This is a genomic window from Staphylococcus sp. HMSC070D05, from assembly GCF_001815595.1.
GTDB classification, from domain to species: Bacteria; Bacillota; Bacilli; order Staphylococcales; family Staphylococcaceae; genus Staphylococcus; species Staphylococcus hominis.
Genome location: NZ_KV821157.1, coordinates 1 through 162,473 on the forward strand (window position 1 = coordinate 1; position 162,473 = coordinate 162,473).

At 31.7% G+C, this 162,473-nt stretch carries 147 protein-coding genes and 3 pseudogenes; 12 read left to right on the forward strand and 138 right to left on the reverse strand.

Annotation, left to right across the window (positions count from 1 at the left end; genetic code table 11):
• Positions 1–43: 43 nt before the first annotated feature.
• Positions 44–589 carry a thermonuclease NucI gene (locus HMPREF3046_RS09460; RefSeq protein WP_070719040.1) on the reverse strand — a complete coding sequence of 182 codons (546 nt, stop codon included), beginning with the start codon at positions 587–589 and terminating at the stop codon, positions 44–46.
• Between the two features lie 168 nt (positions 590–757).
• Here HMPREF3046_RS09460 and HMPREF3046_RS09465 point away from each other — a divergent pair, with 168 nt between their 5' ends.
• Positions 758–949: a hypothetical protein gene (locus tag HMPREF3046_RS09465; RefSeq protein WP_002448766.1), complete on the forward strand. Its 192-nt coding sequence runs from the start codon at positions 758–760 to the stop codon at positions 947–949.
• 104 nt (positions 950–1,053) lie between these two features.
• Here the strand turns inward: HMPREF3046_RS09465 and HMPREF3046_RS09470 are convergent, their stop codons facing one another.
• The 6 genes from HMPREF3046_RS09470 to HMPREF3046_RS09495 all read right to left on the reverse strand — a co-directional run bounded on the left by HMPREF3046_RS09470 (position 1,054) and on the right by HMPREF3046_RS09495 (position 6,205).
• A complete protein-coding gene (locus tag HMPREF3046_RS09470; protein WP_070719041.1) occupies positions 1,054–1,656 on the reverse strand; it encodes a response regulator transcription factor in 603 nt (200 codons plus the stop codon).
• Complete coding sequence (locus tag HMPREF3046_RS09475) at positions 1,653–2,747, reverse strand: sensor histidine kinase (protein ID WP_070719045.1); 1,095 nt, start codon at positions 2,745–2,747, stop codon at positions 1,653–1,655. The genes HMPREF3046_RS09470 and HMPREF3046_RS09475 overlap by 4 nt, the downstream gene beginning before the upstream one ends.
• Positions 2,748–3,482, reverse strand: a complete 735-nt coding sequence (locus HMPREF3046_RS09480) for an ABC transporter permease (protein WP_070719048.1) — start codon at positions 3,480–3,482, stop codon at positions 2,748–2,750.
• Positions 3,475–4,353 (reverse strand): ABC transporter ATP-binding protein, encoded by an 879-nt coding sequence (locus tag HMPREF3046_RS09485; RefSeq protein ID WP_070719051.1) that lies wholly within the window; start codon positions 4,351–4,353, stop codon positions 3,475–3,477. The genes HMPREF3046_RS09480 and HMPREF3046_RS09485 overlap by 8 nt, the downstream gene beginning before the upstream one ends.
• A 143-nt stretch (positions 4,354–4,496) precedes the next feature.
• A complete protein-coding gene (gene cls / locus HMPREF3046_RS09490; RefSeq protein ID WP_070719052.1) occupies positions 4,497–5,978 on the reverse strand; it encodes a cardiolipin synthase in 1,482 nt (493 codons plus the stop codon).
• Between the two features lie 32 nt (positions 5,979–6,010).
• A complete protein-coding gene (locus HMPREF3046_RS09495; RefSeq protein ID WP_002448761.1) occupies positions 6,011–6,205 on the reverse strand; it encodes a hypothetical protein in 195 nt (64 codons plus the stop codon).
• Between the two features lie 224 nt (positions 6,206–6,429).
• Between HMPREF3046_RS09495 and HMPREF3046_RS09500 the strand changes: the two genes are divergently transcribed.
• Entirely contained in the window at positions 6,430–7,455 is a 1,026-nt protein-coding gene (locus tag HMPREF3046_RS09500; protein ID WP_070719054.1) for a threonine aldolase family protein, read from the forward strand.
• Positions 7,456–7,582: 127 nt separating this feature from the next.
• The gene (locus HMPREF3046_RS11430) at positions 7,583–7,759 is read left to right on the forward strand and encodes a hypothetical protein (protein ID WP_185956981.1); all 177 of its coding nucleotides are present in this window, start codon (positions 7,583–7,585) and stop codon (positions 7,757–7,759) included.
• Positions 7,760–8,443: 684 nt separating this feature from the next.
• Here the strand turns inward: HMPREF3046_RS11430 and glnA are convergent.
• The 5 genes from glnA to hflX form a co-directional block, all read right to left on the reverse strand.
• On the reverse strand, positions 8,444–9,784 hold the full coding sequence (gene glnA / locus HMPREF3046_RS09505) for a type I glutamate--ammonia ligase (protein ID WP_002448751.1): 1,341 nt from the start codon (positions 9,782–9,784) through the stop codon (positions 8,444–8,446).
• A gap of 20 nt (positions 9,785–9,804) precedes the next feature.
• Entirely contained in the window at positions 9,805–10,173 is a 369-nt protein-coding gene (locus HMPREF3046_RS09510; RefSeq protein WP_176662098.1) for a MerR family transcriptional regulator, read from the reverse strand.
• 224 nt (positions 10,174–10,397) lie between these two features.
• The gene (locus tag HMPREF3046_RS09515) at positions 10,398–11,372 is read right to left on the reverse strand and encodes a tRNA dihydrouridine synthase (RefSeq protein ID WP_070719056.1); all 975 of its coding nucleotides are present in this window, start codon (positions 11,370–11,372) and stop codon (positions 10,398–10,400) included.
• Between the two features lie 140 nt (positions 11,373–11,512).
• Positions 11,513–12,751: a methionine gamma-lyase family protein gene (locus tag HMPREF3046_RS09520; protein WP_070719060.1), complete on the reverse strand. Its 1,239-nt coding sequence runs from the start codon at positions 12,749–12,751 to the stop codon at positions 11,513–11,515.
• Positions 12,752–12,776: 25 nt separating this feature from the next.
• Positions 12,777–14,015, reverse strand: coding sequence for a GTPase HflX (gene hflX, locus HMPREF3046_RS09525; protein WP_070719062.1), 1,239 nt, complete (start codon positions 14,013–14,015; stop codon positions 12,777–12,779).
• Positions 14,016–14,124: 109 nt separating this feature from the next.
• On the opposite strand from hflX, the gene HMPREF3046_RS09530 reads away from it, so the two are divergent.
• Positions 14,125–14,601 carry a glutathione peroxidase gene (locus HMPREF3046_RS09530; RefSeq protein WP_070719065.1) on the forward strand — a complete coding sequence of 159 codons (477 nt, stop codon included), beginning with the start codon at positions 14,125–14,127 and terminating at the stop codon, positions 14,599–14,601.
• Between the two features lie 190 nt (positions 14,602–14,791).
• On the opposite strand, the gene hfq is transcribed toward HMPREF3046_RS09530, so the two are convergent.
• The 17 genes from hfq to HMPREF3046_RS09615 form a co-directional block, all read right to left on the reverse strand.
• The gene (gene hfq, locus HMPREF3046_RS09535; RefSeq protein WP_070719068.1) at positions 14,792–15,034 is read right to left on the reverse strand and encodes an RNA chaperone Hfq; all 243 of its coding nucleotides are present in this window, start codon (positions 15,032–15,034) and stop codon (positions 14,792–14,794) included.
• Entirely contained in the window at positions 14,988–15,986 is a 999-nt protein-coding gene (miaA, locus tag HMPREF3046_RS09540; RefSeq protein WP_070719073.1) for a tRNA (adenosine(37)-N6)-dimethylallyltransferase MiaA, read from the reverse strand. The genes hfq and miaA overlap by 47 nt, the downstream gene beginning before the upstream one ends.
• A gap of 3 nt (positions 15,987–15,989) precedes the next feature.
• Complete coding sequence (locus HMPREF3046_RS09545) at positions 15,990–16,925, reverse strand: alpha/beta hydrolase (RefSeq protein ID WP_070719074.1); 936 nt, start codon at positions 16,923–16,925, stop codon at positions 15,990–15,992.
• Between the two features lie 204 nt (positions 16,926–17,129).
• The gene (locus HMPREF3046_RS09550; protein ID WP_070719077.1) at positions 17,130–18,800 is read right to left on the reverse strand and encodes a glycerol-3-phosphate dehydrogenase/oxidase; all 1,671 of its coding nucleotides are present in this window, start codon (positions 18,798–18,800) and stop codon (positions 17,130–17,132) included.
• A gap of 147 nt (positions 18,801–18,947) precedes the next feature.
• Positions 18,948–20,447 carry a glycerol kinase GlpK gene (glpK, locus tag HMPREF3046_RS09555; protein ID WP_070719081.1) on the reverse strand — a complete coding sequence of 500 codons (1,500 nt, stop codon included), beginning with the start codon at positions 20,445–20,447 and terminating at the stop codon, positions 18,948–18,950.
• A 95-nt stretch (positions 20,448–20,542) separates the two neighbouring features.
• The gene (locus HMPREF3046_RS09560) at positions 20,543–21,361 is read right to left on the reverse strand and encodes an MIP/aquaporin family protein (RefSeq protein WP_070719083.1); all 819 of its coding nucleotides are present in this window, start codon (positions 21,359–21,361) and stop codon (positions 20,543–20,545) included.
• A 251-nt stretch (positions 21,362–21,612) separates the two neighbouring features.
• Positions 21,613–22,146, reverse strand: a complete 534-nt coding sequence (locus HMPREF3046_RS09565; protein ID WP_070719086.1) for a glycerol-3-phosphate responsive antiterminator — start codon at positions 22,144–22,146, stop codon at positions 21,613–21,615.
• Between the two features lie 15 nt (positions 22,147–22,161).
• Positions 22,162–24,186 carry a DNA mismatch repair endonuclease MutL gene (gene mutL / locus HMPREF3046_RS09570; RefSeq protein WP_070719089.1) on the reverse strand — a complete coding sequence of 675 codons (2,025 nt, stop codon included), beginning with the start codon at positions 24,184–24,186 and terminating at the stop codon, positions 22,162–22,164.
• 12 nt (positions 24,187–24,198) lie between these two features.
• A complete protein-coding gene (mutS, locus tag HMPREF3046_RS09575) occupies positions 24,199–26,820 on the reverse strand; it encodes a DNA mismatch repair protein MutS (protein ID WP_070719091.1) in 2,622 nt (873 codons plus the stop codon).
• Between the two features lie 203 nt (positions 26,821–27,023).
• The gene (gene thiW / locus HMPREF3046_RS09580) at positions 27,024–27,512 is read right to left on the reverse strand and encodes an energy coupling factor transporter S component ThiW (RefSeq protein ID WP_070719094.1); all 489 of its coding nucleotides are present in this window, start codon (positions 27,510–27,512) and stop codon (positions 27,024–27,026) included.
• Positions 27,513–27,532: 20 nt separating this feature from the next.
• Entirely contained in the window at positions 27,533–27,901 is a 369-nt protein-coding gene (locus tag HMPREF3046_RS09585) for a YlbF/YmcA family competence regulator (RefSeq protein ID WP_070719097.1), read from the reverse strand.
• Between the two features lies 1 nt (position 27,902).
• A complete protein-coding gene (gene miaB, locus HMPREF3046_RS09590) occupies positions 27,903–29,447 on the reverse strand; it encodes a tRNA (N6-isopentenyl adenosine(37)-C2)-methylthiotransferase MiaB (RefSeq protein WP_070719098.1) in 1,545 nt (514 codons plus the stop codon).
• 184 nt (positions 29,448–29,631) lie between these two features.
• On the reverse strand, positions 29,632–29,928 hold the full coding sequence (locus HMPREF3046_RS09595) for a thiamine-binding protein (protein WP_002448768.1): 297 nt from the start codon (positions 29,926–29,928) through the stop codon (positions 29,632–29,634).
• A gap of 63 nt (positions 29,929–29,991) precedes the next feature.
• Positions 29,992–30,612, reverse strand: a complete 621-nt coding sequence (locus tag HMPREF3046_RS09600; RefSeq protein WP_070719101.1) for a poly-gamma-glutamate hydrolase family protein — start codon at positions 30,610–30,612, stop codon at positions 29,992–29,994.
• A gap of 146 nt (positions 30,613–30,758) precedes the next feature.
• Positions 30,759–31,625 (reverse strand): 2-oxoacid:ferredoxin oxidoreductase subunit beta, encoded by an 867-nt coding sequence (locus HMPREF3046_RS09605; protein ID WP_070719104.1) that lies wholly within the window; start codon positions 31,623–31,625, stop codon positions 30,759–30,761.
• Positions 31,626–33,392 (reverse strand): 2-oxoacid:acceptor oxidoreductase subunit alpha, encoded by a 1,767-nt coding sequence (locus HMPREF3046_RS09610; protein WP_070719107.1) that lies wholly within the window; start codon positions 33,390–33,392, stop codon positions 31,626–31,628.
• Positions 33,393–33,501: 109 nt separating this feature from the next.
• Positions 33,502–34,296, reverse strand: coding sequence for a TIGR00282 family metallophosphoesterase (locus HMPREF3046_RS09615; RefSeq protein ID WP_070719109.1), 795 nt, complete (start codon positions 34,294–34,296; stop codon positions 33,502–33,504).
• A 153-nt stretch (positions 34,297–34,449) separates the two neighbouring features.
• On the opposite strand from HMPREF3046_RS09615, the gene HMPREF3046_RS09620 reads away from it, so the two are divergent.
• Complete coding sequence (locus HMPREF3046_RS09620; protein ID WP_070719112.1) at positions 34,450–34,665, forward strand: hypothetical protein; 216 nt, start codon at positions 34,450–34,452, stop codon at positions 34,663–34,665.
• Between the two features lie 74 nt (positions 34,666–34,739).
• On the opposite strand, the gene rny is transcribed toward HMPREF3046_RS09620, so the two are convergent.
• The 43 genes and pseudogenes from rny to ylqF all read right to left on the reverse strand — a co-directional run bounded on the left by rny (position 34,740) and on the right by ylqF (position 84,864).
• Entirely contained in the window at positions 34,740–36,299 is a 1,560-nt protein-coding gene (rny, locus tag HMPREF3046_RS09625; protein WP_002448856.1) for a ribonuclease Y, read from the reverse strand.
• Between the two features lie 274 nt (positions 36,300–36,573).
• Complete coding sequence (recA, locus tag HMPREF3046_RS09630) at positions 36,574–37,620, reverse strand: recombinase RecA (protein WP_070719115.1); 1,047 nt, start codon at positions 37,618–37,620, stop codon at positions 36,574–36,576.
• Between the two features lie 175 nt (positions 37,621–37,795).
• On the reverse strand, positions 37,796–38,935 hold the full coding sequence (locus HMPREF3046_RS09635; protein ID WP_070719118.1) for a CinA family nicotinamide mononucleotide deamidase-related protein: 1,140 nt from the start codon (positions 38,933–38,935) through the stop codon (positions 37,796–37,798).
• A 133-nt stretch (positions 38,936–39,068) separates the two neighbouring features.
• Positions 39,069–39,644 (reverse strand): CDP-diacylglycerol--glycerol-3-phosphate 3-phosphatidyltransferase, encoded by a 576-nt coding sequence (gene pgsA / locus HMPREF3046_RS09640; protein ID WP_070719121.1) that lies wholly within the window; start codon positions 39,642–39,644, stop codon positions 39,069–39,071.
• Positions 39,645–39,676: 32 nt separating this feature from the next.
• On the reverse strand, positions 39,677–40,069 hold the full coding sequence (locus HMPREF3046_RS09645) for a helix-turn-helix domain-containing protein (protein WP_070719124.1): 393 nt from the start codon (positions 40,067–40,069) through the stop codon (positions 39,677–39,679).
• A gap of 20 nt (positions 40,070–40,089) precedes the next feature.
• Positions 40,090–40,932, reverse strand: a complete 843-nt coding sequence (locus tag HMPREF3046_RS09650) for a DUF3388 domain-containing protein (RefSeq protein WP_070719127.1) — start codon at positions 40,930–40,932, stop codon at positions 40,090–40,092.
• A gap of 118 nt (positions 40,933–41,050) precedes the next feature.
• The gene (gene ymfI / locus HMPREF3046_RS09655; protein WP_070719130.1) at positions 41,051–41,755 is read right to left on the reverse strand and encodes an elongation factor P 5-aminopentanone reductase; all 705 of its coding nucleotides are present in this window, start codon (positions 41,753–41,755) and stop codon (positions 41,051–41,053) included.
• A 2-nt stretch (positions 41,756–41,757) separates the two neighbouring features.
• Positions 41,758–43,044 (reverse strand): EF-P 5-aminopentanol modification-associated protein YfmH, encoded by a 1,287-nt coding sequence (gene yfmH, locus HMPREF3046_RS09660; protein WP_070719133.1) that lies wholly within the window; start codon positions 43,042–43,044, stop codon positions 41,758–41,760.
• Entirely contained in the window at positions 43,044–44,243 is a 1,200-nt protein-coding gene (gene yfmF / locus HMPREF3046_RS09665) for an EF-P 5-aminopentanol modification-associated protein YfmF (protein ID WP_371093842.1), read from the reverse strand. The genes yfmH and yfmF overlap by 1 nt, the downstream gene beginning before the upstream one ends.
• A 93-nt stretch (positions 44,244–44,336) precedes the next feature.
• Positions 44,337–45,053 (reverse strand): GntR family transcriptional regulator, encoded by a 717-nt coding sequence (locus tag HMPREF3046_RS09670; RefSeq protein WP_070719137.1) that lies wholly within the window; start codon positions 45,051–45,053, stop codon positions 44,337–44,339.
• Between the two features lie 2 nt (positions 45,054–45,055).
• Positions 45,056–46,501, reverse strand: a pseudogene (locus tag HMPREF3046_RS11645) (DNA translocase FtsK); the annotation flags it as partial.
• Positions 46,502–46,605: 104 nt separating this feature from the next.
• Positions 46,606–47,479: pseudogene (locus HMPREF3046_RS11650) on the reverse strand (cell division protein FtsK); the annotation flags it as partial.
• 335 nt (positions 47,480–47,814) lie between these two features.
• A complete protein-coding gene (gene rnjB, locus HMPREF3046_RS09680; protein ID WP_070719141.1) occupies positions 47,815–49,488 on the reverse strand; it encodes a ribonuclease J2 in 1,674 nt (557 codons plus the stop codon).
• Between the two features lie 204 nt (positions 49,489–49,692).
• On the reverse strand, positions 49,693–51,789 hold the full coding sequence (pnp, locus tag HMPREF3046_RS09685) for a polyribonucleotide nucleotidyltransferase (RefSeq protein ID WP_070719143.1): 2,097 nt from the start codon (positions 51,787–51,789) through the stop codon (positions 49,693–49,695).
• A gap of 136 nt (positions 51,790–51,925) precedes the next feature.
• Positions 51,926–52,195 (reverse strand): 30S ribosomal protein S15, encoded by a 270-nt coding sequence (rpsO, locus tag HMPREF3046_RS09690; protein ID WP_017174614.1) that lies wholly within the window; start codon positions 52,193–52,195, stop codon positions 51,926–51,928.
• 109 nt (positions 52,196–52,304) lie between these two features.
• Positions 52,305–53,276: a riboflavin biosynthesis protein RibF gene (gene ribF / locus HMPREF3046_RS09695; protein WP_070719145.1), complete on the reverse strand. Its 972-nt coding sequence runs from the start codon at positions 53,274–53,276 to the stop codon at positions 52,305–52,307.
• 17 nt (positions 53,277–53,293) lie between these two features.
• Positions 53,294–54,211: a tRNA pseudouridine(55) synthase TruB gene (truB, locus tag HMPREF3046_RS09700; RefSeq protein ID WP_070719147.1), complete on the reverse strand. Its 918-nt coding sequence runs from the start codon at positions 54,209–54,211 to the stop codon at positions 53,294–53,296.
• Between the two features lie 211 nt (positions 54,212–54,422).
• On the reverse strand, positions 54,423–54,773 hold the full coding sequence (gene rbfA, locus HMPREF3046_RS09705) for a 30S ribosome-binding factor RbfA (RefSeq protein WP_002448740.1): 351 nt from the start codon (positions 54,771–54,773) through the stop codon (positions 54,423–54,425).
• Between the two features lie 94 nt (positions 54,774–54,867).
• Positions 54,868–56,973 (reverse strand): translation initiation factor IF-2, encoded by a 2,106-nt coding sequence (infB, locus tag HMPREF3046_RS09710; protein ID WP_070719149.1) that lies wholly within the window; start codon positions 56,971–56,973, stop codon positions 54,868–54,870.
• Between the two features lie 4 nt (positions 56,974–56,977).
• A complete protein-coding gene (locus HMPREF3046_RS09715) occupies positions 56,978–57,295 on the reverse strand; it encodes a L7Ae/L30e/S12e/Gadd45 family ribosomal protein (protein WP_070719151.1) in 318 nt (105 codons plus the stop codon).
• Positions 57,292–57,576: an RNase P modulator RnpM gene (rnpM, locus tag HMPREF3046_RS09720; protein ID WP_070719153.1), complete on the reverse strand. Its 285-nt coding sequence runs from the start codon at positions 57,574–57,576 to the stop codon at positions 57,292–57,294. Before rnpM ends, HMPREF3046_RS09715 begins: the two co-directional genes overlap by 4 nt.
• Positions 57,577–57,605: 29 nt before the next feature.
• Positions 57,606–58,832 carry a transcription termination factor NusA gene (gene nusA, locus HMPREF3046_RS09725; protein WP_049336455.1) on the reverse strand — a complete coding sequence of 409 codons (1,227 nt, stop codon included), beginning with the start codon at positions 58,830–58,832 and terminating at the stop codon, positions 57,606–57,608.
• A gap of 20 nt (positions 58,833–58,852) precedes the next feature.
• A complete protein-coding gene (gene rimP / locus HMPREF3046_RS09730) occupies positions 58,853–59,320 on the reverse strand; it encodes a ribosome maturation factor RimP (protein ID WP_049336458.1) in 468 nt (155 codons plus the stop codon).
• Between the two features lie 144 nt (positions 59,321–59,464).
• Positions 59,465–63,775, reverse strand: coding sequence for a PolC-type DNA polymerase III (locus tag HMPREF3046_RS09735; RefSeq protein WP_141755535.1), 4,311 nt, complete (start codon positions 63,773–63,775; stop codon positions 59,465–59,467).
• A 167-nt stretch (positions 63,776–63,942) separates the two neighbouring features.
• Positions 63,943–65,643: a proline--tRNA ligase gene (locus tag HMPREF3046_RS09740; RefSeq protein ID WP_070719159.1), complete on the reverse strand. Its 1,701-nt coding sequence runs from the start codon at positions 65,641–65,643 to the stop codon at positions 63,943–63,945.
• A gap of 16 nt (positions 65,644–65,659) precedes the next feature.
• Entirely contained in the window at positions 65,660–66,946 is a 1,287-nt protein-coding gene (gene rseP / locus HMPREF3046_RS09745) for an RIP metalloprotease RseP (RefSeq protein ID WP_070719161.1), read from the reverse strand.
• Between the two features lie 205 nt (positions 66,947–67,151).
• The gene (locus HMPREF3046_RS09750; protein ID WP_070719162.1) at positions 67,152–67,934 is read right to left on the reverse strand and encodes a phosphatidate cytidylyltransferase; all 783 of its coding nucleotides are present in this window, start codon (positions 67,932–67,934) and stop codon (positions 67,152–67,154) included.
• Positions 67,935–67,937: 3 nt separating this feature from the next.
• Positions 67,938–68,708, reverse strand: a complete 771-nt coding sequence (locus HMPREF3046_RS09755) for an isoprenyl transferase (protein WP_070719164.1) — start codon at positions 68,706–68,708, stop codon at positions 67,938–67,940.
• Between the two features lie 185 nt (positions 68,709–68,893).
• Positions 68,894–69,448: a ribosome recycling factor gene (frr, locus tag HMPREF3046_RS09760; protein WP_070719167.1), complete on the reverse strand. Its 555-nt coding sequence runs from the start codon at positions 69,446–69,448 to the stop codon at positions 68,894–68,896.
• A gap of 16 nt (positions 69,449–69,464) precedes the next feature.
• Positions 69,465–70,187, reverse strand: coding sequence for a UMP kinase (gene pyrH / locus HMPREF3046_RS09765; protein WP_017174602.1), 723 nt, complete (start codon positions 70,185–70,187; stop codon positions 69,465–69,467).
• Positions 70,188–70,325: 138 nt separating this feature from the next.
• Positions 70,326–71,204 carry a translation elongation factor Ts gene (gene tsf, locus HMPREF3046_RS09770; protein WP_070719168.1) on the reverse strand — a complete coding sequence of 293 codons (879 nt, stop codon included), beginning with the start codon at positions 71,202–71,204 and terminating at the stop codon, positions 70,326–70,328.
• 173 nt (positions 71,205–71,377) lie between these two features.
• Entirely contained in the window at positions 71,378–72,166 is a 789-nt protein-coding gene (gene rpsB, locus HMPREF3046_RS09775; RefSeq protein ID WP_070719170.1) for a 30S ribosomal protein S2, read from the reverse strand.
• A 328-nt stretch (positions 72,167–72,494) separates the two neighbouring features.
• On the reverse strand, positions 72,495–73,271 hold the full coding sequence (gene codY / locus HMPREF3046_RS09780; RefSeq protein WP_070719172.1) for a GTP-sensing pleiotropic transcriptional regulator CodY: 777 nt from the start codon (positions 73,269–73,271) through the stop codon (positions 72,495–72,497).
• A gap of 21 nt (positions 73,272–73,292) precedes the next feature.
• Positions 73,293–74,693: an ATP-dependent protease ATPase subunit HslU gene (gene hslU, locus HMPREF3046_RS09785; RefSeq protein WP_070719173.1), complete on the reverse strand. Its 1,401-nt coding sequence runs from the start codon at positions 74,691–74,693 to the stop codon at positions 73,293–73,295.
• A 66-nt stretch (positions 74,694–74,759) separates the two neighbouring features.
• Positions 74,760–75,305 (reverse strand): ATP-dependent protease subunit HslV, encoded by a 546-nt coding sequence (gene hslV / locus HMPREF3046_RS09790; protein WP_002448739.1) that lies wholly within the window; start codon positions 75,303–75,305, stop codon positions 74,760–74,762.
• The gene (gene xerC / locus HMPREF3046_RS09795; protein ID WP_070719175.1) at positions 75,306–76,199 is read right to left on the reverse strand and encodes a tyrosine recombinase XerC; all 894 of its coding nucleotides are present in this window, start codon (positions 76,197–76,199) and stop codon (positions 75,306–75,308) included.
• A 137-nt stretch (positions 76,200–76,336) separates the two neighbouring features.
• Positions 76,337–77,644: an FADH(2)-oxidizing methylenetetrahydrofolate--tRNA-(uracil(54)-C(5))-methyltransferase TrmFO gene (trmFO, locus tag HMPREF3046_RS09800; RefSeq protein WP_070719177.1), complete on the reverse strand. Its 1,308-nt coding sequence runs from the start codon at positions 77,642–77,644 to the stop codon at positions 76,337–76,339.
• A 23-nt stretch (positions 77,645–77,667) separates the two neighbouring features.
• Positions 77,668–79,737, reverse strand: a complete 2,070-nt coding sequence (gene topA / locus HMPREF3046_RS09805; protein WP_070719179.1) for a type I DNA topoisomerase — start codon at positions 79,735–79,737, stop codon at positions 77,668–77,670.
• Between the two features lie 138 nt (positions 79,738–79,875).
• A complete protein-coding gene (gene dprA, locus HMPREF3046_RS09810; RefSeq protein ID WP_070719181.1) occupies positions 79,876–80,748 on the reverse strand; it encodes a DNA-processing protein DprA in 873 nt (290 codons plus the stop codon).
• Positions 80,749–81,007: 259 nt separating this feature from the next.
• Positions 81,008–81,913, reverse strand: coding sequence for a succinate--CoA ligase subunit alpha (gene sucD, locus HMPREF3046_RS09815; protein ID WP_070719183.1), 906 nt, complete (start codon positions 81,911–81,913; stop codon positions 81,008–81,010).
• 21 nt (positions 81,914–81,934) lie between these two features.
• Complete coding sequence (gene sucC / locus HMPREF3046_RS09820) at positions 81,935–83,101, reverse strand: ADP-forming succinate--CoA ligase subunit beta (protein WP_002448800.1); 1,167 nt, start codon at positions 83,099–83,101, stop codon at positions 81,935–81,937.
• A 118-nt stretch (positions 83,102–83,219) separates the two neighbouring features.
• Positions 83,220–83,996 carry a ribonuclease HII gene (locus tag HMPREF3046_RS09825; protein WP_070719185.1) on the reverse strand — a complete coding sequence of 259 codons (777 nt, stop codon included), beginning with the start codon at positions 83,994–83,996 and terminating at the stop codon, positions 83,220–83,222.
• Positions 83,980–84,864, reverse strand: a complete 885-nt coding sequence (ylqF, locus tag HMPREF3046_RS09830; protein WP_070719186.1) for a ribosome biogenesis GTPase YlqF — start codon at positions 84,862–84,864, stop codon at positions 83,980–83,982. Before ylqF ends, HMPREF3046_RS09825 begins: the two co-directional genes overlap by 17 nt.
• 255 nt (positions 84,865–85,119) lie before the next feature.
• Here ylqF and HMPREF3046_RS09835 point away from each other — a divergent pair, with 255 nt between their 5' ends.
• The 4 genes and pseudogenes from HMPREF3046_RS09835 to HMPREF3046_RS11560 form a co-directional block, all read left to right on the forward strand.
• The gene (locus HMPREF3046_RS09835) at positions 85,120–87,726 is read left to right on the forward strand and encodes a YfhO family protein (RefSeq protein WP_070719188.1); all 2,607 of its coding nucleotides are present in this window, start codon (positions 85,120–85,122) and stop codon (positions 87,724–87,726) included.
• Entirely contained in the window at positions 87,716–90,340 is a 2,625-nt protein-coding gene (locus HMPREF3046_RS09840) for a YfhO family protein (RefSeq protein WP_070719190.1), read from the forward strand. Before HMPREF3046_RS09835 ends, HMPREF3046_RS09840 begins: the two co-directional genes overlap by 11 nt.
• 290 nt (positions 90,341–90,630) lie before the next feature.
• Complete coding sequence (locus HMPREF3046_RS11655; RefSeq protein ID WP_172848035.1) at positions 90,631–90,789, forward strand: hypothetical protein; 159 nt, start codon at positions 90,631–90,633, stop codon at positions 90,787–90,789.
• Positions 90,750–91,036, forward strand: a pseudogene (locus tag HMPREF3046_RS11560) (transposase); the annotation flags it as partial. The gene HMPREF3046_RS11655 and the pseudogene HMPREF3046_RS11560, both read left to right, overlap by 40 nt.
• Positions 91,037–91,072: 36 nt before the next feature.
• Here the strand turns inward: HMPREF3046_RS11560 and rplS are convergent.
• The 17 genes from rplS to HMPREF3046_RS09930 all read right to left on the reverse strand — a co-directional run bounded on the left by rplS (position 91,073) and on the right by HMPREF3046_RS09930 (position 109,191).
• Positions 91,073–91,423 carry a 50S ribosomal protein L19 gene (gene rplS / locus HMPREF3046_RS09850; RefSeq protein ID WP_002448843.1) on the reverse strand — a complete coding sequence of 117 codons (351 nt, stop codon included), beginning with the start codon at positions 91,421–91,423 and terminating at the stop codon, positions 91,073–91,075.
• A 104-nt stretch (positions 91,424–91,527) separates the two neighbouring features.
• Positions 91,528–92,265, reverse strand: a complete 738-nt coding sequence (gene trmD, locus HMPREF3046_RS09855; protein WP_070719193.1) for a tRNA (guanosine(37)-N1)-methyltransferase TrmD — start codon at positions 92,263–92,265, stop codon at positions 91,528–91,530.
• A complete protein-coding gene (rimM, locus tag HMPREF3046_RS09860) occupies positions 92,265–92,765 on the reverse strand; it encodes a ribosome maturation factor RimM (RefSeq protein WP_002448854.1) in 501 nt (166 codons plus the stop codon). The genes trmD and rimM overlap by 1 nt, the downstream gene beginning before the upstream one ends.
• 125 nt (positions 92,766–92,890) lie before the next feature.
• Entirely contained in the window at positions 92,891–93,166 is a 276-nt protein-coding gene (gene rpsP / locus HMPREF3046_RS09865) for a 30S ribosomal protein S16 (protein ID WP_002448807.1), read from the reverse strand.
• Positions 93,167–93,427: 261 nt separating this feature from the next.
• Positions 93,428–94,798: a signal recognition particle protein gene (gene ffh / locus HMPREF3046_RS09870; RefSeq protein ID WP_002448737.1), complete on the reverse strand. Its 1,371-nt coding sequence runs from the start codon at positions 94,796–94,798 to the stop codon at positions 93,428–93,430.
• Between the two features lie 20 nt (positions 94,799–94,818).
• Complete coding sequence (locus HMPREF3046_RS09875) at positions 94,819–95,151, reverse strand: putative DNA-binding protein (RefSeq protein WP_002448806.1); 333 nt, start codon at positions 95,149–95,151, stop codon at positions 94,819–94,821.
• The gene (ftsY, locus tag HMPREF3046_RS09880; RefSeq protein ID WP_070719195.1) at positions 95,138–96,367 is read right to left on the reverse strand and encodes a signal recognition particle-docking protein FtsY; all 1,230 of its coding nucleotides are present in this window, start codon (positions 96,365–96,367) and stop codon (positions 95,138–95,140) included. Before ftsY ends, HMPREF3046_RS09875 begins: the two co-directional genes overlap by 14 nt.
• Complete coding sequence (gene smc, locus HMPREF3046_RS09885; protein ID WP_070719197.1) at positions 96,364–99,933, reverse strand: chromosome segregation protein SMC; 3,570 nt, start codon at positions 99,931–99,933, stop codon at positions 96,364–96,366. The genes ftsY and smc overlap by 4 nt, the downstream gene beginning before the upstream one ends.
• 69 nt (positions 99,934–100,002) lie before the next feature.
• The gene (gene rnc / locus HMPREF3046_RS09890; protein WP_070719199.1) at positions 100,003–100,734 is read right to left on the reverse strand and encodes a ribonuclease III; all 732 of its coding nucleotides are present in this window, start codon (positions 100,732–100,734) and stop codon (positions 100,003–100,005) included.
• A gap of 81 nt (positions 100,735–100,815) precedes the next feature.
• Positions 100,816–101,049 carry an acyl carrier protein gene (locus HMPREF3046_RS09895; RefSeq protein ID WP_001830184.1) on the reverse strand — a complete coding sequence of 78 codons (234 nt, stop codon included), beginning with the start codon at positions 101,047–101,049 and terminating at the stop codon, positions 100,816–100,818.
• 128 nt (positions 101,050–101,177) lie between these two features.
• Entirely contained in the window at positions 101,178–101,912 is a 735-nt protein-coding gene (gene fabG, locus HMPREF3046_RS09900) for a 3-oxoacyl-[acyl-carrier-protein] reductase (protein ID WP_070719201.1), read from the reverse strand.
• Complete coding sequence (fabD, locus tag HMPREF3046_RS09905) at positions 101,905–102,831, reverse strand: ACP S-malonyltransferase (protein ID WP_070719203.1); 927 nt, start codon at positions 102,829–102,831, stop codon at positions 101,905–101,907. Before fabD ends, fabG begins: the two co-directional genes overlap by 8 nt.
• Positions 102,824–103,810 (reverse strand): phosphate acyltransferase PlsX, encoded by a 987-nt coding sequence (gene plsX / locus HMPREF3046_RS09910; RefSeq protein ID WP_070719204.1) that lies wholly within the window; start codon positions 103,808–103,810, stop codon positions 102,824–102,826. The genes fabD and plsX overlap by 8 nt, the downstream gene beginning before the upstream one ends.
• On the reverse strand, positions 103,803–104,372 hold the full coding sequence (gene fapR, locus HMPREF3046_RS09915; RefSeq protein WP_049336517.1) for a transcription factor FapR: 570 nt from the start codon (positions 104,370–104,372) through the stop codon (positions 103,803–103,805). Before fapR ends, plsX begins: the two co-directional genes overlap by 8 nt.
• A 138-nt stretch (positions 104,373–104,510) precedes the next feature.
• On the reverse strand, positions 104,511–106,562 hold the full coding sequence (recG, locus tag HMPREF3046_RS09920) for an ATP-dependent DNA helicase RecG (protein ID WP_070719206.1): 2,052 nt from the start codon (positions 106,560–106,562) through the stop codon (positions 104,511–104,513).
• Between the two features lie 581 nt (positions 106,563–107,143).
• Positions 107,144–108,802 (reverse strand): fatty acid kinase catalytic subunit FakA, encoded by a 1,659-nt coding sequence (gene fakA / locus HMPREF3046_RS09925; protein ID WP_070719207.1) that lies wholly within the window; start codon positions 108,800–108,802, stop codon positions 107,144–107,146.
• A gap of 14 nt (positions 108,803–108,816) precedes the next feature.
• Positions 108,817–109,191, reverse strand: a complete 375-nt coding sequence (locus HMPREF3046_RS09930; RefSeq protein WP_070719209.1) for an Asp23/Gls24 family envelope stress response protein — start codon at positions 109,189–109,191, stop codon at positions 108,817–108,819.
• Positions 109,192–109,460: 269 nt separating this feature from the next.
• On the opposite strand from HMPREF3046_RS09930, the gene rpmB reads away from it, so the two are divergent.
• Entirely contained in the window at positions 109,461–109,649 is a 189-nt protein-coding gene (gene rpmB / locus HMPREF3046_RS09935) for a 50S ribosomal protein L28 (RefSeq protein ID WP_002448748.1), read from the forward strand.
• Between the two features lie 51 nt (positions 109,650–109,700).
• Here rpmB and HMPREF3046_RS09940 read toward each other — a convergent pair whose 3' ends face one another.
• The 9 genes from HMPREF3046_RS09940 to HMPREF3046_RS09980 form a co-directional block, all read right to left on the reverse strand.
• Positions 109,701–110,342 carry a thiamine diphosphokinase gene (locus HMPREF3046_RS09940; RefSeq protein WP_070719210.1) on the reverse strand — a complete coding sequence of 214 codons (642 nt, stop codon included), beginning with the start codon at positions 110,340–110,342 and terminating at the stop codon, positions 109,701–109,703.
• Positions 110,343–110,346: 4 nt separating this feature from the next.
• Entirely contained in the window at positions 110,347–110,991 is a 645-nt protein-coding gene (rpe, locus tag HMPREF3046_RS09945) for a ribulose-phosphate 3-epimerase (protein WP_070719212.1), read from the reverse strand.
• Entirely contained in the window at positions 110,991–111,866 is an 876-nt protein-coding gene (gene rsgA / locus HMPREF3046_RS09950; protein ID WP_070719213.1) for a ribosome small subunit-dependent GTPase A, read from the reverse strand. Before rsgA ends, rpe begins: the two co-directional genes overlap by 1 nt.
• A 299-nt stretch (positions 111,867–112,165) precedes the next feature.
• Complete coding sequence (pknB, locus tag HMPREF3046_RS09955) at positions 112,166–114,190, reverse strand: Stk1 family PASTA domain-containing Ser/Thr kinase (protein WP_070719215.1); 2,025 nt, start codon at positions 114,188–114,190, stop codon at positions 112,166–112,168.
• Positions 114,187–114,930: a Stp1/IreP family PP2C-type Ser/Thr phosphatase gene (locus tag HMPREF3046_RS09960; protein WP_070719218.1), complete on the reverse strand. Its 744-nt coding sequence runs from the start codon at positions 114,928–114,930 to the stop codon at positions 114,187–114,189. Before HMPREF3046_RS09960 ends, pknB begins: the two co-directional genes overlap by 4 nt.
• 5 nt (positions 114,931–114,935) lie before the next feature.
• Positions 114,936–116,030, reverse strand: coding sequence for a dual-specificity RNA methyltransferase RlmN (gene rlmN / locus HMPREF3046_RS09965; RefSeq protein WP_017174571.1), 1,095 nt, complete (start codon positions 116,028–116,030; stop codon positions 114,936–114,938).
• A gap of 1 nt (position 116,031) precedes the next feature.
• Positions 116,032–117,339, reverse strand: a complete 1,308-nt coding sequence (rsmB, locus tag HMPREF3046_RS09970) for a 16S rRNA (cytosine(967)-C(5))-methyltransferase RsmB (protein ID WP_070719221.1) — start codon at positions 117,337–117,339, stop codon at positions 116,032–116,034.
• A complete protein-coding gene (gene fmt / locus HMPREF3046_RS09975) occupies positions 117,336–118,268 on the reverse strand; it encodes a methionyl-tRNA formyltransferase (protein WP_070719292.1) in 933 nt (310 codons plus the stop codon). Before fmt ends, rsmB begins: the two co-directional genes overlap by 4 nt.
• Entirely contained in the window at positions 118,261–118,749 is a 489-nt protein-coding gene (locus tag HMPREF3046_RS09980; protein WP_070719222.1) for a peptide deformylase, read from the reverse strand. Before HMPREF3046_RS09980 ends, fmt begins: the two co-directional genes overlap by 8 nt.
• 176 nt (positions 118,750–118,925) lie before the next feature.
• Here HMPREF3046_RS09980 and HMPREF3046_RS09985 point away from each other — a divergent pair, with 176 nt between their 5' ends.
• Positions 118,926–119,129 (forward strand): TM2 domain-containing protein, encoded by a 204-nt coding sequence (locus tag HMPREF3046_RS09985; protein WP_070719227.1) that lies wholly within the window; start codon positions 118,926–118,928, stop codon positions 119,127–119,129.
• Between the two features lie 59 nt (positions 119,130–119,188).
• On the opposite strand, the gene priA is transcribed toward HMPREF3046_RS09985, so the two are convergent.
• From priA to gmk, 4 genes are all read right to left on the reverse strand, one after another.
• Positions 119,189–121,597 (reverse strand): primosomal protein N', encoded by a 2,409-nt coding sequence (gene priA, locus HMPREF3046_RS09990; protein ID WP_070719229.1) that lies wholly within the window; start codon positions 121,595–121,597, stop codon positions 119,189–119,191.
• Complete coding sequence (coaBC, locus tag HMPREF3046_RS09995; RefSeq protein ID WP_070719232.1) at positions 121,597–122,805, reverse strand: bifunctional phosphopantothenoylcysteine decarboxylase/phosphopantothenate--cysteine ligase CoaBC; 1,209 nt, start codon at positions 122,803–122,805, stop codon at positions 121,597–121,599. The genes priA and coaBC overlap by 1 nt, the downstream gene beginning before the upstream one ends.
• 257 nt (positions 122,806–123,062) lie before the next feature.
• Positions 123,063–123,275: a DNA-directed RNA polymerase subunit omega gene (gene rpoZ / locus HMPREF3046_RS10000; protein WP_002448867.1), complete on the reverse strand. Its 213-nt coding sequence runs from the start codon at positions 123,273–123,275 to the stop codon at positions 123,063–123,065.
• Positions 123,275–123,898 carry a guanylate kinase gene (gene gmk, locus HMPREF3046_RS10005; RefSeq protein ID WP_070719233.1) on the reverse strand — a complete coding sequence of 208 codons (624 nt, stop codon included), beginning with the start codon at positions 123,896–123,898 and terminating at the stop codon, positions 123,275–123,277. Before gmk ends, rpoZ begins: the two co-directional genes overlap by 1 nt.
• 159 nt (positions 123,899–124,057) lie before the next feature.
• Between gmk and HMPREF3046_RS10010 the strand changes: the two genes are divergently transcribed.
• Positions 124,058–125,761 carry an Rqc2 family fibronectin-binding protein gene (locus tag HMPREF3046_RS10010; protein WP_070719235.1) on the forward strand — a complete coding sequence of 568 codons (1,704 nt, stop codon included), beginning with the start codon at positions 124,058–124,060 and terminating at the stop codon, positions 125,759–125,761.
• Positions 125,762–125,820: 59 nt separating this feature from the next.
• Here the strand turns inward: HMPREF3046_RS10010 and HMPREF3046_RS10015 are convergent, their stop codons facing one another.
• From HMPREF3046_RS10015 to HMPREF3046_RS11095, 36 genes are all read right to left on the reverse strand, one after another.
• Complete coding sequence (locus HMPREF3046_RS10015; RefSeq protein WP_070719237.1) at positions 125,821–126,225, reverse strand: VOC family protein; 405 nt, start codon at positions 126,223–126,225, stop codon at positions 125,821–125,823.
• Positions 126,226–126,545: 320 nt separating this feature from the next.
• Positions 126,546–126,770 carry a hypothetical protein gene (locus HMPREF3046_RS10020; RefSeq protein WP_256278230.1) on the reverse strand — a complete coding sequence of 75 codons (225 nt, stop codon included), beginning with the start codon at positions 126,768–126,770 and terminating at the stop codon, positions 126,546–126,548.
• A 14-nt stretch (positions 126,771–126,784) separates the two neighbouring features.
• Positions 126,785–127,393, reverse strand: coding sequence for an orotate phosphoribosyltransferase (gene pyrE / locus HMPREF3046_RS10025; protein WP_070719240.1), 609 nt, complete (start codon positions 127,391–127,393; stop codon positions 126,785–126,787).
• A gap of 1 nt (position 127,394) precedes the next feature.
• Positions 127,395–128,087: an orotidine-5'-phosphate decarboxylase gene (pyrF, locus tag HMPREF3046_RS10030; protein WP_070719242.1), complete on the reverse strand. Its 693-nt coding sequence runs from the start codon at positions 128,085–128,087 to the stop codon at positions 127,395–127,397.
• A 100-nt stretch (positions 128,088–128,187) separates the two neighbouring features.
• Positions 128,188–131,361, reverse strand: a complete 3,174-nt coding sequence (gene carB / locus HMPREF3046_RS10035) for a carbamoyl-phosphate synthase large subunit (RefSeq protein WP_070719244.1) — start codon at positions 131,359–131,361, stop codon at positions 128,188–128,190.
• Positions 131,354–132,460, reverse strand: coding sequence for a carbamoyl phosphate synthase small subunit (locus tag HMPREF3046_RS10040; RefSeq protein WP_070719245.1), 1,107 nt, complete (start codon positions 132,458–132,460; stop codon positions 131,354–131,356). Before HMPREF3046_RS10040 ends, carB begins: the two co-directional genes overlap by 8 nt.
• Position 132,461: 1 nt before the next feature.
• Positions 132,462–133,736 (reverse strand): dihydroorotase, encoded by a 1,275-nt coding sequence (locus HMPREF3046_RS10045; RefSeq protein WP_070719247.1) that lies wholly within the window; start codon positions 133,734–133,736, stop codon positions 132,462–132,464.
• A gap of 2 nt (positions 133,737–133,738) precedes the next feature.
• A complete protein-coding gene (locus HMPREF3046_RS10050; RefSeq protein WP_070672477.1) occupies positions 133,739–134,632 on the reverse strand; it encodes an aspartate carbamoyltransferase catalytic subunit in 894 nt (297 codons plus the stop codon).
• Positions 134,633–134,657: 25 nt separating this feature from the next.
• Positions 134,658–135,971 (reverse strand): uracil-xanthine permease family protein, encoded by a 1,314-nt coding sequence (locus tag HMPREF3046_RS10055; protein ID WP_070719248.1) that lies wholly within the window; start codon positions 135,969–135,971, stop codon positions 134,658–134,660.
• 224 nt (positions 135,972–136,195) lie between these two features.
• Positions 136,196–136,723 (reverse strand): bifunctional pyr operon transcriptional regulator/uracil phosphoribosyltransferase PyrR, encoded by a 528-nt coding sequence (gene pyrR, locus HMPREF3046_RS10060; protein WP_070719250.1) that lies wholly within the window; start codon positions 136,721–136,723, stop codon positions 136,196–136,198.
• A gap of 267 nt (positions 136,724–136,990) precedes the next feature.
• A complete protein-coding gene (locus HMPREF3046_RS10065; protein WP_070719252.1) occupies positions 136,991–137,908 on the reverse strand; it encodes an RluA family pseudouridine synthase in 918 nt (305 codons plus the stop codon).
• Positions 137,909–137,919: 11 nt separating this feature from the next.
• Positions 137,920–138,396: a signal peptidase II gene (gene lspA, locus HMPREF3046_RS10070; protein ID WP_070719254.1), complete on the reverse strand. Its 477-nt coding sequence runs from the start codon at positions 138,394–138,396 to the stop codon at positions 137,920–137,922.
• Positions 138,397–138,480: 84 nt separating this feature from the next.
• Positions 138,481–138,834 carry a CHAP domain-containing protein gene (locus HMPREF3046_RS10075; protein WP_070719256.1) on the reverse strand — a complete coding sequence of 118 codons (354 nt, stop codon included), beginning with the start codon at positions 138,832–138,834 and terminating at the stop codon, positions 138,481–138,483.
• Complete coding sequence (locus HMPREF3046_RS11565; RefSeq protein ID WP_256278231.1) at positions 138,831–138,956, reverse strand: hypothetical protein; 126 nt, start codon at positions 138,954–138,956, stop codon at positions 138,831–138,833. Before HMPREF3046_RS11565 ends, HMPREF3046_RS10075 begins: the two co-directional genes overlap by 4 nt.
• Before the next feature lie 119 nt (positions 138,957–139,075).
• Entirely contained in the window at positions 139,076–139,393 is a 318-nt protein-coding gene (locus HMPREF3046_RS11570; protein ID WP_242271472.1) for a hypothetical protein, read from the reverse strand.
• A gap of 551 nt (positions 139,394–139,944) precedes the next feature.
• On the reverse strand, positions 139,945–141,462 hold the full coding sequence (locus HMPREF3046_RS10085; protein ID WP_070719258.1) for an NAD-dependent epimerase/dehydratase family protein: 1,518 nt from the start codon (positions 141,460–141,462) through the stop codon (positions 139,945–139,947).
• 204 nt (positions 141,463–141,666) lie between these two features.
• On the reverse strand, positions 141,667–144,417 hold the full coding sequence (gene ileS / locus HMPREF3046_RS10090; RefSeq protein ID WP_070719260.1) for an isoleucine--tRNA ligase: 2,751 nt from the start codon (positions 144,415–144,417) through the stop codon (positions 141,667–141,669).
• 219 nt (positions 144,418–144,636) lie between these two features.
• Positions 144,637–145,317, reverse strand: coding sequence for a DivIVA domain-containing protein (locus HMPREF3046_RS10095; protein ID WP_070719262.1), 681 nt, complete (start codon positions 145,315–145,317; stop codon positions 144,637–144,639).
• Positions 145,318–145,380: 63 nt separating this feature from the next.
• A complete protein-coding gene (locus tag HMPREF3046_RS10100) occupies positions 145,381–146,151 on the reverse strand; it encodes a YlmH family RNA-binding protein (RefSeq protein WP_070719264.1) in 771 nt (256 codons plus the stop codon).
• Between the two features lie 78 nt (positions 146,152–146,229).
• The gene (locus tag HMPREF3046_RS10105) at positions 146,230–146,526 is read right to left on the reverse strand and encodes a YggT family protein (protein ID WP_002455457.1); all 297 of its coding nucleotides are present in this window, start codon (positions 146,524–146,526) and stop codon (positions 146,230–146,232) included.
• Positions 146,527–146,548: 22 nt separating this feature from the next.
• Positions 146,549–147,139, reverse strand: coding sequence for a cell division protein SepF (locus HMPREF3046_RS10110; RefSeq protein WP_070719267.1), 591 nt, complete (start codon positions 147,137–147,139; stop codon positions 146,549–146,551).
• A gap of 5 nt (positions 147,140–147,144) precedes the next feature.
• Positions 147,145–147,819 carry a YggS family pyridoxal phosphate-dependent enzyme gene (locus tag HMPREF3046_RS10115; RefSeq protein ID WP_070719270.1) on the reverse strand — a complete coding sequence of 225 codons (675 nt, stop codon included), beginning with the start codon at positions 147,817–147,819 and terminating at the stop codon, positions 147,145–147,147.
• Positions 147,820–147,881: 62 nt separating this feature from the next.
• Positions 147,882–148,676: a peptidoglycan editing factor PgeF gene (gene pgeF, locus HMPREF3046_RS10120; protein WP_083316387.1), complete on the reverse strand. Its 795-nt coding sequence runs from the start codon at positions 148,674–148,676 to the stop codon at positions 147,882–147,884.
• Between the two features lie 190 nt (positions 148,677–148,866).
• Positions 148,867–150,045 carry a cell division protein FtsZ gene (ftsZ, locus tag HMPREF3046_RS10125; RefSeq protein ID WP_070719274.1) on the reverse strand — a complete coding sequence of 393 codons (1,179 nt, stop codon included), beginning with the start codon at positions 150,043–150,045 and terminating at the stop codon, positions 148,867–148,869.
• 29 nt (positions 150,046–150,074) lie between these two features.
• Positions 150,075–151,508 (reverse strand): cell division protein FtsA, encoded by a 1,434-nt coding sequence (gene ftsA / locus HMPREF3046_RS10130; protein ID WP_070719275.1) that lies wholly within the window; start codon positions 151,506–151,508, stop codon positions 150,075–150,077.
• Between the two features lie 103 nt (positions 151,509–151,611).
• Positions 151,612–152,757, reverse strand: a complete 1,146-nt coding sequence (locus HMPREF3046_RS10135; protein WP_070719277.1) for a cell division protein FtsQ/DivIB — start codon at positions 152,755–152,757, stop codon at positions 151,612–151,614.
• An 18-nt stretch (positions 152,758–152,775) separates the two neighbouring features.
• Positions 152,776–154,122 carry a UDP-N-acetylmuramoyl-L-alanine--D-glutamate ligase gene (gene murD, locus HMPREF3046_RS10140; RefSeq protein ID WP_070719279.1) on the reverse strand — a complete coding sequence of 449 codons (1,347 nt, stop codon included), beginning with the start codon at positions 154,120–154,122 and terminating at the stop codon, positions 152,776–152,778.
• A gap of 1 nt (position 154,123) precedes the next feature.
• The gene (mraY, locus tag HMPREF3046_RS10145) at positions 154,124–155,089 is read right to left on the reverse strand and encodes a phospho-N-acetylmuramoyl-pentapeptide-transferase (protein WP_070719280.1); all 966 of its coding nucleotides are present in this window, start codon (positions 155,087–155,089) and stop codon (positions 154,124–154,126) included.
• Between the two features lie 174 nt (positions 155,090–155,263).
• Positions 155,264–157,510 carry a penicillin-binding protein gene (locus HMPREF3046_RS10150; RefSeq protein WP_070719282.1) on the reverse strand — a complete coding sequence of 749 codons (2,247 nt, stop codon included), beginning with the start codon at positions 157,508–157,510 and terminating at the stop codon, positions 155,264–155,266.
• Complete coding sequence (ftsL, locus tag HMPREF3046_RS10155) at positions 157,491–157,892, reverse strand: cell division protein FtsL (protein ID WP_070719284.1); 402 nt, start codon at positions 157,890–157,892, stop codon at positions 157,491–157,493. Before ftsL ends, HMPREF3046_RS10150 begins: the two co-directional genes overlap by 20 nt.
• A gap of 13 nt (positions 157,893–157,905) precedes the next feature.
• On the reverse strand, positions 157,906–158,841 hold the full coding sequence (gene rsmH / locus HMPREF3046_RS10160) for a 16S rRNA (cytosine(1402)-N(4))-methyltransferase RsmH (protein ID WP_070719286.1): 936 nt from the start codon (positions 158,839–158,841) through the stop codon (positions 157,906–157,908).
• A 14-nt stretch (positions 158,842–158,855) separates the two neighbouring features.
• A complete protein-coding gene (gene mraZ / locus HMPREF3046_RS10165; RefSeq protein WP_017174536.1) occupies positions 158,856–159,287 on the reverse strand; it encodes a division/cell wall cluster transcriptional repressor MraZ in 432 nt (143 codons plus the stop codon).
• 141 nt (positions 159,288–159,428) lie between these two features.
• Positions 159,429–161,042, reverse strand: a complete 1,614-nt coding sequence (bshC, locus tag HMPREF3046_RS10170) for a bacillithiol biosynthesis cysteine-adding enzyme BshC (RefSeq protein WP_070719288.1) — start codon at positions 161,040–161,042, stop codon at positions 159,429–159,431.
• Between the two features lie 373 nt (positions 161,043–161,415).
• Positions 161,416–162,105: a YjjG family noncanonical pyrimidine nucleotidase gene (locus HMPREF3046_RS10175; RefSeq protein ID WP_002448764.1), complete on the reverse strand. Its 690-nt coding sequence runs from the start codon at positions 162,103–162,105 to the stop codon at positions 161,416–161,418.
• 124 nt (positions 162,106–162,229) lie between these two features.
• Positions 162,230–162,364 (reverse strand): beta-class phenol-soluble modulin, encoded by a 135-nt coding sequence (locus HMPREF3046_RS10180; protein WP_070719290.1) that lies wholly within the window; start codon positions 162,362–162,364, stop codon positions 162,230–162,232.
• Positions 162,365–162,398: 34 nt separating this feature from the next.
• On the reverse strand, positions 162,399–162,473 hold a 75-nt coding region (locus tag HMPREF3046_RS11095; protein WP_141755536.1), incomplete at its 5' end, for a beta-class phenol-soluble modulin.

Consider the following 162,473-nt stretch of genomic DNA (forward strand, 5'->3'; position numbering starts at 1 on the left):
TCACTTATCCAGATACTTTATGTCCCGGACTCATACTTATTTTTTAACTCCAAAGATTCACTTTATCTTTTTTAGCTTGCTGTTCATCTTTTTCAAATGTACTTCTATATTTACCGTTAGGTGAGAAGTATTTTTCACGAGCTAATCCTTTTTTAACTAATTCTTCGTTATACATCGTTTTTTCATCTAACCATACATAGGCTAATGTACGACCATAACGGTCTTCTTTTTCCTTATCATATTCTAAATACACATCTTTATTATTCAAATGTCGTTTGCTGTAATTAGAGGCTTCTTTCCCATAAGGTTGAACTGGTGTGTTAGGTTTAACCGTTTCTGGTGTATCAACACCAATTAAACGTACCTTAATTTGCTCACCATTTGATTTCTTAGCCACAAATGTATCTCCATCTACAACACGATCAACGTGAACTTTCTCTTTTCCTTTAAATTCTGTCTGTGTTGAATTAGATGAAGGATGCTGACTATCGTCTTTAAATGGCCCTGTATGATTTAAAAATTGAAATGCTAATACGCCAATAACAATGACAGCAAGAACAATTATTGTTAAATTTTTCTTTGAATTCATAGGTGCCCCCTATATTATATTTTTAATACTCAAATATAATATATAATACGTATTTAATGATCAATCAATACTTTCGACCTAAAAAGTCTACCTATATTAAATTTATTTTCAAAAAATGATTAATTGATATTCAACATGATATAATTATACATGTTAGGAGTGAAAGACATGAGCGAACGTAATGAAAATTTAGTCACGATGATTGCTGTTGTAATTGCTATTATTGTTGGCGTTATTTTACAAATCGTTTATAAACTGCCTATTATTGTTTCGGTTGTTATAGCAGTATTGTTAGGCATTTTAGTTGGATTTATTGTTTATATTATTCAAAGTATTATACGTAAACGAAAAGATAAATAAGGGAGTATCATACAACGTCACTCTCAATAAAAGACTGAATTGAAAACATTAAATATCATTCAATTCAGTCTTTTTTTATATTATTTTAAATTTTTTACTTACTTTTATATCCATCCTTTTTCTTTCGCCTGCTTCCAAGCATTAAACCGATTATCTGCATTTAATTTATCAATTATATTAGACGTATAATTTCTTACTGTTCCATCTGAGAGATAAAGTTTTTCTGCAATTTCTTTACTACTTAGATTATTTCCAATTTCACGTAATACAACTTGTTCTTTATGTGTTAAGGGATTAGATTCTTTAAATAAAGTAGTCATTAATGAAGTACTATACTCTTTTTCACCTTTCATGACGTTTTGGATAGTTTGTATTAAATCTTCTACTGAACGTTCCTTCAATACGTATGCATCTACATCATTAGCCACAGCTTTTTCAAAATAACCTGGTCTTTTAAATGTTGTTACAATAATGACTTTAGTATCTAATTTAAATTCTTTTATTTTAACTAATACTTCTAATCCTGTCAGTCCAGGCATTTCAATATCTAATATAGCAATATCTGGATAATACTTTTCAATAAACTCAAATGCGTCAACCCCATTACCACAGTCCTCAATCACTTTCATTTGGTCATTGAATTCAATCAGTTGAACCATTGCTTTTCGCAACATATATTGATCTTCTGCTATTATAATGCTAATCATTTAATATCCTCTCTTGGTATTATAATACGTATATGCATACCACTTTTATCTTTAATTTCTAGCTTTCCATTAAGAAATTGAACTCTATTTTCTATACTTTCTAACTTAATGTCTTCTGTATCGTTTAAACCTTTTCCATTATCTTGAATAATTAAGTAGAGTTCATTTTTTTCTTGTCTAACCTCACAACAGATTTTACTAGCATTTGCATGTTTAATGACATTATTGATTGCTTCTCTCAAAATCATTGATAGTATAGATTGCTTTGTTGGATTTAAAACATTTACCTTTCTTATATTTTTTAATTCAAATTGAATGTTTGCATCTTTTAAAACAGTTTTTATAGATTGAATTTCCTCTTCAAAACTTTGAGATTTTAAATTTTCAATAATATTTCTTACCTTAATTAAGGTATCTTTAGACATCTGATTAATCGCTAATATTTCATTTTTAGCTTTTTCTTGATTTTTATCAATCAACTTATATGCCAATTCTGATTTTAAACTAAGGCTTACAAATACATGCCCTAGTGTATCATGTAAATCTTGCCCTATACGTTGACGTTCTTGTTCTGCAATTAATGTATTAATATACTTATTTTTCTCTTCTATTTCTTTTTTTAATGCTCTATCTTTTTTAGTTTTAAAATTTCCTAGTGTAATAATTAAAATAACTAAATAAAAGATAATTAATACAGAAACATATTCTATTTGATAAAAACTTGTAATTGTGAGACATAAAAGCATTGCAATTATAAATGTAATAAATTCTTTAGACTTAATTGTTACTTCAAACATGAAAGGTAATGCAAATGCGCTAAAGAAAAAGAATAAGCTATTCATTGGATTAATAGTATAAACAAAATATATAATTCCTACATAATGAACCACTAATAGGCTATATTTTACGTTATTGTTAAATCGATAATAATATATTACTAACATAAGATACGACACAATGAAAATAGCTAAAACAATTAAATATACAGTTTGAGAACCTCGTTTTTCATTAAAGATGCTTATAATTGGAAATAACAAATATAAAAGCGTAGAAAGTTCTCCTAATCTAATACTCCATTTTCTTTTTTCCATCTAGTTCACTTCTTTTCTTTGGTTAATCCACATTGCAATAATTAAAAACATTATACTATATACAATTAAAGTAAATAATGAAGTAATGTTTAATCCTTGATTTTTAACTAATTCCAGTGCCAAATTTTTCAAATGATATGTTGGAGTAATTTTCGAAATTTTTTGTAACCAAATTGGAAATGTTTGAACTGGAAACCACAATCCTCCTAATATCGCTAACAACATATTAATTATGTTTGCTATACTATTTACCTTTTGTGTCTCATTAAATTGAGCGATTACTAATCCTAAGGTTAAAAATAAACTTGCACCTATCCATAACGAAACACCTGAAAGTAACCAATGTTGTATACTCATATTTACATTTTTATAAAGATGAGCAACAACAAATATTAAAAGAATAGATAATAAAAATAACAACATTGTTTTTATTACTTTAGTGATAAAATAGATTTTACTGGATAAGGGAGTAACCATTAATCGTTTAAACCAACCTGTATTTCTTTCTTCTATAATGTCTAAAGGAAATTGCATTAAACAAAAACTCATCAAACTAAACACTGTCATACTATACATATATTCTTTATAGAACTGCTGTTTCGCCTCTTCTGGTAAGTCTAGTAAAGAAGTAAATAATAAATAAAAGCCTACCGGTAATATGATTGATAAGAATGTAGTTAGTTTCTTTCGAAAAATAATTTTAAATTCTGTTTTTAATAAAGCGATATTATTCATTTTTAGTCCCTCCCTCTTTTACATCAGCAAATAAAATTGTTTCTAACAATGTTTGCTTTTCAATAGTAATGTCATTTAAATTTATATTTAATTTTTCCAAATAATATATTACTTTCTTAACATCAGATGTTTTAATTTTTAAAATAGTATCTTCAATTTTTACCTCAAAATAATTTGTTAAATTCTGTAAATTATTGTCTACTGTATTTGGCACTTTAATTATTGAATAGTGTTGATTGGTTAATATATTTCTAGGTGAATCATTTAACTTAATAATGCCTTGATCAAGAAATATAACTTTATCTGCCATTCGTTCTACTTCTTCAATATAATGAGAAGTATAAAAAATCGATACTTTTTCTTTTTTTAATTTACGCACAATTGACCAAAAATGTTCTCTCATTTCAATGTCCATTGCTGCAGTAGGCTCATCTAAAATGAGTAGCTTTGGCTTTCCTATTAAACATAATCCAAAATCTAATATTCGTTGTTGTCCACCAGATAAGTGATTTGCATACAGATTCAACTGGCTATCATTCAATTTTGTAATTTTTTTAAATTCATCTATTGAAATTGTATCCTTGTATAGTTGACAAAATAATTTATATAATTCCTTTACTTTTATTAACCTAGGAAAAGACGTTTTTTGAAATAATACACCAATATGATTTAAATTTAATACATGATTTATATCTATAATTTCTCCCGTTTCTGCTTTCAAATGATTAATTAAAATATTAATTAAAGTTGATTTTCCGGCTCCATTTTTTCCTATTAATGCAGTACTAATACCCTTTTCTATATTTAGAGATATGTTTTTCAATACTATCTTTCCATTATATCTTTTAGATAAATGTCGAATTTGAATCATAACTCATCACTTCCTTTTGTTAATATAAATAATTTATCAACAAACAAGTTATAATTTCAGATAAAAATGTCATTATTTTTAAGTGACATTTGTCACATTAATAAAACCGACAAAGCACAATGCTTTGTCGGTTTTATTAATTCTCACAAGATTGGTGATAATAATTTGGCAATATCTTCTTTAAATTTAATTGATAATGGCCGTTTTTTATATTTCTCAATTGTAAGTTGTTTAGATTTTTTAATATCTTCTTTATACGCCTCTTTTAACTTCTTAGCTAATTGTTCATCATATACGAATGCATTAACTTCAAAGTTCAATACAAAGCTTCTGTAGTCCATATTAGATGAACCTACACTACTGACTTCATCATCAATCATTAACATTTTAGAATGTATAAATCCATTTTGATACGTATACACTTTTACTCCATATTCAAGTAATTCAGCAACATTTGAAAATGTAGACCAGTAGACAAATGGATGATCAGGTTTACATGGAATCATTATGTTAACATCAACGCCAGTATTGGCTGCCATTTTCAATGCATTAATGTAAGCTCGATCTGGTATAAAGTAAGGTGTTTGAATATAAATAGATTTTTTCGCACTCATAATCATTTTGGTATATCCAAACTCAATTTGATGTAGTTCATATGCAGGTCCACTTGAACCAATTTGAATGGCTGAATGACCATCGTGTACTTTCTTTTTAGGAAAATACTTTTTATCATATTCAAATTGTGGACGATGTGCTTGAGAGTTCCAATCAAGAATAAATCTAATTTGAAGTGCATTTACAACATCACCTTGTACTCTTAAATGCGTATCTCTCCAGTATCCTAGTTTACCTAAACCTAAATAATCGTCACCTACGTTAAATCCACCAATATACCCGATTTGACCATCAATAACAATAATCTTACGATGGTTACGATTATTCATTCTAAAGTTAATAATTGGTAGTTTAGATGCAAAAAATGCTTCTACTTCTCCACCTAATGATTCAAAACGTTTAAATTTGTGACGTTTTAATTTTTTTGAACCCACATCATCGTAGAGTAATTTAACTTCTAAACCTTCTTTTAACTTTGTTTCTAGGGCATCGATAATTCGTTTGCCTAGACCATCGATTTCAAATCCAAAGTACTCTAAATGTATGTAATCTTTCGCATTATAAATATCTTCAATTACTTTATCATATAATTCATGACCATCAATAAATAAATCAATTGTATTGTCTTCAGTAATAAAAGCATCTTGTTTCTTTAATAGCATTCTTGCCATGTCTTGATGATTTTGTAGCTGCTTATTTTCTGTATGATAGTTATGATGATCAATTTTATGAGCTTGTTCATCGATCAAATCTTTATAAACATCTAGCTCTTTACCATTATTTTTCTCCATTTTTCTTTTTGAAACTGTTCTACCGAAAAATAGATAAAGAATAAATCCAAGCACTGGTAATACAAATAATACAAATATCCAAGCCCATGTCGAAGATGCACTACGTCTGTTACGCTCTAGAAAAATCAAAGTAAAAGCCAACACTAAATTGACTAAAAATCCAATCACTAAAATGATATTCAATATTGTGCCAATTTTAGGGCCAAAAAGACTTATCATAATTCTAAACTCCTACTTCTAAAATTCAAGTTTTATTTATCGGCTAATATTAAAAAGGCACTTAATATTTCTTCATTATTAGGAAATTGACGTTCTTCAATTTTATCAATTGAAACATTTAATAATTCATAGCGACTACCTTCTTCACTTGCTAAATATTGATTAATTTCATTTTCCAATTCTTCAATTGTTTGTTCTTGAATTCTTTTAAATTTTACTTTGCTCATTTGTAACACTCCATTTCATATATTTGTTTAAATCATAGTCCTTTTACATGTATTTATCAACTAAATTGTAAGAGAAATAGGATGTATTTTAAAAGCGCTTACATTTTTATTTTTATTCTCTTAAATTCACTTTTGTAAAAAGGTGGTGTATACTAAACACATTCTATTCGAATTTTCAGAATAATCAGTTTAGAATAAGCATAAGGAAGTTAGGGAGGAATTCGATGATATCTTTTGAAAATGATTACCTAGAAGGCGCACATCCAAAAATTTTACAACGTTTTATTGATACAAATTATATTCAAGCTTCGGGTTATGGGGATGATCAATTTTCAAAACAAGCCGCTGATCAAATTCGAAAAACGATTCAATGTCCTGAAGCCACTGTTCGTTTTTTAGTTGGTGGTACACAAACAAATCAAGTTGTTATTAATACTGTATTAAAGCCATATGAAGGAGTTATTTCAGCAGATACAGGTCATGTGGCAGTACATGAAGGGGGCGCTATAGAATTTAGTGGTCATAAAGTATTAGCAGTGCCATCTTATGAAGGTAAGATTTCACCTAAAGAAGTAAATACCTATCTTGAAACTTTTTATAGCGATTTCAAGCGTGAACATATGGTATTTCCTGGTATGGTATATATTTCTCATCCTACTGAATATGGAACGCTTTATAGCAAAGAAGAACTCAAGAATTTATCAGAAGTCTGTAAAGAACATAACATTCCATTATTTATGGATGGTGCACGATTAGGTTATGGTTTAATGAGTGACGAAACAGATGTCACAATTGAAGATATTGCTAATTACTGTGACATTTTTTATATTGGTGGTACAAAGATTGGTGCACTATGTGGTGAAGCGATTGTATTCACAAACAATAATGAACCTACACATTTCACTACACGTATTAAACAACATGGTGCCCTACTTGCTAAGGGACGTTTAGTTGGTATTCAATTTTTGGAATTATTTACTGATAACTTGTATTTTGAAATTAGTCGACATGCTATTAATATGGCGAATAAAATGAAGCAAGGATTTATCGATAAAGGTTATAAAGTGTATTTTGATTCTCCTACTAATCAACAATTTTTCGTATTAAGTGATGATAAGATTAAAGATCTTCAGAGTAAAGTGAAATTTGCAATTTGGGAAAAATACGATGATACACATCGTGTTGTTAGATTTGCAACAAGTTGGGCAACAACTGAGGAAAATATAGACAAACTTTTAGAATTAATTTAATTATTAATTTATTTAATATAGACCTTAAGATGACGTACTTTGGGTCTATATTTTTATGTTTACATAATATTTTTATAATTCATTCATATTTTACTGATATATTAAATAAAAATAGTCGATACATATTATGAAAAAATATTTAGTGGTAAGCGAGCATGAAAAACCAAAAAAACATACTTCTCAAAACATTGATAAAAAGAAAAGCAAGATAATAATAAAAATCAAAAAACATATCCTCTTATTAATCGATATTCAAAATGCTCCACTTAATCAAGATAAGACTCAAATTGCAAATAAGAATTAATCACCAATACCATTCAATACTATTCAAGATAATAATAGTAAACAAAATCAATATCATAATGAATGGTATTAACCACAAAGTAATGGTGATACGATTGGATACATTACATCTGATGATACACATATACTATAAGTAGATGTTTATTTCCGTCACAACAAAATAGTAAACAGAAAACTGATGACAATAATCATAACGAAATCCACAGAACTAAAGAAAGCTAAAAAGTTCGTGACCACGTAATCAATGGATATAATATCAAGTCAATGGGTCAAAGCAACATAAAAATTAATGTATATACGTTGTATTTATTTTCGGAATATTTCTAATCAAAAGATGTTTTCCTCATTTTTTATACTTATTCGTGATTATTATCTAAATTCTTATTATTCTGTCTTTATTTCATAATATTACTTTGAATGTTCAAAATAAAAATTAACACTAGAAGTTGATTTATAAACCAATATTGAGAATTAAATAAGAAGCTAAACGACCTATGATTAAACTAGAAAATTTTGAAACGTATATAAAGAATGTTTTTTAACTTTAGTTGCCCAATAGTTGCCCAGTTTCTCAAAATCGCTCTAATTTTTATGATTTAGTTGCCCAGTTTTCAAACAAAAAAGAAGCTAAGGCAAGTGCCTTAACTTCTTATATCCCTAAGTCTTTCCCCTTTTTGCTTAGCGATTAGTATTGTTTCATGTATTGATCGCGTTCCCATTCAGATACTTGAGTTCTGTAATAGTCCCATTCGATAGATTTAGAATTAATAAATTGATTATAGATGTGATTGCCTAATGCTTTTTTAACTGTATCGTTTTCACGCATTGCTTTTAATGCAGTATAAAGTGTAGATGGTAAATCTTGAATACCTACTGCTTCACGTTCTTCACGATTCATTTCATAAATATTTTGGTTTACTGGTTCTGGTACTTTAGTTTTGTTTTTAATACCGTCTAAACCAGCTTGTAAGATCGCAGCTAAAGCCATATATGGGTTAGCTGCTGGGTCAACTGAACGTACTTCAATACGAGTTGATAAACCTCTTGAAGTAGGTACACGTACTAATGGAGAACGGTTTTTACCACTCCAAGCAATGTAACATGGCGCTTCGTAACCAGGTACTAAACGCTTATATGAATTGACTAATGGGTTACATACTGCTGTAAATCCACGTGCATTATTTAAGATACCTGCAGTAAAGTGATAAGCATCTTCAGTTAATTGGTCTTTGCCGTTTGGATCAAAGAATGCATTTTCTTTACCTTTGAATAAAGATACGTTAAAGTGCATACCACTTCCATTTACACCAAATAATGGTTTTGGCATAAATGTCGCATGTAAATTATGTTTACGTGCAATTGTTTTAACAACTAATTTAAATGTTTGAATGTTATCACATGCTGAAATTGCATCTGCATATTTGAAGTCAATTTCGTGTTGACCCGGTGCTACTTCATGGTGACTTGCTTCGATATCAAAGCCCATATCTTCTAATTCAAGGACGATGTCACGACGACAATTTTCACCTAAGTCAGTTGGTGCTAAGTCGAAGTAACCACCATTATCATTTAATTCTAATGTTGGTTCACCTTTTTCATCCAATTTGAATAAGAAGAATTCTGGTTCAGGTCCTAAGTTGAAATCTGTATAACCTAAGTCTTCCATTTCTTTTAATATACGTTTTAAGTTCGTACGTGGATCCCCAGCAAATGGTTCACCATCAGTTGTATAAACATCACAAATTAAACGTGCTACTTTGCCTTGACCTGCTGTCCAAGGGAAGATAACCCAAGTATCTAAATCTGGGTATAAATACATATCTGATTCTTCAATACGTACGAAACCTTCGATTGAAGATCCGTCAAACATCATTTCATTATCTAACACTTTTTCTAATTGGCTTACTGGAACTTCAACATTTTTGATTGTACCTAAGATATCAGTGAATTGTAATCTTAAATATCTTACGTTTTCCTCTTTTGCAAATTTGCGAATATCTTCTTTTGTAAAAGTACGTTTTGACATGGTAGACATCCTCCAAGTTATTAATTAATAAATCGTGATAAATCGCCACGGTTTATCGGTAAAGCTTCACTGCGCGGTTTCTGAGTTGCATCTACAATCATTCTTTTTCTCGTTTCTTGTTCATCAGTAGTTAAGTGCCCTTGATTATTTGTAATTATTTGTTTAATACCTTTTAAATTAAAACCTTTTTCAATTAACGCTTTAATTTCTAACAGGCTCTCTAAGTCATTCATAGAGAATAACCTTTTATTTCCTTCGGTACGTTCGGGCTTAATGAGTTCATGTGTTTCATAATAACGTATTTGTCTTGCTGTGAGTTCTGTCAATTTACAAACAACACTCATAGAGAACACGGCCATATTACGTCTTATTGTATCGTTAGACACTATAACCTCACCCCTACTTTTGAACTTGTCTATAATTTAGCATAGTTTAATATGAAATACAAAAATATGTTAGGTTTTCTTACATGGAAATTAAATATTTCTTACATATAAACATAAAAGCCTATAGATACAGTTATCTACAGGCTTTTTACTATTTAAAAATTATTTTTTAAGGCATCTATACGATAGCGTATTCTTATTGTTAAGTTTTAAAAACTTAAGCTTCATTAATGGTTATCTTCCATATTTGCTTCAAAATCATCAAGTAATGCTCGAGCTTCATCTACAGTTTCTGTACTCATTAATTGATGTCGTAATTCACTTGCACCTCTAATACCTCGCACATAAATTTTAAAGAAACGTCGTAAACTTTTAAATTGTTGTGTGTCTTCATTTGAATGCTTTTCAAATAACTCTAAATGTAATCTAAATAAATCCAAGAGTTCTTTACTTGTATGTTCGCGTGGCTCTTTTTCAAATGCAAAAGGATTATGGAAAATACCTCTTCCAATCATAACTCCATCAATACCATATTTCGTCGCAAGTTCCATTCCTTTTTGTCTATCTGGAATATCACCATTGATAGTTAATAATGTTTGAGGCGCCACTTCATCGCGCATTTCTTTAATGGCTTCAATTAATTCCCAATGTGCATCGACTTTGCTCATTTCTTTACGTGTGCGAAGATGGATAGATAAGTTTGCAATGTCTTGCTTAAACACATGTCTTAACCATTCTTTCCATTCCTCTATATTATAATAACCTAGACGTGTTTTAACACTAACAGGTAATCCACCTGCCTTGGCTGCTTGAATAATTTCAGCTGCTCTTTCTGGTCGTAAAATTAACCCAGACCCTTTACCCTTTTTGGCAACATTTGCGACAGGACAGCCCATATTTAAATCAATACCTTTAAAGCCCATATCTGCTAAACCAAAGCTCATTTCTTTAAATTGTTCTGGCTTATCACCCCATATATGAGCAACCATAGGCTGTTCATCCTCACTGAATGTTAAACGCCCTCGTACACTATGTATCCCTTCTGGATGACAAAAACTCTCCGTATTTGTAAATTCAGTAAAAAATACATCCGGTCTCGCTGCTTCACTTACTACATGTCGAAAAACAATGTCTGTCACGTCTTCCATCGGCGCTAAAATGAAAAATGGACGTGGTAATTCATTCCAAAAATTTTCTTTCATAATTGATTTAAACCTTCTTATTCATTAGTATCTCGCATAATTAACCATGATATATTATCATAAAATAAATCCATATACAAAAGGAAATTCATTCTCATTATTTTTATTACTATCTATTTTTGAATATTTTGTTATACTACTTAAATTAAATTCTGTTCTTTTAAATTCATTACTGCACGTGTTACTGCAATTTTAACATGTTCATAAGTTAGACCACCTTGCACATATGCCTCATAAGGCGGACGAATCGGACCATCTGCTGATAATTCAATAGAGGAGCCTTGCACAAATGTTCCTGCTGCCATGATGACATCATCTTCATAACCAGGCATATAACTAGGTTCAGGACTAAAGTGTGCATTAATTGGTGAAGCATGTTGAATACTTTGACAAAATGCAATCATCTGTTCTTTTGTATCAAATTGAACGGTTTGAATTAAGTCTGTACGCTTAGCATCGTACTTGGGTACTGTGTTCATATTCATTTTTTCAAGAAGTAAACTTGTAAATAGTGCGCCTTTTAAGCTTTGACTCACTACATGCGGTGCTAAAAAGAATCCTTGATACATTTCTTGCAATGAAGATAATGAAGCACCCGCTTCTTTACCAATACCAGGTGCAGTTAAACGATAACCACAACGTTCTATTAAATCTTTTCGTCCTGCAATGTAACCACCAATTTTTGCTAATCCACCACCAGGATTTTTTATTAATGATCCTGCAATTAAATCTGCGCCCACTTCTATTGGTTCTCGATGCTCTACAAACTCTCCATAGCAATTATCTACAAAAATAATTACATTTGGATATCGTTGTTTAATTTGAGAAATAGCATTTTCTATTTCATCTACTGTAATTGAAGGGCGTTGTCCATATCCTTTTGAACGTTGAATAGCTATAACTTTCGTTTGTTTCGAAATAGTATTTAAAACAGTTTCAATATCAATCATTCCATCTTTTAATGCAACTTCTTTATATGTCACGCCATGCTCTTTTAGACTTTCAATACCATTGCCATTAACACCAATCACTTCAAGTAAGGTGTCATAGGGACTACCTGTAATGTACATCAGTTCATCGTCATATTTGAGTGTACTTTGCAATGCTAATGTAATGGCATGAGTACCTGAAATAATTTGAGGTCTAACAATTGCATCTTCTGCTTTAAACGTATAAGCATATATCTCTTCTAAATGATCACGTCCAAAATCATCATAACCATATCCTGTAGAACCTACTAAATCATTCTCGCTCGCTTTAACATGATGAAAAGCATCAAGAACCTTTTCCTGGTTAATATAAGCAGTTTCTTCAATTTCTTTAAAAAAGGGTGTTAACGTTTTTTCTACTTCAGAAACGATGTGTTGAATATCCGACATGCAATTTATCCTCCTTTGTATATAATTATTTTCTATATCCTGTAACGATATAACTTTCATTATTCTCATCAAATTTCATTTCTTCGATAAGTGTATGTTGTTTTAAAAAATATAATCTATCTGCCTCTTCACTAGATACAGTTTCTACGTAATATGACAAAGTCGCTTTTATTTGATCAAACAGTAACTGTTTCACTTTTAATTTATCTTCACTATTACGACTTGATACAAATACAGATGGGTGATCTGATACCGGTACATCAGTTTCTTCAGAACATTGATCTTTTTTATTAAAAATAATCGCTTGTGGAAGGTCATCCATATGTAAGTCTTTTACCAATTGATTAACCGTATCATATTGAGCACGATATTCTGGATGGCTTGCATCAACGACATGTAGAAGTAGATCTGCGCTTTTTGCTTCTTCTAATGTCGACTTAAATGCTGCTACTAACGTTGTAGGCAATTTTTGAATGAAGCCTACAGTATCAGAAATAATTAAATTAAACCCATCATTAATTTGTATTTGTCGTGTTTTAGGGTCAAGTGTAGCAAATAGTAAATCTTTTTCAAAAGTCGTTTCATTTGCTAAAACATTAAACCAAGAAGATTTTCCAGCGTTGGTATAGCCAATAAGTGCAATTTGAAATACTTGATTTTGTTCGCGTTGATTACGATATCTTTCACGGTGTTCGACTACTGTTTTAAGTTGATGTTTAATCTCATTCATACGTGTTCTAATATGACGTCTATCCATTTCTAATTTTGTTTCACCAGGACCACGCGTACCAATTCCCCCGCCTAAACGAGATAAACTTTTTCCATGTCCTTGTAATCTAGGGAGTAAATAATCGAGTTGAGCTAATTCAACTTGTAATTTGCCCTCTCTACTACGCGCTCTTAAAGCAAAAATTTCAAGAATGAGCTGTGTTCTATCGATAATTTTAATGCCCAAATTATCATTTAATGTTTTTGATTGTGCCGTTGTTAACTCATCATTTGTCACAACAACATCGATGTCATGAAATTCTATAAAAGCTTTAATTTCATCAATCTTACCTTTGCCAACATAATATTTATAATCAAATTGATCTTTATTTTGAGTGACTTGTCCTTTAACATCTAATTGACAAGTCAATGCTAAAGCTTCTAATTCTTCCATTGTAGATTCAAAATTATATTGATGATCACTTTGAGCATGTACACCAACTAATACAGCAGTTTCTAGCTTTTTCTTTGTATCATAAGTGTGTTGCTGAGCCATGATATACATCTCCTTTTTTAGCATGTCTTACATATTCTATCATAGAGCAAGTTTAAAGACTAACGACTAAAACTATGTTAAATTAAAGCTAAGTTGAAAGGGTGATAGTATGGAAAATATTTATGATTTTGAAGTTCAAAAATCTAATGGTGAAAATTATAAATTAGATGTATATAAAGGCAATGTTATGCTTATTGTTAATACAGCGAGTGAATGTGGATTTACGCCACAATTTGAAGGATTACAAGAATTATATAATAAATATAAGGACCAAGGATTTATTGTTTTAGGTTTCCCATGCAATCAGTTTGGTGGTCAAGAACCTGGTTCTGGTGCTGAAGCAAATCAAAATTGTAAAATTAACTACGGTGTCACATTCCCTATTCATGAAAAAATTGACGTTAAAGGTGATAACCAACATCCATTGTTCCATTATTTAACAAGTCAAGCTAAAGGTATGTTAAGTGAAAAAATTAAATGGAATTTTACTAAGTTTTTAGTTGACCGTGAAGGTAATGTTGTTCAACGATTCTCACCTCAGAAAAAACCTGCTCAAATTGAAAAAGATATTGAAAAACTTCTATAAATTAAATAAAAGCTTCAATATAGATTACTATGTCATAGACAATCGTTCTATATTGAAGCTTTGCTTTATTACAAACATTTCCTTTACTTGTTCAAAAGTGCAAAAATTGATGAGAATTTTGCAAGCTACGTATAAATTTCGACCGTGGACTACGCTCTAAAAGCTAGTAACTTGGCACTTTAATTACAACTTATTCTTCACCTTCGCCTGTAGCTTCTGAATCAGTAGATTCTGTATCCACAGTAAAAGTGCTGATCGCATGTTTGTAAATCAAATGTTGTTTGCCTTGAGAAACTAAGCTAATCATGTATTTATCAAAGTCTTCGATAACGCCTTTCATTTGAAAGCCATTTAAGAAAAATACAGTAACTTCCGTTTGTTCTGCTTTAAAGTTCTCTAGTGCTTGATCTTGGATGTTTTGGTTTGCAATCATGTTTAGAACTCCTTTTATTTATTTGGGTTGTAATCTCATCTAACATCATTTGAAGTGACATTGTCTCTCTATCAAACCATTGAACATTCATTTTGTTTTTAAACCATGTGAGTTGTCTTTTCGCATATTGCCTTGAATGTTGTTTCAATAATTCTACAGCTGGTTCTAATTCCATTTCTCCTTTTATAACAGGGACAAGTTCTTTGTAACCAATTGCTTGCATACTCTGACTAGACTCAAAACCTTGTTCAACTAGTGCTTTCACTTCATTAAATAATCCGTGGCCCAACATAATATCAACACGTTTATTTATTCTTGTATATAATGTTTTGCGCGACATTTCAATCCCTACTAATAATGTATCATAATTTTCTGTAAATTGTTGAACTTTCTTTCGAGAACTTAAAAGTTTTTTTGTTTTTAAGTAATATTCAATCGCTCTAAGTACTCTTTTTCTATTATTTGGATGAATATCTTTAGCTGATGTTTCATCAAACGATGCTAAATAACGATGCAAGTCATCATTTTTTAATTGATTTAATGCATCTATTTTTTCTTTTACTCTCAATTCTTTTTCTACTGATATATTTTCATCATCAAATGGATAATCGTAAATTAAAGATTGAATATATAAACCTGTACCTCCTGCAATAATAGGTACTTTACCTCTTTTTGTAATATCTTCAATAAGCACTTCTGCTCTTTTTTTAAATTCGTATGCAGAGAATGATTCATTAGGATTTAAGATATCTATTAAATAATGGGGTATCCCTTCCATTTCTGTTTCCGTTACCTTTGCAGTACCTATATTCATTTGACGGTATACTTGCATCGAATCGCCACTAATGATTTCTCCATTCATTTTTTTAGCTAATTCGATACTCAATTCTGTTTTACCCGAAGCTGTCGGTCCTACAATGACTACTAGAAAAGGTTTTTTTGATGCTTGCAATGATTACGCCTCACTCTGATTATTTTTCAATACTTGTTTTTGAATCCAATCAAACATATGATTCCATATCATTTGTTGATCAACTTCAAATAATATTTCATGTCTTCTATTTGCATAAAGCTGTACCGTAATATGTTTAATCCCAGCTGTTTTAAATTTTCTGGCCAAGGATTTTATGCCTCTGCTATACTCTCCAAAAGGATCATTTTTTCCTGAAATCATCAATACTGGTAACTGTTTATTCATTTTTTTTAATTGACTATAATTTGCAGTACGTGTCATATATTTTACTGTTTCATAAATTAATTGGTTTGAAACTAAAAAGCCGGTATACTCATCGTTTACAAATTTATCAACTTCTGTAGATTGTGATGAAAGCCAGTCACTTTCAGTTCGTGGTTGATCAATCTTCTTGTTAAATGATTTGTAAACGAGTTGATTGACCCATTTTAAGCGATTACGTTTCCCAGTAAAAATAGAAATTAATTTCAAACTAATCCCTGCAGGAATTCCTTTCCATTTAGGATATTGTCCTGTTCCAGTTAATATCAATCCATTTGCAAAATTTGGATAAGTTTCAACGAATAAACGTGCAATAATAGATCCCATTGAATGGCCTAATACAATATAGGGTAATCCTTTCTCACTATCATATAAAGTTTGTGCAATTTCAAACGCATCTTGAACGACTTGATTCATGCTGTCGTAATGTCCACGTTCTTTCTCATCAATCTCTTTTCCATGTCCTCTATGATTATGTCTAATCACATCATAGCCTTGATGCGTTAAAGCATTAACAAGTGTTTCGTATCGATCCATATGTTCGGCCATACCATGAAATATATGTATAATACCATAAGTCGCTATGTTTGCTTTATCTACTTTAACTTCTAAAGTTGTTCCATCTTCTACAGTTATTTTATAAGCACTTTGCCCCACGTATATGCCTCCAATCTCTTTCTATAATGGTATGTTAACAACGTACTATTTCTACTAATATACCTATACTCTTTAATGTTATCAAATAGTTTGTCACTTTTTAATAGGTTATATATACTTTAAATTCAAAAATTTTATATAAATATAAAAAACTGAGATTGAGTGCTTTTACCCAATCTCAGTTAATATACTATTTAACTACATTTATTTTTCTGCAGGTTGATGATTACCATGTGTTGCTTCTTCAATAGCTTCATCAACTTCTTTAGAAAATTCATTTTTTTGTTCAGCAGTATAATTTAATAATTTATCTAATTCGTCAATAATTGCTTGTTTATATTGTTTAACTGTATTGATGTCAAAGTATAATTTACCAGTACGACGAATTAAGAAATCCGTTGGTTTATATACCATTTCGTTTTGTACACTATAAACTAACTGAACGTATAATTCTAATGGCATATTTAAATCTTTTTCATTAGTTAATTGTGCAATTGCGAATAATTTATCTACATTTGAACCGTATTTTGAAGCTAAATTATGAGCCACATCTGTGCTTAATCCAAGTGCTTTTCCTTCTTGGACTTTACGATTTACGTAGTTTTCAAAGTTTTTACTACCACCAACATCTCCACCAGAAATAGGTGTATGTTTAGTTTTGCTATCCACAAATTTTAGACCGTATTCTTGTTTTAAACGCTTAGCTAATAAATCAACAATTTCTAATGCCATATGACGATATCCAGTTAATTTACCACCAGCAATGGTCAATAATCCTGATTTACCTTCCCAAATTTCATCTTTACGTGAAATTTCTGAAGGATCTTTTCCATCTTCTAAAATTAATGGACGTACGCCAGCCCAAGTTGATTCAATATCAGCGTCTGTAACATGCACATCAGGGAACATATAATTAATTGCATCAATTAAATAGTCTCTATCTTCTTGGTTAGTTAAAGGTTTTGTTTTTTCATTATTATAGAATGTATCAGTAGTACCTACATATGCTTTACCTTCACGAGGAATAGCAAAAATCATACGACCATCTTTTTCAGTATCAAAGTAAACCGCTTGACGTAATGGGAATTTTGATTGATCGATAACTACGTGAACACCTTTTGTCAAACGTAATTGTTTATTGTTACGTGTATAATCTTTCTTTCTCACTTCGTCTACCCATGGACCAGCAGCATTGATTACTTTTTTAGCATTGATTTGATACTCTTCACCTGTAATCATATCTTTTACTTTAATGCCACTTACTTTATTTTTAGCATCGTATACAAAGTCAGTAGATTTAGTGTGATTAATGACTTCAGCGCCTTTTTCAGCAGCACGTTTCATCACTTCAATTGTTAAGCGGGCATCATCAGTACGATATTCTACGTAGTAACCGCCACCTTTTAAACCATCTTTTTTCACAAGGGGTTCTTTATTTAAAGTAGCTTGTTTAGATAACATTTTTTTACGTTCATGACGTTTAACACCTGCTAAACGATCGTACATTGTTAACCCAATATTAGTTGTGAATTTACCAAATGTACCCCCTTTATGCATCGGTAATAACATCCATTCAGGAGTTGTTACGTGGGGACCATTTTCATAAACTATTGCACGTTCTTTACCTGTTTCAGCAACAACTTTGATTTGTGCTTGTTTCAAGTAACGTAAACCACCATGTACTAATTTAGTTGAGCGAGAACTTGTACCTTGCGCAAAGTCTTGCATTTCTACTAAAGCTACTTTCATACCACGTTGTGTAGCATCTAATGCAATACCTGCACCAGTAATTCCTCCGCCAATAACTACAACGTCAAATTCTTTATTTCTTAAATTCTTTTTAATTAAGTTCCTATTAAAAGTAGATAATGCCATAATATACCCTCCAAAATTTATATTAAAAAAAGAGAGACCTATACACACAGAAGCATACTGCATGATAACAGGTCTCTCAAATCTCGACTAATGTATTAACTTAATTACATCATAACATATTCTTTGTAACTAAGCCATAATTAAAAGTTAATCTTCTAATTTAAAGACCTGAGTAGCTTCTACTGCTTTCTTCCAACCTTTATATAACTTAGTTCTTGTTTCTTCAGACATTTCTGGATTAAATTCTTTTTCTAATTTCCATCTATCAGCAATGTCTTTTTTATCTTCCCAAAAGTCTACAGCCAAACCTGCTAGATAAGCAGCTCCGAGTGCTGTTGTTTCTTGAACTTCCGGACGTTCAACTGATGTATCAACAATATCTGCTTGGAATTGCATGATAAAGTTATTTTTTACTGCGCCACCATCAACACGTAAATTATTTACTTCAAGTCCTGAATCTTTAGACATTGCTTCCATAACATCACGTGTTTGATAACATAAAGATTCTAATGTTGCTCGAATGAAATGTTCTTTTTCAGTACCACGAGTTAATCCGAAAATCGCCCCACGTGCTTCAGAATCCCAATATGGTGTACCAAGTCCTACGAATGCAGGAACAAAGTAGACATTATCAGTAGAATTAACACGTGTCGCATAGTTTTCAGTTTGCGGTGCAGAATTAATAATTCTTAAACCATCACGTAGCCATTGAATTGCTGATCCAGATACAAAAATTGATCCTTCAAGTGCATAGTTTACTTTACCATCAAGACCATAAGCAATTGTAGTTAACAATCCACTTTCAGACGTTACAGGTTCTTCACCAGTATTCATTAACATGAATCCGCCAGTACCATACGTATTTTTCACATCACCACGTTCAAAACAAGCTTGACCAAATAATGCTGCTTGTTGGTCACCAGCAATACCAGCAATTGGTACTTCTTGACCAAAGAAGTGATAATCTTTAGTATGTGCATAAACTTCACTAGATTCTTTAACTTCTGGAAGTATTGCTTTAGGAATGTCTAGTAATTCTAATAATTCATCATCCCATTTAAGTTCATGAATGTTATACATTAATGTACGGCTGGCATTTGAATAGTCTGTAATATGTGCTTCTCCACCAGACAGTTTCCACACTAACCAAGTATCGATAGTTCCGAATAATAAATCTCCATTTTCTGCTTTTTCTCTTGCACCTTTAACATTATCTAATATCCATCTGACTTTTGTTCCAGAGAAGTAAGGGTCTAATAATAAACCTGTTTTATTACGAAATGTCTTTTCATGACCTTGTTCTTTTAATTCATTACAAATATGTTGTGTTTGACGAGATTGCCAAACAATTGCATGATAAATTGGGCGGCCTGTTTTCTTATCCCAAATGACCGTAGTTTCACGTTGGTTAGTAATACCAATACCTTTAACTTGTTCAGGATCAATTTCATTTTCATTTATCACTTCAGCCATTACTGCTAATACTGATGTCCAAATTTCATTAGCGTCATGCTCTACCCAACCAGATTTAGGAAAGTATTGTTTAAATTCTCTTTGCGCAACGCCTTGGATTTGTCCTTCTTCATCAAATAAAATTGCTCTAGAGCTAGTTGTGCCCTGATCGATTGACATGATGTATTGTTCCATAATTTTTCTCCTTCTTCCATTCTGACTGTATGTGTTAAGTATCCTTTGAGTCACATAGTCAATATATTATATGATTTAAAATTAAATTTTTACTATTAATAAATCGATTCAATATCTTTATGTTTATTTGATTTATTAAGCGCTAAACCAATAAGTAATGTAACAATCACAACTACAATGCTAACACCACTCATAAAAGTAAATTCATTTTTATAAAAAACCTGATAAATCACAGCACCTATCATACCGCCAGCAATTGGTCCTAGTACTGGTACAATAGCATACCACCAATTAGATCCACCTTTACCAGCAATTGGTAAAATCGCATGTGCAATTCTTGGTCCTAAGTCACGAGCTGGATTAATAGCATAACCTGTAGGTCCACCTAAACTTAAACCTATTGCAATAATTAAACTACCCACAATTAATGGATTTAATCCATCTGCAATTTTGTTTACCCCAATAAATAAAATCCCTAAACTTAAAATAGCTGTTCCAATAATTTCACTTAAAAAGTTAGCAAAATAATTTTTAATAGCAGGTGCAGTGGAGAATACGCCTAATTTTGCACCTTGCTCTGTAGTTGCCTTCCAATGTGGCAAATACATTAACCAAACAAGTGTAGCTCCCACAATTCCTCCAACCATTTGACAAACAATATATCCAGGTACTTTTACCCAGCTAAAACCTCCCTCAACTGCTAAAGCAATTGTCACAGCTGGGTTTAAATGGGCTCCAGAAAATTGTCCTACTGCATAAACCCCCATAGTTACAGCTAAGCCCCATCCAGCGGCAATAACGATCCAATCAGATTCTTGTCCAGCGCTACGTTTTAAATTTACATTTGCACATACGCCTCCACCGAACAAAATAAGAATGGCCGTGCCTAAAAACTCTGCTAAATAAGCATTCATGTTTTAACCTCCTACAAGGCAAAAAGACTTCTACAAACTATAATATAATTAGGTTTGCAGAAATCTCTTCATCTCTCATTCAAATATTAACTTGTATAAATCATACAAAATAATTGTAAGCGTTGTCAATATCTTTTGTAAAAAAATTGTCACAAATTATTTTTTAGATTAAAACAGCGTTATAATTATTTTTTAATAATACATAAAAAACCTGAGACTTTAATTTTTGTCTCAGGTTAAAAATATAATTTCTACCATAGTTTTCTATTACTTGTGGTTACATAACTTGCACCACTATTAATCGCATTAGTCACTTCTTTTTCTTCTTCGATTAAGCCACCTGCTATAATTTTAGCAGTCGTTGCTTCCCTTACATTTTCAACAATTTTATGAGCAATACCTGGTAGTACTTCAACATAATCTGGATCCACTTTTTTTATGAGTTGTATACTACGATTGAGTGCTTGACTATCAATAATAAAAACTCTAAAAATAGTAAGTACATTTAATGATTTTGCTTTTTGAATGACTTTAGTTTTTGTTGAAACAATCCCTTTTGGTTTATAAGTTTGAATGATATATTCACATGCATACTCATCATGTGCCATTCCTTTAATTAAATCAATATGAATATATGCTTCAATGTCATATTTTTTAAGTAACTCTATAATACTTCTTAAATGACCTACATGCATATCTAAAAGGACACACACTTTATAATCCGTTTGAGTTAATTTCTCTAAATCTTTCATATTTCGAATTGCTGGTAGTACGTGTTCTTTCATTTCTATGCATCCCTTCTACATTACTCGTTTAAATAATTTCTCTAATTCATAATTTGAAAAGTTAATAATAATCGGTCTACCATGAGGACAAGTAAATGGATCTTCCGCTTCTCTTAATTGATCAATTAAATCTGACATTTCATTCTTTTTCAAGTAATGGTTTGCTTTAATTGACTTCTTACAACTCATCATAATAGCTGCGTCTTCACGCATTTTTTTAACGTCAATTTTTTTATGATTTAATACTAGTTCAATCATATCTTTAATAATTTCCTCTGCTTCCACTTTAGGAAACCATACTGGATAACTATTTACAATATAGTCATATCCACCAAAATGTTCTAAATGGACTCCTACTTTATCAAGTTCTTCTCGATATTGATCAATAATTAATTGCTCGTCTTTTGAGAAGTGAAATGTTAAAGGAATTAACAAATCTTGTACTTCATTTGATACTTCGCCTATCTTTTCTCTGAAATATTCGTATTTAATACGTTCTTGAGCAGCATGTTGATCTATCATAAACATTCCATTTTCATTTTGAGCAATAATATAGGTACCGTGTACTTGGCCAACTACTTCCATATATGGCACACGTCGAGACGGTGTTGAACTTACTTTACCTTTAATATCTTGTTCTTCTTGATTTGTAACATTCTCTTGAAAGTCATTATTTTCATCATAATTATAAATATTGGTTTCATCATGTCGACTGTTATCAATTGAAGATTCGGCACGATCTAAACTATTTAAAATATCTTTTTGAATGTCGAAGTAATCTTTATCCATACTACGTTTATTATTATAGACACTAGAATTTTCGTTATCTTCTCTAGCGTAAGAATCATCAGAGGTATGTTCTTCATCATATTGATGACTTAATGTTGAAAAGGTATTGTTAGTCGACATGTTGGTGTCATTTTTATTTTCTAATTGTTTTGCCTGATTTGAAATATTTTGTTGTTTTTGTTCAAAATCGATTTTTTGCTGTTCAAATGTGTGCAATACTTTATTTTTTTTAGGTGTTCGATCTAAATCATTTTTAGGAATTAATATTCTATCTTTAAATGCATATCTAATTTTTTCAATAATTAAATTATAAAGTTGTTCTTCTTTTGAAAGTCTAACTTCAAGTTTTGTTGGATGCACATTGACATCTACTAAAATTGGATCCATTTCTATATTGATATAGCAAATAGGATAACGACCTATGGTTAGAAGTGTATGATACCCTTCAGTAATAGCTTTATTTAAAGCAAAATTTTTGATATATCGACCATTAATAAAAATTGAAATATAATGTTTATTACTACGAGAATGTTCCGGTTTAGCAACAAATCCTTCTAAATGATAGTCACTCGTATCTCCAGAAATGTGAACCAAATCTTTTGCAACTTTAATACCATATATTTCAGCCATCACTTCATTTGTTCTTCCAGAGCCATTCGTTTTTAGCATCGTTTTTCCATCAGATATAAGGGAAAAGCGAATGTTTGGATGACTCATTGCCATTCGATTAACAATATCTGTAATTTTTCCTAATTCTGTATATAAACTTTTAATATATTTTAACCGAGCTGGCGTATTATAAAATAATGCTTCTACTTTAATATCTGTTCCTTTTTTGGCTTTTGCTGGTTTTTGAGATAATATTTCACCATTTTCAGCATAAATTTCATGACCATTTTCATTATCCGTACACGTTTTAAGTGTCACTTTAGCTACAGATGAAATACTGGCCAGTGCTTCACCTCGAAACCCTAATGTTCTGATATGAAACAAATCATCATCATCAATTATTTTACTGGTAGCATGCCGATGAAAAACAAGTTGCAAATCATCTCGCTCAATTCCAGTTCCATTGTCTACTACACGAATTGAGGAAATACCTGATTGTTCTACTTCTATATTAATTTCAGTCGCTTTAGCATCAATCGCATTTTCAAGTAGTTCTTTTACTACTGAACTAGGACGTTCAACCACTTCTCCTGCAGCAATTTTATTTGCTAAAGATGTTTGTAATTCTTTAATTTTACCCATGGATTAACACCTCTATCTTAACTGATTTTGTAATTCGCTTAACTTAAGTAATGCTTCAATAGGTGTCATATTTGAAATATTTAAATTTTTAATTTGTGTCTCTATTTCACTTTGTGTTTCATTCGAATTAAATAAGTCAAAACTTGTTTGTTCAAACACATCTGTTTGTTTAATAGTTGAGTGTTCTTCCTTATTAATTAAATGATTATTATTTTCAATATCTTTAGAGTTGTCATTATACTGTTTACGATTGGCATTCTCATTTGATGATCCATTTTGTTCAAACGCATTTAAAATAACTTGAGCTCTTTCAATTACTTTCTCAGGAAGATTTGCTAGTTTAGCAACTTGAATACCATAACTATCATCAACGGCACCTTCCTTAACTTTATGAAGGAAAATAAGTTCACCTTGATACTCGTCTGCTGCTACATGTACATTTTTCAAACTAGATAGTTGTTGATCTAATGTTGTTAATTCATGATAATGGGTTGAAAAAAGCGTCTTAGCGTGTGATGTTTCAGCTACATATTCAATCATAGCTTGCGCTAGAGATAAGCCATCATATGTTGACGTTCCTCTCCCGATTTCATCAAAGATGATTAAACTATCTGCTGTTGCGTATGTTAATGCTTTTTGTGCTTCTAGCATTTCAACCATAAAGGTACTTTTACCGGATACTAAATCATCTGCTGCACCAATTCTTGTGAAAATTTGATCGAAAATAGGTAATATTGCATTATCACATGGCACATAAGCGCCCATTTGTGCCATGATACTAATGATTGCCACTTGACGCATATAAGTTGATTTACCGGACATATTTGGGCCAGTAATCAAGTAAATAAAGTTATTTTGATCAAGATAACAATCATTTGGTACATAATCATTATAATCCATCACGCGTTCTACAACGGGATGTCTAGAATTTTCTAAGTTTAATGTCTTATCATCACTAAATTTTGGTCTAACATAGTTATATTTTTGTGCAATTTCTGCAAAGCTTTGTAGACAATCAAGCTCTGATATTACTTTTGCCTGTCTTTGTAATCTTTCAGTATATGATTTAACATGCTCTCTCAATCGAATAAATAGTTGATATTCTAATTCAATTGCTTTGTCTTCTGCACCTAAAATAATATCTTCTTTTTCTTTTAGTTCGTCTGTAATAAATCTTTCTGCATTAGATAAAGTTTGTTTACGATGATAGCCATGCTCGCTTGGTTCGAAATCTTGAAGATTAGCACGTGTGATTTCAATAAAATAACCAAAAACTTTATTGTAGCTAATTTTTAAAGATTTAATACCGGTTCTTTCACGTTCTTTCGCTTGAAGTTGTGCGAGCCAATCTTTTCCATTTTTAGATGCTTCTAAATACTCATCTAGTTGTTTACTAAATCCTTGTTTGAACAGCCCCCCATCTTTAACTGAAATAGGTGGTTCTTCTACTAAACTATCTTCCAAGACTTTCAGTAGATCTTCTAATGGTTCTAATGTGCTAAACTGCGTTGTTGTCACATTATCCATTTGTTCAAGAAGTGATTTAATATTTGGAATCTCAGAAATAGAATGTTTAAGTTGTATCAAATCTCGAGCATTTACATTTCCATAACTTACTCGTCCTACTAATCTTTCAATATCATATACTTGATTAAGGTAACCTCTTAGAGTATCTCTTTCTATAAAATGGTCAATAAATGATTCTACGATATCTAATCGTTGTTCAATATTGTCTTTATGAATAAGTGGGCGATCAATCCACTGTTTCAAGCATCTTGCGCCCATAGGTGTTTTTGTTTCATCCATTAACCATAACAATGTTCCTTTTTTACTTTTTAAACGTATGCTTTCAGTAAGCTCTAAATTGCGTTTTGCATAATAATCCATTTTCATAAAGTCAATCGCTGCATAGGTTATCACGTCTTCAATATGAGACAAATCTCTTTTTTGAGTATGATGAATATAATCTAACAACAATTGTGTTGTCAAAAACATTAAATTATTTTCTAATGTATTGACACTATATTCCATATCAGAAATTTCTTCTCTAATTGTAATCGTTTCTGTAGTAAGTGAAATTTGTTTTTTTAAACCTTCATTTATGTCTTCTCGTACTACAATTTCATTTGGGTTAATCGTAATGATTTCATTAATTAACGTACTTTCATCTTCAAAATTAGTAGCTTTTAATTCACCAGTAGAAACATCACAATAACTTAATGCGTATCCATTTTCATTCTGAATGAAGCTAAGAATATAATTGTTTTGATTTTCATCCATTCCCTCTTGTTCCATCATTGTTCCAGGTGTGACTATTTTAACTACTTCTCTTTTAACCATACCTTTAGTTTGTTTTGGATCTTCCATCTGTTCACAAATAGCAACTTTATATCCATTGTTAATAAGTGTTTCAATATAGCTATTTGCTGAGTGATACGGAACACCACACATTGGAATTGGATTTTCTTTTTTAGCATCTCTTTTAGTTAAGGTAATTTCTAATACTCTAGATGCTTCTTTAGCATCTTCAAAGAACATTTCATAAAAATCGCCTAATCTAAAAAACAATAAGCAATCTTGATATTGAGATTTTATTTTTAAATATTGTTGCATCATAGGTGTCACATTAGCCATATTTTTTCACAACCTTACTGATATATACTTTTTTCTTCTCACATTTTAACTTGTATATTTTAACATATGTCATACTGAAGCGCTCGTTATCTAAATTAGAATATTATTCTACAACTTAAAAATAAAAGATTATCATCTCTTTACTACGATTAATAAGCATTAAACTTATTAATCGTATGAAATGATAATCTTAAGTAAAATATTTATTTGAATTTATCTAATAATCCACGTTTCTTTAACACTATTAGTAAGATATAACTAATCGCTGCACCAAGAAAACTTGAAACTACAAATACAAGCATTAATGGTTTGATAAAGAAATGTTGCAAACCTAATATCCAAGATAGTGGAATGCACATTAAACTACCAATGATTCCAGTTCCAATCACTTCTCCAACTGCAGCCATAAATATGTGCTTTCTATACATATAGAAGATGCTAGCTAGAAACACACCAATCATACTACCAGGAAAGGCAAATGCACTGCCAGTTCCAAATATTATTCTTATCAAAGAAGAAATCAAAGCCTGTGCTAAACCGTACCATGGTCCTACAAAAACAGCACATAGTACATTTACAAAATGTTGTACTGGGGCTGCTTTTACTGGACCTAAAGGTATAATAATAAAACTACTAAATACGACATTAAAAGCAATAAGTAAAGCTGTAATGGTAAGTGTTTTAGTTTTCATCTTTGAATATTCCCTTCTGTTTATGAGTCGTGATGTGCTTTTTCATTATGCTGATTTAAACTTTGTTCCATAGTAGAAACCATCAATTGCAACAACTCATTTGCTTCAAATTGCGCTGACCGAAACTCTTCAACAATAGGTATTGCATTGATTTCTTTTTCAAGTTGAGAAATTTCTTTTTCAGATTTTTGATAAGCCTGATGCTTACCATAATTTTGAAAATTTACTGACTGTTTTTGTTGCAATTTTAATTGTTTCATTTTTTGTTCAATTGATGAATTTTTATGAATTTGTTGCTCTACATTTTGATATTGTTTAATCAATTCTAGTGCCTTTATTTTGTTCGATACACAATCTGCTTGCTTTAGAATATCTTCTTTCTCATACATATTAATTAGTCACCATAACTTGATTATGAAAATGTAAAAATTCTCCATTTAGCGAGTATTGTTTTGCTTCTTTAATTTTAACATCAACAAGTTGACCAATAGCTTCACGAGGTCCTTTAAAGTTAACTAATTTATTTTTTTCAGTATAACCTGCTAGAACGGTCTCATCTTTTTTACTTGTTCCTTCACATAAAACAGTAACAACTTGTCCTTCATAATTTTGCATTGCTTTTTCTGAATATTGACCGACTTTTTTATTTAAACGTTGCAAGCGATCTTTTTTCACTTCAGTTGGAACATTATCTTTCATTTTAGCAGCAGGCGTACCATCTCTTTGTGAATATAAATACGTATAAGCATGTTCAAATTGAACTTCGTCGTATAATGAAAGTGTTTCTTCAAATTGTTCTTCTGTTTCGTTAGGATATCCTACTATTATGTCAGTAGTAAGGGCGACATTAGGAATAGCTTCTTTAATTCTATCAACTAAATCTAAGTAACTTTCACGTGAATATTTACGTCCCATTATTTTTAATACAGCATTATTTCCAGATTGTACAGGTAAATGAATGTGAGGAACGATATTTCCACCTTTTGCAATTACTTCAATCATTCTATCTGTAAAATCCCAAGGATGACTTGTTGTAAAACGTACACGTGGAATGTCAATTTTAGAAATATCCTCTAATAAATCACCTAAGCCATAATCTAAATCTTTAATATCTTTTCCATATGAATTAACATTTTGTCCTAGAAGTGTAATTTCCTTATAACCTTCACGAGCGAGACCTCGAACTTCTTCAATAATATCTTGTGGTCTACGACTGCGTTCTTTTCCTCGTGTAAAAGGTACAATACAATATGTACAGAATTTATCACATCCATACATAATATTAACCCATGCTTTTGTACTTCCTTCACGCACTTTAGGTAGGTTTTCAATAACGTCGCCTTCTTTAGACCAAACCTCAACGACCATGGCTTTTGATAAATATGCTTCTTCTAAAATTTCAGGTAATTTATGTATGTTATGCGTTCCAAAAATCATATCCACATTTTGATATGATTTTAAAATCTTATTTACAACTGATTCTTCTTGTGACATACAACCGCATACACCAATCAATGTTTCAGGTCTATTTTTCTTTAAATGTTTTAAATTACCTATTTCACTAAATACTTTATTTTCAGCGTTTTCACGAATAGCACATGTATTAATTAATATAACATCCGCTTCATTAATATCATCAGTGGCTTGATAGTCTAAAGCTTGCAAAATTCCTGCCATTACTTCAGTATCATGTGCATTCATTTGACACCCATATGTTTTAATTAAAAATGTTCGTCCTTTCCCCATACCTTTATATTTATCTTCAATATGAAAATCTCGATTATATTGAACATCTTGTTTACCACGCTTTTTTGCTTCTTTAAGATTAGGTGGTTGATAAACATGTTCGAAATATTTACTATAATCTTTTTCTGCTTTTTTATTACGTTCGTCTAAAATATCTATCGTACCAGCTTTTCTTTGCTCTTCGTTCACTTTACAAAAATCCTTTCTATATGCCCTAATATTATTAGTACATTATATTAAAATTAGCATTAAAGTGCAAAAAGAGTTTAAAAATTAATATATTTTATTATTAAATATTGAATAAAAAAGTGGAATAGATGTCATCTTAAATCTTACTCCACTTTGATTAAACTTTATTTAACTTTAAACTATGTTATGCTTCATCATATTTACCGGTTAGAGTTTCAATAGATATACCTTCTGGCACATGATAAAACTTCACTTGGCTAATAATACTAGGACATTCTAATTCAACCATTCTTTCATTCAATTTTTGAATTAAAATTAAGCATTCACTCATATCACCTTGGACAGTCGTTTCAAGAGGTCCTACTCTGTAATGTAGTCCCGACTGATCGATAATTTTAATAGCTTCATCTACATAAGGAATAACATCATCATTATTAGGTGTTTTAGGAACTATTTGTACACTCATTAACGTATCTTGCATAAATTTCACCTCTATGATTTATTTATAATTTTATTTTATCATGATTATCTTTATAAATCTGAGTTATTCTATATTTTCTATTGCAGATTTTATAGCTTTTGCAAAGTCGTACATTAATTTGTCCCAATTTGACTGATTTTCTCTACTTTTTCGATTTGTTTTATTATTTTTGAAAAAAGACTTACGTAATGAGGTAGTTAACTCGATTTGTACACCCATACCTCTAGTCGTACTATTAACAATATTATTATCCTGTTGACCTGAAATATGGCTTGGTGCCTCCTTTGCTTTTATACCAATATTATTTAATTGTTCTTTGATGAGTGATTTTAGACGTTCGTCTTTTCCACCAATATAAGCAATGCTCTCGTTCCCTTCACAACCATGAATAGCAATAGCTTGATTACTTTTAGTTACAAGATTCATTGCATCTTTATTATCATAACGTGTAGAAGTTACGTGCAATTCTTTATTTCCTTTACTACGTAAACCTTCGAAAATAAAGTAATTATATCCTCCTTCATCAGCAATTATACTTGCTAATTCAGTTGTAGCGGGTTCAATGCCTCCACCATGAATTGCTAGTATTGAAACGCTGCTATTTCGGTTTTTAGTTATTATTTTCCAGTCTTCATTTTCAATCGTTTCTTTTTCCAATTCTTGCATTGATTTAAATTGATCCAACATTCCCACTCCTTTTATTTACTATATTATTTTCTTCCCTAATAAAAATAAATAAATGAAGTTTAACAAGATTTTTATAAATTTAAACTTAAATTAAAAGACATTCTTGAAGTCATATGATTCTTTCAAGAATGTCTTTAAAAAAATTATACAAATTGAGCAGTTAAGTCATTAAACTCTTGTTCAGAAAGATGAATATCTCTTTTAGTTAATGCACTTTCATCTAATTCTTCAATTTGTGATTCATATGAAGGTATTGTTGTGTCTTGATATACAATACCTTTAATTAGTGATTCGTGTTCTAATACAGTTTTCATCGCTAATTGTTTATCTGTTGGATCATAATTTTCAATATCTTCTATATTAGTTAAGTGTTCTTTAAACCAGTCATACGTATTCACTTTATTATATGTCACACATGGAGAAAACACATTTACAAATGAAAATCCATCATGATTAATTGCATCTTCAATTATTTTTGTCAATGCTTTAATATCACTTGAAAAACCTTGTGCTACAAATGTAGCACCTGATGATAGTGCTAATTCTAATGGCGCCACATTTTTTTCGATATTTCCTTTAGGTGTTGATTTAGTTACAAATCCAACAGCAGAAGATGGAGACGTTTGACCTTTAGTTAGTCCATAAATTTGATTATCCATAACAATATAAGTCATATTCATATTGCGACGTAATGCATGAATTGTATGACCCATGCCAATAGCATAACCATCACCGTCGCCACCTGAAGCAATGACTGTTAAGTCTTTATTAGCCATTTTCACTCCCTGTGCAAGAGGTAATGCACGACCGTGAATACCATGCACGCCATAAGAGTTAATATAACCTGATAAACGACCTGAACAACCTATTCCAGTAATTAATGCCACTTCTTCAGGTTCTAAACCTAAATTTGCTGCCGCTTTTTGAATTGCAGCTTGTACTGAAAAATCTCCACATCCTGGGCACCAGTTTGGCTTCACACTGTTTCTAAAATCTTTAAATGTAGCCAATTACATCATCTCCTTCATATCTTTAGCTACTGAAAGTCCTTTGTCTTCTATTTCATGTGGTAAAAAAGGTGTACCATCATATTTAGTTTGATTAACTAATTTGTCTTGAATGGCAGTATTCATTTTTAAGATATTTGATAATTGGCCTTGATAGTTATGCTCAGCTACTATAACGCTTGAAGCTTTATCAATAGCTTGTTGAATCATATCTTTTGGTAATGGGTGAAGTTGACGAATTTGCATCGTATTAACTTTAATCCCATTATTATTTAATCGTTTACTTCCTTCTTCAATTGCACCTTTACTTGAAATAAATCCGATATATAAAATATCTGCTTTCTCATGCTTCTCATCATAATCAACAGGTGTTTCAATAAGTAAGTTCGCAGTTTTACTCATACGTTTTTCCATTTGTTCACGTCTGTTGTCAGCAGCTTCACTTGGCTTACCTTCTTGATTATGTTCAACACCAGTAACATGGTGAATACCACCTTTAACACCAGGAAGTGGACGTTGTGAAATTCCAGATGTTGTAAGTGCATAACGTTTAAAGTATGATTTATCATCTTCATCACGTTCAATATCTGATTGAATAAGCTCACCACGTTTAATTTGAATTCTATTGTAATCGAGTTGTTTTACTGTTTGTTTACCTAATGACAATTGCAAATCGCTTAATACGATAACCGGACATTGATATTCTTCAGCTAAGTTAAAAGCTTCCATAGTTAAATAAAAAGCATCTTCAGCATCAGTTGGTGCTACTACTATCTTAGGAATGTCTCCATGTGTTCCATAGATCATTTGCATTAAATCTGATTGTTCTTGTTTTGTAGGTAATCCAGTTGAAGGGCCTCCACGTTGCGTATTAACAATAACTAGTGGTGTTTCAGTCATACCTGATAAACCAATGGCTTCCATCATTAAAGATAAACCTGGTCCCGCACTCGCAGTAAATGCTCTAACTCCTGCATAGTTCGCACCAATTGCCATATTCGCTGCAGCAATTTCATCTTCAGTTTGTACTACAGTTCCTCCTACTTTTGGAACATTTGCAATCATATACTCCATAATTTCTGAAGCGGGTGTAATTGGATAAGCTGCCATAAATCTTGAACCAGCTGAAATCGCGCCTAATCCAATTGCATCGTTACCAATCATGTATAAATGTGGTGTGCCCTCACTATCTTCTAGTAAATAATCACCATTTACTGTATCTGTATCTAATTTATCCTTCATCAACTCATAACCCTGATGAAGTGCTTCTATATTCATTTCAACAACTTTTTGGCCTTTTTTAGTAAACATATTTGTAATTAACGTTTCGAAAGTTGTTGTATCTAACTTCATTACTGCACAAGTTGCACCAATCGCTACCATATTTTTCATCAGTGCAGTACCTAATTCTTTAGCTGTTAATGTTAACGGTAATTCAATAAGTTGAGCGCGACAATGATCTGGTTTAGAAGGTTTAGCTTTAGCATCTGCAATAATAATACTATCTTCTCTCATTTCATGATGATTTAATTCAATTGTCTCTTGATCAAATGCAACTAAAATATCTAAATCGTCACTAATTGCATGAACTGGAGAAGTTGAGACTCTTATTTTATTATTTGTATGACCGCCTTTGATTCGGCTTGAGAAATGTCGATATCCATATAAATAATAGCCTTTTCGATTCATTGCAGTAGCAAATATTTCTCCAGTTGACTCAATACCTTCACCTTGTTGTCCGCCCACTTTCCATGATATTTGTGGTTTCATATCATTAGCCTCCTGTGGAATTAATTCATACTAAATCATAACAAAAATAACCACCGTCTTACTATGTCAACAGTGGCTTTTATTTAAATTCATACTAATGGACTATACACTATTTATCAAAAGGATGATCCTCATTGATTAAAATGCGTTCTATAAATTTGGTTCTTCCATTTTTATCTAAATCTATAATAACACCTGAAAGTACACTTCTACCATTATCAGGCACTACATGTCGTTGTGGCAAACTTGTAATAAAACGCTTAATAACTTCCTCGCGATTAATCCCTAGTATTCCATCATAATAACCAGTCATACCTACATCAGTAATATAGCCTGTACCATTGGGTAAAATACGCTCATCAGATGTTTGAATATGAGTATGTGTTCCTACAACAGCGCTGACTCTTCCATCTAAATACCAACCCATTGCATTTTTCTCTGAAGTAGTTTCTGCATGAAAATCTACAAAAATATAATTAGTTTCTTTTTTAGCTTCTTCAATCAATTGATCTGCTTTTTTAAATGGGTCATCAATATCTTGCATAAATGAACGTCCTTGCAAGTTAATGATGGCAACTTTAATATCATTAACCTGAATAAAACGCATGCCAACACCTGGCGCTTCACTCGGGAAATTAGCAGGTCTTATCATCCTTTTAGCATCATCAATAAAGTCATAAATCTCTCTTTGACCATAAGTATGATTCCCCATTGTCATAAAATCCACGCCATCTCTAAGCAATTGTTTATATATTTTTTCAGTTAAACCTTTTCCATGAGCAGCATTTTCTGCATTAACAATGCTTAATGTAGGCTTATAAGCTTGCTTTAATTTAGGCAAATATTCAGCAATGACATTTCTACCTACTTTTCCTACGATATCTCCAATAAATAAAATTCGCATTAATGTTCATCCTCTCACAATATAGTGTAATTGAAATAACTATATAATTAAAGGTAGAGTTTCATATTTTTTAAAATTACACAGTCTTAACTTTAGCATGCATACAGCATATGTTATTATAAGATTATAAAAATTTAGGAGTTGTATAATTAGATGTCAATTAATATCGATCCAGAAAAATTTGCAGAACTAGTTGTAAAAGCAAACCCATCAAGATCAGAAGATGCAGAAGATATAGCTAAAGAAAGCTTAGAATTATATATTAACGCATACCGTCTAGCAGAAAGATATTCTAATATTGCTACAAATTGTTATGATACAGCTGAAATTCTTTCTGAAATCAAAAAAACAAATTTACAACTTAAATAATGAAAAAACCTGAGACATTTTAAATATGTCTCAGGTTTTTTAGTAATCAGTGAGTCCTTATTTAATTTTAAAAATTACTTCGCATACTCTACTGCTCTAGTCTCTCTAACAACTGTCACTTTAATATGTCCTGGATATTGTAATTCTTCTTCAATTTGATTTTTTATATCTCTAGCTAATCGGTAAGATTTTAAATCATCTATTTCTTCAGGAGAAACAATAACTCTAATCTCTCTACCAGCTTGAATTGCGAACGCTTTTTCAACACCTTCATAACTTTCTGAAAGAGTTTCTAAGCGTTCTAATCTACGAATATAATTTTCAAGTGTTTCTTTACGTGCTCCTGGACGTGCGGCCGATAATGCATCTGCAGCAGCTACTAGAATTGAAATAATAGATGTTGGTTCAACATCTCCGTGATGTGAATGAATCGCATTAATTACAGTTTCAACTTCACCGTATTTTTTAGCTAATTCAACACCAATTTCAACATGGCTACCTTCAACTTCATGATCAATTGCTTTACCTACATCATGTAGTAATCCAGCTCTTTTTGCTAGACTAACATCCTCGCCTAATTCAGCAGCTAACATTCCAGAAAGATGAGCGACTTCCATAGAATGTTTTAAGACATTTTGGCCGTAACTTGTTCTATAGTTTAAACGACCTAAAATTTTCACTAAATCTGGATGCATATTATGAACATTGATTTCAAATGTTGCTTGTTCACCTGCATCTCTAATGATGTCATCTACTTCTTTTCTAGCTTTGTCTACCATTTCTTCGATACGACCTGGATGAATTCTTCCATCAGAGACTAAATTCACTAATGCAGTCCTAGCGATTTCACGTCTAATTGGATCAAATCCAGATAAAATCACTGCTTCAGGAGTATCATCAATAATCAAGTCGATACCTGTTAACGTTTCTAAAGTACGAATATTTCTACCTTCTCTACCAATAATTCGACCTTTCATCTCATCATTTGGTAAATTAACTACTGAAACAGTAGATTCCGTTGTATGATCAGCAGCTAATCTTTGTACAGTAGTAGCTAACAATTCTTTTGCTGTTTTGTTAACTTTTTCTTTAGCTTCTCTTTCCTTTTCCTTAACAAGTACTGCAATATCTTGTGACAGTTCTTCTTCCACTCTATGAAGTTGTTCATTAACTGCTTCCTCTTGAGTGAGACCGGAGATGCGTTCTAATTCTTGTTCATGCTTCATTATTAACGTCTGAACACTACTCTCTTTTGCATCTACTTGTTGTTGTCTTTCTTCAATTTTGGATTCTTTTTGATCTAAAATCTCATCTTTTTTATCCAATAATTCTGATTTACGATCTAAATTTTCCTCTTTTTGAAGATTTCGGGCTTCTTGTCTTTGAAGCTCACTACGTCTTTCACGTAGCTCTGTTTCAACTTGTTCTCTAATAATTTGATTTTCTTCTTTTGCCTCTAATAATTTCTCTTTTTTGATATTATCTGCTTCTTTTTGTCCTTGTTTGATAATATCATTAGCAGTTTGTCTAGCTTGAATTTGCTTTTGGTGTAATATATTTCGGGCTAAAAAATACCCTACAACAACCCCTAGAATAATCCCCAGCAAAATGAGTAGGAGGTCTAATAAATTCACATAAACACCTCCTTTTTCTAGGTATTTGCTTGTATATTAAAATCTCTATGATTTTTTATAAATTGTATAAATAATATACATATTAATTGTACGTTTATGTACTCAGTAGTGTCAAGATATGAAATTTCACTTCAATTTCACTACACCTACTTATAAAAGAAAGAGAGTGACATTGAATTCATTTCGAACTCATTATTCACTCTCACACAAAATAATTTTAATATTTATATATATATTAAAAGTATAGTCTAGTTAAAGCATTAAAAATTCAACATTATTCTTCATCGAATAGTGTTTGTGATGATTTATCTTCATTTTCTTCAACATCACCATCGAAAATGCCTAATTTTTCACGTAATTTGCGATCGATTTCATCTTTAATTTGAGGGTTTTCTTTAAGATATGTTTTAACATTTTCCTTACCTTGACCCATTCTCTCACCATTATACGAGTACCAAGCACCAGATTTATCGACAATATCATTTTCTACACCTAAGTCAATTAATTCGCCCTCTTTTGAAATACCTTGACCATACATGATATCTACTTCAGCAATTCTAAATGGTGGTGCTACTTTATTTTTAACAACTTTAATTTTAGTTCTGTTACCTACAATATCTTGACCTTGTTTTAATTGTTCTGCACGACGCACTTCTAAACGTACCGAGCTATAGAATTTTAATGCTCTACCACCTGGTGTAGTTTCTGGGTTACCAAACATTACGCCAACTTTTTCACGAATTTGGTTAATAAATATAGCTGTCGTATTTGATTTTGAAATTGCACCTGAAAGTTTACGTAAAGCCTGAGACATTAAACGTGCTTGAAGGCCAACATGTGTATCTCCCATTTCACCTTCAATTTCAGCTTTAGGAGTCAAAGCAGCAACTGAGTCTACAACAACAATGTCAACCGCTCCACTTCTTACGAAAGCTTCCGCTATTTCTAAACCTTGTTCACCATGGTCGGGTTGAGAAAGATATAAATTATCTATATCAACACCTAATGCTTCAGCATATACTGGATCAAGTGCATGTTCAGCATCGATAAACGCAGCAACGCCTTCATTTTTTTGCACTTCAGCAATAGCATGAAGTGCTACTGTTGTTTTACCGGAACTTTCCGGACCATATATTTCAATAATTCTTCCTTTAGGATAACCACCTACACCTAGTGCATTATCTAAAGTAACTGAACCACTTGATACACTAGATACACGACGACCTTTATTATCGCCTAATTTCATTACTGCACCCTTACCAAAGGATTTTTCCATATTCTTTATAACTGTATCTAAAGCTTTTTGACGATCATTATCCAAAGCGAAACCTCCTATATGAGATAGTTATCTATTTAATATTATATATATATTATACTCTTAACCATATTCAAACACAAGCGTTTTACGAATATTTGTTCGTATAAAATAAGGGAGATGAACGCAAAATCGAACAAATGTGCTCGAAATTTATACCTATTTTTAATTTAAGTTCATTTTAGTGCCAATTTAATAATCTTATTAATACATAATTTTGACTTCTGTTCGGCAGTATATTTCTTGATTGTGTTATCTTAAATGTAGTCATTTTAAACTCATCTTTTGTATTAATTGCTAGATAAACATTCTCTTTCTCATGTAATATTGCTATACCCATTTCGGTTTTATATAAATCTTTTACATATGATGAGGCGTCTCTTAATTGCATTTCAATACTTGAATGATGATTTAAAAATATATCACTATCTGGTAATATTCCTTTTAATATATTTTGTTTATCAAAACGTTTTAAACGAGTATAAATCGCTCCATCAGTTACCCCATCATATATACTTACTGTAGAATTCATCTGTTCCATTACAGATTGTTCTAATAATGTGTCATCTGAACCATAATAAAATTGACCAATTCTTCCTAGTATTTCTTCTTTTATAGGTTGAATCAATGTTTTACACTCGTTTTGTGTAGAAGCATTTGCTGTTAATCTAATATATACTTCATGTTTCCCTGCTAATGGAGCTATCGTAGGATTCGTTTGTTTTTCAATTAAATCCATAAGTTCTGTTTCAACTTTCGATTCTCCAATTCCTGCAAATCTAAGTTGCTCTGAAAAAATAGTATTATCATTATCTATAAGTAATGGAAGCAACTCATTTTTAGCCATAGGTTGCATTTCACTCGGGGGACCAGGTAACAGAATTACTTTTTTATTATTCATTTCAATAAACATACCTGGAGCCATACCATAATGATTTTTTAATACTTTCGCTCCCTCTACCACAAGTGCTTGTTGTTTATTATTAGGTGTCATTTCTTGCCCTTGTTCTTTGAAAAAATCTTCAATATAATTTAATGCTTCTTCATTAGTCACTAAGTTTTTATTTAATACTTTTGCTACTGTCTGTTTAGTTAAATCATCTTTAGTTGGGCCCAATCCACCAGTGAGTACTAGTGTGTCAAATCTTTTTAGTCCTTCTCTAATAATAAATTCTAAACGATCAGGATTATCACCGATAACTGTATGTTCAACTATATTCTTTCCAATTTGATTGAAAAGTTTTGATAAATATTGGCCATTTGTATTTGCTATTTGACCTAATAATAATTCTGAACCTACTGCTATGATAGATATATTCATATGTCCCTCTCCCTTATATAGTCTTAATTCATATTTTATACTTAATTTATTATATAATCTAAAAAATAACTCAAAAAAATGAGAGTCCTTTTATGCGACTCTCATTACATTTTACTTTATTTGATTATACTTTTTATTGCTTAAACACATCTCTACCTTTATAGAAATATTCAATTCCTGATAATATTGTAAAGAATACGCCAATGTATAGTAATACTTGTCCTAATTGGAATCCAATCCAGTTTAAGAATAAATCACCAAGTAAAATCCAAATAATTGCTACCATTGTAACAGCTGTTTTAATTTTACCTAATTGGCCTGCTGCACTCACAAATCCTTGTTCAATTTGAAGCAAACGTAAACCTGTAACCGCAAACTCACGAGCAATGATAATAATTGCTACAACTGAATTAGTTAACCCTAATTGAACCATAACAATAAGAGCACTAGAAACTAATAATTTATCCGCTAACGGATCTAAAAACTTACCCATATTTGTCACAAGTTGCCATTTTCTTGCTAAATAACCATCTAAAAAATCACTTAAAGAAGCTACAATAAAAATAATAGCAGCAATAAGTTGCTCTATTCTTATGTCGTATCCACCTAATACAGATACACTGCCAAAACCAAAGTTTACTAGAGCAAATAATATAAATACTGGAATCAAAATCACTCTAAAAACTGTAATCTGGTTAGGTATATTCATTTTAATACCTCATTTCTTAATTTATATGTAAATTATATTAATAATACTGCTAATACCCACATAATAAAAGTAATAATTATAACAATACTAAGCATAATTAATAATTGAATAGGTTCTTTATTTTTAGTACGATATTCGGGCACTTCGTTATGTCGATAATGATGTAAAAGTGTATCGAGTTGATTGTGTTGATTAGGAATTTCTTCATGATGCACTTTAATGAGTTGATTTACATCCATATTAACTACACCTGCATAACGTCTAATAAAACCTTCAGCGTAATCCACTTTGGCAAGTTGATCAAATTTATTCTCTTCAATATATTTTAACGTTTCTCGCTTTAATTGTGTACGTTGTTCTAATTCTGTTAATGTCATTCCTAATCTTTCTCTTCTATCTTTTAAGGTTTCACCAATTGTTTTCACTTTTGACGCCTCCACCCTCATTACTCAGAAAAACCGAAGCCACCGCCAAACACATCTTCTCCAAAATCTAATGTATTTTTGCTTTGAATTGCTTGTTGTTTAACTTGTTGTTTCATGTGATCATATTCAATTTTTTGATTCTCATGTTCACGTAGCTCGATAATATAATCAAAATCATCGATGCTATATTGATTTGTTTCTATAAATAAATCTGGATGCTCAACTACTTTTATTGATGGTAAAGTCATCACTTCTTCAACTAACTGTTGATGTTTAGGATTTGTTTCTCTAGCAGTTACCGCACCATCAATAATATAAACATGATTAGCATCATATTCACCTTTTATAAGAGAACTACGAACTGTCTGTTTAATTAATGTTGAACTTATAAATAGCCATCGTTTATGCGCACAGACACTACCTGCAACAATCGATTCTGTTTTTCCAACACGAGGCATACCTCTAATACCTATTAATTTATGACCATTTTCTTTAAATAATTCTGCTAAAAAGTCGACCAGTAAACCTAAATCTTCACGTTCAAAACGAAATGTTTTTTTGTCACCTGCATCTTGTTCAATATAACGACCATGACGCACTGCTAAACGATCACGTAACTCTGGAATTCTTAACTTTGTTATTTCTATTTCTTTCAATTCATGAATGATATTTTCAAAACGTGTGACTTTTTCAAGACTATCTGTCTTAATAAGTAATCCACGACGCCCTTGATCAACACCATTTATAGTAATAATACTAATCCCTAACATACCAAGTAAACTCGATACGTCGCCTAAAAGTCCAGCCCGATTAACAATTATCTCGTATTCTAAATACCATTCCTTTTTTTTAGCAACAGTCATCTAACCAACCCCTTGTTTAAATACAATTTGAAATATTCCCCTTATATAATTAAATTTATTATATCATTGATTATAAAAAACGAATCGTCAAATCTGCATTTAAAATTTAGGATACTTTTTAAATATACCAACCCCCATTAACCTTTTGGACTGTTCCTGTAATACTCTTAGCATTAGGATGGTATAAATAAGCGCACACATGTGCTACTTCTTGTGGAGCTATCATTCTTTGTTGTGGTAGTTCAGATAAAATAACTGCTTTTTCTTCATCACTGAATGCTTTAGCCATACGTCCTGAAACAAAACCAGGTGCTATAGCATTCACAGTGACATTCGTCAATGCTAGCTCTTGACTGAGGGCCTTTACAAATCCAATTTGAGCACTTTTCATTGCTGAATAAATAGTTTCCATACTTGCTCCCGTTTCGCCCCAAATTGATGAGATAACAATAATTCTACCATTTGTACTTTTTCTCAATATGTCTATGAAATATCGACAGCATCGAATCAACTGTTTGACATGAATATGATAACATTCATCTATCTCTTTATCTTTCATATCTTGTAACATTCCATATAATGATGTACCACTACTATAAATTAAACAGTCTAAATGTTTTATATGACTAAATATATCATTTAAATCAATGTCATGAGTCAAATCCATTTGAATGAATTCTACAGCTTCACCTTTATACTTTTTTTCTAAGGATGAGATATCAGATTGATAATATTGAAGTACTACTTCATATCCATCTTTTAATAAACGATCTACAATCGCACTGCCAATACTACCTGAACCACCAAATACTAATGCTTTCATATTTAATCTATCTCCAAACGACTATCAACAAGACGGTCAATATTTAGATATTGTTTGGCAGTTTCATTAATACTATCTAAAGTAATATTTTCTACAATATCTAACATATCAAATACACTTACGCCCTCAAAATACAACTTTGCATATTGATTTGCAATATATTCTGGGGAGTTCAAACTAGAGATAAATTCGCCAATAAACTGTTTCTTCAATAATTCAAACGCTTCTGAATCTTTTAAGTTTCCTCTATGTTTCTTTAATTCAGTAAGTAACCTAACCTTTAATTGATCTGGTTCATGAGTAGCACTTGTAATAATTGAGAAACTATAAGTAGGTTCAAGAACAAATTGATATCCAAATGAATCATCAATTAAATCATCATTAAGAAGAGATTGATAGAAATCTGTTTCTTCACCGAATACTAGTTCAAAAAATAAAGTCATTTCTAAATCTCTTTGAACATATTTCTCAGGTGCTTCATCCAAAGGTTCATTTTTAAACCCTAACATTAAACGTGGAGACTGTAATTTCATTTTTTCAGATACAAATGATTGAACTACTTCATTTGGTTCTTTTATTGCTCTTCTTTGTATAGAAGGTTGATTTGTTTTATGACGACGATTTTCATGTTCTTCAATAACATTACAAATACGTTTAGGATCCACATCTCCTACGACAAATAATACCATATTGGATGGATGATAAAACGTTTCATAACATAAGTATAAATCATCTTTAGTGATACTATAAATACTCTCAACACTACCTGCAATATCTACTTTAATTGGATGATGATGATACATTGCGCGCAATGTATTGAACATAACTTTATATCCTGGTTGTTCTTGATACATTTTAATTTCTTCAGCAATAATTCCTTTTTCTTTGTCTACTGTTTCTTTTGAAAAATAGGGTGTTTCCACCATATCAAGTAAACGTAGAATATTACGTTCAACTTGATCAGTTGCACTAAACAAATAACTCGTACGATCAAAACTTGTAAATGCATTAACTTGAGCATTATCATTAGCAAATGCAGTAAATACATCTTCATCATCGTCTTTTTCAAATAACTTATGCTCTAAAAAATGTGCTACTCCATCTGGTACAGTCACATATTGATCTTTATGATGAGGTTTAAATGTATTATCCAACGAACCGAATTGAGTTGTATAGGTCACATATGTTTTTTGAAATCCTTTTTTAGGAATTACAAATAAGCGTAATCCATTATTTAGTTCATGTTTATAGACGCGTTCATCAATTAATTCATAATATTGTTCTTGCACTATGATTGACCTCCTTTCGTTAATACATATATCGTATCTAAATAGGCTTGGTTTGCCATTTTAATGACATCTTCTTTAGTCACTTTATCAATTAATTCCACATAGTCTTTATCTGATTGAGGGTGATTTAGAAGTAGTTGATTTTGCATGACTTCAATAATACCTTTAGGTCTATCTGCAATTTCTTGTCGTTGTGAAATGATAATTTTTTTAGCTAATGCTAATTTTTCTTCAGAGAAATCCCCAACTTTAAACTTCTCGAATTCTTCAATAATTGTGTTTTTTGCAATATCGTATTTTTCAACAGATACGCCACTTAATACAAATAAATAGCCATTTTTTCCATCTAATTGTGAATGAATAGAATAAGCTAAACTTTGTTTTTCACGTACTTCATTAAATAGTACTGAAGAAGGATCACCGCCAAACATAGTATTTAATACGACAAGTGCATAGTAATCTTCATTTCCATAATGAGTTGGAAAACGATAACCTAAATTTAATTTAGCTTGGTCAACGGTATCTTTTTCAATGATTGTCTCAGTAGATTGGGCGGTACAGTCGATATTTAAATTATGGTTAAAGTCAAACGTAGTTGAGCTAAGACTAAATGAATTTTCTATGAGTGATGTAACTTCTTTTTTATTTACATTTCCCACTACATACACTGAACACATATCATTATTTATCATAGATTTATATGTATCATACAAACTTTCATTTGTAATACGCGCAATATTTTCTATTTGACCTATAGCTAAATAACGATAAGCTTCATTTTTGAACATATATTTTAATAAATTAATAAATGAATATTGCGCTTTATTATCAACCATCGCTTCTATTTTTTTATGTAATAATGATTTTTCTTGAGTAACAAATGTAGAATTGAATGAATGGTCCTCAACAAGTGGATTCATTATGACTTCTTTTAATAAATTCAAACCTTTTTCAAATAATGGTGTAGTATCTTTAAGATAACGTTCATTTACAATTTCTAAAGAAATAGTAATGACATGTTTATCTTTAAATTTAGAAACAAAACTATTAATATAAGCCCCATAAAGCTCTGATAATTGTTTATTAAATGATTTATCTGTTGGCCATTTTTTTGTGGCACGAACCAATACTTTACTTAGTAATGAACGAGCAGTAATTGTTTCGTAATCTAGTGGTGCCATAAATTTAAATGTGATCATCGTTGTTTTAAATTTCTCAGTTGGAAGAATATCAATATGTATTTGATGATTAGTATGTTGTTTCAAAATAATCAATCACTCCTTTACCTGTTATTAAATTTTCGTGCGTGTTAATTTAAACTTCACTAGGCTACTTTTTATATAATTTAATGAGTATAAAATAGGTTTACCCATTTCATCATAATGTACAACCTTTAATAACATTAGTCCCTCATGTGGTTCAGCATTCAATATGCTAGAAATATGAGGTTCATAACTGATCGCTTCAATTTCAGTTTCAGCAGAAGCTACCTTATGACCAGTATTAAGTTCAATTGCATTAAGCATCGACCCATCACTTTCTTGATATTCGGTACAAGTTAAATGATGCTCAGCAATCTTATCTAAACAATAAATAACTGGATGATGGTTCGCAGTACGTAGTCTTTCAATAATTGTTATAGGCTGTTTATCTTCAATATCTAACATTTTTGCATCTAATAAAGAAGCGGGGTGTTGCTCTAAACTTAAATATTCTGTACTTGCTTCATATCCCGCTTTTTTAATCATTTCACTAATACTAAATAATTTATTTAAAGGATAATAAAAGGGACGTAGAGCCTTTATACTTGTTCCTTCTTCAAAATTATCAGTTAAAACTTGTTCAATAATAAGTTCTCCAATCGCTTCATAGACATCATCTGTTTTCACATTAACTTCTCTAGCAATAGATAAATTGCTAGGAAGTTTATCACCAGGTTTTAAAGAATGATTTTTTATTTTTTTAAAAATATATTCTTTTACTTTAAAAACTGAGTTTAATTCAGTCATACTCACACCTCTTCATTCTCAAAATCTATTAAAACTTGTCTTGGTTTACTGCCTTTTTGTGGACCAATAACATTATTTCTCTCTAAATCGTCCATTAATCTTGATGCACGATTATATCCAATTCTGAATTGTCTTTGTAAAAGCGACGTACTTGCTTTTTGTTTCTCAATTACAAAAGCGTATGCATCATCATACAGTGCATCTTCACTTTTCATTTCTGATTTATCTACAGGGGCGTCAGGTTCCATTTCTTTTACGTAATTCGCTTTTTGTTGTTCAACTACATAATTGACAACTTCTTGTACTTCTTGATCACTTAAAAATGCACCTTGAACACGTGTCTGTGTAGATTCACCATTACCAACATAAAGCATGTCACCTTTACCAAGTAATTTCTCTGCTCCTCCAGAGCCTATGATTGTTCTAGAATCTGTTTGTGAACTTACAGCAAATGCAATTCTTGAAGGGATATTATTTTTAATAATACCCGTGATAACATCTACAGAAGGACGTTGTGTTGCTACAATTAAATGTATACCCGCTGCACGAGCCATTTGTGTAATACGCTGTATTGCATTTTCAACTTCTTTTCCTGCCACCATCATTAAATCTGCTAATTCATCAACAATGACAACGATATAAGGAAGTTCTGATTGCTTTTCATCAAGTTCCTCATTTTGACGTCTTATAAATTGATTGTATCCTTCAATGTTTCTAGTAGATGAATGTTGAAATAAATCGTAACGACGTTCCATTTCAGCTACAATTTTTTCTAATGCCTGTGATGCTTTATGAGGATTTGTTACTACGGGTATTAATAAATGTGGAACACCATTATATACATTTAATTCTACCATTTTAGGATCAATTAACATTAATTTTACCTCATGTGGCTTAGCATTTAATAAAATACTCGTAATAATACCGTTAATACATACTGACTTACCACTACCTGTAGAACCAGCCACTAATAAGTGAGGTGTGTCATTCAATTCAATAGTCATTGGTTCTCCAGAGATGTCTCGTCCTAAACCAACTTCTAATTTATTTTTTGCTGGAAACTTAGATTCTAAAACTTCTTTTAGCGTAACTAAAGAAATTTTATCATTTGGAACCTCAATACCTACAGCTGAACGTCCAGGTATAGGCGCTTCAATACGAATATCTTTTGCAGCAAGTGCTAAAGCTATATCGTTATGTAAATTAACGATTTTATTTACTTTAACACCTTGAGCAGGTTGAACTTCGTATTGAGTGACAGCCGGTCCAATTTTAATTTGAGTCACTTTAGCATTAACTCCGAAATTTTTCATAGTTGATTCTAATATTTGACCTTTACGTTGTACTTCAGCTCTTGAAGTTGTCGTTTGTTTTGTTGGCTGTTTAAGTAATGATAAAGGAGGAATGTGATAGGCTACATTGCCAATTTCTCCCGCTTCCATGATTGAACTATTATTCGTATCGTTATCATTAGAAACGTGTTTTATTTTATCATTTTTTATAGAACTTGATGAAGACACATGAGTAGGTTCTTTATCTTGATGGTCCATGTCAAATTGACGTTTTTTACGTTTAGGTCGTACTTTTTCTTCATCCGTTGCTGCATGATGGCTATATATAGGAATATCTTCATGTTGTTGTTTCACTTCTGGGAAGTCACTCACATCTTTAATGACTTCATCTTTTCTTTGTTGTTCTTCTAATTCTCTTTGGCGCGCCAATGCTTGACGCTGTTCTTCTTTTTCACGTAATCGTTCTTTTTTTCTAATTTTCTTTGCTTCTCTTTTTTCTTTTAAAGTAGAAGAAGCACTCTGTGTAGAACGTTTGAAACGATCAATTGTATTTCTCGCTACATCTCTATGATGTAATTTTAGTAATAGGATAATACTTGATATGAGTAAAATCAAAGTCACAATGATAATCCCAGCGATAGAGATTAAAGGTACAAATAATTTTAATAAATAAAAGCCTATAATACCTCCACCGAAATTTGGAAAATGAGTATGTTCATAAGATTTATAGACGTAAGACAATACCGGTTCTCTTTTCGCAACTTCTCCTTTAGAAAAATAATAAATAAGTTGAGAAACAATCAGTAATACAAATTGTAATATAATGAGACCGAATGTACGACGTGTTTTGGGAAAATGTCTTTGCATTGCAATATAAATCGTAATTAAACTTACTAAAATATATGTAAGGTAACGACTTGCGCCAAATAAATAATTGAAAAAGCTATCAATCATTCTACCAACAAGCCCTAATTGAAATATTCCTAAAATAGATATAATCACAATTATAATAGCAATAATATATCTTATAGAACTATCTGTTTTTTGTTGCTTTTTCTTTTTAGTTTGGCGTGCTTTCGTTTTCGTCTTTGAATTGGTTTTTCTAGTTGTCGTTTTTTTCTTAGTTCGTGGCAAATGTTACACCTTCTTTTATTTTTAATTATAATAATGACATTTTCAAAAATATAAAAAAATGTAAGTTATGTTTTAGAGTTAAAAGTATGAAAGAGGTTGAGACAATATGTATCACATAGACTCTTAAGCCCATTTTAAAGTAATTAAATATAAATGAGTCAAATCATCTTTTAAAATTATAGAGTTCACTATAAAAGTTAGGGTAAATGTCTTATCTTTTATATACTTTCTATTTAATACATCAGTGAATCTATAAATAAGAATGATAAACGTTTATATTTTAATTATTTTATAAAAGTGATATTGTCCCGACCTCTTTATTAAATGTATATCTTTTAAATTTCAGAAATAACTGGAATAATCATTGGACGACGTTTTGTACTTTCGAATAAAAGCTTGCTAATTTGGTCGCGCATATTTTGTTTAATTTCAGACCACTCAATGCGTTTTTCTTGTAGTCCAGCTTCCACAATTTCTCTAACTTTATCTTCTGCTTCTTTCATTAATTCTTCACTTTCACGTACGTAAACGAATCCGCGTGATTGAATTTCAGGTCCAGCAGCTATACGTCTATTTTTAGGGTCTAATGTTACTACTGCAATAAAGATACCATCTTCTGCAAGAAGATGACGATCTCTTAACACAATATTTCCGACGTCTCCTACACCTATACCATCGATGAGAATATTACCTGAATTTACTTTTTCATTTAATACCATGTGTGAGCCATCAAAATGAATCACATCCCCTTTTTCGACAAGGAAAATCTTTTCAGGTTCAACGCCTGCTTCATTTGCTAATTTTGCATGAGCAATTTGCATTTTAAATTCACCTTGAACAGGAATAAAGTATTCAGGTTTCATAATATTAATCATCATTTTTAATTCTTCCATACAACCATGACTAGAAGCATGAATTTTTTTATTATTTGGAATAATATGTGCACCTGCTCGAACAAGTTCATTTAATGTATTGGCTATAATAACTTCCATATTTGCTGAAGCAGTGATGGCTAAGTAAACTGAATCGCCCTCTTCAATATTTAAAATTTTATGTTTATGTTGGGCCATTTGACTTAACGCTTCAATAGGTTCGCCTTCCATACCTGTTGCTATAATAACTACTTCATTTTTAGGATAGTTTTCAACTTCATTGATTGGAAGCAATAAATCTTTAGGAATATCAAAATATCCCATTTTGCGTGCAGTATTAAATGAACTTTCAAGAGATTTCCCTAAGAAAGATACTTTGCGATTTAATTTACTAGCAACATTTAATACTTGTTGAATTCTAATAAAATTCGATGCATAGCATGAAACAATTAAGCGACCTTTTACTTTAGCAAATGCATCATAAATATGCGATTCTATGACATTTTCTGGAGTATTATAACCAGGTTTTTCTGCTTCAGTTGAATCACTAATCAAAGCAAAAACACCTTCTTCTCCAATTTCAGCCATGCGTTTCATATCAGGAGCATAATGTCCTTGTAAACTTTGATCAAATTTAAATTCACCTGTATATACAATTGAACCGTGTGAAGTGTGAATACAAATACCTAAACTATCTGGAATACTGTGTGATGTATTAAAGAAAGTAATATTAACGTTTTTAAATCTCATCACTGAATCATGATTTACAGTATAATATCGTACTTTTTTCTTTATATTTCTTTCTTTGATACTTTCTTTAACTAAAGCTAAAGTAAGTTTTGATCCATAAATTGGTGCATCAACTTGCTCTAAAATATAACTCACTGCACCAATTGCATGTTCATGGCCATGACTTAAAAATATTCCTTTTAATTTATCTTTGTTTTCTACTACATATTGGATGTCTGGAATAACAATATCTACTCCTAACATCTCATCTTCAGGAAACATTAATCCTGCATCTAACATAAACATCTCATCGTCTACTTCGACGATATACATATTTTTAGCGATTTCGCCTACGCCCCCAAGTGGAATAATGCGAATATCGTCATTCTTTTTCTTTACTAAACTCAAAATGTTACCTCCTATAATTAATTCCCGTCCATATAAACTCATAATTTATTATAATTTAATTTACGAAGGATGTACACTATTAAAGTGTGTTGTAACTAAGGAGTATAAGACCTTTAATAAAAAATATATACTTTCATAAAATCATTCTTTATATATATAAAGAAGGTTAGGACTTCACTTTGTCCTAACCTTAACTTCATTCATTTATTCATCTAAAACTTTATGAGACGCATTTACACGGCCTTGTTTATCAATTTCTGTAATTTTAACTTCAATCGTATCACCGATTTTTAAAACGTCTTCAACTTTATTTATTCTATCTTTAGAAATTTGAGAAATGTGTAATAAAGCATCTTTACCTGGGAATAATTCTACAAAAGCACCATATTTTTCAATACGCTTAACTTTTGCATGATATACTTGGCCCACTTCAGCTTCACGTGTAATTTCATTAATAATTTCTCGAGCTCTATTTATCATTTCTTGATCAACAGCGCCAATAAAGATAGTACCATCTTGTTCAATATCTAACTTAACGCCAGTTTCGTCAATAATTTCATTAATTTTTTTACCACCTGGACCAATGACATCACGAATTTTTTCAGGTTTGATATGCATAATTTCTACCTTAGGTGCATATGCACTTAATTCACTACGTGGTTGATCGATTGTTTGTAACATATGATCCATAATAGCTAAACGACCTTGACGAGCTTGTTCAAGAGCTTCTTCAATCACTTCACGTGTTAAACCATCAATTTTGATATCCATTTGAATTGCAGTAATACCCTCTTTAGTTCCAGCAACTTTGAAGTCCATATCACCTAAGGCATCTTCCATACCTTGAATATCAGTTAAAATTGTATAACTATCTTCACGAGTGACAAGACCCATAGCAATACCGGCTACTGGAGCTTTAATAGGCACACCAGCATCCATTAACGCTAATGTTGAGCCACAAATTGAAGCTTGTGAAGATGAACCATTTGACTCTAATACTTCACTCACAATGCGAATTGTGTAAGGGAACTCCGTAGTGTCAGGAATGATATATCTAAGCGCTCTTTCACCTAGTGCACCGTGACCAATTTCACGACGACCTGGTGCTCTTACTGGACCCGTTTCACCTACTGAGAAATTAGGGAAATTATAGTGGTGCATAAAACGTTTTTCAATTTCAGGTCCTAATCCATCAATAAGTTGATACTCTCCTAATGCCCCTAAAGTAAGTACAGATAATGCTTGAGTTTGTCCACGAGTAAACAATCCAGAACCATGTGCACGTGGTAACAAACCAACTTCTGATTCAAGCGGACGAATTTCATCTGGTTTACGTCCATCAGGTCTAATTTTTTCATCTGCAATTAATCGACGAACTTCTTCTTTTACTAAATCATTTAAAATTGCATATACTTCATCGATAAGCAATTCATTTTCTGGATCCGCTTCGTCTACAAATTCAGTAGCGATTTCTGCTTTAAGTGCATCTAAATTTTCATCACGTTGTTGTTTGTCAAATGTTAATACAGTTTCTTTTAATCCTTTTTCTTCCGTTAAAGATTTTACTCGTTGTACTAATTCTTCATCACGTTCAACGGGAATAAATTCTTTTTTTACAGGTTGAATATGCTCAACAACTTCTTCTTGGAAAGCAACTAAACGTTTTATCTCTTCATGACCAAAGAAAATCGCTTCAAGCATTTCTTGCTCTGTAATTTCACTCGCACCTGCTTCAACCATATTTACAGCATCTTTATGACCAGCAACTTCTAAATCTAAACGAGATACTTCTTTTTGTTCAAGTGTTGGATTAATCACGTATTTTCCATCAATATATCCTACATTTACACCGGCAATTGGGCCTTGGAATGGAATATCAGACACGCTCAATGCCATTGATGATCCAATCATTGCTGCCATTTCTGGGGAACAGTCTGGATCCGCACTTAATACAGTATTCATAATTTGAACGTCATGTCGATAACCTTTAGGGAATAATGGTCTAATTGGTCTATCAATTAAACGTGCAGTAAGTGTCGCTTCATCTCCAGGACGACCTTCACGTTTTTTAAACCCACCTGGAATTTTACCAGCTGCATACATTTTTTCTTCATAGTTAACTGTTAAGGGAAAAAAATCACCATCACGTGGCTCTTTAGAAGCAACTGCTGTAGATAATACAACAGTATCACCATAACGTACTAAAACTGCACCATTAGCTTGTTTCGCTAATTGACCTGTCTCAATCGTTAACGATCTTCCAGCCCATTCAGTTTTGAACACTTTCTTTTCTTGAGACATTATGAATCTCCTCTCTGAAATCTAATACTTACATCATATCATTTATTTATATATTTTTATATTAGTGTTTATGATAAAAATACAAAAAAAGGAAAGTACCAATCTAAATGGTGCTTTCCCTTCAATATATTTAAAATTAACGACGAATACCTAATGATTTAATTAATTCACGGTAACGTTGAATATCTTTACTACGTAAGTAGTTTAATAAGTGTCTACGACGACCAACCATTTTTAATAATCCACGACGTGAATGGTGATCTTTTTTGTGTTCACGTAAGTGTTCATTTAATGCAGAGATTTCTGCAGTTAAAACAGCGATTTGTACTTCTGGTGAACCAGTATCTGTTTCGTGTACACGATATTCTTTAATAATTTCATTTTTACGTTCTTGAGTAATAGCCATATTAAATTCCTCCTAATTTTTGTTTACACCTTAATCTGAGCAAGACGTCGGAGTTTCAACCTGCCAAGATAAAGGATTCAATAATAATAAGTTTTTCAAAAACTCAACTTTAAATATTATACGATACATCATCACCAAAATCAACTGCTAAAAGATATTTTGCACGTTCCTTATCATCATTCATTTGACTGACTAAAGCATCTATACCATCAAATTTTACCTCTGGTCTTAAATAATGGTGCCAATATACGATTACACGTTCTCCATAAATATTTTCTTCAAAATCAAAAATATTTACCTCTATCACCACTTCTGCTTTAGATGGATCGTGGAATGTCGGCTTGACACCTACGTTAGCTACCCCACGATATATTTTGTGTTCGGCACCTATTTCAATACTTACCGCATAGACCCCTTTTTTAGGAAGTACATGATCATTGCTAGGTTGGACATTCGCTGTTGGAAAACCGATTGTTCGACCTCTTTTTTCTCCTTGAACAACTGTGCCTTTAATTCGATATACATAACCTAATTCATCATTAGCTTTTTGTAGATTGCCTTCATGTAACGCTTGTCTAATTGATGTTGTTGAAATTTTTTCAGAATCCAAATCTAATTTACCGACTATTGTAGTATTAAATTCATCTATTTCATTTAACACGGCCATATTTCCTTTACCAAATTTACCAAATGTAAAATCAAATCCTGCAACAACTTCTTTAACATGATTATTAATAATATAGTCTTTGATAAACTCTTCAGCTGTGACATTAGCGAAACGTGACGAGAAATTGATAACAATACAATAATCAATATCATGCTGTTCTATCATTTCTAATTTATCAGATAGTGGTGTTAAGTAATCTGTACGTTTACGTTCAGGATTTAATACTACTGATGGATGCGGATCAAATGTTGTTACTGCTTTTTTTAAATTTTTTTCTTTTGCCCGTACATCTAATGCTTCAAATACTTTACTGTGACCACGATGCATACCGTCAAAAAAACCAAATGCCATTGCAACATCTTCTTTTATGAGTTGTTCATTTTGTATTGGATGTGTTATTTCTATCACTTTCATATCAATCAAAGGCTCCTTTAATTAAATACTTTTTTAGGCTTTATTTCGTTAATTTTGTCAGGATGATGTTCATAAATGGCTAATGCTTTTTCACTTATCTTATCAATAAACACAAATTGCTTTTCTAATGATAGAGTAAAATCTTTTTTTAGAAGTTTTTGACCATTTAAGATTCTATACTTTAAAGTGTCATCATCAATAACTACATGTTGTAAACTTTTCAAACCATATTCTATAGGAAATAGATAATGTTGTAATCTTTCATGCTCATGTAATTCAGAAATTTTTTCAAGTGATAAACTCTCATTTATATTAAATCCACCCGAATTTATACGAGTTAACAACGACATATGAGCAGGATAGTCTAAAGCTTTGCCAATATCTGTTGCTAACGTTCTGATATAGGTACCTTTTCCACACGTTACTTTTATATCAAAATGACATATTTGTTCTATAAATGTTAAATCAGATATTCGTTCAATTTCATCAATTTTAACTTGTCGTTTTGGCCGTTCAATAGTTTCCCCTTTTCTAGCATATTCATATAATTTTTTTCCATTTACTTTGACAGAAGAATACATTGGAGGAACCTGCTCTATTACTCCTTTAAATTCTTCTAGAACATGATCAACTTCTATAGAATTAATCATATTCGACGATATATTTACTTTTTCTATTACTTCTCCAGTTTGATCTTCAGTTGTCATACTTTCACCTAATGTAATAGTTGCTTGATAAGATTTCCCCATATCCATGACATAGTCGCTTACTCTTGTTGCTGTCCCTATACAGATAGGTAGTACACCTGAAACTTCAGGATCTAATGTTCCTGTATGACCTATCTTTTTAGTTTTTAAGATTTTTCTAAGTTTAAATACAACATCATGACTGGTTAACCCACGTTCTTTATACACTGGTAATATACCGTTGTACATTTTTTCACACCCTTTAATTTATTATGACTCACTATGTATTATTAAATAATCTAATGTCTTATCCATATGTTATCAGTATTAATCATATAAAAAGGAGTAGGACTGAATTCATGTAAATGTTATCGTCCTACCCCCATTATATGTTACATCTAAACTTCTTTTTCTGAAGTTATTTGATTAAATGTCACTGATTAATAACAATGATAAAGTATTATTTATCTTGCTTGTGTAAATCTTGAATCATTTTTTCAATTTTATTACCGTATTCAATTGATTCATCATATTCAAAGAATAACTCTGGTACTATACGTAATCTCATTCTTGAACCTAGCTCAGATTTAATGAATCCTTTTGCTTTATCTAAAGCTTTAAACGTATCATTAACTTCCTTCTTATTACCAAGCACTGTTAAGAAAACTTTGGCTTGTGATAAATCATTTGTTAATTCAACGTCAGTAATAGTAATAAATCCTACTCTTGGATCTTTAACTTTATTATTAATGATATCCATAACTTCTTTTTTCATTTGTTCGCCAACACGTTCAGCTCTCATATTACTCATGGATATGTCACCTCTTTATTATTTAACATATGATTAGAAAAGAAGGCTAAAGTGTCTACCTATATCATATACACTTCAGCTCTTTACAAATGAGTTATCTTTCAATTTCTACCATTTCGAATGCTTCAATAATGTCGCCTTCTTTAATGTCATTAAAGTTTGCAATTGTAATACCACATTCGTAACCTTGTGATACTTCTTTAGCGTCATCTTTAAAACGTTTTAACGTATCAAGTTCACCTTCGAATTGAACGATACCATCACGAATGACACGTACGCCTGCGTTACGAGTGATTTTACCTTCAGTTACGTAACTACCAGCAATTGTTCCAACTTTTGAAACTTTGAATGTTTGACGTACTTCAGCTTGTCCGATAACTTGTTCTTCAAATTCAGGATCTAATAAACCTTTCATCGCTGATTCAATTTCTTCTATAACATTGTAGATGACTCTATGAAGACGCATATCAACATTTTCAGCTTCTGCTGCACGTTTCGCACCTGCATCAGGACGTACATTAAATCCAACAATAATACCATTTGAGGCATTGGCTAATGTAACATCTGATTCATTGATTGCCCCTACAGCTGTATGAATAATACGAACATTTACGCCTTCAACATCAATTTTCATAAGAGATGCAGCTAAAGCTTCTACAGAACCTTGTACATCACCTTTAATAATGACATTAAGATCTTTCATTTCTCCTTGTTTCATTTGTTCGAATAAATTGTCTAATGAAACATTTTTACTTTCTTGACGTTGTTGAATCACACTTGCTTCATGACGAGCTTCACCAATACGACGCGCTTGTTTTTCATCTTTGAAAATAACGAAGCGGTCACCTGCTTGAGGTACATCGTTAATACCAGTAATTTCAACCGGTGTAGAAGGTCCAGCTGTTTTAATTCTTTGACCCAAGTCATTTACCATAGCTCTTACACGACCATACGTATTACCAACTACAATTGAATCACCTACATGTAACGTACCATTTTGAACTAATAATGACGCAGCTGGTCCACGTGATTTATCTAATTCTGCTTCAATAACAGTACCTACTGCTTGCTTGTCAGGATTAGCTTTTAATTCTTGTACTTCGGCAACTAAACCAATCATTTCTAATAAGTCATCAATACCATCAGCATTTAATGCTGAAAGTGGTACAAAGATTGTGTCGCCACCCCAATCTTCTGGAATTAAACCATATTCAGTTAACTCTTGCATCACTCGATCTGGATTTGCAGTTGGTTTATCAATTTTGTTGACCGCAACAATTGTTGGTACATCCGCTTCTTTAGCATGGTTAATTGCTTCAATTGTTTGAGGCATAACGCCATCATCTGCTGCTACTACTAAAATAGTGATATCTGTTACTTGAGCACCACGTGCACGCATTGTTGTGAACGCTGCATGTCCAGGGGTATCTAAGAAAGTTATTTTTTTACCATTATTTTCAATTTGATATGCACCAATGTGTTGTGTGATACCACCTGCTTCTCCTGCTGTTACTTTAGTATTTCTAATTGAGTCTAGTAATGTTGTTTTACCATGGTCAACGTGTCCCATAATTGTCACAACTGCTGGTCGTTCGATTGCATCTGGATCGTCTTCTTCATCATCAAAATAAGTTGTTAGGTCTTCTTCGTTAACAACAACTTCTTTTTCAATTTCAACACCATAATCATCTGCGATAAGTTCTAATGTTTCTTCATCTAATGATTGGTTGATGTTAGCAACAATACCTAATAAGAATAATTTTTTAATAATGCCAGACGATTCGATATTTAATTTATCAGCAAGTTCTCCTACTGTAATACCTTCCTCATACGTAATTTTTGAAGGCATTTCTTTAGGTTCAGTAGTAGGTTTGCTATTCTTGCCTTTATTATTATTTTTATTGTTTTTATTATTTTTGTTGTTTTTGCTATTTTTATTGTTTTTTTTCTTTGAATTAGATTTATTTTGATTATTATCTTTTTTATTTTGCTGTTTTTGGTGATTATTTTGAGTGTTTTGTTTTTTATTTTCTTCATTTTGTGATGATTTGAACTTTTTATCAAGCATCTTAATATGGTCATCTTCTAATGCTTGCATGTGATTGGATACTTCAACGTCCATTTTCTTTAACTCATCTATAATCTCTTTACTTTTAACATTTAATTCTTTCGCATATTCGTAAATTCTCTTTTTACTCATATAATCACTCCTTACAATATTCATCAATCATCGACATAAGCTTTTTGGCAAAACCTGAATCTGTCACGCCAATATTTACACGTTCTTCTTTGCCTAATGATTGTCCTAATTCTACTCTCGTACCGAAAACTCTAAATGGAACTTGATATGTGTCACATTTATTCTTTATATTCTTTTTAGCGTTATCTGAAGCATCAGTAGATAAAATCACAAGCTTAATATTACGTTTTTTTATTTCTGATATGAGTACTGATTCTCCAACTTTAACTTTTCTAGCTCTCATCGCTAAGCCTAAAAAATTAAATATCTGTTCTTTTATCATTTAGGAATCTCTTCTCTATAAATTAATCGAATAACTTCTTTATATACAGGATCTAATTTTTCAGGACTTTCATTAAAATACTTCTCGAGTACACCATTTTTTTGAGCATCTTCTACGCTTTTAACATCTTTTGAAACATATGCACCTCTACCTTGTTGTTTTCCAGTACCATCAGCGAAAATTTTGCCTTCTTTATTAATTACTACTCGAATCATATCTTTTTTAGGACGCATTTCATTCGTGATGATGCATTTACGCATTGGAATTTTCTTCTTCTTCATTTACTACTCACCCCATATGCTTAAACGTATTAATGTTCTTCTTTATTATCTGAAGCGTCTTGTGCTTCATTTGAAGTTTCATCAACTTCCGCTGATAATTCAGCTGTTGTTAAGTTTGTTTCTTCTAAATTTATGTCGTCAATTTCAATATCTTTATCTTCAGAAAATACTATTTCATCAGCTTTTTCTTCAGATTCAATTACAGGATAAATCCCTGCTTCGCGAGCATCTGTTTCAGATTTAATATCAATTTTCCATCCTGTAAGTTTAGCAGCTAAGCGCGCATTTTGTCCACGTTTACCAATAGCTAATGATAATTGATAATCAGGTACTACCACTACAGTAGATTGGTTATCTTCATCAACAATAACTTCTAAAACTTGTGATGGGCTTAAAGCATTACGTACAAAAACGTTTGGATCTTCATTCCATTGGACAATATCGATTTTTTCTCCACCTAATTCTTCAACAACCGCTTCAACACGTGAACCTTTTGCACCTACACAAGCTCCCACTGCATCTATATCTGGATTTTCAGAGTATACACTAATTTTAGAACGGTCTCCTGCTTCACGTGCAACTGATTTCACAATAACAGTTCCATCATAAATTTCTGGGACTTCTTGTTCAAATAAACGCTTTAATAAACCCGGATGACTTCTTGATACATAAATTTGTGGACCTTTTGTTGTTTGCTCTACTTTATTAACATAGACTTTAATTCTTTCATTTGGAACGTATGTTTCATTAGGACTTCTTTCAGCTTCAGATAAAACCGCTTCGATTCTACCTAAATTAACATACACATATCGATGATCAACACGATCAATCACACCTGTTAAAATATCTTCTTCTTTATCAATAAACTCAGAGTATAAAATTTCTCTTTCAGCATCTCTTAGACGTTGCATGACTGCTTGTTTAGCAGCCTGTGCGCCAACACGACCAAAGTCTTTAGGTGTGACATCTTCTTCATAAATATCACCTATTTCATAAGCAGGATTTTTAACTAAAGCTGTGCTTAAATCAACTTCTTCACGATCATCAAATACTTCTTCTACAACTTCTTTACGTGCGATGACTTTAAATGTACCTTCATCCATATTTAATTCTACACGGACGTTTCTAGCACTATCATAATTTTTCTTATATGCAGTAATTAAAGCTGCTTCAATTGCATCAATCAAAACTTCTCTTGGAATTTTCTTTTCCTTTTCTAAGTATTCAGTTGCTAATAATAATTCATTACTTGCCACAATTATTCCTCCTCATCACGTTAAATCATTACAGCGTGACGTGCTTTTGCAATTTTATTTCTTGGTATCTCAATTGTTTTTTTCTTTGCTTTTTCTTTAACTTCCATAATTATTGTGTCATCATCGACAGACTTCAGAATGCCTAACCATTCTTTATCACCTTCAATTGGCGCATAAAGAGATACAAATACAGGTTGCTCTATCGCATTTTGATAATCTTTTTCTTTTTTTAGTGGACGTTCAGCTCCAGGTGAAGCTACATCAAGATAATACATTTCAGGGATAGGATCATTTTGATCCATTGCTTCACTTATTTTTTCAGAAGCAAGCGTACAATCATTTAAATCCACGCCACCTTCTTTATCAATAGAGATTCTCAAAAAACGATCTTTGCCTTCTTTTGCATATTCAACATCAACTAATTCAAAGTTTAAATCATCTAAAATGGGAGTAATGATAGTTTCTACTTCTTCAGTAATTTTACTCATACAGGCCTCCTTTTTGGCAAATAGAAAAGAGCGGGTATATGCCCACTCTTTCTGCCTGAGTCTAAATTTTTACACAAGACAATTATAACACACTTTATATGCTTAAACAAATGAAGCTACTATTAATACTTCTAAGTTCTCAATTTACATATCAAAAATGGACAACTGTGCTTTATCTGGTAAATCTGGTAATGAACCTAAATCATCAAGGTATTCAATGATTTTTTGAGACAAACCTGCTTTTTTATTAAGGTCTTCTTTAGATAAAAACGGCCCGTCTTCGCGTGCCTCAACAATACGTTTAGCTACGTTTTCACCTAATCCTGGCACAGCAATAAATGGTGGAATCAATGTATCATCTTCAATAACGAAATCAAAAGCTTGACTTTTTTCTAAACTAATCGGCTGCATTTTAAATCCACGATGTGCCATTTCATTCATTATTTCTAATACTGTTAATACATCTTTTTCTTTTTTTCCTAAATCCATATAACGAGAATACATATCTTTAACTGTGTTCTTAATACTCTCTTTATCTTTAATCATTGTAATTAAATCAAAGTCTGATGCACGAATTGTAAAATATGCTGCATAATAGTATAACGGATGGTGCACTTTAAAGTATGCAATACGTACAGCCATAAGTACGTAAGCAGCTGCGTGAGCTTTAGGGAACATGTATTTAATTTTTAAGCATGAATCTAAATACCAATCAGGTACATCATTTGCTTTCATCGCATCTATCATTTCATCCGTAAGTCCTTTACCTTTACGCACAGACTCCATTGTTTTAAAGGCCATTGATGGTTCAAGCCCAGCATACATAAGATATACCATGATATCGTCACGACAACCAATTACACTGGATAAATCGCAGATGCCTGAGCGAATTAACTCTTGTGCATTACCAAGCCACACATCGGTACCATGTGATAATCCTGAAATTTGTACAAGTTCAGAAAATGTTGTCGGCTTAGTGTCTTCTAACATTTGACGAACGAATCCAGTACCAAATTCAGGTACACCAAATGTGCCTGTCTTACATAAAATATCCTCTTCTGTTACACCTAAAGAGGCCGGACTACTAAATATTTGCATTGTCTCCTTATCATCAACAGGAATCGTTTTAGGATCGATACCCGATAGATCCTGTAACATACGTATCATTGTAGGATCATCGTGTCCAAGTATATCAAGTTTTAACACATTATCATGAATCGAGTGGAAATCAAAGTGTGTTGTCATCCAAGATGCACTTTGATCATCTGCTGGATATTGTATCGGTGTAAAATCGTAAATATCCATATAGTCAGGAACTACAATAATTCCTCCTGGATGCTGTCCAGTTGTACGTTTAACACCTGTACATCCTTTGACAAGTCTATCGATTTCCGCACCACGTTTATGAATACCTTGATCATTTAGATATCCTTTAACGAAACCAAACGCTGTTTTTTCAGCCACTGTACCAATTGTACCTGCTCGGAATACTTTATCTTCTCCAAAAAGTACTTTCGTATAGTTATGCGCATGCGGTTGATATTCACCACTAAAGTTCAAGTCAATATCTGGCACTTTATCTCCTTTAAATCCTAAGAAAGTTTCAAATGGAATATCTTGACCTTCTTTAATTAATTCGCCACCACAAGTTTCACACGTTTTATCAGGTAAGTCGAATCCAGAACCTACCGACCCATCATCAAAAAATTCACTCGTCTTACAATGTGGACATATATAGTGTGGAGGGAGTGGATTCACTTCTGTAATCTCTGTCATTGTTGCAACAAAACTCGAACCTACAGAACCACGTGATCCTACCAAATATCCATCATCTAATGACTTTTTAACTAACCGTTGTGATATGAGATAGATAACTGAAAAGCCATTACCAATAATACTATCTAATTCTTTTTCGAGACGATCAATTACAATTTGCGGTAAGTCATCACCATACAATTTTTTAGCATTTGTATAGCTTAATTCACGTATTTCTTCATTAGCGCCCTCCATACGTGGCGTATATAATTGATCTTTAATTGGAATGACTTTCTCAATTCGGTCTGCTAATTCATTTGTATTTTTAACAACAATATCATAGGCTTTATCTTCTCCTAAAAAGTGAAATTCATCTAACATTTCATCTGTTGTTCTAAAATGCGCTTCCGGAAGTGTGGAACGATTTAATGGATTACCTGGTTGTGATGCAATTAAAATTTTACGAGCAATAGCATCATGCTCAAATAAGTAATGAGCATTACCAGTAGCTATCACAGGGATCCCTGTACTTTCTCCCGCTGTTAAAATACGATCATATATTTCATACAATGTTTCAGTATCACGAATTAATTCGCGATCGATTAAATCTTGATAAAGTTTAGGTGGTTGTACTTCTATAAAATCATAATACTTTGCTATTTTTTCAACTTCAGATTGATCACGTTGCATCACAGCTGTAAATAATTCCCCTTCATCACAAGCTGTACCAACTAGAATCCCTTCTCGATATTCATTTAATAATGATCGTGGAATTCTAGGTGTTCGATAATAATATTTTACTAAAGAAGCACTTACAATTTTAAATAAATTCTTGAGTCCATCTTGATTTTGAACTATGAGTGTAACATGGGTTGGTCGTGCACGTTTATAGGCATCTTCATTTGATAATTTTTTATTAATATCTTTATGATTAGTCACACCTAGTTCTTTCATCTGTTGAACCATTTTAATGAAAATGTAAGCTGTTGCTTCAGTATCATAAATCGCTCTATGGTGCTGAGTAAGTTCAACACCATATTTTTTAGCTAAGAAATTCAATCCATGTTTACCGTATTCAGTGTTTATGGTACGTGATAATTCAAGGGTATCAATCACTCCATTAGTTGATGGACCGAAACCTAGTCGTTCGTATCCAGTATCAATAAAGCCCATATCGAATGAAGCATTATGTGCTACAAAAATGGCATCTCCTACCCATTCTTTAAATTCTGTTAATACCTCTTCAATTTCTGGTGCATCCACTAGCATGTCATCTGTAATGTGTGTCAGATTAATTATTGTTTCTGATAATTTTTCATGTGGATTACTAAATCTTTCAAATTTATCTATAATTTCACCATCTTTAACTTTAACAGCAGCAAGTTCGATAATTTGATCATATTGATTAGATAATCCAGTTGTTTCGACGTCAAACACTACATATGTAGCTTCTTTTAAATCTCTGTCAGTAGGTTTATAGGCAATAGGTACTCCATCATCGACTAACATGCCTTCCATCCCGTAAATCATTTTAATTCCATTTTTTTCTGCTGCACTATGAGCATCAGGGAATGCTTGAACCACATTATGATCAGTAACAGCTATTGCTTTATGTCCCCATGTTGCAGCCTGATTAACATACGCACTAATGTTTGGAATGCCATCCATTTGACTCATTGATGAATGTAAATGAAATTCGACACGTTTCTCTTCTGCTTTATCTTGTTTAGGTGTCTTTTTGATTTCTTCAATATCTGACATCATCATGACTAAATCGCGTACAAACGTATCTTCTTCTATACGACCTTGTGCACGCACCCATTTACCTACACTTAAAGCTTTAAAGTGATTTAAATCATCCTTATTTTTTCTAGTAAACATTTTTAATACTAAAGAATCTGTATAGTCTGTCACCTTAAGTTCAACGATGTGACGTCCACTTTTTAGCTCTTTAATATTAATATCAAAGATAACCCCTTCAATGGCTACTTTAAATTCTTCTTCAATAATTGTTTCAATAGGTTTAATATTTTCAACGTGAATTGGCTTTCCTATTTGACATTTTTCAACACTACTACCGTTATTATCTTGTTGTTTTGCTTTTTCAGCTCTTATTTTTTCAATTTTTTCTGTAGCTTCTTTAGCACTTTGTTGATCTTCTTCTTGAATATGTGCCTCTAATGAAGCAAGATCTTCATCTCTATTCGAATCATCAGTTTCAAATATTACTTTATCTATATCAAAGCCACATTTTTGAAATGCTTTTACTAAACTACCATTACAAACTTTATCAAAATGATTTCTTTCAATATCATTTGAAGTCATTATTTTTAAAACATTGCCTGACATAATTAAACGTTTTTGTTTAAGTTGACCCTTCACTTTTGGTGATAAGGCTGTGTGTTCAATACAATGTCCAAAATATTTAATCACATGTTCATCTTGATTCGATGTATTTTGAATTGTAAAATGCCAGTCCACATGTGCAATATCTTTAAACTCTTCTTTAATTGCATGAGTAAAGATTAAATAGTCTTCATTTGAAAGAAAATAAGGTAACGTAATCTGAAATTCCCAACTTCTATTTTTATTTGATACATCTATTCGTGTGAGTTCACCTTTTTCAAGTATTTCTTTATCCAATTGATTTGAAATCTTAATTTGATCGGCAAGTACTCTAAATTTTTCCTGACTTGTCATTGCCACAAAGAATAACCACCTTATTTCGAACTTATCATTTACTTAAAAAACTTGATTTATATTATACTACTTTCACATTTATTTTTCATGATTACAGTTTAACTAATAAAAACAATAAAAGAGGTTGGAAACAACAACATGTTCCAACCATTTTTATTCATGTGTACCTATAGGTTTTCATAGAGTGACGCAATGTGATTGTTTAATTCATTAATATGAACCTCTTCACTTTCACCTGTTTGACGCACTTTAACTTCAACAATACCTTCACTTGCATTTTTACCTACAACAATTCTTATCGGTAAACCAATTAAATCAGCATCATTAAATTTAACGCCTGCACGCTCTTTACGATCATCATAAAGTACATCATATCTAGATTGTAATTCTGAGTATAATTTATCTCCTAATTCAAGTTGTTCTTCTTTTTTAGGATTAATTGTGATTAAATGTAAATCAAATGGAGTGACTGACTTTGGCCAAATAATACCATTTTCATCATTATTTTGCTCAACAATCGCACTTAATGTTCTAGACACTCCAATACCATAGCAACCCATAATTAAAGGTTGAGCTTTACCTTGATTGTCTAAAAATTTAGCATTCATTGCTTCAGAATATTTCGTTCCAAGTTTAAATACTTGTCCAACTTCAATACCTTCTGCAAATTTTGCATTTCCAGAACCATCACTTAATGGTTCACCTTCTAAAATAAATCTAAAGTCTCCGTATTCATCGATATTAAAATCACGCTCAACATTTGCATTAATATAGTGATAGCCATCTTCATTAGCACCTACCACTATGTTATTTAAATCTTTAACAAAATTATCAGCAATAATTTTAATGTCTTTATTATGAATAGGTCCTAATGAACCAGGATTTGCTCCAAGTAAATTTACAATTTCATCTTGAGTCGCTATTTCCACATTATCAGTTTCAAAGTATGCTTTCACCTTCACATCATTGAGCTCGTGATGGCCTCTTACTAAGAACATCATGAATTCTCCATCCACTTTGAAAATCATTGTTTTTACAATTTCATCAATTGGACGATTTAAAAAGTCAGCTAATTCTTGAGCTGTTTTAATATTTGGCGTTTCTATTTTTTCTAGTGATTTAATGTCTGTATGTTTCTCATTTGGATAATACTTAACTTCAGCTTTTTCAATGTTTGCTGCATAATCACTATTTTCACTATACACAATCGTATCTTCACCAATTTCACTTAAAGCCATAAATTCATGTGTATGATGACCACCAATAGCACCAGAATCAGCTACTACTGGACGCGCGTTAATTCCAACACGTTTGAAAATACGACTATAAGCATTATACATATCTTGATACGTTTGATCTAATGATGCTTCATCAGCATGGAAAGAATAAGCATCTTTCATGATGAATTCTCTTCCACGTAATAAACCAAAACGTGGACGTTTTTCATCACGGAACTTAGATTGAATTTGGAATAATGTTAATGGTAGTTGTTTATAAGACTTTAATTCATCCCTAACGATAGAAGTCACTACTTCTTCGTGAGTAGGTCCTAAAGCAAATTCTCTTCCATTACGGTCTTTTAATCGCATTAATTCAGGACCATAAGCGCCCCAACGTCCCGACTCTTCCCAAAGCTCTGCTTGTTGCAATGCTGGCATTAAAATCTCAACTGCATCAATACTTTCCATTTCTTCACGAATAATTTTAGAAATATGATTTAGTACACGTGTTGCTAATGGTAAATAACTATAAATACCACTTGTGCTTTGTTTAATTAAACCTGCTTTTAATAATAACTGATGACTTAAAGCCTCAGCTTCAGAAGGGACTTCTCTCATTGTTGGTATAAAAACTTTCGATTGTTTCATTTTTTATCCTCCTAAATTATAAGAAATAACGTTGTATATCATTCCAAGTGACTAAGACCATAATAATCACTACAAATATAGCTCCAACAGCAATAATTGCAGTCTCAGCTCTTTTGTTTACTGGTCTTCTAAATATCGCTTCATAAATAACAAATAAAATTCTACCACCATCTAAAGCTGGAATAGGTAATAAGTTCATAATTCCTAAGTTAACACTCAGCAATGCCGTATAGTAAGTTAATGCAATAATACCTTGTTTTACTACAGAATCTACATTGTGATAAATACCAACTGGACCATTTAACATGTCAAAAGTAAAGCCACCTGTAAAAATACTTCCAATCATTGTTCCAACTGCTTTAAAAATAAGTACACTTGCATCTAAAAATTGTTGTACGCCTAATGCTAATGGCTTAAATAGTGAATGTTCATTTGCGGGTTGAAAACCTAATACATAAGAAGTTTTAGAATTTAATTTTGTCTGTTTAATCACTTGTTTTTTAGGTGTAACTTCTAGTGATTTGGTATGACCATCTCGTACAATTTTAATTGTAGTTTGATGGTCTTTCGTTTTATTAAGTGCACTTTGAATATCACTAAAATCGTTAATTTTATAGTGCCCAACTTGAACAATTTTATCTCCAGGTTTTAATCCAGCTTCTTGTGCTGGGTAATGGTCTGCTAATTGTTTTACTGTAGGTGTAGGCGTACCTTGATAATAAGCTAAGCCAATAAACAGTACGAGAGCTAAAATAAAGTTAAATAATGGGCCCGCAAATAAAGTTAAAAACTTAGGTAATGGCTTTTTATGTGTAAATTGACGATGCCTTGGAGCAATTTGAATTAAACTACCATTTTCAACAAAGTAAGCTTTTTTAGCAATATTAAAATGGTGTCTTTCATTATCATATGCTGTAATACCTTCAATATATAAATCATCTTTAAAATCACATCGTTTAACTTCAATCGCTTCAATTTTTTGAAATTTATGTTGATCATCTAAAATAACATGTGTAATTTCATCTTGTTCATTTAGTTTTATTTTAACATTCATTCCTGGCTGAACTGGTGGTTCTTCTAATCCATCTCCTGCCATTCTTACATATCCACCAACTGGAAGTAAACGTATTGTATATAACGTTTCATCTTTACGGAAACTGAAAATTTTGGGTCCCATTCCAATCGCAAATTCTGGACACATAATACCTGCACGTTTTGCAAAAAACATATGTCCATATTCATGTACTGTAACAAGTACACCAAATACGATAATAAATGAGACGATTGTGATTAAATAACTCACTTACAACACCTCAATTAATTTTAATATTTAAATTATCTAGATTATACGATTTTAAATTTTATAATAATTCCTAGTATAAAAAAACAGTTTTAAAAAAAGAGCTATAAAGTACACGATTGTATAATATTAATCAAATGTGAACTCAATAACTCCTCAATTATATCATTATATGCTTTTCATAAATAAATAAAACGCTAATTTTTTATTACATTTGTAGTAATAGAATGTTTAACAGTGGTAAAACAAACATAAAGCTATCAAATCTATCTAAAATACCGCCATGTCCTGGCAAGATTCTGCCTGAATCTTTAACACCAAAATGACGTTTAAAACCAGATTCTACTAAGTCACCTAATTGACCAAATACACTTAAAATAATTGTAATTAATAATAACAGCCAAATATTCAGATGAAAATCTACAAAAGACATCATTACAAGTGGAACAATTAAACTACAAATGAGTCCTCCAATAAAACCTTCAATCGTTTTGTTTGGACTAATAACTGGCCATAGTTTGTGTTTTCCCATTAATCGTCCAAATATATATGCACCAGTATCTGTTAACCATACAATCAAAAATGCAAACAGTATATAATGTAAACCATAAGAACGTGTAGCGTAAAAATACATAAATCCTATTCCAACGTATGCTACAGACATTAAACAAAATGCAGCGTCCATAAAGCTAAATCTATTTTTCGAAAGTACAGTATAACTTAATAGTATGAAGCTCATTGCAATTAAACTTTTTAATTGAACATCACTCACCCAATCTCCGGCAGACTGAGGAAGCATAATAATGATTAGCGCTACAGCACTGAAAATACCTGGAATTGATAAAAATTTAATCATATTCATATTTAACAATTCTTTTAAAGCAATTAGCGCCAACAAATAAGCAAAAAGCATTAAAATAGTTCCACCTTTTAATAATATAGGTAGAAAAATAAGCAATGCTATAATCGCGGTCAATGTTCTTACTTTCATAATTTACTCCTCACTTAATCCTCCAAAACGTCTTTGGCGAGATTGATATATTTTTATACATTGTTTTAATTCTTCACCATCAAAGTCTGGCCATAACTTCTCATTAAAAATAAATTCACTGTACGAAGCCTGCCAAATTAAGAAGTTACTAAGGCGTTGTTCTCCAGATGTACGTATTAATAAATCTGGATCTGGATATGGATAGGTCATTAAATGTTTGGAAATCATCAATTCATCAATATCGTCACTGTTTTGACCATTACGTTGAAGTTCATCATAAATTGATTTCATACTTTGAACAAGTTCAGCTCGTCCACCATAATTAATGGCAAATACTAATTTCAACCCTGTATTATTTTTGGTTTTTTCTTTAGCATAATTAATCGCCTCAATTGTTGATTGGGGCACTGCATCTAAAAAACCAATAGTTTCTATCTTAACATTTTTCTCTATAAGTTCTGGTAGAAATGTTTTTAAAAAATTAACAGGTAAATTCATGATATAATTAACTTCACTTTCAGGTCTTGACCAATTTTCCGTTGAAAAAGCGTATAAAGTTAAATATTTAACACCTAAATAACTTGCTTCACGTGTCACTTTTTTTATGGTTTGCATACCTTCATAGTGACCTTTAATTCTAGGCATTTTACGCTTTTTTGCCCAACGACCATTTCCGTCCATGATAATTGCTATATGTTCAGGTAAATTATGTATATCTAAATCATCATTTTGATTGATTTTAGTCTTATTTCTTTTTATTAGCTTTCTAAACATGGTCTTTCCTCCGAGCCTGATCATTTCTGTTATATTATATAGGTTATTTAAGAAATCATCTATCATTTTATCATACTAAATAATGGCATTGAATAAGCAAATTAAAAAACTGTACCAAAGTCTGACTTGGCACAGTTTAGACTAAAACAATTTATAATCTTGTCATAGAAGAGTATGATGAAATATTAAACAGACATAATATCTTTTTCTTTTTCATCAATTAAATTATCAATTTCTTTAATTGAATTATCTGTTACTTTTTGAACATCTTCTGTTTGGCTTCTTAAATCATCTTCAGTAATGTCTCCATTTTTTTCGTCCTTTTTCAATTGATCATTGATATCACGACGAATATTACGGATTGAAACTTTTGAATCTTCACCGATTTTTTTAACATTTTTAACTAATTCTTTACGACGTTCTTCAGTTAAAGCAGGAACAGTGATACGAATAACTTCACCATCACTAGTAGGGTTCACACCTAGATTAGCAGCAATAATCGCTTTTTCAATATCAGCTACAGATGTTTTATCGTATGGAGAAATGACAAGTAAGCGTGCTTCAGGCACATTTATACTCGCTAATTGTTGAACTGGTGTTGGTGCACCATAATAATCAACATTGACTCCATTTAATAAATTAGAATTCGCTCTACCTGCACTAATATTAGCTAATTCACGTGATAAATTTTCAATTGATTTTTTCATTCTAGATTTTGTATCTTGAATTATCTCACTCATACATTTACACCTCTAATTATTTAGTAATTAATGTACCAATTTTTTCGCCCATAACGGCACGTTTAATATTGCCTTCTTCCATGATAGAGAATACATTTAATGGAATGTTATTATCCATACAGAATGAAGAAGCAGTTGAATCCATAACTTGTAGGCCTTCTTGTAACATTTGAATATGTGTTAGATGATCATATTTCACAGCATTTTTATCAATTTTTGGATCGGCAGAATACACACCATCAACATTATTTTTACCCATTAAAATGACATCGGCCTCTACTTCAGCTGCACGTAATGCTGCAGTTGTGTCAGTAGAGAAATACGGATTACCAATACCAGCTGCAAAAATAACTACGCGTTTTTTCTCTAAATGTCTAATTGCACGACGACGAATATAAGGCTCAGCAACCTGTTTCATTTCAATTGAAGTTAATACTCGTGTATCACAATCTAATTGCTCTAAACTATCTTGTAATGCCAATGCATTCATTACAGTAGCAAGCATACCCATATAATCAGCTGTACCACGGTCCATGCCTAAATCGCTACCTGTTTTACCTCTCCAAATATTACCGCCACCAACGATAACCGCTATTTCACAATCCATTTTAGCTACTTCAGCGACTTGTTTTGCCACACTTTTAATGATGATAGGATTGATACCAAAACCTTTTTCACCTGCAAGTGCTTCACCACTAAGTTTCAGTACTACACGTTTATATTTAGAAGTCTGCGCCATTATTTTTTCCTCTCTATGATTAATGATATGTAATATATACAAGTAAAGAAGACACTAACGGTCTTCTATAATAAAAGAATCTTATTATATAGAATTCCTTAAAGGTGTCTTCTTTCTTGTTAGAATAATGTGAACAAATTATTTCATCTGACCTTTAACTTCATCAGCAAAGTTTTCTTCGCGTTTTTCCATACCTTCGCCTACTTCATAACGTACGAAGTCAGCTAATTTACCGCCTTTAGATTTTAAGAAAGCTTCAACTGTTTGATCTGGATCTTTAACAAAGTTTTGGTCAACTGCACAAATTTCTTGAAGATATTTACGTAAACGACCTTCAACCATTTTTTCAACGATTTTTTCAGGTTTACCTTCATTTAATGCTTGTTGTTTTAATACTTCTCTTTCGTGATTAATTTCTTCATCACTTACTTGATCTGAAGAAACATATTTAGGGTTAATTGCAGCGATATGCATTGCTACATCTTTAGCAGCTTCTTCATCAGTAGAACCTTCAACTACAGTTAATACACCGATACGTCCACCCATGTGTAAGTATGCACCAAAAGCATCGTTATCAGTTTTAGTTCTAATTGCAAAACGACGAATGCTTAATTTTTCACCGATAGTTGAGATAGCTTCTTTCATTCTTTCATCAACTGTTTGACCACTTGATAATTTAGTTTCTAATAAAGCGTCTACTGTTTCAGCTTTACTTTCAAGGATTTGATTAGCAATTTCTTTAACTAATTCTTGGAATCCTTCGTTACGAGCAACGAAGTCAGTTTCAGAGTTAATTTCTACGATTGCTGCTTCATTACCTTTTACTTCTACATGTACTAAACCTTCAGCAGCGATACGATCAGCTTTTTTAGCTGCTTTAGCGATACCTTTTTCACGCAAGTAGTCAATCGCTTTATCGATATCTCCATCAGTTTCAGTTAGCGCTTTTTTACAATCCATCATACCAGCGCCAGTTCTTTCACGTAATTCTTTAACAAGTTTTGCTGAAATTGCCATTAATTATTCCTCCAATATGTCTAATTGTAATAATAGATGATACTTAAATATTACCATTAAAGGTACCATTATTTCCAATACTCTATTACGATTTATTAATAATTTTTTAAATTAATCTTATTTTAAAAAAAGGGCGATAAGCATTACATCTTATCACCCATTTAAACTATATCTTAGTTTGATTCAACAGTAGTATTTTCTTCAGTTGATTCTGCTTCTTGAGTTTCTTCTTTTTCATCTAAATCGATGTTTTGTTCTGCAGCTACTTCATCGTTAGAAATACCTTGTTGACCTTCTAAGACAGCGTCAGCCATTTTACCAGTTAATAATTTAACGGCACGAATAGCATCATCATTCGCTGGGATAACGTAATCAATTTCATCTGGATCACAGTTAGTGTCAACGATACCAACGATAGGGATATTTAATTTACGTGCTTCAGCAATCGCGTTACGCTCTTTACGAGGATCAACTACGAATAATGCTTGTGGCATAGATTTCATATCACGAATACCGCCTAAAAATTTAATTAAACGGTCGTATTCTTTTTTAAGTTCAACAACTTCTTTTTTAGGTAAAACGTCAAATAAACCGTCTTCTTCCATTTTTTCAATTTCAGAAATACGTTTAATACGTTTAGAGATTGTTTTATAGTTAGTTAAAATTCCACCTAACCATCTTTGGTTAACGTAGAATTGACCAGCACGTTCTGCTTCAGCTTTTACTGATTCTTGTGCTTGTTTTTTAGTACCTACGAATAAGACTTTACCGCCTTCTTCAGATACTTGTTTTAAGAAGTTATAAGCTTCTTCAACTTTTTTAACTGTTTTTTGTAAATCAATGATATAAATACCATTTCTTTCAGTGAAAATATATTTTTTCATTTTTGGGTTCCAACGGCGTGTTTGGTGACCGAAGTGAACACCGGCTTCAAGTAATTGTTTCATTGAAATTACTGCCATATTAAATTCCTCCTATTGGTTAATTACCTCCATAGTAAACTAATATAAAGACAATACTAAAGACTGCACCTTTTATATTTGCATTCACTACGTGTGTATTGGCTTTATAGCCGTCAATAATATTATCACATCTACAATAATTACGCAACATTTTTTAATTATCTAAACGATAAAAAAAGTGTGGCAGAATTTATTTTGAATTTGTCGCCCCTTGTTGGCCTCTGATAGAATTGAAGAATTTTGATACGCGTTCAATTTAATCATGGACTGTCAATATATAAAAATTGCCTAAGACAATTCGTTTTGTCCTAGGCTCTGTAAAAATGATTTATTCACTTCGATTAAGTTCATCTAAGAATTTTTCTTTTTTAACTTTGATAAATGTCCCCTTCATGCCAAGCGATCGTGACTCTATCACTCCAGCACTTTCTAATTTACGTAACGCGTTTACAATTACAGAACGAGTAATACCTACTCTATCTGCTACTTTAGATGCAATTAATAGCCCTTCATTACCACCAAGTTCTTCAAAAATATGTTCAATTGCTTCTTTTTCAGAATAAGATAATGAATTAATTGCCATTGTAATAGCTGCTTTATCACGGGCTTCTTTCTCAACTTCATTATGTTTCTCACGTAAAATTTCCATACCAATAACAGTAGCAGCGTATTCTCCAAGTACTAAATCATTTTCGTTAAAGTCATCTTTTACTCTTCCTAAAATCAGTGTACCTAAACGTTCGCCTCCACCTAAAATTGGGAAGATAGTTGTTTTACTATCAATAAATACTTCTCTATGTTCTGGAGGGAATACTGTCAATTCTGAATCAATATCAATATTTGCTTCAGTTTGTTGAACTTTCATAAGTAAATCAGTATATTCACTTGGAATATGTTTACTTTCAGTCAACATATTACTGATTCGTTCACTCTTTAAAAGTTCATTTAAACTTGAACCTAAAATTTTACCTCGTCGAGAAACGATGAAGACATTTGTAACAGTTACACTACTAATAGTTTGGGCAACATCTTTAAAGTCTACCGCAATGCCTTTATGTTTTTGTAATAACGTATTTAATTCTCTAGTTTTAGATAATAAGCTCATAAAATTTCTCCTTTATTTATATTATAAAATAAATGCACTTAAATCTTTGTTTGTTGAAATAGATTTCAACTTATCATCAACATACTGTGGTGTTATATCTACTACTGCATTTGGCATATTTGGTGCTTCAAAAGATAAATCCTCTAGCATTTTTTCTAAAATAGTGTGTAATCGACGCGCACCAATATTGTCTGTATCTTGATTCACTTGATATGCCATTTCAGCTAATCGTGTTATCGCTTCATCAGAGAAGTTGACAGTAACTTCTTCAGTTTTTAATAGTGCTTCATACTGCTTGATAAGAGATAACTTAGGTTCTGTCAATATTCTATAGAAATCGTTGACAGTTAAACTTTCAAGTTCAACTCGAATTGGAAAACGCCCTTGTAACTCAGGAATCAAGTCACTTGGTTTAGAAACGTGGAAAGCGCCAGCCCCAATAAATAGCATGTGCTCAGTATTTACAGTACCATACTTAGTTTGAATCATGCTACCTTCAAGAATTGGTAATATATCTCTTTGAACACCTTGTCTTGATACATCTTGACCACTATTAGAATTGTTCGTAGCGACTTTATCAATCTCATCGATAAAGATAATTCCCATTTGTTCTGCTAATTCTAAAGCTTCTTGATTAGCAGTTTCTTGATCAATTAATTCATCTGCAAAATCATCAGTAATAATTTTACGTGCTGTTTTTACTGGTACTTCTCTTTCTACTTTTCGCTTAGGCATCAATTGATTCATCATATCTTGCATTTGTTGATTTTGACTCGTGCCTAACATTCCTAATGCCCCAGGGTCTTGTTCAACTTTGATTCTAACTTTTTCTTCTTCTAGCTTACCTGCTAAAAGTTGTTGTCTTATTTCTGAACGTTTTGTTTTGATTTCTTCTGTAGGTGCTTCTTCTTCCTCGTCATTTTGATTAAAATTAGGAATAGCACCACCTAAAAGAGATTCAAGTGGATTGTTATTTTGAGCTGCTTTTTTCTTCATACTAGGAACAAGCAGTTTCACTAATTTCTCGTTAGCTTTTTGTATTGCTTCATCTTTAACTAATGCTTTCTTTTGCTCTTTTACGAGTCTTACTGACACATCCACTAAGTCTCTAACCATACTTTCTACATCACGTCCGACATATCCAACTTCAGTAAATTTTGTAGCTTCCACTTTAATGAATGGCGCACCTACGATTTTTGCCATACGGCGCGCAATCTCTGTTTTACCTACACCTGTTGGACCAATCATTAAAATATTTTTGGGTGCGATTTCTTGTTTAGCTTCTTCATCAAGAAGACTTCTTCTGTATCTATTTCTTAACGCGATTGCTACTTTGCGTTTTGCATCTTCTTGACCTACAATATATTCGTCCAATTTAGATACGATATCTTTAGGTGTTAATTTTATACCGTTTGCATCCATTTACTATTACCTCCACCTTAATGTATGTCCACATCAATTCATTTCCGTTTTGTTTATATATGTTATTTATAAAGTCTCAACAATAATATTATCATTTGTAAATACACAAATATCTGAAGCAACTTTTAAGCTTTCGTATGCCATTTCTTTCGCAGTCATGTGAGAAGCATGACGTTTAAGTGCTCTTCCTGCACTTAATGCATAGTTTCCTCCTGAACCAATAGCGATTAAATCATCGTCAGGCGCAATGACTTCACCTGTACCACTTACCACTAAAATACCATCTTTGTCCATTACGATAAGCATGGCTTCCAGTTGACGTAATTGCTTATCTCCACGCCATTCTTGAGCAAGTTCTACAGCAGCACGTTCTAAATTACCGCTAAATTGTTGTAATTTAGTTTCAAATTTTTCAAATAATGTAAATGCATCGGCTACGCTTCCTGCAAATCCTGCTAACACTTTACCTTCGTATAAGCGTCTTACTTTTCTAGCTGTTTGCTTCATAATTACTTGTTCACCAAGTGTAACTTGGCCGTCTCCAGCCATTGCCGCTTCTCCATTGTGTCTTACAGCATATATCGTTGTAGCATGTAATGATGTCTTACTCATTTATTTACTCTCCTTTTTTGCTCGAGGATGTGCATTTAAATACACTTTACGCAATTGTTGATTAGATACATGTGTATACTTACCAGTTGTAGAAAGGTTAACGTGTCCTAATAAAGATTGAACTGTTCTTAGGTCTGCACCTTGATTCAACAGATGTGTAGCAAATGTATGTCTTAATTTATGAGGATGAATTTCTGTTATACCTGCTGTACGTTTTACTACATCATTGAGAAGATATCTAACACCTCTCTCAGTAATTGGATCACCTTGCATATTAACAATTAAATAAGGGTGACTTTTACTTTTAAGTGGCTTAAATTCTTCTAAATATTGTTCAATACTTTGTCTGCAAAATTCTCCAAAAGGTACAAATCGTTCTTTATTTCCTTTACCCAATACTTTTACTCCTGGTAAATGCATATCTAAATCTGTGAGCTTTATATTCACAAGTTCTGAAACACGAATACCTGTAGCATATAGTAATTCAATTACTACTCTATCTCTTAATCCTTTTTTTACATCACTAGAAACAGTATTAAATAATGCTTCCATCTCTTCTTCATAAAAAAACTGAGGAAGATATTGCTCTTTCTTAGGATGCACAAGTTGTATAAAAGGATTATTTACGGATGTGTCTTGAGTCATCCAAAACTCATAAAATGTTCTTAATGTTGATATTTTTCTTGATACAGTAGTACGTTTCAAATTATTGGAATATAAATAACTTAAATAATTTCTTGCATCTTTATATTCAAACGTTCTTAAATTTAATAGTTCCTGTTCTAAAAACTGATTGAATTGAATTAAATCGTCATGATACGCTTTTAATGTATGGTCGGAGAAATTTCGTTCAACTTTAAGCATATTCAAAAATTTCTTTTGGATTTCTTCCACTAAAAATCCCCTCCATCATATGCATTGTAGCATATAAACTGAGGGGGACTAAAATAATTAGCTATAGAATTCAAAATCTTTTGAGAATTTATGAATAACTTAAAAATTTCTTCAAAATATTTTATTATAATTTAAATCTACAACGTTTTTTTGAAATTTTCTAGATAGTCTAGAGCACGATACGCTTGTACTTCATAACGTTCTTTTTTATCTTTAATGCGGCGATCAAGTGAAGGTAATAAACCAAAGTTAGCATTCATTGGTTGGAAGTTTTTTTCGTTTTTAGCATGAGAAATATAATAAGCCATACTACCTATCATTGTTTCTCTTGGGAAAATCACTTCCCCTTTTCCAAGTAACTTATGTGCTAAATTGATACCTGCTACAAGTCCACTTGCTGCACTTTCAACATATCCTTCTACACCTGTCATTTGTCCTGCAAATTGAATTCTATCATTATGAATTAATTCATACTTTTCATTTAAAACATCAGGTGAATTAATGAAGGTATTTCTATGCATCACACCATATCTAACAATATCAACATTTTCTAAACCTGGAATTAATTGAATGACTTCTTTTTGAGCGCCCCATTTTAAATGTGTTTGGAAGCCGACAATATTATAAAGCGTACCAGCCGCGTCATCTTGACGTAATTGCACTACTGCATATGGACGTTTACCAGTTTTAGGATCTTCTAATCCTACAGGTTTCATTGGACCAAATAGTAATGTTTTGCGACCTCTACCAGCCATCACTTCAAATGGCATACATCCTTCAAAATATTTTTCTTTTTCAAATTCATTTACAGGTGCAACTTCAGCTTCTAATACCGCATCATAAAATCGATTGAATTCTTCTTCAGTCATAGGGCAGTTTAAATATGCTGCTTCACCTTTATCATAGCGTGATTTTAAATAGACTTTATCCATATCAATTGAATCTTTTTCAATGATTGGAGCTGCTGCATCGTAGAAATATAGTTGATCTTTACCTGTAATTTCTACAATTTCTTTAGCTAAATTTTCAGTTGTTAACGGTCCTGTTGCAATGATTGTATGTCCTTCTGGGATACTGTGAATTTCTTTATTCAAAACAGTTACATTAGGATGATTTTTCAATGTATCTGTAATATAACCAGCAAAGTCATGTCTATCTACTGCTAATGCACCACCAGCTGGAACTCTAGCTTTATCCGCTGCTGCGATGATTAATGAATCTAAACGTCGCATTTCTTCTTTAAGCACACCTACACCATTTGTTAATGCGTTACCACGTAGTGAATTAGAACATACTAACTCAGCAAATTTATCTGTATGATGGGCAGGCGTTTGTTTAACAGGACGCATTTCGATTAAATTCACTTTAATACCACGTTCTGCTAATTGATAAGCTGCTTCTGAACCAGCTAATCCTGCGCCTATAACATTAACAGTTTGACTCATATACATTCTCCTTTAATAAAACTCTATTTTTGTACTTCTTCTTTATAATCACAATTAGAACAAATCACTTGAGAACTACGTCCTTTTTTATGCTCCATCAAGTAATGATTACATTTTGGACAATCTCTTCCTATTGGTTTATCCCAAGAAATAAAGTCACACTCTGGATAATTCGAACAACCATAAAATAATCTGTTTTTCTTAGATTTTCTCTCAACTACATCGCCATCTTTGCATTTTGGACAAGTGACACCAATCGTTTTAACAATAGCTTTTGTATTTCGACAATCTGGAAAATTCGAGCACGCCATAAATTTACCATAACGTCCCATTTTTATTACCATAGGAGCTCCACATACTTCGCAATCTTCACCGGCTGGTTCATCTTTAATTTCAATTTTTTCCATTTCTTCCTCTGCACGCGCAACATCTAATTTAAAACTACCATAGAAATTATCGATAACTTTTCTCCAACCGATATCACCTTCTGCAATTTTATCGAGCAAGGTTTCCATATTAACTGTAAATTCAACATCAATAATTTCTGGGAAGTAATCCTTCACTTGCTCATACACGATTTCTCCTAGTTCAGTTGGTACAAAACGTTTACTTTCAAGTTTAACATAATTACGTTTTTGAATTGTGTCAATCGTTGGAGCATATGTTGAAGGTCTACCAATTTTTAATTCTTCTAATGTCTTAACTAATCGTGCCTCTGTGTATCGTGGAGGGGGTTGAGTGAAATGTTGTGCCGGTTCAATTTGTGTTGCAGTTACTTTATCACCTTGATTTAATTTTGGTAATTTATTTTCTTTATCATTATCTTTGTCATCTTTTGCTTCAACATATAATGTCATAAAGCCTTTAAATTTGATTGTTTGTCCATTTGCTCTAAATTTAATGTCATTTTGTGTTACATCTAAAGCCACAGTATCTAAAATTGCAGGAGCCATTTGACTTGCTACAAAACGTTCCCAAATTAATTTATACAAGCGATGTTGATCACGTGTTAAATATGCTTTCATTTCATTTGGTGTACGTAATGTACTTGTTGGACGAATAGCTTCATGGGCATCTTGATCCCCTTGCTTACCTTTTGTTTTACGGTTTGAAGTATACTCAGTACCATACTTTTCTTTAATATATGATTTTGCTTCATCTTTAGCAGTTTGTGAGATTCGTGTTGAATCCGTTCTCATATATGTGATTAATCCAACTGTACCTTGTCGTTTCAAATCGATACCTTCATATAATTGCTGTGCTAACATCATAGTCTTACGTGCTTTAAAATTAAGTTTACGTGCTGCTTCTTGTTGTAACGTAGACGTTGTAAATGGATTTGCAGGGTATCTCGTTTTTTCTTTTTTATTTACATTAGTGATTTCAAATTCATCACCATTTAATTCGGATGTAATTTTCTCAACATCTTTTTTGGTTTTTAATTTATATGGTTTGTTTTTATAATGTAAGAATTTAGCAGTGAACTTCGATTTTTTATATCTAAATTCACCTTCAATTGACCAATATTCCTCTGGTTTAAAATTACGGATTTCATTTTCACGGTCAATGACTAATCTTAAAGCAACTGATTGTACTCGACCAGCTGACAATCCTTTTTTCACTTTCTTCCATAGTACTGGAGAAATATTATAACCTACAAGTCTATCTAAAATACGACGCGCTTGTTGTGCATCAACTAAATTCATTTCAATACCACGAGGATGTTTAAAACTTTCTTTTACTGCATCCTTAGTGATTTCATTAAATACAACTCTGTTTTCTTTTGATTCTTCAAGTTCTAAAATTTTTGATAAATGCCAAGCAATCGCTTCACCTTCGCGGTCAGGGTCACTAGCTAAAAAAACTTTTTTAGCTTTTTTCGCATATTTTTTTAAATCTTTAACAACAGGACCTTTACCTCGAATAGTTATATATTTTGGTTCATAGTTATCTTCTACGTCTACACCCATTTGACTTCTTGGTAAATCACGTACGTGTCCCATAGAAGCAATAACTTTATATCGTTTACCTAAATATTTTTCAATGGTTTTCGCTTTTGCAGGCGACTCAACGATGACTAAATTATCTGCCAAAGTGAATTCCCCCTTGCTTTTTCAATTACTAAAGATAAATGATAAACGGTTAATTTTGTTTTTGTCAATATTTTAATCCAATATAGATATTTTTTTGTGAAATATCCGTTGAATTTTCACAATTAAATATCTATATATTTAATCGTTTAAAAAGCGATAATCGTATAATATATCTTCTGCTTCTGAAACAATCATTGCACCTTCTTGAGCACGTAATAAATTTCCTTTTGTTAAGGGATTAAACATCGATCCAGGCAGTACATAAACATTTCTATTTTGATCTAAAGCACAATCTATCGTAATTTGACTACCACTTTTAATTTTAGCTTCAGTAATTAATACACCACGAGACAAACCGCTTATCAGACGATTTCTTTCAGGGAATTGATATTTGTTTATTTTGGTTAAAGGAGGATATTCACTTATGACTAAACCAGTTTCTTCAATTATATTGCGTAACTCTCGTGTTTCCTTTGGATAATGACTTAAATGACCAAAACCTAGAACTGCAATAGTTGGAAGATGATGTTTTAATGCGAATTGATGAGCTATGCTATCAGCACCTTTCGCTAAGCCGGATACAATCGTTAGTGGAATATTTATAAAATGAGGAAATAGATAATCTAGTGCACATTTAGAATACTTTGTGGACTCACGTGAACCTACAACACCTAACGTATACGTAGATGATAATAAATGTATATTTCCACGATAAAATAATACAAAAGGATAGTCGTAAATAGTTTTAAGCAATGATGAATATTGAGAAGAAAATGAAGTAACATAGTTAACCTGATATCTAGAAAGTTGTGTTTGAATATAATCGTAAGAAATCTCTTCTAATTGAGAAAAACGCTTCTTTTTTAAATATAGAGATTCCCATTCAGTGATCATTTCAAATTGAGCATGTTCATTAACATTGAAAAAATTTGGAAATACACTAAGTAAATGATGAATATGTTGGGTCGTATACCCTACCCATCTCATTTTTAATAAAATAAAATCATTCATGAAATAAATGTCTCCTTTTAATTTATTATACTGTGAATCATTAATAGTAAAATTTCATTTATAAGACAAATTTGATATATAAATGTAAGGAGTAATAATATTAAAAGATTATGTATTCTTTTTGATTTCATAACAAGAGAAAAAATAGAGTGTTCAGTCATTTATAATATATTGGTAGTCTACGATATATATAAGAAAAACTGCCAACAAATTTCAGTAATTGTTGACAGTTTGAATTCTATAATTAATTACATCATTGCTACTTCACTGTTAATAATTCTTCATAAATGCCTGCTTCTTTTACCGCTTCAATTAGTGTTGTACCAATTTCTGATGGTGTATCTGCTGTTTTAACGCCACATTCATTAAGCGTTTTAATTTTTTCTGCAGCAGTTCCTTTACCACCTGAGATGATTGCACCTGCATGGCCCATTCGTTTTCCTGGAGGTGCTGTTTGTCCACCAACAAAACCAACAACTGGTTTAGTCATGTTTGCTTTGACCCATTCAGCTGCTTCTTCTTCAGCAGTACCACCGATTTCCCCAATCATAACAACAGCTTTTGTTTCTTCATCTTCATTAAATGCTTTAAGTACATCGATAAAGTTTGTACCGTTAACTGGGTCCCCACCGATACCTACTGCTGTGGTTTGACCAATACCTTCTTCAGTTAGTTGATGTACTGCTTCATATGTTAAAGTACCTGAACGAGAGACAACGCCTACATGTCCTTTTTTATGAATATAACCTGGCATGATACCAATTTTACATTCATCTGCTGTAATTACACCAGGACAGTTCGGTCCAACTAAACGTGTTTTTCTATCCTCTAAATAACGTTTCACTTTAATCATATCAACAACTGGAATATGTTCAGTAATACAGATAACCATATCTAATTCTGCATCAGCTGCTTCTAAAATTGAATCTGCAGCAAATGGTGCTGGTACGTAAACTACTGATACGTTAGCACCTGTTTCTTTTTTAGCTTCAGCTACTGTATTATACACTGGCACGCCTTCAACAACTTGTCCACCTTTACCTGGTGTTACCCCTGCGACAATTTGTGTGCCATAATCAAGCATTTGTTTTGTATGGAAAAGGGCAGTAGACCCTGTAATACCTTGCACCATTACCTTAGTATTCTTATCTATAAATACACCCATTTTAGTGTTCCCATCCTTTCCTTACGCTTCTTTAACAAGTTTAACAATTTGTTGTGCACCTTCAGCCATTGTTGCTGCTGGTTCAATTGCTAGACCAGATTCATTTAAAATCTCTTTACCACGTTTAACGTTTGTACCTTCTAAACGAACAACTAAAGGTAAAGTTAATTCGACTTCTTTAACTGCTGCTACAATACCTTCTGCAATCACATCACATTTCATAATTCCACCGAAGATATTTACAAAAATACCTTTAACATTATCATCACCCAAGATGATTTTGAATGCTTCAGTTACTTTTTCTTTTGTAGCACCGCCACCAACGTCTAGGAAGTTAGCTGGATTACCACCGAAATGATTAATTGTATCCATTGTAGCCATGGCTAATCCGGCACCATTAACCATACAACCAATGTCACCATCTAAGGCAATATATGATAAATCATATTTAGATGCTTGAATTTCTTTTGGATCTTCTTCTTCTAAATCACGTAATTCTAAAATATCTTTATGTCTGAATAATGCATTATCATCAAAATTTAATTTCGCATCTAAAGCTAAAACATCACCATCACCAGTTGTTACAAGTGGATTAATTTCAACAATAGAACAATCTTTTTCAACAAAAACATTATATAAAGAAAGTAAGAATTTTGCTGCTTTATTTACAGATTCTTTTGGAATATTAATATTGAATGCAATACGACGTGCTTGGAAAGGTGATAACCCTATCACTGGATCGATTGTTTCTTTAAAGATTTTTTCTGGAGTTTTAGCTGCAACTTCTTCAATTTCAGTTCCACCTTCTTCAGAAGCCATCAATGTGATACGATCAGTAGCACGATCAATGACAAAGCCTACATAATATTCTTTTTGAATATCACAACCTTCTTCGATATATAAGCGTTTAACTTCTTTACCTTCAGGTCCAGTTTGATGCGTTACTAATTGCTTGCCTAATAATTCATTAGCATAAGTTTCAACTTCAGATAGTGATTTAGCAATTTTAACTCCACCTGCTTTACCTCTACCCCCAGCGTGGATTTGTGCTTTCACTACATAAACATCTGAATTTAATTCTTTTGCCTTTTCCACCGCTTCTTCAGCAGTAAACGCTACACGTCCTTCTGGAACAGCTACGCCCATAGCACGAAATATTTCTTTACCTTGATACTCGTGGATATTCATCTTCCATCCTCCTGTTTCTTAGGTTAAGTTCACTTTAATTATAGAAAATGTAAGCGCTTTTGTAAACTGAAAGTGTTATACTTTTTGAAATAGTTTTTAAATTCAAATAATTTTATTTTTATTTTAAATGTATCATTGATTTAACAGGCTCAAACGTTTTACGATGATATGGTGTTATGCCTAATTGTTTTAATCCTTGAAGGTGTGATTTAGTGCCATATCCTACATTTTTTTCAAAATCATAACCAGGATATTTCAGTGCTACTTCCGCCATTAAACCATCCCTATATTCTTTTGCCATGATACTAGCAGCAGCAATAGAAACACTTTTAGCATCTCCCTTAATAATAGAAGTTTGAGGCATTGCATTATCCAATGTCATAGCATCAATAAGTAAATGATTAGGTTGTTGTTTTAATTGATTAATAGCACGTTCCATAGCTAATTTGGTTGCATGGTAAATATTGAACTCATCAATTTCTTCAGCGCTTGCTATCCCGTAAGCATAATCATAAACGCCTTCTTTCAATTGTTCGTTAAGTATTTTTCGCTTTGTTGCTGAAACTTTCTTCGAGTCATCTAATCCTAAATATTGATGTTCTTTATTTAAAATGACTGCACAAGCTACAACAGGCCCTGCAAGTGGACCACGACCTACTTCATCAATTCCACATATTAAAGCATTAGGATTGTCCTTTAATATTTCATTTTCATATTTATTCATGTGTTGATAATGTTCTTGTGTTTCCTGCTCTTTTAAAAGCTGTTGACGACGTCGTACTATATTTTGCTGTACCCCTTTTCTTGTATCACTCATTAATTCATGTTGTTCAAGTGCTTCAATTGAATCAATTGTGTCTAATAATGCTTTAATTTCTTTAATTGTTTGAGGCATAATCTAAGTTCCCTTTCATTTCTGAATAAATATCAAAACAATAAGTTCCAATTTTAGCATTACGCACATCATTAACAATCAATTCGATGACAGCTTCGTAATCGACTTCATTTCCTTTTTGTAATAACCCACGTCGACGTCCAATAGCATCAAACCATTCTAAAATTTCTGCATCAGTTTCTACATCAATATTGTAATGATTCTTCAATCCTTCAACATCATGTTTAATTAAGAATTGTAAACCGTATATTGCTACTTCATCTAAGTGCACGATACTATCTTTAATGGCACCAGTAAGGCTTAGTTTTTTACCTACAGTTTCATCTTCAAATTTGGGCCATAAAATACCTGGGGTATCTAGCAGTTGTAATGCTTTACCTACTTTAATCCATTGTTGTTGTTTCGTTACTCCCGGCTTATTTCCTGTTTGAGCAATGTTTTTTTTAGCTAACTTATTAATTAATGTAGATTTTCCCACATTAGGTATACCAACAATCATGGCACGTATAGCTCTAGGTTTAAGTCCTTTCGCTTTTTCTTTCTCAAACTTTTCTTTAGTCGCTTCAATTGCAGCATTTTCTACACCTTTTAAATTTTTGCCGTGTTTCGCATCAACTGCTACAGGATAAAAACCTTTATCAGTAAAGAAATGTTCCCACTTTTGCATTTCATTTAAATTCGACATATCTTTTTTATTTAAAATAACTACGCGTGGTTTTTGATTAATGACATCATCAATCATTGGATTTCTTGAACTATACGGTATACGTGCGTCAACAAGTTCAAATACCACATCTACTTTCTTAAGTTGTTCTGTCACTTCTCTTTTGGCCTTTGCCATATGCCCTGGATACCATTGAATCACCATGACATTCACCCTACTTTCATTAAATTTATTTCAACTGTTCGATTATAATCAATATTTAAAATCTTCACTACTGTTATCAGTTCTATTATATTTTAACATGCTATTTTATATTCATTAAATCGCTAATATTAAAAACACATTTTTAATTTTTTATAAAACATATAAATACTTTTATTAAGAAGTTTAATACTCTACAATTTAGTATGTAGTCATGTTTTAATTATTAATAGTACATTCTAACTACAGAGGTTTAATATGAAAAAATTTTTTACTTATCTAGGACTTTTTATAGCACTGTCCATAATAGGACATAGTTATGTCATTTATCGTTTTATTCACGATGGCATTTTATTTACAGGTCCAAATGATGGAATGGAACAAATGGTTCCAATTCAAATGTATTTATTTGATAAATGGAGTAGTGGCAATTTGTTTTATTCCACCGATTTTGGATTAGGTGGAGATTTCTTTACAGATCTTAGTTACTACTTCTCCACAAATATTTTATTTATAATAAATGTAGTATTTATTGCAATTATTAAAATTTTTATTCCTTTACATACGCATGATGTATTATTTTGGATGATTAATGCACTTATTATCTCAATGATTAAAACAACGATTGCCATGTATTGCACTTACTTATATAGTAAATACATTTCAAATAACAAATGCTTAAGCTTAGTTGTAGCATTTTTATTTGTTATGTCACCCTTATATTATCGCTTTACAGTGTATTGGCCCTTCTTTAGTGATGTGTTTGTTTGGATGCCGTTATTATTACTCTCTATTGAAAGAGTCTTGCAAAAACAGAAGTTTGGACTATTCATTATTACTGTTTCTTTAATACTAATTAATAACTTTTATTTTGCATACTATCTTTGTTTAATAGGTGCGGGTTATATACTGATTCGTGTAATATTTAGACATCCCAAAGATATTCTCTCAAGAAGTAAAGCATTTTTTACTTTAGTCATTAGTGCCTTGTTAGGTTTAGGTAATAGTTTATTTATCTTTTTTCATGGTGCTCAAAGCTTTTTAAATAACCGTCGTGTACCTTTTTCTGGAGCAGTTGATACATTCGAAAAATTAGATATTAATACAAACATTTTCTTTGATAATTATTTAATTGTATTATTATTTATTACCATTCAAGCTCTTTTAAGTTTTAAATTATATAAACATTATTATTATCGTTTATTTGCTATCCTTACCTTTGTATTTATTATATTTAGTTTTATACCTTTCATCGACCAAGTATTTAATGGTTTTTCAGCGCCTCAAAAGCGTTGGCATTTTATTTTAGCTTTTAATTCCACAATATTAATCGGATTATTTTTAAAATATTTCAAAACACTAACTACAAAATCTTATCTAATAAGTAATGTAATCGCAGAATTAGTTATATTTATAAGCGCTATTATATATCATAAATTTTTAGCATGGTTCATATTAGTCCCTATTGTATCTTTAATTGGACTGATGGTTCTTATCATTAAAGATCGTACATATCGTTTTAAATTAAGTTATTTATATAATATTTCAATTATATTATTAAGTATCTTGGTCTCTATAGTATTCATTAAAAATCAAATTTACTATAAAGATCACACTGATCGTGGAAATACGTTTTATATTAATTCCAGTTTATATAGTTCCGACTTACAACGTGCGCTTGTCAAAGAAATGAATCAAAATAAGCATGAGGATGAACGTATCGATTGGAGAGTCAACGAACAAGATAATACACCGATGTATCAACATTTTAAAGGGTTAAGTTTGTATTCAAGTATTTTCCATCATAATATACTCGATTATTATTACGATGCTTTAAAAATTAATTTAGCTGAGGAGTCATTGAGTCGATATCAATCAACGAATGGACGACAAAATATCGCGAGTCTATTTTCAGTGCGTTATATGATGCTAAAAAATTATCAAAATAACTTACCTTCCTACTTCAAAAAAATAAAATCAAGCGGGCAATATGGTATTTATGAAAATACACTTAACTTACCCTCTGTTAAAGTAACTGATTCTATATACAATAGTAAAAAATTAACAACTGCAATTGATAGAGAACATGCAATGTTAAAAGGTGTTATTTTAAACAATGAAGGCACAAGTTATAAAGATAAAGCTCCTAATTTATTAACTCAATCATCATTGAGTTATAAAAATCTAAAACATTTAAATGGTAATGTCTATAAAGTAATTGGAGATAAAGGTGGAACATTAACAATACACTTACCTCAATCATTACGCCAAAAGTATGATGATTTTTACGTTACGATGAAAATAAAGCGTGGTCATCCCGATAGTAATTACACAGTCTCTGTGAATAATTATGCAAATCACCGATTATTTAATAATTCTACTTATCGTACTGGTATTGATACACAACTTTATCGAACACAACCTGATAATAAAGGAAACATCAATATCACTTTATCTCCTAAAGGAACATTTTATTTAAATCTTCAACAATTAAATGGTGAAAACTATAAAATGTTAAAACAAATGCATGAAAAAGCTGATTTTAATAACAAATATAAAGATATTAAAAATGGCGTCGAAGTCAACTTAGCTAAACATGATAAAGGGATTGCTTCAATTAATATTCCTTATAGAGAAGGTATGCAAGCGTATGTTGATGGACACCGTATTAAACCTATGAAAGTTAATTACATGATGACAGGCGTTCCTGTTAATTCATCTGCCAAAAAAATAATTATTAAATATCAACCATCTTATTGGAATACTATGATTTTAATTTCACTAATCAGTATAATAATAAGTGTTGTATTTGTTAGATTTGTTAATACCAAAAAGAGAAAGATGAGGAAAAACATTGATCAATAAAATTCGGTCCAATCGATTATTGACCTTTTTATCTATATTTATAATTGCTAATATCATTTCTTTAGCAGTTTATTATCCATTTATTCGAGATTATGTCAAAGAAGGATTTGTATTTAGTGGTTCCGGAGATGGTTTTAGACAAATGATGCCATTTCAAATGTACTTATATGAACATTATAGTAAGTTCAAAGGAGCCTATGATCAATCATTTGGATTAGGTGGAGATTACATTAAGGGGTTAGCCTATTATTATTCTTTATCTCCGATAATGTGGATTAATTTTTTTATAATCTGGGTAAGTCACTTTTTATTTCATTGGCAAACGAGTCACATCGCCTTTTGGGCAACTAACCAATTAATAATCGCTTACACTAGAACGATTATTACAATTATTGTTGTATTTTACTACTTAAAATGGCTAAAGTTGAAAACGGCGCCATTGCTTATCGCTACTATTTTATATGGTGCATCCACTCTTGTTCTTTACTATAACTATACATGGTCATTTTATGGAGACTTATTGATTTTATTACCTTTATCTTTATGGGGAATGGAACGTTTCTTCCAAAAAAGAAGAATAGGGCTATTTATCTTTTCAGTTGCGCTGACCTTATTTTCTAATTTTTATTTCAGTTACTACCAAGCTATTGTATTAGGGATTTATTTCATATTAAGAATCATTTTTAAATATCGTTATGATATCGTATCAAGATGGGAAAAATTTTATTTACTCGTTATTGGTGCAATACTTGCGCTTTTATCTAGTATTTTAGGATTCTATACAGGTGTATCTTCATTCCTAAATAATGATAGAGCCCAAAATAATGACTTTAATATTACATTGTTTACAGATTTAACACAAAATAAATATCATATTTTTTCTGATGGTTTTTATATCACAGTTTCGATTATTACATTGATGGCGTTATTTACGTTTAAGTTATATCGTCACTACTATTATAAAATTTTTGCTATTATCACTTGGTTTTTACTTATTGGATCTTTATCACAATACTTTGATAGTGCATTTAATGGCTTTTCACTACCACAACGTCGATGGGTATACTTTTTATCTATTTCAACTAGTATCTTAATTGCATTATATATTCAATATTTATCTGAACTTACATTAAAACAATATTTACTTGTAGCAATTCCGGTATTTATATTTGGTTTATATCACTATATATTTACAAGTACTTATGTCAATTGGATGATTGTACCATTATTTTTAATCATCGTTTTAACCTTTGTAGTATGGAAAAAACAATGGTTATATCAACCCTATATACTAATAGCTATTGTGTTACTATTCTTTGTACAACAAATTATGATGACACACGATTCACGAGCTCGTACTATTGATCCGTATGCAACAACTACAAAAACATTAACAGATTCAAGTTATTATAACCATAAACTTGCTAAAAGAATTAATAATATTAAGAAACAAAAAGATAATAAAAATCCTTTCCATCGTATCGATTATATGTCAGCCTATGCACTCAATTCACCATTTATTTACCATTATAATGGCATTTCACTTTATTCAAGTATTTTTGATGGTGATATATTAAAATACTATGATAAAGAAATGCAAATTAATATGCCTGTTGATAAGAATAGTACATATCGATACTTAGGGAACCGAGCAAATTTAGAAGCCATGTGGGATGTTCAAAATCGGTTCCGACATCCTAACGATCTGAATATGCCTTATGGTTTTAAAAAGGTAGATACTATCAATAATGGTTCAGATAAATTAATTCATTCAGAAAATACTATTAATTATCCAGCCACTCATATTACTAATAAGATTTTTAATAAACATGATCTCAAATCGCCATTAGATCGTGAGCAAGCGATGCTACAAGGTGTAGTATTAGATGATGATTCAATAAAAGCGAATACTTCTTTCACTCAAAATAAAAACCTATTAAGTAAAGCATATCAATCTACACATAATGCTACTTGGAAAGATAAAACTCATTTAAACGTAGAAAAAAATAATGGTGGTATCACATTGACATTACCTAAAACTTTAGCTAATCAATATAAAGATATGTATGTCGAAATGGATGTAGAATTGTTAGCTCCCGATATTGAGCATTCTATAGGAGTAAATGAATATGCTCAAAATCGTAATATGCTAAGTTATAAATATCGACGTTTTGTAACTCCTGTAACAATGAGAGTAAAAGCGTCGGATCAATTAAAGATTCGTCTTACTAAAGGACATTATCGACTATCTATTAAAGGTATCTATGGAGAAGATTATCATACATTAAAACAAGCTTCTAAATCACTTAAACCTGTGACTATTTCACAATTTAGAAGTGGCTATACATTCACTAAACCTAAAGGAACTTCTGGATACTTAGTGGTCCCAATCGTCTATACTAACGGTATGCACGCAAGTGTTAATGGACACGATGTAGATGTAAAACAAGCTAACGGTATTATGACAGCTATTCCAGTCAAGAAAAATGATACTCATATTGAATTATCTTATACACCACCACATTTTTATAAACTATTAATTTTGAGCATTATCGGAATAATAAGCAGTATAATATTTAGCAGATATTTAAAAAGAAAAAATCAATTAAAATAAAAAGAGGCTGGGACATCATTTCTAGCAAAATAGCCAGTAAATGAGTTCATTATAAATTCATTTACTGGCTTCTTTATTTACAAATACTACGTATTGTTGACTCACTTTCTTAGGGGACAGGTTTAGCCTGTAGTCTTCAGTTTGTCCTGTTCTCTCAAGAATCTTGCCAAAATACTTTGTTATATGTAATTTTACATTGAAATATTTAAAAAAAATAAGGTTCTTTCCTATAATTTAATAAACTTCACTAAACTAAATTAACGAGGTGTCTTATGTATAAAGATGATAACATGACACAATTTACTCTACCAATGGAAACTTCAGTTCTCATTCCCATAAACGATATTGTAAAAACAATTACTAAGACTGAATTCGATAAATTCATTTGTCCAAACAATACCAAAAACAAAAACCATCTACAATCTACAGTCAAAGAAAAATCGATGTAGAGCCTGTTTTTGCATTTATGAAGTCGATTTTGTTTCCCTCGAATATCCATTAGAGAAATAAATAAAGCTAAAAGAAAACTAGAATTTGTGCTAATAGCACTTAATATAAGAAAAGTAATAGCTCGATGAGTTGAAAATAATCAAAAAAATTATAAAAAAGACAATTTCTATATTATTTCAATAGAAATTGTCCTTTTTTACTTATCCTGGAACTTTAGTCCCGGACTCTTTTTTAAATGCGTATTAACTTACCCATTTTTTAGTATGGTTTTCTATATACTGATTAGCGAATTTCTTGAATTCTTGCAGCTTTACCACGTAAACTACGTAAGTAGTATAATTTAGCACGACGTACTTTACCGCGACGTTTAACTTCGATTTTTTCGATTTTTGGAGTGTGTAATGGGAATGTACGTTCCACACCTACACCTGAAGAAATTTTACGAACTGTGAAAGTTTCAGAAATTCCTCCACCACGGCGTTTAATTACAACACCTTCGAAAACTTGGATACGTTCACGTGAACCTTCGACGATACGTACGTGTACACGTAACGTGTCACCAGTACGGAAAGTTGGTAAGTCTGTGCGTAATTGTGATTTTGTAACTGCTTCGATTAACTTATGATTACTCATTTTTATACTCTCCTTCAACCTATGTTCTTGCCTAGACAATCATATAGCAGCGGATCATAGTGATTTTTAGTGTCTTTTCACACTTGATATATATTAGCATACTCCTAGTTGTTTTTCAATTGATTTTTATAGCTTTCTAAAAATTCTTTATCCTTATCACTTAATTGATACTTTTCTAGTAAATCCGGACGTTTATGCAAAGTGCGTATTAATTTTTGTTCATGTCGCCATTTTTCTATATTTGCATGATTTCCAGATAATAATACGTCAGGTACAGTCATATCTTTATATTCTCTTGGTCGCGTATATTGTGGGAATTCAAGTAAACCATCTGAGAAAGAATCATCTTGATGGGATTGTTCATTACCAAGTACTCCAGGAATTAACCTAACGATAGCATCAGTCATAGTCATAGCTGGTAATTCTCCACCAGTCAATACATAATCCCCCATTGAAATTTCATCGGTTACTAAATTTTCTCTAATTCTTTCGTCATATCCTTCGTAATGTCCACAAATAAATACAATATGTTCAGCTTCACTCAATTCTTCAGCAATTGCTTGAGAGAATGGTCGTCCTTGAGGACACATGAGAATGACACGCATTTTATCAGTACGCTTTAAATCTTGCATTGCATTAAATACTGGTTCTGGTTTTAAAACCATTCCTTGACCGCCACCATACGGATAATCATCCACTTGATTATGTTTATTTTCAGCGTAATCTCTAAAGTTTACAGTATTAATTTCAATAATATTTTTATCTTGCGCACGCTTCAAAATCGAATGATTTAGAACGCCGTCGAACATTTCTGGAAATAATGTTAGGTAATCTATTTTCATTATTCTAATAATCCTTCCATTGGCGTAATACAAATTGTTTTATGTTCAACATCTACTTCTTTAACGACATCTGCTATATATGGGATAAGGTACTCTTTGTCACCTTTAACAACCCATACATCATTGGCACCAGTTTCAAAAATATTAATTACTCTTCCAATTGGTGTATCATTATTAAACACCGTACACCCAATAATATCAGAATAATAAAATTCGTTTTCATTCAATTCAATATCCTCATGATCACGTTCTTGGAATAAATAATCTCCTTTATATTGTTCGATGTCATTAATATTATTAATACCTTCAAATTTAAGCATGTGGAATCCTTTATGTATACGATATGATGTAATAGTCATTTCTATTTCATTATGGTGGTGATTTACGATAAGGACTTCTCCAGGTTGAAAACGTGTATCAGTAAAATCGGAATTAGATTTTACTTTTATTTCTCCTTTAATCCCATGTGTATTTACAATTTGTCCTACTTCTACTTGCATCCTTATCCTCCTTACATAGTCGTTTATTTATACATATTAACATGTTTCTTATAGAGTGCACATATAATAAAAGCCTGTGACATACCTTATGTCACAGACCAGTTATTATATGATATTATTATCAATTATTTTGAACGTTTTTGTTCATCAAATGTTTTTAAAATACCTTGTTTTGATAAGATATTGTGAACAGTATCAGTTGGTTTTGCACCGTCTTTTAACCATTTCAAAGCTAATTCTTCATCGATTTTAACTTCTGGTGCATTTACACTTGCTGGATTGTAAGTACCGATTTGTTCGATGATACGACCATCACGAGGTGAACGCGCATCAGCTACAACGATACGATAGAATGGATTTCTTTTTGAACCTAAACGAGTTAAGCGAATTTTAACTGCCATTTATAAAACTCTCCTTTAAATCTTTTAATTTTTATTTTCTACAAGAAATAATAATAACAGGAACATTCAACTTTGTAAAGACTTTTTTCTTTACCAAATCTAGATTTATGAAATAAATCGTAAATTTGATTATGTACTAGCTTTAGCTAGGGCTTATCTTTATTCATTTTGGTTATGCATATACCAATATACATGCATTCCTTTACTTATTTATGAAAAAGCGGAATAACACTTAAAATGTTATTCCGTCTTCATTACTTTCTAGAATGGTAAATTCATGCCTTTTAACATATTTTCCATTTGGCTACGTTTACCTTTTTTACCTTTACGACCATTACCCGTAAATTGTTTCATCATTTTTTTCATATCATTAAATTGTTTCATTAAACGGTTAACTTCCTGCAATGAACGGCCCGAGCCTTTTGCTATACGTTTCTTTCTTGAAACATTTAAAATTGCTGGATCTTGTCTTTCATTAGGTGTCATTGATTGAATAATAGCTTTAATATGGTCAATTTGTTTATCGCTCATATTTAGCTTATCTAAGCCTTTCATTTTATTCATACCTGGAATCATCTTCATAATATCATCCAGTGGTCCTAGATTCTTCACTTGATCCAATTGTTCTAAGAAGTCATCTAATGTAAATGAAGACTCACGCATTTTCTTTTCTAAATCTTTAGCTTTTTCTTGGTCCACATCTTGTTGCGCTTTTTCGATAAGACTTAATACATCACCCATACCTAGTATACGAGATGCCATACGCTCTGGATGGAATAATTCTAAACCATCCATTTTTTCACTCATACCAACAAATTTAATTGGTTTATGTGTTACTGCACGGATAGAAAGTGCCGCACCACCACGAGTATCTCCATCTAATTTAGTTAAAGTCACACCAGTGACATCTAATTGCTCATCAAATGATTGCGCAACGTTCACAGCATCTTGTCCTGTCATTGCATCTACAACAAGCATAATTTCATCTGGTTTTGAGATTTCTTTAACATCAGCTAATTCATTCATTAATGTTTCATCAATGTGTAAACGTCCCGCCGTATCGATAATTACAAAGTCCAAATGTTCTTCTTTAGCATATCTTAATGCGTTATCTACAATTTGTTGTGGTTTAACTTGATCACCTTCACTATAAACAGGTACATCAAGTTGTTTACCTACTGTTTGTAATTGATTAATCGCAGCTGGACGATATATGTCGGCTGCTACTAACATTGGCTTTTTATTATATTTTTTACGCATTAACAATGCCAATTTACCAGCAGTAGTTGTTTTACCTGCCCCTTGTAAACCAACCATCATTACAACTGTGGGTGGCTTATTAGCCATTTTAATAGATGTATTTTCCCCACCCATTAATTGTGTTAATTCATCTTGTACTATTTTTATAACTTGTTGTCCAGGTGTTAAAGACTGCATAACGTCTGATCCCAAAGCACGTTCGGAAACTGTTTTAACAAAGTCTTTGACTACCTTGAAGTTAACATCGGCTTCTAACAATGCTAATCTAACTTCACGCATCATTGTTTTAATATCCGCTTCTGTTACTTTACCTTTACCGCGAATTTTTTGCATCGTGGCTTGTAAACGATCGGATAATCCTTCAAATGCCATATTAACAACCTCCTTATAAATTATTCTAGTTCTTCTAAATTTTGGATTAAATGTTCCAGTTTTTTAGTATCATGAATGGATTGTTTCATTTCGTTATAAATCATTTGACGTTGTTCAAATTTCTCATATAACTTTAATTTAGTTTCATAGTCTTCTACTAAATCGCCAGTTCTTCTTATATTATCATAAACCGCTTGTCTACTCACTTTAAACGTTTCAGCAATTTCACTTAATGAGTAATCATTTAGATAAAATAATTCAAGATAATTCTTTTGTTTTTCAGTAAGCAAAGAATGATAAAAATCAAATAGATAATTCATTCTTAACGTTTTAACTAAATCATTTTTCCCCATTTTGGTGTTCCTCATTATTGTCTGTTAAGCTTTGCATTTCATCAGGGATATTATCATTTTGCTCAATCATATCCGCAAACAATCCATATACATAACTTTCAGGATTGAATGGTTGTAAATCATCTAGTTTTTCACCTAAACCAACGTATTTTACTGGAATATGCAATTCGTTTCGAATAGCAAGTACAATACCACCTTTTGCTGTGCCATCTAATTTAGTGAGCACAATTCCTGAAACGTTGGTTACTTCTTTGAATGAACGTGCTTGTGATAGTGCATTTTGACCAGTGGTTGCGTCTAAACATAATAATGCTTCATGTGGTGCATCTGGAACAGCACGACTAATAACTCGTTTCATTTTGTCCAATTCTTGCATTAAGTTTGATTTATTTTGTAAACGACCTGCTGTATCACAAATTAAAATATCTACACCTTTATTTTTAGCCGCGTTGATTGCATCATAAACAACTGCTGCTGGATCAGAACCTTCGCTTTGTCTGATTACCTCTACGCCTACACGATCGCCCCAAACTTGTAATTGTTCAATTGCACCTGCTCTAAAAGTATCACCAGCAGCCAACATAACTTTTTTACCTTCCATTTTATAACGATGTGCCAATTTACCAATCGTTGTAGTTTTACCTACACCATTGACCCCAACCATTAAAATGACATTTAATCGGCCATCTTCGATATTCATTGCTTCTGAATGATCATCTTCTTGGTGATAAATTTCTACAATTTTTTCAACGATAACTTCTCTTAAACCTTCAGTTTCTTTGATATTACGACGTTGTGCTTCTGTACGTAATTCATCCGTTAATTGCATAACAGTATTGAAACCTACATCCGCAGTAATCAACATTTCTTCTAAAGCTTCGAAGAAATCTTCATCTACAGTTCTATAACGTGCAATCAAGTTATTTAATTGCTCTTGGAAATTTTCTCTTGATTTTTCTAAACCTGCTTTAAATTTCGCTCCCATTTTTTGAGCTTCAATTTCTTCAAAATCTTCAATTGAAATTAACCCATCTTCATCGAAGTCAGCTTCGCTTAATTTACGTGGTTTTTTCTTTTTTGGTACAGGTTCTTCATTTTCTTGATCATTATCTTTTGTTGATGGTTGATCTAATTTCTCATCTTCCGTTAATTCTTTTTCAATATCTTCAGTCGACTTTGTAGAAAATTTATCTTTTAGTCGTTTAAAAAAACTCATGCATTTTCCTCCTTCATAACCTCATCTATTGTATTTAAATTTACACTTACTAATTTTGAAACGCCTGACTCCTGCATTGTAACACCATATAAACGATCCGAATACTCCATAGTACCTTTTCTATGCGTAATGACGATAAACTGGGTTTTTTCAGATAAATCACTTAAAAATTGTGCGTAACGAATAACATTAGCTTCATCTAAAGCTGCTTCCACTTCGTCTAGTATAACAAATGGTGCCGATCTTACTTTTAAAATAGCAAATAGTAATGCAATAGCACTTAATGCGCGTTCACCACCACTTAATAGAGAAAGATGTTGTAATTTTTTACCTGGTGGTTGAACAATAATGTCTACTCCTGCAGACAAGTAATCATCATCCGTAAGCTCTAACTTAGCATGACCACCACCAAAAAGTGATTGAAAAACAATTGTGAAATAATCCTGTACTTCAAGAAATGTAGCTTTGAAACGATCTTTTACTTCTTGATCCATCTCATCAATGATTTGTTCTAAAGTCTGTTTTGCTTCTCTTAAATCATTTCTTTGTTCATTCAAAAATGTATAACGTTCATTTAATTCTTCAAATTGTTCAATAGCATTAACATTAACAGAACCTAATTCTTCAATTGACATCTTAGTTAATTTTACTTTTTTTCTTAATGTTTCTATTGGAACATCTGATTGATACGTTTCTCTCGCACGTTCAAGTGTAAGATGATACGTTTCATTTAAATGATTCATTGCATGATTAATAAGAACATCTAATTTAGACTGTTGGGCCTTAATATCTTGATAAAAACTTTCAATTGATAATAAATCTTGATGGTATTGTTCGAGTTTGTACTCATGAATTTCAATATCTTCATTTATAGAATCCTTTTGTTCTTTTAAATCATCAAGTTTTTGTTTTAATTTATCACGTTGAGACGCTTTATCTTGGATACTTGATTGAAGCTGTTGAAATGCTTTTTCACCCATCATATCGTCAGAATTAAATAATTCTATTTTCTCTTTAGTTGCTATGATTTGTTGATTAATTTGTGTAAGTTGTTTATCTATTCTTTCCAATGACATAGTTTGATGACTTATTTTTTCTTTAACGACTGCAACATCAGAACGTTTTTGATTTAATTCTTTTTCAACTTGCGATACATTTTCTTTACCCTCTTTAGAGAGTTTTGAATATACCTCTATGTCATTTTCAAGTTGTTTTAGTTGCTCTTGAATTTCAGATAAACGCAATTGTTGTTGTTTTAATGTATGACGACTTTTTTCACTTTGATAGCCATCATTTTTCTCAAATTCAAATTCTTCATGTTCACTTTTTATATGTGTTTCTTGTTTTTTTAATCGATCTAAAGTCAATGTTTCTTCGTGAGCGGTGGCTTTTAATTGATGATATTGTTGGCTTAAATCTACATACTTATTACTTAATGTCTCAACTTCCTCTTTTTGCTTTTGCAATTGTTGTTCGAATTCTTTTGTTTTCTCTTCGTAGTCGTTTAATTGTGTTTTCATTGTTGCCAATTCATCTTTTTGAGCTAAAATACTTTTTGATTGACGCATTCCGCCACCTGACATTGATCCTCCTGGATTAACGATATCTCCTTCTAAGGTAACGATTCGCGCTTTATATTGAATCGCTCTTGCAAGTTCATTCGCAATTTTAAGATTCTCCACTATAATTGTAGTACCCATCAAATTATCTATGACAGCTTGATACGTTTGATTAACTTCAACCGCTTCAGATGCAATATTAATAAAACCATCAAAATTTCGAGCTACATTTTGAATATGATGAGATAAACTTCTTGCTCTAATTACATTTAGTGGTAAAAATGTTGCTCTTCCTAATCCTCGTTGTTTTAAAAATTTTATCGCTTGGCGACCATCTTTTTCATTATTTACAATAATGTGTTGTAGTGAGGCTCCTAACGCTGTTTCAATTGCTTGTGTCAATTTTGATGGTACCTTAATGACTTCAGCTACTGCACCATGAATACCACTTAAAGTATGCTCTTTTGCTTTTAATATATGTTTTACGCCATTAAAAAAGTAGGAATAGTCTTCTGCTTGTGTTTCTAAACTTTCCATACGCACACGCATTTTATCAGTATATCGATACGCTTGATATAACCTATCTTCATATGTTGCTTCTATACGTTTTGCTTCAGATAAACGATATTCAACGTCACGCATGTCTTTTTCTGTTGTATTCATTTTTTGTGATGTAGTAGTATGCGCGTGTTCTGTTTGATGTATGTCATTTTGAATATGTTTAAGTTGATCAAATACTTCTATTAATCTTGCATCGAGACGTGTTTTTTTGCTTTCATTTTCTTGAATAGTACGTTCTAAAAAACGAATATCATTATTCACTTCAGATTGCTCGGACATTAATTCATAATATTCATTTTTAATAGTTTCTAATTTTTCATCATGTTGTGCATCTGTAAGATTAAGTTTTGATTCTAACTGTTTAATCTCTTTATTAAGCGATTGATGCTGTTTTTTTAGTTTAGATACTTGTTCTACAGAAAGTTCTCTTTCATTTTGAACATTATTTAATTCATACTGTAAATTATCTAATTCTTCTTCAAAACGTGCATTCGTTTCTGATTGATTTCTTTTTCGCTCTTCAAGTACATTTAATTTTCCAATACATTTTTCATATTCCTCAGTTGTAGTAATTAAATCTATATTAGCGTGGTCAGTATCTCTTTCAAGTTTTTGACGTTGTGTTTTTTGTTTTTGCAGATATTGATTTAATTGAGCTTGTTGGCCTTCTTTTTCAGCTTGTTGGCTTTTTAGATGATTCAATCGTTCATCGAGTTGACGATTCTCTTCATCATATTGATTAATATCGTATACAGTTACGACAACATCACTATGCTCCATCTCTTTTGATAATTGTAAGTATTCTTTAGCAATAGATGCTTCTGCTTTTAGAGGTTCAACACGCCCTTCTAAATCATATAAAATATCCTCTACTCTAGATAGATTATCTTCTGTATGATCTAGCTTTTGTAAAGATTCTGTTTTTCTTTTTTTATACTTTAAAACACCCGCTGATTCTTCTATGATTTGACGTCGATCAACAGGTTTAGCATTTAAAATTTCATCTACTCTACCTTGTGAAATAATACTAAACGCTTCTTTTCCTAGACCAGAATCTAAAAATAACTCCGTAATATCGCGTAGACGTGCCCTATCATTATTTAAATAATATTCGCTTTCTCCACTACGATAAAGACGACGTGTTACAATCACATCATCAGCCTCAATCTCCAATTCTCTTGTAGAATTATCTAATTTTAATTGTACTTCTGCATAATTTTGTGCTTGACGATGTTCTGCCCCTGAGAAAATAATATCTTCCATTTTAGAGCCACGAAGCGACTTAGCAGATTGTTCTCCTAAAACCCATTTAATCGCATCAGTAATATTACTTTTTCCACTACCATTTGGACCAACAATTGCTGTCACGCCTTTATCGAACTGTACATTCGTACGATCAGCAAATGACTTAAAGCCAATGGTATCTATAGATTTCAAATAAACCATACTCTTCTCCTTAATTCATTCATACTCATTCTTGTTGAAAAGAAGATAATATATGAAATGCGTTCATTATTATTTGTTCTCATCTCTTAACATATGATAAGCACTTTCGGCTGCTTTTTGTTCAGATTCTTTTTTTGTTCTACCTTGTCCTTTTGCGATTGCTTTATTTTCTAAAATCACTTCAGATGTAAATAAGCGATGGTGTGCTGGACCTTCTTCTTTAATCAAATGATACGTCACATCACCTTTACTTTGACTATGAATATATTCTTGGAATTGTGTTTTAAAATCGACCACGCCAATTAATTCATTATGTTCTACATATGGAAAAATGACTTTTTGAGCAAACTTCCAGACTACTTCTAAGCCTTGGTCTAAGTATAAAGCCCCAATAAACGCTTCAAAAGCATCTGATACTAATGAAGGTCTTGTTCTACCGCCTGTTTTTTCTTCGCCTTTTCCAAGTAAAATGAGTTGATTTAATTCAATTTTATTTGCAAATATTACAAGTGACGGTTCACATACGATGGTCGCTCTCATTTTAGTTAAATTTCCTTCTGGTAAATTAGGATATTTGTCAAAAAGGTAACGTGAAACCGTCAATTCTAATACCGCATCTCCTAAAAATTCTAAACGCTCGTTATGAGCTAATCGATCCATATTAAAATCATTAATAAAGCTAGAGTGCGAAAACGCTTGTTGGTACACATCTAAATGAGTATAACTAAGATCAAGCATCTTCATTTTTTTATCAAATTGATATTGAAAGTCTTTAATCATTTCAGATTGTTTCGGGTGCATGGTTGATAAACCTCCGTTCATGTTATTGATGTCCTATGAAAAAAATCTGAGCCATCATGATGACGACTCAGATGTAAGTTTTTATTTTTCAAGACTATTGATGTATTTAACTGCATCACCAACAGTGTTGATTTTTTCAGCTTCTTCATCAGGAATTTCAGTACCAAATTCGTCTTCTAATTCCATTACTAATTCAGCGATATCAAGTGAGTCAGCGCCTAAATCATCTTTGAAAGATGCATCTTCTGTTACTTTATCAGCGTCTACACCTAAACGGTCAACGATGATATCTTTTACTTTATCGAAGTTTTCCACGTCGATTCACCTCCTTTAAAAGTGTCTATCCATAGACTATTATATTTTCCCATTTTAAGGGCTAAAACACAAGTATTTATTAAAAGGATATAATGACTATTTATCCTTTTAAATACATGATGTATATATTACATATACATGCCACCATTAACTGATAACGTTTGACCTGTAATATATTTCGCACGATCAGATGCTAAAAATGACACTGCATAGGCAATATCTTTATCTTCTCCAAAACGTGATAATGGAATTTGCTCCAACATTTGTGATTTAAGATCTTCATTTAATGCATTTGTCATATCTGAAACGATAAATCCAGGCGCAACTGCATTAACAGTAATACCACGTGAAGCAAGTTCACGTGCACTTGATTTTGTCAGTCCTTCAATACCTGCTTTTGTCGCAACATAATTAGCTTGTCCAGGATTACCCATAGCCGCTACAATACTAGATAAATTAATAATAGCACCGCTACGTTGGCGTAACATTTGTGGCGTAGCTTTTTGAATACAATTAAATGTCCCTTTTAAGTTAGTATTAATAACGTCATCCCATTCTTGCTCTTTCATTCGCATTAATAAATTGTCTTTTGTAATACCTGCGTTATTTACAAGAACATCTAAAGAACCAAATCGATTTACAACTTCTTTAATCATGGCCTTGACTTGATCACCTTCAGCAACGTTTGCTTGTATTGCAAAACTTTCTACACCTTTTTCTTTGATTTCTTTAACCACTGCTTCTGCTTTTTCTTTATTACCCGCGTAATTAACTGCTACATTGAATCCATCTTCTGCTAATTGCAATGCAATACTACGTCCAATTCCTCTAGAAGCACCAGTTACTAATGCACTTTTAGTCATTTTCATTCCATCCTTTCACATCTTCTAATGTTTGAATCGATGTAATTTTAACATCTCGATTAATTTTTTTAATTAAACCAGATAATACTTTACCAGGTCCAATTTCAATAAAATGATCCACACCTTGGTCTATTAACCACTCTGTAGATTTAATAAATTGTACTGGTGAATAGAGTTGTTTCACCATATTTTGTTTAATCGTTTCTGCTTTTGTTTCTCCATGAGCATTATAATTTTGAACGATAGGAAATTGAGCATCATTCCAAGTGAATTGATCAATAAATGCAGCAAAATTCTCTTCAATTACTTGCATCATTGAAGAATGAAAGGGACCTGATACTGCTAAAGGAATCACACGCTTCGCACCTAAAGATTTTCCTTCTTTAGTTAATTTATCAATCAGCGTCTTATGCCCAGATACAACGATTTGACCTGGTGCATTAATATTGGCAGGTTCAATTAATTGATCTCCAAATGAAATTTCTGTACAAATTTCCTCTACTTCTTCATAACTTAATCCTAAAACTGCTGCCATACTTCCTACACCATTTGGAAAAGCTTGAGTCATTAATTCGCCACGCTTACGCACAATTTTCACTGCATCTTCAAATTTTAGTACGCCAGCAGCTACTAAACTTGAATATTCACCAAGACTATGCCCCATTGTATAGTCAACATCTATACGGTTTAGTGCTTTTAGTAATGCAATACTATGTGTTAACAATGCAGGTTGAGTATTCTCAGTTTCTCCTAATCTTTCCTCTTTATCTGTAAACATCGTTTCTAATAAATCAAAATCAACAGTTGTTTGCGCTGATTCTAAAATAGAAGTCGCATCTTTATTAACATGATATAAATCTTTAGCCATTCCTACTTTTTGTGCACCTTGTCCAGGAAAAACAATTGCAGTTTTACTCATTATCACTACCTACCGTTTCTCTCATAATTTTTACTATTTGTTCATCACCAGCAATTTTAGCTTGTCGAATTGCAGAATAGAATGCACGTGTATTTGAACCGCCATGTGCTTTTACTACAGTACCATCTAACCCTAAAAGAACAGACCCACCATATTCTGCATAGTCTAATTTTTTCGCAAACTTACTGATATCTTTTTTCAATATCGCAGCAGCAAGCTTATTTTTTAAATTAGCTAGTAGTGTACCTTTTAACATTTTTCCAATTGATTTAGCAGTACCTTCGATGTTTTTTAGTACCATATTTCCAGTATAACCATCAGTGACCACTACATCTGTGTCACCCTCCATCAATGTTTTAGCCTCAATATTTCCATTAAATTGGAGAGTCGCTTCATCTTTTAATAATTGATATGTTTTTTTAGTCAAAGCATTTCCTTTTGCTGGTTCAGTTCCAATATTCAACAATGATATTTTAGGTTGTTGAATACCTCTAATTTTTTGAGCATAAATATTACCTAGCTGTGCATATTGCAATAAGTGTTCAGGTTTTGCATCTGCATTGGCTCCAACATCTAAAAAGACAAATCCTTTACCATCGATAGTAGGTAATGTGACAACAAGTGCTGGTCTAGCTACACCTTTAATACGTCCGACGATAAATAGACCTGCTGACATTAAAGCACCTGTATTGCCAGCAGATACACAGCCATCTGCCTCACCAGATTTAACCGCTTCTGCCATGCGTACCATTGAGCTGTCTTTTTTTCTTTTAATGGCACGTACAGGCTCATCTTCCATCTCAATTTTTTCTGAACAATGTCTAAACTCTATACGCTTATGATTTAATGTATATTGTTTTTCATCACCAAATAAAATAATTTCTAAATCTTTAAAATCATTGATTGCTTTCTCTACAGCTTCTAATACGATTCCTGGTGCATTGTCGCCACCCATCATATCTACAGCAATTTTAACCATGGTTTTCATCCTCACTTATATAAAACATTTTAAATATGCCTGTAAAAACGAGTGTATCTTTTACAAAAGATTCCACTTTTATATCATAATGTCGATTTGTTCTATTGATTACGGTTGCTTCTGCTCTAACATTATCATGCAACTTTACTTTTTCGATAAATTTCAAATTACTTTCTTGAGTTAAAACAGTAGAGTTATGTATTAGGGCTACACATAATGAATTAGCTTGAGCAAATAAAATATGCCCACGTGCAATACGTGTTTTTTGAAACACATACTCTTCTGTAATTTCTATAATAGATTGGGCAGAATAATTAGGTTTAACTTGAATAAGATCCCCAATCACTTCATTAGCTTCCAATCCTTTGATGTATTCATAATTTTGTTTAGCTACAGATTTAATACGTTTGCGTAATTCAGGAATATTAAGTTGTGTGCGATCCAGACGGATAGTTTGAATACTTACGTTGAATAACTCACACAATTCACTATCCGTAATAAAGGGGTTTTCATTAATCGCCTTCTTAATCTCATGACGACGTTCTGTTTTTTTTAATTTCATACTTTCCTCCCCTTTAAATATTTTAGTACCAAGTCTTAATCATTCCTCACATATCATAACACTTTCTATTTATTATCCTCAACACATATTACATTTTCATATAATAAATAATTTGAATTAAATATCAGTTTACTGATGTTAATCAAAACTCATGTTAAGTAAGTGGTCGTTGATAAATGCTCTTAAACGTTCATACTTCTCAGTAAAAAACTCCTCAGATTGAATGAGTTCTGCTGCCTCATCACGAGCTACTTCTAGCATACGATAATCTTCTACTATATTAGCAACCATAAAATCTGGTAACCCGCTTTGTTTAACTCCAAAGAAATCACCAGGACCTCTCATTTCTAAGTCACGTTCACTTAATTCAAATCCATCTGTAGTTTGTGTCATAATGGTCATTCTTTCAATGCCAGTTTCTGTTTTAGGTGATGCAATTAGTACACAATAACTTTGATGTTCACTACGTCCAACACGACCTCTAAGTTGATGTAGTGTAGATAATCCAAAGCGATCAGCGTCATAAATCATCATAAATGTAGCATTAGGAACATTAACGCCTACTTCAACTACGGTTGTCGACACTAAGATATCAATATCATGATTACTAAAACGTGCCATTACTTCATCTTTTTCGTCTGCTGACATTTTCCCATGTAATAAACCTACATGTGTTTTACCATAAAACGCTTGTAATGACTCAAAAAGTTCAACAACATTTTGTACATCTTCTAGATGTTCAGAACTTTCAATTAGTGGACAAATCACATAGGCTTGGCGTCCTTTTTTTAATTCGCTTGTCATTTGAGCTAACACTTGGTCATACTGTTCATGTTTCGCCCAATGTGTAATAATTGGCTTTCGACCTTTAGGTAGTTGTTTAATTGAGGACACATCCATTTCTCCAAATACTGAAATGGCTAACGTTCTCGGTATAGGCGTCGCAGTCATAAACAATACGTTGGTCATAGCACCTTTTTCTCTTAGTAATTGACGTTGATTCACACCAAAACGATGCTGTTCATCAGTAATAACTAGCCCTACATGTTTAAATTGTACATCATCTTGAATCAATGCATGCGTGCCAATTAAACAATCAATTGTGCCATTCTCTAATTGTTCTAGCAATACACGTCTTTTTTTTCCTTTTACCGATCCAGTTAATAAAGCAACATTCATATGGTCACCAAAAAGTTCAGTTAAACTATTTGCATGTTGTTCAGCCAAAATTTCTGTAGGTACCATCAGTGCAGATTGATATCCAGCAGTTTTGAGTGCATACATACAAATTGCTGCTACAACTGTTTTCCCTGACCCAACATCACCTTGTAATAAACGATGCATGCGTATTGGAGCTTTCAAATCTCTAAATATTTCATTAACGCTCGATTTCTGTGCATCTGTTAATTCAAAAGGCAACGACTGGATAAATAACTTCACTTTATTAATATCATAATTAATTTCAATGGCTTCATCTGAAGCTTTTTCTAAGCGATTTAACCATTGCATACGTAGTTCAAACATAAATAATTCAGTAAAAGCATATGTACGTCTCGCACGCATAAGAGCTTGTTTATCTTTAGGTAGATGCAACGTTTTAATAGTATAATCTAGTAATTCCAATTTGTATTTTTGTCTTAATTCCTCCGTAATCCATTCATGTATAGTGACATCATTAAGAGATTGATGAATCATATCACGCATCTGTTTTTGTTTAATGCCTTCTTTAAGTCGATATATCGGTTCTAATCTCACGTCTTCAGTAGAGGGATGAGTGTCATTAAAAAAAATACGATTTCCATTAATTTCTTGTTTAGCACGATTCCATTTACCTTTTATTGTCACTATTTGATTTAACTCAATTTTCTTTTTTAAATACGGTTGATTAAAAAATACACATTTAACTGCGATATTATCAATCATTAAATGGACAGTTAGTTTTGATTTATTCCGTCCAAAAAAGGCTACTGTGGGTACAGAATAAATTTCTCCAACTACTGTCACAGTGGATTGATCTTCAGCTAAATTTAAATCTACGACAGTATTATCTTCATAACGTGTTGGTAAATACAACACTAAATCTTCTATTGTGTGAATGTTCAATTCATGTAGTAAAGCAATTCTCTTTGGTCCAAGTCCTTTTATAGATTGAAGCGGATATGGACTTTCAATTAAACTAACTTTCGACATTATTTCTCACCTAATATTTTTAATCTTATTTATATTTTATCACGTTTATTATAAATATTTAGTGATACCATCTTACTATAGCCCACTCGACAAATGAATATCACTCACTTCATTTAAATGTACAACATTCACTTTTAACACTAATATCATTTATCATACTTAACTAATAATATGAAAGAGAGCATACTATGTTTCAACCTATTCTCATTGATTTTGCATTAACTCTTAATCTTATTTAAATTTTAGAAGTACGACATATTTTTATGTTTCATCAAGGTTCAAATCAAAAACGATTTATACATACATTCCCAGTTATTATTACTACTGAATTATATGATATTTTTTAATCATTCTTTGAATATTAGATATCTTCTTAACTGTTATATCTTTGTCTATTTTACAGTTCATTACTGATAGCATATCCTTCTATTTCAAGACATATTGACTAATCATTATGTCTTGAAAAATCTGTTAAAGTAAATTCTCCATTGTCCTATTTTTCAATACTTTTCTTAAATATAAAATGGGGAGTGACAACGACAATCATTTCATCGTTATCACTCCCACTATGAAATCTCACTTTATTCTACAGCAAATAAATATGGATAAATTGGTTGATCACCTTTATGAATTTCTATTTCAACATCTGGATATTCATTTTCTACCCATTCTTCTAATTGAGTTGTCATATCAGATTGTGCATCTTCACCAGTAATCACTGTTAATATTTCACTTTCTTCATTTAACAATGTACTTAATAAGCCAGTAATAGTTTTAAATTCATCTGCATTACTAGTCACAATTTTACTTTCAGCTAATCCCATAAATTCATCTTTTTTAATATCTACACCATCAATCTTAGTATCTCTGACAGCAAATGTAATTGAGCCAGATTTAACGGTTTCTAACGCAGTATTCATATGAGACGCATTTTCTTCTAACGTAGATGCAACATCATATTGGAAAAGTGCTGCAATACCTTGAGGAATAGATGTAGTCGGAATGACTACTGTGTCAGCTTTAACAAGTTGTGCTGCCTGATCACTAGACATTCTAATATTTTTATTATTTGGCAAGATAATTGCACGCTGACATTCAGACTGTTCAATCACCTTAACAATATCCTCTGTAGAAGGATTCATTGTTTGTCCACCACTAATAATGTGTGTCGCACCCATTGAAGTGAACAACTCAGAGATACCTTCACCCATTGAAATGGCAATTACTGCTGTTTCAACTGTTTTAGATTGTTGCGAAGCTGTTTCTTGTTGATGACTTTGTTCTTTTCTAATGACTTCACGATGTTGTTCACGCATATTTTCTACTTTTAATTTAATAAGTTCACCATATTGTTGTCCATAATTGAACACTTCACCTGGTGTTTCTGTATGTACATGGACTTTAACTATTTCATCATCGTTAATAACTAATAACGAATCACCAAATTCGCTCATGTCATTTCTGAATGTTTGTTCATTAAATTCTTTTTTATCTTTTCCAAAGCGTACCATCATTTCAGTACAATAACCGAACTTAATATCTTCTGTGTTAATAACCCCATGAAAATCGTGTTCTTCATGAACTAAATTTTCTGTGTCTAATTTTTGTTTGTTAGCTTCAACTTTTTCGCCTTTTAGTCCTTTTAAAAAGCCTTCGTAGACACACAATAAACCTTTACCGCCACTATCCACTACGCCTACTTCTTTTAAAACTGCTAATAAATTTGGCGTATTATTTAAAGATTGCTCAGCTTTTTCGATTGTATATTCCATTACTTTAATGCAATCATCTGTTTCTTCTGCTTTAGTCATAGCTGCATTCGCTGCATCTTTGGCAACAGTCAAAATAGTTCCCTCAACTGGTTTCATGACTGCTTTATAAGCTGTATCTACACCTGCTTGAAAACTACTAGCAAATTGTTGAGCATTAATTTCCTTTTCATCTTCAATATTGTTGCAAAATCCTCTAAATAATTGAGATAAAATAACTCCAGAGTTACCACGTGCTCCCATTAAAAGTCCTTTAGAAAAAGTTTTACCTAATTCACCAATACTTTGAGATAAATTATTTTCAACTTCTTCGCGACCTGAGGTGATTGTTAAATTCATGTTTGTTCCTGTATCACCATCAGGTACCGGGTATACATTAAGGGAATCAACTAAATCTGCATTATTAGATAAATTGTGTGCCCCTTGTATAATCATATCGGCAAATAATTTACCATTAATTTTGCTAATCATCGTGCTTTGTCCTCCTATACCTTCTTGCCCTTGTTATTAAGTCTTACACCTTGTACAAAAATATTAATAGAATTCACTTTAATATTAAGTGAATTTTCGAGTGTATATTTTACTGATGATTGTACATTGTTAGCTACTTCAGAAATTTTGACACCATAACTTACAATGATGTACATATCTATATCAATCACACCATTATCTTCTTTAACAACAATGCCTTTAGCGTAATTCTCATGTCCTAATATTTCAGCAATACCGTCTCTTACTTGTTGTCTCGATGCCATACCAACAATGCCATAACTTTCTACAGCTTTACTTCCTACAACAGAAGCAATGACCTCATTTGAGATATCAATTTTGCCATAGTCATTTAAGATTTCTAATGTCATCTTCATTATCCTCCTGAATTATGGTTAAAATCATATTTAAAAATGATGTATACATATATGATAAAGATAACTATTTTATAAATAAGCCAATCTACATAAAAATATATTATAATAACTCCACAATAGTTAATTATACCATAGATTTACATTTTCAAAACAATTATCATAAATTACATATGATTTTATTGCTTTAAATATTGATATATGGTATCTTATTTAAAGTATATAAGTAGTTAAGTGTATTTATATTTATTAAAGGAGGTACTTTGATGGGTAAACAATGTTACGTAACAGGTCGTAAAGCTACGACTGGTAATAATCGTTCACACGCTTTAAATGCGAACAAACGCAGATTTAACGCTAACCTTCAAAAAGTTAGAATTTTAGTTGACGGTAAACCTAAAAAAGTTTGGGTTTCTGCTCGTGCTTTAAAATCTGGTAAAGTTACTAGAGTTTAATAAATATAATTGCACTAAAAATGCCTTCATATGTGGTGAAGGCATTTTTTATTACTCTAAATCTCTACTTCTCATTTGCAATACTTGACCTTTTTCAACCTCGATAATTGCTATTGATCGATTGACTTCATTAGAAATCGTCAGTGTAGAACCTATTTCTAAGTGCTGATGATTTAAATTATATTTAAACCCAGATAAAGATAATATCACTTTTCCATTTACTGGAATAAATGAAACATATTGATATTTATCAGATTTATGAAGTTGATGTGTCCCAGTATTAAGTAGCATGATTTCATTTTGCTTATCTATTACTTTAATTATAATTTCTTTCTTTATATAGACTGACTTGAAAAGAATTTGTAATGTTCCCATAAAATGGTCTAATCTTCCACCCGTTGCTCCATAGATATCTATTTCTGTATATCCCTTTTGAATGGCTTGTTCTACGCCTAATGCTAAATCAGTATCATCTTTTTCAGCTTTAACCGGATGAATATTTAATGTTTTTTTTAAAATTTCTCTTTCTTCATCATTGACAGAGTCAAAATCGCCCACTGAAAAAACAGGTACAATATTTTGTTCAGAAAGAATTAAAGCCCCACGATCTATTCCACCCCAAGGTTCAGTTGATAATTTTGAAAAAATATGAGGTGGTAAATGACGATCTCCACATAGTAAATTAATTTTCATTATCTCAACCTCTCAATATTTTAGTCACTGTTTTATAATCATCTTGGTTAAAAAAGTATGAACCTGTAACAAAAAGGTTAGCCCCATGTTTTGCACAAATATCTATTGTTTTATCATTTATACCACCATCGACTTCAATATCAAAATTTAAATTAAAAGATGACTTCAAATCATTTAATAACTTAATTTTTGAAGCACACATGTCGATAAATGTTTGTCCACCAAATCCAGGATTAACCGTCATTACTAAAACATAATCCACCATAGGAAGAACAGGTACGACCATATCTACAGGGGTACCTGGATTAATTACTACACCTGCTTTTTTATCTAGACTTTTGATAAGTTGAATAGCACGATGAATATGAGGGGTTGATTCAATATGGACTGAAATCATGTCTGCCCCCCGTTTTGCAAATGTCTCAATATAGTTTTCAGGATTCTCAATCATGAGATGTACATCAATTGGTAATTGTGTAGTTGATCTTACTGCATCTAATATGGGTAATCCAATTGATATATTAGGTACAAATTGACCATCCATGACATCAAAATGTAGACCGTCAACGCCTGCTTCTTCTAATAATTGTATTTCATGTTTTAAATTCAAAAAATCGACTGATAATAAAGAAGGAAAAATGTGTCTCATTAATATCTAACCTTTCTATTCGAAATTTCGTTAACTAATTGTAAATAGTGTTCATAACGAAATCGTGCTAAATTATTATTTTCTAATTGATGTTTAACATTGCAATTAGGTTCTTTAATATGATTACAATTTCTAAATTTACAATCATTTCCAAAAGCATTAATTTCTTTAAAATAATACTTTACATCATCTTTTTCAATATGATCAAAATCAAGTGCACTAAAACCAGGTGTATCTGCTATAAAACCATTTTCTCTTTCAAATAGCTCTACATGTCTTGTTGTATGTTTACCTCGATTAAGTGATTTAGAAATACCATTTGTTTCAAGATTTAATTCTGGTTTAAACGCATTTATAAACGTTGATTTCCCAACACCAGATTGTCCACTTAGCACAATTAAACCATTGGACCAGGTATTCACAATATCAACTTTATCAGTTTCTTTACCTACAAATTGAACCGAATATCCTATTTCCTTATATGTATTTAGTATTGTTTCGATATGATTGATTTGCGTTTTACTAGCAATATCTTTTTTAGTGACTAATATACTAGGAGATAAGTTGTAAGAATGGGCAATCACTAAAAATCTGTCTAACAATTGTGTTGAAAAATTAGGTTCAACAGCACTCATTACAATAATCAGACCATCAATATTACTTACTGGAGGACGCTTTAATGCATTGTGGCGTTCATGCACGTGGTGAATATAACCTTCATTTTCATTTTGAATGTCAAAGTCAACGATATCTCCTACTACAGGAGAAAATTTTTTCTTTCTAAAAAGACCACGAGGTTTAGTATTATATTTTTTTCCACCTACATCTACTTGATATACTCCACTAATTAGTTTAACAATACGTCCTGTTTCCAAATTAACACCTCAAATTAAGTATTTATATTTATGTCATTATAGCAAACATAGAATTAATAATATATATATTCTATACCATCATCGCAATGATAAGGATAGAAAGATATTGAAATCGCTCAAAAAATTGACTTTACATAATAAAATTATAGTTGTTAAAAAAGACAATTTCTATATTATTTCAATAGAAATTGTCTTTTAAAATTGACATCATTTATATCATAAACTACATATTAATGTATAAACAGTAAACGATGCATAACCTATCATTACTATCTTACTCTTATTCTGATATTTGAAATTTATTCGTAGTCAATATCTTTATCTGCAATAACATTGTCATCTACTTCAATCGTATATCCAGCAGAATCACCTTGTTCAATTTTTAATGGAATCGTAATGATTTTATCTTTGTGAATATGGTATGTTTGACTTACCTGTGTACCACTATTATTTTTATCTCTAATATAAATCTTTACCTTCTGGCTTTTTCCATCATTTCCAGTATAAGGAATATGATAAGTTTCCGTATAATTTTTTACGCTTGTCGTATGTTTATCTTTCTTATCATCAGAAGAATCTGTGTCCTCTTTTGAATCTTCTTTTTTATCTTTACCCTTAGAAATCATAAGTTCTACTGTACTTCCTTCATTTACTTCAGTCTGCTTTGGAGATTGTGAAATAATGATATCCTTATCTTTAGTATCACTATGAGTCGTTTTAACTTGTACTTTTAGACCCATCGCCTCTAATTCTTTTTTTGCATTTTGATAGTTTTTATTTTCATAGTCTTTGACGTAAACTTTTTTTACACCTAACGATTCAGTCAGTACAATATAATGATCGTTAATTTTCACCGATTCATTAGGGTTAATATTTTGCTTGAAAATATATCCTTTTGGCATGTGACTATTATATTCTTGATTAATTGTCACATGATTTAATTTATGATCTTTAAGTTTTTTTATAGCATCTTCTTTTTTTATCCCGATCACATTAGGCATATTGATCTTTTCTGGGCCTTTTGATAACACAACATCTACTTTTTCTTGTTGGTTAACACGTTCTCCTGCTTTAGGATTGGAGTTAATAATTTTATTTTCGGGATATTCATCATTATATTCTCTAGATATATGTCCTATTTCTAAATGCGAAGCTTTTAATACTTTTTCTGCTTCTTTTTCAGTTTTACCCGTTAAATCAGGCATTTCTGCATATTTATCACCAAGCATACCCCAAGCGATAAACCCAATCAAGCTTAATAATAAAAGCGCTAGAATAAAAATAATAGCGAACTTTTTCTTTTTAGAACGTTTTTTACGTTTAGGTGTGTATACATTATTTTCACTTGCTTGAAATTTATGGTGATTGATAATAGGAATTTGCATCGTTTGTGCTATATCTTTTTTATGATTTTCTTCATCGAGTTTATTTTTTATTTCTTTTTTATCAATGGGTACTGTTTGAGTTGTATCACTTATACGCGTATGCTTTTCTTCATTTAATCTGCTTGTAATAAGCACACTACTCAAATCATTATACATTTCTTCTATCGTTTGATAACGATCTTTAGGATTTTTTTCAGTCGCCTTAAGTACCACATTACTTAAAGATTGTGGAATATTTGGATATTTTTCAGTAATATTAGGAACCGTTTCTTGAATATGTTTAATAGCAATACTTACAGCTGTCTCTCCACTAAAAGGTGGTTCACCAACTAACATCTCATACAACACTATACCAATTGAATAGATGTCGGTTGTTTCATTCGTTTTATCTCCTTTAGCTTGTTCTGGAGATAAATATTGAACCGTTCCAAGCACATGATTTGTTTGAGTCATTGATGTCTCACTCAATGCTTTTGCGATGCCGAAATCAAAAATTTTTAAAATTTTATCTTTATTAATTAGCACATTTTGAGGTTTAATATCTCTGTGTATAATACGTTGCTCATGCGCTTGTTTTACCCCATTTAAAATTTGCTTAATAAAATCAATAGCTGTTTCTATATTCAATGGACCATGGCTATGTATATACTCAGATAGTGTCGGTCCATCAATATATTCCATAATAAGATAGAAATTATCATCATCTTCTTCAACATCATATACTTCCACGATATTTTCATGAACAATTTGTGTAGCACTATTTACCTCTCTGTAGAAACGTTTCATAGTTTCATCTTTTTCGTTTTGTGGAATAGAAATTGCTTTAATAGCCACTTTACGTTCAAGTATAGTATCTTCAGCAAGATAAACCATACTCATTCCTCCGCCACCAAGTTTATCTAAGAGTTGATAGCGATCATTAATTAGCTTGCTGTTCATACATTATTACCCTCAATTTCAGCTAATAGTACACTCACATTATCTTTAGATTGATGATCTAAGGCAGCTTGTATCAGTGCTTCTCCAAGTTCATTTAATGATGTAGACTGATTCATTAACATTTCTATTTCATGATTCCTTACATAATCGGATAGTCCATCAGAATTAAGTAATACATAATTATAGTAACTGATGCGCTTTGTAAAAATATCAGGACTCACTCGACGATCGGTGCCCATTACTTTAGTAATTATATTACGTTGAGGATGACTAAACGCTTCTTCTTCAGTAATTTGTCCTGTCATAAGCAAATGATTAACAAATGAATGATCATATGTAATCTGTTCAATTTCTCTTGAATTAATCACGTATGCTCTAGAATCACCAATATTTGCTACTACAATTTTATTATCAAATATGAGGGCACATACACACGTTGTGCCCATACCACGATATTCTTCATTCGTTGTAGCATATTCAAATAATTCGAGATTTATATCTTTTAATGTTTTACTTAACCATGACTCAGCTTGGTCTAATTCAATAAAATTTTCTTTTTCAAAATAGTCTTGTAATTGATTAGTAACAAATTGACTTGCAACTTCACCTGCTTTATGACCACCCATCCCATCACACAACACTAACAATTGTTGATGTGTTTGGTTATAAAATATACCTCCCGCGTCTTCGTTTTTTTCTCGATGTTGTCCAGTATCTGTGAAAAACTGTGCGTTAAGCATGATGATTACCTCGTTTCTACTTGTCGTTCCTTAGCTCTTAATTGTCCGCATGCTGCATCTATATCTGAGCCTTGTTCTCTTCTAATTGTTGCATTGATGCCTAAACGTTTCAATTCTTTTTCGAATTTAAAAATATCATCTTTTGGTGTTTTAACATAATTACGTTCAGGAACATGATTGACTGGTATAAGATTTACATGACAGTTTAAATCTTTAATTAAATGTGCTAAATCTCTTGCATGTTCAAGTTGATCATTTACGCCTCCAAACAATCCATATTCAAATGTAATTCGACGATTCGTTTTTTCTTGATAATATTTAATTGCTTCCATTAATTTTTCAACATTATACGCTCTATTAATTGGCATTAATTTTGAACGAATTTCATCTTTAGCAGCATGTAAACTGACTGCAAAATTAATTTGAATTTGTTCATCAGCAAAGTCATAAATACGTGGGATAATTCCTGACGTTGATACTGTAATATGTCGCGCCCCAATGTTTAAACTATTATCATCATTGACTATTTTTAAAAAGTCCATCATTTCATCATAATTTTCGAAGGGTTCACCAATTCCCATAATAACAATTTGTGATACACGTTCATTAGTAGCATCAAGTGCTTTTTGAACTGTGAGTACTTGAGATACAATCTCGCCAGCCTCTAAGTTACGCTTTAAACCACCTAAAGTTGAAGCACAAAATGTACAACCAATTCGACAGCCAACTTGAGTCGTTACACATACAGAGTTACCGTAATCGTGTCTCATTAATACCGTTTCAATGGTATAACCATCTTGTAATTCAAATAAAAACTTAATTGTTCCATCTTTACTTTCTTGTTTAACTACGGTAGTTAACGTTGTCATAACAAAGTTGTCTTTTAACAATTGTCTTAAGTCTTTAGATAAATTAGTCATCTCATCAATAGTGTCTACACGCTTTTGATATAACCATTCAAAAATTTGTTTAGCTCTAAATTTTTGTTGTCCGTGCTCAATTAACCAATTTTGCATTTCATCATATCTTAACGAATATATCGATTGTTTTTCAAAATTTGGTAAGAATTTATTTTTTTTCTTTTTTTCAGCAGTTATCATCTTAACTTTCCTTTCTTTTTATTTTAGTAATGAAAAAGCCATCTGAATTAAAGTCTTGTGGCAAAATTTGTAGTGTTTTTACTTTTTCACCAGTAATAGGATGCGTCATCAATTCAAATTCAAAATCTTTATTTTCTTTTAAAAATGTATAAATTACATTTTCATTTTCCATTTGTTCAATTGTGCAGGTTGAATAAATAAGTGAACCGCCTGGTTTCAAGTTATATTTAACATTATCTAATATACTTAATTGAATTTCTACAAGATCATTAATACTATCCTTAGATTGTACATATTTAATTTCAGGTTTATGTCTTAATACACCTAATCCACTACAAGGTGCATCTACTAAAATTTTGTCATATAGTTCTGAATAGGGTTGTGTTGCATCATGGTCGAAAGTGGACACATTCTTTAATTTTAACTTTTTGATATTTTCTTTAATTAAACCAATTTTATGCTTATGAATATCTGTCGCATCTACATGGCCTGTAGATGCTAGTAATTCTGCCATATGACAAGCCTTACCGCCCGGAGCACTGCATGCATCTAGTATGGTATCCCCCTTTTGAACATCCATTAAATACCCTACTAACATTGAACTTTTATCTTGGATGGAAATCAGTCCATCTTTAAAAGCTCGAGATTCAATCACTGGTTTACCTATAAGATGTAAGCAATATGGAATGAGTTGATCGATATCCACATGATAGCCTTCTTGTAAAAGTGCCTTACTTATTGTTTCAACATCCGTACGACTTGTATTCACTCTTACTGTACTTGCAGATTGTACTAGAAATGATTTTGCAATCTTATGTGCCGTTTCTATTCCATAATGTGTAATCCAATGCTCAATAATCCATCTTGGTATACTATACTCAATACTCATACGTTGCTTTTCATTCTTAATTGTTTCCAATGTCGGTAAGTCACTTTTAAATATGTGACGAAGTATAGCATTAACAATGTTCCCATTATGCTGGCCACCACGGCGTTTAGCAATATTAACTGCTTCATTTATAATTGCGTGATTAGGTATTTTATCTAGGAAGACATATTGATATAAACTCATCCATAATAATTGACGTACCCAGCCTTTAATTCTAGTCTTAACAAAGGGTTTTAAATAAAAATCTAAAGTCATTTTACGCTTTATTGTTCCATAAACTAATTCTGTAAACAATGCTTTATCGACAGTTGCAATATTATATTGGTTAATGACTTCGTTAATTTTTAAATTGCTATAAGCATTATCGTTTAAAATATCTTGAATGGTATGAAATGCAAGGTCTCTTACTGATTGTGTCATACTAATTTAGTCCCCACTAATGAATCTTGTACACCACTTAAATATTGAGCAGCAAGCATTCGTTTTTTCCCAGATAATTGAATATCTGTTAATGCAATAGCATCCAAAGAACCAGTTCCTACAATAATTGCAGTCTTAGTGACTTCTATAATTTCACCTGGTTCTCCGTTTTTTCCTTTTTCAATATGCGCTTGATATAATTTTAAATTTTTATCATTCATAGTAGTATAAGCCACTGGCCATGGTGATAATCCGCGAATATGATTGTGTATCTCTTTAGCGTTTTTAGTCCAATCGATACGTTCGTCTTCTCTGCTAATATTAGATGCAAACGTTGCTTTTGAATCATCTTGTGGAATACTTTCATTTGCACCATCTATAATAGAAGGTAATGTTTCTTTTAATAAATCTGCACCTAAAAAGCTTAATTTATCGTGCATTGATCCTACGTTATCATCATCTTCAATGTCGATGGCCTTTTGAGAAATAATATTGCCTGCATCTAACTTTTTCACCATATACATGATTGTAATACCCGTTTGTGATTCACCGTCTATAATGGCTTGGTGAATAGGTGCTCCACCTCGATATTTTGGTAATAATGAGGCATGTACATTTACAGCACCTAACTTAGGGAGATTTAATAGACTTTCAGGTAATAATTGTCCAAATGCTGCCGTTACAATTAAATCAGGATTTAAATCCATAAGTTCATTTAACTCATTAGAATCTTTTAACTTTTCAGGTTGATATACTGGAATATGGTATGTTTCTGCCACTTTCTTTACAGGAGGAGGCGTTAATACACGCTTACGCCCTACTGGTCTGTCTGGTTGAGTAACTACTGCGATGACTTCATGTTCAGCGATTAACATCTCTAGTACTTTTGTTGAAAAATCTGGTGTTCCCATAAAAATTATCTTACTCATTGTCAAAATAAGCCTCCACTTCTTTTTCAGTCAATATTTTTATAGCACGTTCGGTAAATGGAATACCCTCTAATTGATCAATGATGTGTAGTATCATTCTAGCTACATCATCATAAGCAGTTAATTCAATCTCGTGACCTTCTAAATCATTTGCTTCTACAGTTATCATTTTACTACGTTCTACCTCACCAAACACATTAGGAAGATTAACCGAACCTTCTAAATCAATGATTTTCTCATTAGATTCTGTTTTGATTTTAGGATTAATTAATTGCAAGAGTCCTTCTGCTTCCATATCAATCATAGCAACACGTTGACTTACACCAATTTGTGGCGCTGATAAAGCTGATGCTTCTTCAAAATATAAAGTGTCTTCAATATCTAATAATAAACGTTTTAAATTTTCATCAAAAGTGGTTATCTTTTTTGCCTTTTTAGATAAAACAGGATGTGTCGATGGAACCAATTTCTTTATTGCCACTTAGAACGCCTCCCGAAAAAAATTCATCATATTATTATAACGTAATTCAAATTAAAATGCGACCTTAGTCTTATCATCATTCTTCTGAGACAACTTTAATTGCTTTTAATTTTTTTCATATCTAAAATAATCATGAAGACAATTAATATATTAAATAGACTAAGGAGGTATAAAGAATGGAAGTCAATAAAGTGATTTATATTATTCTAGCTGTCTTTTTAGGTGGCTTTGGCGTACACAAATTTTATGCTGGTAGAGTGATGTCTGGTCTTCTTCATTTATTATTCTGTTGGACAGGAATTCCTCATATTATTGCAATTATCAGTGCAATTCTGACATTACTAAGACCAGCAGATGAAAATGGAAACGTAACAATGTAACATGTAAATACAAAAAGAGTTACACCACGCATTTAAACGTAAACGGTGCAACTCTTTTTTTACATTAATATTTGAGGATTGATATCAATCTTTAACGATAATTTATCTTTAATATATGCTTCATGATAATAATCATCTAAGTACTGTAATGCATGAATTAATTCTGGCTCACGCTTGTATTTAACCAATATTTGAAAACGATGTTCATTATTAATTCTAGCAATTGCCGCTGGAGAAGGTCCAAGTACAAGTGCTCTTTCTGAAAGATGTTGCAGTAAAATTTGATGTACATGTTTAGCAGCTTCCATTACTTTTTTCATATTTTTATGCGCAATAGTAAAATTAATTAAATAATAATACGGTGGATATTTACCTAATTTTCTAAATTGCATTTCTTTATGATAAAACGTTAAATAATCATTTTTTTGAACATCTTCTATTGCATAATGAGTTGGATTATATGTTTGAATAATCACTTTACCGGGTTTTTCATGACGACCAGCACGACCTGAAACTTGTGTAAGTAGCTGATACGTTCTTTCACTCGCTCTAAAGTCGGGCAAATTTAACATTGTGTCGGCATTAAGTACACCAACTAATGTTATATTTGGATAATCTAAACCTTTTGCAATCATTTGTGTACCTAATAAAATATCGCCTTTTCCATTTTCAAAATCAGTCAATAGCTTTTCATGTGCACCTTTTCTTGACGTCGTATCTACATCCATACGAATAATACGTGCCTCTTCAAATTCTTGTTGTAAAATTTCTTCTACCCTTTGCGTACCTGTCCCAACTTGTCTGATATGTGGGCTTTCACAATTAGGACATAAATTAGGAGGTAAGTCTTGATAGCCGCAATAGTGGCATTTTAGTTGGTCTGTCGTCTTATGATAAGTTAAAGAGATATCGCAATGTGGACATTGTGGGACATATCCACAATCTCGACATAACATAAATGAAGCATAACCCCGTCGATTTAAAAATAAAACGATTTGTTCATTTTTATTCAGTCTATCTTGAATCGCTTGTCTTAATTCTCTGGAGAACATGGAACGATTACCTGAACTTAGTTCTGCTCTCATATCAATGATATCTATTGAAGGTAAAGCTTGTTGATTCACTCTTTCAGGTAAAGTAAGTAAGTGATATACATTTTTTTCTGCCCGTGCATAAGATTCAAGACTTGGTGTCGCACTTCCTAATACTAATGGGCATTGATGAAATTGACTTCTCCATTCTGCTATGTCTCTAGCATGATAACGTGGATAATCTTCTTGTTTATATGTTGATTCATGTTCTTCATCAATAATAATAATCCCTAAGTTTTTAAATGGTGCAAAGATACTTGATCTAGCACCTACGCTTACACGTGCTCTTCCATCTCTAATTTTTTGCCATTCATCATATCGTTCACCATTAGACAAACCTGAATGTAAGACAGCTACATCATCACCAAAACGTCGCTTAAAGCGTAAAACCATTTGTGGTGTCAACGCAATTTCTGGAACAAGCATCATGGCTTGTTTATCTTTTTTTAATACTTCTTCAATTGCTTGCAAGTAAACTTCAGTTTTACCTGAACCTGTGACGCCGTGTAATAAAAAGGTACGTTGTGTATCGTGATCTATTTTTTCTTTAATTTGTTGAAATGCATCATTTTGTGCAGAGGTTAACATTCGTTTTTCTTCTTTTTCAAAGATACGATTTTCAAAAGGATCTCGTTCAATTTCTGCATCATACTTTTCAAGGAAACCTTTTTTAACGAGACCATCTATACTTGATTTAGAAAATCCCATATCTTCAAGTTCTTTTAAAAATACATTTCTATGATGTTCTTCTAAAAGATAAGCATACACATCATATTGTTTTAATTTCTTTTCTAGTAAAGCTAATATATCATCTGGATTGTATCCTTCAACAACTCGTACTGCACGTTGTGTTTTTCTTTTTGTATGTTGAGATAATATTGTTTCTTCTTCTATTAAATGTTGTTCAAGTAATGTATTTAATATATTTAAATGATTATTTTTTTGCGCATCTTTATACTTATAATATCCGTTGTTATCAAAGTATTTTAATATATTATCTTCAATATCATTGTGACGGACTATTTTAAATACTTTAGTATATTTTGCTTTAATCGCACTTGGAAGCATTGCCTCTAACACTGAAATGCGTTTTGAAATATGATAATGACTCAACCATTCACTTAATTGGATAAGTTCAGGTGTTAATTCTGGTCGAATATCTCGAATTTCTTTAATTGCTTTCAATTTATCTATATTGACCTCTTCACTTGGTTGTTGTTGGATATCCATAACATATCCTTGAATTGTGCGTGGACCAAATGGTACAACAACTCTTACACCAACTTGTATAAAGTCTTTTAAATGGTCAGGTACGAGATAATCAAATTTAAAATCAACACTCTTAGAAGGAATATCTACAATGACCTTCGCAATCATTATTGCCACCTAGTTTCCAGTTCATCTAAAATTTGTTGTGCAAGTTGCACTTTCTTTCCTTTTTTTATGTTAATACGTTGTCCATCTTTAAAATGCATAGTGAGTTCATTATCATCAGATTGAAATCCAATGGTCTGATCTCCTACATTATTCGAAATAATGACATCAGCATTTTTACGTTTTAATTTATCTTGTGCATACGCATTAATATTTTGGGTTTCAGCTGCAAATCCGACCAAGTATTGATGCGTTTTATGTTCACCTAAATATTTCAAAATATCTTTTGTTCGTTTAAAAGTGACAGAAAGATTGCCATCTTGTTTTTTCATTTTATGATTCAATACATCGGCCGGCGTATAATCTGAGACGGCTGCTGCTTTAACAACAATATCTTGCTCTTCATATCGACTTATAACTGCATTAAACATTTCTTCTGCGCTTTCTACATGAATGACTTCTACATTCTCTGGATTATCAAGTTGTGTTGGTCCTGCCACAAGCGTCACCTTTGCACCTCTTTTAGCTAAAGCTTCTGCAATTGCATACCCCATTTTTCCAGAGGAACGATTAGATACAAATCTTACGGGATCAATCACTTCAATTGTAGGACCTGCAGTAACTAAAGCATGTTTTCCTTCAAAAGAAGTATGATATATATATGATCGTTTATTCTTATCTTTAAAATAATCATTTATTATTTTAACAATTTGAAGAGGTTCCTCCATACGTCCCTTTGCAATGTATCCACATGCTAAAAAACCATCTCCAGGTTCAATAAAACGATATCCATCGTCTTTTAATACAGAAATATTATGTTGCGTACGTTTATTTTCATACATATGAACATTCATAGCTAGAGCAATAAATTTAGGGGTTTCTGTAGCAAGTAGCGTTGATGTGACGAGATCATCAGCAATGCCTACACTTAATTTTGCAATAGTATTAGCAGTAGCAGGTGCAACAACGATGCAGTCTGCCCAATCACCTAATGCTACATGTTGAATTTCTTCAGGATTTTCTTCAATAAATGTATTGGTATATACAGGATTTCTACTAATGGCTTGAAAGGCTAAAGGTGTAACAAATTCTTGTGCATGATCAGTCAGCATTACTCTTACATCATAATTCGCTTGCGTAAGTTTACTAGTTAAATCAATTGCTTTATAAGCAGCAATGCCTCCTGTAACAGCTAATAGAATGTTCTTCATGATTCGACTCCTTTAGTTATATTTATAGTCTTCACTTTTAAACTTATTATACACAACTAAGATGAAAAACTAAAAACACGGGAGTAGAACAGATTTTTAATTCACTGTTCTACTCCCGTAAGATGAACTGATTCAAAAAATGCTTATATAAGCACATTTTCAATTAAATCAGAGAGTGCAAAAATGTTTAAAAGTCTGAAATACATGGTAGCTTATATTTCAGAACAACAACTTAACTGATAACGAAATAATTTTATTTATGCTTGAAACTCTTCAGGTACAACAGGTGAAATTTTTCCGCTTGCGATTTCTTCTAATGCTTCACCTACAGGTTTTGCTGAATGATAACCATTTAGCAATGCAGTTTCAGGCTTTTCGTCTAATTCACGTGCACGTTTGGCAGCTGTTGTTGCAATTAAATATTTTGAATTAATTTGTGATTGTAATTGATTTAACGGTGGATTTAACATTATTTTTTTGCCTCCAATAACATTTTTCTATATATCGCTTCAACGCGTTCTCTTTTTAAGTGTTCGGCTTCTACAATTGATTGAATTCTTTCTTTAGCCAAATGAACTTCATCATTAACAACGACATAATCGTAAAGATTCATCATTTCTACTTCTTTACGTGCTTCATTTACTCTGCTTTGAATCTTTTCATCTGTTTCTGTACCGCGACCAATAAGACGTTCTTTCAAATGATCTAAGCTTGGCGGTGCAAGAAAGATAAATAATGCGTCAGGAAATTTTTTTCTTACTTGTTTCGCACCTTCCACTTCAATTTCTAAAAACACATCATGACCTTCAGCCATTGTATCTTTAACGTATTGTACAGGTGTCCCATAGTAATTTCCTACGTATTCGGCATATTCAATAAATTGATCTTCTTGAATTAATGCTTCAAATTCTTCTTTCGTTTTAAAAAAGTAATCTACACCGTTAACTTCTCCTTCTCGCATTTGACGCGTAGTCATCGAGATTGAGTATTTATACGATGTAGTTGGATCGTCAAATATCTCTTTACGAACAGTTCCTTTACCTACTCCTGAAGGACCTGAAAGAACAATTAGTAATCCTTTTTCATTATTCATGCCTTACGACCTCTCTAAGCTATTCTTCTATTATTTAAATATGATATCACATTGTTGTTTACGTTGTATAGAGTGTACTAGGATAAACTTAACTCATGACGCTCTATTGTTACCATGTTACAATATAATGAATGACAAAACTGAAGGTGGAAAAAAATTATGGCTTATGATGGCTTATTCACAAAAAAGATAATAGAATCACTACAATTTTTAGTAACAGGTAGAATTCACAAAATTAATCAACCTGAAAATGACACAATCATTATGATTATTCGTCAAAATCGTAAAAACCATCATCTATTGTTATCTATTCATCCCAACTTTTCAAGAATGCATCTCACCAATAAAAAGTACGATAATCCCTTTGACCCACCAATGTTTGCACGTGTCTTTCGTAAGCATTTAGAGGGAGGTATTGTTAAATCAATACGACAAATAGGTAATGATCGTAGAGTAGAAATTGACATTGAAAGTAAAGATGAAATTGGCGATACGATATATCGAACAGTGATATTGGAAATCATGGGTAAACATAGTAATTTAATACTAGTAGATGATCAGTATAAAATTATAGAAGGCTTTAAACACTTGACGCCAAATACAAATCAGTATCGTACAGTGATGCCTGGTTTCAAATATGAAGCTCCTCCTACTCAAAACAAACGAAATCCATATGATGTTTCAAGTGATGAGGTGCTCAAATTCGTTGACTTTAATGCCGGAAAAATTGCTAAACAATTACTCAATGCGTTTGAAGGCTTTAGTCCTCTAATTACAAATGAAATTACAAATCGTTACCCATTTATGAATCAAGATACGCTTCCTCAAGCTTTTGAAGAAGTCATTGACCAAACATTAAAAGTACCCGTACCAGTATTTCATAAAAATCATGAAACAGGTAAAGAAGATTTCTATTTTATGAAATTAAAACAATTCTCGGATGATATTGTTATCTATGATTCGTTACATGATTTATTAGATCGTTATTATGATGCTAGAGGTGAGCGAGAGCGTGTAAAACAACGTGCGAATGATTTAGTACGATTCGTACAACAACAATTACAAAAATATCAACACAAGTTAAGTAAACTTATAGACGAATACGAAAGTGCTAAAGATAAAGATACACAACAATTATACGGTGAACTCATTACTGCTAATATTTATCGTATTCAACAAGGTGACGCGTCTATAAACGTTCTAAATTATTATACTAATGAAGAAGTAACGATTCCATTAGACCCTACTAAATCACCATCTGTGAATGCTCAATACTACTATAAGCAATATAACCGAATGAAGACACGAGAAAGAGAACTTGATCTTCAAATTGCTCTTACGCGTGAAAATATTGACTATTTTGCCAATATTGAACAGCAATTAGAACATATTACAGTTGAAGAAATTGATGACATTCGTGATGAATTAGCAGAACAAGGATTTATGAAACAACGTAAAAATACTAAAAAGAAAAAACAAGATAAAATCCATTTACAAACATATATATCTTCAGATGGTGACACGATTTTAGTAGGTAAAAATAATAAGCAAAATGATTATTTAACAAATCGTAAAGCTCAAAAATCACATCTATGGTTCCATACTAAAGATATTCCAGGTTCGCATGTTGTCATCTTAAATGATGCACCGAGTGAGACTACGATAAAAGAGGCAGCAATGCTTGCGGGCTATTTCTCTAAAGCTGGAAATTCTGGTCAGATACCGGTAGATTATACAGAAATCAAAAATGTCCATAAACCTTCTGGCGCTAAACCAGGATTTGTCACATATGATAATCAAAAAACGTTATATGCAACACCTGATTATGACCAAATCCAGCGTATGAAGCAGGATAAAAATTAAAAAAATAAAAATCCGTAGATGTTTTTTAAGTCATCTACGGATTATATATATCATAGTGTTTATTTTTCTGGTAATGCAAGTTGGAAACTTACTCCAAATTTATCTTGGACCCATGCAAACTCACGAAATGGTGGCATAGAAGTTTTAGGCATAAGTATAGCGCCTTCTTTTTTTAGACCATTAAATAAATGTTCCATTTCCATAGCATCTTCAACTGTAATATATAAAGAGATGGAAGGATTCATTGGTAATTCTTCACCATTATTAGCATCTATCGCCATGAAAACTTGACCATTTAATGTAAAAATAGAATGTTGAACTGTCCCAGGTTCTCCAGGACCTTCTTCTCCGTATTTTACCATTGTTAAAATCTCGCTATTTTTAAATAAGCTCGTATATAAATTGACTGCTTCTTCAGCCTGATTATTAAACATTAAAAATGGTGTTACTTTAGGTATTTCCATTGTAATCCTCCTATAATTTATAATTAATTTCTATTTTAAACTATTTTTTAAAATAATAAAAAGTTAGCTATTAAGAACTTTGAATTAAAAGTAGCTTTAATTTTGAAAACGTTCCATAAACAGTTAAAATTAAATAAAAGTATAATAGGAGGCATTTAATATGATGCATTATATTCTACCACTATTAGCAATGGTTATCGTTTTATTAATCGGATGGGTTTTAATTAAAATCTTTATACGTTAAGTTCATTATAGATTGATATAAAAAGATACATATAAACAAGTTGATTCATTATTTATATGTATCTTTTTTTCTATATTTAGAATTTATCTTTTTGACGTAAATGTGCTTTGGCTTTTTTAAAGAAGTCACTTGTATGCTCAAAAGATTCCATTTGTGCGTGATGCATATGTTGAATACTTTCTTTAATAGTTAACACATGTGCTGTTTGTTTAAATTCTTTTTCACTGTATAAAAATTGATTCACATGTTTTAAATGATTATAAAATGCATTATTATCTTTGTCTTTAGACAACTTTATCACCCTTTAAGCTATACTTAGAGATTATCGCGCCAATCCACTAATGTTTGAATATCATTTTCTGAAATTTTGCCTTCTTCTTTAGCTACTTCAATAAGTTCATTATAATTACTTAGCGTATAGAACGGTAGATTAGCTTGTTTGAACATGTTGTCTGCTTTAGCTAGACCATAAGTAAAGATGGCAACTACACCTACGACTTCAGCCCCTGCTTCTCTTAAAGCTTCCACTGCAGTAATTGATGATCCCCCCGTTGAAATTAAATCTTCAACGACAACGACTTTTTTGTTTTTACTTTGTGCACCTTCAATTTGATTTTGTTTACCATGACTTTTACTTTTAGATCGTACATAGTTCATTGGTAAGTTTAGCTTTTCAGAAATATAAGCAGCATGTGGAATACCAGCAGTTGCTGTTCCTGAAATAACCTCTACATTACCAAAATGTTCAGTAATAAGTTCACTTAATCCATCACGAATGTCTTGACGTACTTTAGGGTAACCTAAAGTAATACGATTATCACAATAGATAGGTGATTTTATGCCTGAACTCCATGTGAATAAGTCATTGGGTGATAAACTTACTGCTTCAATATCTAATAATGATTTTGCTATGTGTTTTGACATATTAACCTAACCAACTTTCCTTTATTTTTGTATAACTTTCTTGTGGATGCTCACTTTGAGTTATCGGACGACCCACTACAATGTGAGTTGAACCTAACTGTTTCGCGTCTTCTGGAGTTGTAATACGTTTTTGATCATTCACCGCTGCACCTTTAGGTCTGATACCAGGCGTCACCTTTAAAAATTCAGAACCCAGAGACTTTGTCAGTAATTCAGCTTCTAATGGCGAACATACTACGCCATCTAATCCTGACTCTTGCGCTAATTTTGCATAATTCAACACTGCTTCTTCAATAGATGTTTGAATATTTTGTTCTTGATGAAGCATTTCTTCAGTCGTTGATGTTAATTGAGTCACTGCTATTATTTTAGTAGTTTTATTATATTTACGTAATCCTTTTACAGCATGTTTCATCATTTCAGTTCCACCAGCAGCATGCACGTTAACTAAATCAACATTTAATTTACCTAAACCCTCCATAGCTTTTTGAACTGTATTAGGAATATCGTGTAACTTAAGATCTAAAAATATATCATGTCCACGTTCCTTTATTTTCTTAATTAAAGCTGGTCCAGTTTGATAATATAATTCCATTCCTACTTTTACAAAAAGTGGTTCATCAAATTGATCTAAAAAGTCAAGAACATGATTCTCAGAATCAAAATCTAAAGCTATAATTGGTAAATCTCTCATTCATTAAACTCCTTTAAATAACTCACTTTTATTTTAAAAAGAAGCGACTTGTGCTTAAACATAAAGCAAGTTAACACATAAGTCGCTTATAATTATGGCATTACATATTTCTCATTGAAAATGTCATACTTTCAATAACATTTGTTAATGCACTTGCAGTATCTAATGAAGTTAAACATGGCACTCCGTTTTCTACAGTAGTACGTCGAATTTGGAAGCCATCTCTTTCAACTTCTTTACCTTTTGTCATTGTGTTAATAACAATTTGTACATCTCCATTTTGAATACGTGTTAATAAATCATTTTCTCCACCGATTTTACCAACAACTTCAACAGGGATATTGTGCACTTCTAATTTTTGTGCAGTGCCTTGTGTAGCTAAGATTTTATAACCTACTTCATTTAAGCGGTGAGCAATATCAACGATTTCTTCTTTATCTTTATCGCTTACTGTCATTAATACGGTACCATGATCTTTTACTTCTACACCACTACCTATTAAACCTTTATATAAAGCTTTTTCAAGTGTTAAATCTTTACCCATCACTTCACCGGTAGATTTCATTTCAGGTCCAAGTGTAATGTCAACATTTTTTAATTTATTAAAACTAAACACCGGTGCTTTAACAAAAACACCCTCTGAATATGGTTGAACACCTTGTTGATAGCTTAAATCTTTAAGCTTTGTGCCCATTATCGCTTGCATGGCAAGTTGTGCCATTTGAATATCAGTAATTTTACTTAAGAAAGGCACTGTACGACTTGCACGTGGGTTAACTTCTAATACATACACACCATCATGTGCAATGACGAATTGAATATTGATGAGACCCACAATGTTTAATCCTTTAGCTAATTTAATTGTATAATCTTCGAGTGTTTTTATTTCTTCATCGCTCAATGTTTGTGGTGGATACACTGCAATTGAATCACCGCTATGAACACCTGCACGTTCAATGTGCTCCATAATACCAGGAATAATAACTATTTCACCATCAGAAATTGCATCGACTTCTATTTCTTTACCAGTTAAATATCTATCTACTAATACTGGATGTTCTGGACTTGCTTTAACAGCTTGTTCCATATAATCTTCTAATTCTGCATCACTATTTACAATCTCCATAGCACGGCCACCTAATACATAAGAAGGTCGTACAACGACTGGATAACCGATTTCACGTGCATTTTCTAATGCTTCTTTAGGAGAAGTTGCTGTTTTACCTTTAGGTTGTGGAACATCAATTTTTCTTAAAAGTGCTTCAAATTCTTTTCTATCTTCTGCACGATTTAAATCTTCTAGTGATGTTCCTAAGATGTTCACGCCATGTTTAGCTAATTTATCAGCTAAATTAATTGCTGTTTGACCACCAAATTGGACTACTACACCTTTAGGTTGCTCTAAATTAATAATATTCATTACATCTTCTTCAGTTAGCGGTTCAAAATATAATTTATCTGAAATTGAAAAGTCTGTTGATACTGTCTCTGGATTATTATTAACAATAATCGCTTCATATCCGGCATTTTGAATTGCCCAAACTGCATGCACTGTCGCATAATCAAACTCTACACCTTGTCCGATACGTATTGGTCCAGAACCTAATACTAAAATTTTCTCTTTATCTGTAACTACAGACTCATTTTCTGTTTCATATGTTCCGTAATAATATGGTGTAGATGATTCAAATTCTGCTGCACACGTGTCTACCATTTTATACACAGGTTTAATATCATTATCTTGACGTAATTGATATACTTCATCTTCTGTCATATCAAAGCGATGCGCAATCACTTTATCACTGAAACCATAATCTTTTGCATATTTAAGATATTCTAAGTCTCCTGGATGCGCTTTAAGTTCATGTTCAATATGAATAATATTAAGAAATTTATTTAAGAAGAAATAATCAATTTTAGTCATTTCATGAATTTCTTGTAATGATGTGCCACGTCGAATCGCTTCACCAATAAAGAATAAACGCTCATCATCTTGATGACTAATACGTTCTTTAATGTAATCTAAGTCATAACTTTCACCGTTTGGTAAACCAAGATGATGGACACCATATTCTAATGAACGGATCGCTTTTAATAATGATTCTTCATATGTACGACCAATAGCCATTACTTCACCAGTAGCCTTCATTTGCGTTCCTAATTCACGTTCACCTTTTTCGAATTTATCAAATGGGAAACGTGGAATTTTTGAAATAACATAATCAAGTGTTGGTTCAAAAGCAGCATAAGATGTTCCAGTTATAGGATTTAGCATCTCATCTAATGTTAAACCAACCGCAATTTTAGCTGCCAATTTAGCAATTGGATAGCCTGTTGCTTTTGATGCTAGTGCAGATGAACGAGACACACGTGGATTAACTTCAATAATGTAATAATTTAATGAATATGGATCTAATGCTAGCTGTACATTACAACCACCTTCAATACCTAAAGCACGAATCACTTTAAGCGATACATCACGTAACATTTGGTATTCAACATCTGATAGTGTCTGACTAGGAGCTACAACAACTGAATCTCCAGTATGGATACCTACTGGGTCAATATTTTCCATATTACATACTACAATGGCATTGTCATTTTTATCACGCATAACTTCATATTCAATTTCTTTATATCCTGCTATTGATTTTTCAATTAAACATTGCGTTGCTGGACTATAATGTAATCCATTACTTACAACTTCTTTTAATTCTTCATCATTATGACAGATACCGCCACCGGTACCCCCCATTGTAAAAGCAGGACGTACAATTAATGGATATCCTACTTGTTCTTTAAATGCAAATGCTTGTTCCACAGTATTTACTATATCACTTTCAGGTACCGGAACATCTAATTCATTCATCAATGATCGGAATAATTCTCTATCTTCTGCTTGTTGTATAGATTCTAATTTTGTACCTAATAACTCTACATTATTTGCTTTTAATACACCGCTATCATGTAATTGTATTGCCATATTCAAGCCTGTTTGTCCACCTAATGTAGGTAATAATGCATCAGGCTGTTCTTTACGAATGATACGTGCAATAAAGTCATGAGTTAAAGGTTCAATATATACTTTATCTGCAATTTCTTTATCAGTCATAATGGTTGCAGGGTTTGAGTTCACTAAAATAACACGGTATCCTTCTTCTTTTAAAGCAAGACACGCTTGTGTTCCAGCATAGTCAAATTCTGCAGCTTGTCCAATAATAATAGGACCTGAACCAATTACTAAAATCGTTTTAATATCGTCACGTTTAGGCATTCGTTTTACTCTCCTTTTTATTATCTTTAAAATCTCTCATCATGTCTAAGAACTCATCAAATAAGTAATTTGAGTCACTTGGGCCTGGTCTTGCCTCTGGATGATATTGTACTGAAAACGCTGGTAATGTTTTATGTCTTAATCCTTCAACCGTACCATCATTTAAAGCAATATGTGTCACTTCTAAATCTGTATTTTCTAATGAATCTTTGTCTATAGCATAACCGTGGTTTTGACTTGTGATATCTACTTTGCCTGTGCGTAAATCTTTTACAGGATGATTTGCACCACGATGTCCAAATTTCATTTTAAATGCTTTAGCGCCTTGAGATAATGCAAATAACTGATGACCAAGACAAATGCCAAAGAATGGTATATGTCCTAAAACACCTTTAATCATATCTAAAGCAACATCAACTTCTTCTGGATCTCCAGGTCCATTTGAAAGCATGACACCATCTGGTGACATTGCTAATATTTCCTCTGCTGAAGTATCATAAGGTACTACAGTAACATTACATCCTCTTGAATTAAGCTCTCTAACAATATTTTGCTTTTTACCAAAGTCTAATAACACGACACTTAAATCTGAGCCTGTTGATACATACGGTGTTTTTGTTGACACAGTAGTCACCTCATCACGAGGTAATTCTGCAGTTTTTAAGCTCACTGCAAGTGATTCAATATCCTCTTTATTGTCAGTAAATCCTGCTTTTAATACACCATACTTTCTAATTTTTCTAGTAATACTACGTGTGTCTACCCCTGAAATACCAGGAATATGATATTGAACAAGCACTTCATGTAATGTTTTTTGTTTTCTAAAATTACTTGGATGCGTACTTGCTTCCTTAACCACTACCCCATTTAATGTAGGTGTAAGTGATTCAAAATCGTCTCTATTAATACCATAATTTCCAATTAAAGGATAAGTAAATGTAACAATTTGACCAGTATATGATGGATCAGAAATCGTTTCTTGATATCCAGTCATAGCTGTATTAAATACAATTTCTCCGATTGATAATTGATCTGATCCTAATTTATATCCTTCATAGTATGAACCATCTTCAAATACGAGATATCTACGTTCAAACATTTTACTTGTCCTCCTTAAATTTAACTTCACCCTCAACCATTGTTAAAACAGGGTTACCATATACGTTATATCCTATAAATGGTGTGTTATCTGCTTTAGATAAGAAGTCTTCACCACGAATTTCTCTTTCTTCATCTAAATTAATGATTGTTAAGTCTGCATAGCTGCCTTCTTCTAATTTTCCATAAGGTAAATCAAATATTTGTGCTGGTTTAATTGTTAAGTAATCAACAAGTTGTTGTAATGACCAGTCTCCATTTTTAACAAAATAAGTATATAGTAATGGGAAAGCCGTTTCACTTCCTACAATACCAAATGGTGCTTTTGTCATTGGCTGAGCTTTTTCTTCTTTGGCATGAGGCGCGTGATCTGTAGCAATACAATCAATGGTACCATCTAGTAACCCTTCTAATAATGCATCTCTATCTTCTTTACTTCTTAATGGTGGATTCATTTTAAAAATGGCATTATCACCTGGAACATCATCTTCCGTTAATAACAGATGATGTGGTGTCACTTCAGCAGTAACATGAATGCCTGCTGCTTTAGCATCACGAATTGCTCTTACACTTTCTTTTGTTGAAACATGGCACACATGATAGTGACAATCTGCTGCTTCTGCTAATAAAACGTCTCGTGCAATTTGTACAGATTCACAAATGTTTGGAATGCCAGGAATACCTAATTCTTCACTACGTTTACCTTGATGCATTGCACCACCATAAATTAAACTATTATCTTCACAATGAGCAACAACTGCTTTATTTAATTTTGCTGCTTGTTGCATCGCTTCATACATCATTGCTGATTCCTGCACACCCACACCATCATCTGTAAATGCAAATGCACCCTCTTTTGCAAGTGCTTCAAAATCAACATGCTCTTTACCAGCTTGACGAATTGTAATTGATGCATAAGGCAAGACGCGGACTTGTGCATTTTCTTTAATTAATGATTGCAACTGATTCATGTGTTCTACTGTATCAGGTACAGGACGTGTATTAGGCATTGGACATACTGTTGTAAATCCTCCACGTGCAGCTGCTTTTGTTCCAGTTTCAATTGTTTCTTTATGTTCCCCACCTGGTTCTCTTAAATGAACATGCACATCTACTAGACCTGGTGCTACAAACTGACCATTTGCATCAATGACTTCAGTATCTTTATCAATATTAATATTTTCATTAATTTCCTTGATATATTGTCCATCAATTAAAATTGACGTTGATTTAAGTTTACCATTGTCTAAAATTTTAGCATTTTTTATAAGTTTCATAATTATTCTCCTTTTCTTGATAAAAGTTTATCTATTACAGCCATTCTTAAATACATTCCATTTTCCATTTGTTTAAAGATTCTTGACTTAGGTGCTTCAACTAGTTCACTATCGATTTCTACGCCACGATTTACTGGAGCAGGATGCATCACTATCGCATCATCTTTTAAACGACGATATCTTTCTTTAGTTAACCCATATTGTTCATGATAATAATCAGCTTTAAAGTTTGCTTCATCAGTAATACCATGTCTTTCATGTTGGACTCTTAAAAGCATAATGATATCAACTTTATCAATCACATCATCAATATTGACATAGGGAGCATCTAATGTTTCATCTACCCATTCATTCGGACTTGAGAACATCACTTTAGCACCAAGCGAGGTTAAACTTGTATAATTACTTCTCGCTACACGAGAATTTTTAATATCTCCACATATTAAAATATTTAATCCTTCAAATGTTTCGTATTCTTCATAAATCGTCATTATATCCAGTAAGCTTTGAGTAGGATGCTGACCACTACCATCTCCAGCATTTGCAATCGGAATATTTAAATTTTCTAGTTCTTCGTAATAAGCATTTTGAGGATGTCTAATGACTAATAAATTGACGCCAATACTCTCTAACGTTTTACAAGTGTCATAAAGTGATTCCCCTTTTTGTACTGAAGAAGTGCTTGTTTCAAAGTTAACTTGTTTCAATCCAAGATTAAGTTCAGCTACTTCAAAACTGCATTTTGTGCGTGTTGAATTTTCAAAGAATAAGTTAGATACATATTTCCCTTCATACTGAGGGACAGTTTCTTTTCCTGATTTAAAACGACTTGCTGTTTGAATGAGATTAAATATATCGTCGTTTGTTAAATACTCCATTGAAAATAAATGTTTCATGACGTGCCTCCTAAAAGATTCTCTTTTATTTAATGTCTGATTCTTTTTTTTCTTTTGGCAAAATAAGATTTAATATGATCCCTGATAACGCTGCTAAAGCCATGCCTTCAATTTGTAGGTTCACACCAAAACTTTTTAAATTGATAAGTAAATTTCCAATACCGACTACTAGTACTACTGATGCAATAACTAAATTACGATTACTAGCAAAATCAACACGACTTTCTACCAACATTCTAAGTCCACTTGCTGCAATAATACCGAATAATAAGATAGATACGCCACCCATAACTGGTGTAGGAATTGATGAAATTAATGCTGAGAACTTACCAATAAATGATAAGATAATTGCAATCACTGCTGCGCCACCAATGACATAGATACTATATATTTTTGTAATTGCAAGTACACCAATATTTTCACCATAAGTTGTACTAGGTGGTCCTCCAATAATGCTAGCGAACATTGTTGAAACTCCATCACCTATAATTGAACGATGTAAACCTGGATTTTCAAAGAAATTACGCCCTACAATTTTATTAATCACCATTTGATGACCAATATGTTCACTGACTGTTACAAATACTATAGGCAACATGACTAAAATAAGTCCGATATGTATCGATGGAACATAATCTTTAAATGGTAAATATATATCTGGAAAATCTAGCCAACTGGCTTTAGCAATTGGTTTGAAATTAACAATGCCTACAAAAATTGACACAATATAACCTACAATAATTCCTATTAACACAGGAATAAGTGAAAAGAAACCTTTAAAGAATCCTTGAACAATAATAGTTACTAGTAAGGTTACTAATGCGACTAATAAATAGCTTAAATTGTAACCCTTCATATCTCCTGAATTCTCATACATTGCCATATTTACTGCTGTTGGTGCGAGACTTAATCCAATGACCATAATAACTGGACCAACAACAACTGGTGGTAAAAGATGCATCAACCAACCGGTACCACTTAATTTTATGAAAATACCAATAATGATGTACATTACTCCACTAGCGAATAAAGCGACAAGCATATCTCCTAAACTGTGCGTACTTAACCCCGTAATAATTGGAGTAATAAATGCAAAGCTTGAACCTAAATAGGCAGGTATCTTTGCTTTAGTAATTAATATATATAGTAATGTTCCTATACCCGAGGCTAATAATGCAGCAGAAATAGGTAACCCTGTTAAAAAAGGAACAAGGACAGTTGACCCAAACATTGCAAATAAATGTTGTAAGCTTAAAAACGCCCATTGTGCTGGTTTTGGTTTATCTTTTACATCTAGCACTGGTTTGACAGTACGTTCAAACATTCGTTCATTTTCCATGAAATATTCTTCCTTTCTAAAAAAGTCTCTTTACACTATGGTAAAGAGACTAAAATAAATTCATGACATATTATAAAAAGCTTCTTTCAGTTTTTTATAACATGACATAGGAAAAGTATTTAATTTAAGTGAGACATATTATCTATCCATTTAATAAATACATTACACGCTCATCATTAAATACTTCACCTTTTTCAGTCTCTCGTACTGGTTTAAAAGGTTAGTTATTCAATTACTACTGCATTTCTATCATCTATTTCTTCAAGATAAACAGATACTGCTTCATCTTTTGCAGTAGGTATATTCTTTCCAACAAAGTCTGCTCTAATTGGCAGTTCACGATGGCCACGATCCACAAGGGCAGCGAGACCAATCTTTATAGGTCGAGAATGTAATAAAATTGCATCTAAAGATGCTCTAACAGTTCGTCCAGTATAAAGTACATCATCAATAATAATCACTATCTTATCTGTAACATCTTGATCAATTTCAATGGCATCTTTAGTGATAGGCTTTTTCGAATTTTTAATATCATCTCTAAAATGAGTAATGTCAATCGTGCCTGTTGGAACTACGTGATGTTCAATTTGTTTAATTTTTTCTTGAATACGACGTGCTAAAAATTCGCCTCTTGTTTTAATACCTAAAAGAACAAGTTGTTCAGTTCCTTTATTATATTCTAGAATTTCATGTGCTATACGTGTAACAGTACGTTGTATAGCTGCTTCGTCCATAATAATACGTTCTGACATGATTACACCTCTTAAAAGAAAAAACCTCATGTCTTTTATAAAGACATGAGGTTTAATGTATATAAAAATATTTTATATGATTAGTCTGATAATAATCGAACAATTGAAGTTAATCATATTTATATCATTAGTCACCCTGTCTTTTGAGCCTCTCTGGACTCTTTTTAAAAGACATTGTTTTGTTTAATTTTAACTGTTATTAGCTTAAATCTTTTTAGTTCATAAGTCAATATGCTTTCTTTTAATTTATGACTTTATTCTCTAATTTTATGATTCTCTTAATCGAATATCTTCTAATAGCGATTGAAACTCTTGAGGTAACTCAGCATGACGTTCAATATATTCATGAGTGACAGGATGTTCAAAACCAATGACTCCAGCATGTAAAGCTTGTCCACCAATATCTAATGTTTTTCTAGGACCATATTTAGGATCTCCAACAAGTGGGAACCCAATATATTTCATATGAACGCGAATTTGATGAGTACGCCCTGTTTCTAATTGACATTCAATCAATGTATAGTCATTGAAATGTTCTAATACATTAAAATGAGTCACTGCTTCTTTTCCATCATCAACAACATCCATAGATTGACGGTCTTTTTTGTTTCTCCCTATTGGAGCATCAATTGTTCCATAATCATGAGGAATATTACCATGTACTAAAGCTGTATACTTACGCTTTACTGTTTTATCCATAAGTTGTTCTACTAGACCACGATGTGCCACATCATTTTTAGCTACCATAAGTAACCCAGACGTATCTTTATCAATACGATGAACAATACCAGGACGTATCTCTCCATTAATACCTGATAAATCTTTAATTTGATACATTAATCCATTAACTAATGTACCTGTATAATGACCTGGTGAAGGGTGTACAACCATGCCTTTAGGTTTATAAACAATGGCTACATCTTCATCTTCATAATAAATATCTAAATTGAGGTTCTCCGGTAAAATATCGGCTTCAACCACTTCTTTTTTAGTCACTTGAATCTCATCATTTAATTTAACTTTATAATTTGATTTGATTATTTTATCATTAACAGTGACTAAATCATTTTTAATCCAATCTTGAAGTTGACTTCTAGACCACTCACTATTGAAATCAGATAATAATTTATCAATACGCTGACCTACGAGTGCTTCATCTTCTATTTTATATTCATACGTTTCCACTACGTGCCCTCCTATTCTTTTTTCGTTGCATCCTTAATCAATGCAATAATGACAAAAATAACACCAATTGTTAAGCTTGAATCTGCGACATTAAAAATTGGAAAATCATATCCAAAAATATTTGTATCAATGAAATCAACCACTTCACCATTGAATACACGGTCGATAAAGTTACCTAATGCACCTGCAAATAATAAGCTAATTGCAACTTGCATAAACACATTATATTTAGTTTCTTTAATATAAAATATGATAAGTACAACTAAAATAATAAGAGTAATAATATAGAAAAATCCCATTTTACCACTTAAAATCCCCCAAGCTGCACCATTATTTCTATGTGATGTAATATTTAAAAAATGAGGAATCACTTCATAAGAATCACCAATGTTCATTGTTGCTGTAATTACTTTTTTAGTTATTTGATCTATAATTAAAGTCACGATAGCTACTATTAAAGATAAACCAATATAATATTTCTTTTTCATTCATGTGCCTCCATTCAGCCCTCAACTCTTTGACAACACTCTACATTATAGCCTACTACTTAGCATAAAAAAAGCTACAATCTTCTATGTCATATTTGTGTTACTTTTAGGATGAATATAATTAAATTGATCGACTTGATAAACATCTACAAAACGTGTTGTAATTTCGTAAGGTTTTCTGAAATTCATATCAGAGACTATTAAAGAGCCATCATTATTTACTTGTTCTACATAAGCAACATGTCCATGTTTTCCTTTTGGATAATGTAAAATTGAGCTCTTAGTTGGATTTTCATTGACTGTATACCCTTGTTTCTTAGCCTTGTTAGCCCAATATTTAGCGTCACCCCATTGGTTACTTATTAAATGATGATCTTCTTTTACTCGATCAAATACATAGTAAGTACATTGACCTTTAGCGTATGTGTTATATTTCATAGGATTTTTTCCCAAAAATGAATTGTAGGTTCAGTCATATCTTGATTGTCTAGACCATCAAAAATTGCACCGCCTGTAAATATCATACATACAAATATCATTAAAAAAATCCATTTTTTCATTTCATCACTCTACCTCTATAAAATTAAATCTAAACTGGATATCATCTGGGACTTTAATATTGATAGGATGTGTATCTGGATAATGAAAGTCAACGATGGATAGACCATAAGTATGTTCATTATCTATTCGCTTTATTTTTGAAATTCATTGAAAGATGACAATAATATTGTTCAGAAGCTAAATAAAACGATTCAGCATCTAAATATGCAGAAGGTACTAGTCCAAACAAGTTTAGATAATACGCTCTTAATTCATTTAATCGAATGATTTTTAAACTAATAGTCCCAATTTTACTATCATTAGGTAAACTTTGCCATCCGATGGTTGGTGCATATGTTAATAATGAAGAAACATCGAGTGGCTTAATATCGAGTCTAATCCATTCACTTTCTTGTTTCCAATCAGAAATCGATTTATCAACATAAAATTTAAACATACGACCTTCTGGATCTTCGACAAAAATAAATGTACATATATTTTGTCCTCAATCATTAATTGGTAACTCATAGTCATTTAACTTTTGGATTAGATCTGCCAGATGTAGTTTATTGGATAATTGAATTCTTATATAAAATAAACCAGCTTCTTGAGATAAAGGATTTCGTCCAGACTTTATCTCTCTTAAAGTAATATAATGGTGACGATCTCCAATTTGATATTTGACAACCGTTCATATCTCTTTCACCTTTTTAAATCCTAATCATTCTTCATAGAACGGTTGTAAAGTGCGTAAATCTTTTACATTTAAAGTGATACCATTAATAAAATATGCATCATTATCATGAAACATAGGACACCTTCTAAATTTTAAAATCTCTCTTTCAATTTAAAATGACTATGATTAATGATTATTCTATAATAAAATATTTAAAATTTTATCAGTCTTAATGCGTAATATTCAACTATTTAGATTTAGTCTAAAAAAAGCTTTCGATAGAGAGAAATCCATTGCTCTTCCATCGAAAACTTTTAAATACATAAAGTATACTATTTTTTAACTAAAAATTTATTGTATGTTCTTGCACCAACAAATGCGCCAATTATTGCACCAGTAGTCATAGCAAGATTAGTAAAAATTTTATTAACAGGATCTTGTTTATCTTCTTCATCATTAGCTAAATGATTCATATGGTGTTTAAACACATCCATCACAAACTTATGTACATTGGCTTGAGTAAACTTATAAACTCCCCATGGTAATGTTGGTTCATATTCTTGTAATGCTACAATACCTTCATTAGTATCTAATATACGTCTAAATTCAAATCGCGCATTGCCGCCGTCTTTAGCCATTGCTAAATCTCCACCAACAATTTTATATACAATCATTTCACTAGTAGAATCATGATTATGTCTTGTCATTTTTAAAATAAATTTCTTTATTAATGGTAATTGAATATTAAATTCATGCTCATTAATGGTACCATCTACTAAATGGAGCGTAATATCATTTATAAATTCTGCATATTCTCTTGTTACATCACGCATTGAGTAACTTTCAGGAATTTTAAAACGCGTCATTGCTCTAACATCTTTCACTTCATTTTTCTTATCTTGCTTTGATTTAGGTTTAGACTGTTTTGTAGTTATAGTTTGTTGTTCACCTTGTTCTTCTTTCAGTGCTTTTCTTACACTTTCTTCATAATTCATTTTCCCTAATGATATTTCTGGTTTTATATGCTCAGGCTGTGGAATCATATCATGCACTAAACTATCCATAAGTGGGTATATCATTTCTTTAGGCACTTGCGAAATCAGTCTAACCCAAAATCGACTTAACCAAATAGGAATAATTGGTAAATTCAACGTAGGTAAACGTTTACCAAGAATAGAAGCTGTACGTTCAAATAATTCTTGATAATTCATCACTTCAGGCCCTGTAATATCAAATGCTTCATTTTCTTGGGGAAAGCGTTCTACTAACATGGCTAGTTTATCAATAACATCATCAATAGATACTGGCGCAATCATATTGTGAGCCCAGTTGGGTAGAATCATTGCTGGCAAACACTCTATCATTCTTTTTAAAATGGGATATGAGCTACCTTTTGAACCTATAATTAGACCAGCACGTAATGTGCTTACAGGGACGTCATAATATCCTAATATTTTTTCACATTCTAACCGACTTTTTAAGTGAGGTGATAACTGACTATCATTTGGGATAATACCACTCATAAATATAATATGTTTAACACCTTGTTTTTTTGCTGCACGTCCAAAATTATCAGCTAGGAGTGCATCCATATCTTCGAAATTAGCTTGTGTAAGTTTAGCACTTGGCATCATTGAATGAACGAGATATATCGCAGTATCTATATCTTCCATTACCTCAGTTATAGCATTTAAATCAAATAAATCTGTTGATTTCCAAGTTACATTTTTTTCATTTTTTTTATTTTGAGTATTTCTTGATATTGCGATAATCTCATGATTATCTTTTAATTTATCTTTTAAATGACTGCCGATATATCCAGAAGCCCCCGTTAGTAAAATCTTACCCATAATTGTATCCCTCTTCCTATATTTATCATAAACATGCGAGAAATATTTCATTACTTATTATTTGCTATAAACTAATTCCTCTTCGTCTAAACTTTGAACCCTATTCAGATATATTTTCAAATTATTATTATTTAATATTTATATACTTTATAAAAAAACACTCGTAACCCTTAATTAGGTTACAAGTGTTCTATCTCTATTGAATTAAACTAAAGTTTTTACGACTTCTTGACAACGTGGACATAAATGATCAAGTTCACCAACAGATCCTAATGATTCACTATAATTCCAACATCTTTCACATTTTTCACCTGAAGCATGTTCAATATGAATGTCACCATGTTGATATTCATTTCCATTGTCTACTTTTTCGGTCACTTCAACTTGAGAAACGATAAATAATTGTTGTAAGTCATTAAATTGTTGTAAAAATTCTGCAGCTTTAAAGTGATCATTGTTTCCAATCACTACTTTAGCTTCAAGAGATTTACCGATAACTTTTTCATTACGTGCTGCTTCTAATGCACGGTTTACATCATCGCGTAATGACATAAATTGATTCCATTTATCTAATAATTCTTGATCAACGTCAACAACTTTTGGCATATCTGCTAAATGAACACTTTCTTCTTTAACATGTGGTGTATGAGACCATACTTCTTCGGCAGTGTGTACTAAAATAGGAGCGAGTAATTTAGTCATATCTATTAAAATTTGGTACAACACTGTTTGCATACTACGGCGTTTATGTGCGTCTTTTTGTTCAATATACAGAATATCTTTACCATAATCTAAATAGAAGTTACTTAATTCTACATTGATAAAGTTTTGAACTTCTTGATAAATATTTAAGTAATCAAAGTTATCATAGTGCTTAATAGTACTAGAAGTGAATTCACGTAAACGATTCAATAAGTAACGATCTACTTCTAATAATTCATGTTCAGGTACACTATCTGTTTCAGGATTAAAGTCATTAATATTACCTAACATAAATCTTAAAGTATTTCTGATTTTTCTATAAACATCAGACGTTTGTTTTAAAATTTCATCTGAAATACGTACATCTGCTAAGTAGTCTGTACTACTTACCCATAATCGTGCAATATCAGCACCTTTTTGTTTTACTACTTGATTAGGAACGATAACGTTACCTAAAGATTTACTCATTTTTTTACCTTCGCCATCCATTACGAAACCATGTGACAATAAGAATTTATAAGGCGATTGTCCTCTAGTCGCAACTGCTGTAGTAATTGAAGAGTTAAACCAACCACGATATTGGTCACTACCTTCAAAATATAAATCGGCTGGGAAACGCAATTCTGGACGAGTTTCTAACACACCTCTATGAGATGAACCAGAGTCAAACCAAACATCCATAATATCTGTTTCTTTAGTAAATTCTCCATTAGGGCTTCCAGGATGTGTGAATCCTTCAGGTAATAAATCTTTAGCTTCTCTTTCAAACCAAACATTTGAGCCATATTCTTCAAATAAATCAGCTACATGATTGACAGTTTCTTTTGTCATAATAATATCGCCATTTTCAGCGTAAAATACAGGCAATGGTACACCCCATACACGTTGACGAGAAATCACCCATTCACCACGGTCACGGATCATATTATATATACGTGTTTTACCCCAATCCACTTTAAAATCAGTTTCTTCAATCGCATCTAAGATATCTTGTCTCACTTTATTAATTGAAGCAAACCATTGAGGTGTTGCACGGAAAATAACTGGTTTTTTAGTACGCCAATCATGTGGATAACTATGTGTAATAAAGTCTAATTTTAATAAGGCACCTTTATCAGTTAAAAGATCTGTTACAGCTTTATTTGCTTTATCATAGAACATACCTTCAAATTGTCCGCCTTCCTCTGTGAAGACACCTTTATCATTCAAAGGACTGATGACAGGTAAATCATATTTTTGACCTACAACATAGTCATCTTCCCCGTGACCAGGAGCAGTGTGTACACACCCCGTACCAGCGTCAGTTGTTACATGACCACCATTAATGACTAATGACACTCGATCTAAGAATGGATGTTGTGTTTCAACGTACTCTAACTCTTTCCCTGTAAATTCTTTTTCCAATTGAATAGTATCTTTATCCCACCCTAATGCTTCAGAAACACTTTCAGCTAAAGCTTCAGCAATCACGTATTTCTTACCATTTACATTATATTGACCATATTTCAAGTCTGGATGAACTGTAATTGCTACGTTAGAAGGTAATGTCCAAGGTGTAGTTGTCCAGATAATAAATTGAGCATCCTCATCGATAGTGCCTTTTGAATCTTTAACATCAAAGGCTACATAAATAGATGCTGAACGTTTATCGTGATATTCAATTTCAGCTTCAGCAAGTGAAGATTCACTTGATGGTGACCAATATACCGGTTTTTTACCTTTATAAATTAAACCTTTGTCAGCCATTTCGCCAAACAAACGAATTTGAGCTGCTTCATATTCAGGTTTAAGAGTAATATATGGGTTATTAAAGTCCCCACGTATACCTAAACGTTTAAAATCTTGTTTTTGTAGTTCAACTTGTTCTAAAGCAAATTCTTTACATTTTTCTCTAAACTCAGCAATTGACATTTTTTTGCGGTCAACACCTTTTTTAGTCAATGCTTGTTCAATTGGTAGACCATGTGTGTCCCATCCTGGAACGTAAGGTGAGTAAAATCCTTGCATCGTTTTATAACGTACAATAATATCTTTAATAATTTTATTTAATGCATGTCCCATGTGAAGATTACCATTTGCATAAGGTGGGCCATCATGCAAAATAAATGATTGATTTCCTTCATTTTTCTCTAAAGCTTTTTGATAATGATTATTTGCTTCCCATTGCTCTTGAATTTTTGGCTCTTTATTAGGTAAACCTCCTCGCATTGGAAAGCCGGTTTTTGGCATTAATAAAGTTTCTTTGTAATTCATATTTTCCACTCCTTAAATATAAAAAGAACTCTAAGTTCAATTAATAGGGACGGGAAATCCGCGGTACCACCCTTCTTAACTCAACTTAGAGTTCTCTTCTTAATATTATAAAATTTTAATATGTCAGTGATATAAAAAATAGACTTATATTAGGCTTGCACCGTGTCCTAACTCGCTGTGAAAAGTTTATTATTTTTTACGCGTCTGACATTTTATTAACTATTTATTTGATGATGATTCGTTACCTGAAACATCCTTATTTTCAGATGTAGACTTACTTGTATTCGTTGCTTCATTAGAATTAATTGACTGATTTTCCTCATTCGATACTGTCTCAGTTGTTTCACTCGTTGGAGTTTCATTATTAACATTTGGATTTACATCTTGTGGATTTAAATGCTGTATATTTTCTTGTGTCACTTGTTCTGCATCAAAATCATAATTTAATAAGTAATCCCAATCATCATTTTTCAATAAATCCAGCTGTGCTTCTACAAGCATACGAAATCTTGATCTAAATATTTTAGATTGACGTTTCATATCTTCAGTTTGGAAAGATAAATGACGCGCTTTTTCAATAGCATCATTTACAATCAAATCAGCTTGCGCTTTTGCTTTAGAGATAATTGCTTCTGATTCTTTGGTGGCAGCAATTTTTGTTTGTTCTCCAGCTTGTTGAGCTTGAATAAGCGCATCACTTACTGATTGATGAACATCTTGATAAGATTTAATATTAGTATCTCTCTCTTCAATCACTTTTTCAAGTTGTTTTTTTTCTTCTTTAAGTCTTTCAATCTCATTACTTAATTGAGTTAAAAAGTCGCTAACTTCAGCAGGCTCCAAACCATTTTTCACTCTTGTAAATTCCTTATTTCTTATTTCATTAGGTGTAAAAGCCATCTGTTATCCTCCTTAAAACAAACCATCATAAAGGTGTTTTTATTATTTATCAATCAATATCATTTACTTAAATAGTGTTTGATACGTTATATGAACTTTTTCTTTTTTAGTTTTGCCACCTATATCAACAATTCGAGCACGTCCAAATCCTTGAATAGAGAGCAAGTCATTGTTTTGAAGTTGAAAATCGGGAGAATCGATTAAAGTATGATTCACTTTTACCCGTTTTTTTTCAATCAATTGTTTAGCAATGGATCTAGATTTTCGAATCATTTCTTTTAAAACGACATCTAATCTTAAAGCACTGACTGTACTATGATGAATATTCCAATTCTCTTTTGATTGTATCATATCTTTAAATGGAATAGAATCAAGTTTAACTGTAGCACCTTTAATCTTTGTTAATTCCATCATAATATATGATTCCAATTGCTTTGTCAAAACAAACTGAATCGTATCACCAACAAGTATATCTCCTACTTGTTCTCTTTCTATACCTAAAGACATTAAAGTTCCAAGTACATGTTGATGTTGAATAGACACAAATTTCTCAGGATAATTAATTTGGATTAATACTTCTTCAAAATCATCTTCGGTAGGCTCAAAATAACTAGGCGTAATAATTGCTCTCTTTCTCTCTGCGGATTGACCACCGAAATAGCTCACTTTCATATCTTCAAAACTACCGACGATGACTTCTAATATATATTGTCCTCTAGGATCTAAAAATGAAGTCAATACAGGTGCATATTGTTGATTAACTTGTTCACATTTATCTAATAATTGATCAATAAGTGATTGTTCTTCATTTCTAAAGTGCTGATAAATATCGATGAATAACGCCTCCTTTTTTAAGTATTAAAGAGCCTGAGACATTATGCATATCACAGGCTCTACTAACTTATTATAAAACTATTTTAGTATTAAATAATTTAATATCATATCAAAAATACTTTTTAATCCATATTGAAATAATACAAGTACAAATAATGCTACAATTGATGAAATGTCAATCATACCAATGGGAGGAATAATCTTTCTAAATGGCTCTAAGAAAGGTTCATATATCTTACTTAAAAATGACCCAAATTTAGATTCTCTAATTGTTGGAACCCATGAAGTAAAGAAATAAATAATCATTCCCCAATAATAAATTTGAACTAGTAATAATATAAAGTTAAATATACTAGCTAATATACCAACATCCATATATTATATTCTACTCCTTAAATTATTCGTAATGTTGTTGTGTACTCATCTGTTCAAGGTGATCAGTAATACTACCTGCTACCTCAACATTATCAGGTGTACAAAGGAAGATATCAGCACCTACACGTTGTATATCCCCGCCAATGGCATAAACTGTTCCGCTTAAGAAGTCAATAATACGTTTCGCTGATACTTTATCAATACGTTGTAAGTTAACTAATGTCGCACGACGATTTTTAAGTTCATCTGCAATGTCTTGAGTATCTGAAAATACACGAGGTTCAAATAAGCACATTTTTGAATTTTCGTAATTACTATAACCTATACCAACCGATTGATTCATAGTAACAACGTTTTTTGAATTAGACTTATTTGATGTATTTCCCATACGATAATTCCTTTCTTCAGTATTGTAATTTCTTGATACTTTCTTTTGAGGTACAGTTTTTAAGTGATTTTGATTATTTTGTGTTCTTTCAATAGGTTGTTGTTGCATATTACGATTTTGATTTTCTTCGTTTTGTGTTACACGCTGTTGTCTTTCAGCAGGGCTTTCGACTTCTTCTTCATCTTCCATTAGAAAAAAATTATTAAATAAATCCTTGATAGCCATGGGGCTCACTCCTCTTCTCCAACAAGTTTAGTCCCTATTCTTATAAATGTAGCACCTTCTTCTATAGCAATAGTATAATCATTACTCATTCCCATAGATAAATATTCACATGGTGCATAATTCAATTTAAGGTTTTTAATTTCATCTCGTTTTAATCTCAATTGTTTAAATAACTGATGTATGTAATCTTTATCATCGGTATAAGGCGCCATTGTCATTAATCCAACAATTTTAATATTGTCGAATTCTTTAATTTGTTCAATAAAATCATTAACTTCACTAAGCGCAATACCATGTTTAGTTTCTTCACCAGAAACATTCACTTGGATAAAGCATGAAATAGTGTGAGTTGCTCTTTTATTAATTTCTTTTGCTAAACTCAAACGATCTAGTGCATGTAAATAATCGATGTCATTAATCACATCTTTTACTTTTCTAGACTGTAGTGAGCCGATAAAATGCATTGTAACATCTTTAGGTAGGGCTTGTTTTTTTTCTAAAAAACCTTCTAATCTATTTTCTCCAAAGTGTCTTAAACCGGCATCATACGCTTCTTTTGCTCGGTCTATTGTAACATATTTTGTTACTGCAATCACGTTTGGAGCGGTCTTAATCACACTTTTTTCAAGATGATGATTAATTTCCGCTTGTATTTTCTCTAAATTTTCTGTCACTTTCATTGTATATCAACCTCTTAACTTTGTAATGACATAAAGGATTATAGTAATATAACTGCATTACACTACACTTCTCCCTTTTGACCTATAAATGCTAGCATCCTACCAGTTTTACCCTTTTCAACACGATAAGAGAAAAAAAGCGATAAGTCTTCTGACGTAGTATATTTAGTAATATCAATATTTTCAGCTGGTACGCCACTATTTTTTAATAATAAAGCGTTGGCTAATTTTAAATCAATACCATGTCGATCAGTATCTCGTGTTTCAATATAATTATCAGGATTAATAGGTAATGTTTCAAATTTCTTTTTAATATCATCATTTATTTCATAGGTTGAAGAAGTCGCTGGACCTATGACTACATTTAAATCTTGATAGTCAAATTCTACATGTTTAAGCATTTCTACTACTATTTGACCATATGTTCCTCTCCACCCCGCATGAGCTAGAGCGATAAAATGATGTTTCTCACTATAAAAATATACAGGTACACAATCAGCATAGCACATCGTTAATAATATATCTGAATCATAAGTATACATACCATCAATTCCATATAATTCATTACCTAATGCTTTAATATTAGCACCACAATGTGCTTTAGTAATGTGAACGATATTATTTTCGTGTGTTTGAATAGGAAAAACCCATTGTTGTGTAGGAAAGTGGATAGCATTAGCTAATATCTCTTGATGATGCGTCACATGACTAGGTTCATCATCAATGTAACGTGCCATATTAAATGCATCTCTTGGATATGGACTCTTTCCATCTTCACGTGTAGTAAAACCAAGTGTTAACTGATCATATTGTGATGTATAACTCAAATAATGTGGCTGTTTTATAAATCTTTCCACGTTGTGAAAACCACCTTCACTTTTATGAATAGTCATACCTAGACTATTGTTTTATATTTTATCTACATTTCGATTAAAAGATGTATATAAATGTATTATATAACATAATGCTTTTTAAATTAAATAAAACAAAAAGAGCAGCGTTCTCCTCAGAAATCACTGCTCCTTTCTTTATATTTATACTTTAATATTAGCGTCTAGTTCTTCTAGAACGTCTTTCTTCTCTATTACGAATAAAGCTAGGAATATCATCATCTTTAGTAGCATGACTTCTTTCGCTTAGACCATCAGAAGGACGTGAATTAGATGCACTATGTGTGAATGAGTCTTCTTTTGGTGCACTTTGAGTTGATGTGCTAGAAGTTGCACTTGAACCAAAACCAGTACTTGACGCTTTACGTCCTTGAGATGTTGGTTTATCTTCAAATCCAGTTGCGATTACTGTTACAACAATTTCATCTTGTAATTCTGGATTAATTACAGTACCAAAAATCATATTTACATCTTCATCTGCTGCATCTTGTACAATATCAGCTGCTTCTTGAGCTTCGAATAAAGATAAAGATTCGCCACCTGTGATGTTCATTAACACACCTTGAGCACCAACAATTGATGTTTCAAGTAATGGAGATGAAATAGCTTTTTTAGCTGCTTCCACTGCTCTATTTTCGCCTGAAGATACACCAATACCCATTAATGCAGAACCTTGGTTAGACATAATTGTCTTAACGTCAGCAAAGTCTAAGTTCACTTCACCTGATACAGCGATTAAATCAGAGATACCTTGAACACCTTGACGTAAAACATTATCTGCTTCTTTAAATGCTTCCATCATAGGAGTTGATTTATCAACAATATCTAATAAACGATCATTAGGGATAACGATTAATGTATCAACTGCCGCTTTCATAGCTTCAACACCTGCTGCTGCTTGTGTAGAACGTTTACGTCCTTCGAAGCCAAATGGACGAGTTACAACACCAACTGTTAATGCTCCCATTTCTTTAGCAATTTTAGCAACTACTGGTGCAGCACCTGTACCAGTACCGCCACCCATACCAGCAGTAACGAATACCATATCAGCGCCTTGAATAGCATCTTCAATTTGTTCGCGTGATTCTTCAGCAGCTTTTTTTCCAATTTCTGGATTTGCACCCGCACCTAAACCACGTGTTAATTTTTCACCAATTTGTATTTTAGATTCTGCTTTAGATAAGTTTAAAGCTTGCCCATCAGTGTTAATGGCAATAAATTCAACATTGTTCATTCCATGATCAATCATGCGGTTAACAGCGTTGTTACCGCCGCCACCTACACCGATGACTTTTAATGTCGCCAAATGATTAAATCCTTGTTCAAATTCTAACATTTATTTTTCCTCCTAGTCTTAATGGCCAATTATTCAAATAGAGATTTCATAAGTTTTTTAAATTTGCTTTCTTCTTTATCAGATTTTTCATGTTCATCATCATAATGATGTGTTCCATCTTGATGGTCGTTTTCGTCATACGTTTCATAATCATCATGTTTCTCCGCTTTTTCACGTACTTCCGACTGATGATTTTCGTCAGTGTCTTCGTTTTTATTAGATTTAAGTTTAAACCAGTCAAAGCCACCTGATTTTGAAGTATGATTGTGTTCGTCATTTTCAATGACTTCTTCTTCAAATTCATCATTATCTTGATAATTTATTGTAACATAATCTAATAATTCATCAAATGTGATACTACTAGATATTGTAGAAATCGCTGAAGTAAATTCAGGTTTTCTAATTCCCATTTGAGAAGGTGTATGGATTCTTATTTTTTCATTAACCATTGTACTTAGTAATTCTTTAACACCTAATAAGTTTGAAGAACCACCTGTAACAATGAATCCACCATTTACTTTAGTTAATTCTAAATCTACCAACACATCAAATACCTCATCAAAGATATCTTGCATTGTTCTTTCAATAATTGCACTTAAATCTTTTTGAGTATACTCTACTAATTCATCACTATCTACCTGATCAACACTGAAGACGTCTTGATCAGACGCTGATTGTGTATAAGCATGTCCATATTGATGCTTAATTTTTTCAGCTGTTTCATATGTAGTGTTTAATTCTTCTGCGATATCATCTGTAATATCACGTCCAGCTAATTCAATTGAATCGGCATCTACAAGTTCACCACGTTCATAAAAGGCGATTTGAGTGAGATCTTCACCAATATCAATGACACATGCACCTAATTCTTTTTCAGTTGCAGATAAAATAGAGCCATAGTTATAAGCATCTGAATAAACATCCAATACATCTACCCCACAAGATTCTACACATTTAATCATATTAATTAGAATAGACTTGTGAATGGCAATAACACCTGCTTCTACTTTTAACGAATGTCTTGCAATAAGTTCTTTAGGATCCGAAACCTCGTTATCTCCATCTACAATGAATTTAATTGGAAATACATCAATAACTTCTGTATCAGGTACATCATTTTTTTGACGTATACCTTCCAATACTGTTTCAATATGTGATCCACTAATTTCTGTATCTTCGTAAAAATCAATTTCGTTTGCTTCATCGTACACTTCGGTACCGATGATAGGTAATTTTAAGAAAACTTCTTTTATATCCACACCTGATGCGATAGAAGCTTTTTTAATTGTATCTTTAATTGCTTGTTTCGCAATATCAAAATCATCAATCAATCCATTCTTAATACCGCTAGTGTAGGTTTGCCCTGTACCTATCACATTAATACCATTGTGAAATTTTTCGCCTACTATTGTTTTAACACTTGATGAACCAATATCTATGCTTACATAGTAATGTTCCTCCATAGATAGGCACCTCCTGACAAAATACTATTAAAATACACTATATTTAGTTTACAATACGTCGTTTAGCTTGTGAACTATAAACACATATTATTATCGAAATTTTTTAATTATTTGTATCCGATTGTTCGCTTATTTTATTTAATGCACTTTGTAATTCATTTTTTGCTTCTGTTTCTTGCTGTGTTTTTTGTCGAACATTTTGATCGGACTTAGAATTAATACTGCTATTTTCATTATATGGAATAAATGATGCTCCTACAGATAAATCAATATATCCTTGTGTTTTTAAATGACCTGAACTATCTTTTGCAAGCGATTGGGACATTTGAGGATAATACTCGATTTTGTTAGCTAGAGTATTCATATCTCCTACTACTTGCATGCCATCTTTCATATACAAAAGGACTCGATTTTGTTGATTCTGTAAAGGTGCATAGTTAATTTCTGAAATCATATCTCTCGTTTCATTAGACATTTTAGATAATGCTTTCGTGATACTATTTAAATTATCACCTTTAAAATCTTCTAATACAGGTGCACTATTCGCAATATCACCATTATAATTGTCTAATTTTTTATTTCCTTCAATTATTGGCACATATTTATTTTTATCTTTTACAATACCTACTAAATTATTTTCAATAATTTTAACATTTAAAGTATTAGGCAACTGTTTATGAATCTGAACATCTTTAATTAATGAATTTTTCTTTAAATTATTGATAGCTTTGCTTTTACTAAAAGTATAAATACGTGACCCTTTTTTGACATTTAATTCTTTTTCAACTTGACTATCACTTACATTATGATTACCACTAATATTAACATGAGAAATTCTACTTAAAGGTGTAAACATATATAGTAGAAATAATATAATTAAAAGCATTAAAGCAGTAATAATAATATATTGAATACGTTTTTGTCGCTTTCTTCTATCTATCTTTTGTTGTTCTCGTTTTTCAGCTACCGTTAAATGACTATATTTATCATTTTGAAATTTATGACGCTTTTCTCTTAAACTTGTTTTTACTTCTTTCTTTAAATTTTCATTTTTATTTTTCGAAGAATTTAAAGGATTATTTGACGTTCTATCATTTGAAAGATTCTTTTCTTTTTGGAGACTATCTTTTGGTTTAACATCATCTTTAATTTTTTTATTTTTATCATTTTCTAATTCAGTTTTGTCTTTATCAAATGAAGGATTGATAGAACGAATCTTTTTATTTCTATTGCCCCTTGTATCATCCAATTACTTCACATCCTTTAATTAAGATGGTAGGTATGCACGGAAACTTTCAATAAATCTTTCGCCACGTTCTTCAAATGTTTTATATTGATCCCAACTTGCACATGCTGGTGAAAGTAAAACAACATCATTAGGTTCAATGACATCTTGAACTTTTTTTACTGCATCTTCTATATCAACTGCCTTGATTACTTCTTTACCTTGACTATTACCTAATTTAGCGAATTTATCTTGAGTTTCACCGAAGACTACCATTACTCTAACATGCTTCATGTAAGGAATTAATTCATCAAATCCATTACCTCGATCTAAACCACCACATAACCAGATAATAGGTTGTTTAAATGAATTTAAAGCAAACTGTGTTGCTAATGTATTGGTTGCTTTAGAGTCATTATAGTATTTATTTGTTCGATTCGTTCCAATATATTGTAATCGATGTTCAATACCTGAGAATGTTGTTAAACTATCTACGATAGCCTTAATTGGTACGCCTGCAAGTATCGCAGCTAAAACAGCAGCTAAAATATTTTCTAAGTTATGTTCTCCAGGTAAAACTAAGTCATCTATATTAATAAGGTTAACATCATTATAAACGATATAATTATCTTTAATATAGATACCATCTACTTCTTGTTGAGTAGAAAAATATAATGTTTTAGCTTTTAAATTTTCAGTTTCAATTAAATGACGTTGATGATAATTACAAATCAAATAATCATCTTCTGTTTGATTTTTGTAAATACGTCGCTTCGCATTTTGATAATTTTCTAATGACTCATGATAATCTAAATGAGCAGAATAGATATTTGTAATGATGGCAATGTGAGGTCTGTAACGTTCAATGCCAAGTAATTGGAATGAAGATAATTCAGTAATTAGATATTCATTAGATGACGTTTCTTGAGCTACTTTAGAAGCAACATACCCAATATTTCCTGAAAGTCTTCCAGTTAATCTACTTTTTTTAAACATATCTCCAATAAGAGAAGTTGTTGTTGTTTTACCATTTGTACCAGTCACAGCGATAATTGGAGCTTCAGAAATTAAATAACTTAATTCTACTTCAGTTAAAATTTTAAGACCTCGTTGATATGCTTCATCAATGATTGAAACTGTATAAGGTATACCTGGGTTTTTAACAATAATCGGGTTGCTATCAAGTAATGATAATGGATGACCGCCATCAACAATTTTCACACCTAATGTTTCTAAGTCTTTTGCATGAGGATTTTTAGATAAATCTTTCCCATCATTTACAGTTACATTTGCACCTAATTTAACTAATAACTTAGCAGCTTCATAACCACTTTTTGCTAATCCAACTACAAGAACATCTTTATTCTCTAATCCTGTATAATTTAGCATTCTAATGCACTCCTATCCATAATCCAATTAATCCTGAAATTAAACCCACAAGCCAAAATACTGAAACAACTTTCCATTCACTCCATCCGCTAAGTTCAAAATGATGATGAATTGGTGTCATTTTAAAGATTCTTTTTTTAGTTAATTTATAAGATGATACTTGTAACATGACTGATAATGTTTCAATAACAAACACTAAACCTACAAAAAGTAAAGAAATTTCTTGGTTTAACATAATTGAAATTGTAGAAAAAATACCACCTAATGCTAAGCTTCCTGTATCTCCCATAAACACCTTAGCTGGATTTAAGTTATACGGTAAGAAACCGAGTAATGCAAAAATCATAATAATACAAAAAGTACCAATTGCAGGAGCATTTAACATGAAACTCATAATTGCATACATAGTGAATCCAATAATTGATAAGCCAGTTGCTAACCCATCCAATCCATCAGTTAAATTAACTGCGTTTGAAAACCCAACTTGCCAAAAAACAATAAAAATAACATACGCAAACGACAATGGAATTCCAAAATTAGTAAATGGAATATTTACACTTGTTGAAAATTCTATTAAATGAAAAACATCGCTTAGAATAAAAAATATAATTGCTATTGCAATTTGAGCTAAAAATTTCTGCTTACTTGTAAGTCCTTGGTTATTTTTTTTAACTACAATAATGTAATCATCAATAAAACCAATGAGTCCAAATCCTATTGTGACAAAAAGTAATAGAATAATAGGATTAGAATGATCTGTAAAAAATATAGCAATCATAGATGTAATAATAATACTAATTAAAAATGTTAAACCACCCATAGTTGGTGTACCCGTTTTTTTCATATGACTTTGAGGACCTTCTTCACGGATACTTTGACCAAATTTCATTCTTTTAAGTGTCGGTATAAGTACAGGAACTAAAATAAATGTGATAAGTAATGCGATAATCGCAAATATAAAAAGCATGGTAATCTCCTTTATGTATTTTAAATTTATTCGTTTTTCACTTTATTTCCTTTATAATCTTATCAATTTTCAAACTAATTTTATATATATTATGTAAAAAATTGAGATTATAAATAAGGTATTCATAATATATGACACCTTATTTATAATCATTTAAAATGACGTCATTTGTTCTTATGAATCGTTTTTATCATTAGACGCTGCATCAGTTGAATTATCTGAAGAGTTATTTGAATCAGATCCACTCGAATCAGTTAAGGATGTACTATCATTAGGATCTTCAGTAGATAATTCTATTTCAATTTTATTATTACTTTTGAGTGTTGACCCACTCGCTACAGATTGTTTTGTTACGTATCCACTACCTTTAGTCGTAACATTGATTCCCGTTAATTCTTGGAAGGCTAGGACATCGTCTGTTGTCCAACCTTTCATATTTGGCATAGTAATATCGCCGTCTGTCACTGCTAACACTTTACTATTCGGTAATAATCTTGTATTAGCTCTAGTAGATTGAGCTTTTATTGTATTACCATTACCAATAATGACAGGTTGTAAGTCTTTTCCTTTAAGACTATTTTGTGCTTTTTGACTGGATTGTCCTACAACATTTGGCACTTTACTATACTGTGCTGATTGAGTTTCATCTTTCTTAGAGCCTACATTTAAATATTTAAGTGTATTTTCCATGATAGGTTTAAAAGCTTTACTTACCCCTAATTCATATGCTTCTTGATCATTTTTCTGAGCAAGACTCATACCGGCATAAACAATAACTCTTGGATGTTTTTTTGGCGCATCTCCCATAAAACTTACAAAGTAAGGATTTGCTCCTTTAACGTATCCACTACCATTTTCATTAACGACCTGAGCAGTACCTGTCTTTCCTTCAACATCATAGCCATCAATACGATAATTGGAAGCATGGCTTTTATCACTATTTACTACTTTATCTAATTCTGTTTCAACTTTGTCCGCAGTTTCTGAAGTAATAGGTTTTCCAGCTATATTCTTTTCACCTTTATAGAATGTTTTCTTTGATATTGGATTATCTATACTTTGAACAAACCAAGGTTTTAACATATTTCCTTTATTAAAGAAAGCTGATTGTGCTTGTATCATTTGTACAGGCGTCACTGTAGTCGATTGACCGAATGCTGATGTTTTTTGTTGTAATTCATTTGACCAAGCAATATTTCCTTTTAATTCTCCATCAAACATACCATTTGTGGATTTACCAAAACCAAAGCGCTCGTACCAGGATTTCATTTTATCAGCACCAACTAAATCTTGAAGATGCATCATCAATGTATTAGATGAGTATGTGAAACCTAATGACATTGGAATTTCTCCCCAACCGGTTTTGTTCCAGTCAGAAATTCTTGAACCCATAATATCACGATGACCCGATTCATATTTTTCTTTAGGATTAAATTTACCTTCTTGAATGGCGGCTGCTAATCCATATGATTTAAATGTTGACCCAGGCTCATATGCACTTTGATATAAATCATTAGCCCATTTTTTTCCAAAGTCTTTACCCGTTTCGGGGTTGAAAGTTGGACGTTGACTGTATGCAAGAATTTCTCCTGTTTTAGCATCCATAACCACTGCAAATAAATCTTTAGGTTCATATCGTTTCACCATATCATCAAGGGCCTCTTCGACAAATACTTGTATATTTGAATCAATAGTTAAATGAACGTCATCGCCACGTTTTGGCGCTTTTTCATTTTTACTGTTTGGTGCAATATAACCCCAAATGTCATGTATATAAGATAGCGAGCCTTTCTGTCCATTTAGATAACTATTAAAAATCTTTTCTACACCTAATGCACCATTTAATTCCCCAGTATCAGGATTTTTTTGAGCCATACCAATTAAATGAGAAGCAAAATTACCGTTAGGATAGAATCGTTCAGTTTCTGGATATAAAGTGATTCCTGGTAAGTCCATTTTATCGAGTTTAACTTTATCTTGATATGTTAAATTTGTCCCTTTCTGTCCAAATTCAACTTGAAAGGCTTTCTTTTGATTAAGACGTTTTTCAATTTCATCCGGCTTCATATCAATAATTTTTGATAATTGTTTTGCTGTTTTCTTTTTATCTTTAACATACCTTGGTGTATCACCAACTTCTCCAGCATTTTTATCAATAATAGCTACTAATTTATATCTTTGAACATCTTCGGCTAAAATTTTACCGTTTCTATCGTAGATTTTCCCTCTTTCAGGCTGTTCTTGCGTTTTTACGAGATATTTTTCATTAGCGCGCATCACTAAATTTTGTCCAACTGAATGTCCAGTTATCATGATATATGAATATCTTAAAACCAATACAAAAAAGAGCAGTCCGAATAATCCAACAAGGAGGACTGCTCCTAATTTATTTTTTCTAATTTTAATTTTTCGCTTCGCCATTAGTACGCACTACCTTTACATTATCGTTCTTTAGGCTCATACCTTGTTTTTTAGCCTGATCGTAAATGCGCTCATAAGAAGAATTTTTCTTTATTTCAGATTGAATTGCATTGTTTTCATTAGATTGTTGTTCAATCTTTTGATCTAACTCGGCAATTTTATCATTTGTATCATACGCATCCATTTTTAAAGATAGCATATAGATTGCTAGAACAGCAATTGCTGTGACAAGCGTTATGTATAAAAATTTCTCAAATCGCGTAAGTTGAACAACAACCTTTTTAGTTACTGTTTTCGTCTCAGTTTGTGTATTTGGTTGTTCTTTCGGTATGCTAGTGTGCTGAATGTGTTCATATGGTTCGTAAATTTTTTCTACAGCCATCCTCAATTACTCCTTATTTTAATATTTCAGCAACACGTAATTTTGCACTACGTGCTCTATTATTTTCGTCTAAATCCTCTTCTGTAGCAGTAATTGGTTTACGATTTACTCGTTTCAACTTAGGTGTATAAGCTTCAGGAATAATTGGTAACCCTCTAGGCACGTCAGGTCCTTTTTCGTATTCTTGGAAAATTTGCTTACATAGTCTATCTTCCAGAGAATGGAAAGTAATGACTGAAATCCTACCTCTTACTTTAACATGCTCAATGGCTTGTTCAATTGAATCTTCAAACGCAGATAGTTCATCGTTCACTGCTATTCTTATCGCTTGGAAAATACGTTTAGCAGGATGACCACCTTTTCTTCGCGCTTTAGCTGGAATACCTTCTTTAATAATGTCTACAAGCTCTAATGTTGTTTCAATAGGTTGTTGTTCACGGTGTGCTTCTATTCTTCTCGCTATTTGTTTAGAAAACTTTTCTTCTCCATAACGATAAAAGATTTTAACCAATGCCTCATAAGGCCAATCATTAACAACATCATATGCAGTTAATTCTTGCGTTTGATCCATACGCATATCTAACTTTGCATCATGATGATAACTAAACCCTCTTTCAGGTATATCAAGTTGTGGACTTGAAACACCTAAGTCATAGTAAATACCATCTACTTTTTCAATTCCTAAATTTTTCAAAATATCAGTTAATTCTCTAAAGTTATTATGTACAAACGTGACCTTGTGTAAGTGATCTTTTAGTACTTCTTTAGCATTTTCTAAGGCAGTAGTATCTTGATCGATTGCAATCAACCTACCGTCATCGTTTAATTGATTTAATAAATAGAGTGCATGACCGGCTCCACCAAGCGTACAATCTACATATATGCCATCCTCTTTGATGTCTAATTCATCTATTGTTTCTTTTAGCATAACGCTTACATGATGAAACACTACAAATTCCTCCATTAAAAATCAAAATCTATCAAATCTTCGGCAATATCTTCAAAACTTTCTTCTGATTCTTCATAAAATTCATTCCAAGTTCCTCTGTCCCAAATCTCTATACGATTTGAGACACCTATTACCGTACATTCTTTTGTTAAATTTGCGTATTTCCTCAAATTTTGAGGAATGTTAATACGTCCTTGCTTATCTAGCTCTACTTCGATAGCTCCAGAGAAGAACATACGCATAAACTTACGTGCGTCTTTTTTTGTCATAGGTAAGGTTTTCATTTTCTCTTCAATCTGTTGCCATTCTTCAAGCGTGTAGCCAAACAAACATTTATCAAGGCCTCGTGTGATAATAAAACGTTCATTTAAGTCATATCTAAACTTAGATGGAATTATCATACGTCCTTTAGCATCTAATTGATGCTCGTATTCTCCCATGAACATTATTACCACCTCACCTTATTAATAATTTACCACATCTCACCACTATCCTCCACTAATTATGTAAAATATCTTAAAATTCTTTAATTTGACATAAAAAGACCCATATTATCTATTTAAATAATATGGGTCTTTCCTTATAAATTAAGGTTTTATAACTATTTGGTTAAATGTATATTTAAGTGGAGGATAAGTGGAGGGACTGAACACATCTATCCCAAATTCATTCATCATTTGAAGTGGATTCCAAATTCTTTCTTGTAGGCCACCCATTGGATGCAATACATGTTCAACCTCTCTAAAATGTTTCATACTTATATCGTTATCTCTTTCAATATTAAGTAAATAACGATTTAACAAATATTCAAATTGTTTATTATGAATGTCATAATTTTTCTTTACTAAATTGATATTATCATGATTATCATCAACCTCTTTACGAAGTGATTCGTATATTTCGGCATGATTCTCTTTTAAAGACTCTACTTTTTTAATAAATGTGTCTGAGGCCTTGCTACGAACAAATTTTTCTCTATCTGTTTCTATGCCGTTCATAATAACATTTTCAGCATTTAACTTATACTGATTAATTAGCTTTTCTATTCTAATTGGTAAATAAGTGATTTTCATTCTTGGTAAAACAATAGGCATTTCAACATCTAAAATTTTAAATACTTCATTCAATTCAGCCCAGTATTTAATTTCACTTGGTCCTCCAATAAAAGCTACCGTATTAAATAGCCATTCTTCCATAACTGGTCTAGTCACAACATTATTAGAAAAACGAGTTGGTTCTTTTTCAACTAATTTTAATAATTCATCTTTATTATATGTAATATCTGATTTACTCAATTTGAATACATCATCTTTTTTAGTAATTAGTTGACGCATACTATCTTCATGAAGGAACAAATGGACATTGGTATCTGTTTCAATCATTTTGTTTAAACCGGATTGTGTAGTTAATTTTTGTGTTTTTCTAAACGCTTGGTTAATTTCATTATATTTTTGGATAATACTTTTTAATAATGGTTTCTCCAATTCACGAATTTTTTCATATTGAGCATCAATAAATAGTACACCGTAATCTTTAAATACTTCTTGAAGTAACCCTTTAAAAATATCAGTCCAATTATTGTACTTTTCTATAATCTCTAAACATACTTGATAAAGTGCGTTAGTATGTTTCGTTTCTTTTAATTCTTTAAAAAATTGATTAAGTGCTTCAATCATCTGTTCCTTTTCTGGAATATAGCGAGAAACGCTTGTTTCAGGCGGTGTCATTGTATGATATTTTACTTTATGTAAATGAGCATCTTTTGCATTATAAGCATACGTATGATTTACTTCTTCAAAGTCATGATCTTCACCTGCAATCCAAAAAACAGGCACAACCGTTTGTTGATATGTTTCAGTTAATTCACGACTTAAATTAACAATTGAAAGAATTTTATGAAACGTATATAAAGGTCCACCAAAAAGACCAGCTTGCTGGCCACCAATTACCACTTTAGATCCTTCACTGAGTGCAGTAAGATGAGTCTGTTGAATTTCTGTTATATTCAAATCTGACATATATGATTTTATCACTTGAGCAAGTTGTTGCTCTCTACCATTATTAGGACGATCCATTCTTTGATCAAAACTAAATGGTTTGACTGGATTATATTGATAAAATTTCAATAATGTTTCATCACTGTTTTCTAATTTAGTAATAAATGAATCTTTTTCTTGAAAATTAGTTACTTTACAGTTCATTCCCTTACTCCTTCAATATAACATTACTTATTCAGTATAAAGATTATATCCCTAGATGACAATTTTAAGGCTTAACTATTGAAATTCACATCCATTTTATCAGATTATAAGTCATTAATATGTTATTAAATGAAAATCGTATATTAATGACGATACAATATATATAAAGAATTTAAATGATGATGAGAACATGACTAAAGTTCAACATCTTAAAATAAATTAAAAAACTGTTGAATTATTTGAGGCATTTAGAGAAATTGATAATGAAGACTTGCATAAGGAGTCAATATATTTGTATGATCTCTAAACAATTAAGCTATAAACGCTATTTGCATAAATAAGCCTGAGCCATTTAGCTCAGGTCTCTTATTAATTATTCTTCAACTAAATTAACCAATTCATATAAAGATTGTATTTCATAATCTGGTACAATATCACTGTTATTTTCTTTATTACGATAATTAAACCAACATGTTGTAATACCGGCATTTTTTCCACCTAGTATATCTGATGTAAGAGAATCTCCTACTATTATTGAAGTCTTTCTTTTTTCTTCACCAATTCTCTCAAAGATATAATCAAAAAATTCACTCATAGGTTTTTGATATCCTGTTTCTTCTGATATATATACTCCAGATAAGATGTCTTTAAACTCTAATTGAGCAATACGACGTTTTTGGGTATCTGTAACACCATTAGTCACAATAAACAATTCACATTCTTGGCTTAATCGATCAATTGTTTCTAAAGTAGAGTTGAAGAATTTTAATGGTGCTTTAGCTAGTTCGTCTCTAAATAAAACATCAGCTTTTTTACCATCTACGTCTATACCATATTCTTTAAAATAATTAATAAAACGATGTGTTAATACTTCTTCTTTAGATAGTTCATTTTTTTGAAATGCTTCCCAATGATTTTGATTTACTTTCTTAAAATACTGAAAGTCTTCTTCAGTTGGATAATGACCGAAATGATGTGCCATTTGATGAAATGCTCGATCTTCCGCATCAAAAAAATCCACAATTGTATCATCAAAATCAAGTAAAATAGTATCGTATTTCATTTTCATACTCCTAAATTATAGTATGTATATTATTTTAGCAGATTTGTCATGATTCATTAATAATACTAAAAAATAAAAACACTTAAGGATTAATCCTTAAGTGTTGAATACTTGCTATTAAGTATTAGAAACCAAATACTTTACCTAATACACTTGCACCACTTGATACAATGTCAACAATGCTTGTACCTAATTTTGTCCAATCTTGGTTAATTCCTGCGTCTACAGTGTTTCTGATTGCGTCGAATAATTTTTCCATGTTAATAACTCCTTTATACGTAATTAATAATTAATTAAAATCCGAATACTTTACTTAAGATACCTACACCACTTGATACGATGTCAACAATGCTTGTACCTAATTTTGT

Coding starts and splice junctions, on each gene's coding strand:
- HMPREF3046_RS09460 (WP_070719040.1), bottom strand. CDS start 589: ATGAATTCAAAGAAAAATTTAACAATAATTGTTCTTGCTGTCATTGTT.
- HMPREF3046_RS09465 (WP_002448766.1), top strand. CDS start 758: ATGAGCGAACGTAATGAAAATTTAGTCACGATGATTGCTGTTGTAATT.
- HMPREF3046_RS09470 (WP_070719041.1), bottom strand. CDS start 1,656: ATGATTAGCATTATAATAGCAGAAGATCAATATATGTTGCGAAAAGCA.
- HMPREF3046_RS09475 (WP_070719045.1), bottom strand. CDS start 2,747: ATGGAAAAAAGAAAATGGAGTATTAGATTAGGAGAACTTTCTACGCTT.
- HMPREF3046_RS09480 (WP_070719048.1), bottom strand. CDS start 3,482: ATGAATAATATCGCTTTATTAAAAACAGAATTTAAAATTATTTTTCGA.
- HMPREF3046_RS09485 (WP_070719051.1), bottom strand. CDS start 4,353: ATGATTCAAATTCGACATTTATCTAAAAGATATAATGGAAAGATAGTA.
- cls (WP_070719052.1), bottom strand. CDS start 5,978: ATGATAAGTCTTTTTGGCCCTAAAATTGGCACAATATTGAATATCATT.
- HMPREF3046_RS09495 (WP_002448761.1), bottom strand. CDS start 6,205: ATGAGCAAAGTAAAATTTAAAAGAATTCAAGAACAAACAATTGAAGAA.
- HMPREF3046_RS09500 (WP_070719054.1), top strand. CDS start 6,430: ATGATATCTTTTGAAAATGATTACCTAGAAGGCGCACATCCAAAAATT.
- HMPREF3046_RS11430 (WP_185956981.1), top strand. CDS start 7,583: ATGAAAAAATATTTAGTGGTAAGCGAGCATGAAAAACCAAAAAAACAT.
- glnA (WP_002448751.1), bottom strand. CDS start 9,784: ATGTCAAAACGTACTTTTACAAAAGAAGATATTCGCAAATTTGCAAAA.
- HMPREF3046_RS09515 (WP_070719056.1), bottom strand. CDS start 11,372: ATGAAAGAAAATTTTTGGAATGAATTACCACGTCCATTTTTCATTTTA.
- HMPREF3046_RS09520 (WP_070719060.1), bottom strand. CDS start 12,751: ATGTCGGATATTCAACACATCGTTTCTGAAGTAGAAAAAACGTTAACA.
- hflX (WP_070719062.1), bottom strand. CDS start 14,015: ATGGCTCAGCAACACACTTATGATACAAAGAAAAAGCTAGAAACTGCT.
- HMPREF3046_RS09530 (WP_070719065.1), top strand. CDS start 14,125: ATGGAAAATATTTATGATTTTGAAGTTCAAAAATCTAATGGTGAAAAT.
- hfq (WP_070719068.1), bottom strand. CDS start 15,034: ATGATTGCAAACCAAAACATCCAAGATCAAGCACTAGAGAACTTTAAA.
- HMPREF3046_RS09550 (WP_070719077.1), bottom strand. CDS start 18,800: ATGGCATTATCTACTTTTAATAGGAACTTAATTAAAAAGAATTTAAGA.
- glpK (WP_070719081.1), bottom strand. CDS start 20,447: ATGGAACAATACATCATGTCAATCGATCAGGGCACAACTAGCTCTAGA.
- HMPREF3046_RS09560 (WP_070719083.1), bottom strand. CDS start 21,361: ATGAATGCTTATTTAGCAGAGTTTTTAGGCACGGCCATTCTTATTTTG.
- HMPREF3046_RS09565 (WP_070719086.1), bottom strand. CDS start 22,146: ATGAAAGAACACGTACTACCAGCAATTCGAAATATGAAAGATTTAGAG.
- mutL (WP_070719089.1), bottom strand. CDS start 24,186: ATGGGTAAAATTAAAGAATTACAAACATCTTTAGCAAATAAAATTGCT.
- mutS (WP_070719091.1), bottom strand. CDS start 26,820: ATGGCTAATGTGACACCTATGATGCAACAATATTTAAAAATAAAATCT.
- thiW (WP_070719094.1), bottom strand. CDS start 27,512: ATGAAAACTAAAACACTTACCATTACAGCTTTACTTATTGCTTTTAAT.
- HMPREF3046_RS09585 (WP_070719097.1), bottom strand. CDS start 27,901: ATGTATGAGAAAGAAGATATTCTAAAGCAAGCAGATTGTGTATCGAAC.
- HMPREF3046_RS09595 (WP_002448768.1), bottom strand. CDS start 29,928: ATGCAAGATACGTTAATGAGTGTACAAATAGTTCCTAAAACACCTAAT.
- HMPREF3046_RS09610 (WP_070719107.1), bottom strand. CDS start 33,392: ATGAAACCACAAATATCATGGAAAGTGGGCGGACAACAAGGTGAAGGT.
- HMPREF3046_RS09615 (WP_070719109.1), bottom strand. CDS start 34,296: ATGCGAATTTTATTTATTGGAGATATCGTAGGAAAAGTAGGTAGAAAT.
- HMPREF3046_RS09620 (WP_070719112.1), top strand. CDS start 34,450: ATGTCAATTAATATCGATCCAGAAAAATTTGCAGAACTAGTTGTAAAA.
- HMPREF3046_RS09635 (WP_070719118.1), bottom strand. CDS start 38,935: ATGAATATATCTATCATAGCAGTAGGTTCAGAATTATTATTAGGTCAA.
- pgsA (WP_070719121.1), bottom strand. CDS start 39,644: ATGAATATACCTAACCAGATTACAGTTTTTAGAGTGATTTTGATTCCA.
- HMPREF3046_RS09650 (WP_070719127.1), bottom strand. CDS start 40,932: ATGACTGTTGCTAAAAAAAAGGAATGGTATTTAGAATACGAGATAATT.
- ymfI (WP_070719130.1), bottom strand. CDS start 41,755: ATGAAAGCATTAGTATTTGGTGGTTCAGGTAGTATTGGCAGTGCGATT.
- yfmF (WP_371093842.1), bottom strand. CDS start 44,243: ATGATCACATTTAAATTTATGGCACCACTAGATTACGAAACAATTACT.
- HMPREF3046_RS09670 (WP_070719137.1), bottom strand. CDS start 45,053: ATGACTGAATTAAACTCAGTTTTTAAAGTAAAAGAATATATTTTTAAA.
- pnp (WP_070719143.1), bottom strand. CDS start 51,789: ATGTCTCAAGAAAAGAAAGTGTTCAAAACTGAATGGGCTGGAAGATCG.
- rpsO (WP_017174614.1), bottom strand. CDS start 52,195: ATGGCTATTACTCAAGAACGTAAAAATGAAATTATTAAAGAATATCGT.
- ribF (WP_070719145.1), bottom strand. CDS start 53,276: ATGAAAGTGATAGAAATAACACATCCAATACAAAATGAACAACTCATA.
- truB (WP_070719147.1), bottom strand. CDS start 54,211: ATGTACAACGGTATATTACCAGTGTATAAAGAACGTGGGTTAACCAGT.
- rbfA (WP_002448740.1), bottom strand. CDS start 54,773: ATGAGTAATATGAGAGCTGAACGTGTTGGCGAACAAATGAAAAAAGAA.
- infB (WP_070719149.1), bottom strand. CDS start 56,973: ATGAGTAAAAAGAGAATTTACGAATATGCGAAAGAATTAAATGTTAAA.
- HMPREF3046_RS09715 (WP_070719151.1), bottom strand. CDS start 57,295: ATGATAAAAGAACAGATATTTAATTTTTTAGGCTTAGCGATGAGAGCT.
- rnpM (WP_070719153.1), bottom strand. CDS start 57,576: ATGAAGAAGAAGAAAATTCCAATGCGTAAATGCATCATCACGAATGAA.
- rimP (WP_049336458.1), bottom strand. CDS start 59,320: ATGAGTAAAATTACTGAAGAAGTAGAAACTATCATTACTCCCATTTTA.
- HMPREF3046_RS09735 (WP_141755535.1), bottom strand. CDS start 63,775: ATGACAAGTCAGGAAAAATTTAGAGTACTTGCCGATCAAATTAAGATT.
- HMPREF3046_RS09740 (WP_070719159.1), bottom strand. CDS start 65,643: ATGAAACAATCGAAAGTTTTTATACCAACAATGAGAGAAGTCCCTTCT.
- HMPREF3046_RS09750 (WP_070719162.1), bottom strand. CDS start 67,934: ATGAAAGTAAGAACATTGACCGCGATTATAGCATTGCTTATTTTTCTA.
- HMPREF3046_RS09755 (WP_070719164.1), bottom strand. CDS start 68,708: ATGTTTAGAAAGCTAATAAAAAGAAATAAGACTAAAATCAATCAAAAT.
- frr (WP_070719167.1), bottom strand. CDS start 69,448: ATGAGTGAGATAATTCAAGATACAAAATCTAGAATGAAAAAATCAATT.
- pyrH (WP_017174602.1), bottom strand. CDS start 70,187: ATGGCGCAGACTTCTAAATATAAACGTGTAGTACTGAAACTTAGTGGT.
- tsf (WP_070719168.1), bottom strand. CDS start 71,204: ATGGCAATTTCAGCAAAACTTGTTAAAGAATTACGTGAAAGAACTGGC.
- rpsB (WP_070719170.1), bottom strand. CDS start 72,166: ATGGCAGTAATTTCAATGAAACAATTACTTGAAGCCGGTGTTCACTTC.
- codY (WP_070719172.1), bottom strand. CDS start 73,271: ATGAGCTTATTATCTAAAACTAGAGAATTAAATACGTTATTACAAAAA.
- hslU (WP_070719173.1), bottom strand. CDS start 74,693: ATGGATGCAAACGGTATAAAATTAACACCTAAAGATATCGTATCTAAA.
- hslV (WP_002448739.1), bottom strand. CDS start 75,305: ATGAGTAAGACATCATTACATGCTACAACGATATATGCTGTAAGACAC.
- trmFO (WP_070719177.1), bottom strand. CDS start 77,644: ATGAGTCAAACTGTTAATGTTATAGGCGCAGGATTAGCTGGTTCAGAA.
- dprA (WP_070719181.1), bottom strand. CDS start 80,748: ATGAATGATTTTATTTTATTAAAAATGAGATGGGTAGGGTATACGACC.
- sucD (WP_070719183.1), bottom strand. CDS start 81,913: ATGGGTGTATTTATAGATAAGAATACTAAGGTAATGGTGCAAGGTATT.
- sucC (WP_002448800.1), bottom strand. CDS start 83,101: ATGAATATCCACGAGTATCAAGGTAAAGAAATATTTCGTGCTATGGGC.
- HMPREF3046_RS09825 (WP_070719185.1), bottom strand. CDS start 83,996: ATGCCTCAAACAATTAAAGAAATTAAAGCATTATTAGACACAATTGAT.
- ylqF (WP_070719186.1), bottom strand. CDS start 84,864: ATGGTGATTCAATGGTATCCAGGGCATATGGCAAAGGCCAAAAGAGAA.
- HMPREF3046_RS09835 (WP_070719188.1), top strand. CDS start 85,120: ATGAAAAAATTTTTTACTTATCTAGGACTTTTTATAGCACTGTCCATA.
- HMPREF3046_RS11655 (WP_172848035.1), top strand. CDS start 90,631: ATGACACAATTTACTCTACCAATGGAAACTTCAGTTCTCATTCCCATA.
- rplS (WP_002448843.1), bottom strand. CDS start 91,423: ATGAGTAATCATAAGTTAATCGAAGCAGTTACAAAATCACAATTACGC.
- trmD (WP_070719193.1), bottom strand. CDS start 92,265: ATGAAAATAGATTACCTAACATTATTTCCAGAAATGTTCGACGGCGTT.
- rimM (WP_002448854.1), bottom strand. CDS start 92,765: ATGCAAGTAGAAGTAGGACAAATTGTAAATACACATGGGATTAAAGGA.
- rpsP (WP_002448807.1), bottom strand. CDS start 93,166: ATGGCAGTTAAAATTCGCTTAACTCGTTTAGGTTCAAAAAGAAATCCA.
- ffh (WP_002448737.1), bottom strand. CDS start 94,798: ATGGCATTTGAAGGATTATCCGATCGTTTACAAGCCACGATGCAAAAA.
- HMPREF3046_RS09875 (WP_002448806.1), bottom strand. CDS start 95,151: ATGGGGAAAAATGATTTAGTTAAAACGTTAAGAATGAATTATCTATTT.
- ftsY (WP_070719195.1), bottom strand. CDS start 96,367: ATGAGTTTTTTTAAACGACTAAAAGATAAATTTTCTACAAAGTCGACT.
- smc (WP_070719197.1), bottom strand. CDS start 99,933: ATGGTTTATTTGAAATCTATAGATACCATTGGCTTTAAGTCATTTGCT.
- rnc (WP_070719199.1), bottom strand. CDS start 100,734: ATGCACCCGAAACAATCTGAAATGATTAAAGACTTTCAATATCAATTT.
- fabG (WP_070719201.1), bottom strand. CDS start 101,912: ATGACTAAAAGTGCATTAGTAACTGGTGCTTCTAGAGGAATTGGACGT.
- fabD (WP_070719203.1), bottom strand. CDS start 102,831: ATGAGTAAAACTGCAATTGTTTTTCCTGGACAAGGTGCACAAAAAGTA.
- plsX (WP_070719204.1), bottom strand. CDS start 103,810: ATGGTTAAAATTGCTGTAGATATGATGGGTGGCGACAATGCACCAGGA.
- fapR (WP_049336517.1), bottom strand. CDS start 104,372: ATGAAATTAAAAAAAACAGAACGTCGTCATGAGATTAAGAAGGCGATT.
- recG (WP_070719206.1), bottom strand. CDS start 106,562: ATGTCGAAAGTTAGTTTAATTGAAAGTCCATATCCGCTTCAATCTATA.
- fakA (WP_070719207.1), bottom strand. CDS start 108,802: ATGATTAGCAAAATTAATGGTAAATTATTTGCCGATATGATTATACAA.
- HMPREF3046_RS09930 (WP_070719209.1), bottom strand. CDS start 109,191: ATGACATTAGAAATCTTAAATGACTATGGCAAAATTGATATCTCAAAT.
- rpmB (WP_002448748.1), top strand. CDS start 109,461: ATGGGTAAACAATGTTACGTAACAGGTCGTAAAGCTACGACTGGTAAT.
- HMPREF3046_RS09940 (WP_070719210.1), bottom strand. CDS start 110,342: ATGAAAATTAATTTACTATGTGGAGATCGTCATTTACCACCTCATATT.
- rpe (WP_070719212.1), bottom strand. CDS start 110,991: ATGAGACACATTTTTCCTTCTTTATTATCAGTCGATTTTTTGAATTTA.
- pknB (WP_070719215.1), bottom strand. CDS start 114,190: ATGAACAGCAAGCTAATTAATGATCGCTATCAACTCTTAGATAAACTT.
- HMPREF3046_RS09960 (WP_070719218.1), bottom strand. CDS start 114,930: ATGCTTAACGCACAGTTTTTCACAGATACTGGACAACATCGAGAAAAA.
- rlmN (WP_017174571.1), bottom strand. CDS start 116,030: ATGATAACTGCTGAAAAAAAGAAAAAAAATAAATTCTTACCAAATTTT.
- rsmB (WP_070719221.1), bottom strand. CDS start 117,339: ATGACACAATCAGTAAGAGACCTTGCATTTCATACCATTCAAGATATT.
- fmt (WP_070719292.1), bottom strand. CDS start 118,268: ATGAGTAAGATAATTTTTATGGGAACACCAGATTTTTCAACAAAAGTA.
- HMPREF3046_RS09985 (WP_070719227.1), top strand. CDS start 118,926: ATGGAAGTCAATAAAGTGATTTATATTATTCTAGCTGTCTTTTTAGGT.
- priA (WP_070719229.1), bottom strand. CDS start 121,597: ATGATTGCGAAGGTCATTGTAGATATTCCTTCTAAGAGTGTTGATTTT.
- coaBC (WP_070719232.1), bottom strand. CDS start 122,805: ATGAAGAACATTCTATTAGCTGTTACAGGAGGCATTGCTGCTTATAAA.
- rpoZ (WP_002448867.1), bottom strand. CDS start 123,275: ATGTTAAATCCACCGTTAAATCAATTACAATCACAAATTAATTCAAAA.
- gmk (WP_070719233.1), bottom strand. CDS start 123,898: ATGAATAATGAAAAAGGATTACTAATTGTTCTTTCAGGTCCTTCAGGA.
- HMPREF3046_RS10010 (WP_070719235.1), top strand. CDS start 124,058: ATGGCTTATGATGGCTTATTCACAAAAAAGATAATAGAATCACTACAA.
- HMPREF3046_RS10015 (WP_070719237.1), bottom strand. CDS start 126,225: ATGGAAATACCTAAAGTAACACCATTTTTAATGTTTAATAATCAGGCT.
- pyrE (WP_070719240.1), bottom strand. CDS start 127,393: ATGTCAAAACACATAGCAAAATCATTATTAGATATTGAAGCAGTAAGT.
- pyrF (WP_070719242.1), bottom strand. CDS start 128,087: ATGAGAGATTTACCAATTATAGCTTTAGATTTTGATTCTGAGAATCAT.
- carB (WP_070719244.1), bottom strand. CDS start 131,361: ATGCCTAAACGTGACGATATTAAAACGATTTTAGTAATTGGTTCAGGT.
- HMPREF3046_RS10040 (WP_070719245.1), bottom strand. CDS start 132,460: ATGTTTGAACGTAGATATCTCGTATTTGAAGATGGTTCATACTATGAA.
- HMPREF3046_RS10045 (WP_070719247.1), bottom strand. CDS start 133,736: ATGAAACTTATAAAAAATGCTAAAATTTTAGACAATGGTAAACTTAAA.
- HMPREF3046_RS10050 (WP_070672477.1), bottom strand. CDS start 134,632: ATGAAACATTTATTTTCAATGGAGTATTTAACAAACGACGATATATTT.
- HMPREF3046_RS10055 (WP_070719248.1), bottom strand. CDS start 135,971: ATGGAAAATGAACGAATGTTTGAACGTACTGTCAAACCAGTGCTAGAT.
- pyrR (WP_070719250.1), bottom strand. CDS start 136,723: ATGTCAGAACGTATTATTATGGACGAAGCAGCTATACAACGTACTGTT.
- lspA (WP_070719254.1), bottom strand. CDS start 138,396: ATGAAAAAGAAATATTATATTGGTTTATCTTTAATAGTAGCTATCGTG.
- HMPREF3046_RS10075 (WP_070719256.1), bottom strand. CDS start 138,834: ATGAAATATAACACATACGCTAAAGGTCAATGTACTTACTATGTATTT.
- HMPREF3046_RS11565 (WP_256278231.1), bottom strand. CDS start 138,956: ATGAAAAAATGGATTTTTTTAATGATATTTGTATGTATGATATTTACA.
- HMPREF3046_RS11570 (WP_242271472.1), bottom strand. CDS start 139,393: ATGTTTAAATTTTATGTTGATAAATCGATTTCTGATTGGAAACAAGAA.
- HMPREF3046_RS10085 (WP_070719258.1), bottom strand. CDS start 141,462: ATGGGTAAGATTTTACTAACGGGGGCTTCTGGATATATCGGCAGTCAT.
- ileS (WP_070719260.1), bottom strand. CDS start 144,417: ATGAATTACAAAGAAACTTTATTAATGCCAAAAACCGGCTTTCCAATG.
- HMPREF3046_RS10095 (WP_070719262.1), bottom strand. CDS start 145,317: ATGGCTTTTACACCTAATGAAATAAGAAATAAGGAATTTACAAGAGTG.
- HMPREF3046_RS10105 (WP_002455457.1), bottom strand. CDS start 146,526: ATGGATGTTGGTATATTAGCTAGTATATTTAACTTTATATTATTACTA.
- HMPREF3046_RS10110 (WP_070719267.1), bottom strand. CDS start 147,139: ATGGCTATCAAGGATTTATTTAATAATTTTTTTCTAATGGAAGATGAA.
- HMPREF3046_RS10115 (WP_070719270.1), bottom strand. CDS start 147,819: ATGAAAGTGACAGAAAATTTAGAGAAAATACAAGCGGAAATTAATCAT.
- ftsZ (WP_070719274.1), bottom strand. CDS start 150,045: ATGTTAGAATTTGAACAAGGATTTAATCATTTGGCGACATTAAAAGTC.
- ftsA (WP_070719275.1), bottom strand. CDS start 151,508: ATGGAGGAACATTACTATGTAAGCATAGATATTGGTTCATCAAGTGTT.
- murD (WP_070719279.1), bottom strand. CDS start 154,122: ATGCTAAATTATACAGGATTAGAGAATAAAGATGTTCTTGTAGTTGGA.
- mraY (WP_070719280.1), bottom strand. CDS start 155,089: ATGCTTTTTATATTTGCGATTATCGCATTACTTATCACATTTATTTTA.
- HMPREF3046_RS10150 (WP_070719282.1), bottom strand. CDS start 157,510: ATGGCGAAGCGAAAAATTAAAATTAGAAAAAATAAATTAGGAGCAGTC.
- ftsL (WP_070719284.1), bottom strand. CDS start 157,892: ATGGCTGTAGAAAAAATTTACGAACCATATGAACACATTCAGCACACT.
- mraZ (WP_017174536.1), bottom strand. CDS start 159,287: ATGTTCATGGGAGAATACGAGCATCAATTAGATGCTAAAGGACGTATG.
- bshC (WP_070719288.1), bottom strand. CDS start 161,042: ATGAACTGTAAAGTAACTAATTTTCAAGAAAAAGATTCATTTATTACT.
- HMPREF3046_RS10175 (WP_002448764.1), bottom strand. CDS start 162,105: ATGAAATACGATACTATTTTACTTGATTTTGATGATACAATTGTGGAT.
- HMPREF3046_RS10180 (WP_070719290.1), bottom strand. CDS start 162,364: ATGGAAAAATTATTCGACGCAATCAGAAACACTGTAGACGCAGGAATT.